Origin of the sequence: Paenibacillus chitinolyticus NBRC 15660, assembly GCF_000739915.1 — a bacterium.
Lineage (GTDB): Bacteria > Bacillota > Bacilli > Paenibacillales > NBRC-103111 > Paenibacillus_F > Paenibacillus_F chitinolyticus.
Genome location: NZ_BBJT01000005.1, coordinates 115,344 through 346,029, shown reverse-complemented (window position 1 = coordinate 346,029; position 230,686 = coordinate 115,344). Strand labels below are relative to the sequence as shown.

The following is a 230,686-nucleotide window of genomic DNA, read 5'->3' as shown; positions in this document are numbered from 1 at the left end:
CAGCAACTCCACAACGATGCTCGGCTGCTCCCGCTCCGCCTGCGAAGCGCTTTTCGGGCCCGACTGCTGGGGGGACGAGCGGGTCGTCGTGTTCCCGAACTCGATCCAGGTCCAGCCTTACGGGCAATTGGAGAGAGACCGCTCGGCCTACCGCAGAGCGGTCGGGGTCACGGACCCTCATGTGCCTGTGATCGGGCACATCGGAAGATTCAGCGAGCAGAAGAACCACCGGTTTCTGCTCGACATCTTCGCCCGCTTCCTGCGGACCCGTCCGGACGCTCAGCTTGTGCTGATCGGGGACGGACCGCTGCGCAGCGAGATGGAAGCCCGGGTCCGCGAGCTGGGAATCGCGGACCATGTGCACCTGCTCGGGGTGCGCAAGAACATCCCCGAGCTGATCGGAGCCTTCGACCTGTTCCTGCTGCCTTCGCTGTACGAAGGACTCGGCATCGTGGTCATTGAGGCGCAGGCTGCGGGCGTTCCGTGCCTCATCTCCGATCAGGTGCCCGCAGAAGCGGACCTGAACCTGGGGCTGGTCAGCCGGCTGTCCCTGAACGAATCGGCCGATACGTGGGCCGGGGCGATCCGGCAGAAAACCGTCGGATCACGGCTAGACTGGCCCGTCCGGCTGGAGGCGCTGCAGGAGTGCGGATACGACATTCAGACGAGTGTGCGGAGACTGGAGCGGATGTACGCTGCGGCGCCATAGCTCTGCAGCCGGGCTCCCGAAGGGAGCGCCTCCTCTTCGGAACCTGTTCGTGATCGGATATGTACTCCTTATGCTGCTTCTGGAAAAAGGAATTTTTCAGCTGGATGAGCGCATGGGAATCATTTCTTTTTTCGTTCTGCTGCTGCCGCTCTTCTGCATGATCCGGTGGCCGGATCAGCCGTTTCTGCTGTATATCGGCTTTTGCGTGATGCTGATCGGGAAGTTCGTTTATGCGCTCACCGCGACTCCCTTGGCCGGACCCGACGAAAATCATTATTACGAGCAGGTCGTCACGTACCTGGGACTGGGTGATTTTCTGAATTATGCCTTTGAGCATATTTCGACCTATCTGTTTAACTCATCGGCGTATCCGATTTTCGGACTTATGTACATGCCGTTCTTTAAATTTCTCGACGTGTCCGATCCGCTTGTCATCATTACGTACAACTCGGTTATGCTGATCTGGATCGCTTATCTGATCTATGCGCTGAACCGGTCGTTTTTCGGCTATGAGCAGGCAAACCGCCGCATGTACGAAGGCTGGATCATTCTGGGGCTGTTCGTCAGCCCGTCGTTCATGATGATGACTTCGCTTTTTGCAAAAGACGTCACCTGCGTGGCGCTCGGCCTGTACTGCACGCATCTGCTGCTGAAGCGGAAGTACGTTTTGTTCCTGCTCGTGATGCTGTACGCAACCGGCCTGCGCGATTATGCCATCGTGTACACGCTCTGCTTTTACCTGCTGTTTACGAAAAGATTCAAAACCGCGGTCGCCATGCTGGTCGTATCGGCCGGCGTGCTCGCCGTCAAAATCGGCGGACTGGGCATCGTCAATGCGGTATTGCTGACGGCCTTCCTGTTCCTGAGCCCCAATCCCGTCAATCCGGAAAATTGGGAAACGAACGTGATGTATCGTTCCATGGAAGCCGTCGCGATGCTCGTGGCGCTTGCTTTTGCGGTGCTGATGTTTATCCGATATAAGGAGACGAGAGCGTTTTACCGGATTGTCGTGGTGCTGCTCTTCGCTTATGCCTGCACGCTGGTGCTCGTCGGCTACATGACCGTAACGGGACGCGATCTGGAATACGGCGTCGGCACGATCGGGGACAACATGGTGCGCAAGAAGCTCCCCATTCTGCCTCTGCTGTATATGTTTCAGGCCTATACGGCCGGCTGGACGCTGAAATGGCTCAAGTCTATCCGCGACAAAAGGAGAGGAATTCATGAGAGGCCGAGACCGGTTTCACAAATTCAAAACGGTGCTGGACATCGTCATCCGCATTCTCCGTCTCTTCCCGAGGCCGGCGCTTAAGTACGCCTGGACGCTGACCGATCTTCTGCCGGACACGGCGGGGGTGGCGATGCGATACTGTCTGCTGAAGTGTCTGACGCTGAGCTGCGGAGACAACGTCTTCGTCGGCCGGTCGGTGGAGATCAAATACTGGGAGCGCCTGCGGATCGGCAGCAATGTCAGCATCCACAAGCAGTGCTACCTGGACGCATGCGGCGAGCTTCAGATCGACGACGACGTGTCCATCGCGCACCAGAGCTCGCTGATCTCCTTCCAGCACAGCTGGGAGAACGAGTCTCTTCCCATCCGCGACAATCCGGTCGTCTGTTCCAAAATCCACATTCACCGGGATGTCTGGATCGGCTGCGGATGCAGGATCTTGGCGGGCGCAAGCATCGGAAGCCGTTCTATCGTCGCTGCGGGGGCGGTCGTAACCAGACCGGTTCCCTCCATGACAGTGGCGGCGGGTGTGCCGGCCAAAATCATTAAGTCAATCAGAAAAGAGGGTCACTATGAACGTTCTGTGGGCACATGATCATACGTTTTACTTTACGGATTCGGGGAAATTTTACTCAAGCGGCAAGCTGCCTTACGCCGTATGGGAGAGGTATCTTTCCGTATTCGACTCTCTCACGGTCGTGTCCCGGGGCAAGAGAATGACCTCCGCCCATGAAATGGAGAAGAAAAGCTTGTCGAGTGGAGCGGGCGTCAACTTTATCGTCCTGCCTTCCCTCAGCAATCCCGTTAATAAAATTACGAAAAAGGGCTACGTCGAGCGCGTGCTGACGGAAGCGGTCATGAAAGCGGACGCGGTGATCGCCCGGCTGCCGAGCGAAATCGGCTCCGAAGCGATCGCCATTGCCAAGAAGCTGGGCAAGCCTTTTGCGGTCGAAGTTGTAGCCTGCGCCTGGGACGGATTGTGGAACTACGGCAGCGTGCAGGGCAAGCTGTACGCACCGATCGCCACGTGGAAAACGAAGTCTGACGTCAAGGAAGCTCCCTATGCCATCTACGTCACGGAGCAGTTTCTGCAGAAAAGGTACCCGTGCCCGAGCGGCCGCACCCAATCGTGTTCGAACGTCGAGCTTCCCGAGATGGGCGAAGATGTGCTGCAAAGAAGGCTGGAGCGGATCCGCAGCATGAAAACGCCGGTCACGATCGGTTTGATCGGTTCGTTAAACGGCAAAACTAAGGGCATCGACACCGCCTTGAATGCCCTGGCGCGAATTAAAGACCAGCTGCCTCCGTTCAAGTTCCGCATTCTCGGGGACGGGGACAAGTCGCGCTGGATCGCGATGGCGGGCAGCCTGGGGCTGCAGGAGAACGTCCAGTTCGACGGCGTCCTTCCGAGCGGCAGCGCGGTGTTCGGCTGGCTGGACAGCGTGGATATCTACATCCAGCCGAGCTTCCAGGAAGGACTGCCCCGCGCTACGATCGAGGCGATGGGAAGGGGCTGTCCCGTAATCGGCTCGACGGCCGGAGGCATTCCCGAGCTTCTCGATCCGGGCTGCCTGTTCAAGCCGGGCCAGGATAAACAATTGGCCGCTCTGCTTACGGGAACGGTCATCAACCGGGACTGGATGCTGGAGCAGGCGAGCCGAAATTTTGCCAAGGCGGCTAATTTCACCAAAACGAAGCTGGACCGCGACCGAAGCGAGTTCTGGCATTCTTTTCATCAATATGTAAGCAGGGGAGTGTAGGCAGGTGTCCATTCTGATCACCGGATCGGCCGGTTTTATCGGCTATCATTTGGCTTTAAGGCTGCTGGAAAGCGGAGCGAAGGTAGTCGGCTACGATAATCTCAACGATTATTATGCCGTTACGCTGAAACAAGACAGGCTGAAGCAGCTTCAAAATTACCCGAATTATCATCATTATACGGCCGATTTATGCGACCACGAGCAGCTTAACCGGGTGTTCGGCGAGCATGAAATCCGGGTGGCCGTCAATCTGGCCGCTCAAGCGGGCGTAAGGTACAGCCTCCAGAACCCGAGGGCTTACGCCGATTCGAATCTGACGGGATTTCTGAACGTTCTGGAAGCGTGCCGGACCTACAAAATCGACCATCTCATCTACGCGTCTTCCAGCTCGGTATACGGCGCCAACACCAAGATGCCGTTCTCGACGGACGATCCGGTCGACCATCCCGTCAGCCTGTATGCGGCTACCAAAAAAGCGAACGAGCTGATGGCTCATTCTTACAGCCACCTGTACGGGATACCGGTGACGGGGCTGCGCTTCTTTACGGTATACGGACCGTGGGGGCGCCCGGATATGGCGTATTTCTCTTTTACCCGCAACATTCTCGAAGGCAAGCCCATTCAAGTGTTTAACGAAGGCAAAATGCGGCGCGACTTTACGTATATCGACGACATCGTCGAGGGAATCGTGAGGCTGCTGGATCGCCCGCCCGCGCCGAATAAGGACTGGGATAGGGAAAATCCCGATCCGAGTACGAGCTACGCGCCTTATAAAGTGTACAACATCGGCAACAATTCGCCGGTTGAGCTGATGACGTTTATCCGGACACTGGAAGAGAGTCTGGGCACGAGGGCGGACATTGAGTTCAAACCCATGCAGCCGGGTGACGTGCAGGCGACTTTCGCGGACATTGACGCTCTACAGAGAGATGTCGGATTCCGCCCGTCGACGCCTATTTCGGAAGGGCTCCGCAAGTTCGCCGACTGGTATGTCGGGTATTACGGGTCCGGGTCTTAAAGCAAACGCATCTTAGACGGAAAGGAGAGGCTTCGCTTGAGCAAAATCGCCCATATTTGTACGTCGGCTATCTCTCACAAAATTTTGGCGGACAAAATGTCCGTCCTGCAGCAGGCCGGGCATGAAGTCCATCTGATTTCATCTCCGGAAGGCTACGATGAGCAGGCGATGAAGAACAGCGGACTCAAACTGAAGTTCGTGCAGATGAACCGCAAAATACGTCCGGTGGAAGATGTGCGTTCGATCCTCCGGATGAGAAGGCTTATTAAGCGCGAAGGCTATGACATCGTCCATACCCATACGGCCAAGGCGGGGATTATCGGACGAGCCGCCGCCTGGCTGGCCCGCACTCCGGTCATTATGCACACGAGCCACGGCTTGCCGTTCTATGAAGGCCAGTCGAAGACGGCTTACACGGTTTACCGGACGCTCGAAAAAATCGGCACGTACTTCTGCGATGCGCTTGCTTCCCAGAACCGGGAGGACATCACCAAGCTCCAGTCGCTGAACGCGGGCAAGATCGTGTACTACGAAGGCAACGGCGTCGACCTGGACAAGCTGGACAAAGCGGCCGGCACCATCAGCCGGGAAGAGCTGGAGTCGTTAAAGGCGACCTACGGTGTCCCGGAAAATAAGACCGTTCTGCTCATGGGAGCGAGAATGGAGCCGGTGAAGGATCATCATTTTCTGCTGGACGCGCTTGCCCTGCTGAAAAGCCAGGGAATCACGGATTTCGTTTGTCTGCTAGCCGGCAAAGGTCCGCTGGAAAAGCAAATCCTCGAACGGATTGCCGAACTCGGCCTGCAAAAAGAAGTGCTGCTGATCGGGCACCGTTCCGACCTGTATGCCTTTCTGAAAATGGCCGACATCGTCTTGCTGACTTCCGAGAAAGAAGGAATTCCCCGTTTTCTGATGGAAGCAATGGCTTTTTCCAAACCCGTGGTCGCAAGCGACGTGCTCGGAACGCGGGAGCTGGTCCGGCATGAGGATACGGGCCTGCTCGTTCCTTACAAAAATACCGGGGCGCTCGCCAAAGCCTTCCGCACCCTCATCGAGAACAAAGCGTACGGCACCATGCTGGGGCAAGGCGGACGACGCAGAATTGAACGGGAATTTACCGAGCAGATTGTCGTCAAAAGGCTGGAAACGATGTACAAGGAACTCCGTGCGGGAAAAAGACAAAAGGGCCGCATCGGAAGATGGCTGGGACATACCATCCTGCGTACGGCGGATCTTGCTATCGCACTGCCTCTGGTGCTTCTGCTGCTTCCGGTCTATGCGGTCGTCGGGCTTCTTGTCCGCATGAAGCTGGGTTCGCCGGTGCTGTTTAAGCAGAAGCGTCCGGGACGGTTCGGCAGACCGTTCCACGTCTACAAGTACCGGACGATGACCGACAAAAGAGATTCATTTGGAAATCTTCTTCCGGACGAAGTCAGGCTGACCGCATTCGGCAAAGGGCTGCGCAAGCTCAGCCTGGACGAAATTCCGCAGCTTTTGAACGTGATCAAGGGCGATATGAGCCTTGTCGGCCCACGGCCGCTGCTGATGGAGTATATGGAGCTGTATACCGATGAACAGAAGCGGCGCCACTGGGTACGGCCCGGGATTACGGGGTGGGCGCAGGTGAACGGGCGGAACGCGATTTCATGGGAAGACAAGTTCAAGCTCGACGTGTGGTACGTCGACAACCGCTCTTTCCGCCTTTACGTCAAAATTCTTCTGCTGACCGCCGTTAAAGTCGTCCGCAGGGAAGGCGTGTCGCAGGAAGGGCAGGCCACGACGACCAAGTACACCGGAAGCGCCGCATCCGGTATCGGAAGCCCGTCGTGAGGAGACTTCTGCTGATCGGCGACGGGGGCCACGCCAAGGTCGTGCGCGACATCGCGCGGGCCGGCGGGCAGTACGAGCTGGCCGCTGTGCTCGATGACCGCTATGCGGTTCCGGCCGACGGGGCGGACGGCCTGCCCCGCGGACCGGTCGCGCTGGCCGCCCGCATGCTCGCGGAAGACGAAGACCTGCGCGTCTTCGTCGCCATCGGCAGCGGGACGGTCCGCCGCAGGGTCGCCGGCTCGCTCGGCATAGAGCCAGGCCGCTTCGCGCTGCTGATCCATCCCCGCGCCGTCGTGAGCGGGGACGCGAGCCTGGCGCCCGGCACGGCCGTGATGCCGGGCGCGGTCGTCAACGCGGGGGCCCGGATCGGCGCCCACGCGATCGTCAACACCGGCGCCGTCGTGGAGCACGACTGTGTGATCGGCGACTACGCGCATGTGTCGCCGAACGCGGCCCTGGCCGGCGGTGTTGACGTGGGAGCGGGGGCGCACATCGGCATCGGGGCTTCCGTGATCCAGGGGCTCGCCGTCGGCGAGTGGAGCACGCTGGGCGCCGGAGCCGTGGCGGTGCGCGATATCCCCGCCGGATGCACGGCCGCGGGCGTGCCCGCCCGGGTGATCCGGCAGGCGTAAGCGGGTGACGGCTGAACGCCGCGCAGGGCCGGAGGCTCGCGCCTGGGATTCGCGCGCGTTGATCACCCGTCCGGGACGGCGAGCGAGTTACCCCGGCAGTCAGCCGATATGCGGGTGACCGACGTCATGCTGCACTTCAGCGTGCACCGGGAGCTGCGCTGCGCTCGGTGTGACCGGATTTAACGAAATGATTCTGATTTCACTCAATAAATCGTATTCCGTCAGGTATATAAACACGCTCTTATTCCATTTCAACGAATGACCGGATCAATCAAAGGAGGACCGAATATGGCTGTTCAACTTCAAACTCATGCTTCACCGGCCCGCGCCGCACAGCTTCAAACAGGGACCGCCCCCGGAACAGCGGATAGTCTGCCGGGAACCGGCCGGAGCCGTATTCTCCTATCTCCTCCGCACATCGGCGAGGAGGAGCAGAAGTTCGTCCGCGAAGCGTTCGAGACGAACTGGATCGCTCCGCTCGGACCGAACGTGGACGCGTTCGAAGCCGAGCTGGCGGCCTACACCGGCTCGAAGGGAGCCGTGGCCCTCAGCTCCGGCACCGCCGGTATCCACGAGGCGCTGCGTCTCCTTGGCGTAGGCCCGGGCGACCGCGTCCTGTGTTCCTCGCTCACGTTCGTCGCCAGCGTCAATCCGATCGCGTACCAGGGAGCGGAGCCTGTGCTGATCGACTCGGACGAAGCGACCTGGAACATGTCGCCGGCCGCCTTGGAGCGGGCTCTCGCCGAATCGAAGCGGGAAGGGCGGCTGCCCAAAGCGGCGGTCGTCGTTAACCTCTATGGGCAGAGCGCGGACATGCTGCCGCTTCTGGAGCTCCTCGACGCCTACGGCGTTCCCGTTGTTGAGGATGCGGCCGAATCGCTCGGCGCGACCTGTTCCGGGAAGTCGAGCGGAACGCTCGGACGTTTCGGCGTCTACTCGTTCAACGGCAACAAGATCATTACGACATCCGGCGGAGGCATGCTGGTGTCGGACGATATGGAAGCCTTGGAGAAAGCCCGCTTCTGGGCCACGCAGGCAAGAGATCAGGCTCCCCATTACCAGCACAGCGAGGTCGGCTATAACTACCGGATGAGCAACATTCTCGCCGGTGTCGGTCGCGGGCAGCTGCGTGTACTGGATGAGCGCGTGAACGCCCGCCGGGCCGTGTTCGACCGGTACCGCGAGGCGCTTGGCGGCATCGAAGGCATCGCGTTTATGCCGGAGGCGCCGTACGGCCGCTCCACACGCTGGCTGACCGCGCTGACGGTCGATCCGGCTGCGGCCGGCGTTACGACGGAAGAGCTTATCGCGCGCCTGGCCGCGGAGAATGTGGAGTCCCGGCCGGTCTGGAAGCCGATGCATCTGCAGCCGCTGTACGGCAAGTGCGCTTACTACCCGCATGAAGAGGGCGTAAGCGTATCCGACCGCCTCTTCGAACAAGGGTTGTGCCTGCCTTCCGGTTCCAGCCTCAGCGAATCGGATCAGGATTTTGTCATCGGCATTCTGCTACATGCTTTGAACGCTTAGAGCCACACGCAGTTAACGACCATAAGGAGGAATGAATCATGAAAGTGCGTAAAGCGATAATTCCGGCGGCAGGTCTCGGCACCCGGTTCCTGCCAGCTACGAAAGCCCAACCGAAGGAAATGCTCCCGATCGTGGACAAACCGACGATCCAATACATTATCGAGGAAGCCATTTCGTCCGGCATCGAAGATATTCTGATTATCAGCGGACGGGGCAAGCGCGCGATTGAAGATCATTTCGACAAGTCGTTCGAACTGGAAGAAACCCTGGACAAAAAGGGCAAACACGGAGAACTTAAACAAATTCAGGCCATTTCCGACATGGCGAATATTCATTATATCCGGCAAAAAGAACCGAAAGGCCTCGGTCACGCCATCTGGTGCGCCCGCAGTTTCGTCGGCAACGAACCGTTCGCCGTTCTGCTCGGCGACGATATCGTGCAATCCGAGGAGCCCTGCCTTAAGCAGCTGCTTCGCATTCATTCCCGCTACTCCTCGTCCGTCGTGGGCGTGCAGCGGGTCAGCGACGAAGATGTTTCCAAGTACGGCGTTATCGCGCCGAGAGGGTCGTCCATCGAACCGGATGTCTTTTTCCTGGAAACACTCGTGGAAAAACCTTCGCGCAAAGCGGCACCTTCCAATTATGCGATTATGGGACGCTATGTGCTGACCCCTGAAATTTTTGAAATCCTGGAAAATCAGGCGCCCGGAGCGGGCGGCGAAATCCAGCTGACGGACGCGATCCGCAGGCTGAACGAGCAGAAGCCCGTTGTCGCTTACAACTTCTCGGGCGTCCGTTACGATGTGGGGGACAAGTTCGGCTTCATCAAAGCCACGCTCGACTTCGCTCTTCAGCGCGAGGATTTAAAGCAGGATTTGCTGGGATACATTCAATCGGTTCACGAGCAGCATGCTGCGCTTCACAATCCTATCAGTAAGGTGGCGAAGTAGAATGGAAAAAATTACAGTAGTCGGAAGTGGCTATGTAGGGCTTGTTTCCGGAACTTGTTTTTCCGAAATCGGCAACCGCGTCATCTGCTGCGACGTCGATCCGTTCAAAATCGCGATGCTGCGCAAAGGCGAGATTCCGATTTACGAGCCGGGTCTCAAAGAACTAGTGAAGAAAAACGTCGATGCCGACCGTCTGTTTTTCACTTCCGAAATCGGCGACGCCATTGAAGCGTCCGACATCATTTATATCGCGGTCGGTACGCCGATGGGCGATAACGGTGAAGCCGATATGCGCTACGTGCACGAGGTTGCCCGGACGATCGGTAAGCATTTGAACAGCTACAAAATTATCGTGAACAAAAGCACGGTTCCCGTAGGAACCGGTGAGCAGGTCCGGCAGATTATTATGGAAAACCGGAAAAACCGCTTCGTCCAGTTCGATGTCGTTTCCAATCCCGAGTTTTTACGGGAAGGTTCGGCCATCGAGGACTGCATGAACATGGAGCGCGCCGTCATCGGCGCCACAAGCGACAAGGCGGCCAAGCGGATCGCCGATCTTCACGCACCTTTCCGCACCCGCATTTTCCAGACAAATCTGGAGAGCGCGGAAATGATCAAATATGCGGCCAACGCTTTTCTGGCCACCAAAATTTCTTTTATCAACGGAATCGCCAACGTCTGCGAACGTGTCGGTGCCGACGTCACCTCCGTTGCCGCAGGCATGGGTTTGGACAGCCGGATCGGCGCGAAGTTTCTGCAGGCGGGCATCGGTTACGGGGGAAGCTGCTTCCCCAAAGATACCTTTGCACTTTCTTATATCGCTGAAGAAGCGGGGTTCGATTTCTCCCTGCTGAAATCGGTTATCGCAGCCAACGACGAGCAGCGCTTGGTTGTCGTGGACAAGTTGAAACAGGCGCTCGGCTGCCTGGAAGGCAAAAAGATCGGCGTACTCGGACTTGCCTTCAAGCCGAACACCGACGATATGCGCTACGCCCCTTCCTTGACGATTATTCCGGAACTGGTCCGGCTCGGCGCCTACGTACGGGCCTACGATCCTATCGCGATGCAGGCCGCGCGTAATCAGATCGCCGAGTATTACGAAGATTTCGAGACGCTTGAAGAAGCGTTGGAAGGCTGCGATGCCTGCCTCATTTTGACGGAATGGAGCGAAATCGTCGAAATGGATCTGGCCCGGGTGAAACAACTGCTGACGGCCCCGATTATTGTGGATGGGCGCAATTGCTTCTCCGTCCGGGAAATGAAAGAGCGGGAGTTCGTTTATTATTCCGTCGGACGCCCCGCCGTCACAACCGGCAGCGCAAATGCCAGTGCGGCCAAAACCGTTTCGCTCTAAGCTTTTATGGATGCTGCCTGTATTGCTGTGGACGCTGCTCGTCTTCCATTGGTCTCATCAATCGTTTCGCGAGCAGAGCATACAGCCTTTATTGCATAAACTTTTCACAAAGGAGGAGATTCATGATTATATCCCGCAGGTGACGGTGCGCTACCATCATACGATTATTCGGGCGCAGTCCGATCCGATGCGGTTCATCGAATTTATTTTTCGTAAAACGTCCCATCTGGTTGTTTATGCCGTACTTGCCGCACTTGCGTATCAAGCTCTTTGTTTCTGGGGGAGCCGGCGGAGGAAGCGGATACTTTTTTCCCTGCTGTATGTCGTCGTGATCGCGATGGGGGATGAATGGGTTCAATCGGCCGCAGCTATGCGTACCAGCGCAATACAGGATGTTGTCTTGGATACAGCCGGAGGCTTGGCGGGATTATCGGCAGCCGTGTGGGCGGTGCCTTGGGGAATTCGGCTTTGGCGGACAAGCAACCGGATTAAAAGGCGGGAGGCCGGGAGATGAACAAACGACGCCGCTTGTTCCTTTGGGTGGGGACAGGCATCCTTTTAGCGGGAATGGCCGGGAGTTTTGCGGCCGTCCGGATTTCGGATGAAATGATCCGGACGGCGGCCTCCTTAAGTGACGGGCAAGCAGACGCCGAAGCCGACGCTGCGGGCAAGGAAGCACCGGAAGACCACCCGGTTCCGGGTGGCGGAGCTCCGGCTTCGCCCGGTGCGGATGCGCAGGACGGCTCCCGTCCGCAGGAAGCTTTCCCGGGCGTAAAAGCCGCGCCGGGCAGCGGGAAAGCTCCTGCGTCTTCGGCGCCGCCCGCCAGGCGGGACCCGGGAAAGGCCGGGCATCAGGCAGCCGGATCGGCGGAGGACGGCGACGGACGCGGCAGCGGAAGCGCGAAAAGCCGCTCCAAAGACCCGGCAGCCATATCGGCGGACCGGGCCGAGCGCCTAAGCGAGGAGATTTCCTGGTCGGAGCGGATGAAGATTACAACCGTTCTGCTGAAGCGGCTGCAGGCAAGCGATATCAAGCAGCTAAGCCTCCTGATGAAGGACGGCGTGTCACGCGAAGAAAAGAAAAAGGCGAAAGCGATCATCATGGCCAGGCTGAGCGAAAGCGAGTATAACGAACTGATTGCCATTGCGGGCAAATATGGCCTGAGCAAAGGCAAGTCGTATCAGCAATCCGTTAACGAGTGAGCTGCGGTTTTGTCAGAACGCCCGCCAAGAGGAGAGTGAAATTGTGAAAAAGTTAAATAAAGCGCTCGTGGCCGCACTGCTGCTGGCTCTGCTGTCCCCGGCTTTCCAGCCGGGTCAGGCGAATGCGCAGGCGGCGATGAATCAGAACGCCCGCGCGAGTTTTGATCAGCTTGCCAACAATGTGTGGGGTTTCCTGAATGAATATCTGCTCCCGATTCTTACGGGCGGCAATCAGAAGTTTCCTGTCCCTAAGCCTGAACCTAAACCAGACCCGACGCCGGTCCCGACACCGGTCCCAACACCGACTCCGGATTCCGGTAACGGGAAAGGCCAGAACAACGGCGGCGGTAAGGGGAACGGTAACGGCCAAGATAAAGGAAATAACGGAAACAACGGCCAAGGCAACAACGGCAACGGCCAAGGCAACAACGGCAACGGCCAAGGCAACAACGGCAACGGCCAAGGCAACAACGGCAATGGCCAAGGCAACAACGGCAATGGCCAAGGCAACAACGGCAACGGCCAAGGCAACAACGGCAACGGCCAAGGCAACAACGGCAACGGCCAAGGCAACAACGGCAATGGCCAAGGCAACAACGGCAATGGCCAGGGTAACAACGGCAACGGCCAGGGTAACAACGGCAACGGCGGCAAAGACCGTGACGACCGGTATGATTCCATCAATAAAGAAACGATCCGGAAGCTGAATGCGCTGAAAGCGGCGTGCCAGCGTGACCTTGTTTCTTACGCGATGCAGTTTGCGCAGGCGACGACAACGCACCAGAAGTCCACTATTTATAAGGAAGCTTCCGAGCGCTTCGCCCAGTGCGTGTCCGATTTCAAGGATATTGTGGGCAGTGCCCAGAATACGCTTCAGAATGAAGGCTTCAGCACGGACATTATCCAAGAATACCAGCGTGAGTACGATATTCAGATGGAGACGGGCCGCATGCTGCTGGATAACATTGTGAAGTAAGCGGGAACGGCCGGTGACGCGACAAGCGTTGCCGGTTTTTCCGTGCCGTTTTTCGTAAACCTACTATTATTAATACACGTCCAGAAGAAAACCGAGATAGGCCAGAAACAGAACGAACAAGAGAAAGACATCGAGGCCGTTGGGAAAAATCAGCGTGCGGACAAACTGAATGCAGATGAGCGGGAAAAGCACGCCCCGAACGGTGAACCGGGTTTTCCACCACCATTTTTGCATGAGTATCCCCCTCCGGTCATAAAAATTTCCGCTATCAGTTTATGCGGGCGCCTCCTTGGTTATGATGGGTAATAGTCCTTTTCGGATTGAAAAGATTGACGTTTTTGGTCCGTTTGGTTTATTATAAAGTGTAATTTAACGGTTTGCTTTACAAACATTTTTTATTACGTTGAATCGACGTGGATGGGGAGTAGTAGACGGCGAGCCCTTCAGAGAGTGGAATTGCAGCGCTGGAAGGTTCCACAGGGAGATAAACGGCCGTTCGAAGTCGCCCCGGAGTTGTTTGCGTGAGCATTCGTCCGCTTTAAGGCGGCGAAGTTTAGCGTGAACCGGCCCGCACCGTTATATGCGTCTCAAGTGTCACGTTCCGCTCGTTTCGGGAGCAGGCGTGAAATGAAGGTGGTACCACGGAAGCACATCCTTTCGTCCTTTGCGGCGAAGGGATTTTTTTGTTAGCTGGAGCAGCTGCGCAAGGTACTTGAATGGAGGAAATGGACTATGGCAGAAACAAGTGATAAAAACTCGGTATCCATGCCGACAACCTACGATCCCTCGCAAAGCGAGAAAAAATGGTACGATTACTGGATTTCTAACGGATTTTTCCGTGCAGGACAGCGTCCGGACGCGGAAACCTATACGATTGTAATCCCGCCGCCGAACGTAACGGGGATGCTGCACCTGGGCCACGCGCTCGATTTTACGCTGCAGGATATTCTGGTGCGCACGAAGCGGATGCAGGGCTATGATGCGCTCTGGCTTCCGGGCTCCGACCACGCGGGTATCGCCACACAAACCAAGGTGGAGCAAAAGCTGCGTGAAGAAGGGCTTTCCCGCTACGATCTCGGACGGGAGAAGTTCCTGGAGAAAGTGTGGGAATGGAAAGACCTGTACGCCGAAACCATCCGCGAGCAGTGGGCGAAAATGGGCTTTTCCCTCGATTATTCCCGTGAACGGTTTACGCTCGACGAAGGTTTGTCCAAAGCCGTACGCGAAGTTTTCGTAAGCCTGTACAACAAGGGCCTGATTTACCGCGGCAAATATATTATCAACTGGGACCCGAAAGCGCGTACCGCTTTGTCCGACATCGAGGTTGAATATAAAGAAATCCAGGGCAGCCTGTACCACCTCGTGTATCCGCTCAAAGACGGCAGCGGCTCCATTACGGTAGCGACTACCCGTCCGGAAACGATGCTCGGCGATACGGCCGTTGCCGTTCATCCGGAAGACGAGCGTTACAAGCACATGATCGGAAAAATGCTCGTGCTGCCGGTGGTCGGCCGTGAGATTCCGGTTATCGCCGACGAGTACGTCGAGAAAGATTTCGGCAGCGGAGCGGTTAAAATCACGCCGGCACACGATCCGAACGACTTCGAAGTGGGCAAGCGCCACGACCTGCCGCAAATTCTCGTGATGGACGAATCCGGCACGATGAACGTTAACGCCGGCCCTTACCAGGGACTGGACCGTGCGGACTGCCGCAAGAAAATCGTCGCCGACCTGCAGGAGCAGGGCGTCCTCGTCAAAATCGAGGAACACGTCCACCAGGTCGGACACAGCGAGCGCAGCGGCGCCGTTGTAGAGCCTTACTTGTCCACACAGTGGTTCGTGAAAATGCAGCCGCTTGCCGAACGCGCCATTGAAGCGCAGAAGAACGGCACCGGCGTCAACTTCGTTCCGGACCGTTTCGAGAAAATCTACCTGCAGTGGATCGAAAATGTACGCGACTGGTGCATTTCCCGCCAGCTCTGGTGGGGACACCGCATTCCGGCCTGGTACTGCGCGGACTGCGGCGAGGTGACCGTCGCTCAGCAGGACGCTCATGCCTGCGAGCACTGCGGAAGTGAAAATATCCGCCAGGATGACGACGTGCTGGATACGTGGTTCTCCTCCGCGCTCTGGCCGTTCTCCACACTCGGCTGGCCGGAGCAGACGGAAGATCTGCAGCGCTACTATCCGACGAACGTACTCGTCACCGGTTATGACATTATTTATTTCTGGGTCGCGCGGATGATTTTCAGCGGCTTGGAATTTACGGATCAGGTTCCGTTCAAGGACGTGCTGCTGCACGGCCTCATCCGCGACGCGGAAGGCCGAAAAATGTCCAAATCGCTGGGCAACGGCGTCGATCCTCTGGAAATTATCGAGAAATACGGCGCGGATGCGATGCGGTATATGCTTTCGACTTCGAGCACGCCGGGACAGGATTTGCGCTTCCGCATCGAGCGTGTGGAGCAGACGCGCAACTTCGCGAACAAGATCTGGAACGCTTCGCGTTTCGCGCTGATGAACCTCGAAGGATTCACGGCCGCGGACATCGATCTGAGCGGCAAGCTCGGAACGGCCGACCGCTGGATTCTGCACCGTCTGAACGAAACGGCACGCGATGTAACGCGTCTGATCGATCAATACGAATTCAGCGAAACCGGCCGTCTGCTGTATAACTTCATTTGGGACGATCTATGCGACTGGTATATCGAATTCAGTAAGCTCTCCCTGTACGGGGAGGATGAATCGGCCAAGAAAACGACGAAATCCGTTCTGGCCTATGTGCTTGACCGGACGCAGCGCCTGATTCACCCGTTTATGCCGTTTATTTCGGAAGAAATCTGGCAGCATCTGCCTCACGAAGGCGATACGATCACATTGGCCGCCTGGCCGGTGTACGATGCGCAGTTCGAAGCGCCGGAAGCGGTACGCGAAATGGAGCTGCTTATGGACATTATCCGCGCCGTGCGCAACATCCGTGCGGAAGTGAACGTTCCGATGAGCAAGAAGATCGAGCTGCTCGTCAAGCCTTCCGGCCAGGACGTAGAGACGATTCTTTCTCGCAACGAAGAGTACCTCCGCCGTTTCTGCAGCACCTCGGAGCTGAGCATTTCCGCGGAACTCGCGTCGCCGGATAAGGCGATGACGGCTGTCGTGACGGGAGCGGAGCTGTTCCTGCCGCTCGCGGGACTTATCGATATCGCTCAGGAAGTCGCCCGTCTGGAGAAAGAAATGCAGACGCTCATCGGGGAAGTGACCCGGATCGAGAAGAAGCTTTCCAACGAAGGCTTTATCGCCAAAGCTCCTGCCAAGGTTATAGAAGAAGAAAAAGCGAAAATGGCCGACTACGCGGATAAGCGCGACAAAGTCGTTGCCCGTCTGGCCGAACTGAAAGCCTAAGCCTGCATTATATCGCGGTGCACCCCGTCCGTTTTGACGTGGAGCACCGCGATTCACATCAATTAAAGGGATGATAGTCATGGAACAATACACAGAAGAGGCTTCCCCGTTCAAGACTTATACCGAAGCAGTGAACTGGATCACCGGTCTCGTGCCGGTCGGCATCAAACCCGGACTCAAACGAATGGACCTGCTGATGGAGAAACTCGGTCATCCTCACCGGAGACTGAAGTTTATACACGTCGGCGGCACGAACGGCAAAGGCTCGACCTGCGCCTTTCTGACGAAGGTGCTTATCCGCAGCGGATACGATGTCGGAACCTTTACGTCCCCATATCTCGAAAAGTTTACGAACCGTATACAGTATAACGGTCAAGATATTGAAGAAGAGCATCTGCTGCTTCTGGCGAACCGGCTGAAACCGATCGCCGACGAACTGGAAGAGACCGAGCTCGGTTCCCCGTCGATGTTCGAAATTTGCACGGCGCTAGCGCTCTTGTATTTCGGCACAGTCACGTTCCCGGATTATGTCGTTCTGGAAGTGGGGCTCGGCGGCCGTCTTGACTGCACCAACATCGTATCGCCGGTCATTTCCGTTATCACGAACATTGGCCACGATCATATGGATATTCTCGGCGATACACTGGAGCAGGTGGCGCTTGAGAAGGCGGGCATCATTAAGCCCGGCGTGCCCCTGGTTACGACCGTTGAACAGCCCGAGCTTGCAGAACTGTTTATCCGGGATGCGAAGAGCAAACGCACAACAGTTTATCTCCTGGGCAAGCAGTTTACCTTCGAGCCCGTATCCACGGAACTGGACGGCCAGAAGCTGAACTTCACGGGTCCGTTCCGTTCGATCGAGAACGTGCCGGTTTCCCTCAACGGGGCGCACCAATTGAAAAATGCCGCCGCGGCGCTGATGACGCTCGAAGTTTTGCGCCAGTATAACGCGCTCATCGTGGACGACGAAGATCTTTTCGCCGCCATGAGCGAAACGCAGTGGCCCGGCCGCCTTGAAATGGTTTCCGACAATCCGCGGATTCTGCTGGACGGAGCCCATAATCCCGAGGGGGCGCAGACGCTGGCCGCCGCACTGAATGACACGTATTCCTACAAGAAACTGCATTTGATGGCCGGCATGTTGTCCACGAAGAATCAACCCGGCTATTTCAGGCATATACTACCAATGGTGGATACGCTTATCCTTACGGAACCGGATTTTCATAAAAAAGAAAATGCATCCCGTCTGGCCGACCGGGCCCGGGAGACCCTCCGTGAACTGGACGTGAACCGGGATATCGATATCGTGGTGGAACCGGATTGGAAAAAAGCCCTAGAACAACTGAAGCAGCGAACGGGACAGGATGATCTGGCGGTCGTATCCGGCACGCTCTACCTGATTTCTGATGTTCGTTCTTGGCTCTTATACACGACCGACTCTGAAAAAGGATGGTGAGAACGACATTGAATACCCCAGAACACGTACATTTTATCGGCATCGGCGGCTACGGTATGAGTGCGATCGCCAAAGTGATGCTGGAAATGGGTTATCAGGTATCCGGCTCCGATCTGGCCCAGCAGGAACTGACGGAAAAGCTTCGGGCCAAAGGCGCCCGCGTCTATATCGGGCATGAAGCTCAGAACGTGAACGGAGCGGACCTCGTGGTTTACTCCACGGCGTTGTCCAAGGACAATGTGGAAATGGTCGCGGCCGGAGAGCAGAACATTCCCGTCATTCACCGCTCGCAAATGCTCGCGAGATTGATGAATGAACGCAAAGGCATCGCGGTAGCCGGAGCGCACGGCAAAACGACCACCTCTTCCATGATCGCCCTTGTGATGGAGCACTGCGGAACAGATCCGACGTATATCATCGGCGGCGAAATCATGAACATCGGCTCGAATGCCAAAGCGGGCAAAGGCGACTACGTCGTAGCCGAAGCGGACGAGAGCGACGGCACTTTCCTGCAGTATCATCCGACGCTTGCCCTTGTGAATAACATCGAAGCGGATCATCTGGAAAACTATGACGGAGATTTCGAGAATCTGAAAAAAGCCTATGCCCAGTTCCTCAGCCAGGTGAGAGAAGACGGCAAGGCGATCATTTGTCTCGATGACGAATATTTGCGGGGCATGCTTCCGCAGATCAAAAGCGAGACCCTTACTTACGCCATCGACCGGGATGCCGACTATGTGGCGACGGATATCGAGCTGGGCGACCGGAAAGTGTCCTTCAGCGTTCGCCGCGGCGGCGAGACGCTCGGCAAGCTGCGCTTGTCGGTTCCCGGCCGGCACAACGTATACAATGCGATGGCAACGCTGATTACGTGTCTGGAAGCGGGCCTTACCTTTGACCAGATCGCCGAGGCGATCCACGAATTCCGCGGCGCCAAACGAAGATTTCAGGTGCTGGGCGAAGTGAACGACATTCTCGTAATCGACGATTACGCCCATCATCCCACGGAAATCGAGGCGACGATCTCTGCGGCCAAAGCGACGGGCAAGCATCTTATCGCGGTGTTCCAGCCCCAGCGCTATACGCGTACGTTTTACTTATTCGAGCAGTTCAGCCATGCGTTCAAAGAGGCGGACGAGGTGCTGATCACCGACATCTACTCACCCGCCGGCGAGAAGCAGATCGAAGGCATCAGCTCCGAGAAGCTCGTCGAACTGATCCGCAAGAACAGCAATCCGAACGTCACCTATATCCCGACCCGCGGCGAAGCGGAAGTCTACTTGACGGACCGCGTTAAACCGGGTGATCTCGTGATCACGATGGGAGCCGGAGACATTTGGAAAACGGCGGACGGTCTCGCCAAAACGCTTCGCGCCCGCTATGAGGCGGAGTAAAGAAGTTTTTTCAACCTAACAAAATAAAACAAAACATACTGCACGCCACAGTACGAAAACCTTCCTCAGCCTACGCTGACGGGAGGTTTTTTTATGGGGAATAAGCATGCCGAGAAGGGAAGCGTTTCGCGAGTTAAACGGCTAGTTGTTTTTCTTTCTCAATCTCTCTAGTTCCGTAAAATCGTTAGTTATCCCTATTAGCTCCTGTGTTTTGGTTTTTACTAGAACGTATGTAGGATACGACGTGATTTTAAACTTATCTATAGGCGGATTGTAAGAGATCACGTCGATACCGAGCCCTTTAAGCCGCTCCTCGGTCAAAGGAATATAGGGATTAAATACGTACAGAGTAGTGGATGAGTTAGAGTTTGTCAGGTTTGACGTAAGAGCGATAAAGCCCAAGACAGCGAGTATACTTGCACGCAGCAGCAAAGAGTTCCTTTTGTTGATCGGGGCCATGATTCGGGTTCCTCCGTTTATCCACTTTATACTTATAGCATATAGAACGATAAGGAAAATTCCCACTCTAGTAAAATTTTCAGAGGCCCGGACATATTTTTCCGCTTTCGTTCATAGGCTGATAGTAGAACGCGGATAAGGAGATGGGCCGTATGAACAAAGCGAGAATTTCTTACCGTATAGACGGAAACGACCGGACAAACCGTAAAGAAGATAAATCGGGCGGTAAAGTTATTCCTTTAACGAAAGAGGAGTTTTCGGTTTCGGAAGCTCTTTGGAGAGACGCGGAGGCGGATAGAGCGAAAAAAGCCCGGCAAAACCGGAGGGACACGGAAGCGGGTCCCCGGAACCGGGAAGGACTGAATGAATATACGGCCGACTTCGGTACATGGCAAAGTCCTTATGATGCCGAAACGGAACGGATCGCCAAGCTTATCCGGGAATCCGAACCGGGTTACCGGGGAGATTCCGGTTATTTTGAGAGCACGATTAACGAACGTTTCAGGGAAGAAAAAGAAAGAAGACAGGAATATGAGGAATTGGACCGGACCGCGTACACGGAACGTAGAGACGAGGAAGCGACCGCACGGCAGATGAGGGATTTTGAGGGGCCGTCCGAGCAGGAGGGCGAATATACGGATTACCGGTTCCGGGAGAAACCGTCCGTGGAGCGCGGCAATTCAGGTGAACGGGGACGTGAAGAACGCTATCCGCTTCCGCCAAATCTCGGCTGGCCGGAGGATCCAAGCGGCTTTATCGATCACGGGACGGCCTCCCTGCCCGGCTATAACAGCCTCCGTGCCGCTCAAGAAGACGAGCGTGAGGATGACGGCTATACGCGTTCCGAATACAACGGTGTGCAGGATACGAGGGACAGAAGGTTTAGGTCCTCCTCGGAAGAGAGGAGTTTCCATGACCGGCAGCTTGCGGAAGCGCCGCATTCGGGGCAGAGGCGCAATCCGCCCGTCTATTATGAAGGCGAAGGGGCAGATTATCGCAGAGAGCCCGTTTACGAAGATTCGTACAACCGGCTGCATTGGGAGGAGCCCGTAAAATCGGGCGTGCGGATTTCCCGCTCGGGCAGCGGCGGCTTTTTGCGCATCGCCACATCGGTTGCGGGAGCGATGGTAACCGGGGCGGCCTTCGGCTATTTTGTCCTTTCCATGTTCTCGGGAGGGGCGGAGAAGCCGATCACGATCGACGCGGGTCCGGCCGCGACCGCCCAGGCCCAGCCGAGCCCCGGGGCCGTCACGCCGCTGAAGCCGGATGCCTCCGCCCCGGCCGCTTCGGCTCCGTCGGCGGGCACGGCCGTTGCCGCCCCGCCGGTCGGAGGGCCGACTGCGGCGGCCTCGATCCCGGCGCGCTCCTACACCGTGCTGCAGAACGGCATCTTCAGCACGCCGCAGAGCGCGGAGACCGCCCGCGCCGACGCGCGGGGCAAAGGCGCTGCGGCGGTAGCGGAACCCGGCACGAAGACGACGGTGTACGTCGGACTCACCGGGAGCAAGGAGGACGCCGCGAAGCTGAAGACAGCCCTTGCCGCCAAGAAAATCGAAGTCTTCGCGAAGCCGCTCGATCTTCCCGCTGTCGGCAAGGTGTACTGGAAGAGCGGCAGCGCCCAGCCGCTCGCGGATTATCTCGCGCAGGGCGCAAAGGTCGCCGGCACGGCCGGCAGCCTCTCCGCCGCGAAGATGGCGGAGGCTTCGCCGGGCGCGCTCGACGCGGCTTCGCTGCAGCCGCTCGACGCCGCCGCCAAGGCGTGGGCGGCTCTGCAGCCGGCGGTAGCCGCGGGAATCCCCGACGCGGCCAAGCCGCAGGTCGAGGAGATGAACGCGGCTCTCGCCAAGGCGGTCGCGAAGCTCGGCGAGTACGGCAAGTCGCCGTCCGCCCCGCTTCTGGCCGAAGCCCAAGAGGCGCTGATGCAGTACGTCGTCGCCGAGAAGCGCCTGATGCAGCAGCTGACCGCCGCATCGGCGTAGGCTCAATCCGCCGCTCCATCACGCAAAAACACGGCCTGCGAATTCGCAGGCCGTGTTGGTTTTTAGGGCTGAAGCTTGGAGTAGCGGTCCATCATGACGGCAATCTCCGCCCGGGTTATGTAACGGTTCGGTTTAAATTCCGTCGGGCTTGTCCCGTCGACGATACCGGCCTTCGTCAGTGTATAGACGGCGCCGGCGCACCACATGGAAGCGGGAACGTCGGAGAAAACGTCCTGCCCGGCCGGCGGCGTTAAAGTCGGCGTGCCTTTCATTTCGCGAAGCCGCTGAAGAATAGCGGATACTTCACCGCGAGTGATCGCCTGGTTCGGTCGTACGGTTTGATCCGCGTATCCGTCGAGTAGTCCGAGGCGGACGGCTTTTGTCATCACCGGATAGGACCACTGGGTGGATTTCAAATCGCCGAAAGCGGGTGCGGGTGAAGAATTTACCGTCCCGAGCAGGCCGTCGAAACCGAAGACGCGGTCCATCACGGTTACGAATTCCGCGCGTGTCAGCGCCCGGTTAGGCTCGAAATTGTTTCCGATGCCTTCCATCCAGCCTTTGTCTTTGATGCGCAGGATGGCTTCGCGTGCCCAGTGCCCGGCCGTATCCGGGAAAACCGGCGGCTGATAAGAAACGACACCGTCTGCGATCGCTTTTGCCATTTTGGTGCGGAACGCCGGATCGGCGAGCAAATCCGCTTCTTTTTTATTGCTCAAAAAGCCGGTTTCGACAAGGATGCTCGGAATTTTTCCTTTGCGGACGACATAAACCGCGCTTGGCACCAGACCTTGATCCTTCAATCCGGTTTGTGACAGGACGGAGCTTAACACCTTTTGAGCCAGCAGCCTGCTGGAAGGTGTAAGGGCTTCCATTTCAGGACTGGCGGGATAATCGTCCTGGGGATAGCGGCTGTCGTAATACAGCACCTGCGATCCGTTCGCGGCCGAGCTCGGATTTGAATTGGCATGCACGGATACGAAAACGTCCGCGTTCTGGGCATTTGTAAATTGAACTCGCTCGTCAAGGGACAAATAACGGTCGTCCGACCGGGTCATCACGACATCAACGCCCTTTTTCTTGAGCTCGTCGCGGAGCTTCAAAGAAACGTCGAGGTTGACCGTTTTTTCATTGAGACCGTTTACACCGACGGCTCCCGGATCTTTCCCGCCGTGACCGGGATCGACGACAACCTTGTAGGCCATCGCCTCGTAAGGAAAGACCAGCAGAAGCGCGAGGGTCAGCCCTGCTAATTTTGTAGTTTTTTTCATCCTGTTTTTCCCCTCCCGTTTCCAATTGTACAGGGACTTTCCAGGTTAGTAAGCCGGAAATATGTTACAATTTGTTGTTTTTTCGGATTGATGCCAAACGCGCCGCTTCGTATAATAAGGGAGAAACAAGGGAAGAGAGAGGATAACGGATGAAGAAAAACGGCTTCACCCTCGTTCTGTTTTTAGTGATCGGTCTTGTCGTCGGCATCATTGTGGGACAACTGCTAGCACCGGTCAAAGCACTGGCGTTCCTGACCAAAACGACGGATATCGTCTGGCAGCCCAAAGCGGACCTGCAGGTCATCCAGTATGATATCCTTTTGCAGATTAAACTGAATTTGTGCAGCATTATAGGCCTCGCGGCCGCTTTCTGGCTGTACCGCAAGGTATAGCCCGTGAGAAGAAGAAAGTAAATTTCTAAGAAAAAAGTGGAGGCATACCGCTATGAGCCAATCGGGCAGCGCGCCCTATGAGCAGGGCATTAAACTGATTCTCGCATCCTCATCGCCCAGACGGCAGGAGCTGCTGAAAGGGATGGGGCTGAATTTTGAAATTATTTCCAGTGATGCAGATGAAACCGTGGAGGAGAGCCTGAGCCCCCGGGAGATCGTCGAGACGCTTGCCGTGCGCAAAGCGGAGGCCGTATCGGTCTCTTTACCAGTTTCGTACGCGCCGGATAGAACCGTCGTCATCGGGTCCGACACGATTGTGGTCCTGGGCGGGGAAGTGCTGGGCAAGCCCAGAGACGAGCGGGACGCTCTTCGCATGCTGTCCGCTTTGCAGGGCCAAACTCACGAGGTATTCAGCGGAGTCGCCTGCCTAAGCGCGGACCGCAGGAATGTTTCGGTGAGCCACCGCCGGACGAAAGTCACGATGAAAGCGATGGACGAGCAGCGGATTCTCCGGTACATCGGGACGGGCGAGCCTTCGGATAAGGCGGGGGCATACGCGATTCAGGGAATCGGGGCCACCTTGATCGAGGGAATAGAAGGGGACTATTTCAATGTCGTCGGTCTTCCGGTGTCTCTTCTGAGCGAGATGCTCGAGCCTTTCGGCATCCGTGTCATCTAAGTAGATGCACCCGGCCCTGAACCGTTTTCATTAAGAACCGATTCTGTTACAATAGAGAGAACATCAGGAGAAAGGAGGGCTATGTCATGAACAGCGAATTTACGATTGCCGTGCACAGTCTGGTGCTTCTTGCCCATTTGCCGGAACACATGGCTTCGAGCGATGATATTGCTTCCAACGTTTGCACCCATTCCGCGCGCATCCGCAAAATTATGGGCTGTCTGCGCAAAGCCGGATTTGTTCGCACCAAGGAAGGATGCGGGGGCGGATTTATTCTTAATCACGACCCGGATGAGATTACGCTCGGCGACATTTATCAGCTAACTTCGCTCGGCACCCTCAAACCGAACTGGTGTTCGGGCGACCAGGGAAATGATTGTCTTGTTTCTGCGAACATGCAGAATGTAATGGACAACATGTTGGATGGAGCCGAACAGAATATGATTCAATATTTGAAAGGCGTGACGATCGGCAGCATGCTCCGCACCTTGAACGAGACGGAGAAGAAAGCCGCCGATGCCGAGAAGAATCTGATTTCCTGAAGCGGCGTCAGCCTTCGCTAAGTGTTCAAGGACATGCAGGCGCCCGCTTTATTGCAACGATACATCATGAGGAAAGACACCCGGTGCTGCGGGGCGGCGCGGACTCAGCTTTCACAAGGCGCGATTTCTCCGTCAGGGAGACGTTTTGCCGGTCCGTCCGCCTGTCTTCTTGGGTCCTGGAGGACGTTGCTTTCCTTGCCGTTTTCTCATTCGCCGAGTCGGTTGAATGGCTAAGCTTGATTTTCCCCTTCCATGCACTTCGCTATCTTTCCGCTTTCGGGCCCCTGCGCCCTTGGTTTTTTACCTTCCATTACCTTCTCTTCTTCGCGAGTTTATTGCTGTTTGTCTCTCCCGCATTCCGTTTTAATTTTCCTTCTCCGCTGACGCATCTTGTTTTCCGATCCGTTCTTTCCTTTGCTGCCGCCTCCCCTAGCACATCGGCTTTTTAATCCTGCTGTTAGAAAAATCCCTCTAAGTCCATCTTCAGAACAAGAACCCGCCGTTAGAATATTTACCTCTGAGTGATCCTTTGTATTTTTTGTCGAGGTGTGCAGACTTTTTTAGGACCTGAATCGTCCTATTTAACAGCCCCTCTGACCTTTGTATGGTTTTGTGCGGTTTTATAGGATGACCGCATAGGTATAAGCGAATGATCTCTGTCGATTTTCACAGGCATTTCCGTTCTGGTCACCCCGCTTCTGTTGTTTGGGGATGCTCCAGTTAAAACCAGCCTTCACAGCGGCCGAATGAAGACGGCAAAAGCCCGGCAGACAGCGTTTTTCGGACGTTCGGCACCCGTTTTAAAGGAAATGTTGGAAATTGGCTTAAGAACATACCGGAAGAGGGGAATATATGATATCATCAATTGTCACCTTGCGTGAAATTCCACCGGAAGAGAGACCCCGCGAAAGAATGATGCAGCTCGGGGCTTCATCGCTCAGCAGTGCCGAACTGCTGGCTATCCTGGTTCGTACGGGAACCTATTCCGAGTCTGCTTTGGCGCTCGCACAGCGGATTCTTTCCGATACGGGAGGACTCCGGGGGCTAGTGGAAGCCAGCCGGGAAGAACTTGTCCGAATCAAGGGAATAGGCGACGCCAAGGCGCTCCAGATTATGGCCGGAATTGAGCTCGGAAGACGAATTTCCCGGACCCGCACGGAAGAAATCACGACGGTGCGCTCTCCGTTTGATGTTTTCGATCTGCTTAAGGACGAACTGCGCTATTTGCAGAAAGAACACTTCGTTTGTTTGTTCCTCAATACGAAAAACCACATCATCGGACGCGAAACGCTGTCCATCGGAAGTTTGAACGCCTCCATTGTGCATCCGCGCGAAGTTTTCCGCGCCGCGATTCAGCGCAGCAGCGCCTCCATCGTTTGTGTACATAACCACCCCAGCGGGGATCCAACGCCTAGTCCACAGGACATTGAACTTACGCACAGGCTGACAGAGGCCGGTGATATCATAGGGATCGAAGTACTCGATCATATTGTCATCGGGGATGACCGCTATGTCAGTTTGAAGGAGCATGGTCATATGTAATATAATAAAGATTATGTTCGTGGAAAGACCCCTAATTTCGACAATGACTACGAAAACTATGACGAAACAATAAACCGTCGGTATTTTTTTGCTGCCATTTAAGCAGTTAATCAGACAGAAGATGGATTTTGGGAAGGAGCCGTTTTATTATGTTCGGAGGTTTTACAAAGGATTTAGGTATCGATTTGGGTACTGCCAATACATTGGTGTATTTGAAGGGCAAAGGAATTATCGTGAGGGAGCCGTCGGTAGTTGCCATCCGCACGGATACGAAAACCATTGAGGCCGTCGGCGACAACGCGAAGAAAATGATCGGACGTACGCCGGGCAACATCCGTGCCATTCGTCCCATGAAAGACGGCGTAATCGCGGATTTCGAAACGACCGCCACGATGATCCGTTATTTCTTACGTCAGGCGCAGAAGGATCGTTTCATGTTCCAGCGCCATCCGAATGTCATGGTCTGCGTACCTTCCGGCATTACGGCGGTTGAGAAGCGCGCCGTGGAAGACGCGACCAAGCAGGCCGGCGCACGTGACGCTTATACGATCGAGGAGCCGTTCGCGGCCGCAATCGGCGCGGATCTACCCGTCTGGGAACCGACGGGAAGCATGGTTGTGGACATCGGCGGCGGTACGACCGAAGTGGCCGTTATTTCTCTCGGAGGAATCGTGACGAGCCGCTCCATCCGCATCGCGGGCGATGAGATGGACGAAGCCATCACTCAGTACATCAAGCGCACCTACAACCTGATGATCGGCGAGCGCACGGCGGAAACGCTGAAAATGGAAGTGGGCTCCGCCCTGCCAATGGAACAGCCAGAGTTTCTCGAAATCCGCGGCCGAGACCTCGTGACAGGTCTGCCGAAGACGATTTCCGTCACTTCCGACGAAATTACGGATGCGTTGACCGACACTGTGAACGCCATTATCGACGCGGTTAAAGTAACGCTGGAGAAATGTCCTCCCGAGCTGGCCGCCGACATTATGGATCGCGGTATCGTGCTGACGGGCGGGGGAGCCCTGCTTCGCAATCTCGATAAACTGCTTGCAGGCGAAACCGGGATGCCGGTTATCGTGGCGGATAATCCGCTTGATTGTGTAGCCATCGGGACCGGCCGCGCCCTGGATCACATCCATCTGTTCAAAGGTGCCAAATCCGGCGCCAAATACAGACGCTAGTCTGACTGTGCCGACGGAGAAGGTGTTGAATTGTTGAAATTCATGGGGAACAAGAGGCTGATGGTTCTGCTTGTGGGTCTCATCTGTTTTTTCATTCTGATGGGACTTACGCTTAGCGGACGGACGAAATTTTACTGGCCGGAAAAATTTCTGAAAGATTCGATCGCTTGGACGCAGAGCGTATTTTACAGACCCGCGGCGGGCGTGGCGGGCTTCTTTGAGGACGTCGGCAAGCTTAAAACCATCTATGACGAGAATCAGATCTTGAAAAAAAGACTGACCGACTACGCACTCGCTACCCAGCAGCTGAACGCGCTTGAAGATCAGAACAAACGGTATAAAGAAGCTTTGGAGTTCACGGAGCGCCAGAAACAAGTGTCCAATTATAAATACCGGATTGCTGACGTGATTGCGGCAAGTCCCGACCCTTATAACGGGACCATCACCGTAAATCTGGGCGAGAAAGACGGCATCAAGCCCAATATGGCCGTTATTAACGTGGACGGTCTTCTCGGCCGGGTGCTCACCGTAACGGAATTCACCTCCAATGTGCAGCTTCTTACGGATTTGAGCGATACCAACAACAAGGCGCCCGCTATTTCCGCAACCGTCAAAGGCAAGGAGTACAAATCCGCCGAAGGCCAAGGGTCTTACGGGATCATTGAGTCGTACGACAAGGAAAAGGGCCTGCTCGTGATGAACAAAGTCGATCAGAACGACAAGCTTGCGGTCGGCGACACCGTCATTACCTCCGATATCGGCAAAGTATTCCCAAGCGGTATTCCGGTAGGAACGGTCGTTTCCCGCGAGCCCGGGGATTTCGGGATTACCCAGAAAGCGTTGATCAAACCTTTCGCTGATTTCAGACATATCCGGGAAGTCTTTATCATCGAAATACCCGAGGTGAAATAGCCATGGTACGCAACTCGCTCTGGCTCATTCTGTTCTCGCTGCTCATATTGGAAGGATCGCTCATTCATTGGCTGATTCCGGATTCCTGGCAGCAAAGCGTCCGGATCTCTTCCAATTTCATGCTGATCATTATTTTGTATATCGGACTTTATTTAAACCGGCATTCTGCACTGCTGTATGGCCTCGGTTTCGGGCTGCTTCACGATTTCGTCTATTTCGGACACATACTCGGCGTCTACTCCTTCGGATTCGGACTGGTCGGCTACGTCGCGGGGCTTCTTCCTCGCAGGCAGACGAACCTTATTTTCACTACCTTGATGACGATGGGAGTCGGCGTTCTTATTTTCGAGATTATCAAATTCGGAATCAACCGTTTATTTAACATCGTAACGGTGAATTTTCAGTTTGCGTTTACCCATATTATGCTGCCGAGCGTGTTGTTCAACATGTTGTTCGCCCTCGCGGTATACATTCCGATGCGCAAGCTTATGGAAGCCCTCCAAGGCCAAGGATCTAGAGCGAAACATTAATTTTGACCGTTCTTTTTCACCCGGCAGGAAAACCCGGACAGCAGGCCGAATTGTATGGGGTGGGAGGTTGGAACGTTTATGGCGACGGCAGGTAAACATCATGTGATTATAAAAGGAGTCAAAGACGGCCTGAACTTTCTTCTCGACGATTCATGCGAGCTTGCGACTGTCCTGGAAGAACTGCGGCACAAGGTGGAGAGCACTCACGACCGCATTCTGACCGGACCTATCGTGCGTGTTCAAGTCAGACTCGGTAAGCGCAGCGTCAGTGACGAGGAGAAGGAAGAAATCCGCGCCATCATCGGACAGAAGGGCAACCTGCTCATTCAGTCCATTGAATCCGATGAACCGGAACCGCTTGTCGGAACGGCTGCTCCCATTACCATGCTTAAAGGCATGGTCCGGTCGGGACAGACACTGAGCCATGAAGGCAATCTGCTGTACATGGGGGATGTTAATCCCGGAGGCACTATACTGTGCACCGGCAGCATCTACATCATGGGTTCCTTGCGGGGAATGGCACATGCGGGTGTGGACGGGGACGAGGCTGCGATCGTTGCGGCATCCCATATGCGTCCGACTCAATTGCGCATTGCCGGCATAATCAGCCGGCCTCCGGATGAATGGGGATTCCAGGAGGCTTTTATGGAATACGCCTATATCAAAGACGGGCGTATGGAAATTGATAAATTGAACGGACTGCACCGTATGGTGCTTGCTTAATAGCCGGATGGTCTTTTGCAAGCCGGCAGCACGCAATTATCGTAACGCTGAGGAGTGAATACCATGGGAGAGGCAATCGTTATCACTTCCGGAAAAGGCGGCGTCGGCAAAACGACCACGTCGGCCAATGTGGGGACAGCACTCGCTCTGCAGGGCAAGAAAGTATGTATGGTCGATACCGACATCGGACTGCGCAACCTGGATGTGGTTATGGGGCTGGAGAACCGGATCATTTATGACCTGGTTGACGTTGTGGAAGGGCGCTGCAGGCTTCCTCAAGCGCTGATCAAGGACAAGAGGTTCGAAGAACTGTATCTGCTTCCGGCCGCACAAACCAAAGACAAGCATGCCGTTTCCCCGGAGAGCGTAAAGGATATCGTGCTGGAATTGAAAAAAGATTTCGATTTCGTCATCATCGACTGCCCTGCCGGAATCGAGCAGGGCTTCCGTAATGCGGTGGCCGGAGCCGACAAAGCGATTGTCGTCACGACCCCCGAGAATGCGGCCGTCCGGGATGCGGATCGGATTATCGGCCTGCTGGAGAACGAGAAAATCCATGCTCCGAAACTGATTATTAACCGTATTCGCCAGAACATGGTTAAAAAAGGCGAAATGCTTGATATCGACGAGATCTGCTCCGTACTGGCCATCGACCTTCTTGGAATCGTGCCGGATGACGAGCATGTCATTAAGGCGGCAAATTCCGGCGAACCGACCGTGATGAATCCGACTTCACGGGCAGCTATCGCATACCGCAATGTCGCACGACGCATACTTGGTGAATCGGTCCCGCTTATGCCGCTTGACGAAAAGCCGGGTATGCTGGCTAAATTGAAAAAGTTTTTTAAATTAGGATGAGTGCGATATGCTTGCCAAATTAAAAAAATTAGATTTGACCATCATTTTTTTGCTGATGGTATTTATGGCCATTAGTTCTCTTCTTGTTTACAGCGCGGATATTGACGATCCCACAATTTCGGTGAGCTGGAGCAAGTTGATCATTAGCTATTTGATTGCTTTGATCGCCTTGATGGGAGCTAGTTTTCTGGATTATCGGTTTCTTGTCCGATTTGCTGTTTATCCGTATGCGATTAGTGTCATCCTTCTTGTAGTCGTTTTGAAATTCAATCAGAAAATCAACGGAGCAAGCGGTTGGTTTCAACTGCCGGGCGGATTCTCGTTTCAGCCTGCGGAGTTAATTAAAGTTGCTCTGATTATTGCTTTGGCGGCGTGGCTTCATAAACGAAGGGGAGAAGATCTCAGACTTTTGCAGGATATGGTTCCTCTGGGGCTTATCACGCTTCTTCCTTTCGGTTTGGTTTTTATCCAGCCTGACTTAGGAAACGCCATTATTCTTATCGGAATCCTGATTGGTATGGTCTGGATCGGGAATATCAAGTATTCCCACGCATTATTTGCTTTAATTGTGTTCGGCGGAGGGCTGTTTGCTTTTTTCTACTTTTATTCGATGTACCCCAAAGAAATCAGTGGGTATCTGGTTGAACACTTTCATTTTAAAGACCATTGGTTCCAAAGGATCAATACATTTTTGGACCCTATGCAAGCAAGCCGGGATGAACGTTACCAGATGGAAAACTCGCTTCGCGCTATCGGTTCGGGCGGGCTGACGGGTGAAGGTTACTTGAACGGAAGCTCCATCCACTCCAACTTTATCCCTTACGCTTATTCGGATTCGATTTTTGTAGTGGTGGGCGAGGAATTCGGCTTCCGGGGAGCTGCCGTTCTCCTGATGCTTTACTTTTTCCTCATCTATAGGATGATTCTGATCGCCATTCAAAGCAGAAATCGAAGCGGCTCTTATCTGGTAGTCGGTGTTGTAGCCATGTATGTGTTCCAGATATTTGAGAATATTGGTATGTTGATAGGTTTGATGCCTTTGACCGGTATCACGCTTCCGTTTATCAGTTACGGAGGAAGTTCCTTGTTAATCAACATGCTCTGTATCGGAATGGTGCTGAGCGTTAAAATCCACGATATTGCCATAGAAGACGATAAATAAACAGGCCTGTGAGGCCTGTTTATTTGTATGCTCATATTTCGTACAAGCCGCTCATATGCTGTAGTAAACAAGCCCCGCCTCATAGGAGGTAAAGTCATGGAGAACAAGCATAACGTGCGCCAGCGCAGACTGGAAAAAATCAGGAAGCTGCAGGAAAGCCCCTCGGGTAAAACTCCTCGGCACCGGCAGTCAAGCGAACTTTTGCCCTTTGGGAATCCGTCTTCGGAGGTGGAACCGGCGCCTGACATTCTGCCTTTATCCCGCCGGGATCAAGAGTTTGACGACAGATGGAACGACCCCGAATATGTATGGAAGCAAAAAATGCAGCGCGAGCTTCAGCTTCCCGCCGCTTACTATGCCCGGAGATCCGGCGCTACGGATCCGGGAGATGGAGACGGAGGCGGATATCACCCTCGTATTCCTTACCGTATCCGGTTTCTGCGGCAGCTGGTCGCCAGCGCCATGCTGTTCGGTCTTATCTGGGGCATGTTTCAGCTTCAGCATCCCTTGATCGAACGAGGGAAAGGGATTGTCACGACGGCCCTCCGTGAGCCGCTCGATTTTCAGCAGCTGGCGGCCTGGTATCAGAAAACGTTTGCCGGGGCGCCTTCCTTTATTCCGGCTTTTCATTCGGACGAAGAAAATCCGGCTGTAAAAGCGGATGCCCAGAAACGCTCCTATTTTGTCCCCTTGAAAGGAAAAATCCACGAGACCTACACGGCTGACAAGCCCTTCGTAAGCGTGGCGGCCGAGCCTCATACCCCCGTGTACGCACTTGATGCGGGACAAGTCACCTTTGCGGGTCCCAAAGACGAGACAGGTTACACGATCATCATCCGCCATCCGGGTGGCCTGCAGTCCGAGTACGGGCAGATCGAGCAGTCCCGCGTCGAGGTCAACGACTGGATCAAAGGAGGCGAAGCGATCGGTCAAGTGTCCAGAGACAGCAAGAGCGACAAAGGGCTTCTCTATTTTGCCGTCCAAAAGGAAAGCCGCTACGTGGATCCGGCGGGTGTGATCCCGTTTGAATAACATGCTGCAGGTACGTTTCCGCTTTCATCCCCTTTTTACAATGGTGATGCTGCTTTCACTGGCGACCGGACATTTTTTGGAATCGGCCACGTTGTTTGGCATTGTTTTTCTCCATGAGCTCGGTCATTTCGGAGCCGCGGCCGCTTTCGGCTGGAGGGTGCGGGAGGTTCGCCTGCTGCCGTTCGGAGGCGTACTTGTCGTCGACGAGCTGGCATCCGTTCCTCTGCGGGAAGAAATGATCGTTGCGCTCGCGGGACCGCTCCAGCATCTCTGGCTGATCGCCCTCGGCTTCCTCTGCCGCTTCCTCGAAGCGGGAGACCCGGAATGGTGGTCCTATTTTATCGAAATCAATGCGGTTATCGCCTTGTTTAATCTGCTGCCCATTTTGCCGCTTGACGGGGGAAAACTGCTGCAGGGGCTGCTCAGCATGGGCTTGCCTTACCAGCGCACCTTGGTGTGCACAGTCTGGGTGTCTATCGTACTCGGGTTGATGATGACCGTCATCGCCATTTGGCCGGGAGGGACGGGACAGATTCACATGAACGTCCTTATCGTCGGCTTGTTTCTTCTCTATCAAAATTGGGTGAGCCGCAGGCACCTGCCTTTTTATTTTCTCCGGTTTTTGATGAACCGCGAAGCGAATACGGAGCGCCTCATGCAGAAGGGAACGCAAGCAAGGCCCATTGCGGTCGCAAGGCAGCGGAAGGTCGGAGAAGTGGTGAAGCTTTTTATGCGTGAAAAATATCATCCCGTCTACGTGATGGGCAGCCGGGGAACGATCGAAGGCATCCTCCCGGAGCAGCAGGTGGTCGATACTTATTTGACGCACAAAAACCGTTCGTGTACGGTTTCCGAGCTGCTTCCTTGAAGGGGAAAACGGATCAGCCTGCCGTTTCCTAACTTTTTCACCCTGATGTGCGGGGTTTCGGTGTCCGGCTCGCTTTCCCGCTTTTATTCAGTAAAGTGCGAAACTTCGCTCCTTCATGTACAATAATGGTGGGGTGAACGCCATGAAACAACTGATCGTAAGCTGCGAGGCGGCTTCGCTTCAGGCGGCTCTGCTCGAAGATCGCAAGCTCGTGGAACACGAGGCTCAGCATCCTAGCGAGACGCAGCGTGCCGGAAGCATTTACATCGGCCGTGTCGTAAACGTACTGCCTGGCATGCAGGCGGCATTTGTAGATATCGGATTGGATAAGAACGCTTTTTTATACATAGATGACGTGCTGCCTGTCAACATGCAGAAGCAGCCTAAGACGAAACCGCCTATCGGGGATCTTCTTCAGCCGGGCCAGCGGGTGCTTGTTCAGGTTGTCAAAGAACCGGAAGGGTCCAAAGGGGCGCGTGTTACGACCCATTATTCCATTCCGGGCCGTTGGCTGGTGTACATGCCCGGAGCGGGGTACACGGCCGTCTCCCGCAAAATCGAAGCGGAAGAAGAGAAAGTCCGCCTGAAGCAGGTGGCGGACAACCTACGCTGCGGAGAAGAGGGACTCATCCTCCGCACGGTGTCCGAGGGGCGCAGCGAAGAGGAGCTGCGCCGCGACCTGCTCGATCTCCGCGAGCTATGGACGGTGATCGAGCAGAGGGCGGAGGCCGGTGCGGCGCCGGCCTGCATCTACCAGGATCTCGAGCTGCTCCCGCGCCTTGCGCGGGATGTGATCACGGAGGACGTGCTCGAGATCTGGGTGGACGACGAAGCCGTACACGCGGAGCTGCAGGGGCTGCTGCGGCAGCGCAGCCCGGAGCTTGCGGCGCGCGTCCGCCTGGACGGCGGCGATACACCGCTCTTCGAGCGGTTCGGCATCGCCGAAGAGCTTTCCCGCTCGCAGCGCCGCAAAATGTGGCTGCCGAGCGGAGGCTATCTCGTCATCGACCCGACGGAGGCGCTGACGGTCATTGATGTGAACACGGGAAGGTTCACAGGGACTTCGTCCCTGGAGCAGACCGTGTTCCGCACGAACATGGAAGCGGCCGCCGAGATTCCACGGCTGCTGAGGCTGCGCAATTTGCGCGGCATCATCATTGTCGATTTCATCGACATGGAGCAGTCCGCGCACCGCGACCGCGTGCTGGAGTGCATGGCGGAGGCGGTCAAGAAGGACCGCTCCAAAACGATACTCCTCGGCTGGACGAAGCTCGGCCTGCTGGAAATAACGCGCAAACGCAAGTAGGAATCCGCAGCATGAATCCTCTGGCGTGTCTGGCGCCATACCCGCTGCCGGAGCCTGAATTTTGCACGGTGTACAAGAACTGTGTACAACCAAGCAATAGCATCAAACGTTAAGCCATTAGCATGACATCGGCTGCTATCCGGCTCTCTTAAACCGGATTGATTCGGTAATCGGCACGGCATGCGGCACAGGCACGGATAAAAACCGGACAGCGGGAAACTTTCGCCGTCCGGTTTGTTTTACGTGCGGTCCAAGCTTTCGGCATCGAGCACGGTATTTCAAGACTTTGCCGATCAGGGACATAATCGGTCAGAAAAATAAGAGGAGAGCATCGCCGTCCGGAACTGTTGAATAAAACGTTGCAAAGGACGAACCCTTTTGCTATACTACTATGAGTGCGTTGCTTTAGGCATGCGCTGTAACCGCACGGATCGGGTTTGTGAAGCACGGGCAGAGGCTCTGCCGCTGAACGTCACCTGGATATTGGCGAGTCTGAGACATGAGGAGGTGCAACGAAATGTACGCAATTATTGAAACAGGCGGCAAGCAATACAAAGTACAACAAGGCGATGTTCTTTACATCGAGAAGTTGGAAGCCGGCGCAGGCGATGTGGTCACTTTTGACCGTGTTCTGGTTGTTTCTGGCGACAACGGTCTTCAAGTAGGAGCTCCAGTCGTAGAAGGTGCTAAAGTTTCTGGCAAAGTCGAGAAACAAGGCAAAGGACGCAAAATCATCGTTTACAAGTACAAGGCGAAAAAGAACTACCGTCGTAAGCAAGGTCATCGTCAACCGTACACGAAAGTCGTAATCGAGAAAATCGAAGCTTAAGAGGCCATCAGATGATCCACGTTACGGTTTCCAGACGGTCTGAACAAGACCCGACGATAGAAGCGTACCAGGTCGAAGGCCATGCGGAATTCGACGTTCCCGGCAAAGACCTTGTCTGCGCCGCGGTATCGGCCATTACGGTCGGGACGGTCAATTCGATCGAAGCGCTAACCGGAGTTGTACCGGGTACAGAGATGGAGAAAGGCTGGCTTGACGTTATCCTTCCTCTTGATTCGGAACCGGCACAGATGGCTCAGGTTCAGCTGATCATCGAGTCTATGATCGTGATGCTTCATACTATTGCAAGTTCCTACAGTGACTATATAGCAATTCATACAGCCTATAATGAAGGAGGTTGACACCATGTTGAAATTGGATCTTCAGCTGTTCGCATCCAAGAAGGGTGTAGGTTCCACAAAGAACGGTCGTGACAGCATTGCAAAGCGCCTTGGCGTTAAGCGTGCAGACGGTCAAACCGTTACCGCAGGCAGCATTCTCGTGCGTCAGCGCGGAACGAAAATTCACCCGGGCAACAATGTGGGCATCGGTTCCGATGACACTCTGTTTGCTAAAGTGGAAGGCGTTGTTAAGTTCGAGCGTTGGGGTCGTGAGCGCAAGAAAGTTAGCGTCTACCCGGTAGAAACCGCTCCAGTAGCGGCTACTGTAGAAGCATAAGTTAAAAATTCATGCATGTACAGCCCTGGCGACGTTATGTTTGCTGGGGCTTTCTTGCTTTTTAGAGGCATCCGACCGGAGCCAGCGGCCATTTATGCGCGGATGCGTTTTGGGACCGGAAATGGTATAATGTGCTAATGGGAAGTCGGAAACGGAGCGTATGCGTACATGGGGAACAGGTTGTGGATACCGGCAGCCTTGCTGGGTCTGCTCGGTTTGATAATGCTGGCTGCCGCGCCTTTGACGGTAGGGCTTCGTCTGGCCGCGGGGATCGTAACTGCCGCATGTTTTGCAGCGGTTCTGTACATTCGGCACCGGATGAAGCTTAAGGAAGCGGAAGAAGAGCGTGCACGGATTCAGCGGCTCGCTCAACAGGAGATGCTTCTGACGATCAATCATCTTCGTCACGATTGGATGAACGATATCCAGGTGCTTCTTGGATATATTCAATTGAAGAAATACGATCATCTTCACGGGGTGGTTGCCGGTGTGATGGGAAAGCTCCAGCATGAGAGCTTTATGGCCAAGCTGGGCGATCCGGGTCTGATCGTGTTTTTGCTCACCGCGAAAGCGGAAGGCAGGCACATGAAGCTGGAGGTCGAGCTTGACCAGGAGGTCAACATCCGCAAGCTGGCGCTGGACGGCGACGCCGTCTGCAAGTTGATTCCCGAGCTTATCGAAGGTTTCAAACAAGCGTCAGCGGGAGAAAATGAAGAAGGCGGCATGCTCAGTATGCAGCTCGTTCCCGAAGAAGGTTCGCTGCTGCTCGATTTTGTATATCAGGGACCGTATAACCGGGGCCTACTGGAAGAGGCTTTGTCGCTCGCATTGGAGTCGGGGACAGGCCGTACCTTGGCTGCGGTTGTGGAACAGAATGACTATCAGGAACAGGAGGCGGCCCTCGCCCTGCGGCTGCCTTACCGGACATCAGTTGAGGTGTGATGCACATGTTTGTAGATAAAGCGAAGATTTATGTAAAAGGCGGCGACGGAGGCGACGGTCTTGTCGCGTTCCGCCGCGAGAAATATGTACCCGAAGGCGGCCCTGGCGGCGGTGACGGAGGTGATGGCGGCGATGTGATCTTCCGCGTAGACGAAGGACTCCGGACGCTGGTCGATTTCCGTTACCAGAAGCACTTCAAAGCCAAGCGCGGCGAGAAAGGCCGCAACAAATGCCAGCACGGAGCCAACGCCGACGATATGGTCGTTCGCGTTCCGCCCGGCACGCTGGTCATTGACGACGACACCGGCGAGATTGTTGCCGACCTGACGCGTCATCAGCAGGAAGTGGTCGTTGCGAAGGGCGGACGCGGCGGACGCGGCAATATGCGCTTCGCCACGGCGAAGAATACCGCTCCGGAAATCGCGGAGAACGGTGAGGAAGGCCAGGAACGCTGGGTCGTACTCGAGCTGAAAGTGATGGCCGACGTGGGCCTCGTCGGATTCCCGAGCGTGGGCAAGTCGACGCTGCTATCCGTCGTGTCGGCGGCGACTCCGAAGATCGGCGCCTACCACTTTACGACGATTACGCCGAACCTGGGCGTCGTCGATCTCGGCGAAGGCCGAAGCTTCGTCATGGCCGACCTGCCGGGCCTCATTGAAGGCGCCAGCCAAGGCATCGGTCTCGGTCACGAGTTTCTGCGTCACGTCGAGCGGACGCGCATCATCGTGCACGTGGTCGATATGGCAGGCACCGAGGGCCGCGACCCGTATGAGGACTGGAAGAAGATCAATGAGGAAATCAAGCTCTACAACGCCAAGCTGGAAGAACGTCCTCAGGTGATAGTCGCGAACAAGATGGACATTCCGGAGGCCGAAGAAAACTTGGCCGCTTTCCGCAAACAGATGGAGGAAGACGGCAAGTCCATTGAAATCTTCCCCATCTCGGCCGTCACCAAGGGAGGCATTCAACCGCTCTTGTATCGCGTGGCCGATATGCTGGACGCGATTCCCGATGCTCCGCTTCTTGAAGAAGTGCAGGAAGTCGAGGAGCGCAAAGTGTACCGGATGGAGAAAAAGAACGAATATGACAACGATTTCGTTATTCGCCGCGAGAACGATGTTTTCGTTGTAGAGAGCCCGAGCATCGAGAAGCTGATGAAACGGACCAACTTTACCACGGAAGAAGGCGTGCTTCGCTTTGCCCGGATTCTGCGGAATATGGGTATCGACAAGGCGCTCCGCGAACGGGGCGCAGTCGACGGACAGACGATCCGTCTGAACGATTACGAATTCGAATTCGTAGAAAAATCTTAATGGAAAACCCCCATGCCTGCCGGCAAGGGGGTTTTTGGCGTGTTGTTTAAAGCAGAACCGGCGGTCGGACAACGATAATTCTCCATGCCGGACAAAGACTTATTTATAAACGCTTCTTAATCTTTTCAAAGCGTTTTTGGCGTTCGGATAGCGGAATGGCAGGTCGAAGCGGCTTGTCTGCTTCATCACGCTTTTACGGTGAGTGAACGCATCGAAGCTCGCTTTGCCGTGATACCCGCCCATCCCGCTGTTCCCGACGCCTCCGAAAGGGAGATACGGGGTTGCGATATGGAGGATCGTATCGTTGATGCAGCCTCCGCCGAACGAAATCGAGTGGATGATCCTCTGCTGGATTTCTTCGCTTTCGGAGAAAGCATACAGGGCGAGCGGCTTCGGGCGGGCGTTTACTTCCCGGATCACGTCCTCCAGATTGCGGTAGGTGAGGACCGGAAGAAGCGGACCGAAAATTTCCTCCTGCATAACCGGGTCCTCCCAGCCGACTTCACTAATAAAAGCGGGCTCGATCTTAAGAGACCGCTCGTCCGTTCTTCCGCCGTATACCAGCTGTCCGGCTTCCATCAGGCTCTTAAGCCGGTTGTAATGGCGGTCATTGATGATGTTCGGGTACGGGCTGCCGTCCGCGAGCGGATCGCCGTAGAAGGCGTCGACCGTTTCCTTCATCCGCTTCAACAGCTCGTCCTTGACGCTTTCGTGAACGTATAAGTAATCCGGAGCGATGCAGGTTTGTCCCGCATTCAGCGTTTTGCCCCACACGATGCGCTTGGCCGCGTGCTTGATGTTGGCGTCTGCATGTACGATGCAGGGGCTTTTGCCGCCCAGCTCCAGCGTGACGGGAGTCAGATGTTTGGCGGCCGCTTCCATGACGATCCGTCCGACCCCGACGCTCCCCGTGAAAAAAATCGTATCGAATTTCTCCGCGAGCAGGGCATTGCTCGTTTCGACGCCGCCTTCGATAACGGCCACATACGCTTCGTCGAAGGTCTGACCGAGAAGCCGGGCGAGCAGGGCGGAAGTATGCGACGCAAGCTCGGAGGGCTTCAGGACCGCGCAGTTTCCTGCGGACATGGCTCCGATCAGGGGCGATATTGCCAACTGGAACGGATAGTTCCACGGCGAGATGAGAAGCGCAATGCCGTAAGGCTCCGCGTAAATGCGGCTTTGCGATCCGATATGCGTAAGAGGCGTTTTAACCCGCCGCGGCTTGCTCCAGCGCTTGAGATATTTAAGCACATGGTTGATTTCTTCAAGCAGAATGCCGATTTCCGTAGCGAACGCTTCAAAGTCGGATTTTCCAAGATCAAGCCTCAGCGCTTCCATAATCGCTTCCTCATGTTCCCGGATCATGGCTTTTAACCGGCGGAGCTGTTCCGTGCGGTAGTTCAGCGGTTTGGTCGCACCTGTCGCGAAAAAGTTTCTCTGCTTGTCGAGAAGCGCGTGTATCCGATTCAAGGGGCTTCGTCCTTTCCGGGTCTGCTGACTTAGGTTTTTTCGGGATCTTGGAGCGCAGTCCAGCTCACTTCGGGAATACCGGAAGAGCCTGGAACAGCCGTTCCGATCCATGTATGGGTAGTATCTCCGTTAGACAAATAATGCTCAAGCGCATAGCGGAAAATAAACGGAAGCTCCCGGTTCAGGATCTCGGTGCGGGGAATCCAGTGCAGATCGCCCTCGGAGGTCCGGATTCGGGGAGAAACATCCGTGTGTCCGACATAAATAAACTGCTGCCGGATATCTTGATCTTTTAACCTTATTAGAATGTACTGCAAACGGAGTCCCGGAATTTCGTCCTCGCGTATTCCGGTTTCTTCCTCGATTTCACGCAGGCAGGCTGCCCGGGGGCGGGCCATTTCAAAGCTTTCCAGATGGCCGCCTACGGCTGCCCACATACCGGGCGAGAGCGTCCTTTTCATGGATCGTTTCATCATAAGCAGTTCGCCTCGGGCGTTGAACAATAGAGCCGCGGATATTAATCGCAACGTGATCAAAACGGGTCGCCTCCTTGCTGATTTTCAGCTTATCATAGGGGAAGAAGGACAAGCAAACCCCTGCCCGGAAAGCAATTTAACGCCTACCGTATTTGAGAAGCGCTTGTTTTTCAAACGGAAGACAGAAAAAAACCGATAAAAAGAAAGACGCCTGAAATTTTACGGTTTGGACAAGGGTTAGAGCGGCCGGACTTGATAAAATCAGCGGTCACGGATCGGGTCGGATCGAAGCGCACTGCGAAGATTCCTGTTCTTTTTTCCCGCAAAAGGCAGAGTAAACAGCAGGGCAAAAAGGAAGGATGCCATTTTCCTATTGCCGAAATTTGTAGAGTTGAAGTATAATGTCCTCTATATAAGAACAAACGTCTTTCTGGAAAGGACGGACTTTCTGTGATGGAACCTAAACAGGCCGCCGGTTGGAGCGAGTCCGGCTTTTATCTCGTAAACGAGCAGATTTTGCCCGAAGGCATTCTGAAAACGGTGCAGGCCAAAGAACTGCTGGCCCGGGGAGAAGTAAAAACGATCCACGAGGCGGTTGAGCAGGTAGGGCTGAGCCGGAGCGCATTTTATAAGTACAAAGACGGCGTATTTCCCCTGAACAAGCTGGATAAAGAGCGCATTGTCACCATCTCCATGAATTTGGAGCACCGCTCGGGCATTTTGTCCCGGGTGCTGGCGCTTATTGCCGGACAGGAAGGAAATGTGCTGACGATCAATCAAAGTATTCCGCTCCAGGGAATGGCGAACGTGGTCATTTCCGTGGAAACGTCTCTGATGGGCGATAAAGCGAAAGAGCTGGTTCAATTGCTGGAATCGCAAGACGGGGTCAAAAAAGCCGCCGTGATCGGACAGGGAAGCTCGATTTAATGCAAAGCGAGGCCCTGGGAAGGGCAACCCGGCTACAAACCGGAAAGGTACAAACTCAAGGAACAGAAAAAGAACAGCATGTATACGGGAGGAATTGTGACTATGAAAAAACCTATTAAAATCGGCTTGCTGGGACTCGGAACCGTCGGAACGGGCGTTGTCCGGATTGTGGAAGGCCACCGGGAAGATCTCGAGAAGCAGACGGGCTCCGCCATCGTAGTGGAGAAGGTGCTGGTGCAGGATTTGAGCAAGCTGCGCTCCGTTTCCGTCGACCGCGATAAACTTACCGACCAGCCTTGGGATATTATCCGCAACCCTGAAATCGACGTTGTCGTCGAAGTGATGGGCGGCGTTCAGGAAACGAAAGCGTATATTCTGGAAGCGCTGGAGCAAGGAAAGCATATTGTGACCGCGAACAAGGATCTGATGGCGATGCACGGTCCCGAGATTCTTGCCAAAGCCGCCGAAAAAGGCTGCGATGTATTCTATGAAGCAAGCGTGGCCGGGGGAATCCCGATTATTCGTACGCTGGTGGAGGGCTTCTCTTCGGACCGGATTACGAAAATCATGGGGATCGTCAACGGAACGACCAACTATATCCTGACCAAAATGAGCCAGGAAGGCGCCGCCTATGCGGACGTGCTTAAAGAAGCGCAAATGCTGGGCTATGCCGAGGCCGATCCGACTTCCGACGTGGAAGGGCTGGACGCCGCCCGTAAAATGACCATTCTCTCCACACTGGGCTTCCATTCGGAAGTGGCGCTGGCCGACGTGAAGGTCAAAGGGATCTCCAAGGTCAGCAAAGAAGACATCCAGTACGGCAAAAAGCTCGGCTACGAAGTGAAGCTTCTGGGCATTGCGGAAAAGCATGACGAGCACATCTCCGTGTCGGTCGAGCCGACGATGGTCAAAACGTCGCATCCGCTCGCTTCCGTCAACGGCGTGTTCAATGCCGTGTACGTGTACGGCGAAGCCGTGGGCGAGACGATGTTCTACGGGCCGGGCGCCGGTGAAATGCCGACGGCGACTTCCGTCGTGGCGGATCTCGTGGCTGTCGTGCGCAACCTGAACCTGGGTGTAAACGGCCAGCACAGCACGGCGCCTTACTTGGAGAAAAAATTGAAAACGGACGAGCAGATTTCTTCGAAATATTTCGTGCTACTCCATGTCGAGGACAAAGCGGGCGTTCTTGCGCAAATCACGCAAATTTTCGCCAGGCACGAAGTCAGTCTGGAGTCCGTGTTTCAGCATCCGAACGAGCATAATCCGAAAGCGGAAATCATTATCATTACCCACGACGCCAGCCAGGCCGGCATGAATAAAGTTCTGGCCGAATTCGAAAGCCTGGATGTCATCCAGACGATCCAGAGCGTTTACCGCGTCGAAGGCTAAATTTTATATTAAAGAAAAGAGGCTGCAGAAGAAAATGAGATATATGGGCTTGCTGCATCAATATAAATCTTACCTCCCGATTACGGAAAAAACCCCGCTGCTTACCCTGCACGAGGGAAATACTCCGCTTATCCGCGCGGAAAAATTGTCCGAGGAGCTGGGACTCGACCTCTACGTCAAATATGAAGGACTGAACCCGACGGGTTCGTTCAAAGACCGCGGCATGGTGATGGCCGTGGCCAAAGCGATGGAGGAGGGAAGCTCCACGATCATGTGCGCTTCCACCGGCAATACATCGGCGGCCGCTGCCGCCTACGCCGCTCGCGGCGGGCTGAACTGCATCGTGCTTATTCCGAACAACAACATTGCGCTCGGCAAGCTGGCGCAGGCTATCATTTACGGGGCGAAAGTGATCGCCATCGAAGGGAATTTCGACCGGGCGCTGGAGATTGTCCGCGAAATTACGGCGAAGCAGCCGATTACACTCGTCAATTCCGTCAATCCCTACCGGATTGAGGGACAGAAGACCGCCGCTTTCGAGGTGTGCGACCAGCTCGGGAAAGCGCCGGATTATCTGGCGATTCCGGTCGGCAATGCGGGCAACATCACGGCCTACTGGAAAGGCTTCAAGGAGTATCAGGCGGCAGGCAAATCTTCCTCGCTGCCCCAAATGATCGGATTCGAAGCGGAAGGCGCCATGGCGATCGTCAAGGGAGAGCCTATCCTCAATCCGGAAACCGTGGCGACCGCCATCCGGATCGGTAACCCGGCGAGCTGGGACGGAGCCGTAAACGCGGCCAACGAATCCGGCGGCCAGATCAACTATGTCACGGATGACGAAATTTTGGCGGCTTACCGCAAGCTTGCTTCGCAGGAGGGCATCTTTGCCGAGCCGGCATCGGCGGCATCCCTTGCCGGCGTCATCAAGCTGAAGCGGGAAGGACACTTCCGGCAAGGACAATCCGTCGTGTGCGTGCTGACCGGCAACGGCCTTAAAGATCCGCACAACGCCATTCAGAGCGTGAAAGCCGAGCCGCTCGTCGTGGAAGATTCGGAAGCGGCCGTAATGGATGCGATCCGGCAGTTGGAGCAGGTGGGAAGCTAATGGCTCCCGCCGCGGTACGCGTCCGCGTTCCGGCCAGCACCGCCAATCTGGGACCGGGCTTCGATGCGCTCGGCATGGCCCTTGATTTGTACGCCCGGATTGAGATGAGTGAAGCGGACCGGACACAGATCGAACTTTTCGGAAGTAATATGCAGGGAATTCCGACGGACAAGACGAACCTGATCTATAAAGTGGCCGGCACCTTGTACCACCACGCGGGTCTTCCCATGCCGGAGCTGAGCATCCGCATGGACAGCGACATTCCGCTCACGCGCGGCCTGGGCAGCAGCGCCTCCGCTATCGTCGGAGCGCTTGCCGCGGCAAATGCGCTGAGCGGAGCGGACCTTCCGCCGGACGAGCTTTTCCAGATCGCCTCCGGTATGGAAAAGCACCCCGACAACGTCGGCGCCTCGCTGTTCGGCGGCATTATCGCGGCCTACTGGGACGGCCATGAGGCGAAGCACGTGCGCATCGAGCCGCACGAGCGCCTGGAGGCGCTGGTCGCCGTGCCGGCGTTCCAGCTCTCCACGGAGCATGCGCGCCGCGTGCTGCCGGATCAGGTGCCGATGAAAGACGCCGTCTTCAACATCGGTCACTCGTCTCTGCTCGTCGCGGCGCTTGCCGCCGGGGAGCTGGGCATGATCCGGCACGCGATGAAGGATGCGCTGCATCAGCCGTATCGCGCGGCTCTCGTTCCCGGAATGGAGAAGATTCTCCGGGAAGCGGCCGACCACGGCGCGCTGGGAGCTGCGCTCAGCGGCGCGGGACCGACTCTTATCGCATTCGCGGATAAGAGCGAGGGAAGGCAGGAGGAACTGGAAGCGTTCCTCCGGGAGACGTTCCGCGCAGAAGGCATCGAGGCGGAAACGAGATGGCTGAGGCCTTCCCGCGAAGGCGTCCGCGTCTGGAAGCTGGCGGGCGGCGAACCGTCCTTCGAGGAATTTGCGGGAGGAGCGGAATAGCGATGGCGAAGAAACGGATTGCGATACTGGGACCCGGCACTTTCTCCGAAGAGAGCGTGCACCATTTCCTCGGGAGGGACCGGTACGAATATGTGCCGTTCAAGCTCATCTCCGATGTATTCCTGGCGACCGCTTCGGGAGAAACGGATTACAGCGTTATTCCGATCGAGAATACGATCGAGGGTTCCGTTACCCTGCATATCGATTGGCTCGTCCACGAGGTGGATTTGCCGATGCAGGTGGAATGGGTTTATCCTATAGATATGAACCTGATCGGTCTTCCCGGCAGTGCCCACCGGGCGGCCGATGACAAGAACGGCTTGGCGAGACTGGAGAACGGGGAACTGGCAAGCTCTCCGCCTGTCTCTTGGTCAAACATTACCAAAGTGCTGTCCCATTCGGTCGCGCTTGCCCAATGCCGCAAGTTTCTGCGCACGTATATGCCGCAGGCCGAGATTGAGCAGACGGGTTCCAACGGAGAGAGCGTCCGCCTTGTCAGCGAGCTGGGAGACTCGAACGTGGTGGCGATCGGGACGACAAACGCCGCCGACATGTACGGAATGGAGCTTCTCGCGTCGAAAATACAGGACAACCCCGACAATTCGACCCGTTTTATTTTGATCGGGCGTGAAAAGCTGGACCTGCCGGCCTCCGGCCATACAAAAACGACCATTCTGGTCACACCGCCCGAGGATTATCCGGGGGCGCTGCACCAAGTGCTGTCGGCTTTCGCTTGGCGCCGGATCAACTTGTCGAGGCTGGAATCCCGGCCGACGAAACGCAAGCTTGGCAAGTACTATTTTTATATCGATGTAGAAGGCTCACTGGAATCGGTTCTCGTCCGGGCCGCATTTGAAGAAATCGAAGCGATTGGCTGCCAGGTGCGGATTCTGGGCTGCTACCCGACGTACCAGTACGAAACCCAAACCCCGGAGGTGTAAGAACGAATTATGGCACAGCAGTGGATTTACCTGGATGGAAGCTTCGTTACCAAGGAAGAAGCCAAAGTATCCGTCTACGATCACGGTTTTTTGTACGGGGATGGAATTTTTGAAGGCATCCGCATTTACGGCGGCAACATTTTTAAATGCAAGGAGCATCTCGATCGTCTTTACGATTCGGCCAAATCGATTATGCTCAACATTCCATTAAGCTTTCAGGAAATGCAGGACGCGTTGGTGGAAACGATCCGCCGCAACGAACTTCGTGACGGCTACATCCGTCTCGTCGTTTCCCGGGGTCCCGGCGACCTCGGACTCGATCCGCGCCGTTCGCCCAAAGCGAGCGTCATCATTATCGTCGAGCAGTTGTCGATTTATCCGGAAGAAGCTTACATCAACGGTCTCAAAACCGTTTCGGTCTCAAGCCGCCGCAACATTCCCGACGCGGTCAATCCGAAAATCAAATCGCTCAACTACCTGAATAACATTCTCGTCAAAATCCAGTCCAACCTGGCCGGTGTGGGCGAAGCGATCATGCTGAATTCGCAGGGATATGTCGCCGAAGGTTCTTCGGATAACATTTTTATCGTAAAAAGAGGCGTCGTGTTCACACCGCCTTGCTACATCGGTGCGCTGGAAGGCATCACGCGCGCGGCGATCATCGAGATTTGCGAGCGCAAGGGCTACACTTTGAAGGAAGAGCCGTTTACCCTTCATGACGTGTATGTGGCGGATGAAGTGTTCTTTACGGGCACAGCCGCCGAAGTTATCGCCGTTCGCGAAGTGGACGGCCGCACTATCGGGGAAGGCAAAGCCGGCCCGATTACGACGAACCTTCTGCAGGAATTCCGCAGCATAGTGACTGTCGACGGGGTTAAAGTTTACGAATAGGCCCTCACGTACGGTTCGTTTCATTTCATTACCGGTGCCGACTTTTGTATCGGTTGGACCGTTTTTTGCCAAAACAATTCATAAAACTCTCAGAAAACCGTTTCCGGGGAAGGGGCACTTCCTGCGGCAGCGGTTTTTTTTATGCCCGGAATTGCTGTATTTGCGCCTGTCCTGCGGAATTTTCCGCGGCTTTTTTTCGTCTGGGGATGTCAAATGCCCATGGGTCTGCATAAGATGTAATGTCAATCGGATTGGGGAAGACGGATATGTACTTAGAAGAAGGAGGTAAGACCCGTTGAAAATCCATATGGTTAAAAAAGGGGATTCGCTGTATAAAATCGCCCAAAAATACAACGTCGATCTCGATAAAGTGATCGAAGCGAATCCTCACATCGCGAACCCGGACCAAATCAACGTCGGCGAAAAGGTGAAAATTCCGGGAATGCCGACGAAACCCCATCACCATGAAGGGCAGCATCACGATGGACAGCATCACGATGGGCAGTATCATGAAGGACACCATCACGATGGACACCATCACGAAGGGCAGCATCACGATGGGTACCATCACGGTGGGCAGCATCACGATGGACATCATCACGAAGGTCAGCATCATGAGCCCCACCATCTGGTAAAGCACATTGTGCAGCAGGGAGATACGCTGTGGAAACTCTCGAAGGCATGGGGAATTCCGCTGAAAGAAATGATTGAGGTCAACACCCAACTGAAAAACCCGAGCGTACTGATGACCGGTGAAACCGTCTATATTCCGAAAAAGGGTCACAAAGAGCAAGAAGGCGTTCAAGGGTATCAGCCTCATCACGGCGGGACAGCTCACGGCAAGAAGAATACTGCCCCGATCCAGCCGGTTGTCCCCGTGCCCGAGGTAGTGGAGCACAAGCCGGAAGTCGTCCAGCCCCCTCCATCACCGGAAATTAACCAAATAACGAAGATAACGGAAATTAACTTAAACCTGGCAAAGGTGACAGACCATAAAGAGGAAGTAAAGATCGAACTTCCCGCACAGCCTGCGCCTAAGGTAGAGCTGCCGGTTATCGAGCAGCCTCCCGTGCAGCCGGTTCCGCAGCCTCCGGTGCCTGAATACCAACTGCCTCAACTGGTGCTGCCGCAGATCGAGCTGCCGTCTTATACACCGCAGCCTCCGCCCCAGCACCCTTGCGAGCCCGTTGTTCCGACTCCTTATCCCGCTTATGTAAAAGAGGCGGAGGCTATTCCGGACTGCGGAGGCTATCCGGAAATCCTTCCGATGATTCAGCCCTGCCCTCCTTATGCGCCTTTCGTGTCTCCATATGGGCATCATCATGAAATGTGGAAAAAAGAACCGTGCGGATGCGACGGTGGATTGCCCGTCCCGTATGGACATCACGGAGCGTACGAAGGCGGTTGGGGACATCCGCAGACGCTGCCGTATCCGAGTGTGGAAATTCCTCAGGGCATTCCGTCCTATCAGGCTATGGCCGCTCCCGAGGAAGAATTCATCCAGCCGGCCGGGCATATTCAGGCACAGCCCTATCCGTCCCAGCCTTGGTTTCCGAGCCAGCCCGGTTTGTACGGAGGCATGGGAGTCGGCCCGGATTTGAATACCCCTTACACGGACGGAGCCTATTGTGCGGAAAAGCCCGCATTCGGACAGCATCCGGGTTACCCCGAGCCATACATGCCATTTGGCCATGAGGGCTTTGAGCATGGAGGCTACGGTAACGTAGGCGGATGGCCTCAGAGCCACGAGCAGGCAGGCGGATGGCCGCAAGGCTTAATGCCGCAGCAATGGGCGGAGCAGGGGCAGCATGCCCCCGGAGGCTACGGTAACGTAGGCGGATGGCCTCAGAGCCACGAGCAGGCAGGCGGATGGCCGCAAGGCTCAATGCCGCAGCAATGGGCGGAGCAGGGGCAGCATGCCCCCGGAGGCTACGGTGACGTAGGCGGATGGCCTCAGAGCCACGAGCAGGCAGGCGGATGGCCGCAAGGCTTAGCGCCGCAGCAACGGTCGGAGCAGGGCCAATACGCGCGCGGAGGCCACGAGCAGGAGGGCGTCTGGACGCAGGGCTACGCGTCGCCGCAGGAGGCGGAGCAGGCCGCATATGCGCTTGGAAGCCGCGAGCAGGCAGGCGTCTGGTCGCAGGGCTACGCATCGCCGCAGGAGGCGGAGCAGGCCGCATATGCGCTTGGAGGCCAAGAGCAGGCAGGCGTCTGGCCGCAGGGCTACGCGTCGCCGCAGGAGGCGGAGCAGGCCGCATATGCGTCCGGAAGCCGCGAGCAGGGGGGCGTCTGGCCGCAGGGCTACGCATCGCCGCAGGAGGTGGAGCAGGCCGCATATGCGGCCGGGAGCCGCGAGCAGGCAGACGGCGTTTGGCCGCAGGGCTACGCATCGCCGCAGGAGGCGGAGCAGGCCGCATATGCGTCCGGAATCCGCGAGCAGGGAGGCGGATGGCCGCAGGGCTACGCATCGCCGCAGGAGGCGGAGCAGGCCGCATATGCGTCCGTAAGCCGCGAGCAGGCAGGCGGATGGCCGCAAGACTTTGCGCCGCAGCAGCAGCCGGTCCAGGGCCAGTACGCGCCCGGAGGCTACGAGCAGGGAGGCGGATGGCCGCAAGGCTTCGCGCCGCAGCAGCAGCCGGTTCAGGGCCAGTACGCACCCGGAGGCTACGGTGAAGGAGGCGGATGGCCGCAAGGCTTTGCTCCGCAGCAGCAGCCGATTCAGGGCCAGTACGCGCCCGGAGGCTACGGTGAAGGAGGCGGATGGCCGCAAGGCTTTGCTCCACAGCCTTATGGATCGCAGGCTTTTGCGGCCGGTATGGCGTCTATCCCGCCATCGGGGGGCAAGAAAGATTGCGGCTGCGGCTGCGGGGGTGCCAAAAAGGGCCGCGGTCAGACGCCGGAGACGACTAACTTCCCGGCATTCCCGTCCGGGTTCGTGCCTTACGCGGGAGGCGCTCAGCAATCGCCGTACACGCCGTTTACAAGTTACGGCCAGCCGGATTGGGAACGGATTTATCCGCCCGCGTTTCCGGTCTCGTACGGTTACGGTCCAGATCAGGAAGGAGCGGTAAATCCGTACGCCCAGATTCCCCAGCCCGCCTACGCCGTTTCGGGTCCGCAGTTTCAGGGGGCCTCTAACGGGATAGAGGGCTTCCAGGGATCCGAACAGGGATACGGGGACAGTGAAGCCCGGATTCATCTGGCCGATCAGGAAGAGGAATCGGATTCTTTTTTGAAGACGCAAACCAAAGCCAAAAAAACGTCCGCTCCCAAGAAATCCAAAGCTCCCAAGAGTTCCGTACGCACGATCATCCGCAAATCGGGCCGCAGCGCGCCGAAACAGACGGTTAGTGCAAATGTTCCTTGGATGAACGTTTAAACCCTTTGTCTTATCGGCTTCCCGTGTCAATTCATGGGAAGCTTCCGCTCCGGCGATTCCTCTCAGGAACGCCGGAGTTTTTCATTTTTACGCACGGCGATATCGCCTCCAGATTTTCTTTCCGCAGCCTTTATACCGCGCTGGAAATACATGTATAAGCTTTTCGGCGGGGGGAACAATAAGGGAAAACAGAGGATAGAAGGGGATTGCCGTGATGGTTTTCAACTTGCTGAAGCAATTGAAGAAAAAAATCCGTCTTAAACGCAAACGGCTGATATTCGGCAGTTACGTTCTGCTTGCTGCAATCGCATACCTGCTGGCTGCCTATGAATTCCCCAAACCGGCTTACCGGGAAGCCGGTGCACCTCTCGGACAAGCTGCCGCGCCGGAAATCGATCAGGCTCTGAAAGCTCAGCAGGAACAAACCCTGCGGCAAATCCGCTCCGAAGGCGGTCAGCGGCTGACTTATATACAGCGCTCGTACGTATGCGGAGAAGAGCAGCAGGAGCTGGGGCTGAAATCCGCGGACGAGATTACGGCTTTGAACGGGGAGCATCCTGATTGGACCCTGAGCTTGAATTCCGGGGGGAGTGTAATTTTTACCCAGCATATCGACGATCTGTCGCCCAAATGCAAACAGAGCGCTTATTTCGGGGTGGACGAGAGCGGAAATTTATCTTTGTTTGATGGGCTGCCGGCCAATGACAAGGTTATCCGTACCTTTTTCCAGCTTAATATCCAATATCTCGAAAGCACTCTGCCCAAAGAAACCGTGCATCAGCTTCACGAAGGAATACGGGTGTCCGATGTGGCTGAGTTCAACAGTGTCTTGTCCACTTTCAGCGATTATGCCGTTCAGGAGAGCGAAAAGGCGATGTCGCCCAATTACTAAAGTTTTTACCGGCCGGGATGGAAATTTCAACAAATTTGTTTAAAAAGGTTCCGCTTTAAAGGCGGAGCTTTTTTTAGGAATATAAATTTTATAAAATTATATTGCGCACAATATAATAGTGTGATATTATTCTCTCATACAACGAAGCGCCTCCTGCGGCGCATTCATTTTAAACTTTTAAAGGGATGGTGTTTGACTATGGAGCATTTATACACAGCGGTTGCAACGGCTCAAGGCGGACGGAACGGGAAAGTAACTTCGGATGACGGCGTGCTGAATTTGGAAGTCAAAATGCCCAAAGAGCTGGGCGGTCCCGGCGGAGCGGCAACGAATCCCGAGCAGCTTTTTGCGGCGGGTTACGCGGCCTGCTTCGACAGCGCCCTGAACCTTGTGATGCGGCAAAAACAGATCCGTTCCGAAACACAGGTGACGGCTCACGTAACGATCGGTAAAGACGAGGAGGACGGAGGCTTCAAGCTGGCTGTCGAACTCAAAGTGAGCATTCCCGGGGTGGAAATGGGAACGGCTAACGAGCTGGTCGCCGCCGCACACCATGTCTGTCCTTACTCGAAGGCTACACGAGACAATATCGACGTGTTTATCGATGTTGTCCAAGCGTAAATTTACAGCGAAACGAGACGGCTTCCGCGAGGGAGCCGTTTTTATTGTTGCGAGAGCGGTACGGTTCTTGCGGGACTTCTATATTAAATTGAGGATTGGACCGAAGATGTTCGGAACCTATCTATAATTCAGCCGGCGGACAGACCGCGAACAAGACGGACAATATTTACGATTTGTCCCGCCTTTAAACACGCTATCCCTTTCGGCGAGAATTTGCTATAATGGAAATCGATACATATGTTCGCTTTTTGGGGCATACAGGGGATGGGAGAGAACTTCTTTTGCGTATTCTGGGAATCGACCCGGGCATTGCGATCGTCGGTTTCGGGTTTATCGACAAGACCGGCAGCAAACTAACGCCCGTTCAGTACGGCTGTATACAAACCGAGGCCCATACCGATCCGGGTCTTCGGCTGAAGCAGGTTTATGATGCGGCCTGCCAGCTCATAGACAAATATAAACCCGACGCGATGGCTGTCGAGAAGCTGTTCTTCAACCGGAACGTGACGACGGCCTTTACCGTCGGCCAGGCGCGCGGCGTGATTATACTCGCAGCCGTTCAGCGCGGAATACCCGTCGGCGAATACACGCCGCTCCAGGTTAAGCAGGCCGTTGTCGGCTATGGCAAAGCGGAGAAAATCCAAGTGCAGGAAATGGTCCGCATGTTTCTTAAGCTGTCCGCGATACCGAAGCCGGATGACGTAGCCGATGCGCTCGCCGTAGCGATCTGCCACGCGCATTCATCCACGCTGCACGATAAAATCAAAGAGGTTACCAAACGATGATTGATTTCTTAAGAGGCAAACTAGCTGCGCGTGAAACGGAATACGTCGTTCTCGACGTGAACGGAGTCGGCTACCGCGTTTTTTGCGCCAACCCGTACGCGTTCGGATTGAAAGAAGACGCCGATGTCACGCTGTATACTCATTATCATGTGCGCGAAGACGCACACTTGCTGTTCGGCTTCCCGACAAGGGAGGAGCAGATGCTGTTCCGGCAGCTTATCGATGTCAGCGGCATCGGTCCCAAAGTCGCGCTCGGCATTCTTGCCGGAGGCCGCCCGGAAACGGTAGTCGCGGCTATCCAGCAGGAGAATATCGCTTTTCTTACCAAGCTGCCGGGTATCGGCAAGAAAACCGCACAGCGGCTTATTTTCGATTTGAAAGAAAAGCTGGGCGCACTGCCGGTTACGGAGCGCGATCTGGCCGTATCGTTCGGCTTAGTGGACCCGTCGGATGAATTCGGCACCCAGGGAGTCTGGGGCGAAGTCAAGCAGGGTCTGCTCGCGCTCGGTTATACGGAAGCGGAAGCGGACCGCGCGTGGTCCCGCATCCAGCCGAAGGTTAAGGATACCGATCCTGCCGATGTCATCATGAAACAAGCCCTCCAGGCTTTGTTTCAAATGTAAGTTTTGGGGGAGATGACGATGGAAGACCGCATTATATCCGCCAATTTGATGATGGAAGACGAAATCGTGGAATTTTCCCTTCGCCCCCGGTACCTGGCGGAATATATCGGACAGACGCAGGCGAAGGAAAATCTCAAGATTTATATCGAAGCGGCCAAAATGCGCAAAGAAGCGCTTGACCACGTTTTGCTTTACGGACCTCCGGGGCTCGGAAAAACGACCCTGTCGAATATCATCGCCAACGAGCTTGGCGTCAATATCCGCACGACGAGCGGTCCCGCTATCGAGCGGCCCGGCGACCTCGCTGCGATTCTGACGAATCTGCAGGAAGGCGACGTGCTGTTCATCGACGAAATCCACCGCCTACACCGAACGGTGGAGGAAGTGCTGTATCCGGCGATGGAGGATTTTGCGCTCGATATTATCATCGGCAAAGGGCCGAGCGCGCGTTCCGTGCGGCTGGATCTGCCGCCCTTCACGCTGATCGGCGCGACAACTCGCGCAGGGCTGCTGTCGGCTCCGCTGCGGGACCGCTTCGGCGTAATCAGCCGGCTGGAGTTCTACACCGTCGATGAGCTGTCGTATATCGTCAGCCGCACCTGCGACATCCTTCAGGTGCAGATCGTCGGAGAGGCGTCGCGTGAAATCGGGATGCGCTCCAGGGGCACGCCGCGTATCGCGAACCGGCTGTTGAAGCGGGTACGCGATTTCGCCCAGGTCAAAGGAGACGGAATCATTACCGTCGATCTGGCCCGCGAATCGCTCCGGCACATTCAGGTGGACGATCTCGGCCTTGACGAGATCGACCACAAAATGCTGAGAGCGATCATTACTTCGTTCCGCGGAGGCCCGGTCGGACTCGATACGATCGCAGCCACCATTGGCGAGGAAAGCCAGACGATCGAAGACGTGTATGAGCCCTATTTGCTGCAAATCGGCTTTTTGCAGCGGACTCCCCGCGGACGGATGGTCACGCATCAGGCGTACACCCATTTGGGGCTGCCGATTCCGGAGCAGAACTAACCGGTACAGGCTGCTGTTCGGATGGATCGGCACATCAGCGTGATAGCTCTGACCTTGTGTTCCGGGAGCGGGAGCAAGTCTATATAGGGCGCTAAGCTTAAGTTTTGAAGCCACTCGACCATATGCTCGCCGACAGTAAAACCACATCTAACTACACGCACAGATCGCGCGCCTTTGGTGCAGGTCTATGCGTGTAGTTTTTTTCATACCTAAACCCACGAATTGGCTGAAAAAAACGGACACCTTCTCGCTTTTATTCTTAGGCTCTCCACAGTATCACTAATAGGATTTTTAACATTCTCTTGAATGCATTGAATATTTCCATCGTAATTATGGTATGAACATTCCCGGCGGCGTTCGAGGCTGCCTATCTTTTTGGGGGAGCATGGAAAACAAAAAACAAACCCGGAGCAGTTGCACTCGAATGAGTCAACTTTCCGGGTTTATTCATTAACTAGTTCGTCGAAGCGAGAAATTTATTTCGTCCGAACGCCGTCAATTAATTCAGCTTTTTCCAGCATTCGATGAATGAGCACAGTGCTTTCGGCTCTAGTAATGTCTCTCTTGGGCAGTAGTCCGATATCGGTACCGTTGATCAACTTACTTTTTACGGCTGCGCTAACGCCCTGTCTAGCCCATGCATCAACCGAAGCGCCATCAGCGAATGTGGCTAGAATGGATTTTATGTCTGTATCGTTAACGTTTGGCTCCAGATCCGCGAGTTTCATGGCTCGGACCATCATCACGATCGCTTCCTCACGAGTAACCGTCTTCTCAGGCTGGAAACTACCGTCTTCGTAGCCGTCAATTAAGCCGTACTCCTGTGCTTTTGCAACAGCAGAATTGAACCAATCCGTTGTATCTACATCTTTAAAGACCAGGGATTTCCCTTTGTTATCCAGGCCAAGCGCCCGGACGATAATTGCAGTGAACTCCGCGCGCGTGATCGGTGCATTAGGCGCAAAGTGCGCATCTTCAACACCGTTTACCACCAGCCGCGATGCCATGTCATGGATAATGTCTTTCGCCCAATGTTCTTCCGTATCTGTGAAAGTCTTCTGATGCGCGATCAGTACATAAGTGCTGTTGGTTAAGCTCTTCACAACCGCATAGCTGATGCCACCACGGGTTATGAAGCGCGTCGGCACTTGACGGATCGATCCATCGTCATTCAGAACGACTGCCGTCGTGATTTTACTAGGGTCGATGCCGCTAGGAATCGGAATTTCACGTTCAACAAATTTGCTGAATTGGTCCAGACTTACCGTCTTGTCCTTATAAGTGGCTGAAACCGTAAAATCTACAGGCGCAACCATGACGGTGAATTGACCTTTATCCGCCGCTGACCCAATGAAGTTTACCTTGGTTGCATCGCTCTTCGCAATATCTACGCGTATGGAAAGATCGCTTGGCTTCACTTGCTGGCCGAATTGAGCTGATAGAGCAGCAAAATCAATCTGTGCGGCAGGCAGCTTGTAGCTGCCGTTAGGCGTCTCAATAGCAATCACAGCTTGTTTGAAGTTGTCCATTGCTTTCAGGGCGTCTCCGTTCAGAGTCACAGACACTTTATCCGCGTCCTGATTCACGGGGATGACGAGTGTTTGTTTGTCTCCACCCTTCTCAAGCTGCTCGATCAGCTTGGCAGCATCAACGGATACGTTTATAACTTTTTGACCGTTTTCGAATGTTACGGTACCGGAAGCATTTTGATCATTCGTCGTCTGGCCGCCGCTTGGCGTACTCGGGGAATTGTCGGAACCGGACGAATTTCCTCCCGATGACGAGGATGCGGCCTCCCGTGTTACGTTAATCGTATAAATTTTCGTCGCTCCGTCCGCTGCAGTCACTTCAGCAGAGATGATATTGCTTCCTGCAGCAAGATTAATAGGGCTGCTCTTTTGACCGCTCAGAACTGCCGCTCCATTCACCTTCAATGTCGAAAGGGGATCGTAAACCGAAGCGGTCACCGTTAACGACGAGACGATGTTCGGAACTTCGGCCGTGTAGGCGAGAGTCCTGAAATCGAAAGCAGGCGTAAGCGTTCCCTGAGACAAAGCCAATGTGTGCAATTCTGTTTTATGACCCGCCTGCGGTATGACACTCACTTCTGCCGAAAGTGGGCTGACTCCATCCGCATTGCCTGCCTGAACCGCAAAATAATAGGTTGAGGCGTTCGAGAGGCCGGTAATGAGAGTAGAGTAAGTTGCTCCGCTTACCGTCACTGCCGAGGAGGAGCCGTAGCTGCCCGGTGATGTTCCTTGGTAGACCTGATAATAAGTAGCGCCTGTAACACTGTTCCACTGCAAGAACGCTTGTCCGTCTCCCGGTGTTGCGACAAGTCCCGTCGGCGGCGCCGGAATTACCGGATTAACCGGAGGTACCGGCGGCTCGGGCGGGATAATGGCTCCCGTATAACGAGCCATTCGTATTTGGTTAGACACCCCGTTATATTCAAACCAGGAAACGTAAAGGTCGCCGTTATGTACTTCCATAACAGGAGCTACTGCCCGTCTCGATGCATCCACATTTAGACCGTTCGCACCGCCATCGTCAGCAGCATACCAACTTGTACCATTAAACTGTTTAACGCGCACTCGTTCGGTCCGTCCAGTCCATTCCGTCCAAGTCGCAAACAGTGTATCGCCGTATACCTTCAGAGCAGAGAGGCTTTTACCCCCGCTGGAATCCGCAATGTTCTCAACCGACTCCCATCTGATTCCGTCGAAACGCTTTACTTTCAGAAGAATCCGATCGCTGCTGTTCTCACCCCACACAACGTACAGTTCATTGTTGAACACGATTAAAGAGCTGGAAACGTCGTCGGTACCGCCAACCTCTCCGTTATCTGCATATACCCACTCTTGTCCATTGAACTTTTTAACTCTCGTTTGGTAACTGTTCCCGTTCAGCTCTAACCAAGATCCGTATAATTCGTTCTGGAACATGGCTAAGCTCGGATCGCCGAACGTATACGAAGCGGCTCGACCAAGCGATTTCCAACTTCCATCGAATTTCTTCACTTGAATGTCATTTCCCACACGGCCTGCTTCGGCCCATACCGCATACATTCCGTTATCCGTTGTCAATAGGTTAGGGTTCAAGGCTTGGTTTAGAGGATCGGCGTTTAATCCGTTTCTGCAACAATCCTCGTCGTTTATCCAAGTAGATCCGTCCACGAATTTTTTGACCCGCAGTACACGGACGTTTGCATTGTCGCGTTCTACCCAGAATGCGTATAACTGATTATGGAACACGGCAAGTTTCGGACTTTCAGCCACTTTTGTCGGATCCACATTCAAGCCTTGGAGACCAGATACGGGCAAAACGGATCCATTGGAATATTTGTTAACTTTAATCTTCCCTGCTTCAACCCAGGCGGCGTATAACTCGTCCTTATATTCTTTTAAATCAGGGTCATATGCGTCTATCAGATTTCCATTTAACCCGACATTGATCTCTTCATAAGCGGGTAACCATGCGGCACCATCATACTTCATGACCCTGATGTGGTACTGATAGCCGTTAAATTCAATCCAAGCAGCAATTAGATTATCATTTGTTGCGGATAATTGGGGACGCATTGCAACAGGCCGCGAAGTATTTAGGGCAAAAATGCCTTGGCTAGCCTCATCCCAATTTGTGCCATCATATTTTTTTACCCGGATTTCTTCGCCAAAATTTGTGCCGCTTTCCTCCGACCAAATCAAGTACAATGCGTTGTCGTACACATCAAAATGTGGGGATCTCACATCTTTCGAAGCATCCACATTTAATCCGACACTGCCGCCGCCATCAGCAGATGCCCAACTCGATCCGTCAAACTTCTTTACCCGGAGTTGTCTTCCCGATCCGTTATCTTCAGAATATGCAGCGTACAAAGCGTTGTTAAATACTTTCAGACTACCGTTTTCTGCATAAGAAGAATCGTCGTTATTCAAACCCTTAGGCCCGTCGACAAAAGACCAAGTTGAACCGTCGTACTTTTTGACCCGCAATCGGGATTTAGGCCAGTCACTCTCGTCCCAAGATATGTATAGGTTACCGTTATAAACAACTGACGCGGGGGAATTCGCATTCAAAGAAGGATTCGCATTTAATCCGAAGTCACCGCCGTCATCTGCAGATGTCCAGGCCGAACCGTTAAATTTTTTTACTCTGATTTGATAATATCTGTTAGTATTCTCAACCCAGATGAGGTAGAGATCGTTTTTATAAACTACCAAATGAGGGGTATACGCGGCAGCTGGAGAATTCATATTCAAGCCGGTACTGCCCCCACCATCTACAAAGGTCCAATTAGAACCATTATACTTTTTGACTCTTATCTGATTACCTTTGTTGGATGTCTCACGCCATGTTATGTACAGTTCATTGTTATAAACCGTCATGACAGGGTCCATTGCAGCTTCGGAGGCATCTGCTTGGAAGCCAGCGCCTCCGTCAACATAGTCCCATTTCGTACCGTTATACTTTTTGATATGAATCGTATTTTGGTTGTAGCCCTCAGACCACGCTGCGTAAACTTCGTTATTAAATTGAACGAGACTGGGAGCAGAAGCATCGTGTGTAACTTCCACATTTAAACCGGTTAGGCTGTTCCCGATCGCCTGCCAATTCGTTGCGGCCATAGCCTTGTTAATGCCAAACGGCACCGGCAGAACAGATAGAAAGAAAAGCAGGAAAGTTAAAAAAATAGGGGTTAATCTTCGCTTGCGCAATTTCAGTTTCATTGCTTCAACACCTTTCGCAGTATGACTGGATGATTATTCCAACATTTAATTCGTCTTCATCCAGCATTTTCCTCCAAAAAACGATAAATGTCGACTATGAATGTTAAAGATTTGTGACGAAAGTATGATTATGGGAGTCAGAGGAGGGCTCATCCAGGTTTTTATCGACAATGGCGTCGGAAAAGCGATAACGGAGGTTGCCGTGAACGCGATACTTCTCTCATTCTTTTTGTCTGCCGGTCTCGACTCTCATCCATACTGCCACCGCTTCGGCGGCGGAGTCCCTGATTTCCATCGTGGCTATCGGATTTATCCTCGTCCTGCAATTGATTATGTAGCGGAGTCGGTTGAAAGGCGTCTTTATAAAAGAAATAGCTCGTCGATAGGCCAGCCGAAGGTACCGGCTGACTTTTGGGCGTTCCGAATACCCCTTGCATTTGGGAGCTTCTTAGCCGATATAAAAAGAGACGACCGGCTCTATATTCGGCTATTGCCGTATTTTGTCACAACTTATCGTTGAAAGCTGCGTCTAATAGTTGATAGAATACTAGAGTTGGATTCATTTACCAGACCCATATCCCCAAACGGAAAGGATTGTTTGCATCTATGAAGAACAGCCGGATAAGCTGGAAAGTGGTCACGGCCGCCTTGCTGGCGCTGGTGCTGGCAGCGGGATTGTTCGGCAGCGCCGCGCTCCCGCTACAAGCAGCGGTTCCGAAACTCGATACGATTCGGGTCGGCCTTTTTATCGAACATGAAAGCTACCGTACTCCCGAGCAGGTGGTCACCCTCTCATCGGACAAAGGCTTCAAGCTGGGAGTGCGCACTCCCGCCGGGGTTGTGAACCTAGCGGCGGAGGGCGGCGCAACTCTGAAAGCCTCCCTGGACTCTTATGGGGTCCGTGTGCTGGAAACGGCGAACTGGAGTGAAGCGAAAGCCGCTTACGACAAGCTCCAGAGCTTGCCTTCCGACCGTGCGTACATCATCAGCCGCTCCAAAAAAGGAGCCGCCGTGTATCAGGTATACTACGGCAGCTACGCGGCGAAGGAAACGGCCAACACGGCAAAAGCCAAGGCGGTCAAGGCAACGGGCTCCGCGCAAGCGGTTCTGTCGGGGCCTCTGCATTGGTCTGCCGGCACGTACGCCACGGCCGCCGAAGCGGAGAAGCAGGCCGCGGCCGTATCACTGGCGGGAGCGGACGCCGACGTTGTTCTGACGCCGGATGCTTCGGGACAAGCCGGGTACAGTGTATGGGTAGGCGGCGAGGCGGACGAGGCCGGGCTGGCCGCCGTCAAAGCGGCTTTGCCGGGCGTAGCCCTGCAGCCGGCCGATACGGCATCGGCGTATCTGATCAAGCGGGTGGACGCTACGACCGCCGCAGCGGGAGTTCCCCATTATTTCTCGGGAGCAGGCTCGCAGAAAACTTGGCTCGACGGCAACGGCGCCGGAATCAAAGTAGCGGAGAAGTCGAACCAGGTCTACCGGGGCAGCATGGAAATCAGCCGCTACAACGGCAAATTCGCGCTTGTTAACGAGCTACCTTTCGAAGAGTACCTGTACTCCGTGGTCAGCTCCGAGATGGACGGCAGCTTTCCGCTGGAAGCGTTGAAAGCGCAGGCGGTCGCCGCGCGTACGTTTGCGATTAAAAAAGGAATGAAATACGGCATCGCGCACCTCAGCGATTCGACGACCGACCAAGCCTACAGGGGAATGCTCCGCGAAGCCGAGATCGTCCGCCAGGCCGTCGATGCGACCAAAGGTGAAGTGCTGGTAGACAAGTCGGGTATTATCGGAGATCCTTTGTACTCCTCCAATTCGGGCGGGCAGACCGCTGACGCTTCCGAAATCTGGGGCAATGCGGTTCCCTATCTGAAAAGCGTAGCCAGCCCCGACGAGGGAGCGGCTAAAGGCAAGCCAGTCTGGTACCGGGTTGCTCTGCTTTCGGGTGAAACCGGCTATGTCAGCGGCACTTACCTGAAGAAAACGGGCGAGAAGAGCGCGGCCGGTCTTGAAATAGCCGCATCCACGCAAGGAGGCGTAAATGTCCGCATTCTGCCGAGCACGGACAGCGCCAGCTCCCCGGCCGTCGCCCAGCTTAAGGACAAGGAGCGTGTCACCCTGCTGGAACAGGTAACGGAGTCAAATTCCTACAGCTGGTTCAGGGTGTACGACCGCGCCCAGATGGAGAAGCTGCTCGCAGGCGCGGGAGTGAAGCTGAACGGACCGCTCCAGTCGCTGGAGGTAAGCAAAAGAGGCCCGTCGGGACGCGCTACCGAACTGAAAGCAAACGGGGAAGTAGTGAAGGTCAAATACCCGAACGATCTTCGGAATGTTTTGGGCGGCCTGCCCAGTACCCTGTTTGATATTGAGGAACCGGGAAGGTATACTATAGTTGGTGCAGACGGTAAACCGGCCGCTCAAACGGCGGGTTCTGTCCAGGTTATCGGGGGAACCCAGGCCAAACCGCAAAAAGCGGGGGCCGACCTGTTCGTCATGGGAGCGGACAACCAGGTGCGCAGCGTCGCATCGGGCACGGCCAGCTTCGTGATCCGCGGGACAGGCAACGGGCACGGACTCGGCATGTCCCAATGGGGAGCCAGAGGTCTGGCGGAGCAGGGGAAAACCTACACCGAAATTTTACAAACTTACTATACCGGAGTTTGGACGACTAAGGAATGAGAGACATAAATGGACGTACAAGATTTTGATTACGATTTGCCGGAAGAATTGATTGCCCAGACTCCGCTCCTGGAACGGACGCAGTCTAGACTGATGACGCTCGACAAGCAGTCGGGCGCCGTCGGTCATCATACGTTTGAACAGTTGGCCGATTATTTGAAAGCCGGGGATCTGCTCGTGATGAATGACACGCGAGTCATTCCAGCCCGGCTTTTTGGCGTGAAGGCGGACACGGGGGCCAAAGTGGAGCTTCTGCTGCTCAAGCCGCTGGGCGAGGACCGCTGGGAAGCTTTGGCCCGTCCCGGCAAGCGGATTAAAACCGGCACTGAGCTGCTGTTCGGCGTACAGCCGGAGACGGCTGCGGACGGTACGCCGGTCGTCCCGAAGCAGGCACCGCTTTCGGCGGTGGTCGAAGCCGAAGGGGAGATGGGAGCGCGTACCGTTCGCTTCCGTTACGAAGGTATTTTTAACGAGATCCTGGATAAGCTGGGGGAAATGCCGCTGCCTCCTTATATTAAGGAACAGCTGCCCGAGAAGGAGCGCTACCAGACGGTCTATGCCCGCCATGCGGGTTCCGCTGCCGCTCCGACCGCCGGTCTGCATTTTACCGGCGATTTTCTCGACAAGCTGAAAAGCCGGGGCGTCCGTCTGGCCTTCGTGACTCTTCACGTCGGGCTCGGGACGTTCCGTCCCGTATCCGCGGACAAGGTGGAAGAGCACGAGATGCATGCCGAGTACTATGAGCTTCCGCAGGAAACGGCGGATCTCATCAACGAGACGACCGCCGCAGGCGGCCGCATCGTAGCGGTCGGTACGACCTCGACGAGAACGCTGGAAACCGCCGCCCGCCAGTCGCGGGCGGCATCGGAAGCGCAAGGCGGCTCCGTCCACACGGACAGCGGCAAGCCATACATTCGCGCTTGCAGCGGGTGGACCAGCATCTTCATCTATCCGGGCGTGGAGTTTCAACTTGTCGATGCGATGCTGACGAATTTTCACCTGCCTAAATCGACGCTGCTGATGCTGATTTCCGCCATGGCCGGCCGGGAGAGCATTTTGAACGCTTACCGTGAAGCCGTCGAGCGGAAGTACCGCTTTTTCAGTTTCGGCGACGCGATGTTTATTTATTGAATCGAGAAGGGAAGACAACTATGGCTGCGGTTACTTATGAACACATCAAGACCTGCAAGCAGACCGGGGCAAGGCTCGGTCGCGTACATACTCCGCACGGTGTGATCGAAACACCTGCTTTCATGCCGGTAGGCACTCAGGCGACGGTAAAAACAATGAGCCCGGAAGAACTGAAAGCGATGGACGCTCACATTATTTTGAGCAACACGTACCATCTATTCCTCCGCCCGGGCCATGAGCTTGTGAAAAAAGCAGGCGGCCTTCATAAATTTATGAACTGGGACCGCCCGATTTTGACGGACAGCGGAGGCTTTCAAGTATTCAGCCTGAGCGATATCCGTAAAATCACGGAAGAAGGCGTGCAGTTTCGTTCCCACCTGAACGGGGACAAACTCTTTATCTCGCCGGAGAAAGCCATGGAAATCCAGAATGCGCTCGGCTCCGATATTATGATGGCCTTCGACGAATGTCCTCCTTATCCGGCGACTTACGAGTACGTGAAAGACTCTCTGGAACGTACGACCCGCTGGGCGGAGCGCTGCCTGAAGAGTCATGCCCGTCCGGGCGATCAGGGACTGTTCGCCATCGTGCAGGGCGGCATGTACGCCGATTTGCGCAAGCAGAGCGCGGAGCAGTTGACTTCCATGGATTTCCCGGGGTATGCTATTGGAGGATTGAGCGTAGGCGAGCCCAAGCACCTCATGTATGAGATGCTGGAATGCACGACACCGCTGCTTCCGACCGGGAAGCCCCGCTACCTGATGGGAGTGGGTTCACCCGACGCACTCATCGAAGGCGCTATCCGCGGCGTGGATATGTTCGACTGCGTACTGCCGACACGGATTGCCCGCAACGGCACCGTGATGACGAGCGCCGGACGTCTTGTTATCCGCAACGCGAAACACGCCGACGATCTCGGACCGCTTGATCCGGAGTGCAGCTGCTACACATGTACCAACTACAGCCGCGCCTATATCCGTCACCTGATCAAGGCCGACGAGACATTCGGCATCCGGCTGACCACGTACCACAATCTGCACTTTTTGCTTGAACTGATGAGGGGTGTCAGACAAGCCATCCGCGAAGATCGCCTCGGCGATTTCCGGGACGAGTTTTTTACAAAGTATGGTCTTCACGACAACGACAAAGGTTTTTAACTGAAGGAGGATCTCAACGATGTCCAATCTGGCCGCAGCAGCCAATGCAAGTCCGTACGGAAGCTTAGTGACGTACATTCCGCTTATTCTGATGTTCCTGGTTCTTTATTTCCTGCTGATCCGCCCGCAGCAGAAGCGGACGAAAACCCGCAACATGATGCTGGGTAACTTGAAGAAAAACGACAAGGTCGTTACGATCGGAGGCCTTCACGGCACAATCCTGGAGATTACCGACGACATCGTCGTTCTGCGCGTTAACGATGCGACCAAAATGACATTCGACCGTTCGGCGGTTAACACCGTTGTAACGAGCAGCGCGGTAGCAGAAGAGAAAAAATAAGAGCGAATCACATACATAAAAGGCGAGTTCCTCGACCGGCCGGTCTAAGGAACTCGCCTTTTTTTCGTACATATTAACAAGCTGTCGCAGCATTATTCGCTGACTTCTTGCTTCTGGAGCCTGCGCTGCGGCAGAAGAATCCTGCTGAAGAACGGACGCTCTTCGCTGATGCTAAGGCCCAGACGGGCCGCGAATATACCGAGAAGGACACCGCCGCACATGTCGGTCAGCCAGTGGATCCCCAGGTAGAAGATCGAGAAGATGATCACTACGCAGCTGAGGAGGGAAAACCATTTCCAAAGCCGGTTCCCTGAACGGCTGGCAAGCAGTGCCATGGACACGGAAATGGAGGTGTGCAGGCTCGGGAAACAGTTGTCGAGCCCGGACAAAGGCCGGTATTCCGCTTCGAATTTAGGAAACACTTCCAAGATCAGCAGCTTTACATTGGGATGAAACGCCCACACTTCCTGAACGGGGAAGAACAAGTAAAACGGAATGGCAATGACGTAATTGATTATGACCGTATAGCAAAGCGCATAAAAAAGACGGTATTTCTTCTGGTACGTATAAATCAGAATCGATACGATCATCAGACATGGAAATACGATCACATAAAAAATACTGGTAACCATCGTGACGGTGTTGTTATAGAACAAGTGCTGGAAACCTGCTACGAAGTCTCCTTCCAGCCCGTGTATTTTTGCCGTGAAATCGGGTGTGTAGTGCATTTTGGATTCAATCCAAAGCTCGACTTTGTTGAAAAAGAGAATAGCCATGACCGCCGCAAAATGAAAGAAAAACTTCCGTTTTGTGAAAAAGTCCTGTACGAATGCTCCTGCGACAAAAAACGGATTTTTCCGTAAAGACAGGTACAGGAGAACGTAGATGGAAATCACAATATATACGGTTGCGTGGGTCATGGATTGTAACGGATACATTGTATTTCCCCCTAAAATTCAAAAAGGTATAAGAGAACTAAGATATTATATCATAGTCGGAGTAGTAGGTGTGCAATTTCAGGGGTCTCTCCATTATTTACTGCTGGAATTAACGCCGATCATGCCGCCGAGCGCACCGGCAGCGAAAGCGAATCCGGCCAGGGTGAGCGTTTTCAGATCGAATGCGGTATCAACCGCAAGGAAGCCGATAATCCAGACGATCAGCGCATAAAAAATGCCCAGCATGCCGCCGTAATACCAGCCTTTGCGGCCCGCGCGTTTACCCGCAACCCAGCCTCCTACAAAAACGGAAAGCCCGTGCGTGATATAAGCCAGGGTGGAAAGCGAAGATTCTTGCGTACGGCTGAGAAGCAGAATCAGCGAAGTTACTATAGTTCCCGCAATCAGCATAATGAACGCATAGAGAAGGCCTGAAAGAAATGGCGAAGATAGACGGACCTGGCTCACCTTATTAATCGGAATCATGACAGTATCCTCCCTTTCCCTTAAGAACATTTCGGTATCATCATTCTATGGGCCTGTTCATAAGAATAGTACAGGTTCCGCTTGTACGCGGTTCCGTGGGAAAGGGGGACGGGAACAAGATGCATGAAGCTGTGCAGAATGCCGGCTGGCAGGCCGCAGCGGCTGTAGTTGTCGCCCTGCTGGCCGTAGGTTTGGGCCTGAAATTTGTCCGCTGCCGCGCCTGGCTTCCGCTGGCGGGAGCGGCTGTTTTGTTGGCGGCCGGAATTGCGGGTCCCCCAGCCGTCGTGATAGAGGCCGTCCCGTGGAGAGCGCTCGCGCTTGCGCTGACCATGGGAATAATAGCGACTGTAATCGAAGAAGCGGGATGGATTCAGCTGACGGCGGTAAGATTTTACCGGCTGACTTCGGCGAATCCGCAAAAGGTGCTGGCCATGTCCATGATGCTGGCCGCCTCCGCATCGGCTCTTCTGGACGCATTAACCGCCATGGCGGCTCTTCTGCCGCTTCTGCTGGCTTTTACGAGAGCCTGGAAAATACCGCCTTCTCCGTTCGTAATCGGTATGATGCTGGCCTGCAACATCGGAAGCGGCCTCTCCGTTGCCGGAACTATGCCGGCCCGGCTGATCGGCACTACAGGCGAACTTGGCCTGACGGGCGTTTGGCTCGTGCTGGGCCCCCTCCATGCCGTTCTCCTTGTTCTCGCTTATATGATGATCCGGACGGTGTACGTCGATAAGCTGAAAGTAGGCACGGAAAGACTCCGGGAACTCCAAACCGCGGCTTCCGGCATGAATGGAGACAAGGGGGATATCCGCAATCCGGCTATCGCCCTGGGTTTGATCCTGCTGGCATATATTTGTGCCGATCTGACGGGTGTTGACCTGATTTGGATTTCCGGAGCGGCAGCGGCCTTATTGTTCCAATCGGTAATTAAACGACGCGAAAGCCTCAAAAGTTTCGCGGCCGGCTTTGTCCCGCTCCTGGCGCTCACTGCCGGCTGGCTCCTTATCGCCGGCGCTTTCGTCCAGACAGGCGTGCTTGACGTCGCGGCCGAATGGCTGATGAAGGCAAGCTCGGGAGACGATCAGCGGGCCGTGCTGGCCGTTCTCTGGTTGTCCGCTGCCGGCGCCGCCTTTTCGGACGGGACGGCCTGGACCGCATTTTCCGTTCCCGTCGTTCAAATGGTGAGTGAACAATTGCAGGCCGTCTCACCGGATCATGCGGGAAGGCTCTGGTATGTCCTGCTTTCGGGTGTGCACTTAGGCTCCAATGCGACCAGCTTCAGTTCTTTTTCCAGTCTTCTGGCCTTCGGAGTCGCTGCCTCCCGGAAAAACGGGCTGAGCTTCCGGGAATATGCACGGATCGGCGTGCCGTTTGCTCTATTTTCACTTACCCTGGCATCCCTGTATTTAGTCGGATTCTGGTTTGGCAACAATTGAGGGACTTCCGGGCCGCATGAAGGGAAAGGGGGGCGGTCAGACTACCAGGTAAACTCCGAGAACAGAACGTCCAGGAGGATACCATGGAACTGCTGACGATTTTTTTGCGCACCGTTATGATCTATTTTGTCGTTTTCGTCATGCTCCGTATTATGGGGAAACGCGAAATCGGCAAGCTTTCGGTTTTCGATCTGGTGATATCGATTATGATTGCCGAAATCGCCGTATTTGTACTGGAAGACATACGCATGCCCATGGCTAACGGAATGGTGCCGATGATTACGCTCGTGCTCATTCAACTGCTGATGGCGTTCATTACGCTCAAAAGCCAGCGTTTCCGCACGTTATTCGAAGGCCGTCCAAGCGTCCTGATCGAACACGGGAAGCTGAACCGCGAAGAAATGCGCAAACAGCGCTACAACCTCGATGATCTGATGATGCAGCTCCGGCAGCATAAGGTTATGAACGTGGCCGATGTCGAATTCGCCATTCTGGAGCCGTCCGGCAAGCTGAGTGTGGTGGAAAAATATCATCCCAGCCGCAAGCCCGAAATGGGGCCGATCGAGAGCGGGCGCATCCGTTATGCGGGACTGCCTGTAGCCTTGGTCATGGACGGCAAAGTCCAGGAAGATAATCTGCAAAAAGTGGGCCAGACCCGCTTCTGGCTCAAGAGCGAGCTTAAGAAGAAGGGGATATCTGATTTCAAGGAAGTTTTCTTCTGTTCCGTCGATCACCGGGGGTATTTGTACGTGGATAAGAAGGACCGGGTTTAAACGATGAAAAAGCCGGACTGCACAAAAATCTGTGCGTACCGGCTTTTCTGTATTCGGCGGACGGATCAAGGTTTGCGGATGATTTTCCGCCCGAGTGTCAGCAAGCGGGACAAGTCCGACCTGTTAACGATTTTGAGTGCCGTTACGGCCGCCAGATAAGCCGTTAAGGCGGCAGCCGAGGCGAGGAGGAAACTGATACCGGCGGGCATGCTGCCGATGGACCGGTAAACGGCGTAGCAGCATAAGGAGGCGATGCCCATGGCGGCCGACACCTTGGCCACATCGCTGCCGCGCAGGGTAAACTTCAGATGCCGCAGCACGCTCAGCCCGTGGAGGAAGGTGACCAGCACAACGTTCACGCAGCTGGCCATAACGGCGCCGAGTATGCCGAATTCCGGCTTGCTCGCGAGCCATACAATCAGCAGAAGCTTGACGAGGGAGCCGATCAGCGTGTTGATGAGCGCGCTGCCGGGTTTGTCCAACGCCTGCAGCGCGGCCTGGAGAGGAGCCTGCAGGTAGATGAAAATTGCGACCGGCGCCAGCATTTTAAGCATGACTGCGATATCCTTCTGCCCGTACATGAGCAGACAAAGAGGATCGGCCAGCACATACATGATGACGGCGAAGGGAGCGCCCGTAACAAGCGCCAGGCGAAGCGACTGATGCATGCGCTTGTGAATGGTCTTCAGATCTTTGCGCGCCGCGGCCTCGCTGAGCGACGGAACGAGCGAAACCGAAAGCGAGGAGGTCAAGGCGCTCGGCAGCAGGATGATCGGAATGATCATCCCTTGCAGGGCGCCGTACTGAGCGGTCGCGAGTGCGGTTGCGATACCGGCGGCCGCAAGACTGTGCGCGATGAGAATGGATTCGAGCAGGTAGGAGCCCGCCCCCACGAGGCGGCTGGCCGTAATCGGCAGGGAAAGCGTCAGCAGACGGCGCAGTTGGGTCATCCGGCCGTGCGCGGCGCTTGTGCCGATCTGCGCCTTGTTCACGGGCATGTTTTTCTTGCGCTGCAGCTTGTAATGGATGAGAAGTACGAGCATACCCGCGATTTCACCGATGGTGACGCCGATCATGGCGCCGGCGGCCGCCCATGAAATCCCATAGGGGAGCAGGGCGAAGGAGCAGAGAAGAACCATGACGATGCGCACCAGCGTCTCAATGGTCTGGGAAGTTGCCGTGGGGATCATGTCCTGCTTTCCCTGAAAATAGCCCCGGAGAACCGAGGATACGGCGATAATCGGTATAATCGGGCTCATGCTGAGAAAAGTAAAATAGACGCGCTCGTCCGTCAGCAGATGGGAGGTTATCCAGCGCGCCCCCAGTATGCAGACTGCGGTAAATATCCCCGATATGCTCACGGAAAGCGTAAGGGCGAGCTTAAGAATGCGCGCCGAACGGCGGTAGTTGCGCTCGGCTTCCGCCTCGGCCACGAGTTTGGATACGGCGAGGGGAATGCCTCCCGTTACAATCGTAAGAATAACGATCAGGAACGGCCAGCCCATCTGGTAGAGGCCGACGCCTTCGGCGCCGATTACCCGGGGAAGCGTGATCCGCGGGATGAAACCGAGGATCCGGTTTACGATGCCTGCGGCCAGTAAAATCATCGTCCCTTTTAGAAAAGACTGCTTGGTCAACGTTCACTCCCTCTTCCGTAACGGGTTCTACTAGAGGATATGCGGGCAATGGCCAAGCTCATGCCAAACTTTTTGGGGATACGGGACCGGCAATGCAGGAAAACCTGTTTTTGTAAGCGAATATAGCAGGTATGAAGCAGAACGTGTACGTTGCCGTTACAGCAGCTAAGGGGGGAAATAAATGAATTCGGAAACGGACAAATTGGAGACGGCATCAGCCGCGGCAGCGGAGCAAGACGAAGCCCCGGAAGACACTAAAGAACAAACGGAATCCCGGCTATTGCCGGAAGGACTTCTTGAAGCGGAAGCGCTGGCCGAAGCGGAGTCCCTGGAAACGATGCTGGAACCCGAAGAGACAGAAGAAAAGAAAGATGCGGATGTCCTGAACGGATGGCCGGAAAGCGGCGGAACGCTGCAAGAATCCGGCCGTGAAGCCGAAACAGGCGAGACGCCAGAAACGTCAACGGTTGTGGAGATCAGCTCCATGGATGAAACGGCTGCTGCTGCCGAACCCGTGCAAGCGGTCGTGATCGATCCTGCCGATTCGTTTGAAGTGGAAGCGGAGCCGGCATTCGACATGGCGGTCGAAGAGGAATTTAATACCGGGGCTGCCCAAGGTATTATGGAGGAGGAATCAGAGCCCGAGCGCCTGAACGACCGGGAACTCAACGAGATGATCGAAGGCTTATGCCTGAGCAAAGCGGAGGAGTTCCAGATGATCGGTTACGAACATGTCACGGGAGAAGAAATCTGGGAGTGCATTAACGACAGGTACAAGAAGAAAGGATTGCCGCCTCTTCACCAGGTTGTCAACGATATTTTGTCGCTTAAACCTAATCAGTTTATGAATTATTTGACGTTAAGCATGTATCGAAGGTCCTGATCGGCTTTTCGGGGCCTTTTTTTGTTTGGGGTGGTAAAAAACGTCAAATTGACTCGTTTTTCGCGTGTGGGTATAATAGGAATATTGAGTTGGGAAGGGAGATTATCAAGGAATGAATGTAAAACGGATCTCGGCGTTTTTCATAACCGTCATTGTCACGCTGGCCGTGATCGCAACGACGAGTCCCGGGCTTCTTGGCAAGATCAAGCTCGGTTTGGATTTAAAAGGAGGGTTTGAGATCCTCTACGTGGCTGAGCCGTTTACGGCCGGTCAGAAAGTAACCCCCGCAACTTTGAAAAAAGCGGCGGAAAGCATCGCGCAGCGCGCGGATAAGCTCGGCGTAGCAGAGCCGGAAGTTCTCGCCGAAGGCGAAAACCGTATCCGCGTGCGTCTGGCGGGCGTTCAGAACGAAGACGAAGTGCGCCAGAAAATCGGCAAACCGTCTTCCCTTACGTTCCGCGATCCGGATGGCAACAACATGCTGATCGGTACCGATTTCGTCGAAGGCGGAGCCTCGGTCGGTTACGATCAAACGAACCAGCCGGTGGTACAAATCAAGCTGAAAGACCGCAGCAAATTTAAAGATGTTACTACAAAAATGGTAGGAAAGCCCCTGTCGATTTTTCTCGATGAGGAAAAGCTGTCGTCCCCGATGGTTAACACTCCGATCGACAGTGACGTAGCTACGATTACAGGCAGTTTCAAGTTCGAGGAAGCGCAAAAGCTTGCCGACACGATCAACCTCGGCGCCCTCCCTCTGAAATTGACGGAGAAATACACGCAGGTAGTCGGCGCTTCCCTTGGACAAATGTCTCTGGAACAAACGATCCGTGCGGGGATTATCGCATCCGTTATCATTCTGGTCTTTATGATTCTCCTTTACCGTCTGCCCGGCATTATTGCGGCCTTTACGCTTATCACGTATACTTGGCTGCTTCTCGTGCTGTTTGACTGGATCAACGCGACACTGACCCTTCCGGGGATTGCGGCACTCGTGCTCGGGATCGGGATGGCGGTCGACGCCAACATTATTACGTACGAACGGATCAAAGAAGAAATCCGCAGCGGCAAGAGCATTCCGTCTTCGCTTAAAGCGGGTTCCAAAGCTTCGTTCCGCACGATTATGGATGCGAACATTACGAACATTATTTCCAGCCTTGTACTCTACTATATCGGCAACGGGGCTATCAAAGGCTTTGCTTTGACCACGATGCTCAGTATTGTCGTGAGTATCTTGACGAACGTGTTCTTCTCGAGATTCCTCATTCACCTGCTCATTAAGGGCAATGTGTTTAAAAAGCCCGGTTATTTTGGCGTGAAGGAGGCGGACATCCGTGAACTATAGTAACAAATTCAACTTTGTCAAACACCGGAATGTTTTCTTCGCAATCTCCGGTATACTCATACTGGCCGGTATCGTAACGCTCTTGCTGTTCCAAATGAACTACGGCGTCGACTTTAAAGCGGGTACTTCCATCGACGTTTCGGTAGGACAAGCGATTACCAAAGAGAAAGCGCAGGAGATTTACAAAGGCGCGGGCTTTGATCAGACAGTCACGATCGGCGGAGCCAACGGCGACCGCGTCTCCACCCGTTTCGATGAAATTCTGGGCAAAGAACAGGTCGATAAAATCAAGGCGGCTTTCGAAGCCCCTTATAAAGATAAGGTGTCCATGGAAGTGAACACCGTATCGCCCGACATCGCCAAGGAACTCGCCATTAAAGCGATCATCGGTATTCTCATCGCAAGTGTGGCGATCAGCATTTATGTAAGCATCCGGTTTGAATGGAGATTCGCGTTAGCCGCCATTATTTCCATTCTTCACGATGCGTTTATCGTCGTCGCGATGTTTGCCATCTTCCGTTTCGAGGTCGATTTGCCGTTCGTAGCCGCTGTACTGACTACCGTCGGTTACTCGATCAACGACAAGATCGTTATCTTCGACCGGATTCGTGAAAACCTTCGTTTCGCCAAGACGAAAACTCCGGAAGATCTGGAGAAGCTTGTTCATGACAGCACATGGCAAACGATGGCCCGGAACATCAACACGGTTCTTACCGTATTGATCGCGGCTGTCTGCCTCTTTATTTTCGGCAGCGAATCTATTAAATTATTCGCCCTGGCGAAAATCATCGGTCTGACAAGCGGCGCATACTCTTCCATCTGTATCGCGAGCCCGCTGTGGTACCTGCTCAAAAGAAACTCGCTCGGCAACAAGCGCAAAGCCGCTCCAGCCGCAGCCGCAAAAGAATAAGCTCACTGCCGCGTGAATCCTTGTTCCCGCGGCTTTTCCTTGACATGAGATAGAAGCGTCACCCAGCAAACTATTCATTAGGAGAGTCGACATGTCAGACGAACGATTTCAGAAAGCCGAAGTCGCCGCGTGGATTGGAATAGGTGGCAACATCGGTCTTACGGTTCTTAAAGGTGTGGTCGGCGTGATGGCGGGAAGCCGGAGCCTCTTGGCGGACGCCGTGCATTCCGCTTCGGATACAGCGGGTTCATTCGCTTCGCTGCGGAGTCTGAAAGCGCCGGGAACTCCCGTCGACCATGGCCGCTCCTACGGTCGTGACAAAGCGGAATCCATTGCCGCGATTCTAATTGCGGTCATTATGACGATCATTTCCGTGGAAATCAGTATGAATGCGGTGAAGGATATGGTTTCCGGCGTACGTAAAGCACCCGAGAGCTATGCGCTTATTGCCGTTATCGCTTCTCTTGTTTGCAAAGAAGTCATGTTCCGGTACAATTACTGGGTCGGGAAAAAGCTCGGCTCACGCGATCTCGTGACCGGCACCTGGGAACACCGTTCCGGCGTGTATTCCTCGATTATGGCGCTGGCCGGGGTAGGAGGCGCTCTGATCGGTGAAAAAATGGGCTGGGGGTTTATGTACTACTTGGACCCGGCAGCGGCCGTCGCCGTCACCCTTCTTATCGTTAAAAACAGTTACGGGGTTATTACCGACGCGCTGCAGAAAACGATGGACCGTGCCCTGCATCAGGAAGATGCGCGGGATATGATCGACGCCGTACAAGGCGTAAAGGGCGTCATTTCCGTAGAAGATCTCCGAGCCCGGGAACACGGGCATTATGTCATTGTGGAGCTCAGGATCAGCGTGAATCCGCGCATTTCCGTTCTGGAAGGCAACGAAATTGCAAGATCGGTCAAGTACCAGCTCATGAAAAAATTTATACACCTTTCCGATGTCACGATTCACGTATTCCCTTACGATTCGGGTTATCCTTACAAACACAGTATTGATGCCGCTGCAAATGACAGCGCGCAGATGCTTCATTAACGAATGAGCTAAGAAATGAATATGCAAGTTTAGGAGGAACAACGTGCTGGAATCCAAAGCAAGATGGCGGTTGGGCGCTGGAGACGAGGCCGTTGCCGGGCAGCTTTGCGATGCTCTCGGGATCGATCCGCTGCTCGCCAGGCTGCTTGTGCTGCGCGGAGTTAGCAGCGTTCCCGAAGCCGAACAGTTTCTCAGCGGAGGAAGCGGTCATTTTCACGATCCTTTCCTGATGGAAGGCATGGAACCGGCGGTCAGCCGGATCCGATCCGCCCTAAGCGGCGGAGAAAAAATTCGTGTCTACGGCGACTACGATGCGGACGGGGTCAGCTCGACGGCGCTTATGGCCCATCTGCTCCGAGGTTTGGGCGCCAATTTCGACACCTACATTCCGCATCGGGTCAAAGAAGGCTACGGTTTGAATAAAGGGGCCGTTGATCTCGCTAAAGAGCAAGGAGTATCTCTGATTATCACGGTCGATACCGGTGTAAGTGCGGTAGAGGAAGTCGCTTATATTCAGGAGCTTGGCATGGACGTCATCGTGACGGATCATCATGAACCGCCCGGTACGCTGCCTCAGCCGCTTGCCCTGATCAATCCCAAGCAAGAAACCTGCCCCTATCCGTTTAAGGGGCTTGCAGGTGTTGGGGTCGCTTTGAAGCTGGCTCAGGGACTGCTGGGCCGTCTGCCAGAAGAACTGCTGGAGATTGCCGCCATCGGTACGGTAGCGGATTTAATGCCTCTGCACGACGAGAACCGGCTTATCGTTAAGCTTGGACTGGAAAGAATGAGAAAGTCGGCTTATCCCGGACTGCGTGCCTTGATGGACGTCTCGGGTGTCGACAGGAGCGCAGTGAATGCCACGCACATCGGATTCAGCCTCGCGCCCCGGATCAATGCCAGCGGAAGGCTGGAACACGCCTCCACTGCACTCAAACTTCTGGTGACAGAAGACGAAGCCGAAGCGGTGTCGGTCGCGGAAGAGCTCGATCTGCTGAACAAAGAACGCCAGTTCATTGTAGACGAGCTGACGGGACTGGCTAAGGCTGCCGTGCAAGAAGAACAGGACGGGGCTTTGAAGCGGGGAGAAACGCCCAAAAACTTTCTCGTCGTATCCGGCGAAACATGGAATGTCGGCGTCGTCGGTATCGTTGCTTCGCGTCTGGTCGACACTTATTACCGTCCGACCATCGTGCTCAGCATAGATCCCGACACGGGGATGGCCAAAGGCTCGGCCCGATCCATCGCGGGCTTCGATATGTATCTGGCGCTGACGCACTGCGCCGATCTATTGGATCATTACGGCGGGCATCAGGCCGCTGCCGGCATGTCGCTTCGCAGGGAGAACATCGCCGAGTTTGAACGGAGGCTGAATGTGCTCGCCGGCGAATGGCTCAGCGCGGAAGATTTTGTCCCGCTGCTTGCCGTCGATGCGGAATGCAGCCTCAGCGAGGTGCCCCTCGAATGCATCGAGGAGCTGGAGAAGCTGGCTCCGTTCGGAGTAGGCAATCCGGCGCCGAAGATTTTGTTCAGCGGCCTCCGCCTCGATGAAATCAGGCTGATGGGTCGTGAGCGCCAGCACCTGAAGCTGGTTCTCACGGATGCCGCCGCCGAGATCGCCGCCGGAGTCGAGGCCGTGGGCTTCGGCAAAGGCTGGCTCGGCAGCCTGATGACGCCGCAGGCGCCCGTTGACATTGTCGGAGAGCTCTCCGTCAATGAGTGGAACGGCGTGCGCAAGCCGCAGCTCATGCTGCAGGACTTGCGCATCCCGGCTCTCCAGGTCTTCGACTGGAGAGGCAAACCCGCCGCGCGCGTCGTCGAAGAGCTGGCCGCGCTCGGCGAGCGGCTCGCCGCCCTTCCGGGGCGCGGCTCCGCTCGGCCGCCGGCCCTTGTCCTCTTCGGCGAAGAGGACCGGGCGCCCGGCGGGCGTCAGGCAGGCCCCGTGTGGCGGTGCATGCCTGACGGGAGCCTGGCAGCGGACAATGAAGCGGCCCGGGAACTGAAGTTCCCGGAGATGACCGACATTGTCCTCTGCACGGCTCCACGCTCGCTCACGCAGCTGGAGCGGGCGCTCGCCCAGGCGGACGGCATACGCCGGTGCTATGCCGTCTTCGCCGATCCCGCGCCGCAGGACGGCGGCGCGATGCCTACGCGTGACCAGTTCAAAGCGGTCTACGCGTCCGTCAGGCAGCAGGGCATGTGGGATTTGCGCAATCCCGCCCTGCTGCAATCGTTCAGCCGCCGGTCAGGCTTATCGGCGTCGATGATCTCTTTCGTCCTCGACGTATTCGAGGAGCTGGGCTTTATCGAGAAAGCCGGAGGCGTCGTCCGCCCGGTAGCCGCTCCGTCCAAGCGTGACCTGACGACCTCGAGAAAGTATCAGGAACGTCTGTCGCGCGCGGAAGTCGACCGCGTCTGCGTGTATACGTCCGCCAAAGAATTAAGCGACTGGATTGCAGGCTGTCGTTCACCGCAGCAATTGTCGTCCGCGCAACCCACATAAATGGAGGAATCCCCATGAATTTCAAAGAGTATATCCGCGTCATCGAAGATTTCCCGCAGCCGGGCATTCGTTTTAAAGACATCACGACCCTGCTGCAAAATGGGGCTGCATACAAAGAAGCGATCGACGAGATCGCCCGTTTCGTCAAAGACAAAGAAATCGACCTGATCGCAGGTCCGGAAGCACGCGGGTTCGTCGTGGGCGCTCCCCTTGCCTATGCGCTTGGAGTAGGTTTCGTGCCGATCCGCAAGAGCGGCAAGCTGCCGGGCAAAACCATTGAAGCGGACTACTCCCTGGAGTACGGCAAAGACAAACTGGCGGTGCATGACAATGCGATCAAACCGGGCCAGCGCGTACTGATTGCCGACGATTTGCTTGCAACCGGCGGTACCATCAAAACTTGCGTCAATCTGATCGAACAACTGGGCGGAGAAGTCGTGGGTTCGGCATTCCTGATTGAGCTGACTTATTTGAACGGCCGCGAGCAGCTGCCTGCGGGCAAAGATGTCTTCACTTTGATCCAGTATTAAGGTTAATTGCGATACAAAAAAAGCCTGTTCTCCTTTGCGGAGAACAGGCTTTTTATAAAGGACTGCTTCTTTAACGCAGATGCACTAGTCGTTCGAAAGCTTCAACACCTCGACCAGTTTGAAGAAAAGGCTGAGCACGATAGCCGATACGGTCGCCAGCGCCATGCCTTTCAGCTCGAAGGAATCGATTTTGAGGGCCGCGCCGCTGAGGCCGATAATAAGCACGATGGAAGTCAAAATCAGATTAGTCGCTTTGGAATAATCGACTTTGCTTTCGACCAGCATCCGGATACCGGATGCGCCGATAACTCCGAAGAGCAGGAGCGAAACGCCGCCCATCACCGGAGTTGGGATGGTCATGATCAGTGCGGCAAGCTTCCCGGAGAAGGAGAGCACGATGGCAAAGCAGGCCGCGCCGCCGATGACCCAGGTGGAGTATACACGGGTCAGGGCAAGTACGCCGATGTTTTCGCCATAGGTCGTATTCGGTGTAGAACCGACGAAACCGGACAGGATAGTAGAGATCCCGTTGCCGAGCAGCGAACGGTCCAGTCCGGGATCCTTGGACAAGTCCTTGCCGACGATATTGCCGGTTACGACGAGATGGCCGATATGCTCGGCGATCACGACAAGGGCCGCAGGCAGGATGAGCACGATGGAAGCCATGTCGAACTGTGGCGTGTATACCTGCGGCAGAGCGAACCAGCTCGCTTCCGAAACCTTCGCGAAGTCCACTATTCCGACGAAGGCGGCCAATACATAGCCGGTTACGATCGAGACGAGAATCGGAATGATTTTCATAAAACCGCGGAATAGGACGTTGCCGAGCAGGGCGATCAGCAACGTAACGATAGAAACAAGCAGCGCTTTGCCGTCGAGGGGAGCGCCGTCTTTCGGAAGAAATCCGGCCATGCCCGCGGCCGTCGGTGCCAGCTCAAGCCCGATAACGGCGACGATGGCGCCCATGGCGGCCGGCGGGAAGACGACGTCGATCCATTTCGTCCCGACTAGCTTGACCAGGAGGGCGACAAGAACGAAGACGATCCCGACGATAATGAAGCCGCCCAGCGCGGAATTGTAGCTCTTAGTGGCGAGCACGCCGAGCACCGGCGAAATAAAGGCGAAGCTGGAGCCCAGATAAGCCGGAATTTTTCCTTTGCACAGAAAGATGTAGAGCAAGGTCCCGATCCCGTTCATCAGCAGCACGATGGCCGGATTTACTTGAAAGAGCGCGGGTACGAGAACAGTGGAGCCAAACATGGCGAACAAATGCTGCAGGCTCAGCGGAATTGTTTTGCCCAGGGATGGCCGTTCATCAACCCCGATGGTACGGTTACTCATGTCCGAACATTTCCTCCTTTATCGCGTTTAAGCGATGATAGCTAGAGTTCCATCGACAAGTTTAGCAGATTTTCGGGATTCGTCTATAGCTTTTTTCGGACCGGACAGAGATTTTGCGGAAAAAGGTCGTCATTTCCCGAATTTTCTTGTTTTGAGCGGGCTTGACAGTTGACGCAAGGCGCACAATTTAGGCATAATGAATAGAAATATCCATGTTTCGTAGAAAGGGTTTATTCATGGGAATAGAGCAGTTGCTGGAAAAGGCGGCACAGTACTTTAAAGAGACAGAACTCAACCGAATCAAAGAGGCGTACGAGTTCGCGGAACAAGCCCATCACGGGCAAGTGCGCAAATCCGGAGAGCCTTATATTTTACATCCTCTGGCCGTTGCCGACATTCTGGTCGACATGCAGATGGACGTGACGTCCATCATTGCGGCTCTGCTTCACGATGTCGTGGAAGACACTACGGTTTCGCTCGAGGCCGTCCAAGATAAATTCGGCAGAACTTGCGCCATGCTGGTAGACGGTTTGACCAAGCTGGAGCGGATCAAGTTTAAAACCAAAGAAGAGCAGCAGAACGAGAACTACCGCAAAATGTTCGTGGCGATGGCGCAGGATATCCGCGTCATTCTTATTAAACTGGCCGACCGGCTGCATAATATGCGGACCCTCAAGTACCAGTCCGAAGAGAGTCAGCGGCGGATCGCCGACGAGACGCTCGAAATCTTCTGTCCGATCGCCCACAGGCTCGGTATTTCCGCCATCAAATGGGAAATGGAAGATATCGCGCTCCGTTATCTGAACCCGCAGCAGTATTACCGGATCGTCAATCTTATGCAGAAGAAGCGTACGGAACGGGAGAAGTATATCGAGGACGTCATCCGGAATATTCAGGACAAGCTCCGCGAAATGGGAATCGAAGGCGATATTTCCGGCAGGCCCAAGCATATTTATTCCATTCACAAAAAAATGTCTTCGCGCAACAAGCAGTTTAACGAGATCTACGATCTGATGGCCCTGCGCGTCATCGTTGACAATATTAAGGATTGCTACGCCGCGCTCGGGATTATCCACACACTGTGGAAGCCGATGCCGGGGCGTTTTAAAGACTATATCGCCATGCCGAAGCCGAACATGTACCAGTCGCTCCATACGACGGTCATCGGCCCGAAGGGCGAGCCGCTCGAAGTCCAGATCCGGACTTGGGACATGCACCAGACCGCCGAATACGGAATCGCGGCCCACTGGGCCTACAAAGAAGGCAACGGCTCCCCCGAAGGAACGTTCAGTGACAAAATGCAGTGGTTCCGTGAAATTCTCGAGCTGCAGAAAGAAACAGACAACGCGTCGGAATTTATGGAATCCATGAAGATGGATTTCTTTACCGATCTTGTTTTTGTGTTTACTCCCAAAGGGGAGGTTATCGAGCTTCCGGCGGGCGCGGTCCCGCTTGATTTTGCGTACCGTATTCATACCGAAGTTGGTAACCGCACCATCGGAGCCAAAATCAACGGCCGGATCGTGCCGCTGGACCACAAGCTAAAAACGGGCGATATCGTCGAAATTTTGACGTCGAAGCATTCTTACGGACCTAGTCAGGATTGGGTGAAAATCGCTCAGTCCTCCCACGCGCGCAGCAAAATCAAGCAGTGGTTCAAGAAAGAGAAGCGCGAGGAGAACGTGGCCAAAGGCCGCGAAGCCATCGAACGCGAGCTGAAACGGCTGGCTTTCGATCCGCAGGCGCTTATGACCGACGAGAAGCTGATGGAAGCGGCGAAGAAGTTCGCTTTTAACGATATCGAGGACATGATGTCGGCTATCGGTTTCGGGGGGATCACCGCAGCTCAGATCTGTACGAAGCTTACGGAGAAGCTCCGCAAAGAGAAGGAAGCGGAAGAAGCGCAGGCGTTGGAATTGACCAACGAGGTCAAGGAAGTCAAGGCGGCTCCCGCCGAGAAGAAAAGCAGACCGGTCAGCGGCGTAAGGGTGAAAGGAGTGGATAACCTCCTGATCCGCTTCGCGAGATGCTGCAACCCGGTGCCGGGCGACGACATTATCGGCTACATCACGCGCGGCCGCGGGGTGTCGGTTCACCGGACGGACTGTACGAACATTCCGGGAGAGAACACGGAGGAAGGAAACCGCGTCATCGAGGTTGAGTGGGCGGATTCCGTGGAATCGAATTTCCATGTGGAAATCGAAATCACGGGGCATGACCGCCGCGGTCTGCTGAATGAAGTGCTGCAGGTCGTTTCGGAAAGCAAAACGATGATTTCCGCGGTTTCCGGCCGTTCCGACAAGAACAAAATGGCCATGATTCACATGACCATCCTGATCCGCAACATCGAGCACCTGCATGCCGTTGTGGAGAAGATCAAGCGGGTGGAGGACGTATATTCCGTTCAGCGGATTATGCAATAAGCACTTTCGGCAAGGAGAGTGGAATTAATGAAAGTCGTGGTACAGCGCAGCAAGGAAGCGCAGGTTACGGTAAACGGGGAAATCGTCGGCCGCATCGACAGGGGCTTGATGCTTCTGGTAGGCGTGGGCCATGAAGATACGGAAGAGGACGCCAAATATTTGGCGGACAAGATAGCGGGCTTGCGCATTTTCGAGGATGAACAGGAAAAGATGAACTTTTCCGTGAAGGATATCGGCGGCAGCGTGCTTTCCGTTTCGCAGTTTACCCTGTACGGGGACTGCCGGAAAGGCAGAAGGCCGAATTTTATGGGGGCGGCCCGGCCCGAGCAGGCAGAGGCTTTGTACGATAAGTTCAACGGCCTTCTCCGCGAACAGGGCCTTCATGTGGAAACGGGGGCGTTCGGACAAATGATGGATGTCGCCTTCACCAACTGGGGACCGGTCACGCTTATTCTCGAAAGCAAAGCTTAATCGGGCGGGTGCCGGACTGGCATAATGCGGCAGCTCTTTGGACAGCCTAAAAGTCGAAGCCGCCGGCCGGAGGGTCTTCTCTTCGGAGAAGTACTTCCTCCGGCGCGCCATTAGACAGAGGAGCTTTCCTACACCATGCGCCGATCCCTTAAAGAAAAGCAAATGACCCAGCCCGAGAGCCAGCTCGCTCATTCCGCTTACTCCGAAAGAATACGAGCCGGAGCCGAGCAGTCCGGGATGGAAGCGAGCGGGGAAATCGCCCCCGCGCAAGGAAGATTCAAACGGACGGCCAAAGTGCCGCCCCGTTAACGAGACCGGCCTCCCTGCGGAAGGCCGGTTTTCATTTTGCGCAGAGAAGGCAGACACAAGAGCGGGCCAGCTTTAAACCTTTGTCCCCCTTGCAAAATATGTTACACTAGTCATGGTCATTTTTAGGAGGAAAAGAAGCTTTTTGCCGTTTGACGGAGACCGATTGGCTTCATTCCCGTATAAGAAGAGTGGTGCTTGAGCTTCCCGCTGTTCCGGGCGTTCCAATAAGTTCACGACCCTACAAAACTTCCAAGGCGGATAACGGGTTCAACTCCCCTACTCTCCGCTGTCCCGGGCGTAATCGTATTCGTGCAGCAAATCGGAAAAAGCTCCGGAACAACCCATGCACACAGGACTACATAGCCGGGACGCAAGCAGAAACATAAGTAGTTGGAATTCAATGAGGAAGGTGCCCCATGACAAAGAGTAAGAACAACCATTCGAAGCATGCCGCATCAAAATCCTGGATCGTCTGGATGTGCCTGCTGATCGTGCTGACCGTAATCGCAGCCGCAGCCGCACTTTACTGGCAGTACCGTCATCACAACAAACCGAAGCCGATCGCTCAGCAAACGCTGTCCGAAGTGAAATCGGTAGCGAATCTGGAGAAGCAGTATGATGTGATCGTCGTCGGAACGGACCCGGAGGGGGTAACGGCAGCGGTGTCCGCGGCTCGCAACGGGCAGAAGACCTTGCTGGTGGACGGGCACGACCGGGAAATTCTCGGCGGCCTGATGACACTCGGCTGGCTGAACAGCATCGACATGAACTATGTGCCGAATCCGTCCGTGCTCAATCCGCACGACGTGCTGAACAAAGGCCTTTTTTCCGAATGGTACAGTAAAATCGAAGGCGATTCTTTCAGCATCAACACGGCGGCAAACGCATTCTACGACATGGTGCGCGGCGAGAAGAACATCGATCTTATGCTTAAACTTAAATCCATCGAGCCGCTCTTGTCCAATCAGGGACAGCAAACCCGTGTAGAAGGCATCACCCTTACAAAAGAAGACGGAACGAAGCAGGAAATCCGCGCGAATGCCGTGATCGACGCGACGCAGGACGGCGATATCGCCGCCGCGGCCGGCGTTCCTTTTACGTATGGCCTGGAAGATCTCGGAAACAAAAACGCCAAAATGGCGGTTACGCTCGTATTCAAGCTGAAAAATGTGACGCCTGACGTCTGGTCCCAGATCAGCAAGCATTTGAAAACGGACGACGATCCGATGTCCGATGCCAACGAAGTCAGCGCCTGGGGCTACAAAGAGCTTTACAACTACCCGGCGCTTAACCCGGAACGCGTGAAGATGCGCGGTCTGAATATCGGACGCCAAGACGGCGATATGGTACTGATCAACGCTTTGCAGATTTTCAATATCGACGGTCTGGACGCGAAGTCGCGCGCCGAAGCGTTTGAAATCGCGAAGAAAGAAATTCCGAACGTGGTCGCTTTCTTGAAAAAGAACTACCCCGAATTCGCGGGTGTCGAACTGGCGGGCACAGCTCCGGAGCTGTACGTCAGGGAGACGCGCCATATTCAGGGGGAATACCGTCTGAATATTATCGACCTGCTGGAAAACCGCGACCAGTGGGACCGGATCGCATTCGGCTCGTATCCGGTCGATATCCAGCGTCTGGCTCCGACGGACACGGGTATGGTCGTCACGCAGCCGGAGCAGTACGCGATTCCTTTCCGGAGCATCGTACCGAAGAAGGTGGACGGGCTGCTCGTCATCGGGCGCGCGGCTTCCTATGACACGCTTCCGCACGGCAGCGCCCGGGTCATCCCGGTCGGCATGGCTGAGGGACAAGCCGCAGGCGCCGCAGCCAAACTCGCCAAAGATGCGGGGCTGAGCTTCCGCGAGCTTGCCGCTTCGAAGGAGAATATTGCGAAGCTCCAGGACATGCTGAACAAACAAGGCGTGGATCTTAAGCCTTTCAGCATGAAGCCGCAGCCTTTTATGACCCACAAGCAGTATGAAGGTCTCAAAGCAGCCGTGTCCATGTCTCTCGTAGGCGGCGGCTACAAGAACGAGTTTGAGCTGGACAAAGTGTCAAACCCTCAGCGCATGGTGAACTATATCACCCGGATGAAGAAAATCATTCCGTCGGCTTACGGCGGCGATCCGAGCGGTTCGCTGAAAGGAATCGACGAGGAAGCGCGCAAGAAGTCCGCGCTGACGCTCGATCAGGCCGCGTATACGATGACGCAGGGACTGGGCATCGCCGTTCCGAAGGAAGGCGCCATGGCCGAACTCTCCAAGCGAGGCATCGTGCAGGAATCGTCGCTCGCGACAATCAAGGACAAGCAGAACCTGACAAACGGCGATACCTTTATGCTGATCATGGATTTGCATAAATACGCCGAAAGCAAAGGCGCAAAACCTGCGGCGTCATAATTTCGTCCGAGATTGTAACGAAATTGTAACTTGATTTTCATCTGGGATTAATGTTCGCGTTCTATACTAAATATCGACCCCCTTTACGATATAGATATCCATGGACAGTCTGCAGCTTTATGCTGCAGGCTATTTTCTTTTTACGGCCGGATTTCCCGCAGAAATGGATCGTCAATGCAGGGCAATCATCTGATAGATTTGCCGTTTGTCGCCCGGCAGAGCAGCCTGCGCCACTTTGAGCTGGGAGGAGCCGTTTCCGTCCAGGAATACGCCGTCCACGAGTCCGCTTCTGCCCAGCGATCCCGCGATGGCGGCGCGAAACTGCTCGCCGGTGCACGGCGTCGGCGTTACGACGAGCCAGACGGCGTTGCTTTTGTCGTACACGATGCCGGTCCGCATGCGGGCTTCGTTCAGGGCGGGCATGTTCTCCTCCTTGGCGAGCTTGCGCCAGTCGGCTTCGTTTTGCAGGCTCATGGAGATCCCGCCCTGGGCCCAGTAGCGGTTGCGGTCCGCTACCTTCAGCTCGGCCGCATCGGACGCCTGCTGGACCGTAAACTGCCGGGCTGCGCCGTCCCAGACGAGGGTTCCCCGCTTATGGCCGGTATTGAACCAGCCCGATCCGTATTCGCCCTGCGCCCCCTTGACCGGCAGGTCGTTCATAACGGCGATGCTGAGCAGGTTGCCCTGCCAGAAAAAGCCGCCGTTGATCCCGAACTCCGACAGCTCCATGATGTTGCCTTTTACGGCTTTGAGCGCAATCCGCTCGGGTTTGGTTTTCGCCACATGCAGCTCGACTCCGTTGGGCGCCGTTATTTGCGCATAAGCGTAAGCAGGAGGGGGCGGGCTTTTTTCTCCGGACTGATGGGCGAAGAGCAGGGTGACGGCAAAACTGGCGGCCGCAACGGCGCCGTAAATCGCAAGCAGCTTGTCTATTCGGTTGAAAAACCGGGGAAGCATAGCCAACCTCCTGTCTGTTCGGCTCTATGATTCTGAACTCTATGATCCTATTCTATGAGGGAGGCGCTAGAGTAGAACCCGTATTTTTCAAATGTCCGAAAAAGGTTTAATGAAATGACAGCCCGGCGGCGTATGCGATTGAGAAGGTGAAGGTGAAGGCATAAACCGGGCCTTCGGCGGGATATTAGTTTTATAGACTTACTTTTGACAAGTCACTATGGTAAGATGTAGCTAAGGAGATGATGTCGCATGGCAGATTTTCATTTGTGTCCCAAATTCGAGAATGCGTTTGAACTGCTTGGAAAACGTTGGACGGGATTGATCATCCGGGTCCTTTTGAGCGGTCCCAAGCGTTTTAAAGATATATCCGATATGATTCCGAGCATGAGCGACAGAATGCTGTCCGAACGCTTCAAAGAACTGGAGGCGGCGGGCATTCTGATCCGGCACGTTTACCCGGAGACGCCTGTACGGATCGAATACGAACTGACCGAGAAAGGCAAGGGCCTCGAACCGGTAATGGACGAGCTGCAAAAATGGGCGGAAACTTGGTAAGGGAAAAGCTTGACTTTGCCGGAAGAGCCGTTTACAATCATCTCTAATACAACCCTGAAAAACTTTGATCCGCTGAAGGGATGAAGTCGTTCGACTCCACGTACTCAGAGAGGGAAGCCCTGGCTGCAAGCTTCCTTATGATGGCCGAGCGTAAGACCTCCCGGAGGACAATCGGTGAACAGAGGGCTGCCGGTGTTTGTTCCTAGCAACATGCCGCGCTGACCGTGTCTCATTAGCCGATTTGCGTAGACGGGCGTTAACCGTATGAAGCGAGAATCAGCCGGGCCGGACTTTTCCGAGCCGCAGGCCGCCGATTTTCGGAATGTGGGTGGCACCACGGGTGATGATTAGTTACTAACGTCTCTCGTCCCTTTGACCGTTTTGCGGTTTTAGGGATGGGGGACTTTTTTAATTTTTTAATGGCAAAAAAGTAACATCGCAGACGCAAGACAACGGGGAAAGTCGACAAGAAAAGCAAGGAGGAAGCTCGCATGAGCATGCAAAAGCCGAAGGGCACCCAGGACATTATGCCGGGTTCCGTAGAAAAGTGGCAGGCGCTGGAAAGCAAGGCCCGCGACCTGTGCAGCCGGTTCCGCTACCGGGAAATTCGTACGCCGATTTTCGAACACACCGAGCTGTTTTCCAGGGGTGTGGGGGAGACGACGGATATCGTGGAGAAAGAAATGTACACGTTCCAGGACAAAGGAAACCGCAGTATTTCGCTCCGTCCGGAAGGAACGGCCGGCGTCGTACGCGCGTATGTGGAAAATAAACTGTACGGCGAGCCCGATATCAGCAAGCTGTTTTACATCGGACCCATGTTCCGGTATGAGCAGCCGCAGGCCGGACGCTACCGGCAGTTTCACCAGTTCGGGATCGAAGCGTTCGGCTCGGAGGATCCTTCGCTGGATGCCGAAGTCATCGCGTTCGGTTACACGTTTTACCGCGAACTGGGGATGACGGGCGTATCCGTGGAAATTAACTCGGTCGGGACACCCGAGATCCGGGGGAATTACAAAGCGAGACTGCAGGCGTTTCTGGAGCCTTTCAAGGATAAGCTCTGCAAGGACTGCCAGTCGCGGTTCGACCGCAATCCGATGCGGATTCTGGACTGCAAAGTCGACCAGAAGTATTTCGACGGGGCACCCGAACTGCTGGACGATCTGGACGAAGCGTGCCGGACTCACTTCGAAGCGGTGAAACGTCATCTGACCGCGGTGGAGATTCCGTTTACGATCAATCCACGCCTGGTGCGCGGGCTCGATTATTACACGCACACCGCTTTCGAATATAAAGCGGCGGGCATCGGCTCCATCGATACGATCGGCGGCGGGGGCCGGTATAACGGCCTCGTCTCCGAGGTCGGCGGGCAAGATCAGCCGGGCGTCGGCTTCGGCCTCGGCCTTGAGCGCATTCTGCTCGTCCTGGAATCCCAGGGCGTGCAGCTTCCTCAGCCTCCCGGGCTGGACGTGTACCTGATCGGACTCGGTCAGGCGGCCGAGGACGAGATCGTGAAGCGGCTCTACGAGCTGCGTGCGCACGGCATTTTGGCGGAGAAGGATTACCAGGGCCGCAAAATGAAAACGCAGATGAAATCGGCTGACCGCTCTGCGGCGCGTTTTGTCGCCATTCTGGGAGACGACGAGCTGGAGCGCGGTGAAATTACGGTCAAAACGATGGCTACCGGCGAGCAGGAAACGATCAAGCTGGAGAATTTTGCGGAAACGATTTTGAAACGGACAAGATCCGGAAACGAAAATGGAGGGGTTCAGTCATTATGATGCTCAAAACACATCATTGCGGGCAATTAACGAAAGCGAACATCGGAGAAACGGTTATTCTGAACGGTTGGGTACAGCGCCGTCGCGACCTGGGAGGCGTCTTGTTCATCGACCTGCGCGACCGCAGCGGTCTTGTGCAGATCGTCTTCAACCCGGATTTCTCGGGAGAAGCGCTGGCGGTCGGCGACCGCGCCCGTAACGAGTATGTACTGGCTGTAAAAGGGACCGTTGTCGAACGGGACGCCGAAACGGTAAACATCAACCTGCAAACCGGTGAGATCGAAGTCCGGATCACGGAAATCGAAATTATGAACGCGGCTAAAAATCCCCCGTTCTTCATCGAAGACGGCATCGAAATCGACGAAACGCTGCGCCTGAAGCACCGCTATCTGGACCTTCGCCGTCCGGAAATGCAGCAGACGCTCATGCTCCGCGCCAAAGCGTCCCGGATTTTCCGCGAGTTCCTCGACGAGAACGGCTTTCTCGATATCGAGACGCCGATCCTTACGGGCAGCACGCCGGAAGGCGCGCGCGACTATCTCGTGCCGAGCCGTGTGCATCCGGGCGAGTTCTTCGCGCTGCCGCAGTCCCCGCAGCTGTACAAACAGCTGCTCATGGTGAGCGGCCTGGAGCGGTACTACCAGATCGCGCGCTGTTTCCGCGACGAGGATCTGCGGGCCGACCGTCAGCCGGAGTTCACGCAGGTGGACATCGAGACGTCCTTCCTGTCCCAGGATCAGCTTCTGGACATGATGGAGCAGCTGCTCGTGCGTCTGTTCCGTGAAACGGTCGGAGCCGAAGTTTCGACACCGTTCCAGCGTCTGACGTACGCGGAAGCGATGGACAAATACGGCTCCGACAAGCCGGACCTGCGCTTCGGGCTGGAGCTGTCCACGGTGACCGATATCGTGGCAGACAGCGATGTAAAAGTGTTTAACATGGTCGCCAAAAACGGCGGCATCGTCAAAGCCTTGAACGCCAAGGGCTGCGGCGCGACGTGGAGCCGCAAAGAACTTGACGATCTCCAGCCGTTCGCATCCCGCTACGGCGGCAAGGGTCTGGCCTGGATCACCGTGAAGGAAGGCGAATGGAAAGGACCGATCGTCAAATTCTTCAAGGAAGAAGAGATCGCTGCGCTGACCGAGCGTCTGAACGTGGAAGAGGGGGATCTGCTCGTCTTCTCCGCCGACAAACCGAAAGTCGTGTACGACGTACTCGGCAACCTTCGTCTGAAAGTCGGCCGCGATCTGGGTCTGATCGACGACAAAGCCTACAAATTCCTGTGGGTCGTCGACTTCCCGATGTTCGAGTACGACGAAGACGAGAAGCGCTATGTCGCCATGCACCACCCGTTCACCCGTCCGAAGGACGAAGATCTGCACCTCTTCGAAACGGACCCGGGCCAGATGCGCGCCCAGGCCTACGATATCGTGCTCAACGGCTACGAAGTAGGCGGCGGTTCCATGCGGATTTACCAGCGCGAGGTGCAGGAAAAAATGTTCGCAGCGCTCGGATTCTCGCCTGAAAAAGCGAAAGAAAAATTCGGCTTCCTGCTCGAAGCCTTCGAATACGGCACGCCTCCGCACGGCGGAATGGCATACGGCTTCGACCGTCTGGTGATGCTGCTTGCGGGACGCACGAACCTGCGTGAAACGATCGCCTTCCCGAAAACGGCAAGCGCGTCCGATCCGCTCACCGATGCGCCGAGCGAAGTCGACGAGAAGCAGCTTGAACAGCTTTCTATCCGCATCGCGTTGAAACAACCGGCAGCCAAAGCTTAAGTACGGCAGCCGTCACGCGCTCCCGGTCATGTAAATTTTACAGGCCGTAGCGGTGTAAAATAGAGGAAACAGGGAGGGACCTTCGGGTCCCTTTTTTTCGGGCCGCAAAGGTAAAACCAAGCGCCCGACTTGACATTGGCCACCGAATCAGGTCAAACTTAGCGTAAACCTATCATTTTGCTAGCTAACAGAGGAGGAAATTCCGAATGCTTCATCAATTCTCCCGGACGGAACTTGCCATCGGACCCGAAGGCCTTGAGGTTATGAAAGGCAGCACAGTAGCCGTTCTCGGTATCGGCGGAGTCGGTTCCATAGCGGCCGAAGCGCTGGCCCGGACCGGAGTCGGACGAATTATACTGATCGATAAAGATGTGGTGGATATTACGAATGTGAACCGTCAGATCCATGCCCTTACGACGACGGTAGGACAACCTAAGGCCGATCTTATGCAGGAGCGGATCAAGCTCATCAATCCCGAATGCGACGCCATCGCGCTGCGGATGTTCTACACGGAGGAAACGTACGAGCAGCTGTTTGACTACAAGCCGGATTATGTTCTGGACGCTTCGGATACCATCTCCTATAAGATTCACCTCATCAAGCAATGTCTGGAGCGCAAGATTCCGATGATCTCCAGCATGGGCGCGGCGAATAAAATGGACCCGACCAAGTTCCAGGTTGCGGACATTTCCAAAACGACGATGGACCCCATTGCCCGGGTCGTCCGGACGAAGCTCCGCAAGGAAGGCATCAAAAAAGGCGTGAAGGTGGTTTTCTCGACGGAAGAGCCGAAGAAACCGCGTGAAGATGTCACTCAGCGCATCGTTCCGGAGAACGCGCCGGAAATCCGTAAAGCGCAGCAGCCTCCGGCGAGCAACGCTTTTGTACCGCCCGTTGCGGGTCTGATTATGGTCAGCGTATGCGTCCAAGACCTGCTGCACAACGCCGGTATTGACGTTTAACTACCTTTTGCGAAGTCACAATAGCACCTAGAGAGGCAGGAAAGGTATGGCTTGGAAGAAAGTTCTCCTCACTTTATCCGCGGCTGCCGTGCTAACTTCGGCAGCCGGACAGGCCTTCGCGGCGGAGCACCGGGAGGCGGAGCGGTCCGGCGGAAGCGGAGCTGAAGCGCCGCGGGAGGGACAGGTAGCGGGGACGGAAACCGGCCCGGCCGCAGGCCCCCTCTTCGTCGATGTGGCCCCGGATAACCGCAACGCGGACGCGATTGCGGATCTGGCTGCGCGGGGCCTCATCGAAGGAACGGCATCCGGCCGGTTCGATCCGGCCGGAGCACTGACCCGCGAGCAGTTTGCCAAGCTGCTCGCATCCGCCTTCGGACTCGGAACGTCCGAAGGGCCGACCCCCTTCGTCGACCTCGTGTCCGCGTGGTCGACGCCGTATATTTCGGCTGCCTATGCGGCAGGGCTCGTTGACGGCGTAACGGCCGTCAAGTTCATGCCCGCGCAGCCGGTAACCCGCCAGGCCGCCGCCTCGATGGTGTGGCGCTGGCTGGAGGCCCGGGGCGTCGAAGCCCCGTCGGCCGCACCCGGCCAGAGCGCGGGCGATGCGGATGCGTGGGCACAGGCGTCCGTGCGAAGCATCATGGCGCTGGGGCTGCGCAGCGATTCGGGCGCGAGCTACGAACCGAAGCGCGTCATGACCCGCGGAGATGCGGCTGCGCTTGTTTCGCGGGCGCTGGCCCTGCTGGAGACGACGGCTGCGGAGCGCGCGGCTAAAGCGGCGCAGCCGTTGACGGCGGACAAGGCGGCAAGCCTGATAAGGTTTAACGAGCAGAAGACGGCGGAGCTGTTTCTGAGCCTCTTCGACCATGAACTGGCTTCCCGTACGAAGCCGCCATTTGAAGCGATCCAGCCCGTCCTGAGCCGTTATTACGCGGACCCGGGAAGCTGGAGAACTTTCTATGAGCGTCATCTGGGCGGGATATACGAAGCCGTGGCCATTTTTCCGGCTGTATCGATGCCGGTACCTTCGTTTAAAATCGTCAGCTTGACGGACGATAGGGCCCAAGTCCGTGGCAAGAGGCCCGAAGGGGCCTACACGGATTCGGCCTTTCTGACGTATACGCTGCTCAAACGAAACGGAAACTGGGTCATCGGCGGCCGCGAGGAAGAGAAGCTTACGGAGCCGTTCACCCGCGAAGAGGCGGAGGGGATTGTGGCCCGGTATTACAAAGCGGGCTCCGGTCTGTTCGAACGGGAGGAGAGCGACCGCTTCCTGTTTACCGTGACGGACAAAGGGGAGAAGCTGCGGTTATCCGTCAGCAAGGCCAAGGGAATTCTGGCCATGGAAGAAGACTGAAAGATTTTCCGTCACCCTCTCTTCTCCCCAATAAACCTGTTAAACACGTTCGAATGTTTTGAAGCGATTAGCCTTCATTCCGCTTTCCGGCGGGGTGAGGGCTTTTTTGCGTTCCGCCGCAAGGTGGACGTAGGGGAAACTCCGTTTTTTTAGCCCGTAAAAAGACAAACGGCGGCAAATATGGTCTGCCCCGAGGGTTCGTTTATGTTTGTTCGGCAGGTTGTACACCGAAGTGTTGGAATGACATGGAAGCAAGCTGGGCAACGTAAACCAAAGAACCGTTACGCAAAAGAGGGAAGGGAGGGGAATAACGGATGACCGGCACGAATGCGACAACGGAGCAGATTGAACAATGGCTGGCTGAGAAGCTGGCGCTTTCCGTCGATCTGGAAAATTGCGAGCTTACTTCGGATGGCAGGACGATGCGGCTAATATACATGAAAAGCTTGTGCGATTCGAAAATGATACGGAGATTTTTTATCGCCCCGTTTTTTGAAATCCGGTCGATGGACCTTTATGTGCAGTATATTTCATCGCTGCCCAGCGGCACGAAGTTTACGAATGTGGTCAGAGCGCTTGATTTGATTTTATCGGGGTCAGTGGCTCTGTTCGTCGACGGTAAAATATACCTGCTGGAAGCCTTGCAGGACGTAAAGAGCAGTGTGGGGGCCGCCACGGTGGAAGCGATCGTGCAAGGGCCTCAGGACGCCTTTACGGAATCCATTTTTACGAATTTGAACATGGTCCGCCGGCGTTACAAATCTTCCAATTTGAAAATCGAAAATTCAACGGTCGGCTATTTGTCCCAAACCGCCATCGCCCTCGTTTACGACGACCGGAAAGTCGACATGGGAATCCTTACAGACGTTAAAGATAAATTTTCGCAGATGAAGATAGACAAGATTCAATCTTCCGGCGAGTTGGAGAAAGCGCTGAGTCCGCATGGCTTCCGGCTGGTGCCCACGATGATGACGACGGAACGGCCCGACCGGGCGATCGATAATTTGAGCGAGGGCAAGATTATCATTCTGATCGATACGAGTCCCTTTGCGCTTATTCTGCCGTCCACTTTTTTTGATTTTTTTACCGCTATGGACGATAAAGTGCAGCTCCCTTTCGTCGGTTATTTTCTGCTCGTTCTCCGTTATGTCGGCCTGTTTATGACCTTGACCTTGCCTGCGCTTTACGTGGCCTTTACATCCTATAACCCCGAAATTTTGAAAATGAACTTGACGCTGCTCATCGCAGGGAGCCGGGCGAGCGTGCCGTATCCCTCATTTGTCGAGGTTCTGATTATGCTCGTTATGATGGAATTTCTGATCGAAGCGAGCTTGCGGCTGCCGAAAGCGATCGGACCTACGGCGACGACGGTAGGCGGTCTGATTCTGGGGACGGCTTCCACGGAAGCGGGACTGGTCGGAAGCATCATGATTATTCTCGTGGCGGCGGTTGCCATTTCCAACTTTGTTATTCCGATCAACATGATGAGCTTTTCGGTCCGTTTCGCGAAGTACTGGTTCGTCTTGCTGGCCGCTGTTTTCGGACTGCTCGGGGTAGTCGTCGGGGTCATCGGCAGTATTTTGTACTTATGCAATCTTCGCAGCTTCGGGCGCCCTTATATGCGGCTGTTTCATATACACGAGCAGCGCGGCGGAGGTACGGATGGTCACCAATAGATATGTGTACTACTTGATCGCCATCAACGCTTTAATCAGCATTATCATTTATGTGCCGAGAATTTTACTGCAGCACCGGTTCGACGGCGCGTGGACCTCGATTCTCCTCGCGGTCGTCATCAGCTACATGCTGATCCGATGGTTCACGAGTATGCTGGTTCCTTTCACCCGGCAGGGATTTCCGGAAATGATGAAGCAGCATCTGCCGAAGTGGCTGAATGTGTTCGTCCAACTGCTTATGATCGGGCTCTGGTTTTTTGCCGGGGCCATTACGCTTTTGTCCTTTGTGGATATTACGCTCCGTTACATAAGTCCGGACGTTCCCGCCTTTCTGGTTATGATCGGCTATTTGATCGTGGTGGGCTGGGCCTGTACGATCAATCCCGCTTCCATTTTGTTCGGACTCGAGATTTTGCTCGTGCTGAATTGTCCTATTGTCGCGTTCTTCATCATCCGGGCCATAACGTCATCCAAGTTCGACTGGGACGCGGTGCTGCAAACCTTCACATTCAGTCTGGAGTGGCCTTCGTTTCAGGCGGTGGCGGCGGCGACTTTTCTTTTTACCGGTTATATCAATCTGGTTGTATTTAACCGGGTATTCGAAAAGTTTCATATGAGAGGTTATCTGCTTATTTCGCTGTCGGGTCTGCTGCTTCTGCTGCTTACGATGATCGTGCCGATCGGCATGCACGGTTCCATGGGCGTGTCCACGTACGTTTATCCATGGTTTTCTTTGGCGGATTCCATCCGGGTCGATATGTTCCTCGTCGAACGGCTCGTTTTCGTTTTTTACCTGGTGTACATTTCCCTTTTTCTGATCAGCACGATCGTACATTGGCATGTGGCACAGAGTCTGGCCCGTGGGTTGATCCGGTTTCCCGCCGCTGCGCGCGGAGCTAAATTTCTTCCGTTGGGAATCGTTGTCGTTTTCGCTTCAGCCTGTATGTGGATGCTCAAATTCAATCAGGAAGGGTTGATAAGATCCGGAGAGATCTTTCTTGAAATCAGGCTTGTGGCTGAATTTAGTTTCGTGCTGCTGATTTTCTATATGTATCGGAAGGAGAAAAAGAAGTGAGGTACAAGCTGCTGCTGTTTATTTCGGCTCTGCTGTTCCCGCTGCTCCTCGGCGGCTGCAACTTCAAAGACATCGACAAACGCATTTTTGTGATCTCGATGGGGATAGACAAGTTGGATGATCAGAAAAACAACCTTCGGGTCAGCCTGAAACTGGCCATTCCCCAAGGAAATCCCAAAGAAGGGACCGAGCAATTCGACATTATCGTCGAGGAAACGAAGACGGTTGCGGACGCGGTAAGGAAAGCCAAATCCAAGGTGGACAAAGAGCTGGATTTCGGTCATATGAAGGTGTTTCTGATCGGGGAAAATATGGCTCACGACGATATTTATCAGATTATCAACTGGGGGGTGCGGCGCAGGGATATTCAGCTCATTACGCTGCTGGCCATTGCCAAGCCGACGGCCTTGGACGTCCAGAAAGTCAAGCCCGAGTCCGAGCGTATTCCCTCCAACGCCCTTATACTCGGCCTTTCCAAAAGCGGAACGGAGTCGCCCTACATCGTAACGGAGTATTTATTCGATTACCAGCGGCGGCTCGAGGAAAGAGGACTGGATCCTATTCTTCCGATCGTCAAAGCCGAAGGAGATCATTTTAGAATCGATCAGCTGGCGCTCATGAAAAAACACCGGATCGGAATTGAGCTGAGTCCCAATGAAACGAAATTGTATAACCTGCTGACGACCAAAAACTTAAAAACGAACCTGAGCGGTAAAATGGAAGAAAACTTGTACGAACTGAATCTGGAAAGCTCCCGGGCTTCTTATAAAATAAACGCACGGCCGGGAGAAGAGCCGGTACTCGCGTACGAAATTCACATAAAGGCGACTTTGGAAGAAAACGAGAGCCATGAGAACATGACCCGGCCTGTTCTGGATACTATCGAAGATGCAACGGAAAAGGAAATAAACGGACAGGTGGAACGATTCCTGAAGAGGCTCCAAAAACATGAGACGGACCCGATCGGCTTCGGTCTGCATTATATGTCTCGCCGTTGGGATAACGTATCGGAATGGGAGGACTGGCAAAAAATATACCCAAGACTGACATTCAAAGTGAGCACTCATGTCCGCATCCACTCCGCGGGAACGGCGCATTAGGCCGGGGACTTCGACAAATAAGAGGCGCCGACAGTATAATAGGAAGATACTCTATATGCTGTTGAAAGGCGGAATTGCAGATGGAAATGGACTTATTCAGTGCCGCTGCCGAGAACGATTCCCGCGGAAAGCTTCTTGCGGACCGGATGCGGCCCCGCACTCTTGATGAATATATCGGCCAGGAACATATCGTAGGTCCCGGCAAGCTGCTGCGCCGGGCGATCGAGGCCGACCAGATCACGTCGATCGTGCTGTACGGGCCTCCCGGCTGCGGCAAAACCACGCTCGCGCACATCATATCGGAGAAGACGTCCGGCGATTTTGTCAGATTGAACGCCGTGGACGCTTCGGTCAAGGATGTCCGCGAAGTGATCGAGCAGGCCAAGTCGGCCAAGGCGCTGTACGGTAGGCGGACGATTCTGTTCCTCGACGAGGTCCACCGTTTCAACTCGGCCCGTCAGGACGCCCTGCTGCCCGCCGTGGAACAGGGCACGATCGTGTTCATCGGAGCGACGACCGAGAACCCGTTTCACTACGTGAACGGGGCTCTGCTCTCCCGCTCCACGCTGTTCCAGCTTCATGGCTTGACCGAGAAGCATGCCCGCATCGCGATGGAACGCGCCCTCTCCGATGAAGAGCGGGGACTCGGCTTTCTGAATATCGAAGCCGAAGAAGAGGCGCTTGCGCATATCGCGTTCATGGCGGGCGGAGATATCCGCCGTGCGCTCAATGCGCTGGAAATCGCCGCGCTTACGACCTCGGCCGATGCGGACGGCGTCGTCCGCATCACGCTGGACATCGCGGAGGAGTCCATCCGCCGCCCGACCGTTAAAGCGGACGAGTCGACGCAGTATGACGTCCTCTCCGCGTTCCATAAGAGCGTGCGGGGGTCGTCCGACGCCGCTCTTTTCTGGTTCCTGTACGCCGTGGAAAAGCTCGGCATGGACCCGATGACGTTTATCCGGCGTCTGACCGTCGCATGCAGCGAAGACATCGGCCTGGCGAATCCGCAGGCTATGGTTCAGGCGGTTTCGGCGATGGAGGCCTACCACAAGATCGGCTGGCCGGAGGCGAAATATATCGTCTGCCAGGCGATTCTGTTCGCCGTGGAGAGTCCGAAATCCAACTCCATCCCGCTTGCCATCGGACGTGCGATGTCCGCCATGGACAGCATCGGAAAGGCGGAGGTTCCCCTGCATCTCAGGGATACCCACTACAAGGGAGCGGAACAATTAGGGCATAAAGGCTACATGTATCCCCACAATTATCCGGGTCATTACGTGAAACAAGCGTATTTGCCGGAACAATTGGAGGGCGAGGTGTTTTTTAATGCCACGGAACAGGGTATGGAAGAGAAGATGAAAATAAATCAGCAGCGCCGGAACCGATGACCCTTCTATAAGAGCCTGCGGTTTCCGGCAGGAACTGCAGGTAGCTGAAGGAGACCGATTATGACGGAGAAATATATTTTTCTCATTGCCGTCCTGCTGTTCGCCGGCGTGCTTATGTCCAAATTTTCGTCCCGTTTCGGACTTCCGGCTCTCGTCTTTTTTATGCTGGTTGGCATGGGGCTTAATCGTTTTATTTATTTCGACAACGCCCAGCTTACGCAGTGGTTCGGTTTGATGGCGCTTATCGTCATTCTGTTCGACGGAGGCATGCACACGAAGTGGACGCATGTGAAGGAAGTGATTCGCCCTTCCCTGATGCTTGCCACGTTAGGCGTTCTGTTGACAACGGCTATCGTCGGGTTAAGCGCCTACTGGATTTTGCAGGTGACGCTCAAGGAAGGGCTGCTTCTCGGTGCCATTGTCGGATCTACGGACGCCGCGGCGGTATTTGCCGTTCTCGGCAACCAGAACGTAAAGAGAAGGCTGACCTCGACGCTGGAGGCGGAATCCGGCACGAACGATCCCATGGCGGTATTTCTGACGGTTTCCCTCATCGAACTTATTCAAATGCCGGACACGAGCATCCTTCTTCTGATCGGCAGTTTTTTATGGGAGATGGGTTTGGGGCTTGTGCTGGGACTGGTCATCGGCCGTCTGGCCGTCTGGAGCCTCAACAAAATCGATTTGGATTCTTCCGGGTTGTATCCCGTTCTGGCGCTGGCTTTTGCCATATTTACATACGGCTCTACGGCGCTGCTTCACGGAAGCGGACTGCTGGCCGTCTATGTGATGGCCCTGCGGCTCGGCAACGCGGATTTTGCCTACCGGTTCTCGATCACGAGGTTTCATGAAGGGTTTGCCTGGATGATGCAAATCCTGATGTTTATGCTGCTCGGACTGCTGGCGTTCCCGGACGATCTTATCAGTATTGCCTGGCAGGGCGTAGCTCTTGCCCTTATTCTGATGTTCGTTGCGAGACCTGTGGGGGTATTCGGAAGTATGCTCGGCACCGGATTTCAATACCGGGAAAAGCTGCTGATCTCGTGGGCCGGTCTCAGAGGGGCCGTTCCGATCGTACTCGCCACCTATCCGCTGCTTGCTGGACTGGAGCACGGACGCATGTTTTTTAACATCGTTTTCTTTATCGTGCTTTTATCGACGCTGATCCAGGGTTCAACCATTTCCGTCTTGTCCAAAAAACTGGGCCTTACCGAAGGGTCGGCGAAGAACGATACCCACACCCTTGAGCTTCTGGCTCTCGGGAAAGCGAATGCGGAAATTATCGAAATTAAAGTGACAAAAGGCGGCCCGGTCAACAACAGGCTGATCAGCGACCTGGAGCTTCCGGAAGAAGTTCTCATCACGGCCATCGTCCGAAAAGGAAAAATTATAACGCCTCACGGGAATACGGAGCTTATCGAAGGGGACCTTCTGTATACGCTCGTGTCGAAGCCGATGAGGGAGAAGGTCAAAAAAATCTTCTATGAGGAATCCCCCGCGATCAAAGCCGCCGATCTTACGCCCGAAAATGGGCTGTGAACACAGCCTTTGGAGCCGGAATGGCTAACGGGGTGAATTATTTCCCAGGTAATCAAAGTTGCTTTAGTTGTAAGTACTATACATGTACTTGCAAAAAAAGAACGCGACTCCCTTTGGAGGGAGTCGCGTTCTTTTTGTAGCCATTGCTGTAGCCATTGCTGTAGCCATTGCTGTAGCCATTGCTGTAGCCATTGCCGTGCAGGCAGCCGGTCCGGGTTGAAGCCAGGGGCGACTGCGGATGCGGATGCGGCGGAATTGCTTCGCTTCCGAAAGGTGACCCTTCTTAGCGGTGCACCTTATCGATGATTCCGCCGCCCAGGCAAATTTCGCCGTCGTAGAAAACGACGGACTGGCCGGGCGTGATCGCTTTCTGCGGCTCGTGGAACACCACTTCGGCCGCTCCGTCCGCGCCCAGTGTTACCGTAACGCCCTGATCAGGCTGACGGTAACGGAATTTAGCCGTACAGGTGAACTCACCCTGAGGTCTCCGCGTGCTGATCCAGTTCACGTCCGTGGCGGACAGGCCTTTGCTGTATAGGCGCGGGTGCTTGTCCCCCTGAACGACGTACAAAATGTTGCGTTCAAGGTCCTTGTCCGCAACGAACCAAGGCTCGCCGGTACCCGAGCCGCCGATTCCGAGTCCTTGACGCTGACCGAGCGTGTAGTACATCAGGCCGTCGTGGCGGCCTTTCACTTCGCCGTCCAGCGTCTGGATGTCCCCCGGCTGGGCGGGCAGGTACTGGCTCAGGAATTCTTTGAAGTTCCGTTCCCCGATAAAGCAGACGCCGGTGCTGTCCTTCTTCTTGGCGGTCGCAAGACCGGCAGCCGCCGCGATTTCGCGGACCTGAGGCTTCGGCATGTGCCCGATAGGGAACATGGCTTTCGAAAGCTGGTACTGGTTCAACGCGTGCAGGAAGTAGGTCTGGTCCTTGTTCGAATCGTTTCCGCGAAGCAGAACGAGTTCCCCGTCGCGTTCCTCCAAGCGGGCATAGTGGCCAGTCGCGATAAAATCGGCGCCCAGATCCAGACCTTTCTGCAGGAACTCGCCGAATTTGATCTCACGGTTGCACATAACATCGGGGTTCGGAGTGCGCCCGCTCTTGTATTCATCCAGGAAGTATTGGAACACCTTCTCGGAGTACTCTTTTTCAAAATTAACCGTATAAAACGGAATGTCGATCTGGTCGCAGACTCTCCGTACGTCTTCCGCGTCTTCTTCGGCGGTACAATGGCCGAACTCGTCGGTATCGTCCCAGTTTTTCATAAAGACGCCGATGACGTCATAGCCCTGCTCTTTCAATTGCAGAGCCGCTACGGAAGAGTCTACCCCGCCCGACATACCGAGAATGACTCTCTGTTTGCTCATGGCCGGTTCTAATCCTTTCTTGCCAAAAATGGCTGGTGACACCTGTATGAACCTCAGGGTTCTACCCATTATAACGCGCTTTTCGCAAAGTGAAAATATTTCATCAAGATGTCATGGTTTTGTAACCAAAATAATCGGAATTGTGATAACATAGTAAAGAACATGCCTAAATGGAATGAATTATAGAGAAATAGGATACCCTAGAGCTAGTAATCTTACACATAAGCAGGGGTAGAAGAGGTGTTAATTTGAAAATTTCAACAAAAGGCCGTTACGGTCTCACTATAATGATGGAACTGGCCGCAAGATTCGGGGAAGGGCCGACCTCGCTGAAAAGTATCGCAGAGAAACATCAGCTATCCGAACATTACCTGGAGCAGCTCGTAGCTCCTCTTAGAAACGCAGGTCTTGTTAAAAGTATCCGCGGCGCCTACGGCGGATATATCCTTTCGAAAAACGCGGAAGAAATTACCGCGGGTGAAGTGATCCGAGTCCTGGAAGGGCCGATTTCACCGGTCGATTTTACGGAAGAAGACGATCCGGCCAAGCGGGATTTGTGGATTCGTATCCGGGACAGCATCGCGGAGGTTCTGGATTCCACAACTCTGGCTTCTTTGATTTCTTATCAAGAAGAAGGCAAACGCGACAGCTATATGTTCTATATTTGATTGCAGGGTGACCATTATGGGAATATATCTTGATCATGCCGCTACCACCCCCCTCCATCCGGAGGTGCTGGAAGCCATGATGCCTTACTATACGGACTACTTCGGCAACCCTTCTAGCATCCACAGCTACGGCCGGGCCGCCAAGACGGCGCTCGACCGTTCGAGGAGCGCTTTCTCGGCGGCAATCGGCTGTTCACCGGCCGATCTGCTGTTTACGAGCGGGGGAACCGAGAGCAATAATACAGCTTTGTACGGGGTTGTCGAGACCTTCGGGGGCAAACGCGCTCACGTGATTACAACCCAGATCGAGCACCATGCGGTGCTGCACCCGGCAGAACGTTTGGCCCGGATGGGCTGCGACGTTACATTTCTGCCAGTAGATATGACCGGTCTTATCCGAATGGAAGACCTGGAAGAAGCCATCCGGCCGGAGACCGTTCTGATCAGCGTCATGTACGTGAACAACGAGGTCGGCACCATCCAGCCGATTGAAGAAATCGGACGGTTGGCCAGAAGCCGCGGCATCGCTTTTCACGTGGATGCGGTTCAGGCGCTGGGGAAACTTCCGATCGACCTGTCCGTGCTTCCCGTAGACCTCATGAGCTTCTCCGCTCATAAAATCAACGGGCCCAAGGGGATCGGCGCTCTTTTCGCTTCACGTAAGCTTCAGTTGGCCCCGCAAGTATTGGGAGGGTCCCAGGAACGTAAAAAAAGAGCCGGTACGGAAAACGTAGCCGGGGTAGTCGGCTTCACAAAATCACTGGAAATATATAACAATAATTACAAAGAATACAACATTCAAACTTCCGAGTATCGCCAACATATGGAGCGGATTTTCCTGGAGGAACTAGGGCCTGACGGTTTTGTGGTCAACGGCAATCCGGATGTGTCCGCTCCCCATATTTTTAACGTGAGCTTTCCGGGGAGCCATACGGAAACCCTGCTCATGAATCTCGATCTGGAAGGTATCGCGGCTGCCAGCGGGTCCGCCTGTTCGTCGGGCTCTCTTGAACTTTCCCATGTCCTGCGGGCCATGGACCTTCCAGAATCTGTATGCAAGTCGGCTGTCCGTTTTAGTTTCGGTTTTGGGAATTCTATAGACCAAATTGAGACGGCGGCCCGAAAAACCGCAACCATCGTGAAGCGGATTCGTAGATAAGAGAAGGGCGCGCCCTTTGGCGGCGGCAAGCTGTCACGAGGAGGTTTAAGATTCCCCTTGCGTAAAGCCCGCGACATTATCGGATTGCCGGTCTTCTGCGTGTCCACAGGCAAACGTGCAGGAACGGTGAGAGACGTTCTACTCGATAATGAATGGACGATACTCGGCGTTATGCTGGACGCACGGCATTGGTATTCTTCTTGCCGGTACATTCCGGCCGGTGAAATTACGGCCTGCGGACAAGATGCCGTCACGATTGCCGACATGAAATCCGTACGAAGTTATGCGGAAGCGGAGAGCCTGGGGCTGATCCCGCTGAACGGCGGCAAGCACAAGCTCAAAGAACTCCCCGTTATTACGGCAGACGGTCTGCAATTGGGAACAATCGAGGACGTTTATTTGCTTGAACAATTGGGTACAAAGATAATAGGTTTTGAACTGTCCGAAGGTTTCGTATCCGATTTAATGGAAGGTCGCAAGTGGCTCCCAATGCCGATCTCGCTAACCATTGGTGAGGATGCGGTGATTGTTCCGCTTAACTCCCGGCTTGAGGCGGAGGAAATCTTCGTATCTAAAGAAGAATAGGGTGAAAATTGCACATGATGCGCTGTCCAAATTGCAGTTCCAAGGATATCGGTAAAATCGGATCCCATCAATTCTATTGCTGGGGCTGCTTCATTGAACTCGCTGTAAACGGGGAGAAAATGTCCGTTTATCAAGTAGAGGAAGACGGTACGCTGAGTTCGCTCGACGATCTGTTTTTCGAAGAAGAAATGCCGCAAATTCATGCCCAATAAGGGTTTACAACTTGATTAGCCGAAATGAGGCACTGCCTCTGCAGGGACAAGCTTAACCGCTTCGGTCCGGCAGGAGCGGTGCTTTTTGGTTTGGGCCGATAGAAGAGAACCGGCCGTTGCCGAAGGAGCTTGGATTAATTGCCAAGCTAGTACATATACTGAAGAAACGGAAAGGGACATTCATTCGCCGAAGTTTGTCAGCGTCAACGGGAGGGAACGCCATGAATTCGATTTTTAAAAACGGTTGGTTTGCCGGCCTGATTTATACGCTTCTCGGACTGCTGGTCCTGTTCTTCCTGCTGCAAATAAGACCGATTCTGGGGAGTGTCTTCCATTTCTTGAAGGCGGTGCTGACCCCTTTTCTGATTGCGATGATTATTTCCTATGTGCTCAACCCCGTCGTCAATCTGCTAAGTACGCGCAAGGTTCCCCGGACGTTTGCCGTTCTGCTCATTTATGCGGTGTTTCTGACCTCGCTCACGGTCATTTTTATGAATGTGACTCCGATGTTCGTCAAGCAGCTTGGGGAACTGAACGAACATATGCCTGAAATGACGATCAGGGCCCAGTCGCTTGTGGACGGCATGAAAAACAGCCAGCTCCTTCCGGATACGGTCCGGTCGGGTATCCACGATGCGATTTTTAAACTGCAAAAAAATCTGTCTCTCAAAATTTCGGACACGATTCATGGCATCGGAGGCACCATCAATATGCTTCTGACCGCTTTCATCGTTCCTTTTCTCGCTTTTTATATGCTTAAGGATTTTCAATTGATGGAGAAAACCGTGCTGGCCATTGTTCCGAAATCGCGGCGCAGGCAGGTAGTCAAGGTGCTGGTCGATATCGACACGGCGCTGGGCAATTATATCCGGGGGCAGTTCCTCGTTTGCGTTATCGTCGGGGTGCTGGCTTATATCGGGTACTGGGCCATCGGGATGCCGTATGCGCTATTGCTGGCAGCGCTCGTTGCGGTTTTTAACATCATTCCGTATCTCGGTCCGTTCTTTGGGGCGGCTCCGGCTGTTATTATGGCGGCCACGGTGTCGGTAAAAATGCTCCTGCTTGTTGTCGTCATCAATACGATCGTGCAGATTCTCGAGGGAAACGTAATATCCCCGCAGGTTGTGGGGCGGACCCTTCATATGCATCCGCTGCTCATTATTTTTGCGCTGCTCGTGGGTGGAGAAGTGGCGGGGATACCGGGCCTGATTTTGGCCGTTCCCTTCTTTGCCGTGCTTAAGGTGGTGCTCGAGCATCTGTTTCTCTATTACATTCACCGGCGTACGGTGTAGATTCGGATAAAGTGCGGGAAAAAGGCTGCTGAATAAGGCTGCGGTACAGAGGAAGAAAACCGAAGTCTACAAGTGAAGACGCGTCCGGGCAGAGTCGCCAATCGGATCTGGGCCGTTCTCTTGCGCTTGCAAGAGGCGTGCGTTACGATCAGACTAACGATTCTGCCGCCATTGAAGAGCGGCGAAAGGAGGTTGCCCATGGCACTCAAGGAGCCGCCCGCGGCAGCGGAAGAACTGCCGCCCGAACTTCTCCGCAGCCTGGGGGCAAAGCCTGCGGTATCCGCCCGGGCGGACATGGACGAGAGCGGCCGACCCGATGACCGCTGGCTGATTGCAGGCGCCGGGGAAATCGGCGTCTACGCTTCCGGCGGCGCCTGCCTGCGCAGATTCTCGCCGGAAGAGGTCCGGAGCCTACGGACCCAGGATGCTCCGCAGGGCGGAGGATGCCTCATCGCGGATACGGACGCGGGCCCGGTCGTGCTCGTCCGCTATACGGGCGCCTGCGCCAAAGGGCTCGAAGCGGCGGTTCATGCGGCGAATCTGCTGCTGGCAACCGGCGATGACGGCACCGGCGGAGCGGGAGGAGACAGTGCAGGCCGGTGCGCGCTGTGCGGAGAGGCGGCACCCGGGCGGGACCATGACTGCGCGGCCGGAGATAAGACGGAGCGGAGCAGTCCCGGACGCCGGCGCGTGCTGACCCGGCTGCTTGCGTATACGCGCCCGTACCGCGGCCGGATGGTCATGGCTGCGCTGTTTTTGATCATCGCGGTTTTGTTGGAGCTGGCGCCTCCGCTTGTGACCAAGATTATCGTCGACGATGTGCTGCAACCGGGAGGGGTGGCCGAGACGCTGCTGATCTGGGTGGCGGCTCTGCTGGGCGCCCGGCTGGTGCTGTCCGCGCTCCAGATCGCCCGGGGGTTTATCGGGGTCAAGGTCGGAGCGGCTATGATGAACGATATCCGTCGTGAAACGTTCGAGGCGCTGACCGAGCAGTCTCTCAGTTTCTACGACCGCCGCCAGACTTCACAGTTTATCGGCCGGCTCAATCAGGACACGGATTCCATGAGACAGTTTCTCACGGAAGGCGTGATCTGGGTGGCGAGCCAGGTGCTCACTGTCGCGGCTATTTTGTCGATGATGCTCACCCTCAGCTGGAAGCTCACCCTGGTAGTGCTTCTGCCGACTCCGCTGCTGCTTGCGGGAGTCTGGATTTTGTGGCCGAGGGTACGCCGGCTCTGGTACAAGCAGTGGCGAGCGCTAAACGCGCTTCAGACGCTGGTAGGCGACTCTCTTCAGGGCATCCGTGTCGTGAAGGCATTCGGCCGGGAAAAAAGCGAGCAGGCCCGGTACGGGGAAGCCAACCGGGAAATGATGACGCAAACCGTGCGGATGGAAGGGCTGTGGCAGGCCGCAACCCCGCTTTTTATGCTCGTTACGGGCGCAGGCGGGATCATCGTGTGGTATTACGGCGGCCTGCAGGTGCTGGACGGCGGGTTGACCTTGGGCACTCTGATGGCCTTTACGGTTTACCTCACGATGTTTTTCGGTCCTTTGCAGTGGTTTACGCAGGCGATCAGCTGGACGAACCGGGCCGTGTCGGCCGCCGAGCGCGTTTTTGAAATTATGGATACGCCTCGCGAAGTTGCCGATACGGCAGATGCGGTAACGCCCGGCCGGCTGGAAGGCTCCGTTTCACTGGACCGGGTTACATACGGTTATGAGAAGCACAAGCCTGTCCTGAAAGACATCTCTCTGGAAGTGAAGCCCGGTGAAATGATCGGATTTGTCGGACATTCGGGTGCGGGTAAATCTACGCTGATTCATCTGATCTGCCGGTTTTACGACCCGGACCGGGGGCGGATTTTAATAGACGGGATTCCGCTGAAAAAGCTGAGCCAGGAAAGCCTGCGGGCCCAGATCGGGGTTGTGCTTCAGGAAACGTTCCTTTTCGACGGGACGATTGCCGAAAACATCGCTTACGCGAAGCCGGAAGCGTCGTCTCTGGAAATTATGCGGGCGGCAAAGATCGCCAACGCCCACGATTTTATCGTCGCGATGAGCGACGGCTATGACACGCGGGTCGGCGAACGCGGTCACCGCCTGTCCGGCGGGGAGAAACAGCGCATTGCCATTGCGCGCGCCATCCTGCACGATCCCCGCATTCTCATCCTGGACGAGGCGACCGCTTCCGTGGACACGGAGACGGAGCGTCTTATCCAGGAAGCCGTTTCCCGACTTGTCCGGGGACGGACGACCTTCGCGATCGCCCACCGCCTGTCGACTCTGCGCAGCGCGGACCGTCTCGTGGTGATCGACAAAGGACGCATAGCCGAAACAGGGACTCACGAGCAGCTGATGCAGCAGGAAGGCATCTATTGGAAGCTCGTGAAGGCCCAAACCGAAACAGCGTTGATCAGGGAGCGTGATACAAGTGCCGAACCCGTATGAATCCGGCGGTTTCCCGGAGGGCGGGGACCCCTTCGATATCTTACTGCTAGAAGCGGACAAATGCCGGTTTCGACGCACGGAAGGCGGCCTGCTTTTATTGTCCTGCGACGGAAGGGATCATGAGGAAATTCTGGTGTTCCGGACGTTTCCCTTTTCCGAGCCGGACCGGTACATCTCCATCCGCACCAAAGAGGGGGAGGAGATCGGTATCATCGCCGATTTGCGGCAGCTGGACGATGCCTCCCGCCGGGAGCTGGAGAAGGAACTGCATTTGAGATACCTGCTTCCCCGCGTCGAAGCTATCCGCAGCATCAAGCAGAAGACGTCAGGATGGCAGTGGGACATCGTTACCCAGTTCGGCCCGGAGCGGCTGCAGCTCCCCAACCTGCATGAGCACGTATTCAGGCAAGGAGAGGATCGTCTTCTCCTGGTGGATACCGGAGAACACAGACTGGAAGTTGCCAGCATTCGGAAGCTGGATCCGGCAAGCTTAAAGCAGCTGCAAAAGATTTTTTGAAACAAAGAACCCTTCCGCTCGCTACGGAGTCTGACCGATCCGTTTGAATCGGCAGCGCTTTTTTTCCGCCAATTTGCTAAGAGGGACTTGTCCATCGGCGGAGCTTCTTTAATCGGCGTCCGTCAGGTTGACATCGTTTCCAGATATGAACTATAATTTTCGGTAACTGAGTCAAACTCGATAAGCAAAGCGCTGAAGAAATCCAGTACGCCATAGCCCATTGGCAGAGAGAAGGTTCCTTCTTCTATAGAAGAAGGCTGCGAGAACCTTTCATGAAGGATGGCCGAACGCTCATTTCGGAGTGTGGGTGACAAGTTGCATAAGCCCAACGGCAAGCGGATCCGTTATCGTCCGCAACGAGGAGATTGGATGAAACGGCAAGGCGCCTGCCTGCACGTCATCCGATAACCAGGGTGGTACCGCGAATTTTTCGTCCCTGTTGATAACAGGGGCGTTTTTTGTTTCCTGTAGAGAGGGCCGAAGGTGTAGCAGTCCAAACCTAATAAACCAAAACCATTCCAACAAACGGAGGCTCGAAACGTAATGAAAGCAAGTGAAATTCGTTCCAAGTGGCTGGAATTTTTCGCCAGCAAAGGACACAAAATCGAGCCGAGCTCCTCGCTCGTGCCTCACAACGACCCTTCTCTTTTATGGATCAATGCCGGGATGGCGCCGCTCAAGCCTTATTTTGACGGCCGTGTCGTTCCCGAGAATCCGAGAATCGTAAACGCGCAGAAATGCATCCGTACAAACGACATTGAAAATGTCGGCAAAACCCGCCGGCACCATACATTTTTCGAGATGCTCGGAAATTTCTCCATCGGCGAATACTTCAAAGAAGAAGCCATCACCTGGGCCTGGGAGTTTCTGACGGACCCTAAATGGATCGGATTCGATCCGGAGCGCTTGTCGGTGACCGTGTATCCCGAGGATACGGAAGCTTTTGAGTTTTGGAATAAAAAGATCGGTCTGCCGGAAGCGCGTATTTACAAGCTCGACGAGAACTTCTGGGATATCGGGGAAGGCCCGTGCGGACCTTGTACGGAAATCTTCTACGACCGCGGCGACAAGTACGGCGATCTGAACGATCCGGAATGCTGGCCCGGCGGCGAAAACGAGCGTTTCCTGGAAGTATGGAACCTCGTGTTTTCCCAGTTCAATCACAATAAAGACGGCAGCTACACGCCTCTTCCGAACAAAAATATCGATACGGGTGCGGGTTTGGAACGTTTCGCTTCGATTTTGCAGGATGTGGACTCCAACTTCGACACGGATTTGTTCCAGCCGATCATGGAAGCGACCTGCCGCATCGCGGGCGTGAAGTACAAGGAGAACGAAGAGTTTGACGTGGCTTTGAAGGTTATTGCCGACCACGTCCGTACCGTCGCTTTTGCGGTGGGAGACGGCGTACTGCCTACGAACGAAGGTCGCGGCTACGTTATCCGCAGACTTCTGCGCCGCGCCGTCCGCTACGGCAAAGTACTCGGTATGGATAAACCGTTCCTGTATCAGCTCGTTCCGGTCGTAGGCGAAATCATGGGCGTATACTACAATGAAGTCGTGGAGAAACGCGAATTCATCGAGAAAATCATCCGCATCGAGGAAGAACGTTTTCACGAAACGCTGTCCGACGGTCTTGCCATTCTTGCCGGGATGGTCGAAAGCACACGTGCGGCAGGCGGGCGGGCCATCAGCGGGCCGGACGCTTTCAAGCTGTACGACACGTACGGATTCCCGGTTGACTTGACGGAGGATTTCGCGAACGAGCAGGGATTGGCCGTCGACCGCGAAGGATTCGAAGCGGCGATGGAAGAACAGCGCGAGCGTGCGCGCAGCAACCGGAGCAAATCCGGCAGCATGAAAGTGCAGGGCGGAGCGCTCTCCGAGTTTACGGATAAAAGTGAGTTTGTTGGATACACTGAATTGGTAGTTCCAGCCAAAGTGCTGGCGATCGTGCACGACAACGAGTTTGTCGACGCGGCGGGAACCGGCGAAACGTGCCAGGTCATACTCGACCGGACGCCGTTCTACGCCGAAAGCGGCGGACAGGTAGCCGACCGCGGCGTCATCACGGGCGAGGGCGTACGCGCGGCCGTGCTCGAAGTCGGCAAAGCGCCACACGGCCAGCACGTTCACAGCGTGACTGTCGAGCAGGGCATCCTGCGCACGGGCGATGCGATCACGGCTCAAGTCTCCAGCGAGCTTCGCGGCGATACCGTGAAGAATCACACGGCCACTCACCTGCTGCATAAAGCGCTGAAGGAAGTGCTCGGCACGCACGTGAACCAGGCGGGCTCCCTCGTTGAGCCGGACCGCCTGCGGTTCGACTTCTCCCATTTCGGCGGCATTACGCCGGAAGAGCTGCAGGATGTCGAACGCCGCGTGAACGCTCAAATCTGGGCGAACACGCCGGTGGACATCTCCCTTCGCGGCATCGACGAAGCGAAAGCGATGGGCGCCATGGCGCTGTTCGGCGAGAAATACGGCGACATCGTCCGCGTCGTCCGCGTCGGCGATTACAGCCTCGAGCTTTGCGGCGGCTGCCACGTACTGAGCACGGGCGAAATCGGCTTGTTCAAGATTGTCAGCGAATCCGGAATCGGTTCCGGTATCCGCCGCATCGAAGCGGTGACAAGCCGTCAGGCCTACGAGTACGTGGACGGCCAGCTGCAGCTGCTGAGGGATGCGGCCGGCGTTCTCAAGGCCAACACCGCGGACGTGCCGAAGCGTCTGGACTCTACGCTCCAGCAGATGAAAGAGCTGGCGCGCGAGAACGAATCGCTGCGGGCCAAACTGGGCCGCATTGAAGCGGGCGCGCTGGAAGGCCGCCTGAAAGAAGTGGCCGGCATACCGGTCCTGGCCGCCCAGGTGAGCGCATCCGATATGGATTCCCTGCGGGGCATCGTGGATGAAATGAAAGCGAAGCTGGGCTCGGCCGTGATCGTGCTCGGCGCCGTCGCAGGCGACAAAGTCAACCTGGTCGCCGCCGTTACGCCGGATCTGATCGCCAAAGGGCTTCATGCCGGCAAGCTGATCAAAGAAACCGCGGCGAAATGCGGCGGCGGCGGCGGCGGACGCCCCGATATGGCCCAGGCCGGAGGCAAGGACCCGTCCAAACTCCAGGAGGCGCTGGACGGCGTCGAAGCGCTTGTGACCGGACAGATTTCTTAAATTTTCCTGCGGGAACAGGAATTTTCCGTCCCGCAGAGAATATATGACAATAGTGGGATTAGCAGCATTTGCAACCGATAGAGTTTGAAAAAGCAAACATTGGAGGTGCCTTTCATGGATTTTATGGATAAAACGGTGAAATTCAATGTCAAAGCCGATGAGATCGAAACATCCCCAAAAGAAGTGCTATTAACTGTCTATGACGCTCTGCAGGAGAAAGGCTACAATCCGATCAATCAAATCGTCGGTTACTTGCTTTCAGGGGATCCGGCTTACATTCCCCGGCACAATAACGCCCGGAGCCTGATTCGCAAACGGGAACGCGACGAACTGATCGAAGAATTGGTACGCTCTTATCTCAAAGAGCATAAATAAACGGGCCTGCGCCGATTCCCGGCAGACGGGTCCGGCTTAGGAGTTCACACGTATGAGAACGATGGGCCTAGACTATGGCGACAAAACAATCGGCGTTGCCGTAAGCGATCTTCTCGGGCTTACCGCCCAAGGGATCGAGGTTATACGCAGAGCTAGTCCGCAACACGATTTAGACCACCTGCGGCGGTTAATCGGGGAGTACGAAGTAACGGAGATCGTTGTCGGCCTCCCCAAAAATATGAACGGCTCGATCGGGCCGCGTGGCGAGCTTTCTCAGGAATTCGCCGCACAGTTGACCGAGACGTTTAACCTGCCCGTCCGCATGTGGGACGAACGATTGACTACGGTATCCGCGACCCGCACTCTTTTGGAGGCGGACGTTAGCCGGAAGAAGCGCAAGCAGGTGGTCGATAAGATCGCCGCTGTGCTGATTCTGCAGGGATATATGGACTCTAAACGATGAGGTGATGGAACCATGGCTAAAGAAGAGGATTTTCAGCAAGAGGAAGCGGAAATTATTTATATCCCCGATGATGAGGGCAACGAAGAAGAATTCGAAGTCGTCATGAAATTCGAAGTGGATGGTTCCGACAAAAAGTACATGATGGTCGTGCCGGTTGAAGGCGACGAGGAATCCGACGAAGTGTACGCATTTCGTTACGAGGAAGACGAGAATGGCGACGATCTGAAGCTTTACACCATCGAGGACGAGGAAGAATGGAATATCGTTGAAGAAACGTTTAATACACTAATCGCCGAAGAGGAAGAAGAAGCATGAGTGTAAAACAGACGAACGAGTTGCGGAGTTCTTTCGGAGATGATATTATTTTATTCGACGAACAGGACGAATCCACCGTCTTTCGCATCTTGACGGAGATTCTCCACGAAGACCGCCACTACGCCGTTCTGCAGTCGGAAGAGATGAAGAAAGAAGGCGAAGTGTCCGTGTTCCGGGTATCCCGGGATTCGGAAGGCACACTGGAGCTGGAAACCATCGAAGATGACGAAGAATGGGAAACCGTCTCCGAATTGTACGACGAACTCACGTTTCCGGAACACGACGAACCTTAAGAAATCTAAAGCAAACCAGAGCGGAGTCAAATCCGCTCTTTTTCATGCAGATGATTGACCAAGATGACTATTGTGGAGGAACTTATGCACCGTCCTAAATCACGAATAAAACGCTTGATGACCGGGCTGCTGGTGATTGTTCTGCTCTTAGCCGGCTGTGCCGCGGCCGCGGCTTATTATATACGGGGAGAACTTCAGCCGACCTCGGCTTCCGGTCAGGAAAAGAAGGTCGAGATCGTATCCGGCGACGGCATGAAAAATATCGCTTCCAAGCTTGAGCGGGAAGGTCTTATCCGCAACGCCTCCGTTTTTATGTATTACTTGAAATGGAAAAACGAAGGAGGACGTTTCCAGGCGGGCGAGTATGCGATGAAGCCCGGAATCGGAACGGACGAGATCATTGCGATGCTGAACAACGGGCAGACGGTAAAAGCGAACCGCCTGACTATTCCCGAAGGGTACACGGTCACGCAGATTGCCGACAAAGTCGGACAGCATGATGGGATGGAAGCGTCTGCCTTCGTTAAGGCGACGGAAGCGTACAAGCCAGCGGTAGGGGAAGAGCTGCTTGCCGGAATTCCGGCGGATACCAAGCTCAAGCATAGGCTGGAAGGGTATCTGTTCCCGGATACGTACGATATCCCCAAGGATGCTACCGAGCAGAAAATGATCACCCTTATGGTCGATCAGCTGGATAAGCGGCTGCAAAGCCTTCCCGCGGATTGGAAGGACAAGCTGAAGGCAAGCGGGCTGACATTCCATCAGATGATGACGATCGCTTCCCTGATCGAGCGTGAAGTGGTTGTGGACGAAGAACGTCCGCTCGTGGCGAGCGTTATTTACAACCGGCTGAAAATCAAACAGCCGCTGCAGATCGACGCGACCGTGCAGTATGCGCTGGGCAAGCAGAAAGAAAGACTGCTCGAAAGCGATCTGAAGATCGAAAGCCCTTATAATACGTATAAAAATCCCGGACTGCCTCCGGGTCCAATCGCGAGTCCGAGCCTGGCCTCTATCAAGGCGGCGCTGTATCCGGCGGAGTCGAAATACTTTTATTACGTAACGAAAAAAGACGGAAGCCAGGGACATTTGTTCGGAGAAACCTATGCGCAGCATCTGGCCAACATCGAAAAGAGCAAGCAAACCGAGAAAAACGCGAAATAAGAAGGTGACGAGGTTGATTCCAAAACCCGAGCTGCTTATAACGGCAGGAACAGTAGAGGAAGCGAAGCGATTCATAGAAGCCGGGGCGGACGCCGTACTGATCGGCGAAGCGGCATTCGGCATGCGCCTTCCGGGCGATGTGACGATTCAAGATCTGGAGGAACTGGTTCCTTACGTTCATGATAAAGGCGCTAAAGTCTATGCGGCTGTAAACAATGTTTTTGATAACGAAGCGCTGCTTGAAGTTGAGAAATATCTTGCGGCCATCTCCGCTATCGGTGTGGACGGAGCCGTGTATGGAGATCCCGCCGTACTGCGGATGGTGAACAAAGCGGAATTGAAGCTCCCGCTTCACTGGAATGCGGAAATGACGACGACGAACTACGCGACCGCGAATTACTGGGCGTCCCGCGGAGCCGCGCGTGCGGTTCTGGCCAGGGAACTGAACCTTGAGGAAACGCTTGAATTCAAGCTTCATGCCAAGCTGGAAGTCCAGGTTCAAGTGCACGGACTGACGAATATTTACCATTCCCGCCGTAGTCTGGTCGCCAATTACGTGGAGCATCTGGGGAAAGATGCAAGCAGTGTCGACCGCTCCATGGATAACGGGCTTTTTCTGATTGAGCAGGAACGCCAGGAGGAGCGGTATCCGATTTATGAGGACAGCAACGGGACCCACGTGATGAGCTCCGACGATATTTGCATGCTGGAAGATCTTCATGAGCTGCTCAAGGGGAACATAGACAGCCTTAAGATTGAAGGACTTTTGAAATCCGCCGAATATAACGAAACCGTGGTAAGGGCATACCGTCAAGTGATTGATGCCTATTGTGCGGATCCGGATTCTTACAAATTCAACGACGAAATGCTGGAGCCTATCCGACGCCTGCAGGATCCGTGCAGGGAATTGTCTTTCGGCTTTTTCTACAAAGAACAAGTATATTGAGGTGAACCACCATGAGTATTGCGGCAGCTGTTAACGAGCGTGCGCGCGGCAGACGCGTTCGTCTGGACAAGCCGGAACTGCTTGCCCCGGCGGGAAGTCTGGAGAAGCTTAAGTTTGCCGTACATTACGGGGCCGATGCCGTGTATATCGGCGGCCAGAAGTACGGTCTGCGCTCCAACGCCGACAATTTTACTTTCGAAGAGATGCGCGAAGGCGTCGAATTCGCTAACCGGTACGGCGCCAAAGTTTTCGTGGCGACGAATATTTATGCCCACAACGAAGATATCGAGGGAATTGAAGATTATTTGAGAGAACTGCAGGAAGCCGGCATTTCGGCTATCATCGCAGCCGACCCGATTATTATGGACACCGCCAGACGCGTGGCTCCCAAGCTGGAGGTGCATCTGAGCACCCAGCAGTCCGTCATGAACTGGCAGACGGTGCAGTTCTGGAAAGAAGAAGGCATCGAGCGGGTAGTTCTCGCCCGGGAAGTGAGCATGGGCGATATTGACGAGATCAAACGGCATGTCGATATCGAAATCGAAGCGTTTATTCACGGAGCGATGTGCAGCTCCTATTCCGGGCGCTGCGTGCTGTCCAATCATTTTACGGACCGCGACTCCAACCGGGGAGGGTGCTGCCAGTCCTGCCGCTGGAAGTACGATCTGTACGCGAAGGGAGCACCTCTGTCCGATCCGCTTGCACCCGATTTTCCTCTTTACGGTGAAGAGGAAGATGCGTTTATGATGAGCGCCAAGGATTTATGCATGATCGAGCATATTTCTGATATGATCGAGTCCGGCGTGGACAGTTTCAAAATCGAAGGCAGAATGAAAAGCATCCATTACGTGGCCACGGTCGTAAATGCTTACCGCCAGGCCATCGACAGCTATTTTGAAAATCCGGCGGCCTACGAGGTTAAACCGCTCTGGCGCGACGAGATCAATAAAGCGGCTAACCGTCCGTTGAATACCGGATTTTTCTACGAAGCGCCCGGTCCCGAAGATCATATTTTCGGACCGGAGGATAAGGCGGCGAGCTACGATTTCGTTGGCGTAGTTATGGAGTATGATGAGCAGACGGAAACCGCCGTCATCCAGCAGCGCAATTACTTCAAACCGGGTGCGGAAGTGGAATTTTTCGGTCCGGGAGGCACGCACTTCAAGCAGCGGGTAGATGTCATTCGCGACGAAGAAGGCGCCGAGCTCGATGCGGCTCGTCATCCTCTCCAGCTTATCCGCATTCAAACCGAACAGCCGGTTAAACCGCTGGATATGATGCGCAAACGTACCCGTTAATGGATTTTAATACCGACTGGCTTAAGCCGGGCGGTATTTTTTTTTATTTTTAGGTCTGTGTAATCAAAAAAAGATGAATTTATAGGAAAAATGGCACAAATCAAAGAGGATAAACACAAATCGTCGTCGAACATTAAAACAAAAGTAGAAAATATTGGAGATATTATTTTTTTGCGTAAGACTTTCTTCCTAAAAAAAAGTGGATGGTGGTGCCCATGAACAAAAGACTTACACAGACAGCAACCCAGCTAAGAGAGCGTTTTCAAAAAAAACAAGCTCTGTCAGGGGGCGCTCCGAAGCCGGGAGGACCGGGCGGTTTTATTTCTTCTTCTATGGGGCTCAGCAATCCGGCAAAATCCGTAGGCATGAAACTGTTTCTTATTTTCATCGTCAGTATTTTATTTTTTGTTCTGACCGTGGGAATTACCTCGTATCAGCTTTCGAAAAGCGTCGTGCGCGGCAAAGTGAGCGAAGCGTCGAGACAGACCATGATCCAGGCGAGCCAGAAGCTCGATCTGCTTTTCGGCGGCTTTGAAGATTTAACGATGCAGATGATGCTCGACGCCGATTTGCAGCGCCTGCTTGAAACACGCAACGAGGTTAAAGATGGTACATACGAGCAGCTCGAAGTCACTCGTAAAATTACGGAAAAAGTGAATTCCTATTTATTTTCCAACAAATCGATCAAAAGCATGACGCTGCTAAAAACAGACGGTCATATGATCAACTCCAACGGAGCTTCCTTGAACGCTACGACGGAAGAAATTACAAAAACGGACTGGTTCCAGGCGATTTCCAAAACCAGCGGGCAGTCGCTGTGGCTGGAAACGAAACCGAAAGGTTATTTCAGCGGGGAACCGAGTGTCGCAATGGGCCGCTACCTGAACTCGACGAGCACTTCCACGCCGATCGCGATGCTTCTGATGGAAATTCCTACGTCGATTCTGGAAAAGGAGCTCGGACTTATCCAGCTCGGGGATGACAGCACGATGTACATTTCGGATGCGTCCAACAAATTGATTTATGCGAAGGATCAGGAACTTCTCGCAAAACCGTCTCCGGTTACGATCAGTGAAGAGCAGCAGAAGACGGCTTCCGGGGACTTCCTCTCATCGGATAAACAGACACAGAACGTATATTCGAAGTTTGCCGGTACCGGTTGGTTCCTCGTAGGGAGCATGCCGGTCGGAGAACTGGTTAAAGACGCGAACGTGATCTTTAACCTGACGCTGGTAATCGCCCTTGTGGCGGCGGTAATCGCCGCTTTAATCGGTATTTTCGTGGCGAGAATGATCGGCAGGCCGCTGGCCGCACTGGCCGGGCTTATGAAGCAGGGTGCCCAGGGCAACTTGAAGGTACGGGCGAATCTTAAGAGCCGGGACGAGATCGGCATGCTTGGAGAAAACTTCGACATGATGATGGAGCAGATTACGACGCTGGTCCGCCAGACGAACGAATCCGCCCAGGAAGTACTGAACACGGCCTCCGAAGTCGCGAACGCCTCCAAGATTACGGCGACTTCCGCCAAGGAAATCGCCGTAGCGACCGACGAGATCTCGGGAGGAGCCGCAGGGCTCGCCTCCGAGTCCGAACGCGGGAACGAGCTGACGCATCATATCGGCGAGAAAATGAAGCAGGTGATGTCCGCTAACCTGGAGATGGGTACGGCAGCCTCCGGCGTCCGAAGCTCGGGCGAACAGGGCACGAAGTACATGGAAGAGCTGATGGACAAAACCGGCCAGACGGAAGTGATGACCCGTTCCATGGTGGAGAAGGTCGACAACCTGAAAGAGAGCACCCAGTCCATCCGCAAAATATTGGAGATGCTGCATAATCTGACGAAGCAGACGAATATCCTCTCACTGAATGCAACGATCGAAGCTGCGAGAGCCGGAACGGCAGGCAGAGGATTTATGGTGGTCGCCGATGAAATCCGCAAACTGGCGGATCAGTCCAAGCAGTCCATCGACGTTGTGGCCCAGATTACGGAAACGATTCAGCGCGAAATCGACGAGACCGTCCAAGTGCTTCATCAAGCCTACCCGCTCTTCAATCAGCAAATCGGTGCCGTGAAAGAAGCGGACGGGATTTTTGGCCAGGTCCAGAATCACATGAGCCAATTTATCGAACGGTTGAACGCGGTGACGGAATCGATAAGCGAGCTCGATCAGTCGCAAGCCGTCCTATCCGATGCGATGACGAATGTGAGTGCTGTGGCAGAGGAATCGCTGGCGACTTCTGAGGAAGTTGCTTCCCTCAGTTCCGAGCAGCTCAGCATCAGTCAGAACCTGGTGAAGCTGTCCGACAGACTGGAGAACCTCTCGAATTCCCTGAAAGACACGCTGTCCAAGTTTACATTATAATCCCGAAGAACGCCTCGTTTCCGGAAAGCCGGAAGGAGGCGTTTTTCTTTTTTTCATCCCCGAATGGAAGGTTTGAGCGCATTCCCCCTTGTCTATACTGGAATCAAAAGAAGCGGACACGGGAGCGGTGAATGTATGGGCAAAGAATTACCCGGTACTACCGGAAAAGAAAAGGCAGACGCCCGGGCGGGGATCTCGCTTGCGGAGAGTGGCATCGACGGCGGTAAGAGCATCAATAGCGTCCAAACGGACCCGCGCCGCAAACTCTTGCTGCTGCTCGGGTTGACCGGCATTCTGGCACTCTTGGCCGCGCGGTTATTTTGGATCCAGGTGCTGAGGCCCCACCGGTTTTCAGCTTATGAAGTAGACCTGGTCAAAAACTCCGTCTTACAGCGTCAGAAAAGCATTGTGCTCGATACGGGAAGAGGAGACATGTACGACCGGAATCTGAAGCCTCTGACGGGCAAAACAATCCGGACGGCTATTATTTTTCCGGTTCACCCCGATTACACGGGCTCGGCTGAACAGCTTCGGAAGGTCAGCGAAGCTTTGGGGGTGACGGCGGACGACTGGAAGTCTTTTGTAAAACAGGTGAAGGAGCCGTTTTTATGGACGGGGAGCCTGACGAATTCGGGCGGGGGGAAGAGCGGGGGCCAACTAGCTTCTTCGGAGTCCGGCGAGTCCGTAAAAGAACCGCTGGAATTATCGTCTTCCCAAATCGCTCTGCTTGAGGCGAGCGGGCTTTCTTACGTGCAGGTGACGGATTACAAAACCCGCTATCCGGATCATCCCCCCGCAGCACAGGTGATCGGCTACATCGGACAGAACCCGGAGCGAATCTCCGGCCTGTATGCCCGCGAGCTTGCCGCCGGACATTTGACGCTTACCAGTGAGATTGGGGTATCCGGTCTCGAGAAAACGTTCGAGTCCCGGCTGCGGGGCATCGGCGAACGCACTTTATCCGTGTTTACGGATGCGGGTAAACGGCCGTTGGGCGCTCTGAACGCCAGACTGATTTCACCGGATCAGTCCCGTTATCCCCTGCAGTTGATGACTACACTGGATTCGGGTATTCAGCGGAGTATCGAAGAACGGATGACGAGACGGGGAATTACAAAAGGGGCGGTCGTCGTCTTGGATGCCGCGAATGCGGATATCGTGGCGATGGCTTCCAAACCGTCATTTCATCCGGGGGAGATCAACGCGATAGATGGAGACTGGGCCAATCTGGGTGTCAAAGCTGCCGCGCCGGGATCGATTTTCAAAACGGTTGTAGCCGCAGCAGCGCTCGAGAAAGGCGTTGTTAAGCCGGATGAGACATTTGACTGCCACGGGGCATGGGGAAAATACGGGTTTACCTGCTGGAAGAAGGAAGGCCACGGTAAGCTTACGTTCGAAGAAGGATTTGCCCAATCGTGCAATATCGTTTTCGGCGAAGTGATGCGGCGTCTGGATTCGGACGAGCTGGAAACCTATGCGCGGAATCTGGGGCTGCTGACTCCCGTCGGATGGAAAGGGAGCCTCACGGGAGGGGCCGCGGTCGCTCAGCTCGACGGTGAGGAAGGCGGCCAGCTCTTCGGCGCCCAAACACCGAGAGACGATGAAGGAGTCCGGCTGCAGACCGCCATCGGCCAGAGGGACGTCCAAGTGACGCCCCTTCAGGCGGCGAATCTGGTCGTAACCGTTCTGCACCGGGGAAAAGCGCGCTCTCCGCGCCTTGTGAAAGAAGTCCGGTTCCGGGACGGCCTGACCCTGGACTCGTTTCCGCCGAAATTTCTCCCGGGCGCGAAGGAAGTTCTCTCTCCTAGGGCGACAAGTGAACTCCTACGGGAGATGAGACTCGTCGTGCGGAGCGGAACGGCCGGGCGTCTGGATGCGGCGAAGTGGCCGCTGGCCGGAAAGACAGGTACGGCGCAGGTACAGTCGGGACCGCATGAAACCGTTAACCAGTGGTTTATCGGTTACGGTCCCGTCGATGCTCCCCGGTATGCCGTAGCTGTCGTCATTCGCGAAGCTGCGCCGGAAGCGCCTTCAGAAGCGGTTCCGCTGGCGCGTGAGATCATGGACATGCTGGCGGATCAGCCGAACTGATCCTGCGCGGAAGCAAGCTGGGGCGGTTTCGCCGCTTGGGGAAGTGTGACAAGCACGCGTGTTCCCCGGCCGGGCACGCTCGTCACCTGCACCTTTCCGCTGAAGGTTTCGATGATGCGGAACGCCACCATGACGCTGAGTCCGGTCCCTTTTTGCTTCGTGGAATAAAAAGGAGAGCCGAGGCGGGCGATTTCTTCTGCGTTCATCCCGATTCCGGTATCTTCGATGGAGATGCAGACACTTTTCGGTTCGGGATAAGCTTCTATTCGTAAGCGTCCGCCTTCCGGCATCGCTTCGATTCCGTTCCGCGACAGATTCACGAGGCATTGGATCAATTTTTCCGCGTTTGCCGTGATCCACAGAGACGGAGGAGCGTGCGTTTCCAGCTGAACCTTGCTGCCGCCGGCGTATCCTTGAATGCGCTGGACCAGGTTGACTAGGATGCCGCTTACGGATACCGGTTCGGTTATTTCGGCTTGAGGCTTGGCGAAGGCGAGATAGCTTGTAATGATTTGCTGGACGCGGTCCATTTCTTCGATCGCCATCGAGGTGTACATTTTTTTCTTTTCTTCGTTGACTTCCGTTTGGGATAAAATTTGCAGAAAACCTCTGGCAACCGTCATCGGATTACGGATTTCATGCGCCACGGAAGCGGCCAATTCACTGAGGACGTTCAGTTTTTCCGCTCGCTGCGATTCCAGACGGTTGACTCGGCTCTCCCGGATAAATTGAGACAAATAGATGATAATGGCCATCGAAATACCGTGCAATACAATAGAAAACGCATGAAAGGAAAAAAAATCGGGCGGAAGAGGCAGCTGGTTCTTGCGGTGGAAAAAGACTTGAAAAGCCATAAACGTAAAACCCAAGCCGGCGGACAGAAGGACGGGACATAAAAAAGCGGAGAACCGGCCGCCTATTTTATGAAATTTGATGTAAAACCCCGCAAAACAGGCGCAAATCAGCAAAAAAACCGCATCTGTCGGAAGTAAGGCCGGGAAAACGAATCCGTGCAAAAGCAAAAGGCTGGCCGAAACGGATAAGGCCGGAAGCAGACCTCCGTGCAGAAAGCTGCTGACGAGGGGGAGCATAAACAAGCTTTGCTTGATCCCGCTGCCGGAGCTGTAGGGATAAGTCGCGAGTGCGAGTGCAGCGAGAATGCTAACGAGCGTCATCATAGGTTTATACGATTTTTTGCTTAACGGATTGCTTTCATCGAAGAAAGGGGACACGATGACAGGTGAACACGCTATCAAGACGTTAAACAATACCTCATGAAAACTGATTGACATACGGTTCGCCTACTATCTTTTAGGGTTTTGGAGGAAATCCGTCCCACAGTTCAGATAAGATTAGGACAGTCTGCCTAGGCATTATTTTCCACAATTGTTCAGCTGTGTATTACTTCGATAGAGTTATACAAATTTCCTACTTGGAAAATGCCACTTCTCACATCCTGATGGAAGAAAATGAACCCGTCCTTGCGGCAGACGCCCGTTTTCCCCTACAATAAACAAATAAACGGCTAAAAAGACACGCCGAACCGCATCAGAGGATGGACCGATAGTCAGAAGGAGAATTGCCGAATGGAATCATTGCCGTTATTACCTGAAAAGATTACGCTCATTGACCGCTCCGGGGACCTGGATGCGGATTTGTTGTTTCCGTTTGCCCTCGAAGAGCTGCTCATCCGCAAAGTGGGAGAAGGAGCCGACCCCATCGTTCATTTGTGGAGGCACCCTCAAGGTCTGGTACTCGGTCTCCGGGACAGCCGGCTGCCTCATGCCCCCCAAGCGGCGGACAGAATAGCCAAGGAAGGAAGAACCGTGATTGTGCGCAATTCAGGGGGAGCGGCCGTGCCGCTGGACCCGGGAGTAGTGAATGTAACTTTGATTACACCAAAACCTGTGGGCAAAATAGATTTTCACGATGATTTCGAAACCATGTACCGTTTTCTGGGCGGTGTCCTGGCAGACTGGAATACGGGCGTCGCCAAAGGGGAAATCGCCGGCTCCTACTGCCCCGGCGATTTCGATTTGAGCGTCGGCGGGCGCAAGTTCTGCGGCATCGCCCAGCGCAGGCAGGCACGCGCGCTGTCGGTGCAGGCTTTCGTCGTCGTCGAGGGCACCGGGGCGGAGAAGGCCGCCGTGGCGCGCTCGTTCTACGACGAGGCGGGGCAGGGCGCGGCGCCGGACAGCTACCCGGACGTGGAGCCCGGGCGCATGACGAGCCTCGCCGAGTACGCGGGCGCCGGGCTCACTTCGCCCGCGTTCTGCCGCTTGACGGGCGAATGGCTCGCCCGTCAGACGCAGGTGCGTGCAGCGGATTACCGGGAATTCGCTGCGGACGAAGACATCGCGGCGATGATGCGCACGATGCGGGAGCGTTACGGCTTCAAGGCCGCGGACTAACGCTTCACCGGCCAGCCACCCGTACACAACAAAAAACCTCCATGTCCACGTAATTTCGTGGACATGGAGGTTTTTTTATCATTCGGACGGTTAGCCGAAAAATTTTTCCAAAATCGCGGGAAGCTCTTTCTGCCAGAAGCCCCACACGTGCTTACCCGGCTTTTCTTCATAGAAGAGCCGGACATTTTTTTGTTCGAGAAGAGCTTTCGAGAGGCGGTTCGCCTCCACGAAGTCAAAGGTGCCGCGCTCGGTCTTAACCTCTTCCTCGTCCAGGCCGATCAGCATGTACAGCTCCAGCCAGGAAAGATCCCCCTCGGACTGCAGACGGCTGCGGGTCGGTTCCAAAAATGCGCCGGACAGGGATACAACTCTCGCAAAGAGGTGAGGATAAGTTAGGGCAAGATGCAGAGAAACCGTGCCTCCGAGGGAGTCTCCGGCCAAGATGCGTTCGCTTTTATCCGCACGCACGGCATACTTCGATTCAACGAAGGGGAGCATCTCTTCCGCAAAAAAACGGATATAGGCTTCATGATTTTCGCCGTCCGGGGAGTACTCCGAGGTCCGGATCTTGACGTTCACATCGACGCCGACGATAATGGCCGGCTCCCAACCGTGGTCGAGAATGCCTGCGGTCATGGTGGTCGCTATCCGGCCGAAGTTAAAAAATTCCTCTCCGTCCTGACAGTAAATGACCGGGTACGACAACACTTCGTTGTAACCCGGAGGCAGGAAAATGCGCAAGGAACGTGTCGAATCAAGGTGTTTGGAGCTGATCTCCTCTTTTACAATGGTTCGTTTATACAGTCTGGAATCGGTCATAACGAGCGTCCTTTCTTTACTCCTTTAAAGGGGAGGTTGTATTATAATAGTGTAAAGGTTTTGTTGATCTGTATTATATATATAAAGCAACTGTACTATCCCAAATCGATATACGGGCGTTATTACAGCAAGTTACCTGTTGATATTCCATACGAAACAGGTTTATAATAATTAGTATAACAGAAAGTCTTTTTCATGGCATGAAAATCATAGATGAGGTGACAATCACATGAGCAAGCCGTTGTATGAAGTAAGTTCCGAGCAAGTACAGCCCTTGACGATTATCGGGCCCGACGGAACCGTGGTTAACGAAGAGAAAATGCCGAAACTTAGTGACGATCAGTTGAAAGAACTGATGCGCCGCATGGTATTTACACGCGTTTGGGACGAACGCGCGATCAATCTGGGACGTCAAGGACGTCTTGGCTTCTACGCGCCGGTTTCCGGACAGGAAGCTTCGATGATCGGCAGCGAATTCGCGCTGAACAAAGAAGACTTCGTTTGCCCGGGCTACCGTGATATGCCGCAAATCGTATGGCACGGCCTGCCGATGTACCAGGCGTTCTTGTACTCCCGCGGCCACCAGCACGGCGGTCAAGTGCCTGAGGATGTGAACGTCCTGATGCCGCAAATCATCATTGGCGCTCAAATCCTGCACGCTACCGGCATCGGTATGGCGTTCAAGAAGAAAGGCGAGAAGCGCGTTGCCATTACGTACACCGGCGACGGCGGAAGCTCCGAGGGCGATTTCTACGAAGGCCTTAACTTCGGCGGAGCGTTCAAGCTTCCGGTTATTTACATGGTACAGAACAACGGCTATGCGATCACGACTCCGTATTCCAAGCAGACCGCCGCGCAATCCATCGCCCACAAGGCGCTGGCAGCGGGTATCCGCGGCGTACAGGTTGACGGCATGGACGTTCTGGCCGTTTACGCGGCCGTATCCGAAGCGGCAGAAATCGCCCGCAACGGCGGAGGCCCTACTCTGATCGAATCCCTTACTTACCGTTTCAAGCCGCACTCCATGGCGGACGATACGACGAAATACCGTACGAAGGACGAAGAAGGCGAATGGGCGCCTAAAGATCCGATCGTACGCTTCCGTACTTACCTGACACAGAAGGGCCTCTGGAGCGAGGAAGAAGAAGCGAAAGTGAAAGAGGAAGCGAAAGCGACTGTAGCGGAACAAATCAAAAAAGCCGAGCAAACCGAGAAAATGACGGTAGCGGGCCTGATCGATTCCATGTTCGAAACGACTCCGAAGCACCTGGAAGAGCAAAAAGCGCAGTTCTCCTAAGCGAAACTGCGGACGCACCAGACTTAACCAGCAGACGGTCAGCGGCCTCTTTGGATGGCCGCCAGCCTTTTTCACACTAAATATTCCGGTCTAAGGCCGTGTTCTCTGATAGAAGAACGATATGGGAGGCAGTAGATGTCATGGCACAAATGACGATGATTCAGGCGATTCAAGACGCTATGCGCGTAGAGCTTGCAAGAGATAAGAACGTTGTGTTGTTCGGTGAAGACGTAGGCCACGTGGGCGGCGTGTTCCGTGCAACGGAAGGACTCCAGAAAGAATTCGGCGAGGATCGGGTATTCGATACTCCGCTGGCCGAATCCGCTATCGGCGGTCTGGCGGTAGGGATGGCGACTCAGGGCTTCCGTCCGATCGCGGAAATCCAGTTCGTGGGCTTCATTTATGAAGCGCTGGACCAAATGGCTGTACAGGCAGCCCGTATGCGCTACCGTTCCGGCGGCAGCTACCAGGCTCCGATCGTATTCCGTACGCCTTTCGGCGGCGGCGTTAAGGCAGCCGAGCTTCACACGGACTCCCTGGAAGGTTTGATGATCCAGACACCGGGTATTAAAGTAGTAATTCCTTCCAACCCGTACGATGCGAAAGGTCTTATGATCGCGGCGATCCGCGACAACGATCCGGTATTCTTCATGGAACACCTGAACTTGTACCGTTCTTTCCGTCAAGAAGTTCCGGAAGGCGAGTACACGGTAGAGCTGGGCAAAGCGAACGTCGTTCGCGAAGGTTCCGATGCTACGATCATCACTTACGGCGCCATGGTTCACACTTCCCTGAAAGCTGCGGAAGAGATCGAGAAAACCCGCGGCGTAAAAGTGGAAGTTATCGACGTCCGTACTCTGATGCCTTTGGACATCGACACTATTGTCGAATCCATCAAGAAAACCAACCGTGCCATTGTGGTGCAGGAAGCACAGAAAACGTCGGGTGCTGCTGCCGAAATCATCGCACAAATCAACGAAAAGGCTATTCTGCATCTGGAAGCGCCGGTTCTCCGCGTTGCCGCTCCGGATACGGTTTATCCGTTTGCTCAAATCGAAGATCAGTGGCTTCCGACACCTGCCCGCATTATCGACGGGCTGAACCAAGTGCTGGATTTCTAATCCTGCCTGCGGCTCCACGATTTTACTACTTAATATGGGAGGTTGTTCTTCTTGGCACGTTTTGAATATAAGTTCCCGGAACTTGGCGAAGGCATTCATGAAGGCGAGATTGTCAAAGTCAATGTTAAAGCGGGCGACAAGGTTGATGACGATACGATTCTGATGGAAGTTCAGAACGACAAAGCAGTCGTGGAAGTTCCTTGCCCGGTTAACGGCCAGATTCAGGAAGTGCTGATCAAGGAAGGCCAGGTTTGCCACGTCGGCGAAGTGGTCATGATCATTGACGCGGAAGGCGAGATTCCGGAATCGGAAACCTCCGCCGCGGCTCCTTCACCGGAAGCGGCTGCTCCGGCTCCTTCCAATGCGCCGTCGACCGAGCTTCCTAAGAAGGAAGATCAAGGCGCTCCGACAGCTCCGGCTCCGGAAGAAGCGAAAAAATCCGAAGGCGGCAAGCCGTCGGCTGCTCCTAAAGACATTCTCGCTACGCCTAGCGTTCGCAAATTTGCGCGCGAGAAAGGCATCAACATCGCGGAAGTGTCCGGCACAGGCAAGAACGGCCGTATTACCCGCGAAGACATCGAAGGCTTCGTTTCCGGCGGCGGCACATCCGCAACCGCGGCGCAAGCCGATCAGTCCCAGGAGAAAGCAGCTCCTTCCAAGGCGGCCTCCGCACCTGCGGCACAAGGCGAGCTGGAAGAAGAGCGCATTCCGTTCAAAGGCATCCGCAAAGTGATCGCCAATGCTATGGTGAAATCCAAGCACACGGCTCCTCACGTGACGCTGCTGGACGAAGTCGACGTGACGCAGCTCGTTGCGCTCCGTACTAAAGCGAAGCCGCTTGCCGAGAAGAAAGGCGTTAAGCTTACTTACCTGCCGTTCATCGTTAAAGCGCTCGTGGCAGCCTGCCGCCAATTCCCGGTCATGAACGCCATGATCGACGAAGAAAAGCAGGAAATCGTGTACAAGAAATACTTCAACGTCGGTATCGCAACCGATACGGACAACGGACTTCTCGTACCTGTCATTCATCACGCGGACCGTCAAAATATCTGGATGATTGCGGATTCCATTCGCGATCTGGCTACACGCGGCCGCGACGGAAAGCTGACTCCGCATGAAATGAAAGGCGGCACGGTCACGATTACCAACATCGGCTCCGCCGGCGGCATGTTCTTTACTCCGGTTATCAATTATCCGGAAGTTGCCATTCTCGGCACCGGCCGCATTTCCGAGAAGCCGGTCGTGAAGAACGGCGAAATCGTCATTGCTCCGGTAATGGCTCTGTCTCTCAGCTTCGACCACCGTCTCGTTGACGGCGCAACAGCTCAAAATTTCATGAACTATATCAAGCAGCTGCTTAACGATCCCGAGCTGCTCGTGATGGAGGTATAAAGCGATGGTAGTAGGAGATGCTTCTTTAGATATTGACGTTCTGGTAATTGGTGCGGGTCCCGGCGGCTATGTGGCTGCCATCCGCGCTGCACAGCTTGGCAAAAGCGTTCTGATCGTGGATAAATCCGAGTGGGGCGGCGTCTGCCTGAACCGTGGCTGTATCCCTTCCAAGGCTCTTATTTCCGCGGCGCACCAGTACGAAGCGGCCCAGCATTCCGAAGTAATGGGAGTAAGCGTGGAGAACGTTAAGCTGGACTACGCGAAAACTCAAGAGTGGAAAGCTTCCGTTGTGAAAAAGCTGACCAGCGGCGTTGCTGGTCTGCTCAAAGGCAACAAAGTGCAAATGTTCCAGGGCGAAGTCATGTTCATCAACGAAAACGAAGCACGTGTTTTCAATGAGCAGGAAGCTCCGCGTTACCGCTTTAAGCACTGCATCATTGCGACCGGTTCCCGTCCGATCGAGCTGAAGCCGTTCCCGTTCGGCGGACGTATTCTTTCCTCGACGGAAGCTCTGGAATTGAAAGAAATTCCGAAGAGCATGGTCGTGATCGGCGGCGGATACATCGGTATCGAGCTGGGTCAAACCTTCGCGAAATTCGGAACGAAAGTAACGGTACTTGAAGGTTCCGATACGGTTCTTCCTGGCTTCGAGAAAGAAATGTCCCGCCTGGTTGCCAAAAACCTGAGCAAGCTGAACGTGGAAGTGTTCACGGAAGCTCTTGCTCAAAGCTCCGAGCAAACCGAGAACGACGTAACGGTAACGTTTACGGTTAAAGGCGAAGAGAAGAAAGTGACGGCCGACTACGTACTCGTAACCGTCGGACGTCGTCCGAACACGGACGGCGAGCTTGGCCTCGACCTGATCAACGTGAAACTGACCGACCGCGGTCTGATTGAAGTTGACGAGCAGGGCCGCACGAGCATTCCGCACATCTTCGCTATCGGCGATATCGTTCCAGGCCTGGCTCTGGCGCACAAAGCTTCTTACGAAGGTAAAGTGGCGGCGGAAGCTATTGCCGGACAGCCTAGCGTTGTCGATTACAAGGCCATCCCGGCCGTAGTGTTCTCCGATCCGGAAATCGCTTCGGTAGGCCTTAACGAAACCGAAGCCAAAGAGAAAGGCATGAACGTTTCCGTAGGCAAGTTCCCTTATGCCGCTAACGGCCGTGCTCTTTCCCTGAACGCAACCGAAGGTTTCGTTAAAATCGTTGCGAACAAGGATACCGGTCTTGTTGTCGGTTCCCAAATCGTAGGTCCGGAAGCATCGAACCTGATTGCCGAAATCGGTCTGGCGATCGAAATGGGAGCTACGCTCGAAGATATCGCGCTTACGATCCATGCTCACCCGACGCTTGGCGAGATCGTAGCTGAAGCTGCCGAAGGCGCGCTTGGCCACCCGATCCATATGCTTGGCAAGTAAAATCTATTATTTCTTCTTAAAATAGACACAATTAGACATGCGCCGGAGATAATTCTCTGACGCATGTCTTTTTTTACAGGAATTTGAACTAGGTCCGCAGTATTAAAAAAACAACAAATAATAGGTACACTGGCTTATAAAGTTGAGTCAAACCTCTATGGAGGTGCCTCTACATCGTAAAGGAACTAATCGTCAATTTTGCTCTCCTGCTTGCTTTTCTGTTCGCCGTTAGTCAGCTCTACAAAGATGAACGGTTGGATTTCACGAAGCCATGGACACGGATAAAAACCGGTCTGGCAACAGGTGCGTTCGGAATCGTCTTAATGTATTTCAGCATTCCGATCGCCCCCCAGACCATCGTTGATTTCCGGGGGTACGCCGTCTTGCTGGCCGTACATTTCGGAGGCATTTATTCCGGCTTTATCGCCGCCGTTCTCATTGCCGCGGCGCGCATCGCCTTGTTCGGCGGTCCCAACTTGTCCGCCTTCATCGGCGCGGCGAATGTACTTTTTATCGCTCTTGCCGGAGGCCTCGTGTTAAGAAGTGCCGACAAGCGGTACTGGTCTCGCTGGACGAAAATGATGGCGGTCGTCCTGGTCACGACCGGAGCCGCTATATTTTCCGCCATAGGCACGACGAGCCTGCCGATCATGCCGGTTATTCTCGGCACACTGGCGGTAGGCGGATTTTTTATCGGATACATGGTCGATTACATCGTGAGAGCCCATCAGCTTTTTCTGCTGATGAAAGAAGCGTCGCATGTCGATTTTTTGACGGGCCTGAACAATCACCGCACCTTCGACAGGCTCTTTAACGAGCTCGTTCAAGCGGCGGATCGTAAACAGGAGGAACTGTCCCTGCTGACGCTGGATATCGATTATTTTAAAAAAATCAACGATACGTACGGTCATCCTGCAGGGGATGCGGTTCTCCAGCAGATCGGGGTGCTGCTGAGAGATTCATCCCGCAGGATGGATGAAGTGTGCCGGACCGGCGGGGAAGAATTTGCCGTCCTGCTTCCGGACTGCGGCCGTAAAGAAGCTCTGCACTATGCGGAACAGATCCGTTCCAGAGTAGAGCGTCATTCTTTCCTGCTCGGAGACGGAAAGGCGATCCGCCTGACGATCTCGATCGGAGCGGCTACTTTTCCGCAGGTTTCACCCGATCTTCTGATCGAGGAAGCGGATAAAGCGCTGTACCGCGCGAAGCACAACGGGCGCAATCAAGTTGCTTGAGCGCCACACGGATGCAAGAACACAAAAAGAGCACGGCCCCGCGGGGCTGTGCTCTTTTTTGCCGGGACGGCAGGTTCAACTTGTTATCCTGTCCGCTTCTATCCCGCTTTTAAATTATTTAACCGTCTGATTGTATTTGCCGATCTTTTCCGTAATCGACTTGGCGGCTTCATCCAGAGCGGCCTGAGGCGTTTTCTTGCCGTTCAGGGCTTCTTCAATGGCTCCCTCGACGATTTGTCTGGCTTCCGGGAATACGCCCATTACAGCGCCTTGTGTGGCCGTATTGGCCTTGCTTCCGTGCAACTGGTCGACCGCTGTTTTAAACTGCGGGTATTTAACGAGGTTATCTTTAACGATTTGCTCGTCATAGGCTTTTTTCGTGATCGGGAAGTAGCCGGTATTCACATGCCAGTAAGCCTGGGATTGAGGGGAGGTCAGGAATTTGATGAACTCCCAAGCCCCTTTCTGTTCGGCTTCCGATTTGTTGTTCGTAATATAAAGGCTGGCGCCGCCTACGACAACTCCGCCTTCTGCGGCGTCCGCCGGTTTCGGCAGGGGAGCCGTGCCTACCTGGAACTTGCCCTCCGCCGTGGAGACGATGCCTTTCAGGGAGGCGGTGGAATCGAGCATCATGGCGATTTGTCCCGCCGCGAAAGCTTTTTTGGTGTCGTCGGTTTTACGTCCGAGGTTAAGCGCGGTTTTGTTGTCGACCATAGATTTCCACCACGTTAAGGCTTTGAGGCCAGCTTCTTTGTTTACATAGGATTCCGTCGCGGGAGCCGTGCGTCCGTTGCCGTTGTTGACATATTCAGCTCCTTGTTTGGCGAAAAACTGCTCCATAAACCAGCCGTAAATGGCGAACGACGCACCCGCTTTACCGTCCTTGGAAAGAGCCTGTGCCGCTTTGGTGATTTCATCGAAGGTGACAGGAGGCTTTTCCAGGTCGAGACCGGCGGCTTTGAACATATCTTTGTTGTAGTAGAGGATCGGATTAGACGTATTGAAAGGCATGGAATTCAGCTTGCCGCCGATGGTGTAGTACTGGGTAATGTTTTCTTCCAGTTGGGAGAGATCGTATTTATCGGCATCGATGAACTTTTGTACGGGCGTAATGGCTTTCGAGTCGATCATATAACGGCTTCCGATTTCATAAACCTGAATAAGCGACGGTCCGCTTTTGGAATCCATGGACGCTTTCATTTTGTTCAGGCTTTCGTCATAAGTTCCCTGGAAAATGCCTTCTACCTGAACATTTTTCTGGGAAGCGTTAAAGTCGGAAATCAGCTTATCCGTCACTGTCCCGAGCTCGCCGCTCATGGAATGCCAGAAGGTGATTTTTACCGGAGAGGCTGCGTTTTCTTTTGCGGAAGACCCCGTTGTTTCTTTGTTGGAAGATTGAGCGGTTTCGTTTGCGCCGCCGCAAGCCTGCATGAGCAGAGCGGAAGCCAGAAGCATAGCCATTACGGAAGTGCGGTGGGACGGTTTGTACGAAAACATGTGGAATGTCTCTCCTTTTATCAATCAAAATGGTGGATAAACGGTTAGCCTTTGACGGCCCCTACCGTGAGGCCGCGGACGAGCTGCTTAAGCCCGAGCACGAGCAGAAGCAGAGAAGGAAGAAGAACGAGCGCGACTCCTGCGAGCACCAGGTTCCATGACGTGAACTCTTCGAACTGGAGCATGGAGATGCCGATTTGCACGGTGCGTTTCGCGGGATCGTTCGTGACGAGCAGCGGCCAGAGATAGCTGTTCCAGGCGCTGAGAAAACTATATACGCCCAAGGTAGCCAGACCGGGCTTTGACAGCGGGAACGCGATAGAGAAAAAGCATCGGATATGTCCGCAGCCGTCGATCTTGGCGGCTTCGAACAGCTCGCCCGGAAGCTGCATGAAAAACTGGCGCAGCATAAACGTTCCGAACCCCGTCGCAAGGAATGGGACGACAAGCGCCGCATAAGTATCGGTCCATCCCCAGCTGCGGATCGTCAGGTAATTGGGAATCATCGTCACTTCCCAGGGGATCATCATGGTGCTCAGAAACAGCAGGAACACGAACTTTTTGCCCGGAAAACGGACGAAAGCGAACGCATAAGCTGCCAGGCTTGCCGTAAACAACTGCCCCGCCATAATAAGCAGAGAGACGGTGAAACTGTTGGTCAGAAAAGCCCCGATCGGCACAAGCTCCATCACCTTCTTCAGATTGCCCAAGTACAGGCTTTCGGGAAGTAAGGGCGGCGGAAATTGGCCGGCTTCTCCGGCTGTCATAAACGTGGACGCATACGTAAAGAACAGCGGGTAGAGAACGAGTGCGGCAGCCGTGGTCAGAAATACGTAGACGGCCGTTTTTTGTAAGGACCGGATCATGAGTAGTGCACTTTCCTTTCCAGAACGCCGAACTGCACGAAGGTGAAGAACAGGACGATCACGAATAAAAGTATGGCCTGCGCGCTGCCGGAGCCGAAGCGGAAATTGACAAACGCCTCCTGGTAGAGGGAGTAGACCATGACATTGGTCGTATCCATGGGACCGCCTTTGGTTAAAATCTGGATTTGGCCAAAAGACTGAAAAGCCCCGATCAGGGAAACCACTCCTACAAAGAACAGGGTGGGGGAGACGAGGGGCAGGACGATTCTAAAGAACGTCCGCATCGGACCCGCGCCGTCGATTTTGGCGCTGTCGTACATATCCTCCGGTACGCTCTGCAGCCCGCTGAGCAGGACGATATAGGCGAAGCCGAGATTCATCCACACGGTCATCAGCGAGACCGAGATGAGCGCCCAGCTCGGGTCGGAAAGCCAAGCGACCGGCGCCTGACCGAGCAGGCCGAGCCAGTAGTTGAGCATGCCGGCGGTCGGATGAAAGAGCAAAGCCCAGATCACGGAAGCGGTGCCGACCGATAGGGCCATCGGCAGGGAAAAAATGAACTGGTAGACTCTCTTGCCCTTCAGCCCTCTGTGTGTCAGTGCGGCAAGGAGCAGAGCCGCGGCGATCGTTGTCGGGATCGTCAGCAGAGCGAACTGGGCCGTAACGCCCAGGCTATGATAAAATTTCTCCGAGGTAAGCAGTTCCCGGTAGTTCTCGAAGCCGACATATTCGGCGATTTTCCCCCGGAGATTCGTACTGTGTACGCTTAAATACAAGGATTGGAAGAACGGGTAAAACAAAAAAATCCCGAACCCTGCGAGTGACGGCAGCAGGAATAAATAACCGATCCCCGCTTCCCGGACGCGGTTCCACCAGGAAGCGGTCCGGATGCTCCTCGCGTTTCCGACCGGGATTGGCAATGATTCATCGACGGTATTCATCGATTTTTTATCCCCCTCTCTTTCAGAGTTAAGTGTACGTACGGACTATTTTGCTCAGATCAATTGGGCTTGAAGGTTTTGTAAAACCGGCCGGGCGGCGCTAAACCTGTCGAATCAAGGAGGGGAATAAGAAAGGAGAAAGGGAGAAGACCTAGAGTTTCAGTTGGATTACTTCCTTATAAAATGTAAAATGAGTCCTTAATTTCTATAAATAGGATTAAGGACTAAGGGCCCACTATTTTCCCCTTCTGGTGAGAGGATTTTATCCCTGTATTGTTGAAATGAGGACCTGCCGTAAGAAGGGCAACGTCCCTATAATCAAACTTGTAAGACACAAATTCAAACGTTTTGGGGAGGTCTACACATGAAAAAGAAACTGGTGACAATCATGGCAGTAGCCGTGGGACTGACAACCGTTCTTTCCGCTTGTGGCAAAGATGGAGGAAGCACTGGAGCGACAACAACTCCAACTGGAAGCGCTGCACCGAAAGAATTTACCGTTTCTTACCGTCATACGCAAATCAAAGATACAGCCAAGAAAAGAAAGGCTATGTTTGAGGATGCTCTTAAAGAAGTTGAAGCTAACATCCCCGGCCTGAAATTCGAATCCGAAGGCGTGGACGAAGTTGTTAACCGCGATACGAAGCTGAAAGCCGAAATGGCCGCCGGTAACCCTCCAAAAATTTTCGAACTTTTCGGTGGTACGGATACAAAGAACTATGCGAAAACAAACAACCTGCTTGACCTGACGCCGATCCTTGACGAACTTGGCCTGAAAGACAAATTCGTTGACCTTTCCGAGTTCACGGTTGACGGCAAAGTTTACGGTCTTCCGATCGCCGGTTACCTGGAAGGCATGTTCTACAACAAGAAAATCTTCAAAGACAACGGCGTAGAAGTTCCGAAAACTTACGAAGAGTTCCTGAAGGCTTGCGAAACGTTCAAAGCTAAAGGCATCACGCCGATGGCGCTTGGCGGTAACGAAGCTTGGGTACTGAACATGCTGCCTAACACCCTGTATGTACGTGTCGGCGGTCAATCTGTCGTAGACGGCCTGCAACCCGGCCAAAGCAAGTGGACCGACGAAGCTTTCGTCAAAGGCCACACAATGTTTAAAGACCTGATCGACAAAGGCTACTTCAACAAAGATGCTCTTGCGCTGAAATATTCCCAAACGCAAGACCGTTTCGCTAACGGCGAAACCGCTATGATCTTCGACGGCGGCTGGGCGAACCAGAAGTACTCCAACCCGGATCAATCGAAAATAGCTGCTGACCTCGGCTTCTTCAACTTCCCGACTGTAGAAGGCGGCAAAGGTAACGATCTGATCAACGGTTCGTACTCCAACGGCTTCGGTTTCTCCGCTAAGCTGAACGAAAACGAGAAAAAAGTGGTAAAAGAATACATCAAAGTCTTCTTCACCGAAAAATATCAACTTCGTCAGCTGAAAGAAGAAGGATTCTTCCCGTCCATGAAGCTTAGCTCCACTGGCGACAAGCCGATCATTGCCGAAATGCTGAAAGCTTCCGAAGGCAAGAAAACATTCCCGGCTTTCGACTCCATGATCCAGCCTAAAGTGAAGCTTGATCTTGAATCCGGAATTCAAGCTTTCGTCGGCGGTAAAAAATCCGTTCAGGACCTGCTGGCTGAAGTTCAAAAATCCCAAGAAGCAGAAAATAAAAAGACTGCAAAGTAAGATTAGTAACATAATCTAAAATAAGCAGATAAAAAAATAACGGGTATCACATCACGTGGTACCCGTTCTTATTCGCATAGTGTGAAGGATGGAGGCTGCTATGAACAAGGTTTATCGAAATCCTCTAGCATACCTGGTGTTCATTATTCCAACCCTGTTTTTCTACTTGACATTTTATATGTTCCCGCTTCTTACAACATTCAGATACGGGTTTACTAGCTGGGATGGTCTGACTGCACCTGTTTTTAACGGATTGGATAATTTTAAAGAAGCTTTTAACGATAAGAATTTCTGGATTTCGGTCAAAAACAACCTATACTTTATTTTGTTTTCCGTCTTTATTCAAGTTCCGATTATCGTCATTTTTTCGGTTTTAATCTCGGAAGTCAGAAAATTACGCGGTTTTTATAAAACGACCGTTTTCTTGCCGAGTATTTTGTCGACTGCCGTCGTAGGGGTACTGTGGACTGTTGTCGTATTTGACCCGACAGTAGGTTTGCTGAACAAGCTGCTTGAGTCGATCGGGTTGGATAAATTGATCCATTTGTGGCTGGCTGACGAAAGCACAGCTATGCTTTCCATTCTTCTGACGAATGCTTGGCAGTGGACCGGATTTTATATCGTTCTCGTCCTGGCTGCAATCTTCGGAATTTCCAAAGAAGTCTACGAGGCTGCCGAAATCGATGGAGCCACCGGGTTTCAGCGCGCGCTTCTCATTACGGTTCCTTTGATCCGTCCGATCCTCGCGGTTATCGTCCTGTTGTCTATCACGGGTGCGATGAAAGCGATGGATATCGTCATGGTTATGACCAAAGGCGGACCGTACGGAAGCACGGAAGTTATGGCCTCTTACATGTATAAAGTGGGTATGACGACAGGAAATTACGGTTACGCGAATACAATTGCGATCCTGATCTTCGTCTTCACCTTAATTATTACGCTGCTCAGCAACCTGCTTACAAAAAAATTAGAGGATGTGGAGAACTGATATGTCCAAATTGAAAAATGGATTTCTCCATGCCTTTCTTCTGCTATACGTTTTTGTAACCTTGTATCCTTTGTTCTGGGGTTTTCAAAACTCATTCAAAAGGCATGTTGATATCGTCGCGAGTCCTTTCTCTTTAATCAAAAACTTTACGCTGGATAACTATGCGAACGCATGGACCAGCGCGAACATCGGCCGGTATTTCGTCAACAGCTTATATATTTCCGTTGTGGCCAGTGTCGTGACGATTGTGCTCGCAAGCATGACGGCTTACGCGCTGACGCGGATGTACTTCCCGAAAATGAATAAAATCGTGACCGGGGTATTTCTTCTAGCCATCATGATTCCGGCGGGTTCTCTGCTCATCCCGCTGTACCGTTTCATTTTGAACGTTACAAACGACCTGCATATTCCGCTGTACGATACACACCTTGCTTTGATCCTGCCTTACATCGCATTCGGTCTGTCTCTCTCCATTATCATTATTATGGCTTTCATCAAATCTCTTCCGAGAGAGCTTGAAGAAGCCGGAGTTATGGACGGTCTGACGATTTACGGACTGTTCTGGAAAATCGTTTTGCCGCTCATGACACCTGCCATCGTGACCGTGTTTATCATCAACTTCCTCGGTCACTGGAACGAGTACGTTCTCGCTAACGTGATGCTGTCCAAAGAAGCGCTGAGAACGCTGCCTGTAGCGATGGCGGCAATGAACAACGGAATGGCGATGAACTACGGCGCTCTCCTGGCGGCGACTATGTTTAGTATCGTGCCGGTCGTTGTCATCTATGCTATACTACAAGAAAAGATTATCGAAGGCTTGGCTGCAGGTAGCGTCAAGGGTTAAGTTGAAAGGACATGGGAGTAATGATGAACTTACGAAAAAAAGTATTTCTGGCTTTCATGGGATTCATCATTATTCCCTTATTATCTATTTCGATTTTCACCTATATGATTTTTCAGGACATTACCCAAGAGAAATACATGGAACAATCCGAGCTGACCATTAAGTCGATCGGCCGTAACATTGCAAGCCTTTTTAAGGAAGCGAACTATTATTCGGATTATTGGATGCTGGGGGACAATTTACAATCCCAGCTCGTTGAGTTAAACGAAAACCCGCCGTCCGACGAACAACTGAATAATGTAACGAATAGCTTAAGAAAAATATTTCTTACCTATGAGCCGCTTGGGACTTTTTCCGTATACAATTTATATGGAGAAAATTACTCAAGCGGTGTTATTCCATTTACGCCGATTCCTTTTAAAACGTTAAAAGATCATCCGATTTATGAAGAAGTCAAGAATTTGAACGGATTTCCCCGATGGATCGGGCCTTATGAAAATCCGGAATTGACCGGAGACAACAATTTGTTCAGCCAGGTCCGCACAGTCAATTATTATGAAACTCCCGGTTCCGGTAGAATTGGAACTATGTTTCTTCAATTTGACTTTAAAGAAATGGATAAAATTTTCAATTTCTATAATCAAAAGAACAGCCACTTTCTGTTAGTAAACGAGCAAGGGGTTATTTTGTACGACAACCGTAAGCTTACAAATGGCTCCAATTTAAATAAATTTTTATCTCAAAAAGTGGATTTGACGGAGACTTACGCCACTTCCAGAATCAAATTCGACGGCATAGAGAGTTTGGTAACCGTATATGATATAGGGTTGGAAAAATACGGAACCCCCAAGTGGGCGCTCGTATCGGTTACTCCTTGGGATTATTTGTCCGGCGAAATGTCTGTTATTCTGAAATGGGTCGGAACGATCATGTTCCTGTTCCTCATATCCGCCCTTCTCTTTAACCTGTTGTTCGTCAACCGGTATATCCGGGTCATCATCCGGATCGTCAGCTCCATGAAGCAGGTGGAGCGGGGAGACTTGGATGTCCGGGTTAAGGTACAGGGCAACGACGAAATGACCATCCTCTCCAGAGGCTTTAACAGCCTGGTGTCCCGTATCCACGACCTCGTGGAAGAGGTCAAGCAGGAGCAGGAGCACAAGAACAAAGCGGAGCTTTCCTTGCTGCAGGCGCAGATTAAGCCTCACTTCCTGTTTAATACGCTGGAGTCGATTAATGCGCTTGCCGTACAAAACCAAGGGAAAAAGGTCAGCCAGCTCGTCTACAGGCTGGGCACGATCTTACGGATTTCATTCCACCATAAGGAAGAAATTGCGCTCGGTCTGGAAATCGACTATTTGAAAAATTACATGGAAATTCAGAAGTATCGTTTCGAAGAATTGTTTGATTTCGAGATTCACCTTCCGAGAGAGCTGGAAAATCACTCTATTCTTAAACTGACGCTGCAGCCGCTTGTTGAAAACAGTATTCAGCACGGATTCGAAGGGATTACGTACCAGGGGATTATTACCATTCGTGTTGAAGACGGCGGGGATCACATTATTTTGTGGGTTGAAGATAATGGCATCGGCATCCCCGAGGACGTTCTTGTCAGGTTCCAATACCGGAAAAAGAATCCTAGCCTCGATACGAATGAACCAAGGGTAGGATTAGGTGTACTCAATGTAGCCGACCGTCTGCGGATTCATTACGGAGATGGCTACGGGCTCTATATTTGCAGTGAGCCGAATAAAGGGACACAGATCAAATGTATCATTCCCAAAACGACAGCAAGGTGATGAAGATGAACTTAAAAGCTTTATTGGTGGACGATGAAATCAATATTTTGCGCAACCTGCAAACCGTTATTCCCTGGGAGAAGCACGATATCGAAGTCGTTGCGCTCGCATCGAACGGGGTCAAGGCCCTGGAGATGGTCCAGGAGCATCAGCCGGACCTTATCCTCAGCGATATCCGCATGCCTTTGATGGACGGAATCGCGCTGCTGGAGCAGGTCAACAAGCTGGAAAGGGATATCCAGGTTATTTTGCTGACAGGCTTTCAGGAATTTGAATATGCGCGGTCGGCGTTAAAATACGGGGCTAAGGATTATATTCTGAAGCCGATCAACTACGAAGAGCTGGAAGCGGTCGTGGAGCGGGTCGCTTTTGATATCCGGGAGAAGCGCAAGGCGGAGCTGGATGAGCAGAAAAGATGGAGCCGGGTGAGGCACTTGGCGTACGAGAAGTTTTTGTTCGATATTTTGCTTGATTATACGAACGTGACGACCCGGCATTTTTTCGAGGATGAAAACAGTCTGGAAGAGACGGAGTTTACCCTTCTGCTCATCGACCTCGACAATTATTCGCAGCTTTCCCGTTCATGGAACGAGAAAGAGCGCAAGCTCAAAAATTTCGCTGTCCGCAATGTGCTGCAGGACGCGCTGGAGCCGTATGAGCTCTTATACTCGGTTCTGCAAACCCGGGAAGGGGAATGGTGCGTGCTTATCCGTCATCAGAGGGAAACGCCATTCAATCTGGGGACGGCGAGAGGGTGGAGCGATGCCCTTCAGCTGGCGGTGAAGCAGCACGTTAAACTGACGGTCAGCCTGGGTATTTATCCCAAGCACATGTCCGTTCTCCAGCTTGCAGACGCTTACAAAAAGCTTCAGCGCGCGCTTCAGCTATCTCCGAACGTCGAACAGATTCTACTCTTGGAAGAAGTGAATCCCGGCCGGAACGAATGGAACAACTCCATGTGGGAGCTTGTCGAAGAAATCGTATCCAGCTTGAAGAGGCGGGATAAAGCGCAGATGGAGCAAACCTTCGAAAAGCTCAATCAGAGCCTGCGGGTTATTTCCGAGCATTCCTATGTGCGTGTGGAGCAGATTTTGCACTTTCTGGTCCTCCACCTTATCCGGGAGATGCGGGAGATCAACATCATGTCCGATGAGGAAGAACGGGGCCTCTGGTCCAACCTGGAGCGCAGTGTCGGAGTCAAGGATCTGCTTGCGACGATCCATCAGCTTATTCAAGATTGCATGAATGCGGGGATGAACCGTAAGCCGAGCGAGCTGCTGATGGTCAACGCCAAAGAATACATTGCCAAGAACTTGTCCAACGATTTCGGCGTAGAGGAAATTGCCGATCATCTCGGGATCAGCTGCAGCTACTTCAGTCTGCTGTTTAAGCAGCACTTCGGGGAGACCTTCCTGGAAAATTTGACTCGTCAGAGGATCGAATTGGCCAAGTCTCTTCTTCGCATGAGCGACAAGAGCATTACCCAGATTGGCAAGCAGGTGGGTTATGCGGAACGCCGGTATTTTACCCGGGTGTTTTATAAGTTTACGGGCATGACGCCTTCCGAATACCGCGAACAGATTACAAACGCTTAAATTACCGATAGGGGATGAAAAGAATGAAACAACGGTCAGAAATGAGCCTCCGGCAAAAAATCGGACAAATGATGATGTGCGGTTTTTCCACATCGAATGAGTTCGACTCGGCGATGAAACCCAACAAGAAAATTATCGACTTGATTCAGAAGCACGAGATCGGCGGCGTTATCCTGTTCCGCCGCAATTTGGACAATCCGAAGCAGGTGAGCGAGCTCAATCACGAGCTGCAAGTGTTTGCCAAGGACTCGGCGGGAGGCCCCCTTCTGATCAGCATCGACCAGGAAGGCGGCATGGTTGCCCGTATCCACGAGGGCATCGCCTGTATGCCGGGCAGCATGGCAATCGGGGCGACAAGAGACGCCCAGGCGGCTTATGAAACAGCGCGGATCAGCGGTGTGGAACTGCGCGCGATGGGCATCAATCTAAACTTCGCGCCGTGCCTCGACATCAACAACAATCCGATGAACCCGGTGATCGGTGTCCGTTCTTTCGGCGAAACCGCGGAAATCGTCGGCGAACTGGGAGCTGCGGCTGTGAAGGGCTACCAGGCGGCGGGCGTGGCTCCGACGATCAAGCATTTCCCGGGGCACGGGGACACGCACTCGGACTCCCATCATGCGCTGCCCATGATTCCCCACGACCTGGAGCGTCTGCGGGAACTGGAGTTCGCTCCGTTCGTAAAGGCGATTCAAGAAGGAGCCGAAGTACTGATGTCGGCACACGTTATTTTTCCGGCGCTGGAGCCCGATGGCCTGCCTTCGACTTTGTCCAAGCGGGTACTGACCGATTTGCTGCGCGGTGAGCTCGGTTACAATGGCGTCATCGTGACAGACTGTCTGGAGATGAAAGCGATCGCAGACCATTACGGGACGGCTGAAGGAGCGGTAATGGCGGTGGAAGCGGGCACCGATTTGCTGCTGGTCAGCCATACTTACGATACCCAGGTTCAAACGATTGAACGTCTCGTGGAAGCGGTGGAATCCGGCCGCATCAGCGAAGAACGGATCAACGAGTCGGTGGACCGCATCCTCGCTTTGAAACGCGGCCTGAACATTACGGTGGGCAATACGGCTGGCGATATCTCGTCTGTGGGGTCCCCTGAGCATATCGAGCTTGTGCGCGAAACCTATAAGAAAAGCGTAACGCTTGTTAAGGACGAAGGTCAGCTTCCGCTTGCGAATGACAAAAGAACGTTCGTCATCTGGACGGAAGTCCGGGAATGGACGCAAATCGACGAAGTGGTGGAGCAGAAGGAAACACTCGGAGCTTTCCTGGCGGAAACCGTTCATGAGGTAACGGAAGAAAGAATCCACACGAATCCTTCGGAAGAAGAAGTGGAGCGTGTACTGAAGGCAAGTCAAGGTTACGACCAGGTCATCGTGGTCACCTATAATGCAAGCTTTTCGCCCAATCAGGTGCGTATCGTAAAAGAACTGGCGGCCAGAGACAGCAAGCTCGTCGTTGTGGCCGGACGCAATCCGTTTGACTTGAAAGAGTTTCCGGAAGTGAAAACTTTCCTGGCGAGCTACGAAAACCGTCCTCATGCCATGAACGCGGTTGCCGGGGTATTGACCGGCCAGTTCCCGGCTGGCGGCAAGCTCCCCGTTACCGTAACGCCTGAATACGCGTACGGCTGGTCTGCTTCTTCCCGGAGCTAACCGGCGAATAACCGAAAAGCCCCGTAAGTTAACTTCCGTTAGCTTGCAGGGCTTTTTTTTGCCGTACGTTTTTATTGGGTATTTTTTTCAAATATGTACTTGTAAAACGGCAATTTTCTCTTGTTCCGCAGCCGCTCCATTAACGTATGAAATGTGAATCTCGGCGCATATAGTGATAATGGTCTTCGCTTAAGCCGAAGACCCGGCGCTCGTCATTTTTCGTTATTAAGGAGGAGAGGTATGGGATCGAATAGGTTGGCCGGCATACGCAAATTTATTACCAATGAAAAAGAAAGGACATTATCGAATATCCGGAATGGAACAATCGGTAAAGAACAGGCAACCGGAAGCCTCAATACCTTGTATCAATTGGCTGCAGATATTCAGGATATTCACTATATGAAGGAAATAAGCAGTACGATTGCGCTGCTTCGTTCCGCTTCCGACAATTGGCAGAGACAGGGAGCCTTAATCAGTCAAACGATAGATTCTGCGGTGTATCGGCCCGGTATAAAATAAACGAGGCCGGCAAGCCGCCGATTAATATAAATTGCGGCGTCTAATCTCGGAGGCAAGTTGTTGAAGAAATTCGGCACCCAACTTCATTTGTAGGGCTTGTACGAAACAATCAAGCAGCTGATAATCACTAAGCAGCTCTACAGCTGATTTTTTTAACATGACATTCATCCTTTATGAATAAAATGGTAAACGTGGGTACAATCCTATAATAAAAGATTCAAATCGTTTCGTCAGCGCAAATTGATTACGCAATTGCGCGTTTATCATTACACTTTCATGCACATTATTCTTCCAAAAAACAATAAAAATGACCTGTTCCTTTCCATCTGATAGAGGCTTTCGTCCTACTGTTAAAAGAAGGAAGGTCCCGAAACAGGGTAGAAGGTCCGAGATTTCAGTAAAAAAACAAGTGAAATCGGCTTTTCCGCAGGCTCCGGCTCCTTTCGCAAGGAGCCTTTTTTGCGTGCGGCCCGAATTGTTCCGAAGACACGATTGTTTAAATCGTGTATAATTTCCTCAAAAGATTTCTATTTTTTAGCAGGTTCAGGAGGATGAAGAATGACGTTTTTCCAACGGATGCTGGCCAGTATCGGTTTTGGCGCCGCTCAAGTGGATACACGCCTCAGCAAGAATGCCTATTACCCGGGTGAAGAGGTCGAAGGTGTCGTTCACATCCGCGGCGGCCAGGTCGAACAACGCATCGAGGAAATTTATATTTCGTTGGTCACCGAATACAAACGTGAAGTCAATAACAGCCGTGTGAAAGAAACGAGAGAAATTGCCAAACACCTCGTTTCGGACCCGTTCACGCTCGGACCGAACGAAGAGATGGAGGTGCCGTTCCGGTTCAGGCTGGCCGAACATACGCCGCTTACGCTGGGGCATACTCCCGTCTGGTTCTCAACGGGGCTCGATATTGCCAGCGCAATCGACCCGAGCGATTCCGACCGGGTTGAAGTGATCCCCTCCCCGGAGATGCAGGTCGTATTCGATGCCGCGGACCGGCTCGGCTTCCGGCTCCGGGAGGCGGAGGTGAAGCAGTCGCCGAGGTTCGGCGGACGGATCGGCCTGCTGCAGGAATTCGAATTCGTCCCGGCCAGCCGTTTCCGCGGAGAGCTGGATGAGCTGGAAATCAGCTTCCTGCCGGCGACGGAAGGTCTGGAACTGCTGATGCAGATCGATCGCAAAGCAAGAGGCTTAGCGGGCTTTATCGCGGAGGCTGTGGACGCGGATGAAACGCTCCTCCGGCTCCGCATTCATCCGGCAGATCTGAGCAAAGGCTCCTCCTACATGGTCGGTCTGCTTGCCGAATTGATTCAAGATCATCTGTAAAATACTCTTTTACGATAGAGGTGGATCTGGAACAGAAATTCGGAGCTGCTTAAGGGAAAACAGCCCAAAAAAGAAGGCAGCGAAGGATAATAGAATCAGGACTGCCGCATGTCTGGTGCAGCGGTCTTTTTTGTTGTCTGGAAAGGGCGGAGCCCGTTTGATTTTAGAGGGTCGGAGTGATATGATCGTTACAAACTTTTAAGCCTAAGATTCGGGGAAGGGGTTATCGGGTTATGAAAGCTTTGATCGTGATTGATTATACGTATGATTTTGTCGAAGGCAAGCTTCCGGTAGGGGATCCCGCCATTGCCATAGAGGAGAGAATTACGGCGCTCTCGGAGGAATTTCTGGAAGAGGGCGGCTTTGTCGTCATGGCCGTCGATTTCCATCGTTTGAACGAGCCTTTTCATCCGGAAACGAAGCTGTTTCCCCCTCACAATATAGAGGGCACGAGCGGACGCGAGCTGTACGGCCGTTTAAACACCCTTTACCGGGAAAAGGAAGGCCAGATCTTGTGGCTGGATAAAACGCGGTACAGCGCGTTCTGCGGTACGGATCTGGAGCTGCAGCTGCGTGCGCGTGGAATGGAGGAAGTTCACCTGGCCGGCGTCTGCACGGATATTTGCGTCCTGCATACGGCCGTGGATGCGTATAACAAGGCTTTCGGGCTGATCGTCCACGAGGATGCCGTGGCCAGCTTTAACCCGGACGGGCACACGTTTGCCCTAAACCATTTCCGTACTTCGCTGGGCGCTCAAGTCGTGAGAGGCAGCGAACCGGTCTAACAGCAGGACTACTACATTGTCAGGAACAGGTGAGACGAATTCATGAGCAGCATACCGAATTTAACCTTACATACGGATAAGTATCAGATCAACATGATGTACGCCCACTGGAAGAACGGTTCCCACCGCCAGAAAGCGGTATTCGAAGCGTTCTTCCGGAAGCTTCCTTTCGGGAACGGATACGCGGTCTTTGCAGGTCTGCAGCGTCTCATCGACTATGTGCACCGTCTTAAGTTCGACGAGCCGGCTCTGCGCTATTTGAGCGAGCAGGAAGAGAATTACGACGAAGGGTTTCTGGAAGAATTAAAAGCGTTCCGCTTCGGCGGGTCGATCTACGCGATGGAGGAAGGAACGCTCGTTTTCGCGAACGAGCCGCTCGTACGGGTGGAAGGCACGATTTTCGAAACCCAACTGATCGAAACGGCGCTGCTGAATTTCATCAACTACCAGACGCTGATCGCGACGAAAGCTTCCCGCATCAAGAATGTGTCTCCGGACGATACGTTCCTGGAATTCGGCACGCGCCGGGCCCAGGAAGCGGACGCCGCGGTATGGGGAGCGCGGGCCTCTTATATCGCCGGCTTCGACGCCACCTCGAACGTGCTGGCCGGCATGATGTTCGGCATCCCTTCCAAAGGGACCCACGCCCATTCCTGGGTGCAGGGACACGCTACGGAGCAGGAAGCGTTCGATACATTCGCCGAGGCGCTGCCGAACCAGGTGACGCTGCTTGTGGACACGTACCATACCCTGAAAAGCGGCGTGCCGCATGCGATCCAAACGGCGAAAAAGATGGAAGAGCAGGGGAAACGGATGCAGGCGATCCGTCTGGACAGCGGAGATTTGGCTTATCTGTCCATCAAAGCCCGCAAAATGCTCGACGAAGCGGGGCTGGAGTACGTGAAAATCGTGGCGTCCAACGACCTCGACGAGAACACGATTTTGAATCTGAAGGCGCAGGGAGCCCGGATCGACACGTGGGGAGTGGGCACCCAACTGATTACCGCGGCTGACCAGCCTTCGCTCGGCGGCGTCTACAAGCTAGTGGCGATCGAGGAAAACGGCGTCATGGTGCCGAAGATCAAGATCTCCGGCAATCCAGAGAAAGTATCCACGCCGGGCTGGAAGGATGTCTACCGGATTATCGGCTCCGATACGGGCAAAGCTATCGCCGATTACATTGTGCTGCATGACGAGACGGACGTCCAGGAAGGCAGGAAGATCAAGCTTTTCGATCCCGTTCATCCGTATATTTATAAATATGTGGACGAGTATAAGGCGGTCAAGCTGCTGAAACCCGTCTTTGAAGACGGCAAGCAGGTATACGAGGTGCCTTCCTTGGAAGAAATGAGGGCTCATCACCGGAAGCAGCTCGACCAGTTCTGGCCGGAATATCTCCGCAAGCTGAACCCGGAGAAGTATGCGGTCGATCTCAGCACCAAGACGTGGGAAATGAAAATGAAAATGATTGAAAACTTCAATTTCGGCTGATTGATCAAAAGCCCCGTACCGGGGGACGAGTGCTTCGTCCTTCGGATACGGGGCTGCTTTTTGCATGCGGGGTGAAAGTCGTACGGAGAGACGGCCGGGCCTTCTACCGTTCAAACCGTTTCGTGCTGCTCCGGAATGCGCTTGTGCACAATGAGGCCGATGACGACCATAACCAGAAGGGAACCGAGCGCGACCCGGCTGGCCAAGGTGCCCTGATCCTGGAGCAGGAAGGTAATCGTCCCGTATAGGAGGGGCCCCACAATCGAGGACACTTTGCCGGAGAAGGCGAAGAGGCCGAAGAACTGGCCGCGTTTGTCCGCGGGCGAGAGCTCCACGATCAAGGTACGCGAGGTCACCCACATGGAGCCCATGGAAATCCCGTAGATGACGCCGGCCGCCCAGAACATAGGCTCGTTGACGGCTGTCGTTCCCAGGCCGATGGCGACGATCAGCAGCAGGGCGACATAGACGACCGCGCGCTTGGCCCCGTATTTCCGGGTCAGGTAACCGAAGACGAAGGAACCGAATATGCTCGAAACGGTCGCCACGAGATACAAGACGAGGAATCTGACAGTTGAAAAGCCGACCACGGTTTTGGCGTACACGGCCATCACGGAGATGGCGGTCTGCAGGGCATCGTTGAAAAAGAAGTAGGCCACCATGAAAAGAAAAATAGGCCGGTATTTCTTCATTTCTTTGAAAGTTGCCGCAATTTCCTTATAGCCGCTTAAAAATCCGGTCTGCACGCCGGAACGGGGTGCGGGAGCCGCCTCTTTGTAGAAGAGGATAAGCGGCAGCGCAAAAAGCAGATAAAGCAGCGCGCTGGGCAGGAAGGTCTGCTCATACTGCTGCCCGCTTGCCAGCGGATACACGGAGAGCCCGATCAGGGTACCGATATAGCCGAGCGCGACGCCGAACCCCGAGATGAGAGGAATTTCCCTGGAATTTCCCAGATCGGAAATCATCGCGTCATAGAACACGACCGACGAGCTGAAAAAGAATTTGGCGATGACGAAAAAGAACAGGACGCCCGCCACGGCAAGGGGAAGCCCCAAAAACGAGGCGCTGCTGTACCAGTTGGCGGATAATGCCATGAGCAGCGTAAATCCTATCGCGAGCAGCGTAAACGGGACCATAAGGCTTTTCTTGCGGCCGGTACGGTCCATCCAGACGCCGTACAGCGGACTGAGCAGAACGATGAGCAGGCCCGAGAGGGCGTTGGAATACGTAATGAACGTGCTGGCCACCTGGTCCATCCGCGCATCGCCGCCGATCACCTGGGTCAAGTAAAACGGGAAGAACAACGTGACGATGTTGGAGGAGAAAATCGTGTTGGCCACATCGTTTAATCCCCAGGAGAGAACGGGCCTGGACAGAAAAAGCTTGCGTCCTTTCGCAGGGAGGGGCGCCGGTGTGACCGGGTTCGTTTGAGACATGAGGCACCTTCCTTTTCACGGGTTAAAAAATGTTAGTGCTGGTTTAAATCGGATTTTTTCTTGTACACACTTATTCGCCCGGCTTTACCGGAATTCCTCTCCTTTTACCTAATATTTGCAATCGCTTTCTGAAAGGTTCCTGAAATAAGGTACAATGAGGAGGAACCTTTTTAAAAATTCCGGGCCGGCTAAAGGCCGGGCTTCTACTTATTCCAATTCAGGGAGGGCTCAAAATGAGCGATCTGCCATCGTTTGAAACCCATACGGAGAATCTCCGCCGTTTGATCGCTGAAAGCGAGCGCATCGTGTTCTTCGGCGGTGCGGGTACTTCCACGGAAAGCGGGATTCCCGATTTCCGCTCTTCAAGCGGCTTGTACAACAGCGGGGCGGAGTACGACTATCCGCCGGAAGTGATGCTGAGCCGCAGCTTTTTTATCCGTGAGCCGGAGAAGTTCTACGCCTTCTATAGGGGCGAGATGCTTCACCCGGCGGCCAGGCCGAATCCGGCCCATCTGGCGCTTGCGGAGCTGGAGCGCAGCGGCAGGCTTACCGCCGTCATCACGCAGAATATCGACGGACTCCATCAGCTTGCCGGAAGCAAGTGCGTTCTGGAGCTGCACGGCTCCGTGCTCCGGAACAAATGCCTCTCCTGTGGCGAAGGCTACGGACTGGAAGCGGTCATGGAAAGCATCGAGACGGTGCCCCGCTGCACGGAGTGCGGAGGCATCATCAAGCCGGACGTCGTCCTCTACGAGGAAGGGCTGGATGCGCATGTGCTGGGCGAAGCGGCGGCTCAAATCGCCGCGGCCGATTTGCTGATCGTCGGCGGCACCTCGCTGACGGTTCAACCTGCCGCAGGCATGGTAGGCCGGTTCCGCGGAGGCCGTCTGGCCCTGATCAACCTGGACCCGACTCCATACGATTCGCACGCTTCCTGTATTATCCGGGAGCCGATCGGAAAAGTACTGGCGCCTTTTGCGGAAAAAAGGGCATAAACGGCTTTTTCGAGAAGAGAAGGACTGATTCAGGAAGGAATCCGGCGGGGCGGGCAGCGAATTTCTTTCGACAGGTGCGAAACGCGGTTCGACGGTTGAACCGGACGGAGCCGGATTACAAAGTCAAAGGAGACATGACAGCATGAGACGCGGTCTGGATATAGCAGGATACGCTTTTTCCCGGTTGGGTAAACGGGGGAGTTTAACGGAAGGCGCCGGCAAGCGGAAAGCGCAATCGGATGTGGCAGGAGCGGAGGTTTTGAATGAAGGCGGCGGCCGAAAGGGTCCCGGGACAAAAGCGATGTACGCCGGAGCCAAGGGAGCTTTGCGTATGGGAGCGGCCGCGCTGCTGATCGGCGGCATCCTGTTCGCGGCGGGCCCTGCCCGCCAAGCTCTTGCCGACGATGCGGTCACAAGCGGCAGCAGGCAAATAAACGCGGGCGGGAAGAGCTTCTCCGTCAAATGGGTGCGCGTCGATGTGACGGACCCTTATCTCGAGGTGGTGCCCGTTACGGCCTCGCGCGGCATCGGGTACGATGAGAGCTTCTCGTCCATGATTGCCAGGACGGGGGCGGTCGCCGCGGTGAACGGGACTTTTTTCAATGCGTATGAAAAAGACGCTTCGATCCGTTATCCGAACGGCCTTATGCTGAAAGACGGGGAGCTGCTGCATTCCGGGGAGAACCAGTCCCTGATTGTCGATGCGGACAAGACGGTGGATATCCGGAAGCTGAAAATGTCCTACACGATTACGGCGACTCACGGGGGCAAGGATTATACGTTTTCTCCATGGGGGACCAATAAAGATTACGGCGATTCCCAGCCGGACCAGGTCGTCTGGTTTACGCCCGAATACAAAGCCGCCGTCAGCAAGAGCGGAACGACGAAAGTGGTGGTGCGGGACGGCGTCATCACGGCCATTACCGGCGATGCCGTGTACGTACCGTACGACGGGTACGTTTGTCTGATCGGAAACAGCTCGAACAACAAGAACAACCTGCTTCCTCACCTCCATGTGGGCGATACCGTCAAAACGAAGCTGGAAGTGACGGAGAACGGCCAGCGCGTTCAAGGAGCGGAGCTGTGGCAGAGCGCCACGGGGGTCGGACCCAAGCTCGTGACCGGAGGCAAGGTGGATATCGACCCTGCCCGGGACGGCTTCACCGATCCGAAAATCACGAAGCAGGCCGCTATGCGCAGCTTTGTGGGCGCGGATGCCCAGGGCAGACTCGTCATGGGGACGGTTAACGGCGCAACGATGAACGATCTCGCACAGATTGCGCTTTCGATGGGCTTGACCGATGCCATGAACATGGACGGCGGGGCCAGCTCGGGGCTGTACGCCAACGGAAGCATGCTGACGGCCCCCGGACGGGCTCTGAGCAACGCGCTTGTGGTGAAGAGACACGCGACCCCGCAGGTGCAGGTTGCGGTGAACGGCCAGTTGTCCGCGGGCTTCAAAGGGTTTATCGGCGGTGAGACGACGATGGTCCCCATGCGCCCTTTGCTGAACGCGATGAATACCGAGTACAAGTGGGACAACGCGGCGCATTCCCTGACCTTGAAGAAGGGGGACGTCGAGATGGTCATGACCGTCGGCAGTTATTATATCCGCGTCAACGGCACGGATTACTGGGTGCCTGCGGCGCCGCAGCTGCTGGATAATTATTTGTATGTTCCTTTGCGTTTCACGGCCGAGAAGATCGGGGCGGAGGTCAAGTGGAATCAGAGCTTGTACCGGGCCGACATTGTGCTTCCCTAAACTTATTCGTCACGTCCCTGCCGTCAGGCGGGGGCTTTTTTTATGGCTTCACCTGCGCAGTGCTGCGGTAGTTCGGGGAGCCGGGAGGGGCTGCTGGCGCTGCAAGACACGGGCGTCGGTAGACATGCAGGCAGCTTAGCGCAGCGGCAGGCGCGGTATGCGTGCTGGGAGCGTAGTGCGTCGGCAAGCGTCTATATGTGGGAAGGTAGCGTATGCGCAGCGGCAGGCGTTCGTAGGCGTGCAGGTGGTGTATGTGCAGCACGATAGGTGCGGTGGGCGTGCCAGAAGAGTAGGCGCAGATGCGTCCGTACGCAAAAAAGCCGGCCCGGCACACGGACTCTTCATGAGTCCGGTGCCGGCCGGCTTAAGCCGCGTTACCAGGCGCGCGTGTACTGCTTCGGGGCAAACGCGGGCTCGAATCCGAGCTCTCGCGCTGCCGTGCGGGGCCAGTACGGATCTCTCAGCAGCTCGCGGCCGATGAAGATGAGATCGGCCTGTCCGCGCTCCAGAATATCCTCGGCCTGCTTGCCGCCCGTAATAAGGCCCACCGCCCCTGTCGGAATGACGGCCGTGTTCTTGATCTGGTCGGCCAGGGATACCTGGTAGCCCGGGTAGACGTCGATCTTGGCGGGAACGACGCCGCCGGAGGAGCAGTCGATGAGATCGACGCCCTGCTCCTTCATGAGGGAGGCGAAGAACGCGTAGTCTTGTATGCTGTTCCCGTTCGGGTCGTACTCATCCGCCGAGACGCGGACGAAGAGCGGGCCGTCCCACTGTTCTCTAACGGCGTTGATGATCTCTTGCAGGAAACGGTAGCGGTTCTGCCTGCTTCCCCCGTATTCATCCGTCCGGTGATTGGAGAGGGGCGAGAGGAATTCGTTGATGAGGTAGCCGTGAGCGCCGTGAATTTCAATCACGTCGAATCCGGCGGCTTTCGCTCTCTTGGCCGCGTCGGCAAATGCCCTGACGGTCTCGGAAATCTGCGCCGCCGTCATTTCTTCCGGCGTCTTGCCGCCGGGAAAAGGGATGGCGGACGGAGCGGCGATCGGCCCGTCCAGCTCCGCTTTGCGTCCGGCGTGCGCGATCTGGATGCCCGCCTTCGATCCGTGGCTGCGGATCAGCCCGACCAGCTCGCGCAGCCCCTCGATGTGGCCGTCGCTCCAGATGCCCAGATCCTGCGGAGAGATGCGGCCCTGCTCCGTCACGGCGGAGGCTTCCAGGATGAGCAGGCCGGTGCCCCCGACCGCTCTGGAAGCGTAATGGGTCCGGTGCCAGTCGGTCACTTTGCCGTCCCGGTTTTCGCAGGAATACATGCACATCGGCGACATGACGATCCGGTTGGGAAGGGTAACGTTCCCGATAGTAAACGGTTCGAACAATTTCATGGAAAATCCCGCCTTTCCGACAAATTTATGTACGCTGCTCGTTCCATTATACTCCTCACCCCATGCTCCGATCAAAAAACAGCGAGGGCTAGCCTCCGGAAATTCGGTGCAGAAAGCGCCGGGTCCTCTCTTGGGACGGCGAGTCCAGCACCTGCGCCGGAGAGCCTTCCTCGACGATGACCCCGCCGTCCACGAACACGATGCGGTCGGCGACGTCGCGGGCGAACTTCATCTCGTGGGTGACGATGACCATTGTCATTCCTTCGCGCGCGAGCTGCCGGATGACCTCAAGGACATCTCCCACGAGCTCCGGATCAAGCGCCGAGGTCGGCTCGTCGAACAGCAGAACGAGCGGGTTCATCGCCATGGCGCGGGCGATCCCGACACGCTGCTGCTGGCCCCCGGACAACTGGTGGGGGTACAGCCCGGCTTTATCGCCAAGCCCGACCTTGGCGAGCAGTTCTTGCGCCCTGTCCCGCGCCTCGGCGGCCCGCTTCCCCTGTACCGTGACGGGCCCCTCCATGACATTGGCCAGCGCGGTCATGTGGGGGAACAGCTCGTACGACTGGAACACCATGCCCGTCTGCCTGCGCAGGGTCAGGATGTCCTGGGAAGATGGCTTCCTGCCGCCGGTAAAGTCCAGCCCGGCATCGCCGATCCGAAGCGTTCCGGCGTCCGGCACTTCCAAGAGATTGATGCAGCGGAGGAGCGTCGTTTTGCCGGAGCCCGAGGGTCCGATGACGACGACGGTCTCGCCGCGGGCGACGTTCAGGCTGATGCCGCGAAGGACTTCCTGGGACTGAAACTGTTTTTTCAGGTGGGAGAGTTCGATCATAAGAGCCTCCTATCTGGCGGCGTAACGGTCGAAGCGCCGTTCCAGCCGCCGCTGGGCATACGTGAGTACCGTGCTGAACAGCAAATACAGAAGAGCCGCCTCGCAGTAGAGCAGCATGGGCTCATAATACATCGCCGTCCTCTGCTGGGCAATCTGGAACAGCTCCGTCAGCGTAATCGTAGCCGCAAGCGACGTGTCCTTCACCAGAGAGATGAAGGAATTGGACAAAGGGGGGACCGAAACCCGTGCGGCCTGGGGCAGAACAATCCGGCGCAGAGCCTGTCTTCGGGTCATCCCGATGGAGTAGGCGGCCTCCCACTGTCCCCGTGAAATGGACAAAATGGCGGCGCGGATGACTTCGGAGTTATAGGCGCCCACACTCAGCGTAAAAGCCAGCACGGCGGCCGGGAACGCATCAATGGTCCAGCCCAGGCTGGGCAGGCCGTAATAGATGATGAACAACTGCACGAGAAGCGGGGTCCCCCGGATGATCCAAACATAAAAAGCCGCGATCCCCGCCAAGAGGCTCCAGCGCGAAAGCCTCGCCAAGGCTGTTCCGAACGCGAGGACCAGACCGAGCGCAAAGGAGATCAGCGTCAAGGTGACCGTGTACTGCAGTCCCGCTTTCAGCATCGGCCAAAGCGATTCCATAAAAATGTGAAGCAGCCGTTCGCTGCGCTCGGACATACGATTTCAACCCCGTTTCGTCATGTGCTTGTTACTTGGACACGTCCGTTCCGAACCATTTGTTCGAAATGCTCAGGTAAGTGCCGTCCTTTTTCATGGAAGCCAGCGCTTCGTTGACGGCTTTAGCCAGATCGTTGTTGTTTTTATTAAAGAGGAAAGCGCTCTGGGATGCTTCCGTCGTTTCCGCGACGACCTTGATCGGCGCATCGGGCTTCTGCTTTTTGAAATCGAGGTAGGACAGGTTGTCGTTGATGGTCGCATCGATCCGTTTGGAAATGAGCAGCTCGATCGCCTGATTGAACCCTTCGATCGCGACGATCTCCGCTCCGTTCTTCTTGGCGATATCCGCGAGGTTGCTGGTGAGGGACTGCCCGGATTTTTTGCCTTTCAGGTCCGCGAGTTTCGTAATGTCCTTGTTGTCTTCGCGCACGATAAGAACCGCTTTGGAGATGATGTACGGATCGGAGAAATCATACTTTTCTTTGCGGTCTTCGCGGATGGACACCTCGTTGGCTACGAGATCGAAACGTTTGGCATCCAGCCCGGCGAGCATGCCGTTCCAGTTCGTTTCCTGAAACTCCGCCTGGACGCCGAGTCTTTTCGCCACTTCTTCCGCGAGTTCCACGTCGAATCCCGTCAGTTTGCCGGATTTATCGTGGAATGTGAAAGGGGCGTAGGTGCCTTCCGTGCCGATGCGGATTTTTCCGGCGGATTTGATCGCGTCCAGTGTGCCCGCTCCTGCGGCAGGAGTGGCGGCTCCGGGCGAGGGCGAAGGAGATGGCGCGGGCGCGGGGGTAGCGGTTTTGCCGCACCCGCCGAGCAGCAGGGTACAGGCGAATACGGCGGTCAGAGCGATGCCGCCTTTGCGGAAAAATTTCATTTGTCTAGGCCTCCAGTAACTTGTTATATTTTGTATAGGTTTCCTTAACCGCTCGGAATTATGAATGAGATTCCCAAAAGTTTTCGTCACGGAGGTTGTATCATGAAAGGGCTGAAGCCGTTTTTTTTCGTTACGGACATCGGATTTATCGTGTACTGGCTGGTTACGTTTTTCCATCTGCTCCCGGATAGCGCGTTGTTCAAAGATTACGACAATCCCGTCATCGTCGCGTGGAACTGGTCCTTCTTTCCTCTGGATCTTCTTATTTCGTTTACGGGGCTGCTCAGTATCTATCTTCAAAGGAATAAAAGGGCGGCATGGCGCAATTGGGCGCTCATTTCTCTGGTCCTGACGTTCTGCTCGGGTCTGCAGGCGATCGCATTCTGGGGATTCAGGGGGGATTTCGACGCGGCCTGGTGGGCCTTCAACTTGTATTTAATGATCTATCCGCTGTTCTTCCTGCGGTACTTTATCGCGCGGGAGCCGTCTTCGGCGTAAGGATGCAAGGGAAAAAGAGGACAAGGCAAAGCCCCCGGTTATACGCCGGAGGGCTTTTTTGCTGTCAGCAGAATATATTATCGTCGGTGGCCGAAGCTTCATGCGCTATAGCGGTTGCGGTCAGGGCAGGGAGAAAAACGGAGGCCGCCCTTGTGCACCGCTCCTCTCCTGCAAGGGACATGAGAGGGGAGCGGGAACGTAGGACATGACCGTGAGCAGGTTCTGTGTGCAGAAGCGGGAGGGCTGTCGAAGAGCAAGAGATTCAGTCGAGAGAAGGCGTTGTTTTCTCAATTGCTGCGCATATTTAGACTGATTAGAGATGGTTGTCTCTAATTCATGCGTTCAAGCAGGAGAACCACAGCGGCGAATAAATAGAAAAAAGATCGGAATTTTTGCGATAACTTAATAAGTTATGAAATTAATTATTGTTAATAGTCTTATTCGACTTCCTTAAGATGAGCTTCCCGTGTATCCGATTTAGAGACAAATTATCGTATTAATAAGACAATTTAAAGACCTTGTCTTTATATAATCCGGCATGAAATACTGGAACTATCTTGGGAAGCAGAAAGGGAGACCTGTATGAAAACCGTTCAAGAACTGGAAGCGAAACTGGCGAAGCCTTCTGAGGCGCTTATCAACGATATGGCCAATCTGGAGGGGGATATTATGCTCCTCGGGATCGGGGGTAAGATGGGGCCGAGCTTGGCTAGGCTGGCGATGAACGCCATTAAAGATGCGGGCGTGGACAAAAAAGTATACGGGGCTTCCCGGTTCTCATCCGGCGGCTTGCGGGAAGAGCTTGAGGGAGACGGGGTCAAGACGTTTGCAGTGGACCTTCTTGACGACGAACAGCTCCGGGGACTGCCGGACGTGAAAAATATCATCTACATGGCGGGCAATAAATTCGGAACGACAGGCAACGAGCATTTTACCTGGGCGATGAATTCGTATTTGCCGGGACGCGTAGCCGAGAAATACCGGGATTCGAGAATCGTCGTGTTTTCAACGGGGAACGTTTATCCGATCACACCGGTTCACCAAGGGGGCGCCACGGAGAGCACACCACCCGCATCCGTCGGGGAATACGGTCAGTCCAGTCTGGGACGGGAGCGGGTGTTCACGTACTTTTCGCACAAATATAACATTCCGATGGCGATCTACCGGTTGAATTACGCCATTGATATGCGCTATGGAGTGCTGCTTGAAATCGCCAAATCCGTCAAAGCGGGCAAGCCGATCGACATTACGATGGGGCACGCGAACGTGATCTGGCAGGGAGACGCGAACGAAATCGCTATCCGCTGTCTGAATCATTGCAGCACGCCTCCTGCGGTGTTTAACGTCACGGGGCCCGAGACGCTTTCGCTTCGCTGGGTCGCAAATGAATTCGGCAGCAGGCTCGGCGTGGAGCCGATCTTCGAAGGACGCGAGTCGGATACGGCGCTGCTGAGCAATTCGTCGAAGGCAAGCCGGACGTTCGGCTATCCGAAAGTGTCCGTTCTGCAAATGATCGACTGGATTGCGGAGTGGGTGGAGGCGGACGGCCATACGTGGAACAAACCGACCCATTTTCAGGAGAGAGAGGGGAAATTCTGATCATGGCAGCCCGAAAAAACTTAAGCCCCGACATGCTGGCCGCGCTGCATGACGGTGTGGCGATTCCGGCCCATCCTCTCGCGCTCGACGAGAATAGGCAGTTCGATGAAAAGCACCAGCGGGCGCTGACCCGCTACTATATCGCATCGGGAGCCGGCGGAATCGCCGTCGGCGTCCATTCCACCCAGTTCGAGATCCGCGACGAGGAGGTCGGACTGCTGGAGCCGGTTTTGCGGCTTGCGGCGGAGGAAGTGGAAAGAGCGGACCTCCGGCGTCCTTTTTTCAAAATCGCGGGAATCTGCGGCCCCACAGAGCAGGCGGTCCGGGAAGCGGAGCTGGCCGTAAAGCTCGGCTATGATATCGGATTGCTGAGCATGGGCGGCTTAACAGGATACGACGAAGCTCAAGTTCTGGAGCGGACCCGCGCTGTCGCCGAGTTTATTCCGGTGTTCGGATTTTACCTCCAGCCTTCGGTCGGCGGACGAATTTTCAGCTTCGATTTCTGGAGGCAGTTCGCGGACATTCCGGGCGTCGTGGCGATCAAAATGGCGCCGTTCAACCGCTACCAGACGATTGACGTCGTACGGGCGGTCTGCTGCTCGGAGCGCAGGGACGAAATTGCGCTGTATACGGGCAACGACGACAGCATTGTCACGGATTTGCTGACGAATTACCGGTTTCAGGTGAACGGGCAGACGGTAGAGAAAAAAATCGTCGGCGGCTTGCTGGGGCACTGGGCCGTCTGGACGCATAAAGCGGTGGAGCTGCTGGAAGCGGTCAAAAAAATCAGAGACAACCGCGATATTCCGGCGGAATGGCTGACGCGGAACCTTGAGGTGACAGACGCGAACGCGGCGTTTTTCGACCCGGCTCATCATTTCGAGGGCTGTATTCCGGGCATCCACGAAGTGCTGCGCAGGCAGGGGCTTTTGCAGGGCCGCTGGTGCCTCAACCCGAGCGAAGAACTCTCTCTGGGACAAATGGAGGAAATCGACCGCGTTTACCGGGATTATCCTCATTTGAACGACGACGAGTTCGTGAAAGCGAACCTCAGTGAGTGGCTTGCGGACTAATCGCGTTTATGGAGTTCGTGAGTATGCGGGCGCATCCAGGCCAAGTTTCCGTTAGCTGTTGTTGGCCGTTTTATCTCATTCCGCCCTTTATGGCGCGTTCTTCCGGCAGTCTGCCGATAGTTCCGCCATCCGTTCTGCCGACAGCTAAACTCCGCTTTGAAAATGTGCGGCCCGTTACAAGATCCGGCAGTTGAATAGAGACGAGAATCGCAATAGAATAGGAATTAGGTGCTGGTCAATTAATTGAAGGGATCAGCCCGGCCGAGCGGAAAAGCGTGTAAACGCTGCCGCCCTGCTAAAATGATTAGGACAGGGAGGAATACTGGGTGCGGTTCAAAGATGTTTTTTCGATTATCGGTCCTTCGATGATCGGCCCATCGAGCTCCCATACGGCCGGAGCTATCCGTCTCGGGCGGGTGGCCAGGCAGCTATTCGGTCAGCAGCCGGACAAAGCCGAGCTGACTTTCTACGGGTCTTTTGCCGATACGTACCGCGGCCACGGGACAGATTTGGCGATTGTCGGCGGCCTGCTCGACTATGAGACGGACAACAGCCGGATTCCGGATTCACTGGAGGATGCGGAAGCGGCGGGAGTCGAAATCGTTTTTCATACGAGCAAAGGGCTGACCGTTCATCCGAATACAGCGAAAATCGTTCTCTATGCCGGCGGCCAGGAATTGAGCATGGTCGGCGCATCGATAGGCGGAGGCAACATCGAAATTCTCGGGGTTAACCAATTCGATCTCAAATTCACGGGAGAATTCCCGACGCTGGTCGTTTCTCATCATGACCGGCCCGGAATGATCGCCGATATTACCGCTATTTTGCAGAAACACAATGTCAATATCGGGTATATGGATCTGGACCGCAAAGGCCGCGACGGCGATGCCATGACGGTGATTGAAGCGGATTCCGTGATTACGGATGAGCTGATCGGAGAGATTTTGCGGCTGAGCGAGGTAGACGGAGTGAAGATCGTGGATCTGAAGGAAAGAGGGCAATCATGAGATTTCGGACGCTTAAAGAACTGGCGGATATTTGCACGGCCGAGAACAAATCGATTTCCGAGTTTATGCTGGAGGAACAGGCGAAAGAATCCGGCCGCAGCACGGAGCAGGAATTCGGCAAGATGGCCGCTTACTACAAGATCATGAAGGAAGCGGTGCAAAAAGGTCTCACTGAGGATACGACGTCCCGCAGCGGACTGACCGGCATGGACGCCCAGCGCGTCATGAGTTACATGTCCGGTTCCGTTCCGTCCGTGGGCGAGGAAGCGTGCCGGGCGATGGCCTACGCGCTTGCGGTGTCCGAAGTGAACGCGTCCATGGGACGCGTCATCGCGACACCGACCGCAGGCTCCTGCGGCATAATCCCCGGCGTGTTCGTCAGCGCCCAGCAGCGGTTCGGCTGGGATGACGAACACCTCGTGATGGGCCTGTTCAGCGCCGGCGCCATCGGCTACATCATCGCGAACAACTCGTTCGTGTCCGGCGCCGAGGGAGGCTGCCAGGCCGAGGTCGGTTCCGCCATCGGCATGGCGGCGGGTGCGATGGTCGAGCTGCGCGGCGGAACGCCGGCGCAGGCGGTGCACGCCGTCGGCTTGGCGCTGAAAAACACGCTCGGGCTCATCTGCGATCCCGTCGGCGGCCTCGTGGAGATTCCGTGCATCGTCCGCAACGGCTTCGGCGCCGTCAATGCGCTGGCCGCCGCGGACATGGCCCTTGCCGGCGTGCGCAGCGCGATTCCGTCCGACGAAGTCATCCAGGTGATGTACGAGGCCGGGTCCGCTATGCCGGAGAAGTACAGGGAAACGGCCAAGGGCGGTTTGGCCCAGACGCCGACGGGCAAGAAAATGATGCAGGAGCTGAAGCTCAGCCGCAAACGTACTTAGAGGTTGTGAGCCGGATGGAAGTCCTGTTTCAATACATGTTCGTCTAGGGCATGGAACCGTCTCTGCCTACAGGGGATGAAAGTAGTACACCTCTCGCATGGTGAACCACTGTAATATAGTGCCTTACCGCGTGCCGTAGGCTCGTATGGTGCATCACAGACACGTCCGGACTGCCGGGCGTGTCTTTTTTATATACGTGCGGAAGCCAGGGGGAAGGTGCAGAGAATCAAGGAAGGGACGAGGCTGTGAATGAGCATCGTCATGCGGACCTCTCACCGTGGCACTGCGCGCAGCTCCCGAACGCGCTGTGTGGCGCCGTATGCTGGCGGTTACCCGCACCGGAACTGCGCGCGATGCGCCGCAAGACGGCGGGCACCTGCAACGGAACTGGTGTGATGTGCCGCAGTACACAGCCGGCTTGTTTTAAAGCGGAGAAAGGAGATCGGCCGCCCGCTGAAGAATTTTTATACATACAACTAAGCTGGGAGGCTGAAACGTTATGGAACTTAGCCTGGATCGATTTCACGGCTGCCTAGCCGGTCTCGCCGCGGGCGATGCGCTAGGGACGGCGGTGGAGTTCAGCAGACCGGGGACGTTCGAACCCCTTCGGGACATGGTCGGCGGCGGCGTGTTCGGCCTGAAACCGGGCCAGTGGACCGACGATACGTCCATGGCGCTGTGTCTGGCCGAAAGTCTGCTGGCAGCGGGTGGCTTCGATCCCGTTGATCAGATGAACCGGTATGTAAGCTGGTTCAGAGAAGGATACATGAGCAGCACGGGCACGTGCTTCGACATCGGAAACGCGACGAGAGAAGCGCTGCTGCTCTTCGAGCGTACCGGAGAGCCCTTCTGCGGCTCGCTCGACCCGTATTCCGCCGGCAACGGCTCCATTATGAGGCTGGCTCCCGTGCCGATGTTCTATGCCGCCGATCCGGCAGCGGCCGTCGGCTTCGCGGTGCAGAGCTCCCGCACGACGCACGGCACGGCGGAGTGCCTGCAGGCGTGCGGGCTGCTCGCCTGCTACCTTCTCGCGGGCCTGCACGGCTGGAGCAAGGCGGAGCTTCTTGCGCCGGATGCTTACCGCGAATGGACGGCAGCGGCGGGGCTGGAGCTGTCCGGCGGACTCGCCGAGATCCTCGGCGGGTCTTACCGGCGCAAGGAGCCGCCGGCGATCAAGGGCTCCGGCTATGTCGTCCAGTCGCTGGAAGCGGCTTTGTGGGCTTTCGACAAGTCCTCAAGTTTTGAGGAAGGGGCGCTTCTGGCCGTTAATCTGGGCGACGATGCGGATACGACCGGAGCCGTTTACGGGCAGATTGCCGGGGCTTACTACGGCTATGGCGGCATACCCGAGCCGTGGCGGGAGAAGCTGGCGATGCGCGGGAAGATCGGGGAGATAGCGCGGAATCTGCACGATTTGCAGCGTGCTTAATGCTTGTTTAATAATGTGTGTTGTCAGAATTAACTACAACAATTTGACACGATGCCTATAGTGTTTGTTGGATCGGGCCTGTCAAGAAGGTATTTGGGGTCTGAGGATTGGACGGGGCTTTTGAAAAAAAATTGCGAGAAATTGCCGAAGGGTTATGGTTCCTATCAAAGTAAGGCTTCGAGTAATAACGCAGAAGGTGTATAAAGGAAAATGGTGATGATAGAACGATATGGACACTAAAAAAAATATTGAAAATATCAGCCTATTAAAAGAGAAAATGTCTGATTGGCGTAAATTGAGTGATGAAGAGCTGTTTCTTGCTGTAAAAGAGTTTGAGAAAATGCCCAGGTTAGAGGTTTCAATTTATTATCAAGATTTATTTAATGATCCAAAGTTTTCTAAAACCCTTCTTGATATCTATAATAAGCATAAGGATAATACTAAACTTGTAGTTCTGCTTGTTTCAGCAATTGGGAATATGATTCAGAGGTATGATCTTCCGGAAAGTAAGGAAATTTACGAGTTCATGCTGGAAAATTCTGATAAAAGTAAGATAGGACCTTATGTCGCAATATTCCTGCCTAGATTGAAGAATTTTGAAAGTTACGATAAAAAGTGGGAATATTTTATGAATATTAAAAAAATGTCACCCAAAAAAGTAGCCGAAAGTTCTTTTGAAACTATAATGGATTTGTATTTAGAAAAAATTCCGGAACACTATAAAACTGAGGCCATACAATATTTTAATAAAAAAGTAGAAGAGTCTAACAATGAATACGGTAAACAATATTATCAGGATATCATTAATAAAATCAAGAGTTAATTAGGGTTTGCTGAATGCTCGAAAAATCGCTAAAAACCGCGTTACAACAAGGGGTTTGAGCTCATCCTGTCGAAATTATATGCAAAGAAAACACAGGAAGTAGCAGCGAAACCTTGCAGACGGATTGACAAGCGTGTATAAGCCGACCGAGCATCTGGACAACCAAGACGCTCAGTTTTTCAACTCCTAGGAGGAAGTGTTTTAAAATAAAAATATTCAGTACGGCACCAGAAGGAAATGAATTGGCACAATATGTTGGAGTAGATTATATTAAATTTTCTATTTCGACAATTGAGAGCGTAACTGATTGGATGAAAAAAAATGATAATATTGCTCAACCACTTCTAGCAAATATCGATTTATTGGTAATGATTTCTCGTAAATATACGACAGATGCTAATTTGTTGTTAGAAAAAAGAAAAATACAAGAATGGAAACAGGTTTTTAATGATTGGTTTGCACGTTGTGAAAGCAAAATACCTGCTAAATATAGAGAGGGTATAAAAGAAAATGGCGATGAACTTTTCAAGGAGTTAGAACAATATGGACACTAATAATTTTGAAGAAACTATTAAACCCTTCTTCTGGGTAGCCCATAAAAGTAGTTTTTCTGTATGTTTGAACGCAGGAAGCTATAAACCGGAAATTTTTGAAACAAGAGAAGATGAAGGCTTTGAGGGAAATGGTTATGATTGGGGATCTTTAGCACGAGTTTTTTTAGATGAAAGAAAACCGCATCTGGCAGAATATGTGAGGTTTGATCCTGAAGCAGGAATGTTTTGTGCCTATTCTTCAAATCCTGAAAGCTTAAAAGAATTTATTGTAGACTTTAAAAAAGCCTGTGAAGATGATGCTGTAATAAATGATTTATTTTCAAGAGCAGAATTGGATTAGTAAACGGCTTCGGGAGAACTTGGAGCGTCACACCGATATCCATCGAAGCGATAAGCTGAACAGAGAAGCCGTCAGAGGCTTCTTTTTTATTTTCCGGCGTGCGAAAAGAATAGGGAAAAAGTGCAAAATTTTCCCTCTAAAACGAACCGGATTCTGCTATACTAAAAGTCTTGAAACTACACGGGAGGCTGTAACTTTTTATGTGGAATTCGATTGGCATGTTAAGTTTACTCGGTTGTGTGGCTTTGTTCGTATGGGCCGTTGTCGCCGTTATCCGGAAAAACGGAAAAGCCAAAAATATTTTTATGGGGTCCGGGGCCTGTTTCGTGCTGATGATCGTGGGCGCGGTAAATGCGGGACCCGAGAAGCCCTTAAACGTGCCGTTGTCGACGCCAGCCGGTGCCAAAGTGCCGTCTGCGGACCAGACCCCCGTTGTCACGCCTGAGCAGGGAACGCAGACGCAGCAGGGCGGCTCATCTACCGACGAAAACCGGGAAGACGATGCCGATACGGACACCACGGTCATCGTACCGTATAAGACGGCAAAGCCGACCGTGACGCCTAGGCCAACCGTGACACCCAAGCCGACGGCAAAAATATCGCCTGCACCGTCCGTATCGCCGACGATTAAACCCGGGGCATCTAACACGCCAAAACCGACGGCAACGAACACGTCAAAACCGACGGCGTCGCCAACGGCAAAACCGGGAACCACGCTATCGCCCAAACCGACCGCATCTCCATCGCCTAAGCCTGCGGCTTCCGCTTCGCCGAAACCCGCGGCAACGCAGAAACCGACGCCGAAGCCGACATCCAAGCCGGAGACCGCCACCGCCAAACCGACTCCGACGCCGGCGACCAAACCGTCTACACCTTCGCCGCCTTCCACGCCGAAACCGACTCCGAAAACGTCGAAGGGATGAGGGCGGGGGCTCTCTTTTTATAGTGGGAGTTTTTAATCTGTTTTTCATATGAATCATCGGTAATATTGGGTGTTTTTTGAACTATCGTTTCCCGTTTGCACAGTGGTATAATTATCGATAGTACAAATCTAATAGAGTGGGGCGGTAATTAGAATGGAAACCGGCGATAAAGTAACAATAACGGTAGAAGCCACAGTTCATGCTCCCGTTGAAAAAGTGTGGGAATATTGGACAGAACCACAGCATATAACGAAATGGTCTTTTGCTTCTGATGACTGGCATGCCCCGAAAGCCGAAAACGATTTAAGGGTTGGCGGAAAATTTCTCACAAGGATGGAAGCGAAAGATGGAAGTTTTGGATTTGAATTCGGTGGAGAATATGATGAAATCAGAATAAACGAATTGATTTCTTACACGCTTGGAGACGGAAGAAACGTTACGATCACGTTTATTGGTCAAGAAAATAACACCAAGGTAATTGAAGCTTTTGAAGCGGAAGCCGCCAATTCCGTTGAGATGCAGAAAGCAGGATGGCAGGCGATTCTAGATAATTTTAAAAAGTATAGTGAATCTGTTTAAAGAAAATTAAAAATTCGTTCAAAGCAACGGAATCGTTTGTAAGAATATAGAAGAAAGGGGCCTCAATCGAGGGCCCCTTTTTTTAATACTTGGTTTATGAATCTAGCTCGCTCTCTTCTTCTATATCCTCTCTAATCAGGGTATCGAAAAACTGAGTTTCCGTTAGTTTACCGTTATAAAAAGCTCGAGCATTGTCGGTTGTTCCTTCTACGGATTGATTGAGCATATCAGCGAAAATAAAATCAGTAGTTCCCAGAGTGATTGCTTGCTTGGCTATTTCCTTGACTGTCTCATTATATTCATTTTCATTCCCCATAAAGAATACACCCTCATAAATAGCAATGAATTCCGTGTGGCCGGATCCATCCGTATGGTAATCAACCGAATGAATATTGTAGTTCTTTAAATGCCTTGCTATCTCATCCAGGCTTTTAAAAGTCGGCGATGCTTCTATTTCCGCCGTATAAGTATTCTGATCCCACTTCACTTCTGCTCCCAGTGCCTCAGAAACGGCTCTCACAGGAAGCATGGTGGTTCCGTCCAAATTGATCCCAGGTACTTCGCTTTTGACTTCATTGCCGTTAACCGTGACCTTGACGATGGCATTTCCTTTGTAAACTCCATTAATGCTTGATGCAGATACGACCCCTGCGAACACACTAAACGCAGCAACAAGCATGATAATTTTCTTTTTCATCTTCTATCTCCATTCTAAAAATAGGTACAAACCTCATTTAAGCATATTTTTCCAATACGGGAAATGGTGTTATTTTGTCGAAAAAAGGTGAAAAAACGATATTCCAACTAACCGCGCTCAGTGCATAAATATCGAGAACCTGATGCATCTTCGGTCAGCTACAGCCGGCGAGTTCCCGTACAACTTCTTCCGATAGACAAGGAAGGGAATGAGATCACCTTTTTATCGGTATTCATTCCTTCGAATCCCTCCGCACCAATTCCGCCCGTACAGGCACAATTAGGCACCTGCCCTCATACAATGAGAAGACCGCAGCCGTTAATCCATGGTTGGTACGGGAATTGGAGCAGGAGGTGTCCTCTTTGCCAGGATTGTTTAGCGCCATTGCTTTTTTCATCAAAGAACTGACACTGCTGGTATCGTACGTCAAGAACAACGCGTTCCCGCAGCCCCTCACCGAGGCGGAAGAAAGCAAGTATCTGCAAAAAATGGCGGAAGGCGATGCCCACGCCCGCAATTTGCTCATCGAACATAATCTTCGGCTTGTTGCACATATCGTCAAGAAGTTTGACAACACCGGCGAGGATCTGGAAGACCTCATTTCGATCGGAACGATCGGCCTCATCAAAGCGATCGAGAGCTTTTCCCCGACCAAAGGGACCAAGCTGGCGACTTTCGCGGCAAGATGTATAGAAAATGAAATCCTGATGCACTTGCGTTCCCTCAAAAAGACCCGGAAGGACGTTTCTTTACACGATCCGATAGGAACCGACAAGGAGGGCAACGAAATCACCCTCATAGATATCCTAGGCACAGAAGCGGATGACGTTGTCGACAAGGTGCAGCTCAAGATCGAGAAAAGCAAAATTTACCGCAACCTCGATATTTTGGACGAACGTGAAAAAGAAGTGGTGGTCGGACGGTTCGGGCTGGAGCACGGCGGTGAAGAGCGGACCCAGCGGGAAATCGCGAAGGAACTGGGAATCTCACGGAGTTATGTTTCACGCATCGAGAAACGCGCGCTGATGAAGCTGTATCACGAGTTTTACAAAGCGAAGCGGTGAATCGGACTTATCTGCAAGGAATGATCCCCTCGTGATGAGGGTTTTTTTATTTTTTTCTTGTAAAACATGTAGCACATAATGTACTATATAAGAAAAGAGGTTGGGAGGCGTTCCAGATTGACGACTTTAGGAGAAGTACTAAAAAATCTTCGCGGTAAAGAAAGCCTGAGAGAGGCTGGGCAGCGTGCCGGTGTCAGTCACAGCTATTTGCGCTATGTCGAGAAAGGGGTCGATCCCAGAACCGGTGCCGCATTGCGGCCTTCTCCGGAAACGTTAAAGCGTCTGGCCAAAGCATACAATTATCCTTATCAGCAACTGATGAATATGGCGGGGTACTCGGGTACGGAAACCGGTGAGACGGAAACGAACTATCTCTACCTTTTTGACCAAGAAACGCTGGAGCGTTTTGATGAACTGAGCGAGGGAGATAAGCTGTTTATCGTATCGCAGTTCGAAAGTTCCGTTAAGTACTTTTACAACAACCATCTTGCTTCAAAAGAAGCAGCTTCCGGCAACACTCCGGTGGAACGTACCTAAATCTTCCGTCAGCAAAAGATCATCAGCGAGCCCGCGCTTCATACCATATCTTGAAAGACCTTGCATGAGGTCTTTTTTTCTTTAGCATTTTCGACAAAATAACCCCATATTCAATGGTTGCAAAATATGCTTGAATGAACGAAGAAGTAATTTATAGGAAAAGAGCGGATCGGAATATGGAACCTTTTGTCAGAGATTTAAATCAAAACGGAAAAGAGGTTTATGAGGACGATTATACGCGACCGGGGATATCGGGATTTGGCGGTTGGTTGATTGTGTTTTCGATCGGGTTAATTCTAACATTTATTTACGCCGTCTATAGCTTGGTCGATTATGTATGGCCCATGGTTGAGTCAGGGGAAGTTGCCGATTATTTCAGCTACTATCCGGCTTTGGGCGCGGCTGTTTTGGTGGAGACGGTTTCGCATCTGTTCTATGCGGTATGTCCATTGGTTCTCGGCTACTTGTGCTTCAAACAAAAACGGCTTTTTAAAACGATGTCCATCGCTTACCTGCTGCTAAGCTTATTGCTTTCTACCGTTGCTTATTTCGCTTACTTGTCCGTTTCCGAATTGGCTTCCGATTTTGTGGATGGGGCCTTGAGAGATTTGATAAAAAACGGGATCACCTGTCTGATTTGGACTTTGTATTTTGTGAAATCGGAGCGTGTTAGGAATACGTATGTCGTTTGACGAGAGGAATAAAGCGGCTGAGATTTGTCCGAGCTGTATCCACTATCCTTTTGGATAAGGGGACAGGTTTCATCAAATGCGGCCAAAAATTAAAAAATATCCCCCAACTCAAAACAACCACTCCGCGGAGAGGTTGTTTCTTTTGACCTACAAAAAATGGTTCTTGAGAAACAAATTCCTTTAAATGATTGTCGAATTAAGTAAATTTAATATTAACTTTTTGTCTGTTTTTGTCGATGAAATAGGTATCTATTTGGCATACGCCGCTATATGAGGGGGAGCATGATGTTAAAAAGCAAGACAAAACGGATACGAGGCATATTCGGAAAAATCAATCTAACCGGCTTATTCGCCAAGATCATGCTGATATCGGTTGCTTGTATGACCATTCCGATGTTAATCGCGTTGTGGTATGCAAGCAGCACATCGGCCGATTCGCTTGAAGGTGAAGCGAGGAAGTCCATGACGAACATCGTTTCGGAGAAGGTGAACCAGATGGATCTGGCCTTCACCAACTTATCGTTAAGTTCTTCGATGATTGCGAACAATCCTTTTTTGGTCAACACATTCAAGGAAATTAAGAAAACCGGCAATCCGAAATCGGAAAACGCCGCCACGGCATCCGCTTATCTCGGCAAGCTCATCACGGACGCGAACGGCTTGTACGAAAATATTTATGCCGCGTACAACAGCGCGATCGTATCGGACGGCATCGGCGGACAATCCGTCGGTATGGATATCGGCGTGGCCGATCTCGACAAGTCTCTCCTGGAAGGGATGAAGAAAGGTCCCGTCTTGTTCGGCCCCGTTCAATCTCCCGTAACCGGAGGACCGATTATGGCGCTGCTGTCGCACATTCCGGACGGTAGTACCGATGCGATGCCTTCCATCGTAGGGACGGCGGTTGATCTGACCAAGTTGTCGGCGAATATCGTCCGGTCCACGGAGGAGGGCAACGTTAAGACGTTTATGATCAATGCGGCAGGAGTTCTCGTCGCTTCCGAAGACGGCAAAGAAGTGTTGAAGTACGATATGACCAAAGCGGAAGGAGACGTACCCGCTTTTTTCAAGGAGGTAAGCGCGAACAAGAAGGGAGTCGGGTATTTCACGCTGAACGGTCAGCAGCAAATCGCTTCCTACGCTAAATCGTCCCTGCAGGATATGTTCGTTATTTCCTTCAAGCCGGTCGATGAGTATATGCAAGATGTTACGGCCCTGAAAAAAGGTCTGGTCATCGTCATCATCGGCAGTATTCTCGTGTTTGCGGCCATTCTCGTGCTGCTTTCGTACCGGATTACGACGCCGATTAAAGTGGCGACCGGGCACTTGAAAGTCATCGCGGGCGGAGACTTTTCGCATCCGGTTCCGCAGAAATTTATGAAGTCCAAGGATGAGACGGGCGTTTTGATGCAGTCCATGCATACGATGCAGGCCTCGATCAGCGATACGATCCGCACCGTTGTGGAAGAGTCGGATAAACTCGGCAGTTCGGTAACGGCGGTGAGCAGCCATTTGACGGATCTCAACGGCCAAATCCAGAACGTATCCGGCACGACGCAGCAAATGGCCGCCGCCATGGAAGAAACGGCCGCATCGACGGAAGAAATGAACCATTCGTCCTCGAGCATCCGCCAGTCCGTCGACCGGATCGCGGACAAAGCGAAACAAGGCGAAGAGGCTTCGAAAGAAGTCAGCAAGCGGGCGGAAGATTTGCGCGAAACCGCGGTCGCATCGTCCGAGCGGGCCGTCGAAATCGGCCGGCAAATGCGGGAGAGCCTGGAGAGCGCCATCGAGCAGTCCAGAGCCGTCGAGCAGATCCAGGTACTGGCGAACTCCATTCTGGAGATTACGGCTCAAACCAATCTCCTGGCCCTGAACGCCAATATCGAGGCGGCGAGAGCAGGGGAGGCGGGCAGAGGCTTTGCCGTTGTGGCTGGAGAAATCCGCAAGCTGGCCGAGGTATCCGGACACTCCGCGAACAAAATTCGCGAAGTCGTTCAAATCGTCACCTCTTCGGTGCAGAATTTGAAGGCAAACTCCGAAAGCATGCTCACCTTTATTGATACGACCGTCATCAACGATTACAACGCGATGGTCGAAACGGGCCAGCAGTACTACCAGGACGCGGAATTTTACGAAAAATTGCTGGGCGACTTCAACGTGACCGCGCATGAGCTGAGCCGGGCGATCGAGGATATGGCGCTCATGATCAACGAAATTTCGATTGCCAACAACGAGTCTGCTGCCGGAACGGGAAGTATTTCGGATCAAGCGAGCGTTGCGATGGACAGTTCGGACAAAGTGCTGAACATCGTGGAAGGAACACGGGAAAGCGCCGAGCAGTTGAAGCAAACGATTGCCAATTTCAAAATATGACGGGAGGGCCCGAATAGCCCTCCGCATCACAACCGCACAACTGCCTGAACGAAGAGACTGCGACGAGCCATCATTGCAGTCTTTTTTTCGTCTATTTCGTCTAAGGAGTGAAGATTGTTTGGGAAGGAAAAGAAGGAAGCCGCTTCGGGCGGATCGAAAGTAAATACGACCCAATACAGAGAGCAGGTTAACCTGCCGGACTTACGGAGGACAAACGTGTGGATAAAATAGCGATCCTGTCAGACATTCACGGAAACATACCGGCGCTGGAAGCCGTGCTGGAGGATATCCGGCGCAAAGACATCTCGAGAATTTTTTGCCTGGGCGACCTGATTGGCAAAGGACCGCATGCCGACCAGGCGGTCGATCTGATTCGGAAACACTGCGAAGAGGTCGTCAGCGGGAACTGGGACGATTTCATCACCCGGGAAACGGAGATCGAGGATCTGAAGTGGCATCAGAACGTGCTCGGGAAAGAACGGCTGGAATACTTGGCGGGACTGCCTTTTTCGCTCGAATTTTATATGAGCGGCAAATACGTCCGGCTGTTCCACGCTTCGCCCCGCAGCCTGTACGAGCGCGTGCAGCCGTGGGACGAGCCGGAGAAACGGCTTTCTCTCTTCGAATCGTCGGAAAAATGCCGGGAGCGGATTCCCGCAGATATCGTCGGTTATGGCGATATACATAACGCGTATCTCCAGCATTTGTACGGCAAAGTGCTGTTCAATGTAGGAAGCGTCGGAAATCCGCTCGATCTGACCCAGGCGTCCTACGTCGTTCTGGAGGGCAGCATCGATTGCCGGACGACGGCCCCTCTTGAAATCCGGTTCGTAAGAGTTCCTTACGATATCGAGCGCTCGGTCAGCCAGGCCGTGGAGTCGGGCATGCCGGCGCTGGATGCTTATATCAAGGAGCTTCGTACCGCGAGATACCGGGGAATCAAAGACTAGAATAGACGGGGAGGAACCTATGCTCTTCGATGATTACTTCTCGCTGAACGCGGTCGTCTGGCTGTTCCTCGCGGCGTTTATGATCCACGATTTCGAAGAAATCATTTTTGTGGAGCCCTGGATGAACAGAAACTACGAGAGGCTCCGGCCGCTAATCCCGGGACCGGGACAAAAATTGTTCAAGGACATGTCGAACGTGAAATCCTCGCAGTTTGCCGTGGCCGTGTTTGTTGAATTTATTCTTTTTGTCCCGGTTACGTATTTGGCGGCCGAGAGGGAGATTTGGGCCTTGTTTATCGGGTTCAATGCGCTTCTGTTCGTACATGTATTTACCCATCTGGGACAGTCGATCCTGCTGAGATCCTACACACCGGGTGTGGTGACCGCCGTCGCCATAAGCCTGCCCTACTCGGTTTATTTGTTTTACAGACTGCTCCGGGACGGAGCGGCAACTTGGCAGGACCTGCTGACCTATGCGCCGCTGGGGCTGCTTTTGCTGCCGGTCGTGCTGGCCGGGCATAAGCTCGGAAAAAAAGTCGTGCCGGATTAAGAGCGGGAATACGGCTTCAAGTAAACTGCCGCCATCTCAAATCAATGCCGGATCGAATAGGAGGAACGAAAATGAAAAGTCCTATCCAAAATAAGATTCTGACCGTGTTTATCCCGGTAAGCGATATTGAACAAGCGGCGAGCTGGTACTGTAAAATACTAGGCCTTCCTGCGGACGGCGAAGTGCTGTTCGGCCACCTGTATATTCTGCCGATGCAGGGGGCGGGAATTGTGCTCGACAGTAAAATCTACTCGCCGGAGACGGTATTTAAAGCGCCGGTGGTCCAGTTTGCCACAGACGATATCGAACAGTCCTATGCCTACATGAAAAGCCTTGGCGTCCGGCTGGTCACGGGAATCGAGAACGGGCACTGGTTTAACTTTACGGACCCGGACGGGAATCTGCTTATGGTATGCAAGTAAACGTTACCGGTACAGATTTCGTCCGGAAAATCGCCGGTTATCGGCGGGGAAGATTGAGGAGAACCGTGACATGAAGAGATGGTCTGGAATCAGGAAAGCGAAAGTGGCGGACGTGTTGTTGGTTCTGACATTTTTAAGCTCTCCTTTTTTGTTTAGAGGACGGTTCGGGATGATGCTTTTTGGCATCGCAGTCGTTCTTCTCCTGATAATCAGGAGGATTGATTTTAGCAAGCGTGTGAGGCTGCGAAAAACGCTGTGGGCGGGTTCGCTGCTGATCGCCCTTTCTTTTGCGGTCGTGGAATCGTTCGTGCTCTCTCAAATGGGCGCCGACGAAGCCGGAACCTCGGGAGCGGACACCGTCGTTATATTGGGATCGGGCCTGAAAGGATACGAAGTGTCGCTTACGCTTCAGCAGAGACTGGATGCGGGGTTCGCTTACGTTTCCGGGAAGAAGGACATCACCGTGGTCGTTTCGGGCGGTCAAGGCCCGGGCGAGAATGTGCCGGAAGCGGTGGCTATGAGGGACTACCTGGTGAAGAAGGGAATCGCGGAGAACCGGATTCTTCTCGAAAGCAGATCGACAAGCACCCTTGAGAATTTGAGATTTACCAAAGCCGTTTTGAAAGAAAAGGGCATCAACGATCCGAAAATCCTCATTGTCACAAGCGACTATCACATGTACCGGGCCAAGCTGCTGGCGAAACGGGAAGGTTATGAGGCGTACGGCCTTTCGAGCCCGTCACCGGCGCATCTCAAACCGATTAATATGATCCGGGAATACTTCGCCATGATCAAGACATGGGTAAGTTGATTCGGGGAAAGGAGGCGAATAACACTGCGGAGGTGCCAACGAAATGACCTTAACGGGAATCACCCCTATTTTGCGCATATTCGATGAAAAGAAAGCCAAACAATTTTATGTGGAGTTTCTGGAGTTCACGCTGGATTGGGAACACCGCTTCGAGCCCGGCATGCCTTTGTACATGCAGATTTCCCGGGATGAAATCGTTCTTCACCTCAGCGAGCATTATGGAGATTGCAGCCCCGGTGCGGCGCTCCGGATTGCGGTTTCCGGCGTAGAAGATTTGCAGAAGACGCTGATCGGCAAACATTATCCCTACGCCAGGCCGGGAATCGAACGTACGCCTTGGGAAACAAAAGAATGCACGGTAACCGACCCTTTCGGGAATAAACTAATTTTCTTCGAATAAGTGAAAAGGCAGCGCATAAAAAAACGTCCGGTTGCAGACCGGTCTTTTTTCGGTTATTATTTTACTTACCGGTAGGTAAAATTTTAACCTGGAGGATTTTATTATGGTGGTCGCGAAAAAAGAAGCGCGAGTTTCCGGGCTGGATTTGGCCCGGGCTTTATCCATCTTCGGGATGATTGTGGTGAACTACAAAATCGCGATGATGGCGGACGGAAGCGGACCCTCGTGGCTGGCCGGATTCGCCGGCTTGTTCGAGGGGAGAGCCTCCGCGGTATTTGTCGTGCTGGCGGGGATCGGCATTTCCCTCATGACCCGCAAAGCCCGGCGGGGTGACGAGCCCGAGCTGGCAAAGCAGAAACTCGTCCTCCGCAAAAGGTCGGCGTATCTGCTTGCGCTCGGACTGTTTCTGCTGGCATTGGGGTGGACGGCGGATATTTTGCACTACTATGCCTTGTTTTTGTTTGCGGCATCATTTCTGATCCGTTCATCCAACCGCTTCCTTACGGGTGCGGCCGTTATCGCCGTTTTGGCGGGTCAATGCGCACAGCTTGCGCTGAATTATGGGGCGGGCTGGGATGCCGCTTTTCATTCCTACACCGATTTTTGGACGGTCGGCGGCTTTATCCGGAATCTGTTCTTTAACGGGTTCCATCCCGCGCTTCCCTGGTTTGCTTTTTTTCTGACCGGGATGCTGATCGGCCGTCTGGACCTTACCGATCCGTCTGTGCGCGCCAAGCGGGTGACCGTCTCCCTGATCGTGTTCGCCGCATGCGAACTGATCTCACGGCTCGCCATGAAACTGAGCTCTGCTGCCGTTGGAGATGCGGGGGGACGCTATCTTTTTGAGACGAAGCCTATGCCGCCGAATTTGCTCTATATGATTTCCGCGACGAGCACGGCCGTGCTGGTAATCTTTGCGTGCATCTACGTGATGGAAAAATTGCCGGGACGGCGTATGCTCACGGCTCTTGTCCATACCGGACAAATGGCGCTGAGCCACTATATTTTGCACGTCGTTGCAGGCCTTGGTCTTCTGGAGGCGCTTGGGATGCTGGAAAACGGCTCCCTGCCTTTCTCCGTCGCATATTCGATCGGTTATTTTGCCGCTGCGGTCGGGGCGAGTCTTCTTTGGAGACGCAAATTTACAAGAGGGCCGCTGGAAGCCTTGATGAGAAAGCTGTAAGCGTGCGTAGAAGGGACTTTTTGTTAGACGAAGGCCGGAAGCGAATGTATAATTGTGGAAAAAGGGTTCGGGGGACGAGTAGGAATGAATACGTATATTCAGCCGAATTTGGTAACAGCCGCGTTGTTGACGATCGACACGCAAAACGATTTCAGCCTGTCCGGCGCTCCGGCCGAAATCCCGGGTACGAGCGAGGTGCTGCCCGTCATGGGCCGCCTTCTCGAACAATGCCGGGCCCACGGCATCCCGGTTATCCACGTGATCCGGATTTACGAACGGGACGGCTCGAATGCGGATCTGTGCCGCAAAGCAATGATCGAGGCCGGGGCGGCTATCGCAGCGCCGGGGACTTGGGGCGCGGATCTCGCGGATGCGATAAAACCGCCCCATGCGGAGGAGCTGCGGTTCGAGGCGCTGCTCGGCGGAGAGATCCAGGCGATCGGTGAGCGGGAGTGGGTCATATACAAATCCCGCTGGGGAGCTTTTTATAACACGCAATTGGAAGATTTCCTAAAAGAGCGGGGCATCGACACCCTTATTTTCACGGGCTGTAATTTTCCGAACTGCCCCAGGACGAGCATGTACGAGGCAAGCGAGCGCGACTTTAAAGCGATTATGGTGGAAGATGCCATTTCCGGCGTGTACGAGAAGGGGAAGGAGGAAATCCGGAATATCGGAATTTCGATTTATGATTCGGCTTCCTTAATCAAGGACATGAATCAAGCTTTCGCACAAAGTCAGGGCCTTCCGGCGAGTCGTTGAACATTCGAACTAAAGTAAAAAAAACAGGGCCATCCTTCCGTAGATGGCCCTTCAACTTGAAATTATTTTCCTACATAATGAATTCAATGAAGAGGTTTTTCTTTATTCTCATCTAACCAGTATTCATAATAAGGATTGGTCCATTTGGTCCCGTCATAATACTCGACTTCTTTTACGGCGGCCAGTACCGTTTTTATGCCATGGCCCTCCCTAATTTTCCAGCCCCTGTTTTTTCCGTACGTTCCTTTGGGAATAATATTCACGCTTTCTGCCGATCCGATAAATTCAAATGATGCGGAACCGCCGTAATAGAATTCAATTTTTACCGGGAATCCGTTGGAATCATATCCGAGCATGGACACACTCATGCTTTTTACAGTCTTGTCCGTGTTGTTGCGAACAACGACTTGAATCATATCGGGATACAGAGCCTTATACTCGGTGGATTGAATAACGATGTTTGCATGGTCTGCTGAAACCTCTTGGGATGATTTGGTTTCTTCGATTTTCTTTTTTCTTTCCTCGGCTTTCTTTGCTTCATTTAGTTTTTGAAAACTTGACTTTTTTGCGATCATGTCGGAATCGTTGGGCGCTACAACCAAGGCATCGCTTAAAATACCGATCGCTTTATCGTAATCTTGGCTGTCCGAGAACTGCTCCGCATCTTTTAAGGCGGCGGTTTTGTATTCCGTCGTGTGGGTGGAAATCAATTCCTGGGCCTGCGCATAATTTTGATCTTCCTTAATCACCTTTTTTAATTCCGCGATGGCATCCTTAACATTTTTATTGGCAAGATATTCTTGTCCTTTTTTAAAAGAAGTCCGGGATTCGTTTAATTGGTTCACATTGTTCACGGCGGCTTCTACGGACGGTTTCAGTACCTCCAATTTTTTTAAAGTTTCTAATGAAGCGATTGCCTGCTGATGCTCCAGTTTATTGTTTTTAAACTCCTCTTGAATGCGAGTTACTTCGTCCGTAATGAATGCGTCTGCTTTCTTTTCTTTCTCGGCATCGCCCTTGATATTTTGATTATAAACGGAGGTTGCTTCTGAAACTTGATTTCCTTGAACGGCACGTTTGAATTTTGTCATCGGGTTGTTGAGGATGATAATGGTTACGGCTACCCCGATGAGCAGGAGCGAGGCCAAACTTCCCCCAATCCAAAACTTCTTCCGTTTATCCGGCTTTGTGCTGTCAGATGAAAGCTTCGAACCACATTTTTTACAAAATAAACTGTCCTCTTCTAATGTTTCATTTCCACATTTGCTGCACTTGAACAATTGAACTCCTCCTAGATAAATATGGGTAATAATACCACGTAAGCAGATAGTAGGTCTATAGAATTATTAATTTAACAAAAGGTAGTTCTATAGACCTTATATGAGATAAATGATGTATGAACTTTAACAAATAAGATACAAACCATTCATTAGACGAACAGTAAAAACGATTGTATAATTGTGGAAAATAGGAAATAAAAAGCAGAATCAGCACCTGTATTGGCGTACGGTGATTGAAGCTTGCGGAAGACTGCTTTTAAAAGAAGAAAACATTCGATCTTAAATATTTAAATGCTGAATTGTTCCGGTAAACTTGCATGAAACAAGTAACGGACCCGCTAAGCTCAAATGAATTTTTCCGTGTGGAGGTTTAGGAATGAAAATCGCATTTATCGTGTTTGACGGAATCACTTTTCTGGATTTTATCGGCTTTTACGATGTGGTCAACCGGCTTCATCTGTTCGATAAAACGAAAGGAACGACATGGGATATTTGCGCGCTTGCGCCGGAGGTAAAGGACGAGCAGGGTTTGACGATTCGTGCCGGCAAAATAAAACCGGATTTGTCGGAATATGACCTGCTGTTTGTTCCGGGCGGCCTGGGGACGAGAAAGCTCAGGTTCCAAACGGAGTTCGTGGATTGGCTGAGGCAGGGACTGGAAGTCAAACACGTGGTTTCGGTGTGCACGGGTTCGCTTTTGCTCGGGGCGGCCGGGTTTCTGGAGAACCGGAAAGCAACCACGCATCCGAAAGCTTATGAGCTGCTGGAACCGTACTGCAAGGAAGTGGTCCGGACCAGGATCGTCAAGGACGGCCATGTCGTCACGGGCGGAGGGGTATCGGCTTCCATTGATATAGGTCTCTATGTGGTCGAAATGCTCGCCGGGCGGGAAGCTGCGGATCAGGTGAAGGAACAGATCGATTACCCATACGAGCGAATCGGAATGATAGAGGTTTAAGAAGGTGCTTTTTAAAGACCAGTTTTAGACAATTTAATTTACATTTTTGTTAATAATAGACAAAGTTAGTGTGCTACACTTATTTCTGGATTGTTTTAAGGAAATGGTTACTCATTTCAGAAAACCAAGGAGAAGGAGAACAGAGGATGAAAAAGAAGTACATGGCTCTATTGGGCGCATGCGGATTAGCCGCCGTGTTGGGGGCGACAAGTTATGCCGCCGGCGGAGTGGAGAAAATCGAAGCTTATCTGAACCCGGATATCAAGATTACGCTCAACAATGAAGCCTGGACCGCGAAAAACGGGGAAGGGAAAGCGCTGGCTCCGGTCATTATCGACGGCACTTCCTACGTTCCGGCCAAAGCGGTCGTGGAGGCGATGGGTGGACAAGTGCAGTGGAACAATGATACGAAAACGATCGCGATCACATCTGTTCCCGGAAAAGAAGCTCCTGTGTTTACACCGCAATCCGGCGAGACGGACAGAGACAAGCAGATCGCGCAAAAAATTGCCGAGATCAAAGAGAAACTGAAGCTGGGTCTGACCCGGGAAGAAGTGGCGGCGCGGCTCCAAGTAAAACTTGAAAATGCCACTGACAACGGAGATGTTGAAAACGGCAGCGATTCTTTTTCGAAAGTTGATTATTTCAAAGAGGCCGGATACGAGCGTCCCGAGGGAACTCCGGACCACGTAATCGATTACGAAGGCTTGAACAACAAAAAGGTCGGAGCGAGTTTATTTATCGGCTGGAAAAACGATAAGCTGCACTTTTATTCCATCTCCTACGTGAACCCGGCCGATAAGAAGGTACATTTATTTGTGGTGGGTCTGGACGGGACATCGGAAGACAGTCCTGCCGCCAACTAAAAGAGCCCGGCAAGCTCCGCAGGTTGTAGAGGACTACCGTTATGCGTAATCACATCCCGCACTTGAAGGCGCAGTCGGTATCCATAGATAAAAAGGAAGTTCTTACTCTGTAACATGTAGATGGTATAAGAAAGGATGAGTCATGTAAAAGGGATTTCCCCTTATGCGTGGTGCTCATCCTCTTTTGTTTATAATGATTCCAACATTTGTATCTCTGAAAGAAACCCACAGCTTATGTTGTGAGTCTTTTTTATTTTTCAAAGAAGAATAAAGATGGTGTTGAAGAAATAGAGATAAATGGTGTTATTTTACAAATGGTAAAAAGTGGAATGAAATAGTGTCCTATTAGTCTGAAAGTTATTTAATACATACCAAGATGGATATGCCGGCATTTAAATGCTAGCTATGCATAAATTTAATTTATTTTAGGAGGGAATTGATGAGAAAACTTAAGAAGTCACTTCAGATTTTATCTCTAATGGCGGTAACGGCAGCAACAGTTGTAGTACCTGTCTCGCCACCTAGGGTACTGGCCCAAACGTCAGAGACAGCCATCACACAGCAAAGTAATCTTGTTGTTCAGCGAAATTTTGAAGTGAAAGCCCTTGGAGATATATGGGCGGAAGGCGAGCGAGAGCGTAGAGCGAAGGGGTACGCAGATGCTCGAAAAATATTTCAGCCAACTGGTTTATATGCAAAAGCCAATGAACAAATTGAGATTGAAGTCTCGGGTGATAAACCAATTACAGCGATTATTGGGACACATCGTCATGATAAAGAGTGGGCGATCAGGTATCCATTAAAAGCAGGTAAAAACACAATTTCCTCACCAAATGGCGGTTTATTGTCTTTTGATAACAGCAACAATGAGGGGAGTATTCAAGTAAATGTAGTGAGTGGGGGAAGTCCTGTTCCATTCTTTGTATTAGGCAAGAATACAAAAGCGGATTGGCAGGCAATGATGAGTGCTTATCCTAATGCACCTTCTGTTGTTCTTCAATCAGAAAAAGCCCTCTTAGTCTTTACGTATGCTTCTGCTCAAAACCATATCTTGAATCAAGACCCGGTTCCTGTTTTACAGACTTATGATACGCTTATTGGAGCACAGGATAAAATTTCGGGACTATCAAATTCTGATTCTGATCCTAGACATCATTTAGATAAACATTTGATTGGCTTTATTGAATCACCACTTGACACAGGATCGTATTATGCAATGGCAACTTGGGATGGGGCGATTATGCCTACAAGGAGTGAAGCAAATGCGGATGCTTTAAACCTTACAAGAATGGGTTGGGGGCAGTATCATGAGGCAGGTCATTTGAGACAACAAGAACCTTGGACTTGGGGTGAGATGAGTGAGGTGACGGTAAATCTATATTCTATAGCCGCTAAGAAGGCTCTTAAACCTACTGAGCCTGCAAGGTCCCAAGGCGAGTATTTAACTGCTTTCACGTTTGTAGATCAGCCAACCAAAAATTTTACAGACTCTAATTCAAAATTAGAAATGTTGTGGCAACTTAATCTTGCTTTTGGGGATAACTTCTACCCAGAGTTACATCGATTATATCGTGAGATGGCAAAAACTGATCTGCCAACCACAGATGATCAGAAAAAACAGGCATTTATTCTAAACACTTCAAAAGTAGCTCACTATAACTTGACACCTTTCTTTGATAAATGGGGTTTACCTGCAACAAATGAAACAAAAAATAAGATTAATTCATTAAGTTTACCTCTTCTAACTGCACCAATTTGGTTTGGGTCAGAGTATAACATCATTAAACCAACTGATGGAGTGGATAAGGTAAAAGGTATTGGGGGTATCATTGCGGCAACAACAAATAGCCAAGAGACTTCAGGTGAAAATAATGCGGCAGCATATGCATTTGACGGAAATACAAATACTTTGTGGCACAGCGAATGGAGTAAACCCAATCAGTTTCCTTACAACATTACAGCAAAGTACCTAAATCCCTCAACATTCTTCAAACTAACCTATCTGCCACGACAAACTCAAGAAAATGGCATTATTACAAAATATAGAATCCTAACTAGTCTTGATGGGGTATCCTTCACTGAGGTTGCCACAGGCACTTGGGCAAAAGATAAAACAGAGAAGACAGTAACTTTCCCACCTACTCTTGCTAAATATGTTCGGCTTGAAGTACCTCAAGGTGGCGGAACAAATGGTTTTGCATCTGCAAGTGAAATTAAAATCTTTGAAACAGCGCAACCTGTTACAACGTATCTCAGCGATATTGATTGGTTTTCTGCCACAATAGGTTGGGGAACAATCCGAAAAGATCGTAGTGTTGATGGAAATACACTTAAGTTAAATGACAAGGCCTATACAAAAGGTCTGGGCACACATGCTAACAGTGAAATTGTCTACAAATTGGATGGGAAGTACACATCCTTTGCCGCGCTAGTTGGGGTAGATAGTGAGGTAGGTTCTGTAAGTACAGTGGAGTTCCAAGTTCTTGTAGACAATCAAGTTGTATTCTCTAGCGGTAAAATGAATAAAACTACAGAGGCAAAAGAGGTAAACGTTAATCTTTCCGGAAAGAATGAGCTAAAACTTAAAGTAACAGATGGTGGAGATGGTATTGATAGTGACCATGCCGATTGGGTAAATGCTCGTCTTATCAAATAGTATGGTAAGGTTAAAGCACGTCAAAAAGAGAGGGTCATTCCCTCTCTTTAGTTTTAGGATGGATTGAAAAATTGACCGCTGGGTCGGTATACATTCTAAAGAATTGATAAATTGTGGGGTCAAATCGTATCCCGATTTTTGAAACTGGTTTAGAATGGGATAGAATTCCATTAAGCCCTGCAAATAGGGTGTACTTAAGGTGAGAACATTGAAAAAAACGGTTATTTTTATCGTCGCTATTGTGGTCGTTATGGCTACATCCGCTTCGGCTTACGCGCATCCCGGAAGATTGGACAAAAACGGGGGCCACAACTGCTCCGCGAAATCTAAACAAAAAGGGTTATGCAGCGGGTATCATTACCACAAAAAGAAATAGAAGGCCCATTTGCGTAGAAACTTAACCGGTTTCCGTGAAGGCCGATCCCCCCATTAAGTAAGCAGCGAAAAGAAACCAAACAAGCCGGCACCGTAAAGGGGCCGGCTTGTTTTGGTTAGACTGCCGAGACTTTCACGACAGTATGAGTGCTCTTCCTACTGGAAGAGCGCTCGCGTGTGTATTACTCGTAGTTTTGAATGGTGCCGGATACCGGAAAATACTTTCCGCTAGTAATGTGCAACTTGAACTTGCAGTTGGATGGCATTGCCACAAGTTCATTAATTGAACCGCCGTCAGCCGGGATATAGAGAGCAGGGCCATAGGTAGTCCCCGATCCTGAACAAGTTTGTTCATAGAAGCCCCAGCCACCGCCGGATGAATTAAATTTTATCCTGCCGAATTGACCTTGACCGTCAATATACGAGGAGTTGGCGTCATATCCTCCGCTCGTGGCGTAAGCGGTACTTTCTTGGTTGGCTGCATATGCAGTGGTTGCAGTCATAACTAAGATCAATGCAGTAAGTCCGTAGATACGAAATACTTTTCTCATAAAAAAACCTCCTAATAGGAATTTAGATTACGAGTTTAGTATAAGGAGAATAAATTACCAAAATTATACAAAAAAGTAAATTTAAACTGGATTTAAACTTCCAGTTAAACTAAAAAGCTTCTCCATGTATGATCAGAGCATCAATCAAGTAAGAGGCTGAAAAGTCCGGGAAGGAGATAAACCGTGGATAACGAACAGAGTCTTGAACTTCACCGCAGCGATGCATTTTCTCCGCTGAATCAATATGTGCTCGGCGTGCAGGAAAAGATTGCGGCATCGGCCGCCGCCGTCTATGTGCTGCATCGCCGAACCGTCGTTAACGAATGGTACTCGGGCACACACGGCTTCTCTCCAGGCAGTCGTCCGGTCGGGGCGGATTCCCGATTTAACGTCGCTTCGGTAAGAAAAACCTACCTGGGCTTCGCCGTCTCTCTGGCCCTTTACGAGGGACGGATCGGCGGCCTGGATGATCCGGTTTCGGACTATATAGCCGATCCGGACGGCGCCTTGCTGGCGGGCACGACGATCCGGCATCTGCTCACCCATACGCACGGTCTTGCGAGTCCGCAAAAGCGGATATTTCCTCCGGGGGCAGGCTGGGCTTACAACAATGTGGGCGTCAACCTGCTGATCCGCATGATCGGAGAAGTGTTCGGAAAGCCTCTTGCACAGCTATTGAACGAAAAGGTATTCCGTCCCGGCGGATTCACGGAAACGGGCTGGCGCAAACACCAAACGGACGGGCTCGTTTGGCTGAATGAAGCTTATTCAAGCGAAGAAGGCACAGACATAAACCTGTTCGTCAGCGCCAGAGAGCTGGCTTCCTGGGGGCAGCTTCATCTGTCCAAGGGCATGTGGAACGGGATGCAGCTGATCCCTCGACCGGTATGGGAGCAGACCGCCGAAATCATCAGTCCGGAAGGGCTCGGGGATGCTCTGCCGCGAAACGGATTTTTCTGGTTCGTGCAGGACCGGCCGCGATCCTTGACGGAACTGGGGCACGAGCTTCCTGCCGGTTCTTATCAATCTCTCGGAAGTACGGGCTGCGCCTGTCTAGTTATTCCCGAGAAGGAAGCCGTCGCGGTCCGGATGTATAACCAGACAGGGCCGAATCCCGGCGGCTACAGCTACCTGGATGACATACGGACGTTCGGAAACACCGTATATGGCTGCCTGAATGTTATGGACCTGCAGGCAGATCGGTCTCCGTAAATTTTAATCCGCTTCCGCCCAGTCCCCGGCATCTGTCCCGGCATACAGTATAGGAGCCTACTTAAGGAAGAGGAGTGAATGCAGCATGGGATTTTTCTTCCCTCAAGGATCGTTTACACAGCCGCAAGAAAGTCAGGGGACTCAAGACGTCCAGAGATCGTTCGGTACGATGGGGCCGTTCTTTCCGTCACCGGGAGGCGGACCGGGCCAAGGGCCGTTCTTCCCGTTTCCGGGACAGCAGGGGCCGGGCATGCTTCCTCCGGGGCCTCCGGGATTCCCGGGGGGCAGCCCCGGCCAGCAGGCGCCGACGGCGCCCCCTCCGCAGTTCGAGCCGCAGGTGGCTCCCTTTGCGGTTGACCCGGGCGGCATCGTCGGCTGTCTGTTCCGCAATACGTTCATCTGGTTGAACGACGGCACGCGGTTCTGGTACTTCCCGACTTTTGTCGGCCGCACTTCGGTGGCAGGCTTCCGGTGGACGGGATTCAGTTGGGTCTATTTCGGAATCGATCTGCGGCGGATCAGCTCGTACACTTGTTTCTGAAACTAAGCGGGTCGCTCAGACTATAGGTACAATTGGGAAGGATATGCGAACTTTTACCGGTTCGGATATCCTCTTTTTTTATGACTCGGAAAGAGGAAGGCGAATGTGCACATCGAAGGTATATAAGACATATACGGAAGGGGCATACAGAAGAACCGATGGAAAAGGAGAACAGTCATGAATGAAAAGGTTCCCTTGTCCGCCATTCTGGCCGCTTACCCGGTCCGCGAACCGTCCATACGGTTTATCCGGCACAACGAAAACATGACCTACCGGGTAACGGACGGCACCACGGGGCAATCGTACCTGCTCCGGATACATAAACCGGTTACGGACAAGCTGCACGGACTGCAGCATTCCCGGGAAGGGCTGCATGCGGAAATGCAGTGGCTGGCGGATCTTGGCGCCGCTGCGGGAGTGCGGGTGCAGAAACCGGTCGCAAGCCATGAGGGCGAGTGGGTAACGTCTGTGAACCTTGATGCGGAATCCGGAACCCAATCCGGAGTCCGATCCGGCATCTTTTGTACCCTCCTCGAATGGATCGAAGGCCGGGATGTCGGGCAGGGAGAGTCATTTTCGCGGGAGACGGTTACCGGTCTCGGCCGGCAGCTTGGTGCGATGCACCGGTTTTCGCAAACATACCCCGGGGCTGCCATAATGAAGAGACCCCGGTATGCGGGTGCGGAACAGAATGAGGAGATGCTTACACGGATTCGGTCGGGGCTATCCATGGACCTTTTCAGGGAAGAGGATCTTGAGATCGTCGGGCAGACGTTTACGCGCATAGCGGACAAGCTTGAACGGCACAGCCGGTCCGGGAGTTCTTGGGGACTGATTCACGCCGATATCAATAAAGGCAATCTGATCGTGACGGATCAGGGCTTGTCGCTCATTGATTTCTGTCTGTTCGGGCATGGGTATTACGGGTATGATCTGGCGGGCTGCGCGCTCACCATGAAAACGGAATTAAGGGATTCCGTGCTGGAAGGTTACTCGCTTGTCCGGCCCGGCGCCGTTACGGAGCGGCTCGATCTGTTGGAAGGGTTTATGCTTCTGTCGATTTTCGGTTTTTATTCGTTTCACTTGCATAATCCCGACAAGCATCCGTGGATGAAAGAGAGGATGCCCGCTTTTTGCAAAAACTACTGCGTTCCTTTTCTTGAGGATCGTAGCCTTTTTTATACTATGTAGAACAACGGACATACACATGCATCACGCCAAAATATACGGCCGAAGGCCGCAAGGAGGTTCACGACTATGACCCATGGAGTGACGATTCATGAGCTGGAATCAATGGAGGCGGGCGTTCTGAACGATTTGACCGAGCTGCTGATCCGGGTAGTGGAGGATGGGGCTTCGATCGGATTTTTGCCGCCGGTAAGCTGGGAGGACGCGAACACTTACTGGAAGAAAGTGATAGAACCCGGCGTATTGGCCTGGAACGCCGTATGCGACGGCAAAATCGTCGGGACTGTCCAGCTTCACTTGGCGATGAAAAGAAATGCCACGCACCGGGCGGAAGTCGTCAAGCTGATGGTTCATCCCGAATACCGCAGAAAGGGCGTCGCCCATATGCTGATGCAGGCTTTGGAGAAAACGGCGGCGGAAGAGGGAAGGTCCCTTCTGGTGCTGGATACCCGTGAAGGGGACGCGTCCAACAAGCTGTACAAGTCTTTCGGGTATGTGGAGGCGGGCCGCATCCCGCATTTCGCCAAATCGTCGGACGGGAACCTGCACACGACGATCTTTTATTACAAGCTGATCTAGGAGACACCTACATGACCGAACATGATGCTTTTGTAACAATCAGCGGGGACGTGGTCTACAGACAAGCGGTTGTCTCCGACGCTCCCGGAATGGCCCGGCTGTCCGCTCAGCTTGGCTATCCCACCGGCGAAACCCGGCTTGCGGAGAGGCTCGGTCACATCCTGACTCTGCCCGATCACGTCATCCTCACGGCGGAATACGAAGGAGGGGTCATCGGCTGGATTCACGCCCATGCCCGCTGTCTGCTCGAGTCCGAGCCCTTCGCCGAAATCGCGGGATTAATCGTGGACCGCAAATTCAGGGGGCGGGGGATCGGGCGGACACTCGTAAAACGATGCGGGGAGTGGACAAGCTCCGCCTCACTCGGCAGGCTGCGCGTCAGGATGAACGTAAACCGGCAGGAGGCGGTTTCGTTCTATGAGCAAATGGGATTCGAGCCGGTCAAAACCCAGCGCGTCTTCGATAAAAGCATCCGGCCCCGGCTTAAGTAGCCGGCTTGTTCAAACCACAACCGGGAGGAAAAGGACCATGACTAAGCTGGAAGAAGCCATCCGGCTGAGAGAAGCGGGACGGCATGCGGAAGCACAGACTTTGCTGCTGGATCTTGTCCGGGAAGAGCCGCTCGTTCCATCCAATTGGTACCAGTGCGCCTGGATTCATGACGCCATGGGACTGGAAAAGGAAGCCGCGCCTTTCTATGAGAAGGCGCTGGAGCTTGGCCTCGCGGACGAGGAGAGACGGGGCGCCTGGCTCGGTCTCGGCAGCACTTACCGGACGCTGGGCGAGTACGAATCGGCCCGGGCGTGCTTTCGTCAGGCGATCCGGGAATACCCGGAAGCCCGGGAATTTCAGGTTTTTTACGCGATGACGCTGTATAACCTGGGGGAACACGCGCTGGCCATGGAGCTTATGCTCCGGCAGTTGGGCGAAACGAGCGGGGACGAAGGAATCGCTTCCTATAAAAAAGCCATTCTTTATTATGCCGACAAATTAGATCGGATTTGGAAGTGAAACGTAGATTGAAATAGAAGAAGCATACAACGGAAAGGAGTCGGCAGTTTGACGAACAACGTGATCAATACCGTGCTTGTTGTTGTGCTGGCCATCGTCTCTTTTTTTACCGGGGAAGTCGTCACGTTCATTATGCTCGGGTTCATTCTGATGAGCCTGATCACGGTTACGGCCTATTTGCGCAAAATATACGAGACGCTGAGCCGCATGGCTTCGGAGAAGGACCGGCCCCCCGGTCCTCCCGGGGAATAAAAGCCGCGAGCCCCGCCATCGGGCCGTTTTGCGGAATTACAGGCGGCAGCGAAACAAATGCCGGAGATTTGCGTACGATCCTAGTACAGGTGAACGGCTGACGATTTGTCAAACATTTGACCGGGCCGGAGTTCAAAAAGGAGTGAGTCCATGCTTATAAAACCGCCGCTTGGGGAATATCCGGCGCACTACGAAACTTACGTTAAGCTGGTTCAGGAGGGCAATCTTGCCGAAATTCTAGTCGAACAGCTTCAAACCACAACCGAATTGATACAGTCCCTTACGGAAGAAACCGGGGACCACAAGTACGCACCGGGCAAGTGGAGCATCAAGGAAGTATTGGGCCACGTGGCCGATACGGAACGGATCATGGCCTACCGCATGCTCTGCATCGCGCGAGGGGACCAGACGCCGCTTCCGGGTTATGACGAGAATGAGTATGTGGCCGGGGCGTCTTTCGCGGCAAGCGGCCTGTCCGACATTCTCAAGGATTACTCCGCCGTCCGCTGCTCCACGCTGACTTTACTGCGCGGCATTACGGAGGAAGCCTGGCTCCGGACCGGAACGGCCAATAACGGTCTCATATCCGCCAGAGCGCTCGCTGCGATCATAGCCGGACACGAGCGGCATCATATTCACATTATTCAAGAGAGATACCTGAGTACCGTGTAAGCTTAACCACGGCAGGTTTACTTCATCGCGCGACTGAAGGGCTTCCGGGCAAAGACAAGACGACTAAACCTAAGACAAGGCAGGTTTTCTCGTCTTTTTTATTCCCGGCAAGCCGGGTGGAGGCCGGAACCGCGGATGATTCATGAATACGACGGACAGAAGGAGGCGGCGAAATGTACAGCATCAAATCACCGGGAGGATCCCTTTTTCCTTATTACTATAAAGGGGGCGAGATTCACTGTTTAAAGTACGGGAGCTTCTTCCAAGATGAAGAGGGACTGTTCAGGCTGATGCTGGAGGAAGAACAGTTTATCGGGCAGAGAAGCCAGGAATTGAGAATTTGGGTCGATTTCTACGAAACGCGGCTGACCGATGACGTTATAACGGCTTTTGTTGACCATATCGGCCGTCTTAATACGCATGTTTACAAGCTAACCCTTGTGGGCTGTTCCTTCGGTAGCAAGCTCAAATTAAAGAAAAGGCTGAACAGGCTCGATCCGCCTCTAAAACGCCCTGTCTCGTTTTTCAGCGATCCCGAGGTTGCGAAGACATGGCTGGTCCGGGAAGGATAGTTTTTTGAACCATGAAAGGAAGCGGTACACATGACGACAATCGGATTTATAAGGCACGGGAGTACACATTGGAACAAAGAAGGAAGAGCGCAGGGAAGCTCGGATATTCCGCTCGATGAAGACGGGCTGGCCGAAGCGGAAAAGCTGGCGGAACGGATCGGGTCGGAGAAGTGGGACTCTATATATTCGAGCCATTTACTCCGCGCCAAACAGACGGCGGACAGAATCGGCGGCCGGGCCGGGATTCCGGTGTGGAGCGACGAAAGAATCCGTGAAGCGGGCGGGGGAGAAATCGAGGGGACGACCGAACAGGAACGTATCGCGAAGTGGGGTGCGGGCTGGAGAGAGCTTGATTTGGGCATAGAAAAGCCGGAAAGCGTCATAGCCCGGGGCCGCTCTTTTCTGGATGAGGTTTTGAGCAGGCACCAGGGAAAAAGAATATTGATCGTCAGCCACGGCGCTTTTATCCGGACGATGCTGAACCATTTGCTGCCCGATTCCGAGTACGACGGACATTTAACGAACACATCGGTCACGACTTTAGTTCTGGATGACCGGGACTGGACTTGCGGATTATACAACTGTACGAAGCATCTGGAATAAAGAGGACAGAAGCAATGGATACCGAAAGGGTGGGGGCATGAATATTTTAGTCAAGCCGCTCGACAACGAGGAGCTTAAAGAGATCTGGATGCACGCTTTCCGCAAACACGGGCTGCACCGGGAGGCCGCCTACTACGATCAGTGCCTTCATGAAAATGTGCTGGGTACCCGTGTCACCCTGCTCGCTTTTGTGGAAGAGACGCTGGTCGGCTGCGGTCATTTGAAGGTGGAATCGGAATATGCGTATTTCCGGGACCGGCGGATTCCCGAAATCAATGATTTGAATGTTTTTCCCGACTACCGCCGCAGCGGAATCGGAACCAAACTGCTGGAGCGGTTCGAGGCGCTGGCAAGTGAAGATTTTCACCAAATCGGGCTGGGAGTCGGACTCTACAAAGACTACGGGGCGGCGCAGAGGATTTACTGCAGGAGAGGCTACGTCCCGGACGGCAACGGCCTGATGTCGGGCAACCGGGAGGCGGCCGCCGGAGAGATGGTCCGCGTGGACGATGATCTCCTCCTGTATCTGGTCAAGGACCTGCGGCTGGATTCGTTCTATAATCTGCATGCCGGCAAGGCGGAAATCCAGCCTTTTTTGAATCACTGATTATTTCCGGAAAGGCGGTCCACCCGGCGCCGCGTGGCGCCGCCTTTCCGATCCGCCGAGATCCTCGGCGGATTATGGGCCGCGTCCGCCCGGAAACCGCCGCCCGTGGGCATGCGGGCCCACACCAATCCGCCGCTATCCCGGCGGATTATTTGCGTTCCGCGCCCAGCGCCCGCCTCGCCGCTCACGGCTGCCTGCGGCGGTATCGGACGGGGGAGCAGCCGGTCATCTGCTTGAAGGTGCGGCCGAAATGGGTCAGGCTGTCAAAGCCGACGCGCTCGCAGATTTCAAGCACCTTCCAGCTTGTTTCCCTGAGCAGGGCGCACGCTTTTTTGATCCGGACGTTATTGATGTATTCGATCGCGGTATAGCCGGTCACTTCCTTAAAGGTGCGGCTGAGGTGGGAAGGGCTGATTTCGAACGTATGCGACAGATCTTCCAGCGTAAGCCGCTCGTAAAAGCGGTTGTTTATGTACTCCACGAGGGCGTAAATTTTTTTGTGGGTGGGCGATGCGCCGCTCCCCGCCTGCTCCCGGTCCGCTTCCCGCACCTTGCGGTTCATAAACAGCAGCAGCTCCATCAGCAGCACTTTCTGATACTGCTCGAACCCGATCTGCTTGTGGACGCCTTCATGTAGCATTTTATGAAAAAGCTCCTCCGCAAAGGTCTGCTCATATCCGGAAAGGTGAACGGCATGGAAGTCCGCAGAGAAAAAGGACAGAAGCTCCCCGCCGTCTTGCAGACGGAAAAAATCGTGCAGAAACTCCTCTTTGAACAGCAGCGTAACACGCTCGAAGACCGCGTCGCCCGCGTTGACCAACTGATGCGGCACATTGGCGTTAATGAACAGAAGTACGCCGCCTACCACCTGGTACGTTTTGTCCCCGATAAAATAATACAACTGACCGGATACGAGATACATCATTTCGAAAGCATCGTGGGTGTGGCGCGACGGCATACTCGTGTAAGCGAGCTCCTTGCGGCTGATATGCAGAGAATCGCAGTCATAGCAGACGTTTTTCAAAATAAAATCCTCCTCGCCCTCAGGTGTCCTACTCAGTTTAGCGCGTCTTCCGGCTTCTTTTTAACCCCTTCGGCCTAAATCACATAAAAAAACAAAAATAGAACGAAAAAAGAACCGCAAAATAAGGTGACTTTTTCTCCTTATTGGAAGATATGTGCAGAAAACGGAACGAAATTCGCTTATAATGAAAGAGTGAATTACTACATAACGGTTCAGGAGGTAAAAAATGGCTAAAAAGATGCTTGGGATGCTTCTGACTTCGGTTCTGGTGTGTGGCAGTCTGGGGGCCGGCACGGGACATGCGCAGTCGGGCCGCGCTTTGCCGGCGGAGAAGAAAGAAGTCAAAAACGTGATTTTGTTTATTACGGACGGCATGAGTTTGTCGGACGTGAATTTGACGAGATGGGTCCAGGGCGGCAAGCCTTTGGAGATGGACGCTTATTTCAAAGGGCTCGTCCGGACGTACGCGTCGGATTCGCTGACGACGGACTCGGCCGCGGGCGCATCGGCCTATGCAACCGGTCATAAAGTGAAGAGCGAGACGGTATCCATCTCGCCGGACAAGGTCACGATGCCCTTCATCGACAAGCCGAGCGAACAGGAAGCGGCCAATCCTCTGCCGACTCTCCTGGAAGCGGCCCGCCTGAAGGGCAAGGGCACGGGACTTGTGTTCACGTGCGAGCTTACGGACGCTACGCCGGCAGTCTTCGCCAGCCACGCGGAAAGCCGGGACAACGCTCATTCCATCGCGGAGCAGATGGTATACAGCGGCGTGGATCTCGTGCTGGGAGGCGGATCGGGTTATCTCGTGCCGGGCGATAAAGAAATCAACCGCAAGGACGGGGAAGACCTCACCAAAGTGCTGAAAGCAAACGGCTACGAATATGCGACGAGCCGAATTGATCTGCTCAGTTCGCAGACGAACAAGATCTGGGGCCTTTTTAACGAGGGAGCGCTCGACGCCGATCTTGACCTGGACCCGCAAAAACAGCCTACCCTGGCGGAAATGACGACGATCGCGGCCAACAAGCTTTCTTCCAACCAAAACGGCTTTTTCCTGATGGTAGAAGCGAGCCAGATCGACTGGTTCGGACACGACAACGACCCGGTCGGCATCGTTACCGAGACGCAGGCTTTTGACCGTGCCCTGAAAGCGGCGATTGATTTTGCCAAGAAAGACGGAAACACCGCCGTTATTTCGGTATCCGATCATGCCACGGGCGGACTCAATATGACCAACTATGACACGATGAAGGATCTTCAGCCTATCTTTACGAAGGCTAAACATACGAGCTACGGGCTGGAAGGCAGAATTAACGAGTCCAACTACAAGAAGATGCTCGAGGAGGAATACGGGCTTTCCGATCTGACGAAGGAAGAAGAGGAAGCCGTCAAGAAAGGACTGAAAGACAATCTCTCCCCGGTTATCGGAGGCATACTGGGTGAGCGGGCAGGCGTTTCGTTCTCCACGGGAGATCATACCTCGGAAGAAGTCGGGTTGTTCGCCTATCACCCGAATGATTTTCTTCCTACAGATTATGCCGGAAGAGGCGTGGTCGAGAACACCGACGTCGGCAAATACCTCCAACTGATTCTGGGACTGGACCTGCCCGCGCTGGAAAACAAGCTGTTCCTTCCGGCAAGCGACCTGGAGGCCAAAGGAGCCAAAGTGACCGTAGACAAATCGGATAAGGAAAACCCGGTCGTCGTGGTGACGAAAGGAACGAAGACGATCAAGCTCCCGGTGGACAAAAATATCGCTCTGACGGACGGCAAGACGATCAAGCTGAGCACGCCGACCCTGCTGATCAAAAATAAAGTTTGGGTGTCGAGCGACGCGGCGGCTTTGATTCAATAAACGGAAAATTTACTGAAATCTTTTGGGATAAATCTTGTCTAGTAAATCTTTAATTGAAATCCGCACTCGCTGCGGATTTTTCTTTTTGCCGTTAATCGTGCGTAGGACAGGCGGGGAAGGAAAATATACCCTAACGGGACCGTTCAATGGTAAAGTAGAAAGACAGGTGCAGAAGCAGCAGCGGAGAACAACCGGAAACGGGAGGACAGTTGCGGGATGAGCATGGAGCGCGTTAGACGGGATATGAAGGGTTATTTGGAAGAGCACCGGAATCCGGTAAACCGGACGCTGCATTATTTTGCGTTCCTGGCGGCATTTATGGCTTGGATCTTTCTGTGGATCGACATCCGTCTTACCTTGGCGCTTGCCGTCCTACATTATGCGTTAGCCTGGACCGGACACTTTTATTTCGAAGGCAACAAGCCGGCGTCTTTCCGCTATCCGCTGGTCGGTTTTTATGCGGGGTTTCTCTGGTTTTTTCTGAGGACGGCGGAAATGGCGACCCGGACCGATCTTGTCGACGCGTGGGTGAGCAAGTCCGAATGAGAACGGACGCAGCCGCCGCATGGAAGATCACGGCCGATTGAGGAGTGAAAACATGAACATTGTGTATTCGGACGAAATTCCTTCGGGTGAAGCCATCTATGACCTGTATGAGCAATTCGGCTGGAACGAATTCCTTAAGCTGTCCGCACGGCAGCTCCATGATACGATGCGGGGAAGCTGGTATGTGGCGAGCGCTTATGATGGGGGCCGCCTGATCGGCACGGGCAGAGTCGTATCGGACGGCGTGATGACCGCGTTTCTATGCGGCCTCGCCGTCCATCCGGACTATCAGAAGAAGGGAATCGGAAGCGAGCTGATGAAACGGCTTATGCAGCGGTGCATCACCCGTCAATTACATATGGAGCTTTTTTGCTCGGATCCGATAGTCGGTTATTATGAACGGTTCGGTTTCGAGGTGTTTGCCAGCGGCATGAAATACCGGAAGGAGGGACAGTGCCCGTGGTGAATAAAACGAAAGAAGTCCGGATAGTTCCCTACGACCCAGCGTGGAAAATCGCTTTCGAGAGCATGCGGGCCGAACTCGAACGGCATATCGGCGACCTCGTTCTCGCCATTGAACATGTCGGCAGTACGTCGGTGGAAGGCTTGGGAGCCAAACCGATCCTGGACATCGATGTCGTCATGGACAGTTACGAAGTGTTCCCCGCCATTGTGGAGCGTCTCGGGAAAGCGGGCTTCCGGCACGAGGGCAATCTGGGGGTGGAGGGCCGGGAAGCGTTCAAACGGACGTACGAGGACGGCTTCATGGCTTATCATCTCTACGTATGTCCCAAGGATGGGCGCGGCTATTTGGAGCATATCGCTTTTCGCGATTATTTGCGTGCCCATCCTGCGGCACGGGAACGGTATCAGCGGCTTAAGGAAGATTTGGCGGCCGAATTCCGCTATGATAGAGATACATACTGTGAGAGGAAAACCGGTTTTGTCCGGGGCATTTTAAACAAGACCCTCTACAAGGATTAAAGCAGCCGGGCATCATTTGCCTCCAAGGGACCCACGTGGGAGACCTGGGAGGAGGACGACGATGGAGACGTTCGGCAGAGGTTGTCTGTATATTATTTTGGGCATAGTGGTTCTTATGGTTTTCGCTTTGTTTGCCGGAGGGACGGTTACGATTCCGTGGATCATCGCGATTCCGCCGGTCGTGCCGGCTTTCTGGACCGCGTCGAAAAAAAATAAATAACCGGGGTGACCGAAATGAGTGCGAATCAGATTTATCTGGAAAGTGTACGCAAACAATTTCTCTACTACAAAACACTCGGGGAGAAAGCGATGGACCAGCTGGAGCCGGAGCAGTTGTTTACGGCTTACAACGAAGACACGAACAGTATTGCGACGATAGTGGCTCATTTGAGCGGGAATATGCTTTCCCGCTGGACCGATTTTCTTACGACGGACGGGGAGAAAGAGTGGCGCGACCGCGACGCCGAATTCGGGCACAGCCTTTCGGACAAAGAGCAGCTTCTGGACAAGTGGAAAGAAGGCTGGAACTGCCTATTCCATGCTCTGGATTCCTTGAGTCCCGATCAGCTGGAGCAGATCATTTATATCCGCAACGAAGGCCATACCGTGATCGAAGCCATTAACCGGCAGTTGGCCCATTATCCTTACCACGTCGGGCAGATTGTCTATGCGGCCAAGCTGCTCAAAAAAGAAGAATGGAACAGCTTGTCCATTCCGAGAAACAAATCCGCGCAATTCAACAGCGAAAAATTCGCCGAACAGAAATCGGTCCGAAATTTTACCGATGAAGAGATGAAAAGATTGTCCGCCAACACGGACAGCATGCAATAGAACGGCTCCGGCAACCGGAGCGGCATCACGACGGACACAGACTGGAGACATTCAAGGTCATGCACACGATGACAAAAGTAAACGCCGCCATAAGGCCGCATCTGACAAGACTGTTTGAAGAGGTCCGCCGGGTGGACGTCTGTATAGACAGCGTGCTGGAAGGCCAAGCCGGCGGAGAGATCCGGATCTACGTCGATTCCTTGACGAATCCTTCGAGCGCTCAGATCAATCAGGGGAGCTTCGTCTATTTCGCCGGTGATTCCACGTGCCCTTCCGCGGGGCAATGGCTGGAGGAGCTTCCCGCCCACTGCTATATCATGCCTTCATCTCCAGGCTGGGTGCAGCGGGCACGGCACATTCACGGCGGCAAGCTGATCCGCGGCGAGCGGTACATGTTTTCCCCGGAGTCGCTGCGGCCCGGCCCTTTGAAGGAGCTGACGGAGCATCCGGATTACAAAGTGGAAAAGATCACGCCGGAGCTGGCCCGGGACATGTTCGGCGACCCGCTCCAGCATTATCACTTCGTGAATTACGACACGGCGGAACAATTTATGGAGACCGGGTTCGGCTACTGCATCCGCGCGGAAGGCGAAGTTGCGGCCGCATGCACGACCGCGATGGTATGCCGTACGGGCGTGGAAATCGGCATTATGACACACCCGGACTACCGGAAGTTCGGCCTGGCGACCCGGGTTGCGGCCGCATTTCTGCTGCACTGCCTGGAGCACGATCTGTATCCGAGCTGGGATGCGGCAAATTTGAAGTCCAAGGGGCTTGCGGAGAAATTGGGGCTGATCTATGCCGGATCATATGAGGTTTTCTCCCTGCAGGATTAGGCGGACGAGAGTGCCGCCGTTGTCCCCGCGGAAGAAGGAGCATGAATGATACACCTGTCTGCGTGGAAATCGGCCGCGTTTCTGGCGGCTCTGTCGGCACTTACGCTGCTGGTCTATTCCGTTTTCCGGAACAAGACGTACTTCGATTTTTTGACTTGGAATTTATTTCTGGCGTGGGTTCCGTTCGTGTTCTCGTTTATCGCTTATGAGATCGGGCGCCGGGCACAGAGCCGGATGAGAGCCGCTATCATCGTCGTTCTGGGGGCAGGCTGGCTGCTGTTCTATCCGAACGCCCCTTATATCGTGACGGACCTGGTTCATTTAACCGCGATGAAGGGGCTTTATGCCTCCGGTCAAGGAACGTTTGCGTTCCGGTACTGGTACGATCTGCTCGTTCTCGTATTATTTGCGTGGAACGGTCTGCTGCTTTGCGTATATTCCCTATACCAAGTTCATTCGCTTATCCGGCTTGCCGCAGGTTCCCTGCTTGCCTGGGGCTTTGTGGCGGCGGCAGCGCTGCTCGGCGGATACGGCGTACTGCTGGGCAGAGTATACCGGCTAAACAGTTGGGACGTGCTGAGGGATGTAAGCCTCATTAAACGGATCGCCTTGGAGAGCCTTCATGCGCCGGTGATGCTTTTCTCCCTGTTGTTCGGCCTTATGATCGGGATTGTTTATGTGTCGTTTTATTTTGTTGTTCATCAGGCGGTCCGGGCGGCTAAGCGTGCATAAGAAGCTCCCATAGGCAGCTTGTTCAGAGCGGAGCGGAGAGGAGAGGAGAATCTCGTGCTATTTTCGAAAAAAGACCCGGCCGATCCAAGGACGGACTTCGAGCGGGATCTGCTGCGACAGGCCAGGCGTCTGACTCCGGGAGAACCGCCGCCGCCCTGGCGTCTGCAGACGGTTATTGAGGCTGCGGGAGTAACGGCCGGCGGCTGGGACGGAGACGGCCGGATCGTCCTGATCGGCAGCGGCTACAGCATCACGGATGCCTTTACCGGGCAGCGGCTAGTCAGAGAACGCGACGAGGCGAAGACCGAAGGGCATCTCGACGCCGGCGGGTTAAAATTCGCCGTGCCGGAGACGGGGGAAGAGATCGGCGTCTTCGGGCTGGACGGTGGAGACGGCATTCAGATGAACGCCGAAGGCTGGAGGCTGGAGGTCATTTACCCGTGGTGGCCGAGAGCTTCCGTGATCCTCGAGAATGTTTTCTCCAGGGAGTACCGGTATTTGGCCGGAGCTGTTATGCTGGAGATTCCACGGCTCGACGGCTGGCTGAAGGGCGGTTTTTCACCGTCCGGAGAAGCGTTTATGGTGCTCGGGTCGGGCGGAGCGGCCGTTTTTGCCAAGCGTTAATTGCCGGTCTGCGAAAGAATAAAGAACGGACGGCAATCAGATTTATCGGAGAGGAAGAGAGAAACCATGACCAAAAGAAAGAATATCTCATCCGGTTCGCCGTGGGAGCCTGTTGTCGGATACAGCAGAGCGGTTAGAGTCGGCAATATCGTGGAAGTAGCGGGAACGACCGCCATGAAAGATGGAGCCGTTGTAGGCATAGGAGACGCGTACGCCCAGACGAAATGCGCACTGGAAATTATCGAAGAGGCGCTTAACCGGGCGGGAGCCAAATTGGCCGATGTCGTAAGGACGCGCATGTTCGTAACGGATATCGGCCGGTGGGAAGAGATCGGCAAAGCCCACGGGGAATTTTTCAAGGATATTCGTCCGGCATCCACGATGGTGGAGGTGCGGGCCTTAATCGATCCCGAGCTGCTGGTGGAGATCGAAGTTCAGGCCATTGTGAAGGAAACCTCTTCCGGTTTCGGAGATTGACCGCCTCAGGGCCTCCTTCTTTCTAGAGGGGGGGCCTTTTTCAGTTGCGGAGTGGATAGACCCCTATGGTATAATCAGGAAAATAACGGCTGTGCGGCAAAAAGGATGAACAGGCGTGAACGCTTTTCTCAAATTGAACGGAATCAGCGCGGGATATGCGTGTGTCGTTCTCGTATTCGGGCACGGTTTGCTATACGGAATGAACGTAGTCAAACCTCTCGGCCTATCTTATTCGATCTCGGTGAAGATGGTTGTCGGAGGAACGTTCCTTTTGGCCGGTTTGCTCACATGGTTCTGCATGCGGATAACGAAGAACTGGATGCAAGGCCGGGCGTCTGCCTTCTGGGCGGCGGTTCTGTGGTTTCCTTACTGGCTCTTGATCGGCGCTGTTCTGGCGCTTGTGCTTCCAGGCGAAGATAATTTCTACGCTATGTACATGCTGGCAGTGTTTCTAATACCCTTCTATCCGCTTTTCACCGCTACAGCGATCGGGATCAGCGCACTATGGCATGAATCCGCTAAAAAAAGGCAGAACCGGCGGACAGCCGGTACTAACATCCCTTAACTGTTCCGGCAAGATCAGCCTGGAGGCTGCGCCCTTGCCGTCTTTTGCACAAGTAAGCCAATGACTTGACCGTAACTTTCCGAAGCTGCTGCAATAGGCGCGTCTGTCTGCGGCCGCAAATCCATGATTAACGGGAGGCACTCACTTATGATCCGAATTTGTACCGAAAAAGATATCCGCGCTATTTACGACATTATTAACGATGCGGCCGCCGCCTACAAAGGAATTATACCGGCCGACCGGTTTCACGAGCCTTACATGACGATGGAGGAACTGCAAAGCGAGATCGGCAGCGGCGTAGTGTTCTGGGGGTATGAGGACGGCGGGCGTCTGATCGGGGTGATGGGCATCCAGGACAAAGGCGACGTTTTCCTCATCCGGCACGCCTATGTGAGGACGGACCAGCGCAAGGGGGGCATCGGCAGCCGGCTGCTGGCTTATTTGACGAACCTGACGGAGAAACCGTTCCTGATCGGTACGTGGGCAGACGCTTCCTGGGCGATCGCCTTTTATCTCAAAAACGGCTTCTCTCTTGTGCCCGAGGCGGAGAAGGAACGGCTGCTGCGCACGTACTGGACCATACCGGACCGGCAGATCGAAACGTCCGTCGTGCTCGGCGACCGCAGGCGTGAAGCGGTTTAGGGGAAGAAGAAGGGCTTGAATCCCTCGCGGTCATGAGCGTTCCGGGCCCGAGGATGAATCATAAGGAGTGAACATCATGAAAATAGTAGAACTTACCCTCCACGCTTCGAATCTATCCGAATTAAAACAATTTTACGGGGAGCGGCTGCGGCTGCCGTTGACCGGAGAGACCGGCGCCTCCTTTTCATTCCGGGCCGGGAATACGAACGTGACGTTCGTCCGCACGGCCCAGGATGACGATAGCTTCTATCACTTCGCATTCAACATTCCGGAGAATAAGATCGAAGAAGCGGCCGACTGGCTCCGGGACAGGGTGGAACTTCTCGGCGAGGAGGGGGACCCTGTCGTTCATTTCGAAAGCTGGAACGCCCATGCCGTATATTTCAAAGACCCGGCTGGCAATATTGTGGAGCTGATCGCCCGGCATAATCTTGACAATGCGTCGCAGAAACCGTTCGGCGAAGAAGATTTTCTGTGCGTCAGCGAAATCGGAATGCCGGTGGACGATGTGTCCGCCGCTTTGCGGGCTTTGAAGCGGGAGGCAGACCTGGAGGCCTGGATGACACCGAGCGATACGTTTGCGCCGGTCGGCGACGAGCACGGGCTTTTTATCGTGGTGAAAAAAGGCCGGGTCTGGTTTGCGGGCGAGAAAAGTTCGCATCCCCACCCGTTGTCCGTCCGAACGGACGGGAGTCTGGTGCGCCTCGACGACCGGGAAGGAATCTCATTCGGAGAGCCCGGAGAGAGCACGCCGGAAAGGCCGTAAACCGGGCGCGGCAGTTGGCGGATGAACGGTACCGTTTGGCGGCCCGGGCGCTGCACGGGGCAGGAAACCCGTCCGCACGTTGGCCGCAGATCCGTTCAGCGTATGCCGCCCCTGGCCCGGCTTCTGAAAATTGACATCACGGGAGAGAACAGCGTGCTTAACAAAAGCGTCTATTACGACCGGTTCGGCCCTCCGGCTGAAGTGCTGGAGATCCGCCGCACCCCCGTCGTCCCGCCCGGCCCGGGCGAGATCCGGGTGCGGATGCTGGCCCGGCCCATCAATCCGTCGGACCTGATCCCCGTGCGCGGGGCCTATGCCCACCGGATCGCCCTCCCTGCGGTGCCCGGCTACGAAGGCGTGGGAATCGTCGAGGAGACGGGCCCTTCCGTGCCGCCGGAGCTGCTCGGCAGACGGGTTCTCCCGCTGCGCGGCGAAGGGACCTGGCAGGAATCGGTCCTTGCGCCCGCCGGGCTGGCGATTCCGGTTCCGCCCGACATTCCCGACGAGACGGCCGCCCAGCTCTACATCAACCCGGTGACCGCCTGGGCGGTTTGCGGGGCGCTTCGCCTGAAGTACGGCGATACGCTCGTCGTCAACGCCGGCGGCTCGGCGATCGGCCGAGTGTTCGCGCAGCTGGCGGCGGTTTTCAACTATGAGCTTATTGCGGTTACCCGCAGCGAAGCTCATACGGAGGAGCTGCAGCGCCTCGGCCTGGCTCACGTCATCGTCACCGCCGGCACACCGCTTCGCGAGGCGGTGCTGTCCAAGACAGGCGGCCGGGGAGCGACCGCGGCCGTGGACAGCATAGGCGGCCCGGACGGAGCGGCTCTCGCCGGCTGCGTGCGGCCCGGCGGCACCGTGTTCAGCATCGGGCTGCTGTCCGGGGTGCCGGCGGACTGGGCGGCGTTGTCCCGGCTGTACCGGGTGGACGCCCGGCCGTTCTGGCTCCGGCACTGGATTCGCCATGCTTCCACGGCGGATTGGTTCGGGGCGTTCGAGGAGATTATGGAGCTTGTCCGGGACGGAAGGCTGAGCCTGATGAAGATCGCCGCCGGCTTCGGACTGGACGAGGTGCATGCCGCCGTGGCGGCTTTCGAGTCCGGGCGGGCCGGGAAGATCTTGCTGACAGGCGGGCGCTGATGAAGACCCGGCGGGGAACTGCGGCTGTGTGCCGCTGCATGTTCATCATGAAATAACAGGAGGCTGCGCGAAGATGAAGAAAGTGATGCTGCTGGGGGATTCGATCCGGATCGGCTATCAGCCGCTGGTGAGGGCCGCATTAGAGGGACAGGCCGAGGTCGTAGGGCCGGAGGAAAACGGCCGTTTTGCCAAGCATACGCTCTGGGGGGCGAACTTGTGGATCAGAGATCTCGGGACGCCGGATATTATCCATTGGAACAACGGGCTTTGGGATCTTCACCATGAGGCGCCGATGGTCGAAGCGCTGACCTCTCTGGATGAATACATTCTGACGCTCGGACGAATTCTCAATGAGCTGCGAAGGACGGGAGCGGCGGTTATTTTTGCTACGACTACGCCCGTTCCGGTCGATGCCATAGGCAGAAGCAACGCGGAAATAGACGCATACAATGCGGCCGCAGCGGAGCTGATGCGGCATCACGGCGTGGAAATCAACGACTTGAACGCCGTCGTCAAGCGCGATCTGCAAAGCTTTATCTGCGAGGATAATCTGCACCTAAGCGAAGCGGGCAACCGGGCCTGCGCCGATAGAGTGATAGAGGCCGTCCGCAAATACATATGAGAAGGAAGAAATAGACGGGCGCGTGCCCGTGAAGGGCTCCGTCCCTTAATCTCGGGAAAGCTCACCGATCGGGTGGCTTTCCTTTTCTTTTTTGGGTAGGATAGAGGGGAATGTGTTTGTGAGAAGGAGATTAGGAACATGGGTAAAAAACGAAGGATTCTGGTCCGCTTTACGCCTCCGCAAATTTTGGCGCTCGGAATCCTGGCTATTATTTTAATAGGATCGGTGCTGCTTTCGCTGCCTGCCGCCTCCTCCACCGGAGAGCCGATCTCTTACTTGGACGCTTTTTTTATGTCGACTTCGGCGGCATGTGTGACGGGGCTTTCCGTGCTGAACGCGGGCGTGCATTTTTCGCTGTTCGGCCAGATCGTCATCCTTATGCTGGTTCAGGTGGGCGGGCTCGGATTTATGACGATGGCGACCTTGATCGCGCTCGTGCTTCGCAAACGGATCACCCTCAAGGAGCGGCTTCTTTTGCAGGAAGCGATGAATCAAGGGTCCGTGGAGGGCATCGTGCGGCTGATCCGCAAGGTGCTGACCTACGCGCTTGCCATTGAGTTGGCGGGAGCGGTTCTCCTGGCGGTACGCTGGGCTTTCGACATGCCGCTTGGACAAGCGGTTTACTTTGGCGTGTTTCATAGTATTTCGATCTTCAATAACGCCGGTTTCGATTTGTTCAGCAGTCTGCCCGGAGCCCAGGGAAGCCTGATGGCGTATGTGAACGATGCTTACGTGAATATCGTAGTTATCGGGCTTATGATTCTGGGGGGGATCGGATTTATCGTCATAGCGGACTTGCTTGACTTCAAGCGGACCCGGAAGCTGACGCTCCACTCCAAAGTTGTGCTTACGGCAACAGGCCTGCTGATTCTGCTGGGTTCCGTCGTGGTCTTTATCTTCGAGTACACGAACCCGCTGACGATGCAGCCGCTTAGTCTTCCGGGCAAAATCTTCGCCGCTTTCTTCCAGTCGGCAACGACCCGGTCGACGGGTATGAATACGATCGATATCGAATCGTTCCGCCAGGCAACCCAGTTCTTCGTTATTATCCTTATGTTTATCGGGGCGGCGCCGGGTTCAGCGGGCGGAGGGATCAAAATCACGACGTTCGCGATTCTCTTAGGCGCCGTCATTACGATGGTCCGGGGCAAGGAGGATATCGTGTTTTTCCGCAAAAGACTCCCGGAGGAACGCATTTATAAAGCGACGACGCTAACGCTGGCATCCCTCATTCTGGTCGTGACGGGTACGATGATTCTGTCGGTTCTGCAGGACGGTCCTTTTATCAAAATGCTGTTCGAGGTCACGTCCGCTTTCGGTACGGCCGGCATTTCCCTGGGGCTGACGCCGGAGCTTACTTCACCGAGCAAGGTGCTGATGGCGATCCTGATGTTTGTCGGCCGGCTGGGTCCGCTGACACTTGCCTACGCGCTGACACCGAAGGGGACGAAAGAGCTGTACCGCTACCCGGAAGGAAAAATTACAATCGGGTAAGGGGCCGCGTCTTCGCCGGGATCAGAAAAAAGAGTTTGACAGTTTTTCAGCGGCGTTTTATAATTCCTAGTATTCCCATTGGATAAAAGAATAATTTGTTGACCAGACCACTGGAGACACTATTTCGCTTAACGCGGATAGTGTCTTTTTTAGTTGGCGGGCACCTGCCCGACGAAGGAATCCCGGTTCCCTCAGGGGATGAATGGTGCCGGGGGATGCAGGGAGAGCAGCAGGAGAAGGAGGAAGGGACCATGTTCAAAGACGGGTTCAAAGTCTTCGATATTCACGGGCACTTGCCTTACGCGCAGCAGTTTGTCAAACACGATGAAGTGATCGACGGCGCACAGGCCGCACGGGGAGAGCGGATGCGGCTCACCTGGGATTTTCCGTCCGGACCGGACACCGGTCCGGGTGCGGGGCGGCCGCTTATCGACCGCTGGGCCGACGAGCTCGACAAGTACGGAATCGGGGGATTGAATTTTCTTACCGCCAGGGGAAACGACGATCTAAAGGAACAAATTTCCAAGTATCCCGGCAAATTTACGGGCTTCGCCCATCATTCCATCGAAGCGCCGGATGCGGTGGAAGAGCTGCAGCGGGCCGTAGACGAACTGGGGCTCCGGGGTTACAAATTGTTCGGTCCGCTTATCCAGACGTCGCTGGACGATCCGTCGCTCCGGCCGGTTTGGAGCTTCCTGGCGGAGCGCAAGCTGCCCGTGCTGATCCACTTCGGGCTTCTGGGGCATACGGGCGGCATCGTGCAGCACCGGAACATCAATCCCTTGGCCATTTTTAACGTGGCCCGGGAGTTTACGGACATCCCGATCCTCATTCCGCACTTCGGAGCGGGCTACTATCAGGAGCTGCTGCACCTGTGCTGGGGATGCCCGAACGTGATCGTCGACACGTCCGGCTCCAACCAGTGGATGCGGTGGGCGCCCTACGACCTGACGTTGGAAACCCTCTTCCGCAAAACCGTGGAGCTGATCGGTCCCGAACGCGTCGTGTACGGATCGGATTCCAGCGGCTTTCCCCGCGGGTACGTCTACCGCTACTTGCAGGATCAGGTTCGCGTATGCAGGGAACTGCGTTTCCGTGAAACGGACATACAGAGCATTTTCGGCAATAACGCGAGAAGGCTGCTCCGTCTTCCGGATACGGCCGCAAGCGTTCAAGAACATAAAGGGGTTGAAGTCCTATGAGCAGCAAATCGGAAAAAAACAACGGGAAAACAGAGCAGCGTCAAAAAGGCAAGCCGCAGCCCGCGTTTTTCCGTCTTGCGGTGTTAACGCTGACCGCCGCGCTGAGCGCGGGTTTGATGGCCGGCTGCTCGGGGAGCAGGTCCGCTTCCGGGGACGGCGCCAAAGACGCATCCGGGCAGCAATCCGGGGACGCGGGCAAGGACGAGAAAGTCACGATCGAGTACTGGCAGTACCAGTATCCGGTCAAGGTGGATCTCATCAATTCGCTTATTAAAGAATTCGAAAAGACGCACCCGAACATTACCGTCAAACAAACCAATTTCCCTTACGACCAGTATAACGAAAAGGTGGCGACGCTGATCCCGGCCGGCAAAGGACCGGATGTAATCAACCTGTACTACGGCTGGCTTCCGAAATACACGGCATCGGGTTATTTGCAGCCTTTGCCGAAGGAATCGTTCCCGGATTCGAAGATCAAAGAAGAATTTTTCCCGTTCGTCGAAGCGGCTAAAATCGGCGGCAGCTACTATGCGATTCCGACGGCCGTCCGGACGCTGGGGCTCTACTACAACAAGGATTTGTTTGCAAAAGCGGGTCTGGACCCGGCTAAACCTCCCGCGACATGGGAGGAACTCGTGGACTATTCGAAGAAGTTGACCGAGAAGGACGCCAAAGGCGAATTTGTCGTCGAAGGCATGGCCTGGCAGCCCAATTCCCAACTGCATCACTGGTACCGGGATGCGCTTGTATATCAGGCCGGCGGCAAAGATATCAGCGAAGACCGGAGGCGCGTCCTATGGAACGAGACTCCTGCGGGACTTCAAGCGTTCAAGTATCTGCTTGATTTTGCCACCGTACATAAGGTCGGAACGAAAGATTTTTACAACGATGATATTACGGCGTTCAAAGGCGGCCATGCGGCGATGAATATCGACGGCTCGTTCCAGCTCGGCGGACTCAAGAAGGATGTGCCGAATCTGAATTTCGCCGTGGCCCCGCTGCCCGCGTACAAAGGAAAAGCCACGCAAGCTTCTTTCTGGGCCAACGGAATCACCAAGAACGCCAAAGGGAAAAAGCTCGAGGCGGCAACCGAATTCCTCAAGTTTTTGACGAGCAAAGAGGTGCAGGAGCAGTGGGTGGAAAAAGTCGGCGAGCTGCCGGCATCCAAAGCCGTCGCCCTTCAGGATAAGTACGCCAAGGACGAGAAAATCGGCCCGTTCATCCGCCAGCTCGGCGATGCCAACGCCCACTTCTTTGTGGATGAAAAGCTGGAGCGGGACTATTTCGTGCAGGCCGCGGACAGCGTCGTGCTGAACAAAGTTCCCGCTGAGAAGGCTTTCGAGGAACTGGTGGCCAAAACCCAGAAGCTCTACGACGACTATTGGGCGAAGCAGGCTAAAAAATGAAGCGGCAGCGGCTCTTTTTCGTTTACGCCTGCCTGCTCGTTCCGCTGCTGTTTTTCATCGGCGTCCGGATCGTCCCCATCGTGTATTCCTTTCTGGTCGGCTTCCGCGAATGGGATCTGCTGTCGGAGGAGAAGCCGTTCGTCGGTTTCTCCAATTACGTTGCTTTATACCATGACCCGGTATTCCTGACTTCGCTCCGAAATACGGTTTTTTACGTCCTGCTCGGGGTACCCGGGCAGCTTGCGGCCGGGCTTGCCATTGCCTTGCTTCTTCGGCGGATTATCCGGTTCAGAGCTTTTTTCCGGACGGTTTACTTCCTGCCCTACGTCACCAGCGTCGTAGCCGTGAGCTGGGTGTTCCGCTGGATCTTCATGAAGAACGGCATCGTCAACGGCCTTTTGCTCCAATTGGGCCTGCCGTCCCAACTGTTCCTCGGTTCGCCGGACCAAGCTATTTTTATCGTCACCGCCGCTATGATCTGGCAGAACCTCGGCTTTCAAATGCTGATTTTCCTCACGGGGCTGGAAAATATCCCGAAAGAATACGAGGAAGCGGCCGCCATCGACGGAGCGGGTGCGTGGCAGCGGTTCGTGCATGTGACGCTGCCCCTGCTGAACCCGGTCCTGCTGTTTTCCGTCATTATTGCAAGTATTTCGTATCTGCAGTCTTTCACCCAGATTTTGAACATGACGTCCGGGGGCGGGCCGCTTAACTCTACGAAATCCGTCGTGGTGTATATTTACGAGCTTGCGTTCAAGCAGTTCAATATGGGGCAGGCTACCGCGGCTACCGTCGTCTTGTTCCTCCTTATTCTTCTCTTGTCGCTGCTGCAGCTTAAAACGTTGAACCGAAAAGTCGAGTATTAAAAGGAGAACGGCCATGAGCAAATATGATTGGGCCGCGGAGCATGCCGGATTCCGAAGGCGGGGCAGCGAACAAGCAGTCAAACGTACAGCCCGGTATCGTATCCGTGCGTCTGCCTTTTCCGCTTATTTTCTTCTGGGCGCGGGCGCGATTGTAATGCTGTTTCCTTTCCTGTGGATGATCGCGACCACGCTAAAAACGCCGCAGGATGTGTTTTCTCTGAGCCTGATTCCGCCGGAGGCCACCTTGGACAACGTCCGGACGCTTTTCGCGGAGACGCTGTATGCGACCTGGATCGTCAATAGTCTGGTCGTTGCCGTCATTACGACGGTCTCCGTCTGCTTTTTCGATACGGTGGTCGGCTACATTTTGGCGAAATTTACGTTTCCGGGTAAAACCGTCATTTTCGTCGGCATCCTAAGCACGCTGATGGTCCCGACCGAAATGCTGATCATCCCATGGTATCTGCTTGCCGCTAAGCTGGAGCTGGTCGATACTTACCTGGGTGTTCTTTTTCCGGGCCTCATTTCCGCGTTCGGCATCTTTCTTATGAAGCAGTTCATGGAATCCGTTCCGCGCGATCTGCTAGATGCGGCCCGTATCGACGGGATGGGCGAGTGGGGCATTCTGCTCCGCGTGGTCGTTCCGCTGGTCAAGCCGGCGCTGGCCACGCTGTGCATTTTAACCTTTCTGGGCAGCTGGAACGCGTTTATCTGGCCGCTGATCGTCACGCAGACGCCGGAGCATTTGACGATCCCCGTCGGGCTTGCGTTTTTCTCCAGCGAATCGGGTGACAGCGGAAGCTGGACGCTCATCATGGCGGGCGCCGCTATCTCTATCCTGCCTCTGCTTGCGGTGTTTCTGCTGTTTCAGAAGCAGATTATCCGCGGCATCGCCATGACCGGATTCAAATAAGCCGGGTAAGGATGGGGAGGCTGCGGGAGTAGCATGTCGGCAGTCGGGAAACCTATCATCGGAACCTTTTCCGCGAGGATAGCGACAACGATGACGAGGAGGAATGCGCAGTGAGCAGGCAGACCGAGAGCGGAAGGCAAGCGGACACGCCGGCAAAGACCGGGCCCGGAGCCAGAGGCTTAACGGATACCCGGGGCGGTGAAATCCGCCAGTCCGCTTTTGAAGACGTAACGGCAGGCGGCAAGTCCGCCGACGATACGATTCCGCTCAAAATATTCGAGGATGTCAGCGCCCACGAGCGGATCGGGCTGCGGGCCGACGATTCGGCGGCCGACGGCGAAGTGGATCTGGACCCGTCGGGCGCGATCCAGTCCAAAGAAAGACAGAACGTCTGGAGCTGACCGGTCCGGACACGAATCCCCTTTCTATTGCATGGCTGTCGGCAAGAATGACTTGCCCGAAGCGCGCAAATGAAAGGGGGTTTTTCGGGTTGGACAATGAAACCGCTTTTACCCTTCCCGCGTATGGATGATTTGGCGGAATGGTTTCGTGGTAACCTATCCCTAAACTACCTTTTTACCTAGGAGGATTTATTTTCTTATGAGCCCGGATGCTGAACGTACGAATTGGTTGGAATTGATCAAGAAAGGCAATATGTCTTCGGCTACGGCGGCCTTGGGCAATACGATAATTGCCATCGTAAAAGGTGTCGCCGCATCGCTCACGGGCAGCGGTGCCATGTTTGCGTCCACCATGCACTCCATTGCGGATGCCGTCAACCAGATGTTCGTATTTACCGGAAGCGTACTTGCGGAGAAAAAGGCGACCCGCCGATTTCCGACGGGTTTCGGCCGCGTCATCAATATCTTCTGCATGATTGCGGTTCTCGTCGTCACCTTCATGGCCTACGAAACGATAAGAGAAGGGCTGCACCTGCTGCAGCAACCGGCCGAATCGCACGGATTTTGGCTGAATCTTTCGGTTCTGATCCTGTCGATCGTGATTGACGGCTACGTGCTGTACAAGGCGATGAAGGAGGTCATCAAAGAATCCAGGGCGGAAGCGTCCGGTTTTGGAATCGTCAAGGCTTCCTTCAAGCATGTGAAACGTGCGGCGCCTCCGACGCGGCTCGTCTTCTACGAAGATCTGGTTGCGACCACGGGTGCTCTGCTGGCACTTATTGCGGTGGTGGTTACCTCGCTTACGAATTTCAGTGCCCTTGACGGGTTGATGACTGTCCTGATCGGTTTGCTTATGATATTCGTCGCGTTCCGCGTCGGCTACGACAATATGGTCGGCCTCATCGGCGTATCCGCGCCTCCGGACGTGGAGGACAAGGTGTCCGCCCTTATCTTTGCCGAATCGCTGGTGACGGACATTTATCAGCTGCGCGTTCTTCAGGAAGGCCGGTACTACCATGTGGAAGGCTTGATCGAACTGAAACCGGGCCTGACGCTTGCCGAAGCGGACGATATCAAATTCCGTGTGCGCGACAAGCTGCTGGGAGACCCCGATATCGCGGACGTCACGTTGGGGATTCTCGAAGACAACGGCGTGAAAGACTGGGTGCCCGCCGCCGACCGGTAACCGGTAACGGCCTCCGATCGAATCGTTTAAACCTTTTCAACCGTGGAAAAGATCACAAAAAATCCCGGCCGGAGAAATCCGACGGGGATTTTTTCGTGATTCGTTTATTCTTCCGTATCGTCTTCCAGGACGACATTTAGAACGGTCGTTTCATTTGCGGCGATGATCAGTGTGCGCACGGCCGGTTGTTTGTCTTCGAGCGTATAGCGCGCGGAATAGAAGCCGGGGGCCAGGTTAGTGACCGTATACACGCCACTGGTACTGGTTGTCACGCTTCTCAGGAAGAGCCCGGAAGGATCGAAGAGCTGAACGAACACGTTGGCTAAGAGCCGTCCGTTCCTGTCCGTTACCGTGCCCGTCAAAGTGCCGAACAAAGGGTTCAGCGCCACGGCTACAGGGGGAGGCGGAGTTCCGGCAGCCAGGGAGACTGCGGCCGACTTGGAGCCGAAGAGCTCGCTGGATACGGTGACCGTGTAACTTCCGGGGCGCAGGCCGCCCAGCAGGAACAGACCCGTTCCGTCGGCCAGCGTCCGGTCGACCGGCGTTAAATTCTCGTTCAGGATCTGGACGGAAGCGCCCGGAACCGGATTGCCGGTCGATTCGTCCTGAACGGCACCCGTAACGGCAAATGGCGGGCTCCCCGGAGAGAGAACGATATTCGGGGTAAAGCCGGGAACGACCGTTACAACCTGCTGGCTGTACGACAGGCCGGGTTTCTGCACGATGACCGTGTAGTCCCCCGCGGCTATCCCGTCAGCCGTGAACTGCCCGGACGGGTCCGTCGGGACCGTCACGACCGGCGTGTTCCGGTCGTCGTAGACGTCCACGACCGGAGGAGGCGGAAACACGGGAACGGTTGGCGGCGTCACGACCGTCCCGTTCAAATCGTTTGACGTCGGAGACAGCCGGGCGTCCACGCCCGTATTTTGCCCGGGGGCGGCAAAAAAGGCGTCCGTCTGCTGGCCAAAGCCCGCTAGGCTGAACACGACCGTGTAATTGCCGGCTGCAAGGCCGTCCAGCGTATAACGGCCGGCCGCGTCAGTCGTCGTATCCGTCAAGACGGTGCCGTAAGTGTTGAGCTGGCGGACTTCCACAAAGACACCGGCAAGCGGCCTGGCGCCGGCGGCGCTAGTCACCGTGCCGGATAGAGAAGCAGGCAGCGGGCTCAAGGCAAAGCTGTAGTCGGTGCTCCGCCCGGGAGCCACCGGAGCGCCGCCGTTTTGCGAGCCGAAACCGGCCGCTTCGGCTGTCACTTTATAATCTCCGGAACTGAGATTATTGAAGAGATAAAACCCGCTGCTGTCGGTTTGAACCGTATTAACCGGCACACCGGCCGCGTCTTCGATCCGCACGTCCGCACCCGCCAGAGGGGCTGAAGTGACACGGTCGATGACGAAGCCGCTGACACTGCCGGGTGACGGCTCCAGCGGGACGGTGACGGCCGTCGTCTGCCCGGGCCGGAGCACGACACCGAGAGAGGTGCTGCCGAAACCGTCACCGGTAACGCTCAGTGTATAGGCACCGGCGGTTACTTTGTCGATCGTAAAATTTCCGCTTAGATCGGCAACCGATTGATCGACCGTCTGACCGGCCGCATTCAGCAGAGTGACCATGCTTCCGGGTACGGGAGCGGATCCGTTCCGGTTGATGACATTGCCGGTCAGGAGCGAATTTTGCTGGGTCAAAACGAGCGTAACGGTGTCCGCCGAACCGGCAGTGACCGTGGCGAGCACGGAGGCGGAAGCGAAGCCCGGAGCGGATGCCGTAAGGACATAGCTGCCGGGAGCCAGCTCCGGCGTTGTAAAGCGCCCGTCCGCATCGGCCAGGTAAGCGAACAGGAGAATCCCCGCTTCGTTGAAGATTTTGACCTGGGTTTCCGAACCGGTCAGGGTAGCGCCCGAGACGTCCGTTATGCTGCCCGTCACTACGCCGCTTAGGGGCCGGAGAGCCAGACTGGCTGCGGTTTCCTGATCGCTGACTACGATAGCTCCGGCCGTGCCTGCCGCGAATCCCTCCGCTTCCGCCACTACGGTATAAGCACCCGGAGACAGACCGCTTACGAAGAAATTGCCGAACAGGGAACTGGTAGCTGTCGCAATAAGAAGGTTGCTCACGTCCGCGCTGCGGATCAATACAGTGGCGGAAGGAAGCGGGCTTCCGTCCGAAGCGTTCGTGATTTGCCCGCTGACGGACCCGGAATCGGGAACGAGGCGGATGTCGATTCCCGTCAAATCCACACTGGGAAGGGCCGCTATGCCAAGGACAACGGTTGAGAATCCGGGAGCCGAAACCACCAGAAAATGATTGCCTGCGGGAATGTTGTCGACGACATAAGCACCGTTTGCATCGGCATAACCCGTTCCCAGCAAGGTTTCATTCCCGTCTAAGACCCGGATGACGGCCGTATCCACAGGGCTGTCCGCGGTATCTGTGATGCGGCCCGTGAGCACCGACAACAGCGGGGATAGAGTAAGCGTCACGCTTGATTCCTGTCCGGCTTCCACGACTGCGCCCGCTTTCGCGACGGCGTAACCGGGCGGTGTTGCCGTCACGATATAGGCGCCCGGTGCGAGGGAGTCGAATCGGAATGTCCCGTTCCCCGTGCTCACCAGCTCTTCTTCGATCAGCAGATTGTTCCGGTCGTAAATCTGGATCACGGTTCCGTCCACGGCGGGGAAGATCGCGCCGCTGACCGATCCGGGAAGCGGGAGAAGGCTGAGACCGGTGGTCGTCGTTTGACCGGCGCTCACAATGGCCCCGATGCTGCCCTGCTGAAAACCCGTTTGGGAAGCCGTGACGATGTACGTGTCGGGAGCCAGGCCCTCTGCCCTGAAGTAACCGCTGCTGTCGGTAAGAACGGTAGCGATCAGCGTCCCCGTATAGTTGCTGACACGGATGGAGGCGCCGGAAATGCCCGTGTCTGTCCCGGCGGCGGTTACCGTTCCGCTGATCTGTCCGGGGCTCGGAATCAGACCTGCGCGGATCGTCGTTGTCTGTCCGGCGGCGATCAGGAAGCTGACGAGATTCGTCTGAAAGTCAGTGGAGGACACGATCGCCGTGTAACTGCCGGGTGCCAGGTTAGGAGCCGTAAATGCGCCGAACTGGTCCGTAAACAAACTTTGGATCACAAGTCCGTTCGTGTCCACAATGCGTACCGCAACGGGAATATCCGCCAGGAGCTGGTTAGTGGAGGCATTGTATACGGTTCCGGCAAGAATCCCCGGTAAAGGCTCCAGGTTATAAGAAACGGTGGTCGTCTGGTCGGGGGTGATGCTGAACCCTTTAATCTGCGTCTGGAGCCCGTCGGCAAAAACAGCCGCCGTATAAGTTCCCGGCGCTAGCTCCTCCAGTACGAAAGTGCCGTCGGCGGAAGTAATTGTCCGCCCGATTACACTGTTGTCCGTCTGACGCACAACGAGGACCGCTCCCTGTACGGGCGACGTCCCCGTTGTAACGGTTCCCGTTAAAGTGCCGGGCTGAGGAGCCAGGGCGAAATCGACCTCGACAATTTCTCCGGGCTGAATGAAAGCGCCGATCAGCTGGCGCTGGTAACCCGGTGTTTCGGCACGGACCATGTAGGAACCGGGAGCGAGCCCGTGGATGTCGAACCGTCCGTTCTGGTCGGCATTCAGCGTGGCGACGACAAAACTGTTCATGAAAATGCGGATCACCGCATTTTCCAGAGGATTCCCGTTCAGGTCCGTCACAACGCCGGTAATGGAACCGGCCAGCTGCTGCAGCGCGATATCCAGCACGCTTTGGGCGCCGGGCGCAATCGAAACACCTGTCGTCTGGCTGGCATACGCGGTTTCGCTGAACGTGACCGTATAATTGACCGGCTGCAGACTGTTGATGACGTAAGTTCCTCCGGCATCGGTTACCGCGGTTGCCGCGGTTATCCCTTCAGCCGTGACGACACGGACGACGGCGCCGCTTAGCGGTACGCCGGACAAAGCGTCCGTTACCTGGCCGGTAAGCGTGCCGGGCGCGGGGCTTAAGCCGATATTGACGGTTGCCGTCTGACCCGCGAGGACCGCTGCTCCGGCAATATCCGTCGTGAAGGAGGGCTCGCTTGCGCGGATGCGGTAATTGCCCGGCGCGAGGCTGCTTATCGCATACGAACCGTCCGCGGCGCTGACGGCGGTAGCGATCTGCTGGCCTCGTTCGTTCAACGCTTCAACGAGCGCTCCGGCAAGTGGAGTTCCTGACCCGGAGACGGTGATCACGCCGCTTACGGTACCCGGCAGAGCCGCGAGGTTAAACGAAGCGGATACGCTTTGCGCCGGCTGAAGCTGCAGGGTATTCACCTGGGACTGGAAGCCGTTTGCGGTCGCGATTACGGTATACGTTCCGGCGGGAACCGAGAGCTGGTATTGTCCCGCCGCGCCGGCAGTCGTTTCGGCGACGATGGCGCCGAACGGGGATTGGATGCGGATAACGGCTCCGGGAAGAACGTTTCCCGCCTGATCGGCAACGGTTCCGCTCAGAGAAGCCGGCTGCGGCCGCAGGGTGATATCCAACGGAGTGACGGTACCGGCGTTAACCGTTACAGGTACGGTTTGGGCAGCGAAACCGGCAAAAGAAACCGTGAGAGTGTAAGTTCCCGGTGCCAGATTGGAAAAACCGTACGCCCCTCCGGTTCCGCTCGTTTGGTTGACGGGCGCCTGATTCTGGGCGTTTGTAAGCTGCAAGGCGGCGCCTGCAAGGGGCAGTGCGGTCATCCCGTTGTATACGGTGCCGGTGACGCCTCCGGCCGTTACGACGGCAATAGAGTTCGCTGCCGGACCGGCTGTAATCGCCTGTCCGGTCAGACTGTCGAATCCGGTTCCCGCGGCCGTATTCAGGATGCGGCTGCCCGCTCCGGCAGTCAGGAAAGCTCCCTGCACGATGAAAGTCAGCGTCACAGTCTGGCCGGGCGCAAGATTTCCCGCGTTCCAACTGATTGTGCTGCTCAGCGGATTCACCGTGGAGAGGCCCTGCGTAACGCCGGAGACGGTCAGGGAGGATACCGTGTCAAGTCCGAACACATCGGTAACCAGCACGGCGTTGGCCTGGCTTTTCCCCTGGTTCGATATCGCGAAGGTCCCTGTATACGATGCCACCTGTCCGGTCAGGACGGCCGCACCCGGCGAAGAGGTCAAAGTTTTGGCCAGGACGAGTCTAGCCTGCGCGTTAAATCCTTGGGGCGCAACGGGATCGCTGAAACCCGAAGTAAACGTGCTGCCTACGGGAATCAGAAAATCTTTGTTGAAGTTGTTATTGTTCGCGGAGCTGAAAAAAATAAACTGGAGAGGCGTCTGGCTCGTAATCCCGAGCGCTCCGAACAGGACGGAAGCCGGTATGAAAAAATCGAGAAAATAATTTTCATTTCCGCCGAAACGGGACCCGTCTCCGGTCGGTTTCACCCGCGCCAGATCGAAATTGATAATCGGACGCGTATAGGCCGGCGTCCCTTTTCCGTCAATGCCTTCGGCCGGGTCGTTAAAGGTGTTCGGCACTTTAATTTTATTTTCGATGAGATCGATACTGGCATTCTGGCCGTTGACGGCAAGAACCCATTCGTAAGTGGCGGGATTGCTGTCGGTATTGAAAAGAACCCCCCAGGCAAAGTTATCAAACCCGGTTTTGGCGCGGGGGTCTCCGTTCAGCCTCAGACGGAAATAGACATAAGTCGTATCGTATGAAACATAAGCGGCGGGGAACTGGGTATTCCCGACGATATCCGTACTGGCCGGACTCACATCCGCAACCGGATCGCCTACGGGAACGCCGTTTAAAGTCACGGGAAAAAATTGACTGTCGCTGGGAAAAGACAAGAGGAAGTTCCTCCTTCTGATTTTTTTGAATTTCTGCCTTTTATCTTATGTACGTATGTGTGTTTGTGCTGGGGAAAAGCCTCCTATTCTTATAAAATAGGCGGATCGGCCTTTACCTTTCGAACAATCATTTGCGTCACTAGACGCATATAATGGGGTATTCCTGAATATTCCACGTTCGAAATCTCGCTTGAAGGAGAAACGGCTGTGAACCTGAACATGCTGATTGTACTCGTTCTGTTTATACTGCTTGTGGCGATTTTATTTCTTTTCTGATAACGGATTACCGGAAAACGGCTTCTGCGAAGGAGGCCGTTTTCTTGTTTTTCCAAGGCCTTCCTTTCATACCTGTGCCCTTTGCGGACATGCTAAAAAGAGTCATGCAATCAACTGCTCTGGTTAAGAGAGGAGGCTAAGCCGTGGAAGGTATTGGTGTCATTGTACTGCGGTCGCTCGGTTCGATCGCCATGCTTTTTGCCATCACCCGCATTTTGGGCAAGAAGCAAATTTCCCAGCTTTCTTTTTTTGAATACGTAACGGGTATCACCCTGGGAGAATTGGCAGGCTTCTTGTCGACCGATATTGAAGCCCATTACTTGCACGGGGTGGTCGCGCTCGGGATTTGGTTTGTGGTTCCTTTTCTCCTTGAACTCACGACGCTGAAAAGCAAATGGCTCCGCCATTTTTTTGAAGGAAAAGGAACAGTCGTCATCCGTCAAGGACGTGTTCTGGAACATCATTTGAAGAAGGAGCGGTACACGGCCGACGAACTGATGGAACAACTCCGCACGAAGAGTATTTTTCAAGTGGCGGACGTCGAATTCGCCATGCTGGAAGCGAGCGGAGAGCTCAGCGTTCTGCTCAAAAAAGAGAAGCAGCCGCTTACGCCCGGCGACCTGGGGCTGAAGATGGGCCCGGACAAGCTTCCCCACACGGTCATTGTGGACGGGGTTGTCGACGAAAGCGAACTTGCGGCCTCCTCGCTTACAAGGGAATGGCTGAATAAACAATTGGCTAAAATAAACGCGACCGCGGACAATGTTTTTCTCGCTCAGATAGGCGATCAGAATAAGCTGTACGTCGATTTGTACGACGATTCAAAAGGAATCAGCCTGGAGAAGCCCCAGGTGGAACTGATCTCCACACTCCGCCAGTGTACGGCTGATCTCGATTCATTTGCGAATTCCGCTACCGATCTCAACGCCCGGATCAAGTACGAGCAGACGGCTTCGGCCCTGCGGGATGTGCTGAAGCAGCTGTCCGGCGGCGGGAAAAGTACAAACGGAACGGAATAAGAAGAGGGGGACAGGCAAGTGGCCAACCAGAAAAAGAAAAACGCGACATTAACCCAGCAGCAGTACCAGGCTATCGCGAAAAAAAACGAACCGAAAAGACCGGTCGTCGCCAACTGTATCCGCGCCTTCGTTGTGGGCGGTTTTATATGCATTATCGGTCAGGCGCTCATGATGCTGTTTGAGAAAGTGTTCGGCTTCAGCAAGGAAGCCGCTTCGAACCCAACGGTGTCAGTCCTGATTCTCATTTCCGTCATCCTGACCTGCCTCGGCGTGTACGACAAAATCGCCCAGTGGGCCGGGGCGGGAACGGCCGTGCCGGTAACGGGCTTCGCCAACTCGATGTGTTCGGCCGCCATTGAGCACCGCAGCGAGGGACTCATTCTCGGCACCGCCAGCAATATGTTCAAGCTGGCCGGCTCCGTTATCGTGTTCGGCGTAGTGGCCGCCTTCTTCGTCGGCATTTTCACTCTGATCTTTGGAGGCGGGGCACATTGATTATTCGAAAAGGTCAATCCTGGGAGTTCCGGAAGCCTCCGGTTCTGATCTCCACCGCTACGGTTGTCGGGCCGGATGAGGGCGAGGGGCCCCTCGCCCTCGATTTCGATCTCATTCACCAGGACAACACTTTAATGCAGAAGAGCTGGGAAAAAGCCGAGAAGGCGCTCATGGAAGACGCGGCCAATCTCGCGATCAAGAAAGCCGGCCTCCAGAAGGATCAGGTTCAGTTCTACGTCGGCGGCGACCTCATGAACCAGATTATTTCCAGCAGCTTTGCCGCCCGGACGCTGGCCATTCCTTACTTGGGCGTCTTCGGCGCCTGCTCCACCTCGATGGAAAGCCTGGCCGTGTCTTCGCTGATCGTAGCCTCGGGAGGAGGAGACTATGTCCTGAGCGGCACGTGCAGCCACAACTGCACCGTGGAGAAACAGTTCCGTTATCCGACGGAATACGGCTCCCAGAAGCCCCCCACGGCCCAGTATACGGTAACCGGCGCCGGAGCTTCCGTCGTGGCCGAGAAAGGCACGGGGCCCGTCGTTACGTCCGCCACGATCGGCAAGGTGATCGACATGGGGATTACGGACCCGTTCAACATGGGGGCCGCGATGGCGCCGGCGGCAGCCGATACGATCACCGCTCATTTCCGGGACATGAAGCGGTCCCCCGACTATTACGATCTTATCGTAACGGGCGACCTCGCCACCGTGGGCTTTCAGATCGTGAACGAGCTGCTGAAGGAGCAGCGGATCGCCATGAACAGCACCACGTTCAGCGATTGCGGCCTCATGATCTACGACATCGAGAAACAGGGCGTGCAAGCGGGAGGCAGCGGCTGCGGCTGCTCGGCCGTCGTCACTTACGGCCACCTGCTGAAAAGAATGGAGCAGGGCGACATCCGCCGCCTCCTGGTCGTCGCCACCGGCGCCCTGCTGTCCCCGCTGTCGTATCAGCAGGGGGAATCCATTCCCTGCATAGCGCATGCCGTTGCGATAGAAAGACAGGAGGGACTTTAATCATGCAGTTTTTATGGGCATTTCTCGTCGGCGGAGCCATCTGCGTCATCGGTCAGCTTCTGCTGGACTTGGGCAAACTGACACCGGCTCATACGATGACGACCCTCGTCGTGGCCGGAGCGATCCTTGACGGCTTCGGGCTGTACGAGCCTCTCGTCCGTTTTGCGGGAGCCGGCGCCAGCGTACCGATCACCAGCTTCGGCAACGCGCTGGTGCACGGCGCTATCAAAGAAATCCAGACAAGCGGCTGGATCGGCATCGTAACGGGGATTTTCAAAGTCACGAGCGCCGGTATTTCGGCGGCGATCATCTTCTCGTTTCTCGCCGCATTGTTTGTCCGTCCCAAAGGCTGAAGCGAAAGCCGTAGATCGACACTCCGTTTTCTCGGGAAACGGGGTGTTTTTGCGTTGTTTAGGGTTTGCCGCGTCCTCTATCATCTATCTCTCATCCCTCTGTCATCCGCCTGTCATTCCTTCGTAATCCTGCCGTCACTGCACCGTCATCCTCCCGTAACAAAACCCGGGGACGTTTGCTCCTTTTAGCTTCTTTTCCACCAACTGTCGGTTTTTTAATAAATTTAGAAGGGGTTTTGTTGTACTCGCTTTCTACTTTCCTGTAATATAAAAAATAGGACTTCAAACCCTTTTTATCCGAAGGAGGATTCGTACCGAATGGCTGCTGTGTCCCAACCTCATATGAGTGAGATTTCCAGAATCAGATCCAATTTGGATTCATGTATATTAGGCAAAAGCGAAGAAATCATGCTGCTGTTAACCGCACTTCTTGCCGGCGGTCACGTACTTCTCGAAGATGTGCCCGGGACGGGGAAGACGGTTCTCGTCAAATCCCTCGCCCGCTCCATACAAGGCCAATTCCGCCGGATTCAGTGCAATCCGGATCTGCTGCCGACGGATATTACCGGCGTTTCGATTTATCATCCGAAGAATGAAGCTTTCTTTTTCCGCCCCGGTCCCGTTATGGCCAACATTCTGCTTGTCGATGAAATCAACCGCGCCACTACCAAAACCCAGTCGGCTCTCCTGGAAGCGATGGAGGAGCATCACGTGACGGTAGACGGCGAGATGTACCCGCTTCCGCGTCCGTTTATGCTTCTTGCGACCCAGAATCCGATTGACTTCGAAGGCACGTATCTGCTCCCGGAAGCCCAGCTTGACCGGTTTATGATCAAATTCAGCCTGGGGTACCCCGACAGCGCGACGGAGCTTCAAATGATCGCGTCGCAAAGCAAGGAGCACCCCATGGAACAGCTTCATGAGGTTGTCGGTGCGGAACAGATTCTCAGCATGCAGGAAGAGGTGCGGTCGGTTTACCTCGACGAAGGCATCGCGAAGTATCTGGTGGACATTACCCGCAGCACCCGGGAGCATCCGGCCGTTGAGCTGGGAGCCAGCCCGCGCGCTACGCTGGCCCTCGTGCAGGCTTCGAAAGCTTACGCGTACTTGAACGGCCGCGACTATGTCCTCCCGGACGATGTGAAATATTTGGCCCCTTACGTTCTGGGGCACAGGATTATTCTTTCTTCGGAAGCCCGGATGGAAGGAGAAACCTCCCGTTCCGTCTTCGCTTCGATACTGGCGCATACGAAAGTGCCCGTCAGGCTGGAGAAAGCGAAATGAGGCTTTTCAAACCTACCGCGGCTCAGAGGGGAAGACAGGCTACCCTGATTTTATCCTTCCTGTTCTTTGCCAGCCTGATGTTCCTGCTCTTTCAGGGCGGTAAGCTCGCTTCCACGCTGTTTGCCGTCGTATGCCTGCTCTCCGCTTATCTGGTTCTCGGCAAATGGAGCGGCATCCGCCGGACGCAGGCGGTGCGTGAAATATCGGCGGCGGACGGAACCGGTAAGGTTCAGGCGGGGCAGTCCCTGCAGATCAAGCTTAAAATCCAGGTTCCCGGCGTCTGGCCCATCCCGTACCTGCTCATCGAAGACGAGCTGGTGCGAAGCAGCGGGGAGCGGACCGTAATGAAAGGTTCCGTGGTCCTGAATTGGATGCGCAGAGGAGAATTCGTTTACAAAACGCCGCCCTTGCGCCGGGGCCATTACTCCCTGGAACGCGCGGAGTTCGCGACGGAAGACGTCTTCGGGCTCTACGAGCACAAAGGCAGCGTTCAGCTGCCGTACGGCTTTGTCGTGATGCCCCAAATGATCGAGATCCGCCACTGGGCGCAGTTTTCCCAATCCCCGCGAGGGGCAAGGCATCACTCCGTAACCGCTAGGATGCAGCGGGAAACGACGCAGATCAACGGCGTGAGGGAGTACATTCACGGGGACAGGCTTTCACGGGTCCACTGGAACGCCACGGCGCGTACGGGCACGTGGAAGTCGAAGGAATTCGAGCGGGAAACGCTCCCGAAGATGGTCATCGTACTCGACCGGAGCAAACAGAATTACGGCAGTCCCGCCGAATTCGAACTGGCGGTTTCCGTCGCCGCTTCCCTGCTGCATTTCGGCACCCAGAGGAACATCGCGGTAGGGCTCGTTTCCTCCGGCCGCGAATCCCTGATGGCCGTGCCCAAGACGGGTTCCCGCCATGAGGACGTCCTGATGGATCACCTGGTGGAGGTGGAGCCGGATGGATTCCGTCCGCTGCAGCAGGCGGTCAACAACGCGGACGGCATGTTCTCGCCGGGTGCTTTGGTTGTGTATATCACGCCGGCGAAGAACTCCGATCTCCTGTCGCTGCTCCACTGGACCGACAAACAGCGCATGCTCGCCTGTCACCTGTGCGTCTGCGGCGCCAAAGGGGGCCCTGCGGACGTGTGGGTCCGCCGCCTGCACAGCCTTGGCTTTATGGGGTACGGCGTGCACACGCTGGCGGAGCTGCCCGCTGTGCTGGGAGGAGGGACGAAGATCTATGCGTAGCATCTGGAATGTTATCCGGTTTATGGCCGGCGAAGACGGAACAAAGAAGTGGATGGCCCTCTTCGTCCTGCTGTTTTTATTCCAGTTCACCGGATGGATTTCCCGCGAGGACGGATTGTGGCTGCCCGAAACTTTGAAAGCCGTAAACTGGACGCTGATTACCGTCTGCGCGACGTTCTTCATCCCGCGGATTCACCATCTGGTCAGAGAACTTTTGCAGATCGTTCTGGTACTGGTGGTTCATGCGATTGTGCTTCAATACCGGTTTGTCCCCATGTCTCAGATGGACGGTCCGATGGAGTGGTTTCAGGCCAACGTTTCGCAATTATTCCCTTATTTATGGTTCGGACTGGCCGCCTGGTGGGTGTTCCTGATGGCCATGTGGGCGTCCCGGTCCAAACTGTGGATTTCTTTTATCGTCATTTTGGCCATTTTGTTTTTCGGCGTCCGCGATTCGTTCAGCACCTTGCAGTTATGGCCGCAGGTTGCGGCGGTTATTTTTAGCGGATTGTGCATGCTGGTCGTGCGTCATTTATCCCAGCTCAAAAATAAAGCTCCCGAGAGCTGGAAGCGGCTCTCGGACAATCCCGGCCCGCTGATCGTGCCGGTCGTGCTGATTATCGCCCTGACGCTCACCCTGGGTGCGCTCGTACCGGCGGTCGATCCGGTTCTCACCGATCCGTATACGGCCTGGCGGCAGTATAACGGCGAGGCGGTGACCTTCCTGCCGAGCAGCGACGATTCCGGACGGACGATGGTGCAGGACCCGAACGATCCGCTGCTGAAATCGTCGGGATACAGCCGTAACGACGCGCAGCTCGGCGGACAGTTCCAATACGATTACACGCCCGTTTTCACAGTCGACACGACGAGCCGCACGTATTACCGCGGGGAAACCCGGGCGTTGTACACCGGCAGCGGCTGGGAAGCGAGTCCGGCGGACAGACGGGCCCGCCAGACCTCGGTAGATTCGAGCGGCAAGCTTCCCGCGGATTCCGGCATCGACATGACCAAGCTGAAGACCGAAGAAGTGAAGCAGACGGTCAAAATGCGCAGCAACGAAGTATACCCGGTGCTGTTCGGGGCTTATCCGATGTCGAAGGTCGACATTCAGGAGGAAGGTCCTGACGGAACACGCTCCGATCCGGCGCAGCTGGGATCTCTCCGGTGGTCCGCGCGCCAGGCGGAGCTGCGGTTTAACGCGAAATCGAACTACCCGAAGCAGTACGAGCTCGTGTCCAACATCCCGCTGCTCGATTTAAGCGGGCTCAAGAAAGTCGATATGAGCAGGCTGAACCGGTCCGAATGGAACGATTATCTCCAGCTTCCCGACCGGCTGCCCGAGAGGGTGACGGAGCTTGCCAAAGAAGTGACGAAGGAAGCTCCGAGCGCCTACGAGAAAGTGCATGAGCTGGAGCTTTACTTGTCCAGTAAGTATCCGTATACGAACACCCCCGACGTATCCAAGGGGAAAAGCAAAGATTTCGTCGACCGCTTCCTGTTCGAAATCCAGGAAGGCTACTGCGACTACTATTCGTCGGCGATGGTCGTGATGACCCGGTCGCTCGGCATTCCGGCCCGATGGGTCAAAGGCTACGCATCGGGTTCTTCCGATAACAGCCGCCCGGCCGGTATCGGAAACCTGAGGGGAGGCATGTCCGATCCCGACGCCGAGGGCACCTACACCGTCCGCAATTCAGACGCCCACTCCTGGGTGGAGGTTTATTTCGAGGGCTACGGCTGGCTGCCGTTCGAGCCGACCGCCGGATTTTCGCTGCCGCAGTCATACGCGCCCGAAACGTCGGCAGCCACCGAGATGCCGACTCCGGCGCCGGCCGAGACGAAGACGGCTCAGGCTAAGTCCGGCGCGGCCCCTTGGGTCCGTTACGTGCTGTATACGCTCAGCGGCCTCGTTCTGCTCACGGCTGCCGCCGTAACGGCTATCCGGCTGAGCAGCGGCAAGAAACTGCTGCCCCTGCTCGGACGCGATCCCAAAGCGGCTAATTACGCGCAGGGGGTTATCCAGGAGGTCAACCGGCTTCTGCGGTACGGAAGGCGCAAAGGGTACGAACGGTTCGAGCATGAAACGTTCCGGGAAGCCGCTTCCCGCTGGATGACCCAGAGCTACTGGCTGGCAGGCGAACTTTCGCCGGTTCTCGCGATGTTCGAGAAGGCCAAGTACAGCCGGTCATCTGTGACCGAGCAGGATCTGGAGGCCGTCCAGGGCCATGTGAAGCGACTGCGCGAGCAGATGAAATAAGACCGGCACACACCGATGGGCCGGATTCATAGCGTAAGCTGCAGGCTGTTTTCCGTTAACCGGAAGACGGCCTTTCTTTTTTTCCGGCAGAGAGAATTTGGGGCCGGCTTTCGCGGGTGAATGGAACGGGCGGCGGAAAGGGAATGCTGAGAATACGGGATTTTCCCGTCCGGGCACGGCCTGAAACGCTTCCTTTTTCTTTTTGCAAGGAATTGGGCATGTATGGTATAGTTCCTATAGATTCGAAAGAGGTTGGGGTGACGCTGTTGTTTAAAAAACTGGTGCCGAAACAATTCGTGCAGACGATTTACGATATCAATCTGGAGGAGCTTTGGCAAAGCGGAATCCGCGGAATCATCACGGATCTCGACAACACGCTTGTCGGTGCCAAGGTGGCCGATGCGACACCGGAGCTGGTGAATTGGCTCGGGCATGTGAAGCAGCTCGGTTTCAAGGTCGTCATCGTATCGAACAACCAGGAAACAAGGGTATCCACATTTGCCCTGCCGCTGTCTATCCCGTTCATTCATGCCGCGCGCAAACCGACGAACACGGCCTTTCGCAAAGCATTGGCACTGATGGATACAACTGCAGAGCAGACGGTTGTGATCGGTGATCAGATGCTGACAGACGTGCTGGGAGGGAACCGGCTCGGTTTATATACCATTCTTGTAGCGCCTATCTCCATCCATGATGAAGGTTTCTTTACACGAATCAACCGGCGCATCGAGAAGCTGGCCAACAATTACATCTCGAAGAATAAATAAAGCTTTCCTTCACGGGAAAGCTTCACTTTGCTTGCGGGGGAACAACGCTTAGCGGAAGCTCCCGCCGTTTATTTTAAGGAGGATTCATGACCCAGGAAGAAGTTATCCATTGCGGAGGCTGCGGTGTCAAGCTTCAGCTCGAAGATCCTCATGCGCTCGGGTACATCCCCGCGCAGGCTCTCGAGAAAGAACCGGTTATTTGCCAGCGCTGTTTCCGCATCAAGAACTATAATGAAGCGTCGAGCATTACGCTCAACCAGGACGATTTTCTGAAGCTGCTCGGGCACGTGGGGCACAAAGAAGCGCTCGTCATCAATATCGTCGATATTTTCGATTTCGAGGGCAGTTTGATCAGCGGTCTGGCCCGTTTCGTCGGAGGCAACCCGATCATACTGGTCGTCAACAAAATCGACCTGCTCCCGAAAGTGACCAACTGGAACCGGATCGTGAACTGGGTCCGCAAGCAGGCGAAGGAACAAGGCTTGAAGGTTGTGGAGGTTGTTCTGTGCAGCGCCAAGAAGAACATGGGATTCGACCGGGTTCTTCAGGCGGTGGACGAACACCGGAGCGGCAAAGACGTCTACGTCGTCGGAGCGACTAACGTGGGCAAGTCCACGCTCATCAACCGGCTTATTTCCGATTACAGCGATCTGGATTCGGAGCTGACCACTTCCCAATATCCGGGCACGACGCTCGATATGGTGGAGATTCCGCTGGATGACGGACATTTCATCATCGATACGCCGGGAATCGTGTACAAGCACCGGCTTACGGAGCTTGTTTCCAAGAAAGACCTGGGTAAGCTGATGCCGGGCAAGGCGCTCAAACCGATGGTGTATCAATTGAACGAAGGACAAACTCTGTTTTTCGGGTCGTTGGCCCGGTTCGATTTTGTCCGCGGCGAGCGCCAGTCGTTTACGATTTACTCTTCGGGAGCCGTACCCATCCATCGCACGAAGCTGGAAAAAGCGGACGAACTGTACGCAAACCACAAAGGGACTTTGCTTACCCCGCCTGTGGTGAAAGATCTGGAAGAGCTTCCGCCTCTCGTTAAACAAACGATTCACATTTCGAAAGGTAAAAAGCTCGATGTTCTGATCTCCGGCCTCGGCTGGATCAAAATCAACAGCGAAGCGGGCGCGGAATTGGCCGTTCATGTCCCGAAAGGCGTTAAGATCGTCCAGCGCGATTCGCTTATTTAAACCGGACCGGTTCTGGCATGCCGGGCGTTTGCGTTTTGGCAGGCAGGTCCGGCACCTAAACAATGCACGGGGGAGAAACCGACCATGGGTAACAAGCCGTCTTTGGACAGCGGTACGATTCTGTACGGAGTATTCGGAGATCCGGTGCGGCACTCCCGCTCTCCGATTATGATGAACCGGGCCTTCGGCGAAACGGGGATCAACGGAGCGTATGCCGCGTTTCACGTGCTGCCGGAGCAGCTGGAGGAGGCCGTTGCCGGTATCCGAGCGCTCGGTTTCGGCGGAGTCAACGTGACGATCCCGCATAAAGTCAACGTGATGAAGTATCTCGACGAGATCAACGCGGATGCGGAGGCCCTCGGCGCCGTGAACACCGTCGTCAACCGCGGCGGTAAACTGATCGGCTACAACACGGACGGAATCGGGTATGTCCGTTCGCTTAAAGAAGAGACGGGCATGGATCTCCGCGGCAAAAAAGTGCTGCTGATCGGAGCGGGCGGAGCGGCCCGGGGGATTTCATATGCCCTTGCGAAGGAAGGTCCTTCGTTTATCGCCATCGCCAACCGGACGGCGGAGAAAGCTCAGGAGCTCGCCTCTACCGTCCGATCCGAAACAAGCGCTGTCGGCATGGGGCTTCACGAATTAGGAAACATTATCAGTGACGCGGATCTGATCATCAACTCGACTTCATCGGGCATGTACCCGAATATCGAAGAGATGCCTTTGGATCTGGACGGTCATTCTCTCCGGGAAGGCGCGGTTGTCAGCGATCTCGTTTACAACCCGCTGGAAACCCGTTTTTTGAAAGAAGCTAAAGCAAAAGGCGCCGTCACTCACGGCGGACTCGGCATGTTTATTTATCAGGGGGCTTACGCGTTCGAGTACTGGACCGGCGTCCCTGCGCCTGCAGCGGCGATGCGGCAGGCCGTAGAGCAATCATTTATCGGGAATTGAGGGAATCAGAAGTTATGCTAACAGGAAAACAAAAAAGACATCTGCGCTCATTGGCGCACCATTTGAACCCGGTCTTTCAAGTAGGCAAAGGCGGAGTGAACGAGCATTTGATCCAGCATATCGTGGAAGCGATCGAAGTTCGGGAATTGATGAAAATCTCGGTACTCAACAACTATGAGGCGGACTGCAAGGAAGTTGCCAGAGAACTGGCGGAAGGCGCGGGCGCCGAGGTGGTTCAGGTTATCGGACGTACGATCGTCCTCTATAAAGAATCGCGCGATAACAAACAGATCGAACTGCCGAAGTCCTAGACTGGATCGAAGGTTTGTTTCAGCAAGATACCGGACAGGTGCCGCCGGTTTATAACGGCTCGCATACAGCCTTTGGGAACCTGTGGAAAATAACGGCGGACCGCCGGAGGAGGTGGCGACATGCGGATAGGAATCATGGGCGGGACCTTCGATCCTGTGCATACCGGCCACCTGGTGGCGGGAGAATGCGCCCGCGCCGCCTGCGGGCTGGACGAAGTGTGGTTTATGCCCGCCAACGTGCCGCCGCATAAACCGAATGCCCCCAAGGCTTCGGCTGAGCAGCGCTGGGAGATGGTGTGCCGCGCCGTGTCGGACAATCCCGCTTTCCGTCCGTTCGATCATGAGCTCCGGAAAGGCGGGGTTTCGTACTCCGTCGATACGATCCGGGAACTGAAAGCCCGGTACCCGGAGCACGAGTTTCACTATATTATCGGGGCCGACATGGTCGAGTATCTCCCCAAATGGCGTGAAATCGGAGAGATCATGAAGATGATCGGCTTCATCGGTCTTCAAAGGCCGGGCTTTGAGCTTCAACCGGAGGCACTTCCGGCGTTCATCCGGCCGGGCGTCCGTCTGGCTCCGATGCCGCTGCTGGACATTTCCTCCACGGATATCCGGACCCGGAGGCGGGAAGGCCGTTCCGTCCGCTATCTCGTCACGGCTCCCGTACACGATTATATCGAAGGGATGGGTTTGTATGAATCGTGAAGAGATGATGAAGACTGTAAAAGAGGAAATGCCCGAAAAACGGTGGAGGCATACACTCGGTGTCATGGAAACGGCCGTTATCCTGGCCCGGAGATTCGGCGCGGATGAGGAGAAGGCGGACCGGGCCGCGATTTTGCACGATGTGTGCAAATACTGGCCCGTTGAGAAGCAGGCCGACGCGATTCGCGAGAGCGGATTTCAGACGGACGTTCTTTCCTTCGATAAAGAACTTTGGCATGCTCATGCCGGGGCTTGGATCGCTTCCGACCGATTTGACGTGAAGGACGAGGATGTGCTGAACGCGATCCGCTATCATACATCCGGCAGGGAAAACATGTCCACCCTGGAGAAGGTCGTCTGTCTGGCCGATTATATGGAACCCGGAAGGGATTTTCCCGGCGTGGACAAAATCCGCGAGCTGGCGGAAACGAGTCTGGAACGAGCTCTTCTGGCCGGATTCGACTCTACGCTTTCGTTCCTTCTGCAGAAGGGCAGACGCGTTTACCCGCTCACCGTGCTGACGCGCAACCGTTTAATCCTCGAATTAGACGTGTAATACTGGGTGATAAGAGCATTTGATTAACGGAATGAACGAACCAAACGATAACGAACGGAATTTAATATAGGGTGTACATGCTGGTTAACGTGAACGATTTTCGATCCCGTCCAGCAAGAAGGAGGATGATGGAATGACAGTAAATCCGGAACAGTTGATGAATCTGGTTGTGGATGCGGCAGAAGACAAGAAAGCCATTAACGTGGTGGCTCTGGACCTTCAGGAAATTTCCCTGGTGGCCGATTATTTCGTGATTTGCAACGGTAACTCGGAGACGCAGGTACAGGCTATCGCTACGGAAATCCGTAAAAAAGCGGATGAGCACGGTGTAACCGTCCGCGGCCTGGAAGGCTTTGATACCGCACGCTGGGTGCTTGTGGATCTGGGTGACGTCGTTGTCCACGTGTTCCACCGGGACGACCGGGAATACTACAACATCGAGCGTCTCTGGTCGGACGCAAGGGTTGTGGAACGCGTATGAGTCTGGAAGCGGGAACTCTCGTCACGCTTGATGTAACGAGAGAAGTATCGCCGTACGGTTACTTCGTAACCGACGGGGAACGGGAAGTACTGCTCCCGTATGCGGAAACGAACCGGAAACTGAAAGCCGGCCAGCAGGCCGAAGTTTTCATTTATTACGATTCGGAAGACCGTATGGCTGCCACGATGAACCGGCCGATGCTGCTTCTCGGAGAACTGGCGCTGCTCGAAGTCGTGGATCTGCATCCCCGCTTCGGAGCTTTTCTGGAAATGGGCATCGGCCGGAATCTTCTGCTGCCGTTCAAGGAAATGCCGGAGCTTCACGAACTTCGCCCTCAAGTGGGGGACAAAGTATTCGTGACGATGGATCATGACCGTCAGGGAAGATTGGTTGCACGCCTTGCCGGTGAAGATGTTCTCTCCGAAAAATGTTTTCCGGCCCCGCAGGCCTGGAGAAACCAGTGGCTGGACGCGCGCGTGTACAAACCTCTGCAAATGGGCACGTTCGTCGTCTGCGACGGAGGCGTCGTCGGCTTCGGAGTCATCGGACTGATCCCCTCGACGGAGCGTTCTCGCCTTCTCAGAGTCGGCGAGGAAGTCAGCGTCCGGGTTACGTACATCCGTGAAGACGGACGCGTGAATCTGTCGATGCGGCAGCCGAAGGAAAAAGGAAGGGACGAAGACGCCGAGCGGGTTCTGGCGGTTCTCCGCGAACGTCCGGGCGGCGCGATGCCTTATTCGGACCAGACCGAGGCGGATTTGATCAAATCCAAGTTCGGCATCAGCAAGTCCGCCTTCAAACGCGCGCTTGGCAAGCTGATGAAGGATGGCCTGGTGTACCAGGAGGAAAACTGGACGTATCTCAAGCAAGAGGAGAACTGACATGTCGTATCGTGATTTTGCTTATACGTACGACCGGTTGATGGAAGACATGCCGTACGAGGCATGGATTTCTTATGCGCGGCAGGCTTGGGAATCTTACGGCATCCGTCCGGAAACCGTTGTCGATCTCGGCTGCGGTACGGGAAACATTGCCGTCCCTCTTGCGAAGCTCGGCTGCAAAGTCGTCGGAATCGACTTGTCCGACGATATGCTGGCCGTCGCCCGGCACAAAGCCGAAGAAGAGGCCGCAATCGGAGCGAAACCGGACATCCTGTGGCTGCAGCAGGACATGCGCGACTGGGAGCTGCCGGAACCGGCCGACACCGTCATCTCCTTCTGCGACTGCTTCAATTATCTCCTCGAGGAAGAGGAGATAATTGAAGCTCTGGAGCAGGCGTACCGGGGGCTGCGAAGCGGCGGCGTTCTGCTGTTCGATGTCCACAGCCCGGCCCAGTTCGAGGAGTACGCTTCCCTGCAGCCGTTCGTCTTCGACGAAGAGGATGTGGCATACCTGTGGACCTGCGAGCTCGACGAGGAACGCACGGAAATCGAGCATGCGCTGACGATTTTCGTCCGTGAGGACGCTTCGTCCGCACGCGGCGGGGAGCCGCTTTTCCGGCGCATCGAAGAGACCCACAGACAGCGTGCGTACGATCCGCGCTGGCTGAAGGAAAGGCTGGAGGCGGCAGGCTTCGAGGACATCCGGATTTCCGCCGATTTCGACTGGGAAGCGGAGTTTTCGCCGGATTCCCGCAGACTTTTTTACGCGGCCCGCAAACCTCTATCCTAAAAACAGCGCTTTACTTGACAAAGAGCTTCAATATTGCCTATAATCATTACAAATTTGTGTAATCGCACCAGCTATGAAGAGGATCAACCCTTTGCACGCATGTTTCCAGAGAACCGGCGGTCGGTGGAAGCCGGTACATGATGAAGGCGAGCTCACCTCCGAGCCGGAAGGCGAACCGCAGTACGGCCGTTTCCTTGCAGCTGTGCCTGTCATCCGGCAGGAAGCCGGACGGAAGCGAAGATGTACTGCCCAGTAACCGGACCGTCTAGCCCGCGTTAAGGGACTTGAGTGAACAATCGGCAAAGCATGCCGCTTGTTAACTAGGGTGGTACCACGGGGAATATACAACCTCTCGTCCCTAGCCGTAAGAGCTAGAGACGGGAGGTTTTTTGGTTGCGATGATAGATGATAACGTCAGGAGGACCTACACACATGGCACATGAAAAAGAACACCAGGGCTACACCCCTCAGGTAATCGAGCCTAAATGGCAGAAATACTGGGACGACAACCAAACCTTCCGGACATCGGAAGAAGCGGGTAAACCGAAATTTTACGCGTTGGATATGTTTCCGTATCCGTCCGGCGCAGGACTTCACGTAGGCCACCCGGAAGGGTACACGGCTACCGATATCGTTTCCCGCTTTAAGCGCATGCGCGGCTTTAACGTCCTCCATCCGATGGGCTGGGACGCCTTCGGTCTGCCGGCCGAGCAGTACGCGCTCGACACGGGCAACGATCCGCGCGAGTTTACGAAGCAGAATATCGAGAATTTCCGCCGCCAGATCAAATCGCTGGGCTTCTCGTACGATTGGGAGCGCGAAATTTCCACGACGGATCCCGAGTACTACAAGTGGACCCAATGGATTTTTATCCAGCTTTACAAAAAAGGCCTCGCTTACGTGGACGAAGTTCCCGTGAACTGGTGTCCCGCGCTCGGAACCGTTTTGGCCAACGAGGAAGTGATCGACGGCAAAAGCGAACGCGGAAACCATCCCGTCATCCGGAAGCCGATGCGCCAGTGGGTGCTGCGGATTACCGAGTACGCCGAACGCCTTCTGGAAGACCTCGAGGAGCTGGACTGGTCCGAAAGCATCAAGGACATGCAGCGCAACTGGATCGGCAAATCCAAAGGGGCGGAAGTCACTTTCGCTATCGACGGGCATGAAGGAGACAGCCTGACGGTCTTTACGACGCGTCCGGATACGCTTTTCGGAGCGACCTACTGCGTCCTGGCTCCGGAGCATGAGCTGGTTGCCAAGATTACGGCGTCCGGGCAGGAAGCCGACGTGAAAGCGTACCAGGAGAAAGCCGCACGCAAAAGCGACCTGGAGCGTACGGACCTGGCCAAGGAAAAGTCCGGCGTGTTTACCGGCGCTTATGCCGTTAACCCCGTGAACGGCGCCAAGCTGCCGATCTGGATCGCGGACTACGTGCTGGCCGGTTACGGAACAGGCGCCATCATGGCTGTACCGGGACACGACGAACGTGACTGGGAATTCGCCAAGCAGTACGACCTGCCGATCATCGAAGTCGTACAGGGCGGCAGCGTGCAGGAAGCCGCTTATGACGGCGAAGGACCGCACGTGAATTCCGGCTTTATCGACGGAATGGGCAAGGAAGAGGCTATTGCGTCCATGATCGCTTGGCTGGAGGAGAACGGCAAGGGCAAGGGCAAAGTAACGTACCGCCTGCGTGACTGGCTGTTCAGCCGTCAGCGCTACTGGGGCGAACCGATTCCGATTCTCCATCTCGAAGACGGAACGATGAAAACCGTGCCCGAAGACCAGCTTCCGCTTCTGCTTCCGCAGGTCGAGCACATCAAGCCGTCCGGGACCGGCGAATCTCCGCTTGCCAACGTGGAAGACTGGGTAAACACGGTCGATCCCGAAACGGGCATGAAAGCCCGCCGCGAGACGAATACGATGCCGCAATGGGCGGGAAGCTGCTGGTACTACCTGCGCTTTATCGATCCGCGCAACAACGATGCAATCTGCTCCCCCGAGAAGCAGAAAGAATGGCTGCCGGTCGATCTTTATATCGGCGGAGCGGAGCATGCGGTTCTTCATCTGCTTTACGCGCGCTTCTGGCATAAAGTGCTTTACGATCTCGGCGTGGTCCAAACGAAGGAGCCGTTCCACAAGCTGGTCAACCAAGGGATGATTCTTGGCGAGAACATGGAGAAAATGTCCAAATCCCGCGGCAACGTTGTGAATCCCGACGATATCGTCAATGAATTCGGTGCCGATACCTTGCGCATGTACGAAATGTTCATGGGGCCGCTTGAAGCGACGAAGCCTTGGAACACCAACGGTGTGGAAGGCTCCTACCGCTTCCTAAACCGCGTATGGCGTCTGTTCGTGGACGAGAACGGGGCATTGAGCAGTAAAATTTCCGAGGACGAGAAGGCCGGCGGAGACGCGTTCAAACGCACATGGCACCGTACGGTGAAGAAAATAACGGAAGATTTCGAAGCGCTCCGTTTCAATACCGCTATCAGCCAGCTGATGATTTTTGTCAATGAGGCTTATAAGACAGAAGCTTTGCCGAAAACAGCCGTGAAGCATTTTGTCCAAATGCTTTCTCCGCTCGCTCCGCATATTACCGAAGAACTGTGGCAAAAGCTCGGCGGAACCGGCTCTATCACGTATGAAGCGTGGCCGGTTTACGAGGAGGCCTGGACGGTGGACGACGAGGTGGAGATTGTCGTTCAAGTGAACGGCAAAATCGCCGATCGCGTAAAAGTCGCCAAAGATCTCGACGAAGCGGGCATGCAGGAGCTTGCGCTTGGCCTGGATAAAGTAAAAGAGCTGAGCGCCGGCAAAACCGTCCGCAAAATCATTGCCGTCAAAGGCAAGCTCGTCAACATTGTAGTCGGATAAACAACCCGATATTTAGGGGACCCGGCAGGTCCGCTCCCGTGAAGGAAACCGGAACTGCCGATAGCCCTCCGGACAGCCCGAAGCGGCGGAGCCGCCTTTCTTTTTCAGAAAAGCGGTCTTCGCCGTCGGATGGCCCCGGGAAACCGATTATGGTTCAACTTTACTTCGCATTTGTTCGCTTCAACCATTCCGCATCAGTCAATTAACCCCGATCCGCCAAGCTCTCTTTACCTACAAGCTTTTAAGTCTGATTGCCCGCTAATCCTACTGTTTCATCCCTCTCTATTTTACCGCTTTTTTCCACCTTCTATTGTTTTTTTGTCGTAAACACCGCTTCCACTTTTTCCAAATCCTCTTCGTATTTCGCATGCGTGATTCCGATTAACCGGTTAAACATGCCGTCCAGATCTTGCTCCATCAGTTGTAATCCCTCTGCCGTAATTCCTCCCGGAACCCGCACCCTTTTTTGAAGAGAAACCGGATCGAAACCGCCTGTCGTCAGAAGCTTGCCCGTGCCGAGCGTCATTTCGGAAGCGAGAATCGTTGCTTCTTCGGAAGATATCCCCGTCTCCTTCACTGCGGCTTCGATATATTTTTGGAGAAAAAAGGACAGGAAGGCCGGCGCGCAGCTCGATAAATCGGAACTGATCCGGGTATATGCCTCGGAGACTCTGACAGGTGTGGAAATGTGAGTCAGAAGATTTTCAATCCATTCCTTATCCTCAGGGTGCATGCGCTCTCCGTGAATACACAGAGTAGATCCGCTGAGAACGTAATTGGTGATGCTCGGTATAATCTTCGTCACCTTGCAGGGAAGCTGATCTTCCAGATGCTTGAGCAGGACCGGGCTCGTAATGGATACGACGATTTGAGCCGGCTCAATAACCGGCCGGATTTCGTCAATGACTCGCATATATTCAAGGGGCTTCACGCATAAAAAAACGACATCACGGCCCGCTGCGGCTTCCGCATTGCTGGAGGCGGCGGTTAGTCCGGCGTAGGTTTCCGCCAACCGTTGTACTTTGCCGGGAGTGCGGTTTGCGGCGCAGATTTGCTCAGGATTGAGCGCTCCCGAATGGATGAGCGCTTCGATCAGAATACTTCCCATGCTGCCCGTACCGATAAATCCCGCTTTCATCGACAACCCTCCTCATGAAATAGTCGGACAGGTCTCCTTCCGGCAATAGAACCGGTGCCGTATACCGGAAAGAATTCATTACACCCGACTCAGTAGAGAAGCGGGCGCCGACAAGTTTACCTCTTTATGCAGGGACAAAAAACTCAGGAACGTTTTCTTAACGGTATGAACATTCTCACACAATTATGCCGGTTTCCTGAGTGTAAAATCGTTTATTCAAAAAAATCAAAGGAGTGTTTCATCTTGAACTGGAATTTTCAGAGTTGGAAAAGCGGGGGCGTTCTTGCGGGCATTGCTGCCGTAATCGCGGCAGGATTGGGAATCTGGCTGCTAGTCGGCCCGCGAGGCACCGTGCCGCAAGGTTTTACCGCGTTGAACGCGTCTATGGAGCAAACGATAGAAGCGACCAAGCCGGCACGCCCTTCGGAGAAACCTTTGTCATCGCCTGTGAAGGCGGAGGCGAAGGAAGAGGCCGGTGCCGGGAGTAAGCAAGCGGGGGCGGAGGAATCCGCGGCAGGCGCTGCTGGAGGCGGCCCGGAGCAGGCCCCGGCCTCAGCCCGGAAAGAGGCGGCTGCCGATGACAAACCTGCCCAAGGGGATAAACGGCAGCCCGTCGGCGGAGGGAACGGACCGGCTCCAGGGTTGCAGGAATCCGGGAAACTCGGGAGCGGAGCGGCCGTTCCGGTTCCGGAAACAAGTACGGGAGGAGGACCGAAAGGGTCCACTGTAGACAAGAAAATCCCGGCGGGTCCCAAAATCGATATTAATACAGCCAACCTGCAGCAATTGATGGAACTGCCGGGAATCGGCGAAAGCAAAGGAAAAGCGATCCTTGCTTACCGGGAACAGCACGGGAAGTTCAAAAGGGTCGAGCAGTTGCTGGATATA

216 protein-coding genes and 1 other annotated feature (2 of these 217 only partly in view) are annotated in these 230,686 nt (G+C 54.3%); of the genes, 187 read left to right on the top strand and 29 right to left on the bottom strand.

Going from position 1 to position 230,686, the window contains the following annotated elements:
* The 13 genes from PCH01S_RS14805 to PCH01S_RS14745 all read left to right on the top strand — a co-directional run.
* Positions 1-709, top strand: partial view of a glycosyltransferase family 1 protein gene (locus PCH01S_RS14805; RefSeq protein WP_042230498.1) — the 3' portion only. It extends 425 nt beyond the left edge of the window; the window shows 709 of its 1,134 coding nt (coding positions 426-1,134); its start codon lies beyond the left edge, outside the window; its stop codon occupies positions 707-709.
* Between the two features lie 49 nt (positions 710-758).
* Complete coding sequence (locus PCH01S_RS14800; RefSeq protein ID WP_042230699.1) at positions 759-2,021, top strand: hypothetical protein; 1,263 nt, start codon at positions 759-761, stop codon at positions 2,019-2,021.
* Positions 1,933-2,535, top strand: coding sequence for an acyltransferase (locus PCH01S_RS14795; protein ID WP_042230497.1), 603 nt, complete (start codon positions 1,933-1,935; stop codon positions 2,533-2,535). Before PCH01S_RS14800 ends, PCH01S_RS14795 begins: the two co-directional genes overlap by 89 nt.
* A complete protein-coding gene (locus PCH01S_RS14790; RefSeq protein ID WP_042230495.1) occupies positions 2,513-3,700 on the top strand; it encodes a glycosyltransferase in 1,188 nt (395 codons plus the stop codon). The genes PCH01S_RS14795 and PCH01S_RS14790 overlap by 23 nt, the downstream gene beginning before the upstream one ends.
* A gap of 4 nt (positions 3,701-3,704) precedes the next feature.
* Positions 3,705-4,718 (top strand): NAD-dependent epimerase, encoded by a 1,014-nt coding sequence (locus PCH01S_RS14785; protein WP_042230493.1) that lies wholly within the window; start codon positions 3,705-3,707, stop codon positions 4,716-4,718.
* A 36-nt stretch (positions 4,719-4,754) separates the two neighbouring features.
* A complete protein-coding gene (locus PCH01S_RS31660; RefSeq protein ID WP_042230492.1) occupies positions 4,755-6,548 on the top strand; it encodes a sugar transferase in 1,794 nt (597 codons plus the stop codon).
* Positions 6,545-7,180 (top strand): acetyltransferase, encoded by a 636-nt coding sequence (locus PCH01S_RS14775; RefSeq protein WP_042230491.1) that lies wholly within the window; start codon positions 6,545-6,547, stop codon positions 7,178-7,180. The genes PCH01S_RS31660 and PCH01S_RS14775 overlap by 4 nt, the downstream gene beginning before the upstream one ends.
* Positions 7,181-7,468: 288 nt before the next feature.
* Positions 7,469-8,707 carry a DegT/DnrJ/EryC1/StrS family aminotransferase gene (locus PCH01S_RS14770; protein ID WP_042230489.1) on the top strand — a complete coding sequence of 413 codons (1,239 nt, stop codon included), beginning with the start codon at positions 7,469-7,471 and terminating at the stop codon, positions 8,705-8,707.
* Positions 8,708-8,745: 38 nt separating this feature from the next.
* Positions 8,746-9,657 carry a UTP--glucose-1-phosphate uridylyltransferase GalU gene (galU, locus tag PCH01S_RS14765; RefSeq protein ID WP_042230487.1) on the top strand — a complete coding sequence of 304 codons (912 nt, stop codon included), beginning with the start codon at positions 8,746-8,748 and terminating at the stop codon, positions 9,655-9,657.
* Between the two features lies 1 nt (position 9,658).
* A complete protein-coding gene (tuaD, locus tag PCH01S_RS14760) occupies positions 9,659-11,011 on the top strand; it encodes a UDP-glucose 6-dehydrogenase TuaD (protein WP_042230486.1) in 1,353 nt (450 codons plus the stop codon).
* Between the two features lie 22 nt (positions 11,012-11,033).
* Positions 11,034-11,525, top strand: a complete 492-nt coding sequence (locus tag PCH01S_RS14755; protein WP_042230484.1) for a VanZ family protein — start codon at positions 11,034-11,036, stop codon at positions 11,523-11,525.
* Complete coding sequence (locus PCH01S_RS14750) at positions 11,522-12,214, top strand: hypothetical protein (protein ID WP_042230482.1); 693 nt, start codon at positions 11,522-11,524, stop codon at positions 12,212-12,214. The genes PCH01S_RS14755 and PCH01S_RS14750 overlap by 4 nt, the downstream gene beginning before the upstream one ends.
* Positions 12,215-12,257: 43 nt before the next feature.
* Positions 12,258-13,190 carry a hypothetical protein gene (locus PCH01S_RS14745; protein ID WP_042230480.1) on the top strand — a complete coding sequence of 311 codons (933 nt, stop codon included), beginning with the start codon at positions 12,258-12,260 and terminating at the stop codon, positions 13,188-13,190.
* A gap of 69 nt (positions 13,191-13,259) precedes the next feature.
* Here PCH01S_RS14745 and PCH01S_RS30905 read toward each other — a convergent pair whose 3' ends face one another.
* Positions 13,260-13,424: a hypothetical protein gene (locus PCH01S_RS30905; protein ID WP_009672975.1), complete on the bottom strand. Its 165-nt coding sequence runs from the start codon at positions 13,422-13,424 to the stop codon at positions 13,260-13,262.
* Positions 13,425-13,922: 498 nt separating this feature from the next.
* On the opposite strand from PCH01S_RS30905, the gene PCH01S_RS14740 reads away from it, so the two are divergent.
* The 4 genes from PCH01S_RS14740 (at position 13,923) to PCH01S_RS14720 (ending at position 21,877) form a co-directional block, all read left to right on the top strand.
* Positions 13,923-16,589 carry a valine--tRNA ligase gene (locus PCH01S_RS14740; RefSeq protein WP_042230479.1) on the top strand — a complete coding sequence of 889 codons (2,667 nt, stop codon included), beginning with the start codon at positions 13,923-13,925 and terminating at the stop codon, positions 16,587-16,589.
* Between the two features lie 79 nt (positions 16,590-16,668).
* Positions 16,669-18,045: a bifunctional folylpolyglutamate synthase/dihydrofolate synthase gene (locus PCH01S_RS14735; RefSeq protein WP_042230478.1), complete on the top strand. Its 1,377-nt coding sequence runs from the start codon at positions 16,669-16,671 to the stop codon at positions 18,043-18,045.
* 8 nt (positions 18,046-18,053) lie between these two features.
* Positions 18,054-19,439, top strand: a complete 1,386-nt coding sequence (murC, locus tag PCH01S_RS14730) for a UDP-N-acetylmuramate--L-alanine ligase (RefSeq protein ID WP_042230476.1) — start codon at positions 18,054-18,056, stop codon at positions 19,437-19,439.
* A gap of 611 nt (positions 19,440-20,050) precedes the next feature.
* A complete protein-coding gene (locus PCH01S_RS14720; RefSeq protein WP_042230473.1) occupies positions 20,051-21,877 on the top strand; it encodes an SPOR domain-containing protein in 1,827 nt (608 codons plus the stop codon).
* A 62-nt stretch (positions 21,878-21,939) separates the two neighbouring features.
* On the opposite strand, the gene PCH01S_RS14715 is transcribed toward PCH01S_RS14720, so the two are convergent.
* Complete coding sequence (locus tag PCH01S_RS14715) at positions 21,940-23,148, bottom strand: N-acetylmuramoyl-L-alanine amidase (protein ID WP_042230472.1); 1,209 nt, start codon at positions 23,146-23,148, stop codon at positions 21,940-21,942.
* A gap of 149 nt (positions 23,149-23,297) precedes the next feature.
* Here PCH01S_RS14715 and PCH01S_RS14710 point away from each other — a divergent pair, with 149 nt between their 5' ends.
* The 18 genes from PCH01S_RS14710 to obgE all read left to right on the top strand — a co-directional run bounded on the left by PCH01S_RS14710 (position 23,298) and on the right by obgE (position 38,634).
* Positions 23,298-23,540, top strand: a complete 243-nt coding sequence (locus PCH01S_RS14710; protein ID WP_009672966.1) for a DUF4321 domain-containing protein — start codon at positions 23,298-23,300, stop codon at positions 23,538-23,540.
* Between the two features lie 52 nt (positions 23,541-23,592).
* A complete protein-coding gene (locus tag PCH01S_RS14705) occupies positions 23,593-24,219 on the top strand; it encodes a Maf family protein (RefSeq protein WP_042230470.1) in 627 nt (208 codons plus the stop codon).
* Between the two features lie 86 nt (positions 24,220-24,305).
* Positions 24,306-24,761, top strand: a complete 456-nt coding sequence (locus tag PCH01S_RS14700; protein ID WP_042230469.1) for an RrF2 family transcriptional regulator — start codon at positions 24,306-24,308, stop codon at positions 24,759-24,761.
* An 852-nt stretch (positions 24,762-25,613) separates the two neighbouring features.
* Positions 25,614-26,303 (top strand): RadC family protein, encoded by a 690-nt coding sequence (radC, locus tag PCH01S_RS14690; RefSeq protein WP_042230465.1) that lies wholly within the window; start codon positions 25,614-25,616, stop codon positions 26,301-26,303.
* Between the two features lie 149 nt (positions 26,304-26,452).
* On the top strand, positions 26,453-27,484 hold the full coding sequence (locus PCH01S_RS14685; RefSeq protein WP_042230463.1) for a rod shape-determining protein: 1,032 nt from the start codon (positions 26,453-26,455) through the stop codon (positions 27,482-27,484).
* A 33-nt stretch (positions 27,485-27,517) separates the two neighbouring features.
* Positions 27,518-28,396 carry a rod shape-determining protein MreC gene (gene mreC, locus PCH01S_RS14680; RefSeq protein WP_042230697.1) on the top strand — a complete coding sequence of 293 codons (879 nt, stop codon included), beginning with the start codon at positions 27,518-27,520 and terminating at the stop codon, positions 28,394-28,396.
* Between the two features lie 2 nt (positions 28,397-28,398).
* Entirely contained in the window at positions 28,399-28,926 is a 528-nt protein-coding gene (mreD, locus tag PCH01S_RS14675; RefSeq protein ID WP_042230461.1) for a rod shape-determining protein MreD, read from the top strand.
* Positions 28,927-28,980: 54 nt separating this feature from the next.
* Complete coding sequence (locus PCH01S_RS14670) at positions 28,981-29,649, top strand: septum site-determining protein MinC (protein WP_241688727.1); 669 nt, start codon at positions 28,981-28,983, stop codon at positions 29,647-29,649.
* Positions 29,650-29,712: 63 nt separating this feature from the next.
* Positions 29,713-30,507, top strand: a complete 795-nt coding sequence (gene minD / locus PCH01S_RS14665) for a septum site-determining protein MinD (protein ID WP_009672982.1) — start codon at positions 29,713-29,715, stop codon at positions 30,505-30,507.
* A gap of 7 nt (positions 30,508-30,514) precedes the next feature.
* Positions 30,515-31,669, top strand: a complete 1,155-nt coding sequence (locus PCH01S_RS14660; protein ID WP_042230456.1) for an FtsW/RodA/SpoVE family cell cycle protein — start codon at positions 30,515-30,517, stop codon at positions 31,667-31,669.
* A gap of 96 nt (positions 31,670-31,765) precedes the next feature.
* Positions 31,766-32,701, top strand: a complete 936-nt coding sequence (locus tag PCH01S_RS14655; protein WP_042230453.1) for a M23 family metallopeptidase — start codon at positions 31,766-31,768, stop codon at positions 32,699-32,701.
* 1 nt (position 32,702) lies between these two features.
* A complete protein-coding gene (locus PCH01S_RS14650; protein ID WP_042230695.1) occupies positions 32,703-33,569 on the top strand; it encodes a M50 family metallopeptidase in 867 nt (288 codons plus the stop codon).
* Between the two features lie 142 nt (positions 33,570-33,711).
* Positions 33,712-34,875 carry an Rne/Rng family ribonuclease gene (locus PCH01S_RS14645; RefSeq protein WP_042230452.1) on the top strand — a complete coding sequence of 388 codons (1,164 nt, stop codon included), beginning with the start codon at positions 33,712-33,714 and terminating at the stop codon, positions 34,873-34,875.
* Positions 34,876-35,285: 410 nt separating this feature from the next.
* Positions 35,286-35,379, top strand: a sequence feature (ribosomal protein L21 leader region).
* Positions 35,380-35,392: 13 nt separating this feature from the next.
* Complete coding sequence (gene rplU, locus PCH01S_RS14640) at positions 35,393-35,704, top strand: 50S ribosomal protein L21 (RefSeq protein WP_009675460.1); 312 nt, start codon at positions 35,393-35,395, stop codon at positions 35,702-35,704.
* A gap of 11 nt (positions 35,705-35,715) precedes the next feature.
* Entirely contained in the window at positions 35,716-36,063 is a 348-nt protein-coding gene (locus tag PCH01S_RS14635; protein ID WP_009675459.1) for a ribosomal-processing cysteine protease Prp, read from the top strand.
* A 4-nt stretch (positions 36,064-36,067) separates the two neighbouring features.
* The gene (gene rpmA / locus PCH01S_RS14630; RefSeq protein WP_009675465.1) at positions 36,068-36,379 is read left to right on the top strand and encodes a 50S ribosomal protein L27; all 312 of its coding nucleotides are present in this window, start codon (positions 36,068-36,070) and stop codon (positions 36,377-36,379) included.
* Between the two features lie 168 nt (positions 36,380-36,547).
* Positions 36,548-37,321: a Spo0B domain-containing protein gene (locus tag PCH01S_RS29330; RefSeq protein ID WP_053228717.1), complete on the top strand. Its 774-nt coding sequence runs from the start codon at positions 36,548-36,550 to the stop codon at positions 37,319-37,321.
* A 5-nt stretch (positions 37,322-37,326) separates the two neighbouring features.
* Positions 37,327-38,634, top strand: a complete 1,308-nt coding sequence (gene obgE, locus PCH01S_RS14620) for a GTPase ObgE (RefSeq protein WP_042230451.1) — start codon at positions 37,327-37,329, stop codon at positions 38,632-38,634.
* A 99-nt stretch (positions 38,635-38,733) separates the two neighbouring features.
* Here obgE and PCH01S_RS14615 read toward each other — a convergent pair whose 3' ends face one another.
* On the bottom strand, positions 38,734-40,104 hold the full coding sequence (locus tag PCH01S_RS14615; RefSeq protein WP_042230450.1) for an aldehyde dehydrogenase: 1,371 nt from the start codon (positions 40,102-40,104) through the stop codon (positions 38,734-38,736).
* 29 nt (positions 40,105-40,133) lie between these two features.
* Positions 40,134-40,640: an NUDIX domain-containing protein gene (locus PCH01S_RS14610; protein WP_042230447.1), complete on the bottom strand. Its 507-nt coding sequence runs from the start codon at positions 40,638-40,640 to the stop codon at positions 40,134-40,136.
* A gap of 393 nt (positions 40,641-41,033) precedes the next feature.
* Between PCH01S_RS14610 and PCH01S_RS14605 the strand changes: the two genes are divergently transcribed.
* From PCH01S_RS14605 to ruvB, 12 genes are all read left to right on the top strand, one after another.
* Positions 41,034-41,507 carry an ACT domain-containing protein gene (locus PCH01S_RS14605; RefSeq protein ID WP_009675461.1) on the top strand — a complete coding sequence of 158 codons (474 nt, stop codon included), beginning with the start codon at positions 41,034-41,036 and terminating at the stop codon, positions 41,505-41,507.
* Positions 41,508-41,609: 102 nt separating this feature from the next.
* Positions 41,610-42,899, top strand: coding sequence for a homoserine dehydrogenase (locus PCH01S_RS14600; protein WP_042230445.1), 1,290 nt, complete (start codon positions 41,610-41,612; stop codon positions 42,897-42,899).
* A 34-nt stretch (positions 42,900-42,933) separates the two neighbouring features.
* Complete coding sequence (gene thrC, locus PCH01S_RS14595) at positions 42,934-44,004, top strand: threonine synthase (RefSeq protein WP_042230443.1); 1,071 nt, start codon at positions 42,934-42,936, stop codon at positions 44,002-44,004.
* Complete coding sequence (thrB, locus tag PCH01S_RS14590) at positions 44,004-44,966, top strand: homoserine kinase (RefSeq protein ID WP_042230441.1); 963 nt, start codon at positions 44,004-44,006, stop codon at positions 44,964-44,966. The genes thrC and thrB overlap by 1 nt, the downstream gene beginning before the upstream one ends.
* A 2-nt stretch (positions 44,967-44,968) precedes the next feature.
* Positions 44,969-45,907, top strand: a complete 939-nt coding sequence (locus PCH01S_RS14585) for a prephenate dehydratase (RefSeq protein ID WP_042230439.1) — start codon at positions 44,969-44,971, stop codon at positions 45,905-45,907.
* A 9-nt stretch (positions 45,908-45,916) separates the two neighbouring features.
* Complete coding sequence (gene ilvE, locus PCH01S_RS14580; protein WP_042230437.1) at positions 45,917-46,798, top strand: branched-chain-amino-acid transaminase; 882 nt, start codon at positions 45,917-45,919, stop codon at positions 46,796-46,798.
* Between the two features lie 295 nt (positions 46,799-47,093).
* Positions 47,094-50,177 (top strand): LysM peptidoglycan-binding domain-containing protein, encoded by a 3,084-nt coding sequence (locus PCH01S_RS29325; protein WP_053228716.1) that lies wholly within the window; start codon positions 47,094-47,096, stop codon positions 50,175-50,177.
* 214 nt (positions 50,178-50,391) lie between these two features.
* Positions 50,392-51,069 carry a BofC C-terminal domain-containing protein gene (locus PCH01S_RS14570; protein WP_042230435.1) on the top strand — a complete coding sequence of 226 codons (678 nt, stop codon included), beginning with the start codon at positions 50,392-50,394 and terminating at the stop codon, positions 51,067-51,069.
* Positions 51,070-51,267: 198 nt separating this feature from the next.
* Positions 51,268-51,690, top strand: a complete 423-nt coding sequence (locus PCH01S_RS14565) for an organic hydroperoxide resistance protein (protein WP_042230433.1) — start codon at positions 51,268-51,270, stop codon at positions 51,688-51,690.
* A gap of 281 nt (positions 51,691-51,971) precedes the next feature.
* Entirely contained in the window at positions 51,972-52,475 is a 504-nt protein-coding gene (gene ruvC, locus PCH01S_RS14560; RefSeq protein WP_009671937.1) for a crossover junction endodeoxyribonuclease RuvC, read from the top strand.
* Positions 52,472-53,098, top strand: a complete 627-nt coding sequence (gene ruvA, locus PCH01S_RS14555) for a Holliday junction branch migration protein RuvA (RefSeq protein WP_009671933.1) — start codon at positions 52,472-52,474, stop codon at positions 53,096-53,098. The genes ruvC and ruvA overlap by 4 nt, the downstream gene beginning before the upstream one ends.
* Before the next feature lie 18 nt (positions 53,099-53,116).
* Complete coding sequence (ruvB, locus tag PCH01S_RS14550; protein WP_042230431.1) at positions 53,117-54,121, top strand: Holliday junction branch migration DNA helicase RuvB; 1,005 nt, start codon at positions 53,117-53,119, stop codon at positions 54,119-54,121.
* Between the two features lie 476 nt (positions 54,122-54,597).
* Here the strand turns inward: ruvB and PCH01S_RS14545 are convergent, their stop codons facing one another.
* The gene (locus PCH01S_RS14545; RefSeq protein WP_042230430.1) at positions 54,598-58,851 is read right to left on the bottom strand and encodes an S-layer homology domain-containing protein; all 4,254 of its coding nucleotides are present in this window, start codon (positions 58,849-58,851) and stop codon (positions 54,598-54,600) included.
* 606 nt (positions 58,852-59,457) lie between these two features.
* Between PCH01S_RS14545 and PCH01S_RS14535 the strand changes: the two genes are divergently transcribed.
* From PCH01S_RS14535 to yajC, 4 genes are read left to right on the top strand one after another with little or no spacing between them, the layout of a single operon-like run.
* Positions 59,458-61,530, top strand: a complete 2,073-nt coding sequence (locus PCH01S_RS14535) for a SpoIID/LytB domain-containing protein (RefSeq protein ID WP_042230427.1) — start codon at positions 59,458-59,460, stop codon at positions 61,528-61,530.
* Between the two features lie 9 nt (positions 61,531-61,539).
* Positions 61,540-62,661: a tRNA preQ1(34) S-adenosylmethionine ribosyltransferase-isomerase QueA gene (gene queA, locus PCH01S_RS14530; RefSeq protein WP_042230426.1), complete on the top strand. Its 1,122-nt coding sequence runs from the start codon at positions 61,540-61,542 to the stop codon at positions 62,659-62,661.
* A 20-nt stretch (positions 62,662-62,681) separates the two neighbouring features.
* Positions 62,682-63,818, top strand: coding sequence for a tRNA guanosine(34) transglycosylase Tgt (gene tgt / locus PCH01S_RS14525; protein ID WP_042230423.1), 1,137 nt, complete (start codon positions 62,682-62,684; stop codon positions 63,816-63,818).
* A 19-nt stretch (positions 63,819-63,837) separates the two neighbouring features.
* On the top strand, positions 63,838-64,158 hold the full coding sequence (yajC, locus tag PCH01S_RS14520; protein ID WP_042230421.1) for a preprotein translocase subunit YajC: 321 nt from the start codon (positions 63,838-63,840) through the stop codon (positions 64,156-64,158).
* 92 nt (positions 64,159-64,250) lie between these two features.
* On the opposite strand, the gene PCH01S_RS14515 is transcribed toward yajC, so the two are convergent.
* Together PCH01S_RS14515 and PCH01S_RS14510 are read right to left on the bottom strand one after the other, a co-directional pair.
* A complete protein-coding gene (locus PCH01S_RS14515; protein ID WP_042230419.1) occupies positions 64,251-65,096 on the bottom strand; it encodes a phosphatase PAP2 family protein in 846 nt (281 codons plus the stop codon).
* A gap of 93 nt (positions 65,097-65,189) precedes the next feature.
* Positions 65,190-65,582, bottom strand: coding sequence for a TIGR04086 family membrane protein (locus PCH01S_RS14510; RefSeq protein ID WP_042230417.1), 393 nt, complete (start codon positions 65,580-65,582; stop codon positions 65,190-65,192).
* Positions 65,583-65,701: 119 nt separating this feature from the next.
* On the opposite strand from PCH01S_RS14510, the gene PCH01S_RS14505 reads away from it, so the two are divergent.
* Both PCH01S_RS14505 and PCH01S_RS14500 read left to right on the top strand, forming a co-directional pair.
* Positions 65,702-67,021 carry an SLC13 family permease gene (locus PCH01S_RS14505; protein WP_042230415.1) on the top strand — a complete coding sequence of 440 codons (1,320 nt, stop codon included), beginning with the start codon at positions 65,702-65,704 and terminating at the stop codon, positions 67,019-67,021.
* Positions 67,022-67,104: 83 nt separating this feature from the next.
* Positions 67,105-67,794 carry a DUF421 domain-containing protein gene (locus PCH01S_RS14500; protein WP_042230414.1) on the top strand — a complete coding sequence of 230 codons (690 nt, stop codon included), beginning with the start codon at positions 67,105-67,107 and terminating at the stop codon, positions 67,792-67,794.
* 65 nt (positions 67,795-67,859) lie between these two features.
* Here the strand turns inward: PCH01S_RS14500 and spoVB are convergent, their stop codons facing one another.
* Positions 67,860-69,431, bottom strand: a complete 1,572-nt coding sequence (spoVB, locus tag PCH01S_RS14495; RefSeq protein WP_042230412.1) for a stage V sporulation protein B — start codon at positions 69,429-69,431, stop codon at positions 67,860-67,862.
* Positions 69,432-69,612: 181 nt separating this feature from the next.
* On the opposite strand from spoVB, the gene PCH01S_RS31655 reads away from it, so the two are divergent.
* From PCH01S_RS31655 to PCH01S_RS14465, 6 genes are all read left to right on the top strand, one after another.
* Complete coding sequence (locus PCH01S_RS31655; protein WP_042230409.1) at positions 69,613-70,314, top strand: post-transcriptional regulator; 702 nt, start codon at positions 69,613-69,615, stop codon at positions 70,312-70,314.
* A 112-nt stretch (positions 70,315-70,426) separates the two neighbouring features.
* Positions 70,427-71,659, top strand: a complete 1,233-nt coding sequence (secD, locus tag PCH01S_RS29805; RefSeq protein WP_042230407.1) for a protein translocase subunit SecD — start codon at positions 70,427-70,429, stop codon at positions 71,657-71,659.
* A complete protein-coding gene (gene secF / locus PCH01S_RS29800; RefSeq protein WP_084706604.1) occupies positions 71,649-72,569 on the top strand; it encodes a protein translocase subunit SecF in 921 nt (306 codons plus the stop codon). Before secD ends, secF begins: the two co-directional genes overlap by 11 nt.
* A gap of 91 nt (positions 72,570-72,660) precedes the next feature.
* Positions 72,661-73,614: a cation diffusion facilitator family transporter gene (locus tag PCH01S_RS14475; RefSeq protein WP_042230405.1), complete on the top strand. Its 954-nt coding sequence runs from the start codon at positions 72,661-72,663 to the stop codon at positions 73,612-73,614.
* Positions 73,615-73,657: 43 nt separating this feature from the next.
* Positions 73,658-76,114, top strand: a complete 2,457-nt coding sequence (gene recJ, locus PCH01S_RS14470; protein WP_042230404.1) for a single-stranded-DNA-specific exonuclease RecJ — start codon at positions 73,658-73,660, stop codon at positions 76,112-76,114.
* 14 nt (positions 76,115-76,128) lie between these two features.
* On the top strand, positions 76,129-76,644 hold the full coding sequence (locus tag PCH01S_RS14465) for an adenine phosphoribosyltransferase (RefSeq protein ID WP_042230403.1): 516 nt from the start codon (positions 76,129-76,131) through the stop codon (positions 76,642-76,644).
* An 84-nt stretch (positions 76,645-76,728) separates the two neighbouring features.
* Here the strand turns inward: PCH01S_RS14465 and uraA are convergent, their stop codons facing one another.
* Entirely contained in the window at positions 76,729-77,985 is a 1,257-nt protein-coding gene (uraA, locus tag PCH01S_RS14460) for a uracil permease (protein WP_042230401.1), read from the bottom strand.
* A 236-nt stretch (positions 77,986-78,221) separates the two neighbouring features.
* On the opposite strand from uraA, the gene PCH01S_RS14455 reads away from it, so the two are divergent.
* From PCH01S_RS14455 to PCH01S_RS14445, 4 genes are all read left to right on the top strand, one after another.
* Positions 78,222-80,408: a RelA/SpoT family protein gene (locus PCH01S_RS14455; protein ID WP_042230399.1), complete on the top strand. Its 2,187-nt coding sequence runs from the start codon at positions 78,222-78,224 to the stop codon at positions 80,406-80,408.
* A gap of 27 nt (positions 80,409-80,435) precedes the next feature.
* Positions 80,436-80,879, top strand: a complete 444-nt coding sequence (gene dtd, locus PCH01S_RS14450) for a D-aminoacyl-tRNA deacylase (protein ID WP_042230397.1) — start codon at positions 80,436-80,438, stop codon at positions 80,877-80,879.
* A 135-nt stretch (positions 80,880-81,014) separates the two neighbouring features.
* Positions 81,015-81,188, top strand: a complete 174-nt coding sequence (locus tag PCH01S_RS30900; RefSeq protein WP_164977152.1) for a hypothetical protein — start codon at positions 81,015-81,017, stop codon at positions 81,186-81,188.
* Between the two features lie 416 nt (positions 81,189-81,604).
* A complete protein-coding gene (locus tag PCH01S_RS14445) occupies positions 81,605-83,587 on the top strand; it encodes an FAD-dependent oxidoreductase (protein ID WP_042230393.1) in 1,983 nt (660 codons plus the stop codon).
* A gap of 171 nt (positions 83,588-83,758) precedes the next feature.
* Here the strand turns inward: PCH01S_RS14445 and PCH01S_RS14440 are convergent, their stop codons facing one another.
* On the bottom strand, positions 83,759-84,544 hold the full coding sequence (locus tag PCH01S_RS14440) for a phosphodiester glycosidase family protein (protein WP_042230391.1): 786 nt from the start codon (positions 84,542-84,544) through the stop codon (positions 83,759-83,761).
* Positions 84,545-84,793: 249 nt separating this feature from the next.
* Here PCH01S_RS14440 and PCH01S_RS14435 point away from each other — a divergent pair, with 249 nt between their 5' ends.
* From PCH01S_RS14435 to PCH01S_RS14390, 10 genes are all read left to right on the top strand, one after another.
* On the top strand, positions 84,794-85,099 hold the full coding sequence (locus PCH01S_RS14435; RefSeq protein ID WP_009674280.1) for a winged helix-turn-helix transcriptional regulator: 306 nt from the start codon (positions 84,794-84,796) through the stop codon (positions 85,097-85,099).
* Positions 85,100-85,590: 491 nt separating this feature from the next.
* Complete coding sequence (hisS, locus tag PCH01S_RS14430) at positions 85,591-86,880, top strand: histidine--tRNA ligase (protein ID WP_042230389.1); 1,290 nt, start codon at positions 85,591-85,593, stop codon at positions 86,878-86,880.
* A complete protein-coding gene (gene aspS / locus PCH01S_RS14425; RefSeq protein ID WP_042230386.1) occupies positions 86,877-88,661 on the top strand; it encodes an aspartate--tRNA ligase in 1,785 nt (594 codons plus the stop codon). The genes hisS and aspS overlap by 4 nt, the downstream gene beginning before the upstream one ends.
* A gap of 206 nt (positions 88,662-88,867) precedes the next feature.
* Positions 88,868-89,623 carry a tRNA threonylcarbamoyladenosine dehydratase gene (locus tag PCH01S_RS14420; protein ID WP_042230384.1) on the top strand — a complete coding sequence of 252 codons (756 nt, stop codon included), beginning with the start codon at positions 88,868-88,870 and terminating at the stop codon, positions 89,621-89,623.
* Between the two features lie 46 nt (positions 89,624-89,669).
* Positions 89,670-90,980 (top strand): S-layer homology domain-containing protein, encoded by a 1,311-nt coding sequence (locus tag PCH01S_RS14415; protein ID WP_042230381.1) that lies wholly within the window; start codon positions 89,670-89,672, stop codon positions 90,978-90,980.
* Positions 90,981-91,294: 314 nt separating this feature from the next.
* Positions 91,295-92,656: a spore germination protein gene (locus tag PCH01S_RS14410; protein WP_042230379.1), complete on the top strand. Its 1,362-nt coding sequence runs from the start codon at positions 91,295-91,297 to the stop codon at positions 92,654-92,656.
* Positions 92,643-93,731: a GerAB/ArcD/ProY family transporter gene (locus PCH01S_RS14405; protein ID WP_042230375.1), complete on the top strand. Its 1,089-nt coding sequence runs from the start codon at positions 92,643-92,645 to the stop codon at positions 93,729-93,731. The genes PCH01S_RS14410 and PCH01S_RS14405 overlap by 14 nt, the downstream gene beginning before the upstream one ends.
* On the top strand, positions 93,728-94,831 hold the full coding sequence (locus PCH01S_RS14400) for a Ger(x)C family spore germination protein (protein WP_042230373.1): 1,104 nt from the start codon (positions 93,728-93,730) through the stop codon (positions 94,829-94,831). Before PCH01S_RS14405 ends, PCH01S_RS14400 begins: the two co-directional genes overlap by 4 nt.
* Before the next feature lie 86 nt (positions 94,832-94,917).
* Positions 94,918-96,222, top strand: a complete 1,305-nt coding sequence (locus tag PCH01S_RS14395) for a replication-associated recombination protein A (RefSeq protein ID WP_369994063.1) — start codon at positions 94,918-94,920, stop codon at positions 96,220-96,222.
* 60 nt (positions 96,223-96,282) lie between these two features.
* Complete coding sequence (locus PCH01S_RS14390; protein WP_042230371.1) at positions 96,283-97,761, top strand: potassium/proton antiporter; 1,479 nt, start codon at positions 96,283-96,285, stop codon at positions 97,759-97,761.
* Between the two features lie 283 nt (positions 97,762-98,044).
* Here PCH01S_RS14390 and mnmA read toward each other — a convergent pair whose 3' ends face one another.
* Positions 98,045-99,127 (bottom strand): tRNA 2-thiouridine(34) synthase MnmA, encoded by a 1,083-nt coding sequence (gene mnmA / locus PCH01S_RS14385; protein ID WP_042230369.1) that lies wholly within the window; start codon positions 99,125-99,127, stop codon positions 98,045-98,047.
* A gap of 248 nt (positions 99,128-99,375) precedes the next feature.
* Between mnmA and cymR the strand changes: the two genes are divergently transcribed.
* The 17 genes from cymR (at position 99,376) to PCH01S_RS14300 (ending at position 118,487) form a co-directional block, all read left to right on the top strand.
* Positions 99,376-99,795: a cysteine metabolism transcriptional regulator CymR gene (cymR, locus tag PCH01S_RS14380; RefSeq protein ID WP_009676580.1), complete on the top strand. Its 420-nt coding sequence runs from the start codon at positions 99,376-99,378 to the stop codon at positions 99,793-99,795.
* A gap of 16 nt (positions 99,796-99,811) precedes the next feature.
* Entirely contained in the window at positions 99,812-100,954 is a 1,143-nt protein-coding gene (locus PCH01S_RS14375) for a cysteine desulfurase family protein (RefSeq protein WP_042230367.1), read from the top strand.
* A gap of 57 nt (positions 100,955-101,011) precedes the next feature.
* Positions 101,012-101,539, top strand: a complete 528-nt coding sequence (locus PCH01S_RS14370; RefSeq protein ID WP_042230366.1) for a PRC-barrel domain-containing protein — start codon at positions 101,012-101,014, stop codon at positions 101,537-101,539.
* Between the two features lie 14 nt (positions 101,540-101,553).
* A complete protein-coding gene (locus PCH01S_RS14365; RefSeq protein ID WP_009676575.1) occupies positions 101,554-101,751 on the top strand; it encodes a hypothetical protein in 198 nt (65 codons plus the stop codon).
* Positions 101,752-101,972: 221 nt separating this feature from the next.
* On the top strand, positions 101,973-103,043 hold the full coding sequence (locus PCH01S_RS14360; protein WP_042230363.1) for an AI-2E family transporter: 1,071 nt from the start codon (positions 101,973-101,975) through the stop codon (positions 103,041-103,043).
* A gap of 198 nt (positions 103,044-103,241) precedes the next feature.
* Positions 103,242-105,491 (top strand): ABC transporter ATP-binding protein, encoded by a 2,250-nt coding sequence (locus tag PCH01S_RS14355; protein WP_042230361.1) that lies wholly within the window; start codon positions 103,242-103,244, stop codon positions 105,489-105,491.
* The gene (locus tag PCH01S_RS14350) at positions 105,475-106,008 is read left to right on the top strand and encodes a DUF1854 domain-containing protein (protein WP_042230358.1); all 534 of its coding nucleotides are present in this window, start codon (positions 105,475-105,477) and stop codon (positions 106,006-106,008) included. Before PCH01S_RS14355 ends, PCH01S_RS14350 begins: the two co-directional genes overlap by 17 nt.
* A gap of 543 nt (positions 106,009-106,551) precedes the next feature.
* On the top strand, positions 106,552-109,179 hold the full coding sequence (gene alaS, locus PCH01S_RS14345) for an alanine--tRNA ligase (protein WP_042230356.1): 2,628 nt from the start codon (positions 106,552-106,554) through the stop codon (positions 109,177-109,179).
* Positions 109,180-109,293: 114 nt separating this feature from the next.
* Entirely contained in the window at positions 109,294-109,554 is a 261-nt protein-coding gene (locus tag PCH01S_RS14340; RefSeq protein WP_009676594.1) for an IreB family regulatory phosphoprotein, read from the top strand.
* Positions 109,555-109,606: 52 nt separating this feature from the next.
* Positions 109,607-110,017 carry a Holliday junction resolvase RuvX gene (gene ruvX / locus PCH01S_RS14335; protein ID WP_042230354.1) on the top strand — a complete coding sequence of 137 codons (411 nt, stop codon included), beginning with the start codon at positions 109,607-109,609 and terminating at the stop codon, positions 110,015-110,017.
* 12 nt (positions 110,018-110,029) lie between these two features.
* Positions 110,030-110,332, top strand: coding sequence for a DUF1292 domain-containing protein (locus PCH01S_RS14330; protein ID WP_009676589.1), 303 nt, complete (start codon positions 110,030-110,032; stop codon positions 110,330-110,332).
* On the top strand, positions 110,329-110,625 hold the full coding sequence (locus PCH01S_RS14325) for a DUF1292 domain-containing protein (protein ID WP_009676585.1): 297 nt from the start codon (positions 110,329-110,331) through the stop codon (positions 110,623-110,625). The genes PCH01S_RS14330 and PCH01S_RS14325 overlap by 4 nt, the downstream gene beginning before the upstream one ends.
* A gap of 84 nt (positions 110,626-110,709) precedes the next feature.
* A complete protein-coding gene (gene mltG / locus PCH01S_RS14320; RefSeq protein ID WP_042230351.1) occupies positions 110,710-111,789 on the top strand; it encodes an endolytic transglycosylase MltG in 1,080 nt (359 codons plus the stop codon).
* A gap of 13 nt (positions 111,790-111,802) precedes the next feature.
* Positions 111,803-112,735, top strand: coding sequence for a peptidase U32 family protein (locus PCH01S_RS14315; RefSeq protein ID WP_042230349.1), 933 nt, complete (start codon positions 111,803-111,805; stop codon positions 112,733-112,735).
* 11 nt (positions 112,736-112,746) lie between these two features.
* Positions 112,747-114,033: a peptidase U32 family protein gene (locus PCH01S_RS14310; protein ID WP_042230346.1), complete on the top strand. Its 1,287-nt coding sequence runs from the start codon at positions 112,747-112,749 to the stop codon at positions 114,031-114,033.
* A gap of 215 nt (positions 114,034-114,248) precedes the next feature.
* Positions 114,249-116,396 (top strand): methyl-accepting chemotaxis protein, encoded by a 2,148-nt coding sequence (locus PCH01S_RS14305; RefSeq protein ID WP_042230344.1) that lies wholly within the window; start codon positions 114,249-114,251, stop codon positions 116,394-116,396.
* A gap of 135 nt (positions 116,397-116,531) precedes the next feature.
* Positions 116,532-118,487, top strand: a complete 1,956-nt coding sequence (locus tag PCH01S_RS14300; protein ID WP_042230341.1) for a peptidoglycan D,D-transpeptidase FtsI family protein — start codon at positions 116,532-116,534, stop codon at positions 118,485-118,487.
* Here the strand turns inward: PCH01S_RS14300 and PCH01S_RS14295 are convergent.
* Entirely contained in the window at positions 118,475-119,779 is a 1,305-nt protein-coding gene (locus tag PCH01S_RS14295; RefSeq protein ID WP_042230340.1) for an ATP-binding protein, read from the bottom strand. The genes PCH01S_RS14300 and PCH01S_RS14295 overlap by 13 nt on opposite strands.
* 294 nt (positions 119,780-120,073) lie before the next feature.
* Here PCH01S_RS14295 and PCH01S_RS14290 point away from each other — a divergent pair, with 294 nt between their 5' ends.
* Complete coding sequence (locus PCH01S_RS14290) at positions 120,074-120,898, top strand: lipoate--protein ligase family protein (RefSeq protein ID WP_042230339.1); 825 nt, start codon at positions 120,074-120,076, stop codon at positions 120,896-120,898.
* Between the two features lie 90 nt (positions 120,899-120,988).
* On the opposite strand, the gene PCH01S_RS14285 is transcribed toward PCH01S_RS14290, so the two are convergent.
* A complete protein-coding gene (locus tag PCH01S_RS14285; RefSeq protein ID WP_042230336.1) occupies positions 120,989-121,717 on the bottom strand; it encodes an alpha/beta hydrolase in 729 nt (242 codons plus the stop codon).
* Between the two features lie 229 nt (positions 121,718-121,946).
* Here PCH01S_RS14285 and pdhA point away from each other — a divergent pair, with 229 nt between their 5' ends.
* The 5 genes from pdhA (at position 121,947) to PCH01S_RS14260 (ending at position 128,182) form a co-directional block, all read left to right on the top strand.
* The gene (gene pdhA, locus PCH01S_RS14280; RefSeq protein ID WP_042230335.1) at positions 121,947-123,014 is read left to right on the top strand and encodes a pyruvate dehydrogenase (acetyl-transferring) E1 component subunit alpha; all 1,068 of its coding nucleotides are present in this window, start codon (positions 121,947-121,949) and stop codon (positions 123,012-123,014) included.
* Between the two features lie 140 nt (positions 123,015-123,154).
* A complete protein-coding gene (locus PCH01S_RS14275; RefSeq protein WP_009673352.1) occupies positions 123,155-124,135 on the top strand; it encodes an alpha-ketoacid dehydrogenase subunit beta in 981 nt (326 codons plus the stop codon).
* Between the two features lie 51 nt (positions 124,136-124,186).
* Positions 124,187-125,527 carry a dihydrolipoamide acetyltransferase family protein gene (locus tag PCH01S_RS14270; RefSeq protein ID WP_042230333.1) on the top strand — a complete coding sequence of 447 codons (1,341 nt, stop codon included), beginning with the start codon at positions 124,187-124,189 and terminating at the stop codon, positions 125,525-125,527.
* Positions 125,528-125,531: 4 nt separating this feature from the next.
* Positions 125,532-126,947, top strand: coding sequence for a dihydrolipoyl dehydrogenase (gene lpdA / locus PCH01S_RS14265; protein ID WP_042230331.1), 1,416 nt, complete (start codon positions 125,532-125,534; stop codon positions 126,945-126,947).
* Between the two features lie 254 nt (positions 126,948-127,201).
* Positions 127,202-128,182, top strand: a complete 981-nt coding sequence (locus tag PCH01S_RS14260) for a diguanylate cyclase (RefSeq protein WP_084706603.1) — start codon at positions 127,202-127,204, stop codon at positions 128,180-128,182.
* A gap of 114 nt (positions 128,183-128,296) precedes the next feature.
* Here PCH01S_RS14260 and PCH01S_RS14255 read toward each other — a convergent pair whose 3' ends face one another.
* Genes PCH01S_RS14255 through PCH01S_RS14245 form a run of 3 tightly spaced genes read right to left on the bottom strand, consistent with a single transcriptional unit; the run spans position 128,297 to position 131,486 of the window.
* The gene (locus PCH01S_RS14255; protein ID WP_042230327.1) at positions 128,297-129,679 is read right to left on the bottom strand and encodes an ABC transporter substrate-binding protein; all 1,383 of its coding nucleotides are present in this window, start codon (positions 129,677-129,679) and stop codon (positions 128,297-128,299) included.
* Positions 129,680-129,723: 44 nt separating this feature from the next.
* A complete protein-coding gene (locus PCH01S_RS14250) occupies positions 129,724-130,545 on the bottom strand; it encodes a carbohydrate ABC transporter permease (protein ID WP_042230324.1) in 822 nt (273 codons plus the stop codon).
* Complete coding sequence (locus tag PCH01S_RS14245; protein ID WP_053228714.1) at positions 130,542-131,486, bottom strand: carbohydrate ABC transporter permease; 945 nt, start codon at positions 131,484-131,486, stop codon at positions 130,542-130,544. The genes PCH01S_RS14250 and PCH01S_RS14245 overlap by 4 nt, the downstream gene beginning before the upstream one ends.
* A gap of 364 nt (positions 131,487-131,850) precedes the next feature.
* Between PCH01S_RS14245 and PCH01S_RS14240 the strand changes: the two genes are divergently transcribed.
* The 7 genes from PCH01S_RS14240 to PCH01S_RS14210 all read left to right on the top strand — a co-directional run bounded on the left by PCH01S_RS14240 (position 131,851) and on the right by PCH01S_RS14210 (position 140,588).
* Positions 131,851-133,182, top strand: a complete 1,332-nt coding sequence (locus tag PCH01S_RS14240) for an ABC transporter substrate-binding protein (RefSeq protein ID WP_042230323.1) — start codon at positions 131,851-131,853, stop codon at positions 133,180-133,182.
* Between the two features lie 100 nt (positions 133,183-133,282).
* Positions 133,283-134,170, top strand: coding sequence for a carbohydrate ABC transporter permease (locus tag PCH01S_RS14235; protein WP_042230321.1), 888 nt, complete (start codon positions 133,283-133,285; stop codon positions 134,168-134,170).
* A gap of 1 nt (position 134,171) precedes the next feature.
* The gene (locus PCH01S_RS14230; protein WP_042230319.1) at positions 134,172-135,014 is read left to right on the top strand and encodes a carbohydrate ABC transporter permease; all 843 of its coding nucleotides are present in this window, start codon (positions 134,172-134,174) and stop codon (positions 135,012-135,014) included.
* 20 nt (positions 135,015-135,034) lie between these two features.
* Positions 135,035-136,813 carry a cache domain-containing sensor histidine kinase gene (locus PCH01S_RS14225; protein WP_241688726.1) on the top strand — a complete coding sequence of 593 codons (1,779 nt, stop codon included), beginning with the start codon at positions 135,035-135,037 and terminating at the stop codon, positions 136,811-136,813.
* Positions 136,783-138,408, top strand: a complete 1,626-nt coding sequence (locus PCH01S_RS14220; RefSeq protein ID WP_084706602.1) for a response regulator — start codon at positions 136,783-136,785, stop codon at positions 138,406-138,408. Before PCH01S_RS14225 ends, PCH01S_RS14220 begins: the two co-directional genes overlap by 31 nt.
* 23 nt (positions 138,409-138,431) lie before the next feature.
* A complete protein-coding gene (nagZ, locus tag PCH01S_RS14215) occupies positions 138,432-140,069 on the top strand; it encodes a beta-N-acetylhexosaminidase (protein ID WP_042230316.1) in 1,638 nt (545 codons plus the stop codon).
* Positions 140,070-140,309: 240 nt separating this feature from the next.
* Positions 140,310-140,588, top strand: coding sequence for a hypothetical protein (locus tag PCH01S_RS14210; protein WP_042230314.1), 279 nt, complete (start codon positions 140,310-140,312; stop codon positions 140,586-140,588).
* 21 nt (positions 140,589-140,609) lie between these two features.
* Here PCH01S_RS14210 and sda read toward each other — a convergent pair whose 3' ends face one another.
* Positions 140,610-140,747: a sporulation histidine kinase inhibitor Sda gene (gene sda / locus PCH01S_RS31745; protein WP_009673311.1), complete on the bottom strand. Its 138-nt coding sequence runs from the start codon at positions 140,745-140,747 to the stop codon at positions 140,610-140,612.
* A 399-nt stretch (positions 140,748-141,146) separates the two neighbouring features.
* On the opposite strand from sda, the gene PCH01S_RS14205 reads away from it, so the two are divergent.
* The 3 genes from PCH01S_RS14205 (at position 141,147) to PCH01S_RS14195 (ending at position 144,196) form a co-directional block, all read left to right on the top strand.
* Positions 141,147-141,920 carry a sporulation protein gene (locus PCH01S_RS14205; RefSeq protein WP_042230312.1) on the top strand — a complete coding sequence of 258 codons (774 nt, stop codon included), beginning with the start codon at positions 141,147-141,149 and terminating at the stop codon, positions 141,918-141,920.
* A 233-nt stretch (positions 141,921-142,153) separates the two neighbouring features.
* Positions 142,154-142,705, top strand: a complete 552-nt coding sequence (locus PCH01S_RS14200) for a cysteine hydrolase family protein (protein ID WP_042230310.1) — start codon at positions 142,154-142,156, stop codon at positions 142,703-142,705.
* A 42-nt stretch (positions 142,706-142,747) separates the two neighbouring features.
* Positions 142,748-144,196 carry a nicotinate phosphoribosyltransferase gene (locus tag PCH01S_RS14195; protein ID WP_042230309.1) on the top strand — a complete coding sequence of 483 codons (1,449 nt, stop codon included), beginning with the start codon at positions 142,748-142,750 and terminating at the stop codon, positions 144,194-144,196.
* Positions 144,197-144,306: 110 nt separating this feature from the next.
* Here PCH01S_RS14195 and PCH01S_RS14190 read toward each other — a convergent pair whose 3' ends face one another.
* Entirely contained in the window at positions 144,307-145,632 is a 1,326-nt protein-coding gene (locus PCH01S_RS14190; protein ID WP_042230307.1) for an MFS transporter, read from the bottom strand.
* Positions 145,633-145,865: 233 nt separating this feature from the next.
* Between PCH01S_RS14190 and PCH01S_RS14185 the strand changes: the two genes are divergently transcribed.
* Together PCH01S_RS14185 and PCH01S_RS29315 are read left to right on the top strand one after the other, a co-directional pair.
* A complete protein-coding gene (locus PCH01S_RS14185; protein WP_042230306.1) occupies positions 145,866-146,627 on the top strand; it encodes an NAD-dependent protein deacylase in 762 nt (253 codons plus the stop codon).
* A 142-nt stretch (positions 146,628-146,769) separates the two neighbouring features.
* On the top strand, positions 146,770-148,389 hold the full coding sequence (locus PCH01S_RS29315) for a phosphodiester glycosidase family protein (protein ID WP_053228713.1): 1,620 nt from the start codon (positions 146,770-146,772) through the stop codon (positions 148,387-148,389).
* Between the two features lie 374 nt (positions 148,390-148,763).
* On the opposite strand, the gene namA is transcribed toward PCH01S_RS29315, so the two are convergent.
* The 4 genes from namA to PCH01S_RS14160 form a co-directional block, all read right to left on the bottom strand.
* The gene (gene namA, locus PCH01S_RS14175) at positions 148,764-149,774 is read right to left on the bottom strand and encodes an NADPH dehydrogenase NamA (protein ID WP_042230683.1); all 1,011 of its coding nucleotides are present in this window, start codon (positions 149,772-149,774) and stop codon (positions 148,764-148,766) included.
* An 88-nt stretch (positions 149,775-149,862) separates the two neighbouring features.
* The gene (locus PCH01S_RS14170) at positions 149,863-150,609 is read right to left on the bottom strand and encodes an amino acid ABC transporter ATP-binding protein (protein WP_042230305.1); all 747 of its coding nucleotides are present in this window, start codon (positions 150,607-150,609) and stop codon (positions 149,863-149,865) included.
* Between the two features lie 9 nt (positions 150,610-150,618).
* On the bottom strand, positions 150,619-151,296 hold the full coding sequence (locus PCH01S_RS14165) for an amino acid ABC transporter permease (RefSeq protein ID WP_042230304.1): 678 nt from the start codon (positions 151,294-151,296) through the stop codon (positions 150,619-150,621).
* Positions 151,297-151,327: 31 nt separating this feature from the next.
* Entirely contained in the window at positions 151,328-152,176 is an 849-nt protein-coding gene (locus PCH01S_RS14160) for an amino acid ABC transporter substrate-binding protein (RefSeq protein WP_042230303.1), read from the bottom strand.
* A gap of 102 nt (positions 152,177-152,278) precedes the next feature.
* On the opposite strand from PCH01S_RS14160, the gene PCH01S_RS14155 reads away from it, so the two are divergent.
* From PCH01S_RS14155 to PCH01S_RS14105, 12 genes are all read left to right on the top strand, one after another.
* A complete protein-coding gene (locus PCH01S_RS14155) occupies positions 152,279-152,674 on the top strand; it encodes a YvaD family protein (protein WP_174446815.1) in 396 nt (131 codons plus the stop codon).
* A 582-nt stretch (positions 152,675-153,256) separates the two neighbouring features.
* Positions 153,257-154,273 carry an NAD-dependent epimerase/dehydratase family protein gene (locus PCH01S_RS14150; protein WP_042230302.1) on the top strand — a complete coding sequence of 339 codons (1,017 nt, stop codon included), beginning with the start codon at positions 153,257-153,259 and terminating at the stop codon, positions 154,271-154,273.
* A 2-nt stretch (positions 154,274-154,275) separates the two neighbouring features.
* Complete coding sequence (locus PCH01S_RS14145; protein WP_042230299.1) at positions 154,276-155,346, top strand: dihydrodipicolinate synthase family protein; 1,071 nt, start codon at positions 154,276-154,278, stop codon at positions 155,344-155,346.
* Between the two features lie 326 nt (positions 155,347-155,672).
* The gene (gene sdaAB, locus PCH01S_RS14140; RefSeq protein WP_042230297.1) at positions 155,673-156,353 is read left to right on the top strand and encodes an L-serine ammonia-lyase, iron-sulfur-dependent subunit beta; all 681 of its coding nucleotides are present in this window, start codon (positions 155,673-155,675) and stop codon (positions 156,351-156,353) included.
* Positions 156,350-157,237, top strand: a complete 888-nt coding sequence (gene sdaAA, locus PCH01S_RS14135) for an L-serine ammonia-lyase, iron-sulfur-dependent, subunit alpha (protein ID WP_042230295.1) — start codon at positions 156,350-156,352, stop codon at positions 157,235-157,237. Before sdaAB ends, sdaAA begins: the two co-directional genes overlap by 4 nt.
* Positions 157,238-157,482: 245 nt before the next feature.
* Positions 157,483-157,773: a hypothetical protein gene (locus PCH01S_RS30450; protein ID WP_129112531.1), complete on the top strand. Its 291-nt coding sequence runs from the start codon at positions 157,483-157,485 to the stop codon at positions 157,771-157,773.
* A complete protein-coding gene (locus PCH01S_RS14130) occupies positions 157,737-158,666 on the top strand; it encodes an ADP-ribosylglycohydrolase family protein (protein WP_042230293.1) in 930 nt (309 codons plus the stop codon). Before PCH01S_RS30450 ends, PCH01S_RS14130 begins: the two co-directional genes overlap by 37 nt.
* A gap of 229 nt (positions 158,667-158,895) precedes the next feature.
* A complete protein-coding gene (locus PCH01S_RS14125) occupies positions 158,896-159,489 on the top strand; it encodes a hypothetical protein (protein WP_042230291.1) in 594 nt (197 codons plus the stop codon).
* A gap of 242 nt (positions 159,490-159,731) precedes the next feature.
* Positions 159,732-160,043: a hypothetical protein gene (locus PCH01S_RS14120; protein ID WP_241688725.1), complete on the top strand. Its 312-nt coding sequence runs from the start codon at positions 159,732-159,734 to the stop codon at positions 160,041-160,043.
* Positions 160,033-160,383, top strand: coding sequence for an immunity 51 family protein (locus PCH01S_RS14115; protein WP_042230287.1), 351 nt, complete (start codon positions 160,033-160,035; stop codon positions 160,381-160,383). The genes PCH01S_RS14120 and PCH01S_RS14115 overlap by 11 nt, the downstream gene beginning before the upstream one ends.
* 200 nt (positions 160,384-160,583) lie before the next feature.
* The gene (locus tag PCH01S_RS29790) at positions 160,584-161,306 is read left to right on the top strand and encodes a hypothetical protein (protein WP_084706601.1); all 723 of its coding nucleotides are present in this window, start codon (positions 160,584-160,586) and stop codon (positions 161,304-161,306) included.
* Positions 161,307-161,459: 153 nt separating this feature from the next.
* Positions 161,460-161,885 carry an SRPBCC family protein gene (locus PCH01S_RS14105; RefSeq protein WP_042230286.1) on the top strand — a complete coding sequence of 142 codons (426 nt, stop codon included), beginning with the start codon at positions 161,460-161,462 and terminating at the stop codon, positions 161,883-161,885.
* A 94-nt stretch (positions 161,886-161,979) separates the two neighbouring features.
* On the opposite strand, the gene PCH01S_RS14100 is transcribed toward PCH01S_RS14105, so the two are convergent.
* On the bottom strand, positions 161,980-162,582 hold the full coding sequence (locus PCH01S_RS14100) for a copper amine oxidase N-terminal domain-containing protein (RefSeq protein WP_042230285.1): 603 nt from the start codon (positions 162,580-162,582) through the stop codon (positions 161,980-161,982).
* 362 nt (positions 162,583-162,944) lie between these two features.
* Here PCH01S_RS14100 and sigK point away from each other — a divergent pair, with 362 nt between their 5' ends.
* The 11 genes from sigK to PCH01S_RS14045 all read left to right on the top strand — a co-directional run bounded on the left by sigK (position 162,945) and on the right by PCH01S_RS14045 (position 172,329).
* Positions 162,945-163,646 (top strand): RNA polymerase sporulation sigma factor SigK, encoded by a 702-nt coding sequence (gene sigK / locus PCH01S_RS14095; RefSeq protein ID WP_009673339.1) that lies wholly within the window; start codon positions 162,945-162,947, stop codon positions 163,644-163,646.
* Positions 163,647-163,763: 117 nt separating this feature from the next.
* On the top strand, positions 163,764-164,183 hold the full coding sequence (locus PCH01S_RS29305) for a helix-turn-helix domain-containing protein (protein ID WP_053228711.1): 420 nt from the start codon (positions 163,764-163,766) through the stop codon (positions 164,181-164,183).
* A 176-nt stretch (positions 164,184-164,359) separates the two neighbouring features.
* On the top strand, positions 164,360-164,875 hold the full coding sequence (locus PCH01S_RS14085) for a DUF2569 domain-containing protein (RefSeq protein WP_042230282.1): 516 nt from the start codon (positions 164,360-164,362) through the stop codon (positions 164,873-164,875).
* A gap of 285 nt (positions 164,876-165,160) precedes the next feature.
* Positions 165,161-167,251, top strand: a complete 2,091-nt coding sequence (locus tag PCH01S_RS14080; RefSeq protein WP_084706600.1) for a methyl-accepting chemotaxis protein — start codon at positions 165,161-165,163, stop codon at positions 167,249-167,251.
* 218 nt (positions 167,252-167,469) lie between these two features.
* Entirely contained in the window at positions 167,470-168,201 is a 732-nt protein-coding gene (locus PCH01S_RS14075; protein ID WP_042230281.1) for a metallophosphoesterase family protein, read from the top strand.
* Positions 168,202-168,220: 19 nt separating this feature from the next.
* The gene (locus tag PCH01S_RS14070; protein ID WP_042230280.1) at positions 168,221-168,751 is read left to right on the top strand and encodes an HXXEE domain-containing protein; all 531 of its coding nucleotides are present in this window, start codon (positions 168,221-168,223) and stop codon (positions 168,749-168,751) included.
* 71 nt (positions 168,752-168,822) lie between these two features.
* Positions 168,823-169,173 (top strand): VOC family protein, encoded by a 351-nt coding sequence (locus PCH01S_RS14065; RefSeq protein WP_042230277.1) that lies wholly within the window; start codon positions 168,823-168,825, stop codon positions 169,171-169,173.
* Positions 169,174-169,243: 70 nt separating this feature from the next.
* Positions 169,244-169,984, top strand: a complete 741-nt coding sequence (locus PCH01S_RS14060) for a YdcF family protein (protein WP_042230276.1) — start codon at positions 169,244-169,246, stop codon at positions 169,982-169,984.
* Positions 169,985-170,027: 43 nt separating this feature from the next.
* On the top strand, positions 170,028-170,384 hold the full coding sequence (locus PCH01S_RS14055) for a glyoxalase superfamily protein (protein ID WP_042230275.1): 357 nt from the start codon (positions 170,028-170,030) through the stop codon (positions 170,382-170,384).
* A 103-nt stretch (positions 170,385-170,487) separates the two neighbouring features.
* A complete protein-coding gene (locus PCH01S_RS14050; RefSeq protein WP_042230272.1) occupies positions 170,488-171,567 on the top strand; it encodes a DUF418 domain-containing protein in 1,080 nt (359 codons plus the stop codon).
* Between the two features lie 84 nt (positions 171,568-171,651).
* Positions 171,652-172,329 carry a cysteine hydrolase family protein gene (locus PCH01S_RS14045; protein WP_042230270.1) on the top strand — a complete coding sequence of 226 codons (678 nt, stop codon included), beginning with the start codon at positions 171,652-171,654 and terminating at the stop codon, positions 172,327-172,329.
* A gap of 83 nt (positions 172,330-172,412) precedes the next feature.
* On the opposite strand, the gene PCH01S_RS14040 is transcribed toward PCH01S_RS14045, so the two are convergent.
* Positions 172,413-173,609: a DUF5780 domain-containing protein gene (locus tag PCH01S_RS14040; protein ID WP_129112530.1), complete on the bottom strand. Its 1,197-nt coding sequence runs from the start codon at positions 173,607-173,609 to the stop codon at positions 172,413-172,415.
* Positions 173,610-173,985: 376 nt separating this feature from the next.
* Here PCH01S_RS14040 and PCH01S_RS14035 point away from each other — a divergent pair, with 376 nt between their 5' ends.
* The 4 genes from PCH01S_RS14035 (at position 173,986) to PCH01S_RS30445 (ending at position 178,465) form a co-directional block, all read left to right on the top strand.
* Entirely contained in the window at positions 173,986-174,567 is a 582-nt protein-coding gene (locus tag PCH01S_RS14035; protein WP_042230267.1) for a DJ-1/PfpI family protein, read from the top strand.
* A 146-nt stretch (positions 174,568-174,713) separates the two neighbouring features.
* Positions 174,714-175,433: a stalk domain-containing protein gene (locus PCH01S_RS14030; RefSeq protein WP_042230265.1), complete on the top strand. Its 720-nt coding sequence runs from the start codon at positions 174,714-174,716 to the stop codon at positions 175,431-175,433.
* Between the two features lie 439 nt (positions 175,434-175,872).
* Positions 175,873-178,089, top strand: a complete 2,217-nt coding sequence (locus tag PCH01S_RS14025) for an NPCBM/NEW2 domain-containing protein (protein WP_042230263.1) — start codon at positions 175,873-175,875, stop codon at positions 178,087-178,089.
* Positions 178,090-178,288: 199 nt separating this feature from the next.
* Positions 178,289-178,465, top strand: coding sequence for a YHYH domain-containing protein (locus PCH01S_RS30445; RefSeq protein ID WP_231392012.1), 177 nt, complete (start codon positions 178,289-178,291; stop codon positions 178,463-178,465).
* A gap of 181 nt (positions 178,466-178,646) precedes the next feature.
* Here PCH01S_RS30445 and PCH01S_RS14020 read toward each other — a convergent pair whose 3' ends face one another.
* Positions 178,647-179,015: a hypothetical protein gene (locus PCH01S_RS14020; RefSeq protein WP_042230260.1), complete on the bottom strand. Its 369-nt coding sequence runs from the start codon at positions 179,013-179,015 to the stop codon at positions 178,647-178,649.
* Positions 179,016-179,198: 183 nt separating this feature from the next.
* Between PCH01S_RS14020 and PCH01S_RS14015 the strand changes: the two genes are divergently transcribed.
* The 11 genes from PCH01S_RS14015 (at position 179,199) to PCH01S_RS13965 (ending at position 186,252) form a co-directional block, all read left to right on the top strand.
* Positions 179,199-180,227 carry a serine hydrolase domain-containing protein gene (locus PCH01S_RS14015; protein ID WP_042230259.1) on the top strand — a complete coding sequence of 343 codons (1,029 nt, stop codon included), beginning with the start codon at positions 179,199-179,201 and terminating at the stop codon, positions 180,225-180,227.
* Positions 180,228-180,312: 85 nt separating this feature from the next.
* On the top strand, positions 180,313-180,768 hold the full coding sequence (locus tag PCH01S_RS14010) for a hypothetical protein (protein ID WP_042230257.1): 456 nt from the start codon (positions 180,313-180,315) through the stop codon (positions 180,766-180,768).
* A 177-nt stretch (positions 180,769-180,945) separates the two neighbouring features.
* Positions 180,946-181,959: a phosphotransferase enzyme family protein gene (locus PCH01S_RS14005; RefSeq protein ID WP_042230255.1), complete on the top strand. Its 1,014-nt coding sequence runs from the start codon at positions 180,946-180,948 to the stop codon at positions 181,957-181,959.
* A 66-nt stretch (positions 181,960-182,025) separates the two neighbouring features.
* Positions 182,026-182,535, top strand: coding sequence for a GNAT family N-acetyltransferase (locus tag PCH01S_RS14000; protein WP_042230254.1), 510 nt, complete (start codon positions 182,026-182,028; stop codon positions 182,533-182,535).
* 11 nt (positions 182,536-182,546) lie between these two features.
* On the top strand, positions 182,547-183,026 hold the full coding sequence (locus PCH01S_RS13995) for a GNAT family N-acetyltransferase (protein ID WP_042230253.1): 480 nt from the start codon (positions 182,547-182,549) through the stop codon (positions 183,024-183,026).
* 37 nt (positions 183,027-183,063) lie between these two features.
* On the top strand, positions 183,064-183,546 hold the full coding sequence (locus tag PCH01S_RS13990; RefSeq protein ID WP_042230251.1) for a tetratricopeptide repeat protein: 483 nt from the start codon (positions 183,064-183,066) through the stop codon (positions 183,544-183,546).
* 48 nt (positions 183,547-183,594) lie between these two features.
* The gene (locus PCH01S_RS13985; RefSeq protein ID WP_042230249.1) at positions 183,595-183,798 is read left to right on the top strand and encodes a hypothetical protein; all 204 of its coding nucleotides are present in this window, start codon (positions 183,595-183,597) and stop codon (positions 183,796-183,798) included.
* A 150-nt stretch (positions 183,799-183,948) separates the two neighbouring features.
* Positions 183,949-184,470: a DinB family protein gene (locus PCH01S_RS13980; RefSeq protein WP_042230248.1), complete on the top strand. Its 522-nt coding sequence runs from the start codon at positions 183,949-183,951 to the stop codon at positions 184,468-184,470.
* A gap of 173 nt (positions 184,471-184,643) precedes the next feature.
* Positions 184,644-185,042 (top strand): hypothetical protein, encoded by a 399-nt coding sequence (locus PCH01S_RS13975; protein ID WP_042230246.1) that lies wholly within the window; start codon positions 184,644-184,646, stop codon positions 185,040-185,042.
* A gap of 30 nt (positions 185,043-185,072) precedes the next feature.
* Positions 185,073-185,645: a histidine phosphatase family protein gene (locus PCH01S_RS13970; protein ID WP_042230243.1), complete on the top strand. Its 573-nt coding sequence runs from the start codon at positions 185,073-185,075 to the stop codon at positions 185,643-185,645.
* A 37-nt stretch (positions 185,646-185,682) separates the two neighbouring features.
* Positions 185,683-186,252 (top strand): GNAT family N-acetyltransferase, encoded by a 570-nt coding sequence (locus PCH01S_RS13965; RefSeq protein ID WP_042230240.1) that lies wholly within the window; start codon positions 185,683-185,685, stop codon positions 186,250-186,252.
* Between the two features lie 184 nt (positions 186,253-186,436).
* On the opposite strand, the gene PCH01S_RS13955 is transcribed toward PCH01S_RS13965, so the two are convergent.
* On the bottom strand, positions 186,437-187,276 hold the full coding sequence (locus PCH01S_RS13955; protein WP_042230236.1) for a helix-turn-helix domain-containing protein: 840 nt from the start codon (positions 187,274-187,276) through the stop codon (positions 186,437-186,439).
* Between the two features lie 226 nt (positions 187,277-187,502).
* On the opposite strand from PCH01S_RS13955, the gene PCH01S_RS13950 reads away from it, so the two are divergent.
* From PCH01S_RS13950 to PCH01S_RS13895, 13 genes are all read left to right on the top strand, one after another.
* A complete protein-coding gene (locus PCH01S_RS13950) occupies positions 187,503-189,134 on the top strand; it encodes an alkaline phosphatase (protein WP_042230235.1) in 1,632 nt (543 codons plus the stop codon).
* A 216-nt stretch (positions 189,135-189,350) separates the two neighbouring features.
* Positions 189,351-189,680 carry a DUF962 domain-containing protein gene (locus tag PCH01S_RS13945; protein ID WP_042230233.1) on the top strand — a complete coding sequence of 110 codons (330 nt, stop codon included), beginning with the start codon at positions 189,351-189,353 and terminating at the stop codon, positions 189,678-189,680.
* 52 nt (positions 189,681-189,732) lie between these two features.
* On the top strand, positions 189,733-190,146 hold the full coding sequence (locus tag PCH01S_RS13940; RefSeq protein ID WP_042230230.1) for a GNAT family N-acetyltransferase: 414 nt from the start codon (positions 189,733-189,735) through the stop codon (positions 190,144-190,146).
* Positions 190,140-190,664 carry a GrpB family protein gene (locus tag PCH01S_RS13935; protein ID WP_042230229.1) on the top strand — a complete coding sequence of 175 codons (525 nt, stop codon included), beginning with the start codon at positions 190,140-190,142 and terminating at the stop codon, positions 190,662-190,664. The genes PCH01S_RS13940 and PCH01S_RS13935 overlap by 7 nt, the downstream gene beginning before the upstream one ends.
* Positions 190,665-190,725: 61 nt before the next feature.
* Positions 190,726-190,884, top strand: coding sequence for a hypothetical protein (locus PCH01S_RS30895; protein WP_164977151.1), 159 nt, complete (start codon positions 190,726-190,728; stop codon positions 190,882-190,884).
* A 14-nt stretch (positions 190,885-190,898) separates the two neighbouring features.
* On the top strand, positions 190,899-191,495 hold the full coding sequence (locus tag PCH01S_RS13930; protein ID WP_042230227.1) for a DUF1572 family protein: 597 nt from the start codon (positions 190,899-190,901) through the stop codon (positions 191,493-191,495).
* Positions 191,496-191,554: 59 nt separating this feature from the next.
* The gene (locus tag PCH01S_RS13925) at positions 191,555-192,331 is read left to right on the top strand and encodes a GNAT family N-acetyltransferase (protein ID WP_042230224.1); all 777 of its coding nucleotides are present in this window, start codon (positions 191,555-191,557) and stop codon (positions 192,329-192,331) included.
* 45 nt (positions 192,332-192,376) lie between these two features.
* Positions 192,377-193,063: a DUF1361 domain-containing protein gene (locus PCH01S_RS13920; protein WP_042230223.1), complete on the top strand. Its 687-nt coding sequence runs from the start codon at positions 192,377-192,379 to the stop codon at positions 193,061-193,063.
* A gap of 54 nt (positions 193,064-193,117) precedes the next feature.
* Entirely contained in the window at positions 193,118-193,687 is a 570-nt protein-coding gene (locus PCH01S_RS13915; RefSeq protein WP_042230221.1) for a hypothetical protein, read from the top strand.
* Positions 193,688-193,753: 66 nt separating this feature from the next.
* On the top strand, positions 193,754-194,164 hold the full coding sequence (locus PCH01S_RS13910; protein WP_042230218.1) for a RidA family protein: 411 nt from the start codon (positions 193,754-193,756) through the stop codon (positions 194,162-194,164).
* A gap of 115 nt (positions 194,165-194,279) precedes the next feature.
* Positions 194,280-194,729: a hypothetical protein gene (locus tag PCH01S_RS13905; RefSeq protein WP_042230216.1), complete on the top strand. Its 450-nt coding sequence runs from the start codon at positions 194,280-194,282 to the stop codon at positions 194,727-194,729.
* A gap of 147 nt (positions 194,730-194,876) precedes the next feature.
* Positions 194,877-195,371 (top strand): GNAT family N-acetyltransferase, encoded by a 495-nt coding sequence (locus PCH01S_RS13900; protein ID WP_042230214.1) that lies wholly within the window; start codon positions 194,877-194,879, stop codon positions 195,369-195,371.
* 76 nt (positions 195,372-195,447) lie between these two features.
* Positions 195,448-196,137 (top strand): VOC family protein, encoded by a 690-nt coding sequence (locus PCH01S_RS13895; protein WP_042230212.1) that lies wholly within the window; start codon positions 195,448-195,450, stop codon positions 196,135-196,137.
* On the opposite strand, the gene PCH01S_RS31360 is transcribed toward PCH01S_RS13895, so the two are convergent.
* The gene (locus tag PCH01S_RS31360; protein WP_241688927.1) at positions 196,096-196,458 is read right to left on the bottom strand and encodes a hypothetical protein; all 363 of its coding nucleotides are present in this window, start codon (positions 196,456-196,458) and stop codon (positions 196,096-196,098) included. The genes PCH01S_RS13895 and PCH01S_RS31360 overlap by 42 nt on opposite strands.
* Here PCH01S_RS31360 and PCH01S_RS13890 point away from each other — a divergent pair.
* The 9 genes from PCH01S_RS13890 (at position 196,399) to PCH01S_RS13850 (ending at position 205,367) form a co-directional block, all read left to right on the top strand.
* Positions 196,399-197,277, top strand: a complete 879-nt coding sequence (locus PCH01S_RS13890) for a zinc-dependent alcohol dehydrogenase family protein (protein ID WP_407670224.1) — start codon at positions 196,399-196,401, stop codon at positions 197,275-197,277. The two genes, PCH01S_RS31360 and PCH01S_RS13890, sit on opposite strands and share 60 nt — an antisense overlap.
* 73 nt (positions 197,278-197,350) lie before the next feature.
* Positions 197,351-197,899 (top strand): SGNH/GDSL hydrolase family protein, encoded by a 549-nt coding sequence (locus PCH01S_RS13885; RefSeq protein WP_042230210.1) that lies wholly within the window; start codon positions 197,351-197,353, stop codon positions 197,897-197,899.
* 138 nt (positions 197,900-198,037) lie between these two features.
* The gene (locus PCH01S_RS13880; RefSeq protein WP_042230208.1) at positions 198,038-199,393 is read left to right on the top strand and encodes a TrkH family potassium uptake protein; all 1,356 of its coding nucleotides are present in this window, start codon (positions 198,038-198,040) and stop codon (positions 199,391-199,393) included.
* 251 nt (positions 199,394-199,644) lie between these two features.
* Positions 199,645-200,595, top strand: a complete 951-nt coding sequence (locus PCH01S_RS13875) for an amidohydrolase family protein (RefSeq protein WP_042230206.1) — start codon at positions 199,645-199,647, stop codon at positions 200,593-200,595.
* Positions 200,592-202,001, top strand: a complete 1,410-nt coding sequence (locus PCH01S_RS13870) for an extracellular solute-binding protein (protein WP_042230205.1) — start codon at positions 200,592-200,594, stop codon at positions 201,999-202,001. The genes PCH01S_RS13875 and PCH01S_RS13870 overlap by 4 nt, the downstream gene beginning before the upstream one ends.
* Entirely contained in the window at positions 201,998-202,867 is an 870-nt protein-coding gene (locus tag PCH01S_RS13865; protein WP_042230204.1) for a carbohydrate ABC transporter permease, read from the top strand. Before PCH01S_RS13870 ends, PCH01S_RS13865 begins: the two co-directional genes overlap by 4 nt.
* Positions 202,868-202,880: 13 nt before the next feature.
* On the top strand, positions 202,881-203,780 hold the full coding sequence (locus PCH01S_RS13860; protein WP_042230202.1) for a carbohydrate ABC transporter permease: 900 nt from the start codon (positions 202,881-202,883) through the stop codon (positions 203,778-203,780).
* 110 nt (positions 203,781-203,890) lie between these two features.
* Positions 203,891-204,181, top strand: a complete 291-nt coding sequence (locus tag PCH01S_RS13855; protein ID WP_042230201.1) for a hypothetical protein — start codon at positions 203,891-203,893, stop codon at positions 204,179-204,181.
* 199 nt (positions 204,182-204,380) lie between these two features.
* Positions 204,381-205,367 (top strand): cation diffusion facilitator family transporter, encoded by a 987-nt coding sequence (locus PCH01S_RS13850; RefSeq protein WP_042230200.1) that lies wholly within the window; start codon positions 204,381-204,383, stop codon positions 205,365-205,367.
* A 104-nt stretch (positions 205,368-205,471) separates the two neighbouring features.
* Here PCH01S_RS13850 and PCH01S_RS13845 read toward each other — a convergent pair whose 3' ends face one another.
* Positions 205,472-211,183 (bottom strand): carboxypeptidase regulatory-like domain-containing protein, encoded by a 5,712-nt coding sequence (locus PCH01S_RS13845; protein ID WP_042230198.1) that lies wholly within the window; start codon positions 211,181-211,183, stop codon positions 205,472-205,474.
* 419 nt (positions 211,184-211,602) lie between these two features.
* On the opposite strand from PCH01S_RS13845, the gene PCH01S_RS13840 reads away from it, so the two are divergent.
* The 18 genes from PCH01S_RS13840 to leuS all read left to right on the top strand — a co-directional run bounded on the left by PCH01S_RS13840 (position 211,603) and on the right by leuS (position 228,660).
* Positions 211,603-212,478, top strand: a complete 876-nt coding sequence (locus tag PCH01S_RS13840; RefSeq protein WP_042230197.1) for a DUF421 domain-containing protein — start codon at positions 211,603-211,605, stop codon at positions 212,476-212,478.
* Positions 212,479-212,496: 18 nt separating this feature from the next.
* On the top strand, positions 212,497-212,973 hold the full coding sequence (gene spoVAC, locus PCH01S_RS13835) for a stage V sporulation protein AC (RefSeq protein ID WP_042230195.1): 477 nt from the start codon (positions 212,497-212,499) through the stop codon (positions 212,971-212,973).
* Complete coding sequence (gene spoVAD, locus PCH01S_RS13830) at positions 212,973-213,989, top strand: stage V sporulation protein AD (protein ID WP_174446818.1); 1,017 nt, start codon at positions 212,973-212,975, stop codon at positions 213,987-213,989. The genes spoVAC and spoVAD overlap by 1 nt, the downstream gene beginning before the upstream one ends.
* A 2-nt stretch (positions 213,990-213,991) precedes the next feature.
* Complete coding sequence (spoVAE, locus tag PCH01S_RS13825; protein ID WP_042230191.1) at positions 213,992-214,342, top strand: stage V sporulation protein AE; 351 nt, start codon at positions 213,992-213,994, stop codon at positions 214,340-214,342.
* A 318-nt stretch (positions 214,343-214,660) separates the two neighbouring features.
* Positions 214,661-215,626 (top strand): AAA family ATPase, encoded by a 966-nt coding sequence (locus tag PCH01S_RS13820; RefSeq protein ID WP_009675380.1) that lies wholly within the window; start codon positions 214,661-214,663, stop codon positions 215,624-215,626.
* Positions 215,623-216,870 (top strand): DUF58 domain-containing protein, encoded by a 1,248-nt coding sequence (locus PCH01S_RS13815; protein ID WP_042230189.1) that lies wholly within the window; start codon positions 215,623-215,625, stop codon positions 216,868-216,870. Before PCH01S_RS13820 ends, PCH01S_RS13815 begins: the two co-directional genes overlap by 4 nt.
* Positions 216,863-219,130, top strand: a complete 2,268-nt coding sequence (locus PCH01S_RS13810; protein WP_042230188.1) for a DUF4129 domain-containing transglutaminase family protein — start codon at positions 216,863-216,865, stop codon at positions 219,128-219,130. Before PCH01S_RS13815 ends, PCH01S_RS13810 begins: the two co-directional genes overlap by 8 nt.
* A gap of 266 nt (positions 219,131-219,396) precedes the next feature.
* Complete coding sequence (locus tag PCH01S_RS13805; protein ID WP_036739818.1) at positions 219,397-219,897, top strand: YqeG family HAD IIIA-type phosphatase; 501 nt, start codon at positions 219,397-219,399, stop codon at positions 219,895-219,897.
* Between the two features lie 86 nt (positions 219,898-219,983).
* Positions 219,984-221,099 carry a ribosome biogenesis GTPase YqeH gene (gene yqeH / locus PCH01S_RS13800; RefSeq protein ID WP_042230185.1) on the top strand — a complete coding sequence of 372 codons (1,116 nt, stop codon included), beginning with the start codon at positions 219,984-219,986 and terminating at the stop codon, positions 221,097-221,099.
* Positions 221,100-221,183: 84 nt separating this feature from the next.
* On the top strand, positions 221,184-222,053 hold the full coding sequence (gene aroE, locus PCH01S_RS13795; protein ID WP_042230183.1) for a shikimate dehydrogenase: 870 nt from the start codon (positions 221,184-221,186) through the stop codon (positions 222,051-222,053).
* A gap of 14 nt (positions 222,054-222,067) precedes the next feature.
* Positions 222,068-222,364, top strand: a complete 297-nt coding sequence (gene yhbY, locus PCH01S_RS13790) for a ribosome assembly RNA-binding protein YhbY (protein WP_042230182.1) — start codon at positions 222,068-222,070, stop codon at positions 222,362-222,364.
* A 120-nt stretch (positions 222,365-222,484) separates the two neighbouring features.
* Positions 222,485-223,072, top strand: a complete 588-nt coding sequence (gene nadD / locus PCH01S_RS13785) for a nicotinate-nucleotide adenylyltransferase (protein ID WP_042230181.1) — start codon at positions 222,485-222,487, stop codon at positions 223,070-223,072.
* Positions 223,062-223,628: a bis(5'-nucleosyl)-tetraphosphatase (symmetrical) YqeK gene (yqeK, locus tag PCH01S_RS13780; protein WP_042230180.1), complete on the top strand. Its 567-nt coding sequence runs from the start codon at positions 223,062-223,064 to the stop codon at positions 223,626-223,628. The genes nadD and yqeK overlap by 11 nt, the downstream gene beginning before the upstream one ends.
* Before the next feature lie 133 nt (positions 223,629-223,761).
* Positions 223,762-224,109, top strand: a complete 348-nt coding sequence (gene rsfS, locus PCH01S_RS13775; protein WP_042230178.1) for a ribosome silencing factor — start codon at positions 223,762-223,764, stop codon at positions 224,107-224,109.
* Complete coding sequence (locus PCH01S_RS13770; protein WP_042230176.1) at positions 224,106-224,990, top strand: CvfB family protein; 885 nt, start codon at positions 224,106-224,108, stop codon at positions 224,988-224,990. Before rsfS ends, PCH01S_RS13770 begins: the two co-directional genes overlap by 4 nt.
* A 1-nt stretch (position 224,991) precedes the next feature.
* Entirely contained in the window at positions 224,992-225,780 is a 789-nt protein-coding gene (locus PCH01S_RS13765; protein WP_042230174.1) for a class I SAM-dependent DNA methyltransferase, read from the top strand.
* A gap of 137 nt (positions 225,781-225,917) precedes the next feature.
* Positions 225,918-226,049 carry a hypothetical protein gene (locus PCH01S_RS31355; RefSeq protein WP_255246841.1) on the top strand — a complete coding sequence of 44 codons (132 nt, stop codon included), beginning with the start codon at positions 225,918-225,920 and terminating at the stop codon, positions 226,047-226,049.
* A 163-nt stretch (positions 226,050-226,212) separates the two neighbouring features.
* Entirely contained in the window at positions 226,213-228,660 is a 2,448-nt protein-coding gene (gene leuS / locus PCH01S_RS13760) for a leucine--tRNA ligase (protein ID WP_042230171.1), read from the top strand.
* Between the two features lie 307 nt (positions 228,661-228,967).
* Here leuS and comER read toward each other — a convergent pair whose 3' ends face one another.
* A complete protein-coding gene (comER, locus tag PCH01S_RS13755) occupies positions 228,968-229,798 on the bottom strand; it encodes a late competence protein ComER (RefSeq protein ID WP_042230169.1) in 831 nt (276 codons plus the stop codon).
* Positions 229,799-230,041: 243 nt separating this feature from the next.
* On the opposite strand from comER, the gene PCH01S_RS13750 reads away from it, so the two are divergent.
* A protein-coding gene (locus PCH01S_RS13750; protein WP_241688723.1) for a ComEA family DNA-binding protein crosses the window boundary here: on the top strand, positions 230,042-230,686 show its 5' portion. 60 nt of this gene lie beyond the right edge of the window; the window shows 645 of its 705 coding nt (coding positions 1-645); it begins with the start codon at positions 230,042-230,044; its stop codon lies beyond the right edge, outside the window.

Coding starts and splice junctions, on each gene's coding strand:
- sda (WP_009673311.1), bottom strand. CDS start 140,747: ATGTTAAAAAAATCAGCTGTAGAGCTGCTTAGTGATTATCAGCTGCTT.
- yqeH (WP_042230185.1), top strand. CDS start 219,984: ATGACCCAGGAAGAAGTTATCCATTGCGGAGGCTGCGGTGTCAAGCTT.
- PCH01S_RS13810 (WP_042230188.1), top strand. CDS start 216,863: ATGCGTAGCATCTGGAATGTTATCCGGTTTATGGCCGGCGAAGACGGA.
- PCH01S_RS14190 (WP_042230307.1), bottom strand. CDS start 145,632: ATGTCTCAAACGAACCCGGTCACACCGGCGCCCCTCCCTGCGAAAGGA.
- PCH01S_RS14005 (WP_042230255.1), top strand. CDS start 180,946: ATGAATGAAAAGGTTCCCTTGTCCGCCATTCTGGCCGCTTACCCGGTC.
- PCH01S_RS14055 (WP_042230275.1), top strand. CDS start 170,028: ATGACCTTAACGGGAATCACCCCTATTTTGCGCATATTCGATGAAAAG.
- mreD (WP_042230461.1), top strand. CDS start 28,399: ATGGTACGCAACTCGCTCTGGCTCATTCTGTTCTCGCTGCTCATATTG.
- PCH01S_RS14605 (WP_009675461.1), top strand. CDS start 41,034: ATGGAACCTAAACAGGCCGCCGGTTGGAGCGAGTCCGGCTTTTATCTC.
- PCH01S_RS14710 (WP_009672966.1), top strand. CDS start 23,298: ATGAAGAAAAACGGCTTCACCCTCGTTCTGTTTTTAGTGATCGGTCTT.
- PCH01S_RS14230 (WP_042230319.1), top strand. CDS start 134,172: ATGTCCAAATTGAAAAATGGATTTCTCCATGCCTTTCTTCTGCTATAC.
- PCH01S_RS14405 (WP_042230375.1), top strand. CDS start 92,643: ATGGTCACCAATAGATATGTGTACTACTTGATCGCCATCAACGCTTTA.
- sdaAA (WP_042230295.1), top strand. CDS start 156,350: ATGAGATTTCGGACGCTTAAAGAACTGGCGGATATTTGCACGGCCGAG.
- PCH01S_RS13815 (WP_042230189.1), top strand. CDS start 215,623: ATGAGGCTTTTCAAACCTACCGCGGCTCAGAGGGGAAGACAGGCTACC.
- PCH01S_RS14465 (WP_042230403.1), top strand. CDS start 76,129: ATGAATTTCAAAGAGTATATCCGCGTCATCGAAGATTTCCCGCAGCCG.
- nagZ (WP_042230316.1), top strand. CDS start 138,432: ATGAAACAACGGTCAGAAATGAGCCTCCGGCAAAAAATCGGACAAATG.
- PCH01S_RS13865 (WP_042230204.1), top strand. CDS start 201,998: ATGAAGCGGCAGCGGCTCTTTTTCGTTTACGCCTGCCTGCTCGTTCCG.
- PCH01S_RS14655 (WP_042230453.1), top strand. CDS start 31,766: ATGGAGAACAAGCATAACGTGCGCCAGCGCAGACTGGAAAAAATCAGG.
- tgt (WP_042230423.1), top strand. CDS start 62,682: ATGGCTGCGGTTACTTATGAACACATCAAGACCTGCAAGCAGACCGGG.
- aroE (WP_042230183.1), top strand. CDS start 221,184: ATGGGTAACAAGCCGTCTTTGGACAGCGGTACGATTCTGTACGGAGTA.
- PCH01S_RS13820 (WP_009675380.1), top strand. CDS start 214,661: ATGGCTGCTGTGTCCCAACCTCATATGAGTGAGATTTCCAGAATCAGA.
- PCH01S_RS13870 (WP_042230205.1), top strand. CDS start 200,592: ATGAGCAGCAAATCGGAAAAAAACAACGGGAAAACAGAGCAGCGTCAA.
- PCH01S_RS14685 (WP_042230463.1), top strand. CDS start 26,453: ATGTTCGGAGGTTTTACAAAGGATTTAGGTATCGATTTGGGTACTGCC.
- PCH01S_RS14795 (WP_042230497.1), top strand. CDS start 1,933: ATGAGAGGCCGAGACCGGTTTCACAAATTCAAAACGGTGCTGGACATC.
- PCH01S_RS14160 (WP_042230303.1), bottom strand. CDS start 152,176: ATGAAATTTTTCCGCAAAGGCGGCATCGCTCTGACCGCCGTATTCGCC.
- PCH01S_RS14455 (WP_042230399.1), top strand. CDS start 78,222: ATGGGAATAGAGCAGTTGCTGGAAAAGGCGGCACAGTACTTTAAAGAG.
- PCH01S_RS14600 (WP_042230445.1), top strand. CDS start 41,610: ATGAAAAAACCTATTAAAATCGGCTTGCTGGGACTCGGAACCGTCGGA.
- ruvB (WP_042230431.1), top strand. CDS start 53,117: ATGGAAGACCGCATTATATCCGCCAATTTGATGATGGAAGACGAAATC.
- nadD (WP_042230181.1), top strand. CDS start 222,485: ATGCGGATAGGAATCATGGGCGGGACCTTCGATCCTGTGCATACCGGC.
- PCH01S_RS14210 (WP_042230314.1), top strand. CDS start 140,310: ATGGGATCGAATAGGTTGGCCGGCATACGCAAATTTATTACCAATGAA.
- thrC (WP_042230443.1), top strand. CDS start 42,934: ATGAGATATATGGGCTTGCTGCATCAATATAAATCTTACCTCCCGATT.
- PCH01S_RS13860 (WP_042230202.1), top strand. CDS start 202,881: ATGAGCAAATATGATTGGGCCGCGGAGCATGCCGGATTCCGAAGGCGG.
- PCH01S_RS14205 (WP_042230312.1), top strand. CDS start 141,147: ATGACGTTTTTCCAACGGATGCTGGCCAGTATCGGTTTTGGCGCCGCT.
- PCH01S_RS13975 (WP_042230246.1), top strand. CDS start 184,644: ATGTACAGCATCAAATCACCGGGAGGATCCCTTTTTCCTTATTACTAT.
- tuaD (WP_042230486.1), top strand. CDS start 9,659: ATGGAAAAAATTACAGTAGTCGGAAGTGGCTATGTAGGGCTTGTTTCC.
- PCH01S_RS14700 (WP_042230469.1), top strand. CDS start 24,306: ATGAACAGCGAATTTACGATTGCCGTGCACAGTCTGGTGCTTCTTGCC.
- PCH01S_RS30895 (WP_164977151.1), top strand. CDS start 190,726: ATGGAGACGTTCGGCAGAGGTTGTCTGTATATTATTTTGGGCATAGTG.
- PCH01S_RS14130 (WP_042230293.1), top strand. CDS start 157,737: ATGGAACTTAGCCTGGATCGATTTCACGGCTGCCTAGCCGGTCTCGCC.
- PCH01S_RS14165 (WP_042230304.1), bottom strand. CDS start 151,296: ATGTCCGAGCGCAGCGAACGGCTGCTTCACATTTTTATGGAATCGCTT.
- PCH01S_RS29330 (WP_053228717.1), top strand. CDS start 36,548: ATGGGGAACAGGTTGTGGATACCGGCAGCCTTGCTGGGTCTGCTCGGT.
- PCH01S_RS14025 (WP_042230263.1), top strand. CDS start 175,873: ATGAGAAAACTTAAGAAGTCACTTCAGATTTTATCTCTAATGGCGGTA.
- PCH01S_RS14670 (WP_241688727.1), top strand. CDS start 28,981: ATGGGGTGGGAGGTTGGAACGTTTATGGCGACGGCAGGTAAACATCAT.
- PCH01S_RS14635 (WP_009675459.1), top strand. CDS start 35,716: ATGATCCACGTTACGGTTTCCAGACGGTCTGAACAAGACCCGACGATA.
- PCH01S_RS14105 (WP_042230286.1), top strand. CDS start 161,460: ATGGAAACCGGCGATAAAGTAACAATAACGGTAGAAGCCACAGTTCAT.
- PCH01S_RS14375 (WP_042230367.1), top strand. CDS start 99,812: ATGGGAATATATCTTGATCATGCCGCTACCACCCCCCTCCATCCGGAG.
- ruvX (WP_042230354.1), top strand. CDS start 109,607: ATGAGAACGATGGGCCTAGACTATGGCGACAAAACAATCGGCGTTGCC.
- PCH01S_RS14545 (WP_042230430.1), bottom strand. CDS start 58,851: ATGAAACTGAAATTGCGCAAGCGAAGATTAACCCCTATTTTTTTAACT.
- PCH01S_RS14330 (WP_009676589.1), top strand. CDS start 110,030: ATGGCTAAAGAAGAGGATTTTCAGCAAGAGGAAGCGGAAATTATTTAT.
- PCH01S_RS13880 (WP_042230208.1), top strand. CDS start 198,038: ATGGGTAAAAAACGAAGGATTCTGGTCCGCTTTACGCCTCCGCAAATT.
- PCH01S_RS30905 (WP_009672975.1), bottom strand. CDS start 13,424: ATGCAAAAATGGTGGTGGAAAACCCGGTTCACCGTTCGGGGCGTGCTT.
- PCH01S_RS14395 (WP_369994063.1), top strand. CDS start 94,918: ATGGACTTATTCAGTGCCGCTGCCGAGAACGATTCCCGCGGAAAGCTT.
- PCH01S_RS14065 (WP_042230277.1), top strand. CDS start 168,823: ATGAAAAGTCCTATCCAAAATAAGATTCTGACCGTGTTTATCCCGGTA.
- minD (WP_009672982.1), top strand. CDS start 29,713: ATGGGAGAGGCAATCGTTATCACTTCCGGAAAAGGCGGCGTCGGCAAA.
- PCH01S_RS14510 (WP_042230417.1), bottom strand. CDS start 65,582: ATGATTCCGATTAATAAGGTGAGCCAGGTCCGTCTATCTTCGCCATTT.
- PCH01S_RS14535 (WP_042230427.1), top strand. CDS start 59,458: ATGAAGAACAGCCGGATAAGCTGGAAAGTGGTCACGGCCGCCTTGCTG.
- PCH01S_RS14360 (WP_042230363.1), top strand. CDS start 101,973: ATGAATTCGATTTTTAAAAACGGTTGGTTTGCCGGCCTGATTTATACG.
- PCH01S_RS13875 (WP_042230206.1), top strand. CDS start 199,645: ATGTTCAAAGACGGGTTCAAAGTCTTCGATATTCACGGGCACTTGCCT.
- PCH01S_RS14445 (WP_042230393.1), top strand. CDS start 81,605: ATGACAAAGAGTAAGAACAACCATTCGAAGCATGCCGCATCAAAATCC.
- PCH01S_RS14220 (WP_084706602.1), top strand. CDS start 136,783: ATGTATCATTCCCAAAACGACAGCAAGGTGATGAAGATGAACTTAAAA.
- PCH01S_RS14275 (WP_009673352.1), top strand. CDS start 123,155: ATGGCACAAATGACGATGATTCAGGCGATTCAAGACGCTATGCGCGTA.
- PCH01S_RS14390 (WP_042230371.1), top strand. CDS start 96,283: ATGACGGAGAAATATATTTTTCTCATTGCCGTCCTGCTGTTCGCCGGC.
- PCH01S_RS13920 (WP_042230223.1), top strand. CDS start 192,377: ATGATACACCTGTCTGCGTGGAAATCGGCCGCGTTTCTGGCGGCTCTG.
- yqeK (WP_042230180.1), top strand. CDS start 223,062: ATGAATCGTGAAGAGATGATGAAGACTGTAAAAGAGGAAATGCCCGAA.
- PCH01S_RS13995 (WP_042230253.1), top strand. CDS start 182,547: ATGACCGAACATGATGCTTTTGTAACAATCAGCGGGGACGTGGTCTAC.
- PCH01S_RS30900 (WP_164977152.1), top strand. CDS start 81,015: ATGCGCCGATCCCTTAAAGAAAAGCAAATGACCCAGCCCGAGAGCCAG.
- yhbY (WP_042230182.1), top strand. CDS start 222,068: ATGCTAACAGGAAAACAAAAAAGACATCTGCGCTCATTGGCGCACCAT.
- PCH01S_RS13950 (WP_042230235.1), top strand. CDS start 187,503: ATGGCTAAAAAGATGCTTGGGATGCTTCTGACTTCGGTTCTGGTGTGT.
- PCH01S_RS14770 (WP_042230489.1), top strand. CDS start 7,469: ATGGCTGTTCAACTTCAAACTCATGCTTCACCGGCCCGCGCCGCACAG.
- PCH01S_RS14145 (WP_042230299.1), top strand. CDS start 154,276: ATGGCAGCCCGAAAAAACTTAAGCCCCGACATGCTGGCCGCGCTGCAT.
- PCH01S_RS14060 (WP_042230276.1), top strand. CDS start 169,244: ATGAAGAGATGGTCTGGAATCAGGAAAGCGAAAGTGGCGGACGTGTTG.
- comER (WP_042230169.1), bottom strand. CDS start 229,798: ATGAAAGCGGGATTTATCGGTACGGGCAGCATGGGAAGTATTCTGATC.
- PCH01S_RS14645 (WP_042230452.1), top strand. CDS start 33,712: ATGAAACAACTGATCGTAAGCTGCGAGGCGGCTTCGCTTCAGGCGGCT.
- pdhA (WP_042230335.1), top strand. CDS start 121,947: ATGAGCAAGCCGTTGTATGAAGTAAGTTCCGAGCAAGTACAGCCCTTG.
- PCH01S_RS14570 (WP_042230435.1), top strand. CDS start 50,392: ATGGTTTTCAACTTGCTGAAGCAATTGAAGAAAAAAATCCGTCTTAAA.
- PCH01S_RS14435 (WP_009674280.1), top strand. CDS start 84,794: ATGGCAGATTTTCATTTGTGTCCCAAATTCGAGAATGCGTTTGAACTG.
- PCH01S_RS13980 (WP_042230248.1), top strand. CDS start 183,949: ATGCTTATAAAACCGCCGCTTGGGGAATATCCGGCGCACTACGAAACT.
- PCH01S_RS31655 (WP_042230409.1), top strand. CDS start 69,613: ATGAATTCGGAAACGGACAAATTGGAGACGGCATCAGCCGCGGCAGCG.
- PCH01S_RS14340 (WP_009676594.1), top strand. CDS start 109,294: ATGGATTTTATGGATAAAACGGTGAAATTCAATGTCAAAGCCGATGAG.
- dtd (WP_042230397.1), top strand. CDS start 80,436: ATGAAAGTCGTGGTACAGCGCAGCAAGGAAGCGCAGGTTACGGTAAAC.
- PCH01S_RS13940 (WP_042230230.1), top strand. CDS start 189,733: ATGAACATTGTGTATTCGGACGAAATTCCTTCGGGTGAAGCCATCTAT.
- rpmA (WP_009675465.1), top strand. CDS start 36,068: ATGTTGAAATTGGATCTTCAGCTGTTCGCATCCAAGAAGGGTGTAGGT.
- PCH01S_RS13970 (WP_042230243.1), top strand. CDS start 185,073: ATGACGACAATCGGATTTATAAGGCACGGGAGTACACATTGGAACAAA.
- PCH01S_RS14020 (WP_042230260.1), bottom strand. CDS start 179,015: ATGAGAAAAGTATTTCGTATCTACGGACTTACTGCATTGATCTTAGTT.
- PCH01S_RS14660 (WP_042230456.1), top strand. CDS start 30,515: ATGCTTGCCAAATTAAAAAAATTAGATTTGACCATCATTTTTTTGCTG.
- PCH01S_RS14325 (WP_009676585.1), top strand. CDS start 110,329: ATGAGTGTAAAACAGACGAACGAGTTGCGGAGTTCTTTCGGAGATGAT.
- PCH01S_RS13890 (WP_407670224.1), top strand. CDS start 196,399: ATGCTGGCCCGGCCCATCAATCCGTCGGACCTGATCCCCGTGCGCGGG.
- PCH01S_RS14170 (WP_042230305.1), bottom strand. CDS start 150,609: ATGATCGAACTCTCCCACCTGAAAAAACAGTTTCAGTCCCAGGAAGTC.
- PCH01S_RS14085 (WP_042230282.1), top strand. CDS start 164,360: ATGGAACCTTTTGTCAGAGATTTAAATCAAAACGGAAAAGAGGTTTAT.
- PCH01S_RS14505 (WP_042230415.1), top strand. CDS start 65,702: ATGCATGAAGCTGTGCAGAATGCCGGCTGGCAGGCCGCAGCGGCTGTA.
- hisS (WP_042230389.1), top strand. CDS start 85,591: ATGAGCATGCAAAAGCCGAAGGGCACCCAGGACATTATGCCGGGTTCC.
- queA (WP_042230426.1), top strand. CDS start 61,540: ATGGACGTACAAGATTTTGATTACGATTTGCCGGAAGAATTGATTGCC.
- rsfS (WP_042230178.1), top strand. CDS start 223,762: ATGACAGTAAATCCGGAACAGTTGATGAATCTGGTTGTGGATGCGGCA.
- PCH01S_RS14410 (WP_042230379.1), top strand. CDS start 91,295: ATGACCGGCACGAATGCGACAACGGAGCAGATTGAACAATGGCTGGCT.
- PCH01S_RS14195 (WP_042230309.1), top strand. CDS start 142,748: ATGAGCAGCATACCGAATTTAACCTTACATACGGATAAGTATCAGATC.
- PCH01S_RS14080 (WP_084706600.1), top strand. CDS start 165,161: ATGTTAAAAAGCAAGACAAAACGGATACGAGGCATATTCGGAAAAATC.
- PCH01S_RS13965 (WP_042230240.1), top strand. CDS start 185,683: ATGAATATTTTAGTCAAGCCGCTCGACAACGAGGAGCTTAAAGAGATC.
- PCH01S_RS14420 (WP_042230384.1), top strand. CDS start 88,868: ATGCTTCATCAATTCTCCCGGACGGAACTTGCCATCGGACCCGAAGGC.
- PCH01S_RS14185 (WP_042230306.1), top strand. CDS start 145,866: ATGAGCGATCTGCCATCGTTTGAAACCCATACGGAGAATCTCCGCCGT.
- PCH01S_RS14790 (WP_042230495.1), top strand. CDS start 2,513: ATGAACGTTCTGTGGGCACATGATCATACGTTTTACTTTACGGATTCG.
- leuS (WP_042230171.1), top strand. CDS start 226,213: ATGGCACATGAAAAAGAACACCAGGGCTACACCCCTCAGGTAATCGAG.
- PCH01S_RS14100 (WP_042230285.1), bottom strand. CDS start 162,582: ATGAAAAAGAAAATTATCATGCTTGTTGCTGCGTTTAGTGTGTTCGCA.
- PCH01S_RS14565 (WP_042230433.1), top strand. CDS start 51,268: ATGGAGCATTTATACACAGCGGTTGCAACGGCTCAAGGCGGACGGAAC.
- PCH01S_RS29790 (WP_084706601.1), top strand. CDS start 160,584: ATGTGGAATTCGATTGGCATGTTAAGTTTACTCGGTTGTGTGGCTTTG.
- radC (WP_042230465.1), top strand. CDS start 25,614: ATGATATCATCAATTGTCACCTTGCGTGAAATTCCACCGGAAGAGAGA.
- PCH01S_RS14240 (WP_042230323.1), top strand. CDS start 131,851: ATGAAAAAGAAACTGGTGACAATCATGGCAGTAGCCGTGGGACTGACA.
- PCH01S_RS14365 (WP_009676575.1), top strand. CDS start 101,554: ATGATGCGCTGTCCAAATTGCAGTTCCAAGGATATCGGTAAAATCGGA.
- PCH01S_RS14290 (WP_042230339.1), top strand. CDS start 120,074: ATGGAATCATTGCCGTTATTACCTGAAAAGATTACGCTCATTGACCGC.
- PCH01S_RS13925 (WP_042230224.1), top strand. CDS start 191,555: ATGCACACGATGACAAAAGTAAACGCCGCCATAAGGCCGCATCTGACA.
- PCH01S_RS14475 (WP_042230405.1), top strand. CDS start 72,661: ATGTCAGACGAACGATTTCAGAAAGCCGAAGTCGCCGCGTGGATTGGA.
- PCH01S_RS13895 (WP_042230212.1), top strand. CDS start 195,448: ATGAAAATAGTAGAACTTACCCTCCACGCTTCGAATCTATCCGAATTA.
- galU (WP_042230487.1), top strand. CDS start 8,746: ATGAAAGTGCGTAAAGCGATAATTCCGGCGGCAGGTCTCGGCACCCGG.
- secD (WP_042230407.1), top strand. CDS start 70,427: ATGAATGTAAAACGGATCTCGGCGTTTTTCATAACCGTCATTGTCACG.
- mnmA (WP_042230369.1), bottom strand. CDS start 99,127: ATGAGCAAACAGAGAGTCATTCTCGGTATGTCGGGCGGGGTAGACTCT.
- PCH01S_RS14250 (WP_042230324.1), bottom strand. CDS start 130,545: ATGATCCGGTCCTTACAAAAAACGGCCGTCTACGTATTTCTGACCACG.
- PCH01S_RS14415 (WP_042230381.1), top strand. CDS start 89,670: ATGGCTTGGAAGAAAGTTCTCCTCACTTTATCCGCGGCTGCCGTGCTA.
- rplU (WP_009675460.1), top strand. CDS start 35,393: ATGTACGCAATTATTGAAACAGGCGGCAAGCAATACAAAGTACAACAA.
- PCH01S_RS14310 (WP_042230346.1), top strand. CDS start 112,747: ATGAGTATTGCGGCAGCTGTTAACGAGCGTGCGCGCGGCAGACGCGTT.
- PCH01S_RS14515 (WP_042230419.1), bottom strand. CDS start 65,096: ATGTATCCGTTACAATCCATGACCCACGCAACCGTATATATTGTGATT.
- PCH01S_RS14155 (WP_174446815.1), top strand. CDS start 152,279: ATGAAAGGGCTGAAGCCGTTTTTTTTCGTTACGGACATCGGATTTATC.
- PCH01S_RS14285 (WP_042230336.1), bottom strand. CDS start 121,717: ATGACCGATTCCAGACTGTATAAACGAACCATTGTAAAAGAGGAGATC.
- PCH01S_RS14715 (WP_042230472.1), bottom strand. CDS start 23,148: ATGAAAAAAACTACAAAATTAGCAGGGCTGACCCTCGCGCTTCTGCTG.
- PCH01S_RS13850 (WP_042230200.1), top strand. CDS start 204,381: ATGAGCCCGGATGCTGAACGTACGAATTGGTTGGAATTGATCAAGAAA.
- PCH01S_RS14585 (WP_042230439.1), top strand. CDS start 44,969: ATGGCGAAGAAACGGATTGCGATACTGGGACCCGGCACTTTCTCCGAA.
- PCH01S_RS14735 (WP_042230478.1), top strand. CDS start 16,669: ATGGAACAATACACAGAAGAGGCTTCCCCGTTCAAGACTTATACCGAA.
- PCH01S_RS14295 (WP_042230340.1), bottom strand. CDS start 119,779: ATGTCAATCAGTTTTCATGAGGTATTGTTTAACGTCTTGATAGCGTGT.
- PCH01S_RS31355 (WP_255246841.1), top strand. CDS start 225,918: ATGATGAAGGCGAGCTCACCTCCGAGCCGGAAGGCGAACCGCAGTACG.
- spoVAE (WP_042230191.1), top strand. CDS start 213,992: ATGCAGTTTTTATGGGCATTTCTCGTCGGCGGAGCCATCTGCGTCATC.
- obgE (WP_042230451.1), top strand. CDS start 37,327: ATGTTTGTAGATAAAGCGAAGATTTATGTAAAAGGCGGCGACGGAGGC.
- PCH01S_RS13930 (WP_042230227.1), top strand. CDS start 190,899: ATGAGTGCGAATCAGATTTATCTGGAAAGTGTACGCAAACAATTTCTC.
- ruvA (WP_009671933.1), top strand. CDS start 52,472: ATGATTGATTTCTTAAGAGGCAAACTAGCTGCGCGTGAAACGGAATAC.
- thrB (WP_042230441.1), top strand. CDS start 44,004: ATGGCTCCCGCCGCGGTACGCGTCCGCGTTCCGGCCAGCACCGCCAAT.
- PCH01S_RS29315 (WP_053228713.1), top strand. CDS start 146,770: ATGAGACGCGGTCTGGATATAGCAGGATACGCTTTTTCCCGGTTGGGT.
- PCH01S_RS14235 (WP_042230321.1), top strand. CDS start 133,283: ATGAACAAGGTTTATCGAAATCCTCTAGCATACCTGGTGTTCATTATT.
- PCH01S_RS14050 (WP_042230272.1), top strand. CDS start 170,488: ATGGTGGTCGCGAAAAAAGAAGCGCGAGTTTCCGGGCTGGATTTGGCC.
- PCH01S_RS13765 (WP_042230174.1), top strand. CDS start 224,992: ATGTCGTATCGTGATTTTGCTTATACGTACGACCGGTTGATGGAAGAC.
- PCH01S_RS14440 (WP_042230391.1), bottom strand. CDS start 84,544: ATGCTTCCCCGGTTTTTCAACCGAATAGACAAGCTGCTTGCGATTTAC.
- PCH01S_RS14245 (WP_053228714.1), bottom strand. CDS start 131,486: ATGAATACCGTCGATGAATCATTGCCAATCCCGGTCGGAAACGCGAGG.
- PCH01S_RS13990 (WP_042230251.1), top strand. CDS start 183,064: ATGACTAAGCTGGAAGAAGCCATCCGGCTGAGAGAAGCGGGACGGCAT.
- PCH01S_RS13770 (WP_042230176.1), top strand. CDS start 224,106: ATGAGTCTGGAAGCGGGAACTCTCGTCACGCTTGATGTAACGAGAGAA.
- PCH01S_RS14255 (WP_042230327.1), bottom strand. CDS start 129,679: ATGTTTTCGTACAAACCGTCCCACCGCACTTCCGTAATGGCTATGCTT.
- namA (WP_042230683.1), bottom strand. CDS start 149,774: ATGAAATTGTTCGAACCGTTTACTATCGGGAACGTTACCCTTCCCAAC.
- PCH01S_RS13900 (WP_042230214.1), top strand. CDS start 194,877: ATGATCCGAATTTGTACCGAAAAAGATATCCGCGCTATTTACGACATT.
- PCH01S_RS14000 (WP_042230254.1), top strand. CDS start 182,026: ATGACCCATGGAGTGACGATTCATGAGCTGGAATCAATGGAGGCGGGC.
- PCH01S_RS14070 (WP_042230280.1), top strand. CDS start 168,221: ATGCTCTTCGATGATTACTTCTCGCTGAACGCGGTCGTCTGGCTGTTC.
- ilvE (WP_042230437.1), top strand. CDS start 45,917: ATGGCACAGCAGTGGATTTACCTGGATGGAAGCTTCGTTACCAAGGAA.
- PCH01S_RS14720 (WP_042230473.1), top strand. CDS start 20,051: ATGAACAAAGCGAGAATTTCTTACCGTATAGACGGAAACGACCGGACA.
- uraA (WP_042230401.1), bottom strand. CDS start 77,985: ATGAGTAACCGTACCATCGGGGTTGATGAACGGCCATCCCTGGGCAAA.
- aspS (WP_042230386.1), top strand. CDS start 86,877: ATGATGCTCAAAACACATCATTGCGGGCAATTAACGAAAGCGAACATC.
- PCH01S_RS14035 (WP_042230267.1), top strand. CDS start 173,986: ATGAAAATCGCATTTATCGTGTTTGACGGAATCACTTTTCTGGATTTT.
- mltG (WP_042230351.1), top strand. CDS start 110,710: ATGCACCGTCCTAAATCACGAATAAAACGCTTGATGACCGGGCTGCTG.
- PCH01S_RS14740 (WP_042230479.1), top strand. CDS start 13,923: ATGGCAGAAACAAGTGATAAAAACTCGGTATCCATGCCGACAACCTAC.
- PCH01S_RS14300 (WP_042230341.1), top strand. CDS start 116,532: ATGGGCAAAGAATTACCCGGTACTACCGGAAAAGAAAAGGCAGACGCC.
- alaS (WP_042230356.1), top strand. CDS start 106,552: ATGAAAGCAAGTGAAATTCGTTCCAAGTGGCTGGAATTTTTCGCCAGC.
- PCH01S_RS14650 (WP_042230695.1), top strand. CDS start 32,703: ATGCTGCAGGTACGTTTCCGCTTTCATCCCCTTTTTACAATGGTGATG.
- PCH01S_RS14355 (WP_042230361.1), top strand. CDS start 103,242: ATGGCACTCAAGGAGCCGCCCGCGGCAGCGGAAGAACTGCCGCCCGAA.
- PCH01S_RS14115 (WP_042230287.1), top strand. CDS start 160,033: ATGGACACTAATAATTTTGAAGAAACTATTAAACCCTTCTTCTGGGTA.
- PCH01S_RS14150 (WP_042230302.1), top strand. CDS start 153,257: ATGAAAACCGTTCAAGAACTGGAAGCGAAACTGGCGAAGCCTTCTGAG.
- PCH01S_RS14500 (WP_042230414.1), top strand. CDS start 67,105: ATGGAACTGCTGACGATTTTTTTGCGCACCGTTATGATCTATTTTGTC.
- PCH01S_RS14305 (WP_042230344.1), top strand. CDS start 114,249: ATGAACAAAAGACTTACACAGACAGCAACCCAGCTAAGAGAGCGTTTT.
- yajC (WP_042230421.1), top strand. CDS start 63,838: ATGTCCAATCTGGCCGCAGCAGCCAATGCAAGTCCGTACGGAAGCTTA.
- PCH01S_RS14705 (WP_042230470.1), top strand. CDS start 23,593: ATGAGCCAATCGGGCAGCGCGCCCTATGAGCAGGGCATTAAACTGATT.
- PCH01S_RS13945 (WP_042230233.1), top strand. CDS start 189,351: ATGAGCATGGAGCGCGTTAGACGGGATATGAAGGGTTATTTGGAAGAG.
- PCH01S_RS14045 (WP_042230270.1), top strand. CDS start 171,652: ATGAATACGTATATTCAGCCGAATTTGGTAACAGCCGCGTTGTTGACG.
- PCH01S_RS14225 (WP_241688726.1), top strand. CDS start 135,035: ATGATGAACTTACGAAAAAAAGTATTTCTGGCTTTCATGGGATTCATC.
- lpdA (WP_042230331.1), top strand. CDS start 125,532: ATGGTAGTAGGAGATGCTTCTTTAGATATTGACGTTCTGGTAATTGGT.
- PCH01S_RS14010 (WP_042230257.1), top strand. CDS start 180,313: ATGGGATTTTTCTTCCCTCAAGGATCGTTTACACAGCCGCAAGAAAGT.
- PCH01S_RS14750 (WP_042230482.1), top strand. CDS start 11,522: ATGAACAAACGACGCCGCTTGTTCCTTTGGGTGGGGACAGGCATCCTT.
- PCH01S_RS13910 (WP_042230218.1), top strand. CDS start 193,754: ATGACCAAAAGAAAGAATATCTCATCCGGTTCGCCGTGGGAGCCTGTT.
- PCH01S_RS14125 (WP_042230291.1), top strand. CDS start 158,896: ATGGACACTAAAAAAAATATTGAAAATATCAGCCTATTAAAAGAGAAA.
- PCH01S_RS13885 (WP_042230210.1), top strand. CDS start 197,351: ATGAAGAAAGTGATGCTGCTGGGGGATTCGATCCGGATCGGCTATCAG.
- PCH01S_RS14030 (WP_042230265.1), top strand. CDS start 174,714: ATGAAAAAGAAGTACATGGCTCTATTGGGCGCATGCGGATTAGCCGCC.
- PCH01S_RS14200 (WP_042230310.1), top strand. CDS start 142,154: ATGAAAGCTTTGATCGTGATTGATTATACGTATGATTTTGTCGAAGGC.